The organism is Nonomuraea sp. NPDC050680, assembly GCF_040654555.1.
Classification (GTDB): Bacteria; Actinomycetota; Actinomycetes; order Streptosporangiales; family Streptosporangiaceae; genus Nonomuraea.
The window spans coordinates 1-228,431 of the sequence record NZ_JBFAIF010000005.1 but is presented as its reverse complement, the minus strand read 5'-3'; the positions used below and the strand labels follow the sequence as shown (position 1 = coordinate 228,431).

The 228,431-nt window shown below is 69.6% G+C and carries 209 protein-coding genes, 1 tRNA gene, 2 pseudogenes and 1 riboswitch (1 of these 213 running past the window's edge); of the genes and pseudogenes, 122 read left to right on the top strand and 90 right to left on the bottom strand.

Annotated features, from left to right (window positions below; genetic code table 11):
- The 3 genes from AB0H88_RS21000 to AB0H88_RS20990 all read right to left on the bottom strand — a co-directional run.
- Positions 1–663, bottom strand: partial view of an FAD-dependent monooxygenase gene (locus tag AB0H88_RS21000; protein ID WP_357646780.1) — the 5' portion only. 933 nt of this gene lie to the left of the window's left edge; only the first 663 of its 1,596 coding nucleotides appear in the window; it begins with the start codon at positions 661–663; the stop codon falls past the left edge of the window.
- A gap of 178 nt (positions 664–841) precedes the next feature.
- Positions 842–1,666 carry an oxidoreductase gene (locus AB0H88_RS20995; protein ID WP_357646778.1) on the bottom strand — a complete coding sequence of 275 codons (825 nt, stop codon included), beginning with the start codon at positions 1,664–1,666 and terminating at the stop codon, positions 842–844.
- A gap of 3 nt (positions 1,667–1,669) precedes the next feature.
- Complete coding sequence (locus AB0H88_RS20990) at positions 1,670–2,851, bottom strand: cytochrome P450 (protein WP_357646777.1); 1,182 nt, start codon at positions 2,849–2,851, stop codon at positions 1,670–1,672.
- A gap of 178 nt (positions 2,852–3,029) precedes the next feature.
- Between AB0H88_RS20990 and AB0H88_RS20985 the strand changes: the two genes are divergently transcribed.
- Positions 3,030–3,740 carry a helix-turn-helix domain-containing protein gene (locus AB0H88_RS20985; protein ID WP_357646775.1) on the top strand — a complete coding sequence of 237 codons (711 nt, stop codon included), beginning with the start codon at positions 3,030–3,032 and terminating at the stop codon, positions 3,738–3,740.
- A 47-nt stretch (positions 3,741–3,787) separates the two neighbouring features.
- Here the strand turns inward: AB0H88_RS20985 and AB0H88_RS20980 are convergent, their stop codons facing one another.
- The 8 genes from AB0H88_RS20980 to AB0H88_RS20945 form a co-directional block, all read right to left on the bottom strand.
- Positions 3,788–4,078 (bottom strand): MTH1187 family thiamine-binding protein, encoded by a 291-nt coding sequence (locus AB0H88_RS20980; protein ID WP_357646773.1) that lies wholly within the window; start codon positions 4,076–4,078, stop codon positions 3,788–3,790.
- Positions 4,079–4,221: 143 nt separating this feature from the next.
- Positions 4,222–4,545: a hypothetical protein gene (locus tag AB0H88_RS20975; protein WP_357646772.1), complete on the bottom strand. Its 324-nt coding sequence runs from the start codon at positions 4,543–4,545 to the stop codon at positions 4,222–4,224.
- A 10-nt stretch (positions 4,546–4,555) separates the two neighbouring features.
- On the bottom strand, positions 4,556–5,233 hold the full coding sequence (locus tag AB0H88_RS20970) for a uracil-DNA glycosylase (RefSeq protein WP_225290308.1): 678 nt from the start codon (positions 5,231–5,233) through the stop codon (positions 4,556–4,558).
- Between the two features lie 69 nt (positions 5,234–5,302).
- A complete protein-coding gene (locus AB0H88_RS20965; RefSeq protein ID WP_357646770.1) occupies positions 5,303–6,670 on the bottom strand; it encodes a M1 family metallopeptidase in 1,368 nt (455 codons plus the stop codon).
- A 122-nt stretch (positions 6,671–6,792) separates the two neighbouring features.
- A complete protein-coding gene (locus AB0H88_RS20960; RefSeq protein WP_357646768.1) occupies positions 6,793–7,692 on the bottom strand; it encodes a carbohydrate ABC transporter permease in 900 nt (299 codons plus the stop codon).
- The gene (locus AB0H88_RS20955; protein ID WP_357646766.1) at positions 7,689–9,068 is read right to left on the bottom strand and encodes an ABC transporter permease subunit; all 1,380 of its coding nucleotides are present in this window, start codon (positions 9,066–9,068) and stop codon (positions 7,689–7,691) included. Before AB0H88_RS20955 ends, AB0H88_RS20960 begins: the two co-directional genes overlap by 4 nt.
- 11 nt (positions 9,069–9,079) lie before the next feature.
- On the bottom strand, positions 9,080–10,405 hold the full coding sequence (locus tag AB0H88_RS20950) for an extracellular solute-binding protein (RefSeq protein WP_357646764.1): 1,326 nt from the start codon (positions 10,403–10,405) through the stop codon (positions 9,080–9,082).
- Positions 10,406–10,412: 7 nt separating this feature from the next.
- The gene (locus AB0H88_RS20945; protein WP_357646763.1) at positions 10,413–11,660 is read right to left on the bottom strand and encodes an ABC transporter substrate-binding protein; all 1,248 of its coding nucleotides are present in this window, start codon (positions 11,658–11,660) and stop codon (positions 10,413–10,415) included.
- Positions 11,661–11,788: 128 nt separating this feature from the next.
- Here AB0H88_RS20945 and AB0H88_RS20940 point away from each other — a divergent pair, with 128 nt between their 5' ends.
- The 3 genes from AB0H88_RS20940 to AB0H88_RS20930 are packed head-to-tail and all read left to right on the top strand — an operon-like array spanning position 11,789 to position 15,281.
- Positions 11,789–12,295: a PadR family transcriptional regulator gene (locus AB0H88_RS20940; RefSeq protein ID WP_357646761.1), complete on the top strand. Its 507-nt coding sequence runs from the start codon at positions 11,789–11,791 to the stop codon at positions 12,293–12,295.
- Positions 12,292–13,017 carry an ABC transporter ATP-binding protein gene (locus tag AB0H88_RS20935; RefSeq protein WP_357646759.1) on the top strand — a complete coding sequence of 242 codons (726 nt, stop codon included), beginning with the start codon at positions 12,292–12,294 and terminating at the stop codon, positions 13,015–13,017. Before AB0H88_RS20940 ends, AB0H88_RS20935 begins: the two co-directional genes overlap by 4 nt.
- Positions 13,014–15,281 carry an FtsX-like permease family protein gene (locus AB0H88_RS20930; protein ID WP_357646758.1) on the top strand — a complete coding sequence of 756 codons (2,268 nt, stop codon included), beginning with the start codon at positions 13,014–13,016 and terminating at the stop codon, positions 15,279–15,281. The genes AB0H88_RS20935 and AB0H88_RS20930 overlap by 4 nt, the downstream gene beginning before the upstream one ends.
- Here the strand turns inward: AB0H88_RS20930 and treS are convergent.
- Positions 15,273–16,988: a maltose alpha-D-glucosyltransferase gene (gene treS / locus AB0H88_RS20925; RefSeq protein ID WP_357646756.1), complete on the bottom strand. Its 1,716-nt coding sequence runs from the start codon at positions 16,986–16,988 to the stop codon at positions 15,273–15,275. The two genes, AB0H88_RS20930 and treS, sit on opposite strands and share 9 nt — an antisense overlap.
- 261 nt (positions 16,989–17,249) lie before the next feature.
- Entirely contained in the window at positions 17,250–18,884 is a 1,635-nt protein-coding gene (locus AB0H88_RS20920) for an asparagine synthetase B family protein (RefSeq protein ID WP_357646754.1), read from the bottom strand.
- A 70-nt stretch (positions 18,885–18,954) separates the two neighbouring features.
- On the opposite strand from AB0H88_RS20920, the gene AB0H88_RS20915 reads away from it, so the two are divergent.
- From AB0H88_RS20915 to AB0H88_RS20895, 5 genes are all read left to right on the top strand, one after another.
- On the top strand, positions 18,955–20,802 hold the full coding sequence (locus tag AB0H88_RS20915) for a hypothetical protein (protein ID WP_357646752.1): 1,848 nt from the start codon (positions 18,955–18,957) through the stop codon (positions 20,800–20,802).
- A gap of 16 nt (positions 20,803–20,818) precedes the next feature.
- Positions 20,819–21,421 carry an anticodon-binding protein gene (locus tag AB0H88_RS20910; RefSeq protein WP_357646751.1) on the top strand — a complete coding sequence of 201 codons (603 nt, stop codon included), beginning with the start codon at positions 20,819–20,821 and terminating at the stop codon, positions 21,419–21,421.
- A 121-nt stretch (positions 21,422–21,542) separates the two neighbouring features.
- Complete coding sequence (gene lysA, locus AB0H88_RS20905; RefSeq protein ID WP_357646749.1) at positions 21,543–22,925, top strand: diaminopimelate decarboxylase; 1,383 nt, start codon at positions 21,543–21,545, stop codon at positions 22,923–22,925.
- The gene (locus tag AB0H88_RS20900) at positions 22,922–24,211 is read left to right on the top strand and encodes a homoserine dehydrogenase (RefSeq protein ID WP_357646747.1); all 1,290 of its coding nucleotides are present in this window, start codon (positions 22,922–22,924) and stop codon (positions 24,209–24,211) included. Before lysA ends, AB0H88_RS20900 begins: the two co-directional genes overlap by 4 nt.
- A gap of 145 nt (positions 24,212–24,356) precedes the next feature.
- Entirely contained in the window at positions 24,357–24,818 is a 462-nt protein-coding gene (locus AB0H88_RS20895) for a hypothetical protein (RefSeq protein WP_357646745.1), read from the top strand.
- 655 nt (positions 24,819–25,473) lie between these two features.
- On the opposite strand, the gene AB0H88_RS20890 is transcribed toward AB0H88_RS20895, so the two are convergent.
- A complete protein-coding gene (locus AB0H88_RS20890; RefSeq protein WP_357646743.1) occupies positions 25,474–26,409 on the bottom strand; it encodes an SDR family oxidoreductase in 936 nt (311 codons plus the stop codon).
- Between the two features lie 125 nt (positions 26,410–26,534).
- Between AB0H88_RS20890 and AB0H88_RS20885 the strand changes: the two genes are divergently transcribed.
- The gene (locus tag AB0H88_RS20885) at positions 26,535–27,119 is read left to right on the top strand and encodes a TetR family transcriptional regulator (RefSeq protein WP_357646741.1); all 585 of its coding nucleotides are present in this window, start codon (positions 26,535–26,537) and stop codon (positions 27,117–27,119) included.
- Between the two features lie 26 nt (positions 27,120–27,145).
- Here the strand turns inward: AB0H88_RS20885 and AB0H88_RS20880 are convergent, their stop codons facing one another.
- Positions 27,146–27,616 carry a GNAT family N-acetyltransferase gene (locus tag AB0H88_RS20880; protein ID WP_357647317.1) on the bottom strand — a complete coding sequence of 157 codons (471 nt, stop codon included), beginning with the start codon at positions 27,614–27,616 and terminating at the stop codon, positions 27,146–27,148.
- Between the two features lie 44 nt (positions 27,617–27,660).
- Complete coding sequence (locus tag AB0H88_RS20875; protein ID WP_357646739.1) at positions 27,661–28,245, bottom strand: TetR family transcriptional regulator; 585 nt, start codon at positions 28,243–28,245, stop codon at positions 27,661–27,663.
- A gap of 124 nt (positions 28,246–28,369) precedes the next feature.
- Between AB0H88_RS20875 and AB0H88_RS20870 the strand changes: the two genes are divergently transcribed.
- Together AB0H88_RS20870 and AB0H88_RS20865 are read left to right on the top strand one after the other, a co-directional pair.
- On the top strand, positions 28,370–28,555 hold the full coding sequence (locus AB0H88_RS20870; protein ID WP_357646738.1) for a hypothetical protein: 186 nt from the start codon (positions 28,370–28,372) through the stop codon (positions 28,553–28,555).
- Complete coding sequence (locus AB0H88_RS20865; RefSeq protein ID WP_357646736.1) at positions 28,552–29,556, top strand: LLM class flavin-dependent oxidoreductase; 1,005 nt, start codon at positions 28,552–28,554, stop codon at positions 29,554–29,556. The genes AB0H88_RS20870 and AB0H88_RS20865 overlap by 4 nt, the downstream gene beginning before the upstream one ends.
- Positions 29,557–29,598: 42 nt before the next feature.
- Here the strand turns inward: AB0H88_RS20865 and AB0H88_RS20860 are convergent, their stop codons facing one another.
- The gene (locus AB0H88_RS20860) at positions 29,599–30,222 is read right to left on the bottom strand and encodes a TetR family transcriptional regulator (protein ID WP_357646734.1); all 624 of its coding nucleotides are present in this window, start codon (positions 30,220–30,222) and stop codon (positions 29,599–29,601) included.
- Between the two features lie 48 nt (positions 30,223–30,270).
- Here AB0H88_RS20860 and AB0H88_RS20855 point away from each other — a divergent pair, with 48 nt between their 5' ends.
- Both AB0H88_RS20855 and AB0H88_RS20850 read left to right on the top strand, forming a co-directional pair.
- Positions 30,271–31,221: an NADP-dependent oxidoreductase gene (locus AB0H88_RS20855; RefSeq protein ID WP_357646732.1), complete on the top strand. Its 951-nt coding sequence runs from the start codon at positions 30,271–30,273 to the stop codon at positions 31,219–31,221.
- Between the two features lie 145 nt (positions 31,222–31,366).
- Entirely contained in the window at positions 31,367–31,888 is a 522-nt protein-coding gene (locus AB0H88_RS20850) for a hypothetical protein (protein WP_357646730.1), read from the top strand.
- A gap of 239 nt (positions 31,889–32,127) precedes the next feature.
- Here the strand turns inward: AB0H88_RS20850 and AB0H88_RS20845 are convergent, their stop codons facing one another.
- Positions 32,128–35,268 (bottom strand): WD40 repeat domain-containing serine/threonine protein kinase, encoded by a 3,141-nt coding sequence (locus AB0H88_RS20845; RefSeq protein WP_357646728.1) that lies wholly within the window; start codon positions 35,266–35,268, stop codon positions 32,128–32,130.
- 81 nt (positions 35,269–35,349) lie between these two features.
- Between AB0H88_RS20845 and AB0H88_RS20840 the strand changes: the two genes are divergently transcribed.
- Entirely contained in the window at positions 35,350–35,784 is a 435-nt protein-coding gene (locus AB0H88_RS20840; protein ID WP_357646726.1) for a nitroreductase family deazaflavin-dependent oxidoreductase, read from the top strand.
- A 61-nt stretch (positions 35,785–35,845) separates the two neighbouring features.
- On the opposite strand, the gene AB0H88_RS20835 is transcribed toward AB0H88_RS20840, so the two are convergent.
- From AB0H88_RS20835 to AB0H88_RS20825, 3 genes are all read right to left on the bottom strand, one after another.
- On the bottom strand, positions 35,846–36,460 hold the full coding sequence (locus AB0H88_RS20835) for a hypothetical protein (protein WP_357646725.1): 615 nt from the start codon (positions 36,458–36,460) through the stop codon (positions 35,846–35,848).
- A gap of 131 nt (positions 36,461–36,591) precedes the next feature.
- A complete protein-coding gene (locus tag AB0H88_RS20830; protein WP_357646723.1) occupies positions 36,592–37,902 on the bottom strand; it encodes a hypothetical protein in 1,311 nt (436 codons plus the stop codon).
- A complete protein-coding gene (locus AB0H88_RS20825; protein ID WP_357646721.1) occupies positions 37,899–38,399 on the bottom strand; it encodes a SigE family RNA polymerase sigma factor in 501 nt (166 codons plus the stop codon). The genes AB0H88_RS20830 and AB0H88_RS20825 overlap by 4 nt, the downstream gene beginning before the upstream one ends.
- 280 nt (positions 38,400–38,679) lie before the next feature.
- Here AB0H88_RS20825 and AB0H88_RS20820 point away from each other — a divergent pair, with 280 nt between their 5' ends.
- Positions 38,680–38,994, top strand: coding sequence for a hypothetical protein (locus AB0H88_RS20820; RefSeq protein WP_357646719.1), 315 nt, complete (start codon positions 38,680–38,682; stop codon positions 38,992–38,994).
- On the top strand, positions 38,991–39,425 hold the full coding sequence (locus AB0H88_RS20815; RefSeq protein WP_357646717.1) for a hypothetical protein: 435 nt from the start codon (positions 38,991–38,993) through the stop codon (positions 39,423–39,425). The genes AB0H88_RS20820 and AB0H88_RS20815 overlap by 4 nt, the downstream gene beginning before the upstream one ends.
- A gap of 408 nt (positions 39,426–39,833) precedes the next feature.
- Here AB0H88_RS20815 and AB0H88_RS20810 read toward each other — a convergent pair whose 3' ends face one another.
- The 4 genes from AB0H88_RS20810 to AB0H88_RS20795 form a co-directional block, all read right to left on the bottom strand.
- Positions 39,834–41,507 carry a glycosyltransferase gene (locus AB0H88_RS20810; RefSeq protein WP_357646715.1) on the bottom strand — a complete coding sequence of 558 codons (1,674 nt, stop codon included), beginning with the start codon at positions 41,505–41,507 and terminating at the stop codon, positions 39,834–39,836.
- Between the two features lie 86 nt (positions 41,508–41,593).
- Positions 41,594–43,531, bottom strand: a complete 1,938-nt coding sequence (locus AB0H88_RS20805; protein WP_357646713.1) for a glycosyltransferase — start codon at positions 43,529–43,531, stop codon at positions 41,594–41,596.
- The gene (locus tag AB0H88_RS20800) at positions 43,528–45,024 is read right to left on the bottom strand and encodes a glycosyltransferase family 2 protein (protein WP_357646711.1); all 1,497 of its coding nucleotides are present in this window, start codon (positions 45,022–45,024) and stop codon (positions 43,528–43,530) included. Before AB0H88_RS20800 ends, AB0H88_RS20805 begins: the two co-directional genes overlap by 4 nt.
- Entirely contained in the window at positions 45,021–45,458 is a 438-nt protein-coding gene (locus tag AB0H88_RS20795; RefSeq protein WP_357646709.1) for a hypothetical protein, read from the bottom strand. The genes AB0H88_RS20800 and AB0H88_RS20795 overlap by 4 nt, the downstream gene beginning before the upstream one ends.
- A 237-nt stretch (positions 45,459–45,695) precedes the next feature.
- Here AB0H88_RS20795 and AB0H88_RS20790 point away from each other — a divergent pair, with 237 nt between their 5' ends.
- On the top strand, positions 45,696–46,805 hold the full coding sequence (locus AB0H88_RS20790; protein WP_357646707.1) for a glycosyltransferase: 1,110 nt from the start codon (positions 45,696–45,698) through the stop codon (positions 46,803–46,805).
- Positions 46,806–46,846: 41 nt separating this feature from the next.
- A complete protein-coding gene (locus AB0H88_RS20785) occupies positions 46,847–48,466 on the top strand; it encodes a glycosyltransferase (protein ID WP_357646705.1) in 1,620 nt (539 codons plus the stop codon).
- Between the two features lie 89 nt (positions 48,467–48,555).
- On the opposite strand, the gene AB0H88_RS20780 is transcribed toward AB0H88_RS20785, so the two are convergent.
- Positions 48,556–50,118 (bottom strand): glycosyltransferase, encoded by a 1,563-nt coding sequence (locus AB0H88_RS20780; RefSeq protein WP_357646704.1) that lies wholly within the window; start codon positions 50,116–50,118, stop codon positions 48,556–48,558.
- 158 nt (positions 50,119–50,276) lie between these two features.
- Between AB0H88_RS20780 and thrC the strand changes: the two genes are divergently transcribed.
- The 5 genes from thrC (at position 50,277) to AB0H88_RS20755 (ending at position 57,194) form a co-directional block, all read left to right on the top strand.
- Positions 50,277–51,335 (top strand): threonine synthase, encoded by a 1,059-nt coding sequence (gene thrC, locus AB0H88_RS20775; RefSeq protein ID WP_357646702.1) that lies wholly within the window; start codon positions 50,277–50,279, stop codon positions 51,333–51,335.
- A gap of 156 nt (positions 51,336–51,491) precedes the next feature.
- Positions 51,492–52,460: a homoserine kinase gene (locus AB0H88_RS20770; protein ID WP_357646700.1), complete on the top strand. Its 969-nt coding sequence runs from the start codon at positions 51,492–51,494 to the stop codon at positions 52,458–52,460.
- Positions 52,461–52,916: 456 nt separating this feature from the next.
- Positions 52,917–55,052, top strand: a complete 2,136-nt coding sequence (gene rho / locus AB0H88_RS20765; RefSeq protein WP_357646698.1) for a transcription termination factor Rho — start codon at positions 52,917–52,919, stop codon at positions 55,050–55,052.
- 285 nt (positions 55,053–55,337) lie between these two features.
- Positions 55,338–56,549: a sensor domain-containing protein gene (locus AB0H88_RS20760; protein WP_357646696.1), complete on the top strand. Its 1,212-nt coding sequence runs from the start codon at positions 55,338–55,340 to the stop codon at positions 56,547–56,549.
- 9 nt (positions 56,550–56,558) lie between these two features.
- Entirely contained in the window at positions 56,559–57,194 is a 636-nt protein-coding gene (locus tag AB0H88_RS20755; protein WP_357646695.1) for a response regulator transcription factor, read from the top strand.
- A 33-nt stretch (positions 57,195–57,227) separates the two neighbouring features.
- Here AB0H88_RS20755 and AB0H88_RS20750 read toward each other — a convergent pair whose 3' ends face one another.
- Positions 57,228–58,202 carry a hypothetical protein gene (locus AB0H88_RS20750; protein WP_357646693.1) on the bottom strand — a complete coding sequence of 325 codons (975 nt, stop codon included), beginning with the start codon at positions 58,200–58,202 and terminating at the stop codon, positions 57,228–57,230.
- A 277-nt stretch (positions 58,203–58,479) separates the two neighbouring features.
- Between AB0H88_RS20750 and rpmE the strand changes: the two genes are divergently transcribed.
- From rpmE to AB0H88_RS20650, 20 genes and pseudogenes are all read left to right on the top strand, one after another.
- Positions 58,480–58,698: a 50S ribosomal protein L31 gene (gene rpmE / locus AB0H88_RS20745; RefSeq protein ID WP_357646690.1), complete on the top strand. Its 219-nt coding sequence runs from the start codon at positions 58,480–58,482 to the stop codon at positions 58,696–58,698.
- Positions 58,699–58,787: 89 nt separating this feature from the next.
- Complete coding sequence (gene prfA, locus AB0H88_RS20740; protein WP_357646689.1) at positions 58,788–59,840, top strand: peptide chain release factor 1; 1,053 nt, start codon at positions 58,788–58,790, stop codon at positions 59,838–59,840.
- A complete protein-coding gene (prmC, locus tag AB0H88_RS20735) occupies positions 59,837–60,691 on the top strand; it encodes a peptide chain release factor N(5)-glutamine methyltransferase (RefSeq protein WP_225290358.1) in 855 nt (284 codons plus the stop codon). The genes prfA and prmC overlap by 4 nt, the downstream gene beginning before the upstream one ends.
- A gap of 117 nt (positions 60,692–60,808) precedes the next feature.
- Entirely contained in the window at positions 60,809–61,456 is a 648-nt protein-coding gene (locus AB0H88_RS20730; RefSeq protein ID WP_225290359.1) for an L-threonylcarbamoyladenylate synthase, read from the top strand.
- A 406-nt stretch (positions 61,457–61,862) separates the two neighbouring features.
- Positions 61,863–63,968: a hypothetical protein gene (locus AB0H88_RS20725; RefSeq protein ID WP_357646686.1), complete on the top strand. Its 2,106-nt coding sequence runs from the start codon at positions 61,863–61,865 to the stop codon at positions 63,966–63,968.
- Entirely contained in the window at positions 63,968–64,345 is a 378-nt protein-coding gene (locus tag AB0H88_RS20720; protein WP_357646684.1) for a hypothetical protein, read from the top strand. The genes AB0H88_RS20725 and AB0H88_RS20720 overlap by 1 nt, the downstream gene beginning before the upstream one ends.
- A gap of 12 nt (positions 64,346–64,357) precedes the next feature.
- Positions 64,358–64,729, top strand: a pseudogene (locus AB0H88_RS20715) (hypothetical protein); the annotation flags it as partial.
- Positions 64,730–64,731: 2 nt separating this feature from the next.
- Positions 64,732–65,997, top strand: coding sequence for a serine hydroxymethyltransferase (gene glyA, locus AB0H88_RS20710; protein ID WP_357646683.1), 1,266 nt, complete (start codon positions 64,732–64,734; stop codon positions 65,995–65,997).
- A 70-nt stretch (positions 65,998–66,067) separates the two neighbouring features.
- A complete protein-coding gene (locus AB0H88_RS20705) occupies positions 66,068–67,360 on the top strand; it encodes an MraY family glycosyltransferase (RefSeq protein WP_357646681.1) in 1,293 nt (430 codons plus the stop codon).
- Positions 67,361–67,491: 131 nt separating this feature from the next.
- The gene (locus tag AB0H88_RS20700; RefSeq protein WP_357646679.1) at positions 67,492–67,914 is read left to right on the top strand and encodes a hypothetical protein; all 423 of its coding nucleotides are present in this window, start codon (positions 67,492–67,494) and stop codon (positions 67,912–67,914) included.
- Between the two features lie 65 nt (positions 67,915–67,979).
- A complete protein-coding gene (locus AB0H88_RS20695) occupies positions 67,980–68,195 on the top strand; it encodes an AtpZ/AtpI family protein (RefSeq protein WP_214641702.1) in 216 nt (71 codons plus the stop codon).
- Positions 68,196–68,262: 67 nt separating this feature from the next.
- Positions 68,263–69,054, top strand: a complete 792-nt coding sequence (gene atpB / locus AB0H88_RS20690) for a F0F1 ATP synthase subunit A (protein WP_357646677.1) — start codon at positions 68,263–68,265, stop codon at positions 69,052–69,054.
- Between the two features lie 73 nt (positions 69,055–69,127).
- Positions 69,128–69,358, top strand: a complete 231-nt coding sequence (gene atpE / locus AB0H88_RS20685; protein ID WP_185071369.1) for an ATP synthase F0 subunit C — start codon at positions 69,128–69,130, stop codon at positions 69,356–69,358.
- Between the two features lie 37 nt (positions 69,359–69,395).
- Positions 69,396–69,941, top strand: a complete 546-nt coding sequence (locus AB0H88_RS20680; protein WP_357647315.1) for a F0F1 ATP synthase subunit B — start codon at positions 69,396–69,398, stop codon at positions 69,939–69,941.
- Positions 69,942–69,949: 8 nt separating this feature from the next.
- Positions 69,950–70,759 (top strand): F0F1 ATP synthase subunit delta, encoded by an 810-nt coding sequence (locus AB0H88_RS20675; protein ID WP_357646675.1) that lies wholly within the window; start codon positions 69,950–69,952, stop codon positions 70,757–70,759.
- A 24-nt stretch (positions 70,760–70,783) separates the two neighbouring features.
- On the top strand, positions 70,784–72,433 hold the full coding sequence (atpA, locus tag AB0H88_RS20670; RefSeq protein ID WP_357646673.1) for a F0F1 ATP synthase subunit alpha: 1,650 nt from the start codon (positions 70,784–70,786) through the stop codon (positions 72,431–72,433).
- 3 nt (positions 72,434–72,436) lie between these two features.
- Entirely contained in the window at positions 72,437–73,339 is a 903-nt protein-coding gene (locus AB0H88_RS20665) for a F0F1 ATP synthase subunit gamma (RefSeq protein WP_357646671.1), read from the top strand.
- A 1-nt stretch (position 73,340) separates the two neighbouring features.
- Positions 73,341–74,786: a F0F1 ATP synthase subunit beta gene (gene atpD, locus AB0H88_RS20660; RefSeq protein ID WP_357646669.1), complete on the top strand. Its 1,446-nt coding sequence runs from the start codon at positions 73,341–73,343 to the stop codon at positions 74,784–74,786.
- 61 nt (positions 74,787–74,847) lie between these two features.
- Complete coding sequence (locus AB0H88_RS20655; RefSeq protein ID WP_225290371.1) at positions 74,848–75,249, top strand: F0F1 ATP synthase subunit epsilon; 402 nt, start codon at positions 74,848–74,850, stop codon at positions 75,247–75,249.
- Positions 75,250–75,311: 62 nt separating this feature from the next.
- On the top strand, positions 75,312–75,692 hold the full coding sequence (locus AB0H88_RS20650; RefSeq protein WP_357646667.1) for a DUF2550 domain-containing protein: 381 nt from the start codon (positions 75,312–75,314) through the stop codon (positions 75,690–75,692).
- Between the two features lie 18 nt (positions 75,693–75,710).
- Here the strand turns inward: AB0H88_RS20650 and AB0H88_RS20645 are convergent, their stop codons facing one another.
- The gene (locus tag AB0H88_RS20645) at positions 75,711–76,301 is read right to left on the bottom strand and encodes a cob(I)yrinic acid a,c-diamide adenosyltransferase (RefSeq protein WP_357646665.1); all 591 of its coding nucleotides are present in this window, start codon (positions 76,299–76,301) and stop codon (positions 75,711–75,713) included.
- A 127-nt stretch (positions 76,302–76,428) separates the two neighbouring features.
- Here AB0H88_RS20645 and AB0H88_RS20640 point away from each other — a divergent pair, with 127 nt between their 5' ends.
- The 4 genes from AB0H88_RS20640 (at position 76,429) to AB0H88_RS20625 (ending at position 80,043) form a co-directional block, all read left to right on the top strand.
- Entirely contained in the window at positions 76,429–77,325 is an 897-nt protein-coding gene (locus AB0H88_RS20640) for an ATP-binding cassette domain-containing protein (protein ID WP_357646663.1), read from the top strand.
- Complete coding sequence (locus AB0H88_RS20635; RefSeq protein ID WP_357646661.1) at positions 77,322–78,431, top strand: ABC transporter permease; 1,110 nt, start codon at positions 77,322–77,324, stop codon at positions 78,429–78,431. Before AB0H88_RS20640 ends, AB0H88_RS20635 begins: the two co-directional genes overlap by 4 nt.
- 35 nt (positions 78,432–78,466) lie before the next feature.
- Complete coding sequence (locus AB0H88_RS20630; RefSeq protein ID WP_357646659.1) at positions 78,467–79,636, top strand: histidine kinase; 1,170 nt, start codon at positions 78,467–78,469, stop codon at positions 79,634–79,636.
- A gap of 89 nt (positions 79,637–79,725) precedes the next feature.
- Entirely contained in the window at positions 79,726–80,043 is a 318-nt protein-coding gene (locus AB0H88_RS20625; RefSeq protein WP_357646657.1) for an STAS domain-containing protein, read from the top strand.
- Positions 80,044–80,244: 201 nt separating this feature from the next.
- On the opposite strand, the gene AB0H88_RS20620 is transcribed toward AB0H88_RS20625, so the two are convergent.
- From AB0H88_RS20620 to nucS, 5 genes and pseudogenes are all read right to left on the bottom strand, one after another.
- Positions 80,245–80,637 carry a hypothetical protein gene (locus AB0H88_RS20620; RefSeq protein WP_357647323.1) on the bottom strand — a complete coding sequence of 131 codons (393 nt, stop codon included), beginning with the start codon at positions 80,635–80,637 and terminating at the stop codon, positions 80,245–80,247.
- Between the two features lie 24 nt (positions 80,638–80,661).
- Positions 80,662–80,787 (bottom strand): annotated as a pseudogene (locus AB0H88_RS20615) (TetR family transcriptional regulator); the annotation flags it as partial.
- A 311-nt stretch (positions 80,788–81,098) separates the two neighbouring features.
- On the bottom strand, positions 81,099–81,659 hold the full coding sequence (locus tag AB0H88_RS20610) for a GNAT family N-acetyltransferase (protein WP_357646655.1): 561 nt from the start codon (positions 81,657–81,659) through the stop codon (positions 81,099–81,101).
- Between the two features lie 3 nt (positions 81,660–81,662).
- A complete protein-coding gene (locus AB0H88_RS20605) occupies positions 81,663–82,973 on the bottom strand; it encodes a carotenoid oxygenase family protein (protein WP_357646654.1) in 1,311 nt (436 codons plus the stop codon).
- A 74-nt stretch (positions 82,974–83,047) separates the two neighbouring features.
- Positions 83,048–83,710, bottom strand: coding sequence for an endonuclease NucS (gene nucS, locus AB0H88_RS20600; RefSeq protein ID WP_357646652.1), 663 nt, complete (start codon positions 83,708–83,710; stop codon positions 83,048–83,050).
- Positions 83,711–83,844: 134 nt separating this feature from the next.
- On the opposite strand from nucS, the gene AB0H88_RS20595 reads away from it, so the two are divergent.
- From AB0H88_RS20595 to AB0H88_RS20570, 6 genes are all read left to right on the top strand, one after another.
- Positions 83,845–84,135 (top strand): ATP/GTP-binding protein, encoded by a 291-nt coding sequence (locus AB0H88_RS20595; RefSeq protein WP_225290383.1) that lies wholly within the window; start codon positions 83,845–83,847, stop codon positions 84,133–84,135.
- Between the two features lie 90 nt (positions 84,136–84,225).
- On the top strand, positions 84,226–84,930 hold the full coding sequence (locus AB0H88_RS20590) for an alpha/beta fold hydrolase (RefSeq protein WP_357646650.1): 705 nt from the start codon (positions 84,226–84,228) through the stop codon (positions 84,928–84,930).
- A gap of 369 nt (positions 84,931–85,299) precedes the next feature.
- A complete protein-coding gene (locus AB0H88_RS20585; protein WP_357646648.1) occupies positions 85,300–88,407 on the top strand; it encodes a LamG-like jellyroll fold domain-containing protein in 3,108 nt (1,035 codons plus the stop codon).
- A 137-nt stretch (positions 88,408–88,544) separates the two neighbouring features.
- Positions 88,545–94,688 carry an RHS repeat-associated core domain-containing protein gene (locus AB0H88_RS20580; RefSeq protein ID WP_357646646.1) on the top strand — a complete coding sequence of 2,048 codons (6,144 nt, stop codon included), beginning with the start codon at positions 88,545–88,547 and terminating at the stop codon, positions 94,686–94,688.
- A 113-nt stretch (positions 94,689–94,801) separates the two neighbouring features.
- Positions 94,802–95,563 (top strand): SDR family NAD(P)-dependent oxidoreductase, encoded by a 762-nt coding sequence (locus AB0H88_RS20575; protein ID WP_357646644.1) that lies wholly within the window; start codon positions 94,802–94,804, stop codon positions 95,561–95,563.
- Between the two features lie 175 nt (positions 95,564–95,738).
- A complete protein-coding gene (locus AB0H88_RS20570; protein ID WP_357646642.1) occupies positions 95,739–96,566 on the top strand; it encodes an alpha/beta fold hydrolase in 828 nt (275 codons plus the stop codon).
- A 117-nt stretch (positions 96,567–96,683) separates the two neighbouring features.
- Here AB0H88_RS20570 and AB0H88_RS20565 read toward each other — a convergent pair whose 3' ends face one another.
- The 3 genes from AB0H88_RS20565 to mce all read right to left on the bottom strand — a co-directional run bounded on the left by AB0H88_RS20565 (position 96,684) and on the right by mce (position 99,817).
- Positions 96,684–97,769, bottom strand: a complete 1,086-nt coding sequence (locus AB0H88_RS20565; protein ID WP_357646640.1) for an AI-2E family transporter — start codon at positions 97,767–97,769, stop codon at positions 96,684–96,686.
- A 142-nt stretch (positions 97,770–97,911) separates the two neighbouring features.
- Positions 97,912–99,201 carry a DivIVA domain-containing protein gene (locus AB0H88_RS20560; protein ID WP_357646638.1) on the bottom strand — a complete coding sequence of 430 codons (1,290 nt, stop codon included), beginning with the start codon at positions 99,199–99,201 and terminating at the stop codon, positions 97,912–97,914.
- Between the two features lie 166 nt (positions 99,202–99,367).
- The gene (gene mce, locus AB0H88_RS20555) at positions 99,368–99,817 is read right to left on the bottom strand and encodes a methylmalonyl-CoA epimerase (protein WP_357646636.1); all 450 of its coding nucleotides are present in this window, start codon (positions 99,815–99,817) and stop codon (positions 99,368–99,370) included.
- A gap of 84 nt (positions 99,818–99,901) precedes the next feature.
- Here mce and AB0H88_RS20550 point away from each other — a divergent pair, with 84 nt between their 5' ends.
- Positions 99,902–101,086, top strand: coding sequence for an acetyl-CoA C-acetyltransferase (locus tag AB0H88_RS20550; protein WP_357646634.1), 1,185 nt, complete (start codon positions 99,902–99,904; stop codon positions 101,084–101,086).
- Positions 101,087–101,249: 163 nt separating this feature from the next.
- Here AB0H88_RS20550 and AB0H88_RS20545 read toward each other — a convergent pair whose 3' ends face one another.
- From AB0H88_RS20545 to AB0H88_RS20535, 3 genes are all read right to left on the bottom strand, one after another.
- Positions 101,250–101,402, bottom strand: coding sequence for a hypothetical protein (locus AB0H88_RS20545; RefSeq protein ID WP_357646632.1), 153 nt, complete (start codon positions 101,400–101,402; stop codon positions 101,250–101,252).
- Positions 101,403–101,553: 151 nt separating this feature from the next.
- Positions 101,554–102,225: a DUF4230 domain-containing protein gene (locus AB0H88_RS20540; RefSeq protein ID WP_357646631.1), complete on the bottom strand. Its 672-nt coding sequence runs from the start codon at positions 102,223–102,225 to the stop codon at positions 101,554–101,556.
- Positions 102,226–102,252: 27 nt separating this feature from the next.
- Positions 102,253–103,614 carry a hypothetical protein gene (locus AB0H88_RS20535; protein WP_357646629.1) on the bottom strand — a complete coding sequence of 454 codons (1,362 nt, stop codon included), beginning with the start codon at positions 103,612–103,614 and terminating at the stop codon, positions 102,253–102,255.
- Positions 103,615–103,847: 233 nt separating this feature from the next.
- Here AB0H88_RS20535 and AB0H88_RS20530 point away from each other — a divergent pair, with 233 nt between their 5' ends.
- From AB0H88_RS20530 to AB0H88_RS20515, 4 genes are read left to right on the top strand one after another with little or no spacing between them, the layout of a single operon-like run.
- Complete coding sequence (locus AB0H88_RS20530; RefSeq protein ID WP_357646627.1) at positions 103,848–104,399, top strand: MarR family transcriptional regulator; 552 nt, start codon at positions 103,848–103,850, stop codon at positions 104,397–104,399.
- Complete coding sequence (locus AB0H88_RS20525; protein WP_357646625.1) at positions 104,383–105,321, top strand: tetratricopeptide repeat protein; 939 nt, start codon at positions 104,383–104,385, stop codon at positions 105,319–105,321. The genes AB0H88_RS20530 and AB0H88_RS20525 overlap by 17 nt, the downstream gene beginning before the upstream one ends.
- A gap of 9 nt (positions 105,322–105,330) precedes the next feature.
- Positions 105,331–105,960, top strand: coding sequence for a cytidylate kinase-like family protein (locus tag AB0H88_RS20520; RefSeq protein ID WP_357646623.1), 630 nt, complete (start codon positions 105,331–105,333; stop codon positions 105,958–105,960).
- A gap of 56 nt (positions 105,961–106,016) precedes the next feature.
- Positions 106,017–107,426 (top strand): NAD-dependent malic enzyme, encoded by a 1,410-nt coding sequence (locus AB0H88_RS20515; protein WP_357646621.1) that lies wholly within the window; start codon positions 106,017–106,019, stop codon positions 107,424–107,426.
- Positions 107,427–107,593: 167 nt separating this feature from the next.
- On the opposite strand, the gene AB0H88_RS20510 is transcribed toward AB0H88_RS20515, so the two are convergent.
- Positions 107,594–108,967, bottom strand: coding sequence for an MFS transporter (locus tag AB0H88_RS20510; protein WP_357646619.1), 1,374 nt, complete (start codon positions 108,965–108,967; stop codon positions 107,594–107,596).
- Positions 108,968–109,039: 72 nt separating this feature from the next.
- Here AB0H88_RS20510 and AB0H88_RS20505 point away from each other — a divergent pair, with 72 nt between their 5' ends.
- Positions 109,040–109,651 carry a TetR/AcrR family transcriptional regulator gene (locus AB0H88_RS20505; RefSeq protein ID WP_357646617.1) on the top strand — a complete coding sequence of 204 codons (612 nt, stop codon included), beginning with the start codon at positions 109,040–109,042 and terminating at the stop codon, positions 109,649–109,651.
- A gap of 128 nt (positions 109,652–109,779) precedes the next feature.
- Here the strand turns inward: AB0H88_RS20505 and AB0H88_RS20500 are convergent, their stop codons facing one another.
- Complete coding sequence (locus tag AB0H88_RS20500; RefSeq protein ID WP_357646615.1) at positions 109,780–110,307, bottom strand: hypothetical protein; 528 nt, start codon at positions 110,305–110,307, stop codon at positions 109,780–109,782.
- A 121-nt stretch (positions 110,308–110,428) separates the two neighbouring features.
- On the opposite strand from AB0H88_RS20500, the gene AB0H88_RS20495 reads away from it, so the two are divergent.
- Positions 110,429–111,007, top strand: coding sequence for a YqgE/AlgH family protein (locus tag AB0H88_RS20495; protein ID WP_225290402.1), 579 nt, complete (start codon positions 110,429–110,431; stop codon positions 111,005–111,007).
- A gap of 12 nt (positions 111,008–111,019) precedes the next feature.
- Here AB0H88_RS20495 and AB0H88_RS20490 read toward each other — a convergent pair whose 3' ends face one another.
- On the bottom strand, positions 111,020–111,631 hold the full coding sequence (locus tag AB0H88_RS20490; protein WP_357646613.1) for a TetR family transcriptional regulator: 612 nt from the start codon (positions 111,629–111,631) through the stop codon (positions 111,020–111,022).
- 153 nt (positions 111,632–111,784) lie between these two features.
- On the opposite strand from AB0H88_RS20490, the gene AB0H88_RS20485 reads away from it, so the two are divergent.
- The 6 genes from AB0H88_RS20485 (at position 111,785) to AB0H88_RS20460 (ending at position 119,760) form a co-directional block, all read left to right on the top strand.
- Entirely contained in the window at positions 111,785–113,395 is a 1,611-nt protein-coding gene (locus tag AB0H88_RS20485) for an MFS transporter (RefSeq protein WP_357646612.1), read from the top strand.
- A 119-nt stretch (positions 113,396–113,514) separates the two neighbouring features.
- Positions 113,515–113,766, top strand: coding sequence for a DUF3039 domain-containing protein (locus AB0H88_RS20480; protein WP_357646610.1), 252 nt, complete (start codon positions 113,515–113,517; stop codon positions 113,764–113,766).
- A gap of 77 nt (positions 113,767–113,843) precedes the next feature.
- Positions 113,844–114,860 (top strand): zinc metalloprotease, encoded by a 1,017-nt coding sequence (locus tag AB0H88_RS20475; protein ID WP_357646608.1) that lies wholly within the window; start codon positions 113,844–113,846, stop codon positions 114,858–114,860.
- A 59-nt stretch (positions 114,861–114,919) separates the two neighbouring features.
- Positions 114,920–116,401, top strand: a complete 1,482-nt coding sequence (locus AB0H88_RS20470; RefSeq protein WP_357646606.1) for an MFS transporter — start codon at positions 114,920–114,922, stop codon at positions 116,399–116,401.
- Positions 116,402–117,110: 709 nt separating this feature from the next.
- Positions 117,111–117,878: a hypothetical protein gene (locus AB0H88_RS20465; protein WP_357646604.1), complete on the top strand. Its 768-nt coding sequence runs from the start codon at positions 117,111–117,113 to the stop codon at positions 117,876–117,878.
- Positions 117,879–118,011: 133 nt separating this feature from the next.
- Positions 118,012–119,760, top strand: a complete 1,749-nt coding sequence (locus AB0H88_RS20460; RefSeq protein ID WP_357646602.1) for a DEAD/DEAH box helicase — start codon at positions 118,012–118,014, stop codon at positions 119,758–119,760.
- Positions 119,761–119,890: 130 nt separating this feature from the next.
- Here the strand turns inward: AB0H88_RS20460 and AB0H88_RS20455 are convergent, their stop codons facing one another.
- The 3 genes from AB0H88_RS20455 to AB0H88_RS20445 form a co-directional block, all read right to left on the bottom strand.
- On the bottom strand, positions 119,891–120,544 hold the full coding sequence (locus AB0H88_RS20455; RefSeq protein WP_357646600.1) for a hypothetical protein: 654 nt from the start codon (positions 120,542–120,544) through the stop codon (positions 119,891–119,893).
- Between the two features lie 160 nt (positions 120,545–120,704).
- Positions 120,705–121,274: a nicotinamidase gene (locus AB0H88_RS20450; protein WP_357646599.1), complete on the bottom strand. Its 570-nt coding sequence runs from the start codon at positions 121,272–121,274 to the stop codon at positions 120,705–120,707.
- 15 nt (positions 121,275–121,289) lie between these two features.
- Positions 121,290–122,573, bottom strand: a complete 1,284-nt coding sequence (locus AB0H88_RS20445; RefSeq protein WP_357646597.1) for a nicotinate phosphoribosyltransferase — start codon at positions 122,571–122,573, stop codon at positions 121,290–121,292.
- Positions 122,574–122,610: 37 nt separating this feature from the next.
- Here AB0H88_RS20445 and clpS point away from each other — a divergent pair, with 37 nt between their 5' ends.
- The 5 genes from clpS to AB0H88_RS20420 all read left to right on the top strand — a co-directional run bounded on the left by clpS (position 122,611) and on the right by AB0H88_RS20420 (position 125,227).
- Positions 122,611–122,913: an ATP-dependent Clp protease adapter ClpS gene (clpS, locus tag AB0H88_RS20440; protein WP_219526749.1), complete on the top strand. Its 303-nt coding sequence runs from the start codon at positions 122,611–122,613 to the stop codon at positions 122,911–122,913.
- Between the two features lie 10 nt (positions 122,914–122,923).
- Positions 122,924–123,454: a DUF2017 domain-containing protein gene (locus tag AB0H88_RS20435; protein WP_357646595.1), complete on the top strand. Its 531-nt coding sequence runs from the start codon at positions 122,924–122,926 to the stop codon at positions 123,452–123,454.
- A gap of 9 nt (positions 123,455–123,463) precedes the next feature.
- A complete protein-coding gene (locus tag AB0H88_RS20430; protein WP_357646593.1) occupies positions 123,464–123,865 on the top strand; it encodes a M67 family metallopeptidase in 402 nt (133 codons plus the stop codon).
- Between the two features lie 140 nt (positions 123,866–124,005).
- A complete protein-coding gene (locus tag AB0H88_RS20425; protein ID WP_225290416.1) occupies positions 124,006–124,278 on the top strand; it encodes a MoaD/ThiS family protein in 273 nt (90 codons plus the stop codon).
- Position 124,279: 1 nt separating this feature from the next.
- Entirely contained in the window at positions 124,280–125,227 is a 948-nt protein-coding gene (locus AB0H88_RS20420) for a cysteine synthase (protein WP_225290417.1), read from the top strand.
- A 112-nt stretch (positions 125,228–125,339) separates the two neighbouring features.
- On the opposite strand, the gene AB0H88_RS20415 is transcribed toward AB0H88_RS20420, so the two are convergent.
- Positions 125,340–127,142 carry a DUF3352 domain-containing protein gene (locus AB0H88_RS20415; RefSeq protein ID WP_357646591.1) on the bottom strand — a complete coding sequence of 601 codons (1,803 nt, stop codon included), beginning with the start codon at positions 127,140–127,142 and terminating at the stop codon, positions 125,340–125,342.
- Positions 127,143–127,309: 167 nt separating this feature from the next.
- A complete protein-coding gene (locus tag AB0H88_RS20410) occupies positions 127,310–127,633 on the bottom strand; it encodes a hypothetical protein (RefSeq protein WP_357646589.1) in 324 nt (107 codons plus the stop codon).
- Positions 127,634–127,758: 125 nt separating this feature from the next.
- Here AB0H88_RS20410 and AB0H88_RS20405 point away from each other — a divergent pair, with 125 nt between their 5' ends.
- The 3 genes from AB0H88_RS20405 (at position 127,759) to AB0H88_RS20395 (ending at position 130,250) form a co-directional block, all read left to right on the top strand.
- Positions 127,759–128,550 carry a thioesterase family protein gene (locus AB0H88_RS20405; RefSeq protein WP_357646587.1) on the top strand — a complete coding sequence of 264 codons (792 nt, stop codon included), beginning with the start codon at positions 127,759–127,761 and terminating at the stop codon, positions 128,548–128,550.
- 126 nt (positions 128,551–128,676) lie between these two features.
- Positions 128,677–129,501, top strand: coding sequence for a glutamate racemase (murI, locus tag AB0H88_RS20400; RefSeq protein ID WP_357646585.1), 825 nt, complete (start codon positions 128,677–128,679; stop codon positions 129,499–129,501).
- Positions 129,498–130,250 carry an MBL fold metallo-hydrolase gene (locus AB0H88_RS20395; RefSeq protein ID WP_357646583.1) on the top strand — a complete coding sequence of 251 codons (753 nt, stop codon included), beginning with the start codon at positions 129,498–129,500 and terminating at the stop codon, positions 130,248–130,250. The genes murI and AB0H88_RS20395 overlap by 4 nt, the downstream gene beginning before the upstream one ends.
- Before the next feature lie 39 nt (positions 130,251–130,289).
- Here the strand turns inward: AB0H88_RS20395 and AB0H88_RS20390 are convergent, their stop codons facing one another.
- Positions 130,290–131,528: an MFS transporter gene (locus AB0H88_RS20390; protein ID WP_357646581.1), complete on the bottom strand. Its 1,239-nt coding sequence runs from the start codon at positions 131,526–131,528 to the stop codon at positions 130,290–130,292.
- Positions 131,529–131,596: 68 nt separating this feature from the next.
- Between AB0H88_RS20390 and rph the strand changes: the two genes are divergently transcribed.
- The 5 genes from rph (at position 131,597) to AB0H88_RS20365 (ending at position 137,213) form a co-directional block, all read left to right on the top strand.
- Positions 131,597–132,316, top strand: a complete 720-nt coding sequence (gene rph, locus AB0H88_RS20385) for a ribonuclease PH (protein ID WP_357646579.1) — start codon at positions 131,597–131,599, stop codon at positions 132,314–132,316.
- A complete protein-coding gene (rdgB, locus tag AB0H88_RS20380; RefSeq protein ID WP_357646577.1) occupies positions 132,313–132,903 on the top strand; it encodes an RdgB/HAM1 family non-canonical purine NTP pyrophosphatase in 591 nt (196 codons plus the stop codon). The genes rph and rdgB overlap by 4 nt, the downstream gene beginning before the upstream one ends.
- A gap of 70 nt (positions 132,904–132,973) precedes the next feature.
- Positions 132,974–134,629, top strand: a complete 1,656-nt coding sequence (locus AB0H88_RS20375; RefSeq protein ID WP_357646575.1) for a molybdopterin-dependent oxidoreductase — start codon at positions 132,974–132,976, stop codon at positions 134,627–134,629.
- 1,790 nt (positions 134,630–136,419) lie between these two features.
- The gene (locus AB0H88_RS20370; protein WP_357646573.1) at positions 136,420–136,947 is read left to right on the top strand and encodes a toxin glutamine deamidase domain-containing protein; all 528 of its coding nucleotides are present in this window, start codon (positions 136,420–136,422) and stop codon (positions 136,945–136,947) included.
- Complete coding sequence (locus AB0H88_RS20365) at positions 136,944–137,213, top strand: hypothetical protein (RefSeq protein ID WP_357646571.1); 270 nt, start codon at positions 136,944–136,946, stop codon at positions 137,211–137,213. The genes AB0H88_RS20370 and AB0H88_RS20365 overlap by 4 nt, the downstream gene beginning before the upstream one ends.
- Before the next feature lie 142 nt (positions 137,214–137,355).
- Here the strand turns inward: AB0H88_RS20365 and AB0H88_RS20360 are convergent, their stop codons facing one another.
- The 4 genes from AB0H88_RS20360 to AB0H88_RS20345 form a co-directional block, all read right to left on the bottom strand.
- Entirely contained in the window at positions 137,356–139,848 is a 2,493-nt protein-coding gene (locus tag AB0H88_RS20360) for an FtsX-like permease family protein (RefSeq protein WP_357646569.1), read from the bottom strand.
- Position 139,849: 1 nt separating this feature from the next.
- A complete protein-coding gene (locus AB0H88_RS20355) occupies positions 139,850–140,602 on the bottom strand; it encodes an ABC transporter ATP-binding protein (protein ID WP_357646567.1) in 753 nt (250 codons plus the stop codon).
- 105 nt (positions 140,603–140,707) lie between these two features.
- A complete protein-coding gene (locus AB0H88_RS20350) occupies positions 140,708–141,358 on the bottom strand; it encodes a response regulator transcription factor (RefSeq protein WP_357646565.1) in 651 nt (216 codons plus the stop codon).
- Positions 141,358–142,539: a sensor histidine kinase gene (locus tag AB0H88_RS20345; protein ID WP_357646563.1), complete on the bottom strand. Its 1,182-nt coding sequence runs from the start codon at positions 142,537–142,539 to the stop codon at positions 141,358–141,360. Before AB0H88_RS20345 ends, AB0H88_RS20350 begins: the two co-directional genes overlap by 1 nt.
- Positions 142,540–142,685: 146 nt before the next feature.
- Here AB0H88_RS20345 and AB0H88_RS20340 point away from each other — a divergent pair, with 146 nt between their 5' ends.
- The gene (locus tag AB0H88_RS20340) at positions 142,686–143,228 is read left to right on the top strand and encodes a hypothetical protein (protein WP_357646561.1); all 543 of its coding nucleotides are present in this window, start codon (positions 142,686–142,688) and stop codon (positions 143,226–143,228) included.
- On the opposite strand, the gene AB0H88_RS20335 is transcribed toward AB0H88_RS20340, so the two are convergent.
- Positions 143,225–144,247 (bottom strand): helix-turn-helix domain-containing protein, encoded by a 1,023-nt coding sequence (locus AB0H88_RS20335; RefSeq protein WP_357646559.1) that lies wholly within the window; start codon positions 144,245–144,247, stop codon positions 143,225–143,227. The two genes, AB0H88_RS20340 and AB0H88_RS20335, sit on opposite strands and share 4 nt — an antisense overlap.
- Positions 144,248–144,401: 154 nt before the next feature.
- Here AB0H88_RS20335 and AB0H88_RS20330 point away from each other — a divergent pair, with 154 nt between their 5' ends.
- Entirely contained in the window at positions 144,402–148,175 is a 3,774-nt protein-coding gene (locus AB0H88_RS20330) for a S8 family serine peptidase (RefSeq protein ID WP_357646557.1), read from the top strand.
- Positions 148,176–148,208: 33 nt separating this feature from the next.
- On the opposite strand, the gene AB0H88_RS20325 is transcribed toward AB0H88_RS20330, so the two are convergent.
- Both AB0H88_RS20325 and bcp read right to left on the bottom strand, forming a co-directional pair.
- A tRNA-Leu gene (locus AB0H88_RS20325) sits at positions 148,209–148,291 on the bottom strand.
- A gap of 112 nt (positions 148,292–148,403) precedes the next feature.
- Positions 148,404–148,877 carry a thioredoxin-dependent thiol peroxidase gene (gene bcp, locus AB0H88_RS20320; protein ID WP_357646556.1) on the bottom strand — a complete coding sequence of 158 codons (474 nt, stop codon included), beginning with the start codon at positions 148,875–148,877 and terminating at the stop codon, positions 148,404–148,406.
- Positions 148,878–149,020: 143 nt separating this feature from the next.
- Here bcp and AB0H88_RS20315 point away from each other — a divergent pair, with 143 nt between their 5' ends.
- The gene (locus tag AB0H88_RS20315; protein ID WP_357646554.1) at positions 149,021–149,353 is read left to right on the top strand and encodes a DUF3618 domain-containing protein; all 333 of its coding nucleotides are present in this window, start codon (positions 149,021–149,023) and stop codon (positions 149,351–149,353) included.
- Positions 149,354–149,370: 17 nt separating this feature from the next.
- Here AB0H88_RS20315 and AB0H88_RS20310 read toward each other — a convergent pair whose 3' ends face one another.
- Positions 149,371–150,564 carry an amino acid deaminase/aldolase gene (locus tag AB0H88_RS20310; RefSeq protein WP_357646552.1) on the bottom strand — a complete coding sequence of 398 codons (1,194 nt, stop codon included), beginning with the start codon at positions 150,562–150,564 and terminating at the stop codon, positions 149,371–149,373.
- Between the two features lie 68 nt (positions 150,565–150,632).
- On the opposite strand from AB0H88_RS20310, the gene AB0H88_RS20305 reads away from it, so the two are divergent.
- A complete protein-coding gene (locus tag AB0H88_RS20305; protein WP_357646550.1) occupies positions 150,633–151,298 on the top strand; it encodes a DUF6286 domain-containing protein in 666 nt (221 codons plus the stop codon).
- Positions 151,299–151,332: 34 nt separating this feature from the next.
- Positions 151,333–151,833 carry a hypothetical protein gene (locus AB0H88_RS20300; RefSeq protein ID WP_357646549.1) on the top strand — a complete coding sequence of 167 codons (501 nt, stop codon included), beginning with the start codon at positions 151,333–151,335 and terminating at the stop codon, positions 151,831–151,833.
- A gap of 69 nt (positions 151,834–151,902) precedes the next feature.
- On the opposite strand, the gene AB0H88_RS20295 is transcribed toward AB0H88_RS20300, so the two are convergent.
- The 11 genes from AB0H88_RS20295 to AB0H88_RS20245 form a co-directional block, all read right to left on the bottom strand.
- Complete coding sequence (locus AB0H88_RS20295; RefSeq protein ID WP_357646547.1) at positions 151,903–152,439, bottom strand: MerR family transcriptional regulator; 537 nt, start codon at positions 152,437–152,439, stop codon at positions 151,903–151,905.
- Between the two features lie 10 nt (positions 152,440–152,449).
- Positions 152,450–153,310 (bottom strand): SDR family NAD(P)-dependent oxidoreductase, encoded by an 861-nt coding sequence (locus AB0H88_RS20290; RefSeq protein ID WP_357646545.1) that lies wholly within the window; start codon positions 153,308–153,310, stop codon positions 152,450–152,452.
- A 99-nt stretch (positions 153,311–153,409) separates the two neighbouring features.
- A complete protein-coding gene (locus AB0H88_RS20285) occupies positions 153,410–153,667 on the bottom strand; it encodes a Txe/YoeB family addiction module toxin (protein WP_357646543.1) in 258 nt (85 codons plus the stop codon).
- Complete coding sequence (locus AB0H88_RS20280; RefSeq protein WP_357646541.1) at positions 153,664–153,924, bottom strand: type II toxin-antitoxin system prevent-host-death family antitoxin; 261 nt, start codon at positions 153,922–153,924, stop codon at positions 153,664–153,666. Before AB0H88_RS20280 ends, AB0H88_RS20285 begins: the two co-directional genes overlap by 4 nt.
- Before the next feature lie 49 nt (positions 153,925–153,973).
- A complete protein-coding gene (locus tag AB0H88_RS20275; RefSeq protein WP_357646539.1) occupies positions 153,974–155,350 on the bottom strand; it encodes an L-serine ammonia-lyase in 1,377 nt (458 codons plus the stop codon).
- Positions 155,351–155,402: 52 nt separating this feature from the next.
- Positions 155,403–155,792 (bottom strand): glycine cleavage system protein GcvH, encoded by a 390-nt coding sequence (gene gcvH, locus AB0H88_RS20270; protein WP_357646537.1) that lies wholly within the window; start codon positions 155,790–155,792, stop codon positions 155,403–155,405.
- Positions 155,789–156,874: a glycine cleavage system aminomethyltransferase GcvT gene (gene gcvT, locus AB0H88_RS20265; RefSeq protein ID WP_357646535.1), complete on the bottom strand. Its 1,086-nt coding sequence runs from the start codon at positions 156,872–156,874 to the stop codon at positions 155,789–155,791. The genes gcvH and gcvT overlap by 4 nt, the downstream gene beginning before the upstream one ends.
- 130 nt (positions 156,875–157,004) lie before the next feature.
- A riboswitch (glycine riboswitch) is annotated at positions 157,005–157,102 on the bottom strand.
- 93 nt (positions 157,103–157,195) lie between these two features.
- Positions 157,196–157,885, bottom strand: coding sequence for a gamma-glutamyl-gamma-aminobutyrate hydrolase family protein (locus AB0H88_RS20260; RefSeq protein WP_357646533.1), 690 nt, complete (start codon positions 157,883–157,885; stop codon positions 157,196–157,198).
- Between the two features lie 11 nt (positions 157,886–157,896).
- The gene (locus tag AB0H88_RS20255; protein WP_357646531.1) at positions 157,897–158,661 is read right to left on the bottom strand and encodes a 3-oxoacyl-ACP reductase; all 765 of its coding nucleotides are present in this window, start codon (positions 158,659–158,661) and stop codon (positions 157,897–157,899) included.
- Positions 158,662–158,666: 5 nt separating this feature from the next.
- Positions 158,667–160,010 carry an aldehyde dehydrogenase family protein gene (locus AB0H88_RS20250; protein ID WP_357646529.1) on the bottom strand — a complete coding sequence of 448 codons (1,344 nt, stop codon included), beginning with the start codon at positions 160,008–160,010 and terminating at the stop codon, positions 158,667–158,669.
- A 5-nt stretch (positions 160,011–160,015) separates the two neighbouring features.
- Positions 160,016–161,392 (bottom strand): glutamine synthetase family protein, encoded by a 1,377-nt coding sequence (locus AB0H88_RS20245; RefSeq protein WP_357646527.1) that lies wholly within the window; start codon positions 161,390–161,392, stop codon positions 160,016–160,018.
- A 108-nt stretch (positions 161,393–161,500) separates the two neighbouring features.
- Here AB0H88_RS20245 and AB0H88_RS20240 point away from each other — a divergent pair, with 108 nt between their 5' ends.
- Entirely contained in the window at positions 161,501–162,205 is a 705-nt protein-coding gene (locus AB0H88_RS20240; protein ID WP_357647313.1) for an FCD domain-containing protein, read from the top strand.
- 64 nt (positions 162,206–162,269) lie between these two features.
- The gene (locus AB0H88_RS20235) at positions 162,270–163,025 is read left to right on the top strand and encodes a hypothetical protein (protein ID WP_357646525.1); all 756 of its coding nucleotides are present in this window, start codon (positions 162,270–162,272) and stop codon (positions 163,023–163,025) included.
- Positions 163,026–163,089: 64 nt separating this feature from the next.
- Here AB0H88_RS20235 and AB0H88_RS20230 read toward each other — a convergent pair whose 3' ends face one another.
- Positions 163,090–163,506, bottom strand: a complete 417-nt coding sequence (locus AB0H88_RS20230; RefSeq protein ID WP_357646523.1) for a MarR family winged helix-turn-helix transcriptional regulator — start codon at positions 163,504–163,506, stop codon at positions 163,090–163,092.
- Between the two features lie 110 nt (positions 163,507–163,616).
- Between AB0H88_RS20230 and AB0H88_RS20225 the strand changes: the two genes are divergently transcribed.
- Positions 163,617–164,531, top strand: a complete 915-nt coding sequence (locus AB0H88_RS20225; RefSeq protein WP_357646521.1) for an alpha/beta hydrolase — start codon at positions 163,617–163,619, stop codon at positions 164,529–164,531.
- A gap of 49 nt (positions 164,532–164,580) precedes the next feature.
- Here AB0H88_RS20225 and AB0H88_RS20220 read toward each other — a convergent pair whose 3' ends face one another.
- From AB0H88_RS20220 to AB0H88_RS20210, 3 genes are all read right to left on the bottom strand, one after another.
- On the bottom strand, positions 164,581–166,101 hold the full coding sequence (locus AB0H88_RS20220; protein WP_357646519.1) for a High-affinity nickel-transporter: 1,521 nt from the start codon (positions 166,099–166,101) through the stop codon (positions 164,581–164,583).
- Complete coding sequence (locus tag AB0H88_RS20215) at positions 166,098–167,303, bottom strand: tetratricopeptide repeat protein (RefSeq protein WP_357646517.1); 1,206 nt, start codon at positions 167,301–167,303, stop codon at positions 166,098–166,100. The genes AB0H88_RS20220 and AB0H88_RS20215 overlap by 4 nt, the downstream gene beginning before the upstream one ends.
- Before the next feature lie 163 nt (positions 167,304–167,466).
- Entirely contained in the window at positions 167,467–168,843 is a 1,377-nt protein-coding gene (locus AB0H88_RS20210) for a DUF4331 domain-containing protein (RefSeq protein ID WP_357646515.1), read from the bottom strand.
- A gap of 220 nt (positions 168,844–169,063) precedes the next feature.
- Here AB0H88_RS20210 and AB0H88_RS20205 point away from each other — a divergent pair, with 220 nt between their 5' ends.
- The 3 genes from AB0H88_RS20205 to AB0H88_RS20195 all read left to right on the top strand — a co-directional run bounded on the left by AB0H88_RS20205 (position 169,064) and on the right by AB0H88_RS20195 (position 173,397).
- Positions 169,064–170,779, top strand: a complete 1,716-nt coding sequence (locus AB0H88_RS20205) for an ABC transporter ATP-binding protein (RefSeq protein ID WP_357646514.1) — start codon at positions 169,064–169,066, stop codon at positions 170,777–170,779.
- Between the two features lie 45 nt (positions 170,780–170,824).
- Positions 170,825–172,474 carry a urocanate hydratase gene (hutU, locus tag AB0H88_RS20200; RefSeq protein WP_357646512.1) on the top strand — a complete coding sequence of 550 codons (1,650 nt, stop codon included), beginning with the start codon at positions 170,825–170,827 and terminating at the stop codon, positions 172,472–172,474.
- A gap of 98 nt (positions 172,475–172,572) precedes the next feature.
- A complete protein-coding gene (locus AB0H88_RS20195) occupies positions 172,573–173,397 on the top strand; it encodes a MurR/RpiR family transcriptional regulator (RefSeq protein ID WP_357646510.1) in 825 nt (274 codons plus the stop codon).
- Between the two features lie 47 nt (positions 173,398–173,444).
- Here the strand turns inward: AB0H88_RS20195 and AB0H88_RS20190 are convergent, their stop codons facing one another.
- The 3 genes from AB0H88_RS20190 to AB0H88_RS20180 are packed head-to-tail and all read right to left on the bottom strand — an operon-like array spanning position 173,445 to position 175,682.
- The gene (locus tag AB0H88_RS20190; protein WP_357646508.1) at positions 173,445–174,191 is read right to left on the bottom strand and encodes an ABC transporter permease; all 747 of its coding nucleotides are present in this window, start codon (positions 174,189–174,191) and stop codon (positions 173,445–173,447) included.
- The gene (locus AB0H88_RS20185; RefSeq protein WP_357646506.1) at positions 174,188–175,141 is read right to left on the bottom strand and encodes an ATP-binding cassette domain-containing protein; all 954 of its coding nucleotides are present in this window, start codon (positions 175,139–175,141) and stop codon (positions 174,188–174,190) included. Before AB0H88_RS20185 ends, AB0H88_RS20190 begins: the two co-directional genes overlap by 4 nt.
- Positions 175,142–175,151: 10 nt before the next feature.
- The gene (locus AB0H88_RS20180; protein WP_357646505.1) at positions 175,152–175,682 is read right to left on the bottom strand and encodes a PadR family transcriptional regulator; all 531 of its coding nucleotides are present in this window, start codon (positions 175,680–175,682) and stop codon (positions 175,152–175,154) included.
- A 53-nt stretch (positions 175,683–175,735) separates the two neighbouring features.
- On the opposite strand from AB0H88_RS20180, the gene AB0H88_RS20175 reads away from it, so the two are divergent.
- The 5 genes from AB0H88_RS20175 (at position 175,736) to AB0H88_RS20155 (ending at position 181,201) form a co-directional block, all read left to right on the top strand.
- Positions 175,736–176,422: an SDR family oxidoreductase gene (locus AB0H88_RS20175; protein WP_357646503.1), complete on the top strand. Its 687-nt coding sequence runs from the start codon at positions 175,736–175,738 to the stop codon at positions 176,420–176,422.
- A 26-nt stretch (positions 176,423–176,448) separates the two neighbouring features.
- Positions 176,449–177,621 (top strand): allantoate amidohydrolase, encoded by a 1,173-nt coding sequence (locus AB0H88_RS20170; RefSeq protein ID WP_357646502.1) that lies wholly within the window; start codon positions 176,449–176,451, stop codon positions 177,619–177,621.
- Entirely contained in the window at positions 177,612–178,994 is a 1,383-nt protein-coding gene (locus AB0H88_RS20165; RefSeq protein WP_357646500.1) for a formimidoylglutamate deiminase, read from the top strand. The genes AB0H88_RS20170 and AB0H88_RS20165 overlap by 10 nt, the downstream gene beginning before the upstream one ends.
- The gene (gene hutI / locus AB0H88_RS20160) at positions 178,991–180,154 is read left to right on the top strand and encodes an imidazolonepropionase (protein WP_357646498.1); all 1,164 of its coding nucleotides are present in this window, start codon (positions 178,991–178,993) and stop codon (positions 180,152–180,154) included. Before AB0H88_RS20165 ends, hutI begins: the two co-directional genes overlap by 4 nt.
- Positions 180,155–180,259: 105 nt before the next feature.
- Positions 180,260–181,201 carry a sigma-70 family RNA polymerase sigma factor gene (locus tag AB0H88_RS20155; RefSeq protein WP_357646496.1) on the top strand — a complete coding sequence of 314 codons (942 nt, stop codon included), beginning with the start codon at positions 180,260–180,262 and terminating at the stop codon, positions 181,199–181,201.
- 148 nt (positions 181,202–181,349) lie between these two features.
- On the opposite strand, the gene AB0H88_RS20150 is transcribed toward AB0H88_RS20155, so the two are convergent.
- The gene (locus AB0H88_RS20150; protein ID WP_357646494.1) at positions 181,350–181,919 is read right to left on the bottom strand and encodes a TetR/AcrR family transcriptional regulator; all 570 of its coding nucleotides are present in this window, start codon (positions 181,917–181,919) and stop codon (positions 181,350–181,352) included.
- Between the two features lie 113 nt (positions 181,920–182,032).
- Here AB0H88_RS20150 and AB0H88_RS20145 point away from each other — a divergent pair, with 113 nt between their 5' ends.
- Complete coding sequence (locus AB0H88_RS20145) at positions 182,033–182,830, top strand: alpha/beta hydrolase (protein WP_357646493.1); 798 nt, start codon at positions 182,033–182,035, stop codon at positions 182,828–182,830.
- A 51-nt stretch (positions 182,831–182,881) separates the two neighbouring features.
- Here the strand turns inward: AB0H88_RS20145 and AB0H88_RS20140 are convergent, their stop codons facing one another.
- Entirely contained in the window at positions 182,882–183,796 is a 915-nt protein-coding gene (locus tag AB0H88_RS20140; RefSeq protein WP_357646491.1) for an iron-siderophore ABC transporter substrate-binding protein, read from the bottom strand.
- Between the two features lie 189 nt (positions 183,797–183,985).
- Here AB0H88_RS20140 and AB0H88_RS20135 point away from each other — a divergent pair, with 189 nt between their 5' ends.
- From AB0H88_RS20135 to AB0H88_RS20100, 8 genes are all read left to right on the top strand, one after another.
- Positions 183,986–185,296 (top strand): ammonium transporter, encoded by a 1,311-nt coding sequence (locus tag AB0H88_RS20135; RefSeq protein ID WP_357646489.1) that lies wholly within the window; start codon positions 183,986–183,988, stop codon positions 185,294–185,296.
- Positions 185,293–185,631 (top strand): P-II family nitrogen regulator, encoded by a 339-nt coding sequence (locus tag AB0H88_RS20130; protein WP_184756141.1) that lies wholly within the window; start codon positions 185,293–185,295, stop codon positions 185,629–185,631. Before AB0H88_RS20135 ends, AB0H88_RS20130 begins: the two co-directional genes overlap by 4 nt.
- On the top strand, positions 185,628–187,853 hold the full coding sequence (locus AB0H88_RS20125) for a [protein-PII] uridylyltransferase (protein WP_357646487.1): 2,226 nt from the start codon (positions 185,628–185,630) through the stop codon (positions 187,851–187,853). Before AB0H88_RS20130 ends, AB0H88_RS20125 begins: the two co-directional genes overlap by 4 nt.
- A 130-nt stretch (positions 187,854–187,983) precedes the next feature.
- Positions 187,984–190,896: a nitrate- and nitrite sensing domain-containing protein gene (locus AB0H88_RS20120; RefSeq protein WP_357646485.1), complete on the top strand. Its 2,913-nt coding sequence runs from the start codon at positions 187,984–187,986 to the stop codon at positions 190,894–190,896.
- 25 nt (positions 190,897–190,921) lie between these two features.
- Positions 190,922–191,344: a roadblock/LC7 domain-containing protein gene (locus tag AB0H88_RS20115; protein WP_214641598.1), complete on the top strand. Its 423-nt coding sequence runs from the start codon at positions 190,922–190,924 to the stop codon at positions 191,342–191,344.
- A gap of 26 nt (positions 191,345–191,370) precedes the next feature.
- Positions 191,371–191,733: a DUF742 domain-containing protein gene (locus AB0H88_RS20110; protein WP_357646482.1), complete on the top strand. Its 363-nt coding sequence runs from the start codon at positions 191,371–191,373 to the stop codon at positions 191,731–191,733.
- Positions 191,714–192,292, top strand: a complete 579-nt coding sequence (locus tag AB0H88_RS20105) for an ATP/GTP-binding protein (protein WP_357646481.1) — start codon at positions 191,714–191,716, stop codon at positions 192,290–192,292. The genes AB0H88_RS20110 and AB0H88_RS20105 overlap by 20 nt, the downstream gene beginning before the upstream one ends.
- Positions 192,293–192,300: 8 nt before the next feature.
- Complete coding sequence (locus AB0H88_RS20100) at positions 192,301–193,119, top strand: hypothetical protein (protein ID WP_357646479.1); 819 nt, start codon at positions 192,301–192,303, stop codon at positions 193,117–193,119.
- A gap of 69 nt (positions 193,120–193,188) precedes the next feature.
- On the opposite strand, the gene AB0H88_RS20095 is transcribed toward AB0H88_RS20100, so the two are convergent.
- Positions 193,189–193,974, bottom strand: a complete 786-nt coding sequence (locus tag AB0H88_RS20095) for a TetR/AcrR family transcriptional regulator (protein ID WP_357646477.1) — start codon at positions 193,972–193,974, stop codon at positions 193,189–193,191.
- 79 nt (positions 193,975–194,053) lie between these two features.
- Here AB0H88_RS20095 and AB0H88_RS20090 point away from each other — a divergent pair, with 79 nt between their 5' ends.
- Positions 194,054–194,977, top strand: coding sequence for an ATP-binding cassette domain-containing protein (locus AB0H88_RS20090; protein WP_357646475.1), 924 nt, complete (start codon positions 194,054–194,056; stop codon positions 194,975–194,977).
- Positions 194,978–195,024: 47 nt separating this feature from the next.
- Positions 195,025–195,840, top strand: a complete 816-nt coding sequence (locus AB0H88_RS20085; RefSeq protein WP_357646473.1) for an ABC transporter permease — start codon at positions 195,025–195,027, stop codon at positions 195,838–195,840.
- 9 nt (positions 195,841–195,849) lie between these two features.
- Here the strand turns inward: AB0H88_RS20085 and betA are convergent, their stop codons facing one another.
- From betA to AB0H88_RS20060, 5 genes are all read right to left on the bottom strand, one after another.
- Entirely contained in the window at positions 195,850–197,478 is a 1,629-nt protein-coding gene (gene betA / locus AB0H88_RS20080; protein ID WP_357646472.1) for a choline dehydrogenase, read from the bottom strand.
- Entirely contained in the window at positions 197,475–198,410 is a 936-nt protein-coding gene (locus AB0H88_RS20075) for an ABC transporter substrate-binding protein (protein WP_357646470.1), read from the bottom strand. The genes betA and AB0H88_RS20075 overlap by 4 nt, the downstream gene beginning before the upstream one ends.
- Positions 198,411–198,491: 81 nt before the next feature.
- Entirely contained in the window at positions 198,492–199,460 is a 969-nt protein-coding gene (locus tag AB0H88_RS20070; RefSeq protein ID WP_357646468.1) for an ABC transporter substrate-binding protein, read from the bottom strand.
- Positions 199,457–201,460 carry an ABC transporter permease subunit gene (locus tag AB0H88_RS20065; RefSeq protein WP_357646466.1) on the bottom strand — a complete coding sequence of 668 codons (2,004 nt, stop codon included), beginning with the start codon at positions 201,458–201,460 and terminating at the stop codon, positions 199,457–199,459. Before AB0H88_RS20065 ends, AB0H88_RS20070 begins: the two co-directional genes overlap by 4 nt.
- Positions 201,457–202,518 carry a glycine betaine/L-proline ABC transporter ATP-binding protein gene (locus AB0H88_RS20060; protein ID WP_357646465.1) on the bottom strand — a complete coding sequence of 354 codons (1,062 nt, stop codon included), beginning with the start codon at positions 202,516–202,518 and terminating at the stop codon, positions 201,457–201,459. The genes AB0H88_RS20065 and AB0H88_RS20060 overlap by 4 nt, the downstream gene beginning before the upstream one ends.
- A gap of 347 nt (positions 202,519–202,865) precedes the next feature.
- On the opposite strand from AB0H88_RS20060, the gene AB0H88_RS20055 reads away from it, so the two are divergent.
- From AB0H88_RS20055 to AB0H88_RS20040, 4 genes are all read left to right on the top strand, one after another.
- Positions 202,866–205,358 (top strand): nitrate- and nitrite sensing domain-containing protein, encoded by a 2,493-nt coding sequence (locus tag AB0H88_RS20055; RefSeq protein WP_357646463.1) that lies wholly within the window; start codon positions 202,866–202,868, stop codon positions 205,356–205,358.
- Complete coding sequence (locus AB0H88_RS20050) at positions 205,358–205,780, top strand: roadblock/LC7 domain-containing protein (protein WP_225290600.1); 423 nt, start codon at positions 205,358–205,360, stop codon at positions 205,778–205,780. The genes AB0H88_RS20055 and AB0H88_RS20050 overlap by 1 nt, the downstream gene beginning before the upstream one ends.
- A gap of 67 nt (positions 205,781–205,847) precedes the next feature.
- The gene (locus AB0H88_RS20045) at positions 205,848–206,162 is read left to right on the top strand and encodes a DUF742 domain-containing protein (RefSeq protein WP_357647311.1); all 315 of its coding nucleotides are present in this window, start codon (positions 205,848–205,850) and stop codon (positions 206,160–206,162) included.
- A complete protein-coding gene (locus AB0H88_RS20040) occupies positions 206,143–206,721 on the top strand; it encodes an ATP/GTP-binding protein (protein ID WP_357646461.1) in 579 nt (192 codons plus the stop codon). Before AB0H88_RS20045 ends, AB0H88_RS20040 begins: the two co-directional genes overlap by 20 nt.
- A 6-nt stretch (positions 206,722–206,727) precedes the next feature.
- On the opposite strand, the gene AB0H88_RS20035 is transcribed toward AB0H88_RS20040, so the two are convergent.
- Together AB0H88_RS20035 and AB0H88_RS20030 are read right to left on the bottom strand one after the other, a co-directional pair.
- Positions 206,728–207,720: an SIS domain-containing protein gene (locus AB0H88_RS20035; RefSeq protein ID WP_357646459.1), complete on the bottom strand. Its 993-nt coding sequence runs from the start codon at positions 207,718–207,720 to the stop codon at positions 206,728–206,730.
- Positions 207,721–207,760: 40 nt separating this feature from the next.
- The gene (locus AB0H88_RS20030; protein ID WP_357646457.1) at positions 207,761–208,906 is read right to left on the bottom strand and encodes a hypothetical protein; all 1,146 of its coding nucleotides are present in this window, start codon (positions 208,904–208,906) and stop codon (positions 207,761–207,763) included.
- A gap of 169 nt (positions 208,907–209,075) precedes the next feature.
- Between AB0H88_RS20030 and AB0H88_RS20025 the strand changes: the two genes are divergently transcribed.
- Genes AB0H88_RS20025 through AB0H88_RS20010 form a run of 4 tightly spaced genes read left to right on the top strand, consistent with a single transcriptional unit; the run spans position 209,076 to position 212,923 of the window.
- A complete protein-coding gene (locus tag AB0H88_RS20025) occupies positions 209,076–210,194 on the top strand; it encodes a spermidine/putrescine ABC transporter substrate-binding protein (RefSeq protein WP_357646456.1) in 1,119 nt (372 codons plus the stop codon).
- Positions 210,195–210,236: 42 nt separating this feature from the next.
- Positions 210,237–211,103, top strand: coding sequence for an ABC transporter permease (locus AB0H88_RS20020; RefSeq protein ID WP_357646454.1), 867 nt, complete (start codon positions 210,237–210,239; stop codon positions 211,101–211,103).
- On the top strand, positions 211,096–211,875 hold the full coding sequence (locus AB0H88_RS20015) for an ABC transporter permease (RefSeq protein ID WP_357646452.1): 780 nt from the start codon (positions 211,096–211,098) through the stop codon (positions 211,873–211,875). Before AB0H88_RS20020 ends, AB0H88_RS20015 begins: the two co-directional genes overlap by 8 nt.
- Positions 211,862–212,923: an ABC transporter ATP-binding protein gene (locus AB0H88_RS20010; protein WP_357646450.1), complete on the top strand. Its 1,062-nt coding sequence runs from the start codon at positions 211,862–211,864 to the stop codon at positions 212,921–212,923. Before AB0H88_RS20015 ends, AB0H88_RS20010 begins: the two co-directional genes overlap by 14 nt.
- Here the strand turns inward: AB0H88_RS20010 and AB0H88_RS20005 are convergent.
- The gene (locus AB0H88_RS20005; RefSeq protein WP_357646448.1) at positions 212,917–213,522 is read right to left on the bottom strand and encodes a helix-turn-helix domain-containing protein; all 606 of its coding nucleotides are present in this window, start codon (positions 213,520–213,522) and stop codon (positions 212,917–212,919) included. The two genes, AB0H88_RS20010 and AB0H88_RS20005, sit on opposite strands and share 7 nt — an antisense overlap.
- Before the next feature lie 119 nt (positions 213,523–213,641).
- Between AB0H88_RS20005 and AB0H88_RS20000 the strand changes: the two genes are divergently transcribed.
- The 6 genes from AB0H88_RS20000 to AB0H88_RS19975 all read left to right on the top strand — a co-directional run bounded on the left by AB0H88_RS20000 (position 213,642) and on the right by AB0H88_RS19975 (position 221,247).
- Complete coding sequence (locus AB0H88_RS20000) at positions 213,642–214,925, top strand: glycosyltransferase (protein ID WP_357646446.1); 1,284 nt, start codon at positions 213,642–213,644, stop codon at positions 214,923–214,925.
- 45 nt (positions 214,926–214,970) lie between these two features.
- The gene (locus AB0H88_RS19995; RefSeq protein ID WP_357646444.1) at positions 214,971–216,368 is read left to right on the top strand and encodes an aminobutyraldehyde dehydrogenase; all 1,398 of its coding nucleotides are present in this window, start codon (positions 214,971–214,973) and stop codon (positions 216,366–216,368) included.
- A gap of 173 nt (positions 216,369–216,541) precedes the next feature.
- Entirely contained in the window at positions 216,542–219,841 is a 3,300-nt protein-coding gene (locus AB0H88_RS19990; protein ID WP_357646442.1) for a nitrate- and nitrite sensing domain-containing protein, read from the top strand.
- A gap of 5 nt (positions 219,842–219,846) precedes the next feature.
- Positions 219,847–220,260 carry a roadblock/LC7 domain-containing protein gene (locus AB0H88_RS19985; protein ID WP_214641718.1) on the top strand — a complete coding sequence of 138 codons (414 nt, stop codon included), beginning with the start codon at positions 219,847–219,849 and terminating at the stop codon, positions 220,258–220,260.
- A 26-nt stretch (positions 220,261–220,286) separates the two neighbouring features.
- A complete protein-coding gene (locus AB0H88_RS19980; protein ID WP_225290601.1) occupies positions 220,287–220,688 on the top strand; it encodes a DUF742 domain-containing protein in 402 nt (133 codons plus the stop codon).
- Complete coding sequence (locus tag AB0H88_RS19975; protein ID WP_357646440.1) at positions 220,669–221,247, top strand: ATP/GTP-binding protein; 579 nt, start codon at positions 220,669–220,671, stop codon at positions 221,245–221,247. The genes AB0H88_RS19980 and AB0H88_RS19975 overlap by 20 nt, the downstream gene beginning before the upstream one ends.
- Before the next feature lie 125 nt (positions 221,248–221,372).
- Here AB0H88_RS19975 and AB0H88_RS19970 read toward each other — a convergent pair whose 3' ends face one another.
- Genes AB0H88_RS19970 through AB0H88_RS19950 form a run of 5 tightly spaced genes read right to left on the bottom strand, consistent with a single transcriptional unit; the run spans position 221,373 to position 226,145 of the window.
- Positions 221,373–222,140 (bottom strand): ABC transporter ATP-binding protein, encoded by a 768-nt coding sequence (locus AB0H88_RS19970; RefSeq protein ID WP_357646438.1) that lies wholly within the window; start codon positions 222,138–222,140, stop codon positions 221,373–221,375.
- An 11-nt stretch (positions 222,141–222,151) separates the two neighbouring features.
- On the bottom strand, positions 222,152–223,609 hold the full coding sequence (locus AB0H88_RS19965; protein ID WP_357646436.1) for a dihydroorotase family protein: 1,458 nt from the start codon (positions 223,607–223,609) through the stop codon (positions 222,152–222,154).
- A 9-nt stretch (positions 223,610–223,618) separates the two neighbouring features.
- Positions 223,619–224,395, bottom strand: a complete 777-nt coding sequence (locus AB0H88_RS19960; protein ID WP_357646434.1) for an ABC transporter permease subunit — start codon at positions 224,393–224,395, stop codon at positions 223,619–223,621.
- Entirely contained in the window at positions 224,392–225,201 is an 810-nt protein-coding gene (locus tag AB0H88_RS19955; RefSeq protein WP_357646433.1) for an ABC transporter permease subunit, read from the bottom strand. The genes AB0H88_RS19960 and AB0H88_RS19955 overlap by 4 nt, the downstream gene beginning before the upstream one ends.
- Positions 225,198–226,145, bottom strand: coding sequence for an ABC transporter substrate-binding protein (locus AB0H88_RS19950; protein WP_357646431.1), 948 nt, complete (start codon positions 226,143–226,145; stop codon positions 225,198–225,200). Before AB0H88_RS19950 ends, AB0H88_RS19955 begins: the two co-directional genes overlap by 4 nt.
- Before the next feature lie 562 nt (positions 226,146–226,707).
- Here AB0H88_RS19950 and AB0H88_RS19945 point away from each other — a divergent pair.
- A partial coding sequence (locus tag AB0H88_RS19945) for a nitrate- and nitrite sensing domain-containing protein (RefSeq protein WP_357646429.1) occupies positions 226,708–228,431 on the top strand: 1,724 nt, incomplete at its 3' end.

The following is a 228,431-nucleotide window of genomic DNA, read 5'->3' as shown; positions in this document are numbered from 1 at the left end:
GTTCTGCAGGTACCAGAGGGTGACCTCGCGCTCGCGTACCAGCCCGGTCAGGTCGGCATCGAACATGATCGAGCACATCAGGCCCAGCTCGCCCTTCCCCGAAGCAGGGATGCCGAGCTGGGTACGGAGCGGGCTGCGGAAGCCGTCGGCGGCCACCACGTAGTCGGCCCGTACGACACTGTCGACCCCGTCGGCGCGGATGACCGCCGTGACGCCCTCGGCGTCCTGCTCCAGCGAGACCAGTTCGGTGGAGAACCGCAGGTCGGCCCCCAGCTCCTCGGCCTTGGCCCGCAGCACTCGCTCGACCTCCGCCTGCGGGGCGCCCACCTGGGCCGCGGGCGTGATGTCGGCGAGAAAGGCGAAGTCCTCTGTGTCGCCGGTCACGATCATGTGCGGGTTCGGGTCGGCCAGGTTCGCCGCGATCGCGATGCGCATGCCGTCACCGATGCCCTGCCAGATGTCGCGCAGCGACTGCTCGACCCCGGGCACCGGCCGTAGTAACTCGACGGCTCTGGGTCCCACCCCGAACGCCTTGGGCTGGACCGACGTACTGGGGTGCCGCTCGACCAGCATGACAGGCACTCCGCGCCATGCCAGCAGCGCCGCCGCGCTCAGCCCGGCGTAACCGCCGCCGACGACAAGAACGGGTACTCGCTCGTGCACTCAACCCACCTCCTGGAACGCGTAGTATCGCGTTGTTGTCGAGCAACACGATATGTCGCGTCTTCAGGACGGGTCAAGACATATCTCGAAATGTACTAGAGGGCGGAAGGGCGAAACCCCGTGAGCGGTGGACCGGAGGCAGATGGCTGGGGGCCGCAACGGTTGACCATGGTGGTCTTCATGCTGTGCCTCCGGTGATCGAGCGGCTCGCCAGTGCGTCGAACTCGCGGTCGGGCAGGGTCCGGTTGAGCTCCAGGAGTTTGTCGGCGAGCCAGCCGACGGCGTAGCGGGTCTGCGGGGCGTCGGACTCGACTGCCGCGCGGATGGCCTCGGCGACGACCCGGGGATCGGAGCCCTCGGCGAGCCCGTTCTCGCTGCGTTCGGCCATCGCCTCGGCCATCGAACGGTAGGCGCCGAGCCCGGAGTGGTCGCGCAGTTGCGCGGCGGTCTGGTCCTCGAACTCGGTCTTGATGATGCCGGGCTGAACGATCACGACGTTGATCCCGAACGGCGCGACCTCCATGCGCAGCGTGTCGGAGAGGGCCTCCAGGGCGTGTTTGGCGGCGTAGTACCAGGCGCCCAGCGGCAGGCTGATCTCGCCGCCGATCGAGGATACGTTGACGATCACCCCGGATCCCTGTTCGCGCATGTGTGGCAGGACGAGCTGGATCAATCGGGCGGGAGCCAGGACGTTGACCTCGAACTGGTCGCGCGCCCGGTCCAGGGGTACGTCCTCGACCGCGCCGTGCAGGACCGTTCCGGCGTTGTTGACCAGAACGTCGATCCGGCCCTGCTCCTCCAGGATTGTGGCGATCGCCCGGTCGAGGTCGGCGTCGTGGCGCACGTCCATCTCCAGAACGTGCCCTCCGGCCTCGCGCAGGACGTCCATCTTCCGTACGCGCCGGGCAGCCCCGTACACGACGTGGCCGGCGCGCAGGAGTTCCAGGGCGGTCGTCAGACCGATACCGGCCGATGCCCCGGTGATCAAGCAGACCTTCGGCATGGGTCACACCCCCCAGACGACGGGCAGCGCGTGCACGCCGTAGATGACCATGTCGGTGCGCAGGGCCACGTCCTGAACCGGGACGGCCAGGCGCAGGTCCGGGAACCTGGTGACCAGCGCGGGCAGCGCGACCTGCAGTTCCACTCGCGCGAGCTGCTGACCGAGGCACTGGTGCACGCCGTGGCCGAAGGCCACGTGCCCGCTGGTCGAGCGGACCAGGTCGAGGGTGTCGGGGTCGGCGAAATGCGCGGGATCGCGGTTGGCCGCCGGCACCGAGATGGTGACCGTCTCCCCGGCTTTGATCACCTCACCGTTCAGTTCCACGTCGGTCAGGGCCGTGCGGATGGTGAACGGGATGATGCTCGCGTACCGCAGCAGTTCCTCGACCGCGCGGTCGGCGATGTCGGGGTTCGCGCGCAGGGCGGCGAGCTGGCCGGGGTGGACGAGCAGCGCGAACACGCCGAGCGCGAGCATGTTGGCCGTGGTGTCCATACCGGCGCCCAACAGCACGAAGCCGATGTTGACCAGTTCCTCGTCGGTGAGATCGGTTTCGGTCAGGTCGCTGAGCAGGTCGTCGGTGGGGGCCACGCGCTTGGCCGCGACCAGCTCCTGGACGAACGCGTGCACCGCTCCGTAGGCCGCCGCCAGTTCCTCCGGCGAGGCGTTCAGGCGGAACAGGTCCAGCGTGTGCTGCTGGAATCGCGCCTGGTCCTGGTACGGCACGCCGAGCAGTTCGCAGATCATCTGCGCGGGGACCGGCTGCGCCAGGGCCGTCACCAGGTCCACCGGGCCGACCTGCCGCTCCATCGCGGCCAGGTGCTCTTCGGTGATCTGCGTGACCCGCTCGCTCAGCCGGCGCATGCGGCGAACGGTGAACTTCCCGGTGAGCAGGTGGCGGTAGCGCGTATGTTCCGGCGCGTCCATGCCGCCGAACATCCCTGGAGGTGGAGGCTGGTCGCTGTCCGGGACCCCGGGGATCGGCATGTGCCGTAGCTCGGCCCGGACGCTGAACCGCGAGTCGGCCAGCACCTCGCGCACCAGGGCGTGGCTGGTGACCAGCCAGCCTTTGTGACCGTCGGGGTAGGCCAGCCGGCTCAGCGGGCGATGCTCGCGGAGCTCGGCCAATCCCGTGGGCGGGTCGAACGGGTGGTCCGCGCGCCGCTCGGTCGGCAATGTTGCGCTCACCGCAGTCTCCTTGTCGTGTGCTGTGTTTGCGATGAGCGAAACGCTAGGAATGTGGTTCCATCAGAAACAACAAGTCGCAGCGATAAGCCGAGCTAGAAGCGGCGCGGTCGATGCGTTGACTCTGAAGCTGAATGCACCGGCAGGCATGATCGGCCCGCCGCGGAGGAGAGGAGTGACGATGGCAGGAGGCCGTCTGGCCTACGAGGAGCGCCAGCGCGTCGCCGCCGGGTTGACCGCGGGCCTTCCGTACGCCGAGATCGCCCGCCGGCTCGGACGGTCCAAGTCCACGATCATTCGCGAGGTCGCCCGAAACGGCGGACACCACCGCTACCGGGCCAACCAGGCCCAGCAGGCCACTCAGTGGCGGGCCCGTCGCCACCGGCCGGTCGCGCAGGTCGCGCCCGTCGCGCCCGTCGCCCACGCGGACGCGCCGGGGTGGGACCCGGAATCGGGGCGGGATTTCGAGGAGCGCTTCGCGACGATGATGACCCAGACCGGGATCCCGGCCATGATGGCCAGGGTCCTCGTCTGCCTGTTCGTCAGCGATACCGGCGGCGCCACCGCCGCCGAACTCGTCGCCCGGCTACAGGTGAGCCCCGCCTCGGTCTCCAAGGCGGTCGCCTGGCTCGGCCAGCGCGGGCTGGTCGCCCGCGAACGCCAGGGACGGCGCGAAAGGTACCTGATCGACGACCACGTCTGCTATCAGGCCTGGCTGGCCAGCCTCCAGGGCATGGCCCTGTGGGCGGACTTCACCCAGCAGGGCGCCCAGCTTTACGGCGTGACCAACCCGGCGGGCTCCCGCATGCACACCGCCAGCCAATTCTTCCAGCACCTTCACCAGGACATGGCCCAAGCCGCCGAGCACTGGCGGCACGCCCTCGCCAACTAGGCCAGGGTCGACTGGCTGTCTGACCGACCCCAGCCCAAGGGCACCGGTCAGGACAGGTGGCGTTCGAGGGACTCGATCTTGGTGGTCATGCCGTCGGTGACCCCGGCCCTGAGGTCGGCCTTCAGCACCAGGCTGACCCGCGGCGCCACCTCGGCCACCGCGTCCACCGCCTGCTTGACCACCGACATGACCTCGTCCCATTCACCCTCGATGGTGGTGAACATGGAGTCCGTCCGGTTGGGCAGCCCGCTCTCCCGCACCACCTTGACGGCGCGCGCGACCGGCTCGGCGACTCCCTCGCCGACGCCCAGCGGCGTGATCGAGAACGCGACGATCAATTCAGTGTCCCCTCACAGCTCGCAGATCACAGTCACGGCGCACCAGCGCGCGACTCACAACATGCTGGCGCACAACTCACAGCGCGGGCCACGATGCCGATCGATACTGCCGACCGAACAGACACTCGTGGCCCGCCCTGGACTCAGGCGTGCTCGTGGTCGTCCTCTTCCTCTTCCTCGCTAGGACCGTCGGAGGGCTCGACGCCCAGGACGGCCTCGCGCGGCTCGATCTCGTCGATGTGGTCGACGAGCTGCAGGACGTGGTCCGGCTCGATCAGCCACTGCAGGGCCGACGCGCCGGTGTCGTCGGAGTTGACGAGCTCCACCTGCTCGGCCCGCTCTTCCTCGGTGAGGTCGGCGTCGGGGTGCCGGATCTCGGCCAGCGCCGCGGCCTGCAGCGCGTCCACGTCGAGCACCTCGACGGTCAGCTCGACCGTCAGGCGCAGGAACTTCTCGTTATCACTCATGGCGAAGATGCTAGGGCAGCTTCCACTCGACAGGACCGGCGCCTTGCTGAACTAGGAGCTCATTGGCGCGGCTGAAGGGCCGGGAGCCGAAGAATCCGTTGCGCGCCGACAGCGGAGACGGGTGCGCGGACTCGATGCGCGGCACGCTGCCGAGCATCGGCGCCAGGTTGCGCGCGTCGCGGCCCCACAAGATCGCGACCATCGGCTTGTCGCGCGCCACCAGCGCGCGGATGGCCTGCTCGGTGACCTCTTCCCAGCCCTTGCCCCGGTGGGAGGCGGGCTTGCCGGGCATCACGGTGAGCACTCTGTTGAGCAGGAGTACGCCCTGGTCGGCCCACGGGGTCAGGTCGCCGTTGGACGGCCGCGGCAGCCCGAGGTCGGTCTCCATCTCCTTGTAGATGTTGAGCAGGCTGCCGGGCAGCGGCCGCACGTCGGCGGCGACGGAGAACGACAGCCCGATGGGGTGACCGGGCGTGGGGTAGGGGTCCTGGCCCACGATCAGCACCTTGACCTCGTCGAAGGGCTGGTTGAAGGCGCGCAGTACGTTGGCGCCCGCGGGGAGGTATTGCCGGCCTTCGGCGATCTCATTGCGGAGGAACTCGCCCATGTGGGAGATGCGCTCGGAGACGGGCTCCAGCGCACTGGCCCATCCGGCTTCGACGACTTCGTTCAAGGGACGACTGGCCATGGCTGTTGAGCTTAGCCAGGTCTGGTACGGCTCGCGCTCCGAATCCGGTGGGCGGCCGTACCAGAATGATCACAGCGTGGGCTTGCCCCGCTGGAACAGCCACTGGTCGAAGAGCGTGCCGAGATCCCGGCCCGAGACCCGCTGGGCCAGGGCGATGAAGGCGGCGGTGTCCGCGTTGCCGTACTTGTGATCGTTGACCCAGGTCCTGAGGATGGTGAAGAACGCGCGGTCGCCGACCGCGCCGCGCAGGACGTGCAGCGTCATCGCGCCGCGGGAGTAGACGGCGTCCTTGAAGAGCCCGGCAGCGCCGCCCGGGTCGGCGGCGGGCGTCTGCCAGAACTCGTCCTCCGGGGTACGGCTGTACGCCTCGTCGAAGGAGTCTTGGAGCTTCTTGGTGCCCAGCTTGTCCTGCCAGAGCCATTCGGCGTAGGTGGCGAAGCCCTCGTTGAGCCAGATGTCCTTCCAGCGGGTCGGCGTCACGGCGTCGCCGAACCACTGATGGGCGAGTTCGTGGGAGAGCAGCGGCTCGCCCGGCACTTGGGGGTAGATCGGGCGGGTCTGCGTCTCCAGCGAGTAGCCGACGTCCGACGCGCGGTCGATGATGCCGCCGGTCGAGGAGAACGGGTAGGGGCCGAAGAGCGAGCCGAAGTAGTCAAGGATGGGTTTGTGGCGCTTGGCGAAGTCTCCGGCTTTCGCAGCGTTCCGCGGGTCCACAGCGGTGATTACGCGGAAATTTCCGATCTTGGTGTCGGAAAGTTGGAATTTGCCGATTGTGACGGTCGAGAGGTAGCTGGCCATCGGCTCCCTCTCGTCCCACACGTACGTCGTGCGACCGCCTTGGGACGTCCGCGACACCAGGTCGCCGTTCGCCACCGCGACCCGCGTGCTCGGCACGGTCACCGTGAAGCGGTACGTGGCTTTGTCCGTCATGTGGTGATTGCCGGGATACCAGGTCATGGCCCCCTGCGGCTCGTTGGCGTTGAACACCCCGTCATCCGTACGGATCCAGCCGTCGTGTGAGCCGTCCGGGTCGACGACGTACGTCGGCTTGCCGTCGTACCGGACCACGACGGAGAAGGGGCGCCCGGAGGCCAGCCTGCCGGGCGGGGTGACCACGAGCTCAGGACCGCTGCGCCGGAACGCGGCCGCCGCGCCGTTCACCACCACGGACCGCACGGTCAGGGTGTCGACGAGATCCAGGTCGAAGCGGCTCAGCTCCTGCGTGGCCCGGGCGGTGATCGTCGCCACGCCGCTCAGCTGGTCGGACCCCGGATCGTAGCCCAGCGCGAGGTCGTAGTGCGTGGCGTCGTAGCCCCCGTTGCCCTGCTTGGGGAAGTACGGATCACCTGCGCCCTCAGCGCCGGGGGCGGTGCCCACACCGATGGAGCCGGCGCTGAGAGCGAGGGAGGTGGCGACCGCCGCCGCGAGGAGCTTCATGGCTGAATTTTAAGACGCGCCGCCGCCAATCCTCTGCGCGTCAGCGGGAGCGTTACGGGCGCCCGCCTACCCCCTCGGCAGGCGGGTGCCCATGCCCCCGCATCTGGCTGGCACATGCGGAGCTACTTCACCGAACCGGCCATCATGCCCTGCACGAAGTAACGCTGGAAGGCGAAGAAGAGGACCAGCGGGATGATCAACGACAGGAAGGCGCCCGACGAGAGGATGTCGACGTTCGACCCGAACTGCCGCATCTGAGACTGGAGTGCCTTGGTCATCGGCTGGTTGCTCGTGTCGGCGAAGACCAGCGCGATGAGCATGTCGTTCCACACCCACAAGAACTGGAAGATGCCCAGCGAAGCGATCGCCGGCTTGCCGAGCGGGAACACCACCCGCACGAAGATCTTCACCTCCGACGCCCCGTCCATCCGCGCCGCCTCCAGCAGGGAGGCCGGGATGCCGACGAAGAAGTTCCGGAGCAGGAAGATCGCGAACGGCAGCCCGAACGCCACGTGGAACAGCACCACGCCGGGGATCGTGCCGAAGATGCCGACGCCGCCGTAGAAGATGGCGACCGGGATCAGCGCGATCTGGATCGGCACGATGAGCAGCCCGACCACGATCAGGAACGACAGGTCACGGCCCGGGAAGTCCATCCACGCGAACGCGTAGGCGGCCATCGCGGCGATCCCGATCACCAGGACCGTGGTCGGCACCGTGATGAACACGGTGTTCCAGAAAGAGCTGGTGAAGCCGCTGGCCAGGAGGTTCTTGTAGTTCTCGATGGTCAGCTCGGCGGGCTTGGTGAAGACGGTCCACCAGCCCTCGGCGCCGTTGACCGCCGGGGTGCGCAGCGAGACGACCATCAGACCGAGCGTCGGGACCAGCCAGAACAGGCCCAGCAGCACCATCACGACCTGGACGGCGCCCCCGCCGAGACGGTCGGCGATGCGTGTGATCACACTCCGGCGGGGAGCGCCCGCATGGACCCCGGCAGGAGCCGGGGCGGTTGCCGTCGTCATGTGTCTTCCCTTCTGAACCGGCGGATATTCATGATCATGAAGGGAAGGACCAGGATGAGCAGGAAGATGGCGAGCGCGCTGCCCAGCCCCTGGTTGTTCCCGCCGCCGAACGAGACCCGCCACATCTCCAGCGCGACCACGTTCGACTGCGGCTGGACCGATGGCGGCGCGATGATGAAGACCAGGTCGAACACCTTCAGCGTATTGATGATCATCGTCACGAAGACGACGAGCAGCACCGGTGACAGCAGCGGCACGGTGATCCGGCGGAACACCTGCCACTCCGTGGCGCCGTCGATGCGGGCCGCCTCCAGCGAGTCGCGCGGGATGGCGGCCAGCCCGGCCGCGATCAGCACCATGGCGAACCCGGCCCACACCCAGACGAACGCGCCGATGATCGCGGGGGTGATGAGCGTCGGGCCGAGCCAGGTCAGGCCGTGGTAGGACGCCTCGAAGTTCGACTGCGGCAGCCGTACGACATAGGAACCCGCGGCCAGCCCGGTGAAGCGGAAGGAGCCGTCGTCGGCCGTCGTGGCGGTGCCGGCCACCTGGCCGTCCTTGACCGCCTCCACGGTCATGCCGGGCAGGCCCTTCTCGGTGGCGTCGGGCGTGCCGTTCTTGCCGCCACCGCCCGGGGTGAAGTCGAACCACACCGTTCCGGACAGAGCGTTGCCCGGCGGCGCGGCCTTGGCGGGCTGGGCGGCGCTCGGCATGATGTTCGGCTTGATGCCGACGATCGGGATCAGCACCGGCTGGCCCGGCTGGACGGGCTGCTTGGTGACGATCGCGCCCTTGTCCGCCACGACGCCCGACTGGTCGCCCTCACGGGGCCGCGCGTCCGGGTAGCCCTGGGAGGAGGAGAACGTGTCGTGCACCGTGGTCAGGACGGCGTTGGCGACGCCCTTGCCCGGGTCCTCGTCGTACACGAGCCGGAAGATCACGCCCGCGGCCATCAGCGAGACCGCCATCGGCATGAAGACGATCAGCTTGAACGCGGTCGCCCACTTGATGCGCTCGGTGAGCACCGCGAAGATCAGGCCCAGCGTCGTCACCACGATCGGGGCGACGACCACCCAGATCAGGTTGTTCCTGATCGTGGTGAGCATGCCCGCGTCGGTGAAGATCGTGGCGTAGTTGCCCAGGCCCACGAATCCGCTGCCGCTCGCGTCGAACAGGCTGCGGAAGATCGAATAGACGATGGGGTAGACCACCCAGATTCCCAGCAGCAGGGCCGCGGGGAGGAGGAAGGCGATGGCGACCGTCGGCGAAGGGCCGAGGCGTCGTTGCGTGCGGGGGGTTTCAGCCGGTCCGGAGGCGGGCCCGCGCGAGGTGTCGTCCTCGCGCGGGGCCTTCGGGCCGTCCACCTTTTCGGTCACGGCCTTACCTCTTACTTCCAGGCCTTCTTGGCCTCATCTTCGAGCTTGGTCTGCGCGCCCTTGATGTCGCTCGGGTTGCGCAGGAAGTCCTGCAGCACCTTCCACTCGCCCTTGCCGTCGGTGCCGCCGAAGGCGCTGGGCGCCAGGTCGGACATGTCATAACGGACGGCGTCACCGGCGGAGATGATCGTCTGCCCGAGCTGCTTGGTCAGCGGGTCCGGGTAGTTGTCGGGGGAGACGTTCTTGTTGGGCGACAGGTAGCCGGGCAGCTTGGCCCAGATCTCGCCGCCCTCCTTGGAGGCGAGGAACTGCAGCAGCGCCATGGCGCCGGGGGAGTCCTTCATCGCGACCGCCACGTCGCCGCCCAGCACGACCGGAGCGGTGTCACCGGACTTGGGGAACGGGATGATCTTGGCATCCTCGCCGACCTTGGCGCCGTCCTGCGTCGCCTGGGTGGCGACGAAGTCGGCCTCGATGACCATGGCCGCCTTCTTCTGGCCGAACACCTTGGTCACGCAGGTCGGGAAGTCGGTCTGCAGCGCGCCGGAGCTGCCGTCGAGGACGAACTCCTTCTTGCCCACGATCTGCTGGATCTTCTGCAGAGCCGTGGCCACGCTGGCGTCCGTCCACGGGATCTCGTGCTTGGCGAGCTTGTCGTAGTTCTCCGGGCCCGCGCTCGACAGGTAGACGTTCTCGAACAGGTCGGTCAGCGTCCAGCCGGAGGCGCCGCAGAGGGAGAACGGCGCCGTGCCGGAGTCGGCGATCGTCTGGGCCGCCTTGACCAGCTCGTCCCAGTTCGTCGGTGGCTGCACGCCCGCGTCCTCGAACGCCGGCGCGCGGTACCAGACCAGCGACTTGTGCGCGGCCTTGATCAGCACACCGTAGGGCTTGCCGTCGGCGGAGCCCAGCTCCTTCCAGTACGGCGTGTAGTTGGTGTCGATCTCCTTGGTGACCTCGGAGGTCAGCGGCTTCAGCGCGTTCTGCTTGGCGTACTGCTGCACCAGGCCCGGCTGCGGCAGGACCGCCACGTCGGGCGGGCTGCCGCCCTGGATGCGCGGGCCGAGGTAGGCGCCGGTGTCCTCACCGGTGGAGGCATAGGTGACCGTGGCGCCGGTCTTGTCGGAGAAAGCCTTGAGCACCTTTTCGAAGTTCTTCTGCTCCTCGCCGGTCCACTTGGCGGCGATCTCGAGCTTGACGCCCTGGAGCGTCTTGCCCCCGCCGTCGCTCGCCGGCGCCGAGCCCGACGCTGTGGGCTGGGTGGTCGTCGGCGCGTTTCCGCAGGCGGCGACCGCTACCGCGAGCCCGGCCAGGATCGCTGCTGCTCTGGCTTTTCGCATGGCTGCCTCACTGTGTGCTGATGATCTCTTGCAGTTCGGACTTCATGGAGACCGCGACGTCGTCGGCGGACTCGGTGTAGGGAGGGCTCAGCGCCTTGGCGACCGAGCTGGCGATCACCAGGCTGAGCTGGTTGTAGTTCGCGCTGACCGGCCGCGCCTTGGCGGCGAGGATGCTCTCCTTGAGTACGGGCAGGTAGGGGAAGCGCTTGATCAGGCCCGGGTCGTCGTAGAGCTCGGTCCACACCGGCGGGAACGAGCCGTCGGTGAGCACCCGCCGCTCGTTCTCCAGGCCAGTGAAGTAGCGGATGAACTCCTGGGCGGTGTGCTGGTGCTTGGAGTAGGCGCTGACGGCCAGGTTGACTCCGCCGAGCGTGCTCGACCCCGGGCCGTTGAGCCCGGGAAGCCTGGTCACCGCGAACTTGCCGCCGAGCTTGGCCGTCGCCGGCCCGTACGCGTGGGGCCAGTTGCGGGCGAAGGCCAGCCGCCCTTCCTGGAAGGCCAGGCGGGACTCCTCCTCCTTGTACGACAGCGACTCCTTGGGGATCCAGCCCTCGCGCAGGCCCTGGATGAGGAAGTCCAGCGCGATCCTGGCCTTGGCCGGGTCAAGGGTCACCTCCGTGCCGTCGGGGCTGAGTATCTGCCCGCCCGCCGACTGCACGGCCTCGGAGAAGTTCACGGTCAGCCCCTCGTACGCAAGGAACTGCCCGGCATAACCCTCGATGTCATGCTTTTTCGTCACCTCTAGGGCCTTTTCGCGAAGCTCCGCCCAGGTGCGCGGCGGTTTCTTGATCAGGTCCTTTCGGTAGTAGAGGAGGCCGGCATTGCTCGTGTACGGCACCGCCCAGAGCTTGTTCTTGTAGACCGCCGTGTCCACGACGGGCGGCAGGAGCCTGTCGAGCGGGAAGAGCCCGCGCTCCAGGGGGATGATCCAGCCGTTCTCCGCGAACTCGGCAGTCCACACCACGTCCAGCCCGAGCACGTCGTAGCGGTTGCTCCGGGCCTGGAGATTGGCCACCATCTGCGCGCGCTGCTCGTCGGCGGCCTCGGGCAGTTCGAGGAGCGTCACCTTCTCGGCCGGGTGGGCCTGGTTCCAGCGATCCAGCAGGGGTTGCAGGTACGCCGTCGTGTCGCGCCCGGTGGCGAAGGTGATCGGGCCGGTGCCGCCCGTGCCGGTATCGCCGCCGGCCTCGTCACCCGTCGCCGCGCACCCGGCCGCCAGGGAGACGGCCAGCATGATCGGCAACGAGCGATGCACCCGATGACCTCCCAGTTCAGAAGGATTACATTCGTGTTAGGTAGATGCATTCATGTTATGCACACATGTAATCTGGCGGTCAACGGAGAACCGCGTAACGCATCCGTAACACAAGGGGGAGGTGGGGCTTGCGGTTGCACCTGCTGGCGCTCCTGGCCAAGGAACCTGCCCACGGGTACGAGCTCAAACAGGCCCTTGAGCAGACCTTCGGCAGCGCCTATCCCTCTCCCAACATCGGCCAGATCTATGTGACCCTCGGCAGGCTGGAGAAGGACGGCCTGGTCAGGGCCGTTGACGTCGAACAGTCCAACCGGCCGAACAAGAAGGTCTACTACCTGACGGCCAAGGGCCGCGACGTGCTCACCACCTGGGTGGACGAGCCGACCGAGGGCCCGCGGGTGCGCGACGAGTTCTTCATGAAGCTCGTGCTGGCCCCGCTCACCGGCATCGCCGACCGGATGGCCCTCATCAACCGGCAGCGCCGGCACTATCTTTCGCTCATGAGCGACCTCAACGACCTCCTCGCCCGCACGGCGCCCGCCGACAGCGTGGCGATCCTGCTCATCGAGGGGGCCATGCTGCACCTCCAGGCCGACCTGGACTGGCTGGCACGGTGCCAGGAGGATCTGGCATGAGCGTGATCAAGACCGTCAACCTGGTGAAGATCTACTCCGACGGCGCGGTGCCCGTACCGGCTGTGCGAGGGGTGGATCTGCAGGTGGAGCCGGGCGAGTTCGTCGCGATCATGGGGCCGTCGGGGTCGGGCAAGTCGACACTGGTACATATGCTCGGCGGGTTGGACACCCGCACCAGCGGTGAGATCTGGCTCGACGACAAGCGCGTCGACACGCTGTCGGAGAGCGCCTGGGCGCTGCTGCGGCGCAAGAAGGTGGGCTTCGTCTTCCAGTTCTTCAACCTGGTCGCCAACATGACCGTGGCCGACAACGTGGAGCTGCCCGCGCTGCTGGCCGGGACCTCACCCCGGGACGCCCGCGAACGCCGCCAGAACCTCCTGGGCGCCCTCAACCTCACCGAACGCGCCGACGCCGCGCCCGGCCAGCTCTCCGGCGGCGAGCAGCAGCGGGTCGCGCTGGCCCGCGCGCTGGCCAACCAGCCGAGCGTGCTGCTGGCCGACGAGCCGACCGGCAACCTCGACAGCCGCAACACCCGCGACGTGCTCCGGCTGCTCAGCGACGTGCACAAGGACGGCCAGAGCATCGTCATGGTCACCCACGACGCCCGCGTGGCCGCCCTCGCGGACCGCCTGGTGTCGCTGTTCGACGGCACGATCGTCGACGACGGCCGGATCGCCCGCAGGCGTACGGGGACGGCCGGCGAGGTGATCGACCTCCGATGAGTACGGCCAGGGCGGGCAGCCGGTGGATCAGGGCCGACCTGCGGGCCAGGCGGGGCCAGGCGCTGCTCACCGTGCTCGCCGTGGCCGGGATCGTGGCCGCGCTGATCACCGCCGTCACCCTGCTGGAAGACGGCACCAACCCGTGGCGCAGCCTGTTCGCCCAGACCGACGGCGCCCACGTGTGGTTTTACACCAAGGACAGCCCCCAGGTCGGGCTGGGCGGCATCGACGGGGTCACCCAGACCGCCGGACCCTACAGATCCGCGCCCGTCACCGTGGTCCAGGACGGCAAGAAGGAGCCCGCGGCGCTGCGCGCGATGCCCGCCACGCCGCCCCGGGTGGCGCACCCGGTCGTGGCCGAGGGCCGCTGGCTCGACCCCGCCCAGTCCGACGGCGTGGTGGTCGAGCGCTCTTTCGCCAGGGCGCTACGGCTCAAGCTCGGCGACGCCTTCTCCATCATCGCGCTGAGCGGCGAGCGCCACACCCTGTACGTACGCGGCATCGCCGACTCCGCCGAGCAGGGCTTCTACCCCGAATGGACGCCCGGCCTGGCCTGGGTGCTGCCGGCGACGCTCGACCGGATCGAGCCCATGCTCGGCCGCAGCGAGTGGGTGACCGGCCTGCGCCTGGCCGACCCCGACGCCACCCAGGTCGTCTCCCAGCGCGTCGTGGTCATGCTGGAGGACCAGTTGCAGCGCGTCTACACCTGGCGCGAGGTACGGGCCGCGATGGAGCTCGACAACCGGCTGCTCGGCACGCTGCTGGCGCTGTTCGGCGTGGTCGGGCTGGTCGCCGCCGCCCTGGCGCTGGCCAACGCGGCCGGCGGGCGGGTGCTCGGCCAGCTGCGCGACCTGGCCACGCTCAAGTCGATGGGCTTCACCAGGGGCCAGGTCGCCCTGCTGCTCCTGGTCGAGCACGGCGCTCTCGGCCTGCTCGGCGTGGGCGTCGGCACGCTCGCCGGATGGGCGGTGACGGTGGCGGTGCTCGGCACGACCTCCGTCGCGCCCGTGCCCGTGCTGGCCATCGTCGGCGGAACCGCGCTGACCGTGCTCGCCGCGGTCGGGGTGCCCGCCTGGCGCGGCGGGCGCACGCCGCCCATCCCGGGCGCCCCCGCGGCGCCGCCGCGCGGCCACCTGTCCCGCCTGGCCAGGCTGGGCCTGCTCGTACGGCTGCCACCCGCGCTCATCCTCGGCACCCGCGACGCCTTCACCAGGCGGCTGCCCGCGTTCCTGACCGCGTTCGGCCTGGCCGTGCCGATGATGATGATCACGATCGGCCTCGGCGTCTGGGCCACGCTCGACAACTTCCTCAGCCACCCCGAGCAGGTCGGCCAGCACGCCAGCCTGTACGTCCGGCCGGGCAAGCTGGAGGCGGCCGACGCCCAGCGCATCGCCGAGTCCGACAGGGCCGTCCAGAGCGTCTACGCGGGCACCGACGTCAACGCCCTGGCCCCCGGCGCGGCCCGATCGGTCAGGGTCCGGGCCATCGGCAGCTCGGCCGACCCGTACCCGTTCCCGGTCGTCGAAGGCCGCATGTACGGCCAACCCGGCGAGGCCGTCGCGGGGCAGGGGCTGCTCAACCTGCTCGGCGCCAGGATCGGTGACCGGATCCGGCTGACCGTCGGCGGCTCGCCGCTGATCGTGCGGATCGTCGGCCGCACGGTGGAGCCCGACCTCGACGGCGAGGTGCTCTCCGTGGGGCTGGACAGCCTGGCGGCCAAGGACTCCGTGCCCCCCGAGTTCTACGCCCTCGCGCTGCGCAAGGGCGTCGATCCCGGCGAGGTGCGCGACAGGCTGCTGGCGGCCTCGGGGGAGAGCCTCGACGTGCAGCGGGTGGTCAACCCGGCCGACCGGCTGTCTGTCATCCGAGTGGTGATCGTGGCGCTGATCGCGGTGCTGGCGCTGATCGGCCTGGCGAACCTGCTCACGGCCAGCGCCCTGGGGCTGCGCGACCACGCGTTCGATCTGGCCGTGCTCAAGGCGATGGGGCTGACCCCGCGGCAGGTGATGGCCACCCTGGTGACGGGCACCGGGCTGCTGGTCGTGCTGGGCATCGTGGCCGGCACGGCGGCCGGGGCCTCGGTCGTGACCGGGCTGATCGACCTCCAGGGCTATACCAGCGGAGTCGGGGCGGGCATCGGCCGCCCGCCCTCGGTCCTCACGCTGATCGTCGCCGTGCTGGTCGCCGTGGGCGCGGCGCTCGCGGTCGCGCTCATCCCGGCCCGCCGCGCGGCCCGCGCCCAGGTGCCCGTCACCTCACGCTGAGGCACTCTCAAGTTTCTTGAGGTTCTTGAGCGCGAACCAGTAGAACCCGTGGCTCGGCAGCGTGAGCAGGTAGGGCAGCTCGCCGATCACCGGGAAGTGCACCCCGCCCCGCGCCTCCACCGGCGTCATGCCCGTGAAGCGGCGCAGGTCGAGCTCCACCGGCTGGGGATACTTCGACAGGTTGTTCACGCACAGCATGACGTCGTCGCCGTACTCGCGGACGTAGGTGAGCACGCTGTTGTTGGAGGACCACATTTCGGTGTAGGCGCCGAGGCCGAACACCGGGTGGCTGCGGCGGATCTCCAGCATCCGGCGGGTGAAGTGGAGCAGCGAGCCCTCGCTGCGCTGCTGCGCCTCGACATTGACCGCCTGGAAGCCGTAGATCGGGTCCATGACCGCGGGCAGGTAGAGACGCCCCGGGTCGGCGGAGGAGAAGCCGGCGTTGCGGTCGGGGCTCCACTGCATCGGCGTGCGCACCGCGTCGCGGTCCTCCAGCCAGATGTTGTCGCCCATGCCGATCTCGTCGCCGTAGTACATGATCGGCGAGCCCGGCAGGCTCAGCAGCAGGGCCGTGAACAGCTCGATCCGGTCCCTGTCGTTGTCCAGCAGCGGCGCGAGCCGGCGGCGGATGCCCAGGTAGGCCCGCATGCGCGGGTCCTTGGCGTACTCGCTGTGCATGTAGTCGCGCTCTTCCTCGGTCACCGTCTCGAGCGTGAGCTCGTCGTGGTTGCGCAGGAAGATGCCCCACTGGGCCGTGTCGGGCAGCTTGGGGGTGCGCGACATGATCTCCGAGATCGGCTCGCGCGTCTCCTTCTTGACCGCCATGTAGATGCGCGGCATGAGCGGGAAGTGGAAGGCCATGTGGCACTCGTCGCCGCCCACGGTGGGGTCGCCGAAGTACTCGACGACGTCCTCGGGCCAGCCGTTGGCCTCGGCCAGCAGCACCCGGTCCGGGTAGAGGCGGTCGACCTCGGCGCGGACCTTCTTCAGGTACGCGTGCGTCTCGGGCAGCCCCGCGCACGCCGTGCCCTCCCGCTCGAACAGGTAGGGCACCGCGTCCAGCCGGAAGCCGTCGATGCCGAGGTCCAGCCAGAAGCGCAGCACCTCCAGCATGGCCTCCTGCACAGCCGGGTTGTCATAGTTCAGGTCCGGCTGGTGGTGGAAGAAGCGGTGCCAGTAGTACTGCTTGCGCACGGGGTCATAGGTCCAGTTGGACTCTTCCGCGCCGATGAAGATGATCGGGGCGTCGGGAAAGCCGCTCGGCTCGTCGGACCACACGTAGAAGTCGCCGTACGGCCCTTCCGGGTCGTGCCGCGACGCCTGGAACCAGGGATGACGGTCACTCGTGTGGTTCATCACCAGGTCGGTGATGATCCGCAGCCCGCGCTCGTGCGCCGACTCGATCAGATGGACGAAATCCCCGAGGTCCCCGAAGTCCGGAAGGATCTTCATGTAGTCGGAAATGTCATACCCGCCATCGCGCAGCGGCGACTCGTACAAGGGCAGTAGCCAAAGGCAGTCGACGCCCAGCCATTCCAGATAGCCGAGCTTCTCCGTGAGACCACGCAGGTCTCCGGTGCCGTCGCCGTTGGAGTCCTTGAACCCTCGGACAAGAACCTCGTAGAACACCGCCCGCTTGTACCAGGAGGGATCTTCCGAGACGAACGCCTCGGAAATCGGCTCCGGTGTTGGGGATGCGTTGATCATATGTCGCTCACAGAAGGAGATGTGGGCAGGACGGAGTCACCGGTTTCCCCGGCGCTAACTAGCTGGTGACCGCGCCGCCTGAGGTCGTCATCCCTGCGAACCTCATGCCCTGAACGGACCGGATTTGTGACCCGGTGCCCGCTTGTGCGGCGCTTACGGGCCGAACACTACCAGCCCGTTGGCTTTCCGGAACCCGCTTGTGCTGTGCTCGAGTTAATACCCACGAGATCACTGTGTAACCGTGATGTTACCGAGAGTTCATCAGAAAGGGGACGATACATCACCGAGATCATTTTCGAAATCGCTCAGCCAGAGCCCGAAAAGCACCAGCCCCCGCACCCAGAACCGGTCGTTCCACCCGCTGAACCGGGTCAGCGCGTCGGGGCCGCCCGCGATGACCATGTGCAGCTCATCCGACAGCATTTCGGGCACCCTCGCGGCGACCGTCTCCAGCATGCGGTGCGCGTACGCCCGCGCGGGAGCGGCCGTGGAGCGCAGCGGGACCCGTAGCAGCGGCTGCTTGACCACGTTCGTGGACGGCAGGGCCGCCACCCGCGGGTTGGCGGCGTGCAGCACCTCGCGATAGAAGCGGCCCTTGTCTTTCCGGGCCACCCCTACCGACAACGCGGCGTCGAAGAAGTCGGGGTGGATGAACGGCGCCGCGAACGACGCCTCGGGCCCGACCAGGTTGACCGCCGAGCGGGCGATGCCCCGCACGGTGCGGGTGTGCAGCACCGACAGCGGCAGCTCGGCCCGGTGCCCGTGCAGCATGGAGGTCGCCGCGCCGAACTGCTCGCGCACCGCCTCCTCCATCCAGGCCTCGGCCGCCGCCGACAGGAACGGCTGTGACGGGGCACCGAGGGTGAGCGACTTCAGCACCGCGGCCGACCGCTCGGCCTGCGAGGTGGCCTCCAGCGCGGCGACGCTCACCATGAAGTTCTTCAGCAGCGGGCCGCCGGCCAGGCCGTCGACCAGCACCCGGCCCGCCCGCTGCACCTCCTTGGCGAACGGGGCGTACCAGGCGTGGTGCGGCGTCAGGTATTCGAGCCGGCGCGCCACCTCGCACGCGTCACCGGGGTAGTCGTCGGCGGACTGGGTGATCACCCGGTGCGAGATGCCCAGCTCGCGGGTGATGGAGCGGGCGAAGGCGATGTCGGTGTCGGTGCCCTCGTCGGGGCTGGTCGTCCAGGACTCCACGTCGAAGCCGCGCGCCCGTGCCACGCTGGCCAGCAGCCGCGAGTCGTAGCCGCCGCTGACCGGCACCAGCAGCTTGCGGCCGTCGTAGTCCTTGTAGACCTCGTGCAGCAGTTCGACGATCTCGTGGGCGCTGGTCCACCTCTCGTACGGCTCGCGGCGCAGCCAGCGCGGCAGCCCGCGCTCCGTGGCCAGCCGCTCGCCGTCGAACACCAGCGCGCTCGAGCCCGGCAGCCGCTTGATCCGCTGGTAGGGCGTCGCCTCGCCGAGCGGGAAGGTCACCTGGATGATCGAGGCCCAGGCCGACCAGTCGATCTCGATCGGGACCAGCGACAGCAACGGCTGGATCAGGGACGAGAAGTAGATCGCGTCGCCATGGCGTACGTAATAGACGTCGACCAGCCCGAGCGCGCCCGCGTGCAGCGTGATCCGCGGGCCGTCGCCGATCAGCCCCGGCACCTCGTAGGTCTCGGCGATGGACATCCAGCCGTCGAGAGCCGAGGGCCTGCGCTCACCCCAGGAGAACGCGAAGGAGCTCCCGGCGCGGTGATAGGGCGGCAGCGGCGTCGAGCTGTACAGCGCCGCCTCGGCCGTCTGGAGCGCCGGCCTGACCCGAGGCCCCGCGGCGGCGAGCTTGCCGAGTATGACGGTGTCGATCCGGCCGAGACCGCCGCAGACATAGGGCCGCACGTTGAACTGCACCGGATCTCATCCCTTCGAGCTGCTTCCCGCAAAAGAGTATCCTTTGCCGGGCTAGGAATCGGAGGTCTCGGTGAGCACTGAGCTGGAGAGCACTAGGCGAGCGCTGCGTGAGGCGATCGCCCAGGCCGAGCACGCGGCCGAGCTGGCCAGGCTGCTGGACGCGGCCCAGGCGCGGCTCGTGGAGGCCGAGCACCACGCCGCTGAGGCCAAGGCGCTCGCCGAGCGGCTCACCGACGCGGAGGAACGGCTGGAGAGCGAGCGCGCCGCCGCGGAGAAGCTCCGCAAGGAGCTGGCCGAGCAGCGCTTCCAAGCCGAGGTGGCCAACTGGAAGCTCACCTCGATCAAGGTGGCCCGCTGGAACCGGCTGGGCGATGCGATCAGGACCGGCAAGAGCAACCCGGTCCGTCTGGCCAGAGGTCTCAAGGGCGCCGCCAAACCGGTCAAACGACCCACCGCGCCCAAGCGCAAGCCGGTCGCCGCCGCGGCTCAGGGCAAGGACGAGCGGCCGGGCGCCGCCTACCAGGCCACCACCTCCACGCGTACGCTCAACGGCGCCTCGTTCAAGCTCAAGCCGTTCCGCGTGCCCACCGGGCCCAACACCCGCCCGCACATCACCGCCGCGGTGATCGCCGACCCGCACACCGAGGCGTTGCTGCGCTACGAGTGGCGGCAGACCACCGGCTTCACGCCGCGCGACTTCGCCAGGGTGCTGCCGCTGGAGGTGCCGCACCTGCTCGTGGTCGAGTCGGTCACCCAGGGTCCGTGGGCCGAGGAGATCACCGGCGAGCCCGGCGAGGGGCTCAAGGCGCTGCTGGCCTGGTGCGCCGAGCGGGGCATCCGCACGGTGTTCTGGCACACGCAGGGTGACGTGACCCCCTATATGGCCGCCGCCGAGCTGTTCGAGCATCGCTTCACCAACGACCTCACCGTGGGCTGGCCGCGCCTGCACTTCGGGGTGCAGCCACGGGTGCACAACCCGATCCCGCTTTCGGGCGGCCGCATCGACCGGGTGCTCACACTCGACCAGCTGCTACCCGCGCACCTGACCTACCCCGACGTGCTGACCTCCTACCGCTGGCCCGCCGCCGTCGACTGCCCGCCCGGCACCCCGCAGTGGGTGCTGGCCGAGCTCGCGGCCTGCAACACCTCGATCGGCACCGAGCCCGACGCGCGCCGCGCGCACGCGGCCCTGCGCCGCGCCCACGCCACCGGCACGATGTCCGAGCGGACCGACGAGCTGCTGGAGGCCATCGGCCTGCCCGCCGTACGCGCCACGCTCAACGTCTCAGTGCTGCTGCCGGTGCCCGACTCGGCGCTGCTGGAACACGCGCTGGCCCAGGTGGCCAGGCAGTCGGGGGTCACCCAGGCGGTGGTGTTCGCCTGGCGCGGGGCCGAGCAGCGCGTCCGCGAGGCCCTGCCGGGCGTCGACGTGGTCTTCCGCGACCTCGACCCGGCCGCCAGCACGGGCGCCATGCTCAACCACGGCCTCGACCTGTGCGAGGCCGACCTGGTCGCGGTGATGGACCCGCGCGACGTCTACGGCGCCCACTATCTGACCGACCTGCGCAGGGCGTTCCTGTTCAGCACGGCCGACATCGTCGGCAAGGCCGCCTTCTACGCCCACCTCCGCAAGCCGCAGGCGACGCTGCTCAAGCAGCCGGACGCCGAATACTCCTACCTGCCGGAGGTCGCCGGCGCCACGCTGCTGGCCCGTCGCAACACGCTGCGCGAACTCGGCTTCGCCGACCTCACGGACGGGTGGGACGAGGTACTGATGCGGCAGTGCCGGACGGACGGGATCAAGGTGTTCTCGGCCGACCGGTTCGGCTATGTGCGAGTACGCGAGGAGGACCGGTGGCTGCTGGGGGCCGCCCAACTGGTCGAGTACGGCTCCGCCGAGCCGCACGCGCTCATCTAGCGTCCAGAGCCGTCCTGTGACGCCGGAGCAGCTCGCCGAGGTGCTGGGGGAGCCGCCGGTGCCGGAGGGGACGTGGGAGCGGGAGGCGGTCTACGTCTCGGCCGCCGCGCTCCGTCGCGGCCTGCCCCCTGCCTCACTGGCGGCGCGCGTCTCCGGCGAGGTGCTGGACAACGGGTTTCTGCGGATCGTCGTCGACGTACCAGGGACACTGGTGGACTCTGTGGAGCCGCTCGACCTACCGGAGGACCCCTGGCCGGACTTCCCCCGCACGTGGGCGAACCCGGGCTTCGTCGTGCGCTACGGCCACGCGCGGGCGGCGGCCGTCCAGCGGTGGGCGCGCGACCTGGGCGTCCCGGCCGGGCCGTTCCGGCCGGAGCTGCTCGCCGATCCGCGTGACCGCGCCGTGCTGCGGGTGCTGGCCGAGCTGCCGGGGCGGCGGCTGAGCAGGTCTCCGGGGTGGGAGCCCTATCTGGTACGGCTGGCGACGGCGTACCACGACGCCCATGAGCTGGCCCCTGCCGTACCCGTGGGAGACGATGCGCCCGCACCGGTGCACACGGCGCGCGTCCGGCTGGCGGCGGCGGTGCTCAAGGTGTTGCCGGGACCGGAGCGTCTGTGATTGGCAAAATATCCGGCCAAAGGGCGAAAAATCGTAAAAATATCCCTCTTGGAGCTTGATCGCGTCTCGATACGTGGGCAGCGGGTCCGGGCGGTTCGACGGTTCCGATAGCCTCGTTCGGGTGAGTCGATTCGTCCATCCCGCCGGGGACCGGCACGCAGAGATGCTGCCCCACGAGCGCCCGCCGCTGGCGCCCGCCGACCTCAACCGGATCAATCCCTCGATCTGGCCGCGAACGTCGAGCCGGACCGATGGCGCGCTCACGATCGGCGGCGTGGACGTCCGCGATCTGGCCCGCGACCACGGCACGCCCCTCTTCGTGTTCGACGAGGACGACGTGCGCTCGCGCATGCGCGACTACGCCACGGCCTTCGCGGGCTCCGAGGTCCACTACGCCGGCAAGGCGTTCCTGTGCAAGGAGATCGTCCGCTGGCTCCATGACGAGGGCCTCGGCCTCGACGTGGCCAGCGGTGGCGAGCTGGCGGTGGCGCTCAGCGTCGGCTTCCCGGCCGCGCGCATCACGCTGCACGGCAACAACAAGTCGGCCGCCGAGCTGTCCAGGGCGCTGGAGGCGGGCGTCGGGCACATCGTCGTCGACTCCTACGAGGAGATCGCCCGGCTCGGGTTCCTCTCCGAGAAGCACGGCACGCGGCCCAAGGTCATGATCCGGGTGACGACCGGGGTCGAGGCGCACACGCACGAGTTCATCGCCACCGCGCACGACGACCAGAAGTTCGGCCTGTCGCTCAACACCGGAGCCGCCGCCGAGGCCGTACGCCGCATCCTCGCGCTGCCCGCGCTGGAGCTCGTCGGGCTCCACTCGCACATCGGCTCGCAGATCGTCGACACGGCCGGGTTCGAGGTGGCGGCGCGCCGCCTGGCCACGCTGCTCGTGCAGATCAAGGACGAGCACGACGTGGTGCTGCCCGAGCTCGACCTGGGCGGCGGCTACGGCATCGCCTACGTCGAGGGTGACGAGGCCCCCGACATCAAGGAGATCGCCGACGGCCTGCGCGAGATCGTCAGCAAGGTCTGCACCGACGCCGGGCTGCCGGTGCCGAGGCTGACCGTGGAGCCCGGCCGCACCATCGTCGGGCCCGGCGGGATCACGCTCTACGAGGTCGGGACCGTCAAGGACGTCGAGGGGCTGCGCACGTACGTCAGCGTCGACGGCGGCATGAGCGACAACGTGCGCACCGCGCTGTACGGAGCCGAATACACCGCCGTGCTGGCCAGTCGCGAGAGCTCCGCCGAGCCCATGCTCAGCCGCCTGGTCGGCAAGCACTGCGAGAGCGGCGACATCATCGTGCGTGACTGCTTCCTGCCCGCCGACCTCGCGCCGGGTGACCTGATCGCCGTGGCGGCCACCGGGGCCTACTGCCGGTCGCTGGCCAGCAACTACAACTACCTGCCCAAGCCCGCCGTGGTGTCCGTCACCGGCGGCGAGGCGCGCGTCATCGTGCGGGGCGAGACCGAGGACGACCTGTTGAGGGGGCAGTTGTGAAACCGCTGAAAGTGGCCCTGCTGGGCTGCGGGGTGGTGGGCTCGCAGGTCATCCGGCTGATCCACGAGCAGGGTGACGACCTGGCCGCCCGCATCGGGGCGCCGCTGGAGCTGGCCGGTGTGGCCGTACGCCGGCTGGGCCGCAAGCGCGACGTCGAGGTGGCCCCCGAGCTCCTGACCACCGACGCCGACTCGCTGGTCACCCGCGACGACGTCGACATCGTGATCGAGGTCATCGGCGGCATCGAGCCCGCCCGCTCGCTGATCGTGTCCGCCCTGTCCAGCGGCAAGTCGGTCGTCACCGCCAACAAGGCCCTGCTCGCCGAGGACGGCGCCACCCTGCACGAGGCCGCCCGCGCGGGCGGCGGCGACCTCTACTTCGAGGCCAGCGTGGCCGGAGCCATCCCGCTGCTGCGCCCGCTGCGCGAATCACTGGCCGGCGACCACGTCGAACAGGTCCTCGGCATCGTCAACGGCACCACCAACTACATCCTCGACAAGATGGACTCCACGGGCGCCTCGTTCACCGACGCCCTGGAGGAGGCCCAGACGCTCGGCTACGCCGAAGCCGACCCCACGGCCGACATCGAGGGCTTCGACGCCGCCGCCAAGGCCGCGATCCTGGCCGGCCTGGCCTTCCACAGCCGGGTGACGGCGGAAGAGGTGCACCGCGAGGGCATCACCGAGATCACCGCCACCGACGTGGCCTCGGCCAAGGCCATGGGCTACGTCATCAAACTGCTGGCCATCTGCGCCCGCTCCGACGACGGCCGCTCGATCGGCGTCCGCGTACACCCGGCGATGATCCCCCGGACACACCCGCTGGCCGGGGTGGGAGAGGCGTACAACGCGGTCTTCGTGGAGGCGGCGTCGGCGGGACAGCTCATGTTCTACGGCAAGGGCGCGGGCGGCGCACCGACGGCCTCGGCCGTGCTCGGCGACCTGGTGGCGGTGGCCCGCAACCGCCTGGCGGGCACGCGCGGCCCCTCGGAGTCGACCTACGCCGACCTGCCCGTGCACCCCATGGGGGAGACCGTCACGCGCTGCCACGTGGCACTGGACGTGGCGGACAAGCCAGGCGTGCTGGCCCGGGTGGCGGACCTGTTCGCCAAACACGACGTATCCATCCAGACGGTACGCCAGGAGGGCCACGGCGACGACGCCCAACTCGTCATCGTGACCCACCGGGCAACGGACGCGGCGCTGACGGCCACCATGGAGGGCCTACGGGACCTCGACATCGTCCGGGCCGTGGCCAGCGTGATGCGGGTCGAGGGCGACCTCTGACAGGCATGGTCCTCCCCTTTGGGCGCTTCGCGCTCTGAGGGGCGGACCTTTGGCCTGAGCGCGTCCGACAGCAGTCGGCTGGGATCACCTCGGCAGGTAACCGGCTCCGTTGACTTCGGAATTTGTTCCGAAGTAGATTTGCGGTATGGCCACTCCGACCGTGCCTTTCTCCGACCTCTCGAAGCACTCCAAACGAGTCGCCGACGCGCTCGACCGAGTGCACCGGTTGCATGTCAAGCGCCGCGACGGCGAAGACCTGTACATCACCACCGCGCGGCACGATCGGGAGCGCGAGGAGACGGCCGATGTCGTGTCACGTCTGCTTGCCGCACTGGTCGCCAGCGATGAGGGGGCTCGGGCGGTCGAACGTTCGCTACCGGTGGTCTTCCCGTGGGTCCGCCATCTTTCGCATGACGAGCGTCAGGAATTCGTCCGTGACATCGTCGACGCCACTCGCGATGTCGTCGATCTCGACGTGCATGCCACATTGCATCGAATGACGGCTGAATGGCGGGCGACCGCCCGAATCCTTGCCGATCCCGCCCTGGCGGCGCAGGCGGCCCGGCCGCTGCCCGATGAGGACCACGGCGAGGTATTCGCACCGTGAGCCCAAAGCGCGGAGATGACGTGGCACCACCCCCGGTGGGTGCCGAATGGCGGGTGCGGTTCGCCACAAACGATGCCGCCAAGGGGTGGGGAGACTTGTGCTCGCAGGCCCCCGGCAACACGCGTCGCTGTTTCGACGCGCTACGGAACGATCCGTTGTCACAGAAGGATCCTGACCGGCAGCATCGGCTTCGTGGGCGGCTGTCAACTGGCACGTTCGGCGACCGGGATCATCCACAGTGGGAGGATGAGGTCACCTCAGGCGGGCGAGTGCGCTACTTGGTTGACGAAGAACGGCGTTCTGTCTACCTCGTCTACGCCTCCACTCGGCATCCTAAGGACACCGACGCGTAGGTGGGATCGGTGAGAGCTGTTGCGTCGAGTGGGCCGTCACGCAACCTACAGCTCTGATCGTCATGCGATAGTTGCGGGTCGCAGTGCCTGCCGTTCGGCGTGATCGTGGTTGAGCCCAGTGCGTGCGTGGAGAGCAGACGGCCGTCGGCGCTGAACCGCACATGGTCCTCGCTGCGCTCGGGCGTCCTGTGTTCGGGAGGGCTCCGTCCTCCTGAACACAGGCGGACCTTTGGCCTGAGCGCGTCCGATGGCAGGCTGGGCGCGACGACGTAGGACTTACTCGTCCAGAGTGCCGCAGCTGATCAAGCGGATGAATGGTGGAAGTAGTGCCCCTTGTCGAGGTCGTCGATGAGTCCGGGGTGGGTCGGCTGCCATCCCAGTAGCTCGCGGGTCAGCGTGCTCGAGGCCGGACTGTCGGCCGCGAGGAAACCGGCCAGCCAGGTGAAGTGCTCGCCCGCGCTCTCCGGCGAGATGGCGGCCACCGGGATGCCGAGATGCCGGCCGATCACTTCGGCGATCGCGCGGATCGGCACGCCCTCGTCGGCGACAGGGTGCAGCGCCGAACCCGCCGGGGCCTGCTCCAGCGCCAGGCGGAACAGGTGGGCGGCGTCGACCCGGTGCACGGCGGGCCAGCGGTTGGCCCCATCGCCGATGTAGCCGGAGACGCCCTTGTCGCGGGCGATGCCGACTATGGCTGCCATGAAGCCGTAGTCTCCTTCGCCGTGCACTGTCGGGGGGAGCCGCAGCACCGACGAGCGAACGCCGCGGGAGGCGAGGGCGAGCGTCAGCTGCGCGGTGGCCAGACGAGCCCGCGGACCGCTGCCCAGATGCGCCATCTCCGATGCGGGACCATGCCCGTCCCGTTCGGTCGCCACCCGCCCAGGTGTCAGCCCGATCATTCCGGAGGCGAGGACGAACGGTCGATCGGAACCCGCGAGCGCCTCGCCCATCGTCTCGACGGCGCGACGGTCCGCGTCGACGGCGCCCTGGAAGTTTCCAGAGAAGGCGAGGTCGTGCTTGAACGCGAGGTGGATCACGCCGTCCGACGCGGCGGCCGCGCTCCGCAGGCCGTCGAGATCATCGAGTGTGCCGCGATGCACCTGCGCCCCGGCCGCGGTGAGGGCGGCGGCCGAAGCGTCCGAGCGCGCCAGCCCGGTGACCTGATGGCCCGCGCCGATGAGCTCGGGAACGACGGCGGAGCCGATCCAGCCGGACGCGCCGGTGACGAAAACACGCATGAGAAAACCTCCGGGTAAGTCGGCCTTCTTGGGCACAGGGTGTGCTTGAGCGGCCGACTGATGTCAGTTGCTGTCATCACAGTAGCAAGCATGTCAGTCGCTGTCATCACGGTACGATCGAGGGCATGGGGCGATGGGAGCCGAACGCGCGCGGCCGGCTGGAGCAAGCGGCAATGGAGCTGTACGGCGAACGCGGCTACGAGCAGACCACGGTGGCGGAGATCGCCAACCGCGCCGGGCTCACGGAGCGAACGTTCTTCCGGCACTTCGCCGACAAGCGCGAGGTCCTGTTCTGGGGCGGGGGCGCGCTGCAAGAGCTCCTCGTGAGCTCCGTCGCCGATGCCCCTGAGTCCACAGCGCCGATCGACGCGGTTGCCGCAGCCTTCGAGGGCGCCGGCGCCCGGCTTCAGGAGCGCCGCGAACACTCCCGGCAGCGCCAGGCCATCATCACCGCGAACGCGGAGCTGCGAGAGCGTGAGCTGATCAAGCTCGCGTCATTCGCCTCGGCGCTCGCCGACGCGTTGCGCCGGCGTGGCGTCGCGGACACGGCCGCGAGCCTGGCCGCCGAGGTGGGGATCGCGGTCTTCAGGGTCGCGTTCGAGCGCTGGATCGACACCGGCCAGCCAGACTTCCCGCAACTCATCCGAGAATCATTCGACGAACTGAAGGTCGTGACCGGTCACGGCAGGCGCCGCGATCTCGACCGCTGAATGGCGGGCGGCATCGGCCTACGATGTCATTGTCGCGAGTCGAGTTGGAGCTGGAAGACGATCCGGTCGACTTCTGGGCCGTCATAGTCGGGCACGGGACCCATGACCGTGAAGCCCATCGCGGTGTGGAAAGCGATCGAAGCGTGGTTCTGCGGAGACGTGATCGCCCGGATACTCGTACGCTGCCCGTCCCTGGCGAGTTCGAAGAACCGCTGGTAGAGACGGCGGCCAAGTCCACTACCGCGAAGGCGCGGGTCAATGCCGACAAAGTGGATGTAGGCGGCGTCGGGCATCGAAGGGGACAGGAATCCGATGAGGAACCCCACCAGTTCACCGCCCTCCTCAGCCACCGTGCTGGTGCGATGGAAGTGGTCGAGGAACAGCCGCGGCAGAATCGACCGAATCGGCCGGCCCCACCAGTCATCCACCACGGCAACGATTCGATCGTAATCGCCGGGGTCGGCTGTCCGCAGACGCGGGCCATTGCTCGTGATCATCAGAATGCTCTCCGTGTCGTTTGTCGGCTGTCCAAGGCCCAGACTCAGTCCAGGCGGCACACGGTGGCGATCTCCGGCATCAGCCCCGCGAACGGCAGCGGACGTACGGCCTGCTGCATGAGGGTGCCGAGCAGGTAAGAGAACAGCGCGTGAGCCCGCCCAGGCGGGTCGTCGACCGGAATATCGGCCAGCAGGTCCCGGAGGACGTCGATCATTGCCTGGTGCATCCGATCGATCGGCTCAAGGCGCCCCTTCTGCCCCACGTCCACCCAGTAGCTGAACCACAGCAGTGCCGCGTTCGGCCGCTCGGCGAAGATCTCCAGGTACGTTCGTACGGCGGCCCAGAAGCGATCCAGAGGGTGCACATGCTGCTTCGCCGCCTCACCGATGCGATCGAGGCATCCGCTCATGTGACTGGCCATCGCGCCGTCGATGATCTCGTCCATGTCGTCGAAGTAGTAGTGGATCGCGCTCTTGGTCAGGGGGCTGGCGTCCGCCACCGCACGCGCCGTACACGCGGCCAGGCCGTCACGGGCGATGACCTGCTTGGCCGCCTCGATGATCTGTTCCTGTTTGGCGCGCTGGTTCGGCGACCATTGCCTCGCCCGGCTCTCCGACGATGACCCCATGACTGAGGAGCATACCCGTCCGGTTGCGCTGTCAGGACACGCGTCCTAATGTTTGGGACATGCGTCCTAAGTTGGGCGCGTGCGCGACGCCACTTCGGCGAACGAAGAGGAAGCGAAAGCGATCATGACTCAGCCCTTTGTCTTCATGGACCTCCGAACCGCTGACCCCGGGGGCTCGCGGCGCTTCTACACCGAGCTGTTCGGCTGGAGGGTCGCCGACGTGCCCGCTGGACCCGCGACCGTCATCCAGGACCCGAACGGCGCCACAATCGCCCTGTGGGAGTCCGCCGCCCCCGGTACCACCTCATGACGAATCGGCCCAGCTACTCATGCGCGCTCGCGCCGACCGCCGACGTCGTCGATAAGGCCGGGCTCGCCGAGCGGCTCGGGTATCAGCGTGTCTGGCTGTTCGACTCGCCGGCGCTGCACGGAGATCTGTGGATCGCACTGGCCCGCATCGCGTCCGGGACCAACCGGATCGGTCTGGCCACCGGGGTGGCCGTCCCGAGTCTGCGCCATCCGATGGCGACCGCGTCGGCCATCGGCTCGATCCACGAGCTGGCGCCCGATCGGCTCATCGTCGCCTTCGGGACCGGCTACACGGCGCGCCACGCTCTCGGGAAGAAGCCCGTCACCATGGCGGCCACCGTCCGATATATCCGACAGGTACGGGCGTTGCTCGACGGCGAGGTCGTCGAAATCGACGGTCAGCCGTGCCAGATGATGCAGTTGCCCGGCTTCGGCCCCCCACGCCCCATGAACGTGCCCCTGTGGATGGCAGCCTCGGGACCAAAAGCGTTCGCGGCGGCGCGCGACCTCGACGCGCCCGGCGTGGTCATGACCAGCATCCCTGCGGAAGGCGATCCAGGATGGGCGCAGCGCGCATTGCTCAGGTTCGGCACCGTGCTGCGAGCGGGTGAGGATCACACCAGCCGACGTGTCATCGAGGCCGCCGGTCCCGGTTATGCCAGCATCGTTCACGCCGTGTGGCAGAACGCGGACGACAACGCGGTCGATGCCCTGCCCGGCGGCAAGGAGTGGCGTGCCGCGATCGAAGCCGAACGCCCTGAGGGCCAACGGCACCTCATTGTCCACCAGGGCCATCTCTCCCAGTTGACCGAACGTGACCTTGGCGTGGTGACCGCCGCCGGACCAGCGATGCTGGAACCCGGCTGGACGGGTGACGCCGCTTCCATCGCCGTCCGGTTCGACCAGGCCGGTGCCGCCGGAGTGACCGAGGTCGTGTACGTCCCGGCGGGCCCAGACATCCCCGGCGAACTCGAGGCGTTCGCCAGGGCGGCCGCGTCGTAAACCCGGCCACGTGCGTGGATGTGCCTCTGGAGAGCCGTACCTCTAGCGTCTGGAGAGAGGCAGCCGGACGGGCGGCGGGAGCGGCGTCGGGACCGGGTTCGCCTGGAACGACTGGAGCATCAGGGCCGCGAAGCGGCGCGACGCCGCCACTCGCATCTCGGGTGACTCGGCGCGGATGCCTTCGTTCGCCATCAGCGCCAGGCTGATGTCCTCCAGCACGAAATCCTTTCGCAAGGGGCCTGCTTCCTTCGCGCGCCGCACCAGTTCGAGCAGTTGGCGCAGCGTGCGAGCGTGGTCCGCGGCGAAGTCGGTCGCTTGGGGAAGCCGCGAGGTGAATGCGCGGGCGAAGCCTCGGTCGAGGGCGTGCACCTCCATGAGCCTCTCGATCACCAGGCTGAACCCGCGCCACGGGTCGCCCACGGACAGACCCTCCTCCACGATCGCCGAGCAAGAAGCCATCTGCTCGGCGAAGGCCTCGGCCTGCAGCGCTTCCTTGGTCTGGAAGTGCCGGTAGACGGTCGCGACGCCGACCTCGGCGCGCCGGGCGATCTCCCGGATCGGCACGTCGAGGCCCTCGGCGGCGAAGGCCGCGCGAGCGACCGCGAGGATGCGCTCGCGGTTGTCGCGGGCGTCCGAGCGGAGCTTCGTTACCACTTGGGCCGTCATCGCTCTCACTTTAGCTAAACGGAGGGGGTGCTCCGTTACGTTCGGCGCATGAGAGCGATTCAATTCACTGAGTACGGCCCGCCCGGCGTTGTGCACGTCGCCGAGGTGGAGGCGCCGCACGCCGGACCGAGCGAGATCCGCATCGCCGTACGGGCCTCCGGAGTCTCGCCCGGGGAGACGTACATCCGCTCCGGGGCGCTGCGTGACATGGTGCCCACGACGTTCCCCTATCGGACCGGCTTCGACGCCGCGGGCGTGGTGGACGAGGTCGGCGACGGCGTCACGGGCGTGAGCATCGGCGACGAGGTGTTCGGCATGACCAGCACGATCGGGCGCGGCGCCAATGCCGACTTCGCGGTCCTGGCCGCCTGGGCGCCCAAACCGGCCGCGTGGAGCTGGGAGGAAGCGGGCGGCGCCGCAGGCGGCGTCGAGACGGCCACCCGGGTCCTCGACCGGCTCGCGGTCGGTGCTGGGCACACCGTGCTCGTGCAGGGCGCGGCCGGTGCGGTGGGCACCGTCGCCGTCCAGTTGGCAGTCGCCCGCGGCGCCACCGTCATCGGCACGGCGAGCGAGCACAACCACGACTTCCTGCGTTCCCTCGGCGCGGAGCCGACGACGTACGGGGTGGGGCTCGTCGAACGGATCCGCGCGCTGGCACCGGCCGGGGTGGACGCGGTGTTCGACTGCGCCGGAGGGGCGTTGCCAGACCTCATCGCCATCGCCGGTGACACGACGCGGGTGGTGACGATCGCGGACTTCACCGCGGCGGCCCACGGCGTACACATGTCGCACGGAGCGCCGGCCGAGGAGACGGGTGCGGCCGTGGGAGCCGCCGCCGACCCGCAAGCGGTGCATGGCCTCGCGATCGCGGTCACGCTCGCCGGCGAGGGCCGGTTGCGGGTGCCGGTCGCGGCGGCTTTCCCGCTCGCCGAGGCCGCGGCCGCGCACGAACTGAGCGAAGGCCGCCATGCCCGAGGAAAGATCGTGCTGGTGAACTGATCGGCCGCCCGTGGCCGTTCACGACAACCGGTCACGGGCCCGCTGCTGCTCAACGGGCCGGGGCCGCCACCCGCAATCGCAAATAGTCCACAACCGATCCGAACTATCACTAAGGTGATCAAGTCAAAGATCGAGGAGGAACCTGGTGAAGCGGACAATCGCGCGGCGGATCGGCCGTTCTGTGTTGGTGGCGGCCCTGGCGGGAAGCGTCGTGCCGGTTGCCGTCGCGTCCCCGGCGCTCGCCGCTCGGAAGGCGACACTGGGGCCGTACGGGTACGGCGATCTGAAGCTCGGCATGACCGCCTCCAAGGCCAGGGCGACCGGGCGGATCGTCCACAAAGCGGTCGGGGACTCCGCCAGATGCACGGGCTGGGACCTCAAGGAGAACCCGTATGGGGAGTACCGGGTGGGGATGTACATCTCCAAGAAGCGCGGCGTGGCCATGATCGTCGCGCCGCCTGGCCTGAAGACACCTCAGGGCATCAGACTCGGCTCCAGCAAGGCGCAGCTGAAGGCCGCCTACCCCGGTCTGCGGCGTGGTCCGGGTGGGTATCCGAGCGCCACCGTGCCGGGCAACAAGAAGGCGTTCTACATGTTCTATGTGTCGGACGACAAGGTCTCCGGCCTGAGCCTGGTTCTGGCCACGCAGGACTGCGTCAGGTACTAGCCCCGTCCTTCGCCGAGCAGGTAGAGGTGATCGTCCGGTGCTCCAGCAACAGGGCAAAGGCGGCATTGTGCGCGAAGTGCGCCAGCACCGCCGGCCACACGCTGCATCGAGGTCGCCCCACTGAGCGGCGGGCGGGTCGCGATGCGGAACACCGAGCGTCCCGACCTGGAGCCGTGGGTGGTCAGTGGTTGAGTCTGGGCCGCCTTCGGCAAGGGCTGGCGAAACGGCGAATTCGCCTTTTAGCAGACTCTTCTAAACGGCTGGTCGGGCAGGTAGTGGGTCCATTCGGCCTCGGTCAGTGCTCGTCCGGCCCGCGCGCACACTGCCTTCATCAGGGGTTCCATCGCCATGGGCAGCCGGGTCAGACGGCCCGCCCGGCCCATGGCCAGCAGTTCGGTGGAGTCCGCCGCGACCAGCTTCAGATCGGCGCTGAACCAGATCTTCTCCGCCGTGCCGGAGAACAGGAGCCTCGGTCCGAACGGTCGGCCGGACTCGAGGTCGACCAGGCGCAGCAGGCTCGCGTCCAGGCCGATGAGACGTCCGTCGGCGGCGACCGTCCAGCCGAGCAGGCGTGGCCTGGCCACCTGCTTGAGGCGCCGGCCGCCGGGGACCTGCCAGAGCGTGAAGGTCTTCTCCTCGGCCGTCCAGAGCCCGGCCGGGGCCGGCAGCGCACCGTCCGAACCGGCGGAGGTCGGGACCTTCGCCAGCTCGCGCCGGGTGGCGGTGTCCCAGACCGTGACGTCGTCGCTGCGTTTGATCGCCAGCCGCCCGCCGTCCCGGCTGAAGGAGAGGCCGGCGTCGTAGTTCTGGAACGCCCCTGCCTCGAAGTCCCTGCCGTTCAGCGTGATCTTGGTGGAGTCCAGCGCGTGGGTGGCGAGGAGCTTGCCGTCGGCGCTGAACTGGATCTCGTCGAGGGTGTCTTCCCCGGCGAAGTACGGCCGGAGCGAGACGACCGTGTCCTCACTCAGGTAGCGCAGCCCGGTCGAGCCGAAGGCGACCGCGGACACCGGGTCCACTATGGCGCGTTTGAGCATCAGCGGCTCGTCGGCGTTCAGCTTGTAGAGCCTGATCGTCGAGCCGATCGCCGCGAGTACCTTGCCGTCCGGGCTGAACACCGGCACCGCCGTGCTCTCCCAGTCCGAGATCGAGGTGATCTCCTTGCGAGAATCGGTGTCGAAGACGGTGAGGCCGTTGTTGCCGCCGACGGCGAGTAGCCGTCCGTCGCGGCTGAACGCCGAGAAGGGGAGACAGTCGGAGCAGATACCGGGAAATCCGGGCTGTTCCTTGCCTGAGGGGAGCGCCCAGCGCCGGCTTCCGGCCACGGCGTAGTCGCCGCCCGGGTGGATCGCGGCCCTGGCGAGCGCGGGCAGCATGGTCGTCTTTCCGGTACGCGGGTTGTAGACGGTCTTCCCCTGCCCCCAGTCGATGATGAGGAGGCCGCCGCTGAAGCCGAGCTCCAGGTCGCCCATCTCGGAGGCGGGCATGTGCAGGCCCATCTGCTTGCCGGTGGCCAGGTCCCAGAGCCTGACGCTCTTGCTGTCGCCGACGGCCAGCAGCCGCCCGTCCTCGCTGACCGCGGCCCGGCGCAGGGGCGCGTCGGCCAGACCGAGTCCGGTGAAGCCGCCTGTCCGCCTGCCGGACGACACGTCCCACACCCTGACCTCGTCGGAGCTGACGCTGATCAGTGACCGGCCGTCGGCGGTGAGGGCGCGTACCACGTCGGGGCCGGTGTCCGGGTCGCGAAAGGCGGCGCCGCCCTGGTCGGCGACCGAGGCGAACAGGCTCGACCGGGCCTCGGCCGTGGGGGACAGGCGCCCGGCCGTGGCGCTGAGCAGCATGCCCAGCACAGGGTTCGTACCTCTCACCGTGTCGGCCACTCCGGCCAGCCGTGCGGACTCGGCCGTGTCGCGCTGCTCGGCGAGCATGACGCTCTGCTGTACGGCCATACCTCCCGCCACCAGGGCCAGTGCCAGGAGCACGGCCAGGCATATGGACAGGAATCTGGTCCTGCGGGATCGGCGCCTGGTGAGCGCGGCGGCCGCCGAGAGGAAGTCCCGTTCGCTGGGAGTGAGAGTGATGTTCCGGCGCTCGGCCGCGGCCCAGCGCAGCGCGTCGTCGAGCGAGCTGCCGTGGAACAGGTCGGCGTCCCGGCGCCCGTGCTCCTGCCAGCGTTCGGCGGCCGTCCAGATCTGGCGATGCATGACCAGGCCGTCCCGGTTCGTGGCGATCCAGGCACGCAGCCGGGGCCAGGCCAGGGGGAGGGCGGGACGCAGCAGCCGTACCGGATCCCCCTTCGAGACCAGGTACGTGAACGCGTCCAGCACCCGCTCGATGTCGTCGGGGAGCTCGGACCTGCGTAGTTCGCGCAGCTCCAGCTCGTCCTTGGCCGTCACCGTGACCAGCCGCAGGAACAGCTCGGGGACCAGCTCCTTGTCGGCCGGGGAGAGCGCGGCGTAGGCGTCCTCGGCGATGACGCCGAGCGCGGGGTCGTCGGCGGCCGTCCCACCCCGCCGGCCGTCACCGGTGATCCCGATCCGCTCGCCGTCGCCGGCGCCCAGGGCCAGCAGCCGCGGGGTGTCGAGGATGCCGTCGCCGTTGACCAGGCCGAGCAGCAGTTCGCGCGCGGTGGGGCGGCCGGCCGGTTCCTTGGCCAGCGCGGCGCGCACCAGGTGGCGCAGCGAGTCGGGCAGCACGGTCAGGTCGGGTTCGTGGGAGAGCACCCGGTGCATGACCGCGCCCAGGGCCTCGGCGGTGAACGGATCCTCACCCGTGGCGGCGAAGAGGATGACCGCGCCCCACGCGAACACGTCCGCGGCCGGCCCCGCCCGCTGTCCCGAGAACACCTCCGGCGCCATGTAATTGGGCGTGCCCGCCACCACTCCCGAGGCGGTGAGCGACATCTCCAGCGTGCGGGCCACCCCGAAGTCGATCACCCGGGGCCCGTCGGGGCCGAGCAGCACGTTGTCGGGCTTGAGGTCACGGTGTACGACGCCCGCGTCATGGATGGCGGTCAGCGCGGTGGCGATCGCCGTGGCCAGCCGGTGCAGGTCGTCGCCCCGGAACACGCGCCCGGCCTTGCGCAGGCTCGGGCCTTCGACGTACTCGCTGACGATGTACGGCCTGGACCCGTCGAGATGGACGCCGAGCACCCTGGCCGTACAGAACGAGGCCACCCGCTGCGTCGCGACCGCCTCCTTGGCCATGCGACCGCGCAGCTCGTCCTGGTTGGCCGGGTCACCGTGCAGCACCTTGACCGCGACCCTGGCGCCCGCCGGATCGTAGGCCTCGTAGACGACGCCCTGCCCGCCCGCCCCGATCCGGGCGGCCAGCCAGTATTCGCCGAGCCGCTGCGGGTCCCCGTCGATCAACGTGCTTCCCATGCCCGGTTGGACTACCGGTCCGACCAGATGGTTGCGCAGCCACTTGACTTAAACCCCAGTTCAGGGAGGAGCCTGTTCGCTATGACGGAACACAGCGAAGAAGTGCTCGACAGTCCGACCGACTGGGTGGCCGATCACATCCGCCGATACGTGGAGACGGACGGCCGGGACGGCCACATGTACCAGCAATGGCCGACCCTGCTGCTCAGCACGCGCGGCCGGAAGTCCGGCAAGCTGCGCCGCACGGCCTTGATCTACGGCCAGGACGGCGACCGTTACCTGCTGGTGGCCTCCAACGGCGGGTCCGGCAGCCATCCGGCGTGGTATCTCAACCTGGTCGCCGATCCCGAGGTGACGGTGCAGGTGCTCGCGGACGTGTTCGGTGCGCGAGCCCGTATCGCCACCGGTGCCGAGAGGGCGTCGTTGTGGCGGATCATGGCGTCGCTCTTCCCGCTCTATGACGATTACCAGAGCAAGGCCGAGCGAGAGATCCCCTTGGTCATCCTGGAGCGCTGATCACGGCACGTACTGCCGCCGATACCGGTGAAACTCAACGACGCATCCTTAGCCGTCAACCTCAGCGCTCCGAGGCGAACGAGTCCAGTTCGTCTGCCCGACGGAGGTCCTTGGGCCGGCCTAGGGCGCGACGCATCTGGATCAGGTCTTCTCGGGAGACATAGTGAACTTCCAGGCCGCCGGGGTCGACTGTGGTGCCTGCGCGGTCGAGGCACTCCCGGACCTGAAGGTTTCCCCAGGGAAGCGCCGGGGTGCAGCAGTCACCGCTGGCTCCGGGCGATGTGAACTGTACCTTGGGGGAGAGAAAGGAACTGGGGTGATTTGCTAAGGGTCTGCTCGTTTCGCCGGTAAGTTGGGCGTTGACGGAGGTGAAGGCGGCAGCCAGGGCCGGGGCATGGGCCGGGGCACCGTCCCAAAGCAGGTCCAGATCGCCGGTCAGTTCGGTGGATCCATGCATGATGCCAGCGACTTGCCCGATCACTACGACCCGGACGCCGCTACGGTGGAGGGCTTCGAGCAGAGGGAACGGATCGAACCCGAGGGCATTGTCGGTGCCGAACGTGCCGACGCTGTCGTCGGCCTCCTCGTGGCCCAGGCCAGTTTCCGCCCGGTTCAGGGTCAGTTCACGGGTGCGTCGGACGGCGACGCGGAGTCGTTCCAGCGGTTCGTCGGTCATCTGATTCATGAAACACCGGACTGCACTCCTGGCGCACTAGAAATTCTTCAAGCCTCTGGCGGCCCGTGACTGACCCAGTAATCGGGTGCTCAGCCCAGAGTTCGGGCCTCGCGAACCTTGTCCGGCTCAACCTACTTGATCGCGGCCAGGTCCAGGACGTACATCTCGTTCTTGATCGGGTAGGTCATCAACCGGTCGAGGCCGCCGTCGGGGATCGCCATGGTTCCTCTCGCATCCGGCCGTATGCCGAGATCGGCGGACCTGCCGGTGTCGGCGTCATACAGCGTCAGGACGCCCTGGTCTCCCGATCTCGGCAAGTCGACCTTGAAGAAGCGCTCCAGGCCGGCATCGTCGCCTGACTGGAAGTTGCTCGGCAGTTCGTGCTCCTGGGAGCCGTCGCGGTCGCGGACGAAACTACGCAGGATGGTCCGGGTCTGCACCGTGTCCGGGCACCGGCGAGTGCCGCACTTGATCTCCTTGCCGGAGCGGTCGCGAGGGCGTTCGACCTTGACGGTCTTGTATCGCACTGCCACGCCCGCGCACCGGTCGACGCCGCACCTGACCTCCTCGTCGGCCTTGACCACGGCGTCGCGCCGCTCACCGGTCTCGACGTTGAGCAACTCGCGGAAGATCGCTTTTCCGCGGTGGATGCCCACCCACGGCCATTGCAGGATGTGGTGTCGCTCGGCGCCCTTCACCGGCTGCGGCGAGCCCCCGCTCAGTGGCACCCGGTAAACCCCGCCCTTCTCGTAGGCGAAGACCACGTCCGAGCCCGTCACTGCCAGCCCGTTGATGTGCCCCTGCTTCATGACGTTTCCGAGGGGGACGTCGGTCACCGGCCGAGGTCGGCCGCCGGCGGCCGGCACCGTCCAGATCCGGGCGACCCGCGGGCTGCCTGCCTCCTTGTAGGACGCCCACCAGACGATGTTGCCGCCACCGGCGGCGACGCCGTCGGCGAAGATCGCCGATCCCTTGGTCGGGGGGATCTCAGCGATCTGCCTGGGCCGGCCGGTGCCCAGGTCGTAGCTCCACAGGAACTGACGCTTTCCGTCACCGACGCCCGTCATGACCAGCAGCGTGTGCTCGTCGAGGAGTAGCTGCGGGTAATACGCGCGGCCGTCGGGCAGCTTGGCCGGGATCTTGTGTACGGCCTGCGGCCACACCTTCTCGATGGGCGGCGGAATCTTGTCCGCCGACGGCTTGGCCTCGCCGGTCGCGCTGACCGCGGGGTGCGGCTCAGCTGACGCGCCCAGGGCGCTCACCGCCGTGCCCACCCCACCTGCCACCAGGACCACGGCCGCGGCCGCGCGTACGGCGGCGGTCCGGGCCCGCCGCCGGCGATGGCGCGTCTTGACCGTCGCGACCAGCCCGGCCGGCGCCTGCGGCGCACGATGAGCCGCCCCAGAGAGGACGCGGCTCAGCTTGTCTTCCAGATCGGTCATCGCATGCTCCTGTGGGTCGCCGGTGAGGAGGAGAGGGAGAAACGCAGCTTGTCCAGGCCCCGGAAGGCCTGGCTGCGCACGGTTCCGGGAGAGATGCCGAGCACCTTGGCGATCTCGGCGTCGCTGAGCTGTTCGTAGTAGCGCAGCACCAGCACGGCACGCTGCCTGCGGGGCAGCGCGGCCAGCTCTTCCCAGAGACCCTGTTCCTCGTCGGGCGGGAAGCCTTCGTGGTGAACCCGCTCCGGCGGCTCTCCGGTGAGGTGTTCACGCCTGTGCCGCCGCCAGACGCTGATGTGTAACCGTGCCATCGTGGTTCGGACGTAGCTGTGCGGGCTGTCCTTGCGTCTCACTCTCGGCCAGGCGCCACACAGCCGTACCAGAGCTTCTTGGACCAGGTCGGCGGCGTCATGAGGGTTTCCGGTCAGGACGTATCCGTAGCGGAGCAGCGCGTCCGTCTGCTCTGCCACGAAGTCGTCGAAGCCGGGGTCGTCATCCACTTGTAGTCCCTTCGGTAGTCAGGTTCCAGACGGCCGAAGGGACGAAGATGTTGCATCGCTGGCGAATGTTTTTGGGATTCTACTTGGGGTCACACAAAAGGCCCGGTCCAAACGGTCGACGCGCCTGTTGCGGCGATTGCTGCCTTCGTCGCTCGGGCTTCGCTGCCGCCTATCGTCCTCCATCACTTTGAGACTGTTCGCAAGACCATTCGGCAGGGCTGTCGCTAGCATGGTTCGTATGACGGCGATGGGGTAGTGTGTATGACATGAAAGGTCGTTGATGAGCAAGCCGCTCCCGATCATCGAGCTGCCACTGGACTGGGATGAGGGGAACCTGAGCCATGCACAAGGGCATGGCGTCTCACGCGACGAGATCGAACAGGTTGTTCGCAACATGCCCGAGGTGCGGCAGTCACGCAGGAAGGGGGTGCCCATTGTTGATCACTACCTGTTGGTGGGCGTCACCGATGCTGGGCGACGTGTCACCGTCGTTGTTGTCTATCCCGTCACTAGGAGGCGTGACTGGGGTAAATACGAACTGGAGATCGGACGACCAATTACCGCATACGACACGCCGAAGAGGGGCTCATCATGAGCAAGAACGATCCAACTGCGCGGAACATCGCTGAGATGGATGAGGCCGCGCGTGCTCAATGGTTCTATGACAACCGCGAGCAGGTTGCTGAAGAATCCACACCTGCCGTCCTCGACCGTGTCATATCAGTGCGGGTCAGCCCTGGTGATCTTGGTTTGCTGACTGAAGCCGCATCGGCAGCAGGAATGAAACTGAGCGCATGGTTGCGCAAGGTTGGATTGGAGGCGGCGGCATTGGCGCCTGCTGCCCCACCTGCGGCAGTGCTCTCAGGAGAGCAGACGCGGCAGCTCCAAGACTCGGTTATAAACATCGTGGAGCTGCTAGAACGTAGCGGTGTCAGACTTGACGCAGCACGAGGTCGCCGTGAGCAATCGCTGGTCCTCAAGGGGCTTCGTCACAAGCGAAAGAAGAAGATCGAGGCTGGGAAGTAGCGGCCCGCTCGATTATCGGCGTCAGATTTCGCTGACGTCCACTTAGGTGTAGATCGCCGTCAATGTGAAGTCCGGTTCTCCGTAGAAAGCGTCACGCGACCGCGATCAGCATCCGATGACACGGCAGCAATGCAAAGCGCCCGTATAGGGATCCGAGCTCGCGCAGGAATCGGACTTCGGTTACTTCGCTGTCCATCCACTCCGGCCCACGATGCGGGGAGCTCGAGGGGCGGCAGCCCCTCGACGGGGTTTGGGGCGCAGCCCCAATAGACACAGTCTGAGCTCCAAAGGCGCGAAGCGCCCCCTCGGCGAAGGCGATGCAGTTAGGCGGGTGAGGGGGCCGCACCCCACTGGACACAGTCTGAGCTCCCGAGGTGCCCCGATTGGCGAAGGCCATGCAGTTGGGGGTCAGTTGTCGGGGAAGGCCAGGTTGCGGACTCGCTGGACGGCGCGTTTGAGTACCGTGCGGTCCTGGGCACGGGACAGGCGGACCGCCTCGCGGCGCCACGACTCGGCCTTCTCGCGCCACCGTTCCGCGTCCCTGCGGCCCTTGCCCGCCTCTCGGCGGAGCTGGGCGAGTTCGGCCTGCATGAGGGAGGTGCGCTTGCGCAGGCGGGTGAGCTCCTTCTCGTACTGGGCAGTGACGCGGTCCAGTTCGGGGACGGGGCGGCGGCGGGGCGGGTAGATCGGGGGGCGGCGGGTGAAGCCCCAGGTGTCGCCGTCCACCCATTCCAGGCCGAAGACCTCGTCCAGGACGGTGTCCAGGTGCTCGCCGGGGCGGGCCACCAGAGCGGCGCGGGAGAGGGCGGCGGTGCGTTCGAGTCTGGCCACGGTGACGCCCTGGTCGGTTTCGTCGAGGGCGACGCAGAGGGCGCCGCCGTCGTGCTCTTCCAGGTGGTCGACCAGGCGTTGGAGGGTGTCGCGAGCCGGGACCCAGCCGGGCGGCATGAGGAGGCGGAACGGTGACACGACATCGGAAAGGTCCGAGGCCAGCCGTACCCGGGGGTCGTGTTCGAAGGTGGCGTGGATGAGGCGGAGGTCCAGGTCGGGGTCGCGGAGCGGGGAGCGGCGGCCGTCGCCCAGCTCGGACCAGGGGCCGGTGATGGTGATCGCGACGTCCGGCACCGAGCCGGCCAGCAGGGCGTCGACCGTCGCGCGGACGTCCTCGTAGCCCGCCGCGGGGACGATGGCGTCCACGTACGGGACGAGCCACTGCCGGCCCGGGTCCGTGCGCAGATAGCGCCGGTACGGTACGCGGTCCGCCACGTAAGGGTCGTTGTACCGCTTCAACGACAGGAAATCACGCATGGCCGTCGGCAGCCCGATGTGCCACACCCGCGAGTCCGGGTCCGGTACGTACACGGCGCCCGCCTGCGTGAGCCGGTAGCCGAGTTCCGTGTCCTCCGCCAGCACCAGGGAGGTGTCCAGCCCGCCGATGGAGCGCAGCAGCGTGGCGGGGTAGGAGGCGGTGGCGCCGACGTGGATGCGGGTGGCCAGGGAGTTCGGGGCGGTGCGCAGGCCGTCGTGGTCGAGGATGATCTTCTCGGCCCAGTCGTGGCGGTGTGGGGAGAGGGGGAACAGCTTGTCCTCGTGCCCGTCCTCCAGCGCCTGGCGTACCTCGCCGGGGGAGGGCAGCACGTCGCCGGCGGTGAAGTCGATCCAGCCCAGCACGACCAGGTACGGGGCCAGGTGGTGCCAGCGGAGCTGGGCCTCGACGTGGTGGCGATGGGGCACCATGTCGGCGTCCAGCACGAAGACGATCTCGCCGGTGGCGGCGTCGACGCCGGTCTGGACGGCCCAGGCCCGGCCCCAGCCGCCGGGCGGGCTGGTGATGAGGCGGGTACGCGCCGGGACGAGGTCGGGCAGGCGCACCGGCACCGCGCTGCCGTCGTCCACGACGATGACGTCCATGAGCTCGGCCGGATAGCTCTGCGCCGACAGCGCGGCCAGGGTGAGGTCGAGGGTCTCCTGGCGGTCGTGGGCCGGGATGACGACGGTGACGGTCAGCTCGGGTGTCCACTGGCCGAGGAGGGGCGGGGTGAGCACTCCGTAGTCGTTGCGGCGGATGCGAGGGGCCGACATGTCCCTTCCGGCACCGGTAGGAGCTGGCATGTCCCCTCCGAGGCCGGTACGAGGCGGCATGTGCCCGCCGGCATCGATAGGAGGAGTCACGGTAGTTCCATGAGAAGGCTGGGGTGGAAGCCGCGCCACTGGTTCCGGTTGCGCTGCAGGAACGTGCCGATCGGCTCCTGCCAGGTGTGGTTGGCGGCGGGGCCGCGGCGCAGGATGTAGCCGAGCCCGTGCGTACGGTAGATCTGCCCGCCCGCCGCCTGCAGCGCCTCCTGGAACTGGGTGTCGACCGAGCGGCGCAGCGGCCGGAAACCGCCCACCGCCTGGAACGCCGAGCGCTCCACCAGGATCGTGCCGCCCGCGACGAAGCTGGTGATCTGCTCGGTGATCTGCCTGCGGTGCACGGTGACGTCGATCGACGACAGGTAGACGAACTCCGGCACGGTGCCCACCACCTGGGCCCCTGAGTAGGAGTGCGCGAGCAGCAGGTCGGCCAGGAAGTCGGGGCCGTACCAGTCGTCGTCGTCCATCTTCAGCAGGAACGAGCCCGAGGCCCGCGCCGCCGCGTCGTTGAGCACCTGGCCGAACACCGCCTGGTGGTCGGCCTCCAGGACGGTCAGCGGGCCGTCGAAGGCGGCGATGGCAGCGGCCACGTCCGGATGGCCCTGGGGCACGCCGTGCAGGGCGAGGATCACTTCGAGCTGGGCGTCGCGCTGCCGGGCGACCTGGTCGAGCGCGAACCCGACCATGTCGGTGCGCCGGGTGGCCAGCAGTACCGAGGTCAGCGGGGGAGCGGGGGCGGGGGCGCCGAGCTGCTCCCAGCGCGCCGCGACGCCGTGGGTACGCAGCGCCTCGCGGCGCAACCGGATGCTGTGCTCCTCGCGGCGGAGCTCGTCGGACAGGTCGGGATCGGACATCAGGAGCCGGGCGAGCTCGTCGCCGAGTGCGCCCGCCCAGCGTGGCACCGTGTCCGCGACCAGCGGCACGCCGGCCGCGGCCAGGCCCGTCAGCACGCGGACGGCGGCGAGGGGGCCGCTGTGGGCGTGGTGCCAGTCGATCCGCACGCCGCGGAGCTGCCTGAGCCTGCCCACGTCGGCGTCCGTGACGCCGCCCGACTCGGCGAACGCCGTCACCATCTTCCCGTCGAGCACGACCGACCAGCGACCGTCGCGCTCCACCAGGGACGCCAGGCCGCGTGACGGGGTGGTGACGAAGCCCTGCGGGTTCACCAGCCGCTCGTCAACCGGCGGGATCATGGACGGCTGACCGAGCACGTCGGGGTCGGTCAAGGACAGCCCGGCGCCGCCGGGACGGCCGAGCTGCTCCCAGCTCGCGGACCGTGCGGTCGGCCGCTCGATCGGCGTCTGCGACCCGGACCAGCCGGCCACGGACGTGTCGTCCGCGCCCTCCTCGGATACGGAAGGCGCTCCGAAAGCTGTTCCGGCAGTGGCGAGTGTGCCGGAGGTGTCGAGGGTGCGGAGCACGACGTCGCTACCTGGGGCGCCGACCCGTTCCGGCACCGGCCCGGTCACCTCGGCGGGCGTCGCGTTCGGATCCCCGGGACGCCAGGCCGCCGCGCCGACGCCCGCGATCGCCGCCGCGGGCGCCGTGATGACGTCGAGCCGGTGCCCGGCGAACGCCCGAGCCGTCGCGGTCACCGTACGGCCGGCGGGCGTGGGCGCCGAGAACCGCGCGTCCACCACCCACACCCGGTCCTTCGGCTGGTAGACCCGCAGGTCCGTGAGCGAGCGCCAGCGGTGCGCGGGCGTCGGGGTGGGCACGGGGGCCGGATGGGAGGCGGGCGTGTCGAGCACGGCCACGACCACCCGCCGGGCCTCCGGCAGCAGCTTGTGCAGCGTGGCGGCCCGGCGCAGGTCGGCGGGGGTACGGGCGAGCACGAGCACCTCGTGCACCCGTTCCGTGTCCGCCGACGGCTCCAGCAGGTCCCGGTCCAGGTCCACGGCGGTGATGTCGTGCTCGACCCCGGCCAGGAAGACCCGTGCCTTGGGCATCTCGGCCAGCAGCTCGCGGATCATCCGGCGCTCCGCAGGTGTCTGATGAGCGAGGTCAGCGGTCCGGTGGCGGCGGGGTCGGGGGCGGGAGCGGCCGAGAGCCGCTCCACCTCGGCCGACAGCCGGTCGATCTCGGCCCGCAGCTCCTTCACCTCGTTCTGCCGCTTGCCGGCCAGCGCCCGCCACTTGGCGGGGTCTCCGGCCAGCGGCTCGGCCTGGTCCTCCGTGGCGAAGCCGTACTCGGCCCCGCTCACCCAGACCGACCCGAACATCTCGTCCACCAGGTCGTCGGTCCCCCCGTGGAACAGGGCCGCGCGGGAGAAGGCCGCGGTGCGCTCCAGCCTGGCGGTCACGACCCCGGTCTCGGCCTCGGCGAGTGCGGCGCAGAGGAGTCCCAGCGTGTCCTGCTCGGCCAGCCGTACGAGCCGGGACAGCGTGTCGGCGCCCAGCACCCAGCCGGACGGGAGCGTGAGCAGGAAGGGGGCGGGGGCGGCCGAGTCGGGGGCGGCCGTCACGAACGTGACGCGCGGCTCGTTCCGGTAGAGGTTGTGGATGAGGCGCAGGTCGAGCAGCGGGTCGTCGAGGCTGTCGCGGCGCTCGTCCGTCAGTTTGTCCCAGGGGCCGACGATCGCCACGGCCGTGTCGGTGATCGTGCCCGCCAGCGCGGAGTCGACTCCGGCGCGCGTCTCCTCGTAGCCGGCCGCCGCCACGACGACCTGGACGTACGGCACGAGCCAGCGGCGTCGCGGATGGCCGCGCAGCCAGCGCAGATCGGGGATCAGGTCGCCGAGGAAGGACCAGTTGTGCCGGTGTACGTCCTTTTCGCGGCGCATCACGGTGGACTGCCCGACGTGCCAGGCGCGCGCCTGCTCGTCGGGGATGAACACCGCCCCGGCCTGGGCCAGCCGGTAGCCCAGCTCGGTGTCCTCGGCCATGTTCAGGGTCCGGTCGACGCCGCCCGCGTCGCGCAGCAGGTCGGCGCGGACCGAGGAGGAGGCGCCGGTGTGCAGCAGGTACGCGCTCGAACCCGCGTCCTTGAGCATCCTGGTGGACTCCAGGGTCACGCGGGTGTACTCGGTCCGGGTGCCCTCCTCGCCCAACGCGGCCACGAACCGGGTGTCGCCGATCACGACGGCGTGGTCGATGAGGTGGTGCCAGCGCATGTGCGCTTCCAGGTGGTCCGGGGCCAGGACCATGTCCGCGTCGAGCCAGTGGATCACGTCGCCGGTGGCGGCGAGCCGGCCGGTCTCCCTGGCCGCGCCGCGTCCCCAGCCTTCGCCTACCCGGACGACCCGGACGCCGGGCAGGTCGATGGGCGGCTCGCTGCCGTCGTCGGCGACGACGACCTCGATCAGCCCGGCGGGATAGGTCTGCTCCGCCAGTGCGGCCACGGTCCGGGCGAGTGCCGGCGCGCAGTTGTAGGCGGGGATCACCACGGAAACGGTCAGCGCGGGCTGCCAGGCGCCGATGGCCGGCGGCTCCAGCGTTCCCCAGTCGTTGTGCCTGATCCGCGTCATACCCGGTCCTTGGCCAGCGCGCGGACCTCCTCGCGCAGCTCCTCCACCTCTCGCGCCCGCGTCATGGCGTTGACCCGGTCCTCGCCCAGCGAGGCCAGGATCGCGCCGAGGTCCTCCTCGCGCCGCGTCGCCGACTGCTCGATGGCCTCGGTCAGGCGGTCCAGCCGCCCCTCGACGCGCTTGAGCGCGGTGGCGGTCTTGGCCAGCTCGGCCTCGTGCTTCTTGGCTCGCAGGTCGATGCGCTGGGCCTTGCCGTCGAGGCGTCGTACGGTCAGCACGAGCACGGCGAGCCCGGCCAGCGTGACGGCGAACGCCCCCGAGGCGGCGGCGGCGCCGAGCGTGAGCAGATCGGTGAGGACGAGCAGCACGAGCACGGCGACGGCCAGAACTCCGAGGATTGCGGCGGTCGCTGCCAGTCGGCGGGGCGAGAACATCCGCGCATACCTTTCGTAGTCATGACGTATCTGGTGGCAATGGGATATTGACACCTTAATAAACATTTGCCACTACCGTGCCATAGCTTCCTGGATGAAAACTGGGAAGATCCTGCTAGTTCAGCTCCATCGCCGACCGCACCGGTCGTCCACACCTAAGGTGAACTCAACATCTCAGATGCTGTCAGACCGGCGTAAGGTAGGCGCCGACTGAGTCCCCGTCGGTCGAGGAGCACCATGTCCGTCACCCCCTGCGGCTTCGCGCGTACGCCGGAGAAGGGGCTCGCCCGCCTGCATTGGAGTGAGGGCCGCCCCGCCGAGCTGCCCAGGGCCTTCACCGGGTGGGCCGTCGATGGCCATGAGCCCGACGTGCCGTCGCTGCGCCCCCTGCGCGGCCTGGAGATCGAGTGGCCCGATCGTGAGGTGCCACTCGCCGGGCTGGTCCGGCTGGCGGCGGCGGGCGTGCCGCTGACCGCCGACGACGCCCCCGCATGGGTCCCCCCCGAGCTGGCGGCGCTGCTCACGGACCGCGACTGGCTCGCGCACACCGGGACCGGCCCCAGGTCACTGGCCGATCTGCGTCGCGAGGAGCACAGCGTCCGGCTGCGTCGCCTGACCCACCGCCTGCCGCCCTCGCGTACGCCGCGGATCAGCGTGGTCATGTCCACCAGGCGTCCCGCGCTGGTCGCCGGGGCGCTCGCGCAGATGGCCCGGCAGCGCGACACCGACATCGAGGTGCTGCTGGGCCTGCACGGTGTCCCCTTCGAGCAGGTACGGCAGGCGGTCGAGAGCTGCCCCCTGCCCGTGACCTGGGTCGAGGCCCCGGCCACGACGTCCTTCGGCGAGGTGCTGAACGAGGCCGCGGCCCTGGCGGCCGGCGACTACGTGGCCAAGTGGGACGACGACGACTGGTACGGCCCCGACCACCTCGCCGATCTGATCATGGCGGCGTCCTATTCGGGGGCCGACATCGTGGGCACGACGGCCGAATTCTTTTACCTGGAGCCCTTACACGCCACCATCAGGCGCACCACGTTCGCGAGCGGCGCCGCTTATCCGAGCGAGGTCTCCAGCGATCATGTCGCGGGCGGCACGATTCTCGCCTCAAGAACGATATTTCAGGACTTAGGTGGATTTCCGGCCCAGCCGCGGGCGGTGGACCGGGACTTCCTCAAGGCAGCCCAGGCGGCCGGGGCGAGCATCTACCGCACCCACGGCCTCGGCTACGTGCTCCGGCGGACGCTGAGCGACCAGCACACCTGGCAACTCCCGCTCGCCCACTTCCTGAAGGTCGCCACGAACCAGTGGCGCGGCTTCCGCCCGAGCCTGCTTCTGGAAGCGGCATGAGGGCCGAGCCTGCTCCTGGAAGCGGCATGACGGTTCCCGGGATGAGGGTTCGCGGCAACGACTACCGGATGCTCGAACCGCCGGAGACCTACACGCCCACGCTGCGGGTCAGCGTGATCGTGCCCGCGTACGGCAGTCAGGACAAGCTCGACCTGGCGCTGGCCGGGCTCGCGCGCCAGACCTACCCCGCCGGGCTGATCGAGGTCATCGTCGTCGACAACGGCAGCTCCCCGCCCCTGCGGCTGCCGGCCGAACGCCCCGAAGGCACCCGGCTGATCGTCTGCCACGACCCGGGCCGGGCCGGCGCGCGCAACGCCGGGCTCGCCGAGGCCACCGGCGACGTGATCCACTGGCTCGACTCCGATGTCGTGCTCACTCCCGGCTCGATCGAGGCGCACATGCGCTGGCACCACGCCGCGCCCTATCTGGCCGTGACCAGCTACATCAGGTTCACCGACGCGCCGCTTCCGTCCGAGCTGCCCGACGACCTGGAGAAGGCGTTCGAGCCCGCCGAGCCGCATGCCTGGATCGTCGACCTCATCGAGCGGACGAACGGCCTCACCGACAACACCCAGCGCCCCTTCAGCCTGCATGTCGGCGGCGCGACCTCGGTCAACGCCCGGCTGGTCGCCGTCGCAGGGACGATGGACGACGAGCTGATCCTCGGCCAGGACACGGAGATGGGCTACCGGCTCTACCAGGCCGGGGCGGTGTTCGTACCGGAGCCCAAGGCCCGCGCCTACCATCTCGGGCCGACCATGCGCATGCGCGACCAGCGGCCCATCGACCGCGTGAGCTACGCGTTCGTCGCCGACCGCATCCCCGCCTACCGGTGGCTCCGCTCGCACCCCTCCCGCCAGTGGAAGGTCCCGTACGTCGCGGTCGTCGTCGACGGCACCGCCGGCTATGAGCAGGTCCGCGCCACGGTCGACGCCCTGCTGGCGGGCACCATGCTGGACCTGTCCATCGTCGTGGTCGGTCCCTGGGACTCCCTCGGGCGCGAGCGCCGGGCCCCGCTGAAGGACCCCGACCTCGACCTGGTGCTGGTCCACGGCCACTACCTGCACGAGGGCCGGGTACGGCTCGCGGTCTCCGGCGAGGTCGACCCGGGCGTGCCGTACGTGCTGCGGCTGCCCGCCGGCTGGGTGCCAGGGGAGGACAGCCTGGCCAGGCTGCTCGACCTGGCCCGCAGCGAAGGGCTGGGGCTGGTGAACGTGCTGCTCCACGAGTCCAAGGACGGCGTCGTGGCCGCCCGGCTGGAGCGTGCCTCCTCCTTCGCTCGGGCGCGGATCGTCGTACGCCCCGACGAGGAGCTCGACGACGCCGTGGACGATGTGGCGGGCGTCGCGTGGGTGGAGGGCGAGACGTACGGGTTCGCCGAAGAGGCGGCGGAGCTGCTCGGCCGCCGCAGCGCCTACCGGGCCAGGCTCAAGGCGGAGGCCGACGCGGCGCGGCTGGCCAAGGAGGCCGAACGGCTGCGCGCGCAGGTGACCAAGTGGCGCGACGAGGCGGGGCGCTGGCGCAAGAGCGCGGTGGAGCTGCGGCGCGACGTCAGCACGCTGCGCCGCCAACTGGCCGCCGCCAACCGGGCCCAGCAGAGCATGAAAGTCCTGCTGGCCACCACGGTCAAGCGCGCCCTGGGCAAGAGACTGCGCGGCTAGCCGGGTCGGCGGGCCGCGCCGTGCTCAGTTGGGCCGGAGCGCGAGCCGCTCCGTGCTCAGTTGGGCCGGAGGCGCGAGCCGCCCCGTGCTCAGCTGGGCCGGAGCGCCGACTTGAGGCGGCCCAGGAGGGTCCGTTCCTCGGTGGCGGGAACCGTGACGATCGGCGGTAGCGGCGTGGCGGCGGGCTTCTGGGGTGCCGCCTTCTGAGCCGTGCTCTTCTCGCCAGTGCTCTTCTCCCCGGTGCTCTTCTCGCCGGTGCTCTTCTCGTTTGTGGGTTTCGGCTGCGGGGCCGGGGGCCAGTAGCGGTCCGGGTCCTCGTGCCGTACGCCGTGCGTGGTCTGGATGATCTCGTCGAGATCGTCGCCCGGTGTGGCGAGCAGCAGGGCGCGGCCCAGGGCGGAGGTGCGTTCGAGGCGGGCCGTGCGGCCGTCGGGCAGGTCCACGACGAGCACGCCCGTCAGGTCCTTCTGCACCGTCTCGATCATCCGCTCCAGCGTCGCCTGGTGCAGCGGCACGTCGACCGGCCCTCGGTAGCGGAACGGAGCGGGCGCCGGCGTCGGGGCCGCCTCGTCGATCAGCCGGATCCGGTCGTCGTGGGCGAACAGGTCGCGCATCAGCCGCATCTCGAAGAGCGGGTCACTGAGCACGGCCCGCCGCCCGTCGTGCAGTCGCGCCCACGGTCCCACGAGCGTCACCACGACGTCCTGAAGCCTGCCGTCGAGCGCCGCCGCCACCGCCTGCCGGACCACCGCTTCCGAGGTGTCCGTCACGTCCAGGACGATCTCGACGTACGGCACGAGCCACCGGCGGCCCCGGTCCTTGCGCAGGTCGCGGCGGAGCGGAACCCGGTGCGCCAGGTACGGCTCGACCGCTCGCACGGCGCGATCCCTGTCGCGGTGCTGAGCGGGCAGTCCGATATGCGCGGCCTGTGCTTCCATATCCGGAATGAACACGACGCCGTACATGGCCAGCCGGTAGGCGAACTCGGTGTCCTCTCCGCGCACGACGTTCGGGTCGAGACCGCCCACATCGTGGAAGACCTCCCGGGGAAGGGCGAAGGTCGGTCCTGTGCACACGTGGTAGGGATTGCGGCTCTTGCGAAGCCCGTCGGTCTTGGCGATCGTCGCCTCGGTGGAGCTCGACACGCCCGACGCCAGGTCGAACACGTCTCCCAGGTGTCCCGCCCGGAAGACCTGCTCGGCGGTGATGTCCGGCACCTCGATGAAGCGCTTCATCCCGATCGTGACCAGATAGTCGGTCACGTGGTGCCAGCGGGCCAGGGCCTCGATGTGCTCGCGGCAGGCCACCATGTCGGCGTCGAGGCGCTGGATGATCTCGCCGTCGGCGGCCTTGGCACCGGTGTTGACGGCGTTCGAGATGCCCCAGCCGGTCGTCACCGGGACGATCCGGGTGTTGACCGGGCGGAGCTCCGGCAGCCGGATCGGCGGCTCGCTGCCGTCGTCCACGACCAGGACCTCCATGAGGTGGTCCGGGTACGTCTGAGCGGCCAGCGCGGCCAGTGTCAGCTCCAGATGGGGCCCGCCGTGCGCGGGTATCACCACGCTCACGGACAGGGCCGGTGACCAGGTGCCGAGCTCTGGCGGCGACAGCGGAGAATAGTCGTTCTGCGTCATGGCAGGACGCGCGTTCATGGTGGTGACCCCCCTGCCGGGGACCTTACCGGGAGATGCTGAGAATTTCCTGAAATATGGGTTGTTGCAGCCACCGCTCGGCGGCCCGGGACTCGACTCCGTGAACACCGCCGGGACCCCGTACACTCGGTGCCCAAGACCGCAGGTAGGGAGTCAATATGACCAGGTCGTGGCGTGGCCTCATCGAGGAGTACCGAGAGCGTCTTCCGGTCACCACGAAGACGCCCGTCATCACGCTGCTGGAGGGCGGCACGCCGCTGGTGCCGGCGCATCGCGTCTCCGCGCTGACCGGGTGTGACGTCTACCTCAAGGTGGAAGGCGCCAACCCGACGGGCAGTTTCAAAGACCGTGGCATGACCATGGCCATCAGCAAGGCCGTCGAAGAGGGAGCCAAGGCGGTCATCTGCGCCTCCACCGGCAACACCTCGGCCTCGGCCGCCGCCTACGCCGTACGCGCCGGGCTCACCTGCGCCGTGCTGGTGCCGCGCGGCAAGATCGCGATGGGCAAGCTGGCCCAGGCGCTCGTCCACGGGGCCACGCTGCTCCAGGTCGAGGGCTCGTTCGACGACTGCCTGGAGATGACCCGCAAGCTGTCGTCCAGCTACCCGATCGCGCTGGTCAACTCGGTCAACCCGTTCCGGCTGCAGGGCCAGAAGACGGCCGCGTTCGAGATCGTCGACACGCTCGGCGACGCGCCCGACATCCACTGCATCCCGGTGGGCAACGCGGGCAACATCTCGGCCTACTGGATGGGCTACCGCGAATACGCCGCCGACGGGATCGCCACCAAGGCGCCGCGCATGTTCGGCTTCCAGGCCAGCGGCGCGGCACCCATCGTCAACGGCGCGCCCGTCGCCCATCCGCACACGATCGCCACCGCCATCCGCATCGGCAACCCCGCCTCCTGGCAGCTCGCCACGGCGGCGCGCGACGAGTCCGGTGGCGCCATCGAGTCGGTCACGGACCGGCAGATCGCGGCCGCGTACAAACTGCTGGCCCAGGAGGAGGGCGTCTTCGTCGAGCTCGCCTCGGCGGCCAGCGTCGCCGGTCTCCTGCAGGCGCACGCGCGGGGGCTCATCGCGCCCGGGCAGCGCATCGTCTGCACGGTCACGGGCAACGGCCTCAAGGACCCGGACTGGGCGATCGCCGGCGCCCCGGCCCCGGTCACCATCCCCATCGACGTCCACGCCGCCGCGGCCGCTCTCAACCTGGGCTAGGAACGCCGGACTCTCTCGTACGGAGCATGCGGGCGCATGCCGGACTACGCGGTGTGCGCCCCTGCTTTGCCGTACGGATGCTTTGCCGTACGGATGCTTTGCCGTACGGAAAACAGGCCCGTCGCCGCTGAGGGCGGCGGGGGAAAGATCAGGCGAATGAGCACCGTTGACATCCGTGTGCCTGCCACGTCGGCGAACCTGGGCCCCGGCTTCGACACCCTGGGCCTGGCCCTGGGCCTGTACGACGAGGTCCGGGCCACGCTGAGCGGCGAGCGGGGCGTCCACGTCACCGTCGAAGGACAGGGCGAAGGCGAGCTCGACCTCGGCGAAGGACACCTGGTCATCAAGGCCATGCGCAGGACGTTCGACCGCATGGGGGCCGCCCAGCCCGAAGGTATCCGGCTGCACTGCCTCAACCGCATCCCACACGCCCGCGGCCTGGGCTCGTCCTCGGCCGCGATCTGCGCGGGCATTCTCGCCGCCCGCGCGCTGGCGCGGCCCGCCGAATCGCGTACGGAAGCCGGTGACGAAGGGCCGCGCGCGGCCGGATTCTCCGATGGACACGGCCTTTCCGACGACGAGGTGTTCGCGCTGGCCACCGAGATGGAAGGGCATCCGGACAATGTCGCGCCATGCCTGGCCGGAGGCTTGACGATTGCGTGGACCGACCACTCCGGATCACCGCGTATGGTGAAACTGCTCCCGGATGTGCGCATCCAGCCTGTCGTGTTCGTTCCGGCGACGCGTCTGGCCACGGAGACCGCACGGGGGTTGTTGCCGAAGGACGTGCCCCACAAGGACGCCTCTTTCAACGCCGGCAGGGCTGCGCTGCTGATCGCGGCGCTGAGTCAGCGGCCGGAGCGCGGGCTGCTGCTCGCCGCCACCGAAGACCGACTTCACCAGAAATACCGTGCGCCTGCGATGCGGGCCAGTGCGGATCTGGTAGAACGTCTCCGTGCAGTGGGCGTGCCTGCGGTCGTTTCGGGAGCAGGTCCCACAGTTCTTGCGTTTTCGACACCGGATTCGCAGGATTTGATCGCGCCAGAAGTGGGTAATGACTGGCACATCCAGCTTATGGACGTCGACCCAGTTGGTGCGAACGTTCAGTTCCCCGAGACACGCTGATGCCTCTTTAGACCTTCAGGGAATAGCCGTGTGCGCTGGTGATGTTAGGCTGGTAGCCGCACCAGATGCCCCCTTGGTGGGTGCGTGCTTGTCAGCCACACATCGCTGCATAATGCTGCACGTCGCGAGGCGTGTGCAGCGCGGCTGTCTCCCCGGAATCCGTTGCCTCCGGTTGGCCCACACCCGGTTGGCCCAACGTGAGGCGGCGACGACGGGGGTCTGCGCGTTCGAATCACCTCGACATCTGGCTGGCGACAGCAACCTGAGGGGTGTCATCCACGCGTCACTGTCCTGTGGCCGCTTGGACGTGCCTCTCCCCAAGAGTGGCGGTCGTCCCCAGCGGCGGCCGAAGATCGCAACGTGCACCCCGACCCGGTCTGTCCCGCCGGATCGCAAGCACCTCCGGGACGCCCGGCAGAACAAAACCGGCGCCCGACCCCTGGGAAGGACCTTTAGTTGAGCGACACCACCGAACTCCTCTCCGACGCACCAGGCTCACCTGCGCAGCCCGCGTCCGGCGACACCCCCACCCGCGCCGCGGCCAAGCCGCGCGCGCGTCGCTCCGGCACCGGCCTGTCCGCCAAGGTGCTGCCCGAGCTGCAGAAAATGGCCGCTGAGCTGGGCATCAGCGGCACCGGGCGCATGCGGAAGAGCCAGCTCATCGCGGCCATCCAGGAGAAGCAGGGTGGCGGCCCCGGAGAAGGCGCGCCCGCTGCCGTAGCCGAGGCCCCGGCCGTCGCCGACGCGGCGCCCGCCGCGGAGCGGCCCACGAGGGCACGCCGGGAACGTTCCCGCCCCAAGACCGTTGAAGAGCCCGTCGCGCAGGCTCCCGAGCCGGTGGCCGCGGCCCCCGAGCCCGTGGCCGCCGCCGCCCCGGCCGAGCCGGTCGTGGAGCAGGCCCAGCCCGCCGACGCCCAGCTCGACCCGCGTGGCGACCGTGGTGAGAGCCGCCGTGAGCGGCGCACCAGAGGCGAGCGCCGTGACCGTGGTGATCGTGGCGGCAGCGACCGTTCCGGCAACGACCGTTCCGGCAACGACCGCGGTGAGGGCGGCCGCGATGTCCGTGACAGCCGTGACAGCCGCGATGTCCGTGACGGTCGCGATGTTCGTGACGGCCGTGACAGCCGTGGCGAGAGCAGCCGTGACGTTCGGGACGGCCGGGATGGCCGTGACAACCGTGATGGTGGCCGTGATGGTGGCCGTGACGGTGGTCGCATGGACCAGCGTGAGCGTGTGGCCGACAGCGGCCGCGGCGGTGACCCGCGCGGCGGCAACGACCAGCGCGGTGACCAGCGCAGCGACCCCCGCAACGATCAGCGGGGCGACTCGCGCAACGATCCGCGCGGTGGCGACGACGACGGCAGCGGTCGTGGCAGGCGGGGCCGGTTCAGGGAGCGCAACCGCGGCCGTGGCCGTGAGCGCTTCGAGAGCAACGAGCCCGTGATCGGCGACGACGACGTACTCATCCCGATCGCCGGCATCCTCGACATCCTCGACAACTACGCGTTCGTCAGGACGAGCGGCTACCTGCCCGGCAGCAACGACGTCTACGTCTCGCTCGCCCAGATCCGCCGCAACGGCCTGCGCAAGGGCGACGTCATCACCGGCGCCGTCCGGCAGCCGCGCGACGGCGAGCGCCGCGAGAAGTTCAACGCCCTGGTCCGCCTCGACACCGTCAACGGCATGGACCCGGAGCAGGCCCGCAACCGGCCCGACTTCAACAAGCTCACGCCGCTCTACCCGCAGGACCGCCTGCGCCTCGAGACCGAGCCGAACATCCTCACCACGCGGATCATCGACCTCGTCTCGCCGATCGGCAAGGGCCAGCGCGGCCTCATCGTCTCGCCGCCCAAGGCCGGTAAGACGATGGTCCTCCAGGCGATCGCCAACGCGATCACCCGCAACAACACCGAGTGCCACCTGATGGTCGTGCTGGTGGACGAGCGGCCTGAAGAGGTCACCGACATGCAGCGGTCGGTCAAGGGCGAGGTCATCCACTCGACCTTCGACCGTCCCGCCGAGGACCACACCACGGTCGCCGAACTCGCCATCGAGCGGGCCAAGCGTCTGGTGGAGCTGGGCCACGACGTGGTCGTGCTGCTCGACTCGATCACCCGCCTCGGGCGCGCCTACAACCTCGCGGCTCCCGCGAGCGGGCGCATCCTGTCGGGTGGTGTCGACTCGACTGCGCTCTACCCGCCCAAGCGCTTCTTCGGCGCCGCCCGCAACATCGAGAACGGCGGCTCGCTGACGATCCTCGCCACGGCCCTGGTCGAGACCGGGTCCAAGATGGACGAGGTCATCTTCGAGGAGTTCAAGGGCACCGGCAACATGGAGCTCAAGCTCAGCCGCTCCCTGGCCGACAAGCGCATCTTCCCCGCGGTGGACGTCGACGCGTCCAGCACCCGTAAGGAAGAGATCCTCATGGCCAAGGACGAGCTCCAGATCGTCTGGAAGCTGCGCCGGGTGCTGCACGCGCTCGACACGCAGCAGTCGCTGGAGCTGCTCCTGGAGAAGATGAAGGAGACCAAGTCCAACGCTGAGTTCCTCCTGCAGGTCCAGAAGACCACGGTGAGCAACGACCGCGACTGACGCTGGTTCAAGGGGGCGGCAGAGTTCTTCTCTGCCGCCCCCTTTTTTCTCTTGTACGGCAGGCGTCACGGGCCCCACATGGGGTCGAGGACCTCCAGGGACACGGCCGCCGACCCCATAGGCGGCCCGCTGTGGCGAGGCGATGACACTGGGGTTAACCCCACCTGAGGACGGAAGTCCGCCACATTCTCTGCGGCCGGTTGGACGGGCACCCTTGATGGCATGGTTGCTGTGCCGTTGAGGGAGCGCGTGCCGTTGGGGCCCCGGGGGCCCATTGGCGTTGTGGTGGATCCGGCCACGTGGCGGGCCGTGCCCTACATGCTGGTCAGTCTGGCCTTCGGGGTCGGCTGGTTCGCCGTGCTGGCCGTGGCGGTGCCGTTCTCCGTCGCGCTGGTGATCCTGTGGGTGGGCATCCCGCTGGTGCTGCTGACCATGTTCGCGTGGCGCGGAGCGGCGATGCTGGAGCGCCGGGTGCTGTGGGCCGCGCTGGGCGTACGGATCGCCGACCCCTACCGCACCCGGCCCGAGCGGGGGATCGGCGCCCATGTGGGGTGGTTGTTCAAGGATCCGGCCACCTGGAAGGACCTCGGCTATCTGCTGCTGCTGTTCCCGCTGAGCCTGGTGGAGTTCGTGGTGTCCGCTCTGTCATGGGTGGGGACCATCACGCTGATCACCGCGCCCTTCTGGCACGCGCAGGGTGAGGCGCTGCTGTTCGGCGACGTCCTGGCCGTCGACAGCTGGCCGGGGGCGGTGCTCAGCACGATCCTGGGCTTCTGCATGCTGGCCGTGACCGCCTATGCCGTACGCGGGATGGCCTGGCTGCACGGCACGCTGGCCGTGGTGCTGCTCAGCGGGAGCGAGGAGGAGCGGCTGCGGGCCAGCAGGGCCAGGGGCATCGACGCGGCCGAGGCCGAGCGCCGCAGGATCGAACGCGACCTGCACGACGGCGCCCAGCAGCGGCTGCTGTCCGTCGCGGTGGACCTCGGGCGGGCGCAGGCCAAGCTCGACCACGCCCCCGAAGAGGCCAGGCTCCTGATCGCCCAGGCGCACAGCGGCACGAAGGCCGCGATCGCCGAGCTACGCGACCTGGCCAGGGGCATCCATCCGGCCATCCTGAGCGACCGGGGACTCGACGCGGCGCTGTCCGGGCTCGCCGCGCGGGCGCCGGTGCACGTGGACGTGGCGGTCGAGCTCGGCACGATCGACGAGCGGCCACCCCCGGCCGTGGAGAGCATCGCCTACTTCATCGTGGCCGAGGCCCTGGCCAACATGGCCAAACACGCGGCCGCAACCGAGGCGTCCGTGCGAGTGACCAGGGAAAACCGGCAGGTGCTCGTCGACGTGTGGGACAACGGCATCGGCGGCGCCCTGGTCAGCGCGGGCGGCGGCCTGTCGGGGTTAGCCGACCGGGCGGCCACCATAGACGGGATGCTCATCCTGCACAGCCCCGTCGGCGGTCCCACCCTCGTGCGCGCGGAGTTGCCCTGCGAGTGGTAGGCATTGCACATGCGCGTGGTCATCGCCGAGGATTCCGTACTGCTCCGCGAGGGGCTGGCCCGGCTGCTAGCCGACGGAGGCATCGAGACCGTCGCGGCGGTCTCCGATGGGCCGTCCCTGATCACCGCGGTCAAGGAGCACGTTCCCGACCTGGCGATCGTCGACGTCCGGATGCCGCCGAGCCACACCGACGAGGGCCTGCGCGCCGCGTTGAAGGTACGGGCGGCCAGGCCGGACTTCCCGATCCTGGTGCTGTCGCAATACGTCGAGGAACACTACGCGGGTGAGCTCATCGGCCCGGCTGTCGGCTATCTGCTGAAGGAGCGGGTGGCCGACGTGGCCGAGTTCCTGGAGGCCGTGCGGCAGGTGGCGGCGGGCGGCACGGTCATCGACCCGGAGGTGGTGATGCAGCTCCTCAGCAGGCAGCGGCGTGGCGCCCCGCTCGACACGCTGTCCCGGCGCGAGCGCGAGGTGCTGGCGCTGATGGCCGAGGGCCGCTCCAACACGGCCATCGCCGCCCAGCTGGTCGTCACCGAAGGGGCCGTGGAGAAGCACATCTCCGGGATCTTCGCCAAGCTGGCCCTCGGGCCGGCGCCCGAGGACCATCGGCGAGTGCTCGCCGTACTCACCTACCTGGGTCGTTGACCACCTGACGCCCAAGAAGATCTGGGGCGTCGACTACCTGACGTCCACGAACTCCTGGGGCGACAGCGCGCTGCGGGTCTTGCTCGTGCCGGGCGCCTTGACGCGGAAGTAGCCGTCCTTCTTCATGGTGAAGGACCTGGCGTACTTGCCGGTCGAGTTCGTCTTCACGAAGCGCAGGAGCTTGTACGTCTTGGTGCCCTTGGTCTTGAAGTAGACCTCCAGCTTCTTCTTCGGATACGCCTTGGAGCCGCGATAGACCTTGCCGGAGACCGTGACGGAGGCGCCCTTCCGTACCTTGGCCGGGGCCTTGATCGTGATCCTGACCTTGGCCTTCTTCGAGGCGCCGCCCACCGGGGCGACGACGGTGAAGGAGCTGACGCCCTTGAGCGACTGGCCGCCGCGGTTGGCGTACACCTCCAGCGTCCACTCGCCAGGAGGCGTGTCGTCGCTGAAGAAGGTGCTGCCGCGGTAATAGCCGTCGGAGCCACGTTCCAGGTCGCCCAGGTCGTAGGACTCGTTGGACTCCTCGCTGATGAGCTTGGCGGAGACCGACTCCGCATCGGTCACCGAAGCCTTCACCGAGACCTTGACGTCCTTGCCCTTGACCAGGCGCACCGGGTTGGGCGTGACGCCGCCGCTGGTGATGCCCTGCTTGCCGGAGACATTGAGGACGAAGGCATTGCTACCGGTGCCCGAGGCGCGCGGGACGCTGACGTTCAGCTTCCAGTCGCCGGCGGGGTCGTCCTTGCCGATGCCGAACGTGCCGGTGATCGTCGTCTCCGTGGCCTTGCTCGCCGGAGACGGCCGGAAGTCGAAGGACACCTCCCGTGCCGATTTGCCGGGCGGAGTGATGCTGCCGGTGACGGCCGCCGTGACGGTCGCCGGGTCCTTCAGCCTGAGAGTGACGCTGACTTCGATGTCCCGGTCGACCGGGATGAACGCGTCCGACGTGGCAGCCCCGTTGAAGTCGCTTCCAGCACTGGCCGCTCGCGCGGCCGAGAGGTTCACGCATCCGAGGAGAAGCGCGGCCCCCGTAGCGGTCGCGAGTAGCGACCGCAGCCCCTTCTTCATCTGATCGCAGTCCTTATGGGATAAAAGTAATGGTTTGTGCGCGGGAGCCTAATGTGATGACAGTGAGTCCGCTATAAGGTTCCGGGAATGCCCGGTGGCCTGGGACGGTTACAGCATCTGGCACACTGGTAGCTGACCCGCAGCGGTTCCGGCTCCCGCCCGCGTTTGATCGCGACTTCTGGCGACCCGGCGGCCGCACCTCGAAAGGACAGCAATGAAGCCCGACATCCACCCCGCCTACAACGTGACCCAGGTGTCCTGCACCTGCGGCAACACGTTCACCACCCGTAGCACCGCCAAGAACGGCGCCATCCACGCCGACGTGTGCTCGGCCTGCCACCCGTTCTACACGGGCAAGCAGAAGATCCTCGACACCGGCGGCCGGGTCGCGCGCTTCGAGAAGCGCTTCGGCAAGAAGTCCTCGGGCAACTAGCTTCACCGACGCCGATCCGGACGCACTCACGTGCGCCGGGTCGGCGTTCTTGGTGAAGAGACCGTTACACCCCAGAAGAAGGACGCACGGTGAATCTCGACGAGTTGCTCAAGGAGTATTCCGAGCTGGAGCTGCAGCTCGCCGATCCCGCCGTGCACGCCGACCAGAACAAGGCCCGCACTCTCGGCAGGCGTTACCGGCAGCTGACCCCGATCGTGGGCACCTACCGGGAGCTGACGTCGGCCCGCGACGACCTGGTCGCGGCCAAGGAGCTGGCGGGCGAGGACGAGGGCTTCGCCGCGGAGGCGGCCGAGATCGAGGAGCGCATCCCGCGCCTCGAAGAGCGGCTCAAACACCTGCTCATCCCGCGTGATCCCAACGATGACAAAGACATCATCATGGAGATCAAGGCGGGCGAGGGCGGCGAGGAGTCCGCGCTGTTCGCCGGCGACCTGCTCCGGATGTATCTGCGTTACGCGGAGCGGCTCGGCTGGAAGACCGAGATCATCGACACCCAGCACTCCGACCTGGGCGGCTACAAGGACGTCACGGTCGCGATCAAGGCCAAGGGCGACGAGGGCGTGTGGTCCAGGCTCAAGTTCGAGGGCGGCGTACACCGTGTGCAGCGGGTGCCCGTCACCGAGTCGCAGGGCCGCATCCACACCAGCGCCGCGGGCGTGCTCATCTACCCCGAGGCCGAGGACGTCGAGGTCCAGATCGACCCCAACGAGCTGCGCATCGACGTCTACCGCTCCAGCGGCCCCGGCGGACAGAGCGTCAACACCACCGACTCCGCGGTCCGGATCACCCACCTGCCCACGGGCACCGTGGTCTCCTGCCAGAACGAGAAGAGCCAGCTCCAGAACAAGGAGTCGGCGCTGCGCATCCTGCGCGCCCGGCTGCTGGCCATCGCCCAGGAGCAGGCCGAGGCCGCCGCGCAGGCCGAACGCAAGTCGCAGGTGCGGACGGTCGACCGTTCCGAGCGGGTTCGCACGTACAACTTCCCGGAAAACCGCATCTCCGACCACCGAGTCGGCTTCAAGGCGTATAACCTCGACCAAGTTCTCGACGGCGAACTCACCGCCGTCACCCAGGCCCTCATCGACGCCGAAATGGCGGAGAAGCTCGCACAACACTCATGACATTTCTGCTGGACGAAATCGCCCTCGCCACCGCACGGCTGGCCGAGGCAGGTGTGCCCTCACCGCGTACGGATGCGGAGGAGATCGCGGCATTCGTCCACTCCGTGCGCAGGAGCGAGCTGCACACGGTCAAGGACGCCGACTTCGACGCGCTTTTCTGGGAGGGCGTCGCCAGGCGCGAGGCCCGCGAGCCGCTGCAGCACATCACCGGCCACGCCTATTTCCGCTACCTGGAGCTCGCGGTCGGGCCCGGCGTGTTCGTACCACGGCCCGAGACCGAGGTGATGGCGGGCTGGGCCATCGAGACGCTGCGCGCGATGGACGTCGCCGCGCCCCTGGTCGTCGACCTCGGCACCGGCTCGGGTGCGATCGCGCTGTCGATCGCCCAGGAGGTCGCGCTCTCCGAGGTGCACGCCGTCGAGGTCGACCCCGGCGCCTACGGGTGGGCCAAGCGCAACATCTCCGAACACGGTCAGGGCCGTACCCACCTGCACCCGGACGACCTGGCCGAAGCCCTGCCCGAGCTCAACGGCAAGGTGGACCTGGTCATCTCCAACCCGCCCTACATCCCTCCCGGCGCGATCCCGCGTGACCCCGAGGTGCGCGACTACGACCCCTCGCGGGCCCTCTACGGCACCGGGGACGACGGTCTGGGCGAGGTACGCGCCGTCGAACGGACCGCGCGCCGCCTTCTGCGCCCCGGTGGCTGGGTCTCCGTCGAACACGCCGACGAGCAGGGCAGGGCCGTCTACCTGACGTTCCCCGAGGACAACGGCTGGCGGGACGTACGACTGCGGCAGGATCTGACCCGCAGGGACCGCTTCGTCACGGCCAGACTCGGCCAGGACTAGGATGCACGCGAGCGGCGCGGCCTTCTCCTGACGGCGAGAGGCCGCGAAGCGACCGAATGAGGAGGGGGGAGCCTCGAGAGCACCGCTCCCCGCCGAGCGGAGCGAGGCGATAAGACCGTGGGAAGACGCTTTGACTGCACGGACATGGAGCAGCGGGCCGAGGGCCTGACGGAGGCCGCCTCCGCCGTACGCCGCGGCGAGCTGGTGGTGCTGCCGACCGACACGGTCTACGGGATAGGCGCCGACGCCTTCACACCCGCGGCGATCACCGCCCTGCTCGAGGCGAAGGGGCGCGGCCGCGACATGCCGCCACCGGTCCTCGTCGGCACCGTCAGGGCGGCCAACGCTCTGGTCGACGACCTGGGACCGTACGGTCAGGACCTCATCGACGCCTTCTGGCCCGGTCCGCTCACGCTCGTCTGCAAGGCCAACCGGGCGCTGTCCTGGGACCTGGGCGAGACCAAGGGCACGGTCGCGCTGCGCATGCCGCTCCACCCGGTCGCGCTCGACCTGCTGAAGGAGACCGGCCCGATGGCCGTCTCCAGCGCCAACCGCTCGGGCGCCCCGGCGGCCGTCACGGCGGCGGAGGCCGAGGAGCAGCTGGGCGAGTCGGTCGCTGTCTACCTGGACGGCGGCAAGACCACGGACAACACGCCGTCCACGATCCTCGACCTGACCACGGCGGTGCCGCGGATGCTCAGGCGGGGGGCGATCCCGGTGGAGAAACTACGCGGCATCATCGGCTACGTCGCCACCGACGACTGACCGTCATCGGCTTGGCCGCCACCGACGACTGACCGTCATCGGCTAGGCCGCCACCGACGACTGACCACCGGGCCTGTCGGCTTGGTGTGTCCGCTTGGCCCGTCCGTCTGTCCGTCCGCCTGATTTGTCCGGCGGGCCTGTCGGTCTGCCCGCTTGCCTGGTCCGTCCGTCCGTCCGCCCAGCCCGCCTGGATGCCTCCTCGGCGTCGCCCTGTCCGTCCTGTCGGGCTATCCGGTCTGTCTGGCCTGCTCACCTCGCCGATTGGCGCGTTCGTTCGTACGGTCGGCGATCGGCGTGTACGGCTCGGAGGGACGCCTGACGTATACCGTCTGATTATCCCGGCTGCGGTGATGCCAGCAGGCCCTTACGGTGAAGTCCGGAGCGGCGAGACGTCCGGGAGTGACCCATGGGCAAGTTCGACGGCATGGATCCCAAGCTGGTCCGTGATCTGCTGGCCGAGGTCAAGAACGCGGTCACGCAGATGCGGTCGGTCGAGGGCCGTGTCGGGCAGGTCATGAGCGGGGCGGGTCTGGCTACCCAGACCACCCATCGCCCGGTCCAGGTGGCCGACGCCGCCGAGGTGATGGTCCGCGACGTGACGGCCCGGCTTGGGCTGCTGGAGAAGAAGGCCGATCATCCGCGGGTGGGGGATCAGCCCAAGGAGGCCGCGCCGACGGTGGGCAGCGACGCCAAGGACGGCGACGAGCCCAAGAAGGACAGAGGCGACGAGCGGTCCAAGTACGAGAACCCGCGAGCCGACGACGGCACCCCTGCCGACAAGCCGGACGCCAAAACAGGCGAGGACAAGCCCGACGCGAAGACGGGCGATAAGCCTGATGCGAAGGCGGACGATAAGCCGGACGCGAAGACGGGCGAGGACAAGCCCGACGCGAAGACGGATGACAAGCCTGATGCGAAGGCGGATGACAAGCCGGACGCGAAGACGGGCGAGGACAAGCCCGACGCGAAGGCGGATGACAAGCCTGATGCGAAGGCGGATGACAAGCCGGACGCGAAGACCGACGATAAGCCGGATGCCAAGACGGGCGAGGACAAGCCTGATGCCAAGGCTTGCGATGATGACAAACCGGATGCCAAGACCGGTGAGGACAAGCCCGACGCCAAGACGGGTGACGACAAACCGGATGCCGACGTCACCACGCCCGACACCGGTGACGAGCCCAAGGACGACGACATCGCCAGCCGGCGCGATCGCGGCGCCGACTCCGACAGCGGGATCATCGACACCCCGGCCAAGGACCATCCCGACGACTCCGACCCGCACAAACCGCGGGTCATCGTGGTCGACGGTGTCAAGGTGCTCCAGGTGCCCATCGATCCGCCTACGGCCGAGGAGTTGCGGGCGCTGCTCGACGACATCGACAAGGTGCAGCCCGCCGAGATGCCCTCGGTCTCCGGCGACGCGTCCACGCACGGTACGGACGTCAACGCCTGGCCCAAGGACGGCAGCGACGTGGTGTCCATCGACGCCAAGCCGCTGGACCCCGGCGCGCTGTCGACGGCGGGGGACCATGCGCGCGACATCCAGCCGGCCGAGATGCCGAGAGTGGAGGTCCCGGCGGGCGAGTACGGCACGGGCGAGTGGGCACCCAGGCACATCAGCCCCGACGGTCAGCCGGGGACGATCGACACCGGCAACATAGCCGCGTCCACGGGACACAACCCATCAACGGGGGACATAGCCTCCACAACCGGCACGCCGTCCATGAACGACATATCGGGCTCGACGGCGGACACGGCCGCCACGGCCCAGACGGCCGACTCCGCCCCAACAGCCCCGACCACCGACTCCACCCCGACGGCGGACGCACCCACGGCTACGACCGATACCGGCGAGTGCCAGGCGACGGACACGGGGACGCGCTCGACCGGCGACGGGCCGGTGGTCACACCGACGGATCCGCCGGGTCAGCAGGTTCCGGATCACAGGGCCGGTGACGTGACGCCGACCAACCCGCCGGGTCAGCAGGTTCCGGATCACAGGGCCGGTGACGTGACGCCGACCAACCCGCCGGGTCAGCAGGTGCCAGACCACAGAGCAGGTGACACGGCGCCGACCAATCCCTCGGGGCAGCGGGCCACGGATGTCTCGATGCCCACCGTCGGTGAACCGGTCGTGGTGCCGCCCACCGAGCCGTCGGCGGATCAGGGCGCCTCCACCGCGCCGCCCACCACCGACGGCGCGACGCCCCCGCCCGCCGACACCTCCACCCGCGAGACCGCCGCTACGACCGTCTACGCGGCGCAAGGGGCCGATGCCGGGAAGTGGGCCGGCGACGGCAGCGACGTCGTATCCATCGACGTGAAGCCGCTGGACCCCGATGCGCTCAGGACCCTGGTCGAACACGCTCGTGACGTTCAGCCCATGGACATGCCGGGCGTGCAGGTCCCGGAGGGCGAGTACGGCAAGGGCGGGTGGGCGCTCAGAGACATTCAGCCAGATGGGCCGCCCGGCACGATCGAGCCGGGGACCCACGGGAGGAGCGTGTGATGTACCTGGACCCGCCCGCCCCCCAACCCCGCCAGCCGGGCGAGAACCCGCCCGTCAACGGCAACGGCAACCCCCTGGAAGCCCACCCAAGGGCCTGGGAGTTCAATCCCGAGTATCAGCGCCTGGTCACCGCCTGGCAGACCGTCCTACCCCTGCTGGAGAGCCTCACAACGGCCCTTGACAAGGCGTACCAGCTCGCCAGGAGCCCGCAGACGTGGGATGCCCCCGTTGGTACCCGCTACGTCGAGGACATCGGGGCGTGGCGCTCCAGGCTCGCCCTTTACCGCCAGGCTGTTCTGACGTCGATCAGCGAGGAGGCCGCCGACACGCCCCGCTGGGTGCCCAGCGCGATCGGCGCGCCCCACGCGTTCTCCTGACCGTCCGACCGACCGACCGACCGACCGACCGACCGACCGACCGACCGCCCGACCGACCGACCGACCGCCCGCCCGCCCCACCGACCGCCCCACCGACCGCTCTGCGGCCGCTCGGCTGGGCCGCTGGGCCCATCCACCCCACTGGCCACCCCGCCGGCCGCTCGGTTCACCGCCTCATCTGGTGCGGTGGCCTCAACGGGTCTGTGGGTGTCTCGTCACACGACCGTCTCAATCCCTGTGACGGTCCGTGGTGGGCGGGGATCCCCTCGGGGAAGGGAGAACGGATGCCCGGCGAACGTTCGTGGGCACCGCACTGGTCGCCCGCCTGACCGCCGGACCGACCGCAGGGCATGGGAAAAACGGACAAATGGCCGTACAGTGTGAGGATGGGTGTACCGCCCTATTACGGTCCCGATTTCGGACGGCTTCAGCGGCAGGACCCCGAGCTGGCTCAGGTGCTGCTCGACGAGCTGGAACGGGTCCGCGGCGGTCTCCAGCTGATCGCGAGCGAGAACCTCACCTCCCCAGCGGTCTTGGCCGCTCTGGGATCCACCCTCACCAACAAGTACGCCGAAGGCTACCCGGGCCATCGCTACTACGGCGGCTGCGAGGTCGTCGACCGGGCGGAGCGGCTGGCGATCGAGCGGGCGTTGAGGCTGTTCGGCGCCGAGCACGCCAACGTGCAGCCCCACTCGGGGGCCTCCGCGAACCTCGCGGCGTACGCGGCCCTGCTGCAGCCCGGCGACACCATGCTGGCCATGGACCTGCTGCATGGCGGCCATCTCACCCATGGCTCGAAGGTGAACTTCTCGGGAAGATGGTTCGACGTCGTGTCATACGGGGTGCGGCGTGACACCGAACTCATCGACTACGACGAAGTGCGGGACCTGGCGCTGCGGCATCAGCCGAAGGTGATCGTCTGTGGCGCCACCGCATACGCCCAGCTGATCGACTTCGCCGTCTTCCGCGGCATCGCGGACGAGGTGGGCGCCTGGCTGCTCGCCGACGCGGCGCATCCGATCGGGCTGATGGCGGGTGGCGCCATCCCGTCCGCCGTGCCGTACGCGGACGTGGTCACGTACACCACGCACAAGGCGCTGCGCGGACCGCGCGGGGGCGGCATCCTCTGTACGGCGGAGCTCGCCGCGCGAATCGACCGGGCGGTGTACCCGTTCATCCAGAGCGGCCCCCTCATGCACGCCGTGGCGGCCAAGGCGGTGGCGTTCGGCGAGGCGCTGCGGCCCGAGTTCGGCGAGTACGCCAAGCAGGTGGTCGCCAATGCCCAGGCCCTGTGCGACTCGCTGGCGGCCGAGGGGATGCGGCCGGTGTCGGGTGGCACGCAGACGCATCTGATGCTCATCGACCTGCGGGAACTGGGCGTGTCGGGCGCCGAGGCCGAGCGGCGGTGCGCCGCGGCGGGAATCACGCTGAACCGGAATGTGATCCCGTATGATCCGGAGCCTCCGGCCGTGACGTCCGGGATACGTGTCGGCACGCCGTGCCTCACCACGCAGGGGATGGGGCCCCAGGAGTTGAAGGAAGTGGGGGCCCTGCTCGTGCGGGCAGTGCGCCATCCGGGCACTGCTGCCGAGGTCAGGGGCCAGGTTGCGACCCTGTTGACGGCCTTCCAGCCATATGACAGCCAATATTAAGAGCCAAAATTAAGCTGGTGTGTGTCGATTTCCGGTCACAGCCGGTCGGAGCATCCAGGAAACTAGGTCCGTGCGCGAATACCTGTTCATGGCGCTCATTGCGGCAGCGGTGACGTATCTGCTCGTCCCGCTGGTGCGCCGCTTCGCCATCCGCATCGGCGCCATGCCCGAGGTCCGCGAACGCGACGTGCACACCACGCCGACGCCGAGGTTGGGCGGTCTGGCCATGTACGGCGGGCTGGTCGTCGGGCTGCTGGTGGCCAGCGAGCTGACCAACACCGGCAAGGTGCTGAGCGAGGCCGAAGGCAAGCCGGTGATGGCGTTGATCATCTCGGGCGGCCTCATCACGTTGACGGGGTTCCTCGACGACTGGTGGGGCATGGACGCCTTCATCAAGCTGGCCGGCCAGATCGCGGCCGCCGGCGTGCTCGTCTGGTTCGGCCTGCGGCTCACCTACATCCCGCTGCCGAAGGACTGGGGCGGCTCCACCAGCCTCGACTACACGCTGAGCACCGTCATCACGATCATGGTCGTGGTGGTGGCGATCAACGCGGTCAACTTCGTCGACGGCCTCGACGGCCTGGCGGCGGGGATCGTCTGCATCGCGGGCATGGCCACGTGGGCCTACTCGATCTTCCTCAAACAGAGCATCAGCGGCGACCGCATCGCCACCACGGCGGCCATCGCCGCCATCCTCATCGGCTGCTGCCTGGGATTCCTGCCGCACAACTTCCATCCCGCGAAGATCTTCATGGGCGACACCGGGGCGATGCTCATCGGGCTCGTGCTCGCCTCCTCGATCGTCACCGTGACGCCGGTCGACCCGTCGGTCATCGAGGGCATGAACCGGGTGCCGGTGCTGCTGCCCCTGCTCGTGCCCGCCGCGGTGCTGGTGCTCCCGCTCATCGACCTGGTCACCGCGGTCGTGCGGCGCACCTCGCACGGCATGTCGCCGTTCGCGCCCGACCGCGGTCACCTGCACCATCGCCTGCTCGACATCGGCCACTCCCACCGCCGCACCGTGCTGATCATGTACGCGTGGACGTTCCTGTTCGCGTTCGGCATCGTCGCGCTGTCCACGATCGGCGTGCCCGTCCTGCTGTTCCCGGTGGTCATCCTGCTCGCGCTCGGCGTGCTGGTCCTGATGGCCGCGCCACGCTGGCGGGGCAGGGGCGGCCTCCACTCCCGCGGCAGGTCCGACGACGACGGCCCGCCCACCGGCCCCATGCCGCCGATCGTGCCGGAAGCCGAGGTCAGGCGGCAGGCCCCGCCCCCCATCGGCCCGCCGCCCATCGGTCCGTCGCAGGAGCGCGCGAGCGCCGCGGCGAAACCGGTCATTCCTGCCGTTCCAGGTCGTTCATGATCGCGAACTAGAAACGGCAGGTAAAAGCGGTCTTCCGTGAGCTTGTGATATCTTTCACGAGCAGGGGCCCCCAATGCACCGGCTTTGGGGGTAGCAAACGCTCGCTTGATAACATGCTTACTGGAGCACCGATGCAGGCCAACGACGTGCGCGTACTCAAGAGTGCCGCGATCCCCACCCTCGCGGTTGGGGTGGTCGCCGTGGTCGTGGCCCTGCTCCTGTCGGGAGCGAAGGGAGCGCTGGGCGCGGCCATCGGCACTGCGCTCGTCGGTGTCTTCTTCAGCATCAGCGTGGTGGCCGTCTCCTACGCGGCCCGAGTTTCCCCGCAAATCATGGCCATCGTCGCGATGGTGAGCTACCTCATCAAAGTCATCGCCATCATGGCGATGCTGGCGGCCTTCGGTGACACCACGGCGTGGAACAACAAGGCTTTTGCCTGGTCCGTCGTGGTATGCACGCTCGTCTGGACGGCCTTCGAGGTCCGGGCGTTCATGAAGACAAAAATGCTTTATGTCGACCCCGAAGCCAAGGTCCCGGGGAACGGTGGCCCATGAGGCTGGTAAAGGGATGGGGTCCGATATGACTAGTCCTCTACTTGCCTGCTATCGTCGGCCCCGCGATGAGCGAACAGGAACGCCGACCGGAAGACGACGGTCAGGACTTCGCCAACGCCGCATGGTCGATCCCCAGCTATCTGCTCGCCGGGATGGCGATCTATGGCGGCGGCGGCTGGTTGCTGGACCGTTGGCTCGACACGTCCGCGTTCTTCCCTATAGGCGTCGTCCTGGGGATCGTGCTGTCCGTGTACCTGGTCTACCGCAAGTACGGTCGCTAGCCGCACGGCGCGACCACTTCGCTGAGGAAACCCTTGTGATCCGCTACGACGTTGAAGGGAACGCCGCGTGAGTGCGCTGACGGTCCTCGCCGACGATCAGTTCAAGGCGCCGTCGCCTGATGAACTGTTCAATTTCGCCCCCATCATTCCCGGGGTGGACTGGTTCACCAAGCCGGTTCTTCTCGCGCTCCTCAGCTCGATCATCGTGATCGGCTTCTGCTGGGCGGCCTTCGCCAGCCCGAAGATCGTGCCACGGGGAGTCCAGAATGTCGCCGAATACGGCTACATGTTCGTCCGCGACCAGGTCGCCCGGCCCTTCCTGGGCAAGGACGCCGACCGGTGGATGGGCCTGCTGCTGACGCTGTTCTTCCTGGTCTTCCTGTGGAACATCATGGGCGTCATCCCGATACTCCAGTTCCCGGTGGCCTCGCACATCGCCTTCCCGGCCGTGCTCGCGATCTCGATCTACGTGCTGAAGGTCTACCTGGGCGTCAAGCACCAGGGGCCGATCGGCTACTTCAAGAACATGATGTTCCCGCCGGGACTGCCCAAGCCGATCTACCTGCTGCTGTCGCCCATCGAGTTCCTGTCGAACATGATCATCGCGCCGTTCACGCACGCGGTCCGACTGTTCGCGAACATGTTCGCCGGCCACATGCTCCTCGCGTTCTTCAGCATGGTGGGCTTCTGGTTCCTGTTCGAGAAGCTGACCCCGCTGGGCGCGACTGTCGGCGTCATCGGCGTCGTGATGACCATCATCTTCACCGCGTTCGAGATCTTCATCCAGTTCCTGCAGGCGTTCCTGTTCGCCATGCTGGCCTCGATGTACATCGGCGGCGCACTTCACGCAGAGCACTGAGAACCATCCATACCGGAATATCCATGACCGGTGGAGACACGCTTCACCGGCCGTCCAGTAAAGGAATACAGCAATGAGCGTTCTCGCTGAGGTCTCCGGCAACGTCACCGCCATCGGTTACGGTCTCGCCGCCATCGGCCCCGGCATCGGCGTCGGCATCATCTTCGGTCAGGGCGTGCAGGCCATCGCGCGTCAGCCCGAGGCCTACGGCCTGATCCGCCAGAACATGCTCCTCGGCTTCGTCCTCACCGAGGCCCTCGCCCTGCTCGGTCTGGTCGCGCCGTTCATCTTCCAGGCGCTCTGACCAGAAGAATCCCTGACGAAAGGCTGCATCCATGACTATGGCAGCTACGATCCTCGCCGCGGAGGGTGGGTCCAACCCCCTCATCCCGCACACGTTCGAGCTCGTCGTCGGTATCTTCTCGTTCTTGGTCGTCCTCTTTGTAGTCGGTAAGCTGCTCGTCCCCCGCATCCAGAAGACGCTGGCCGAGCGGACCGAAGCTATCGAAGGCGGCATAAAGAGAGCGGAAGAGGCTCAGGCCGAGGCCCTCAACCTGCAGAAGCAGTACCGCGAACAACTGGCCGAGGCCAGGCAGGAAGCGGCTCGTCTCCGTGAGGAGGCTCGCGAGCAGGCCGCGGAGATCCGGGCAGAGCTCCGCGAGGAGGCGCAGGCCGAGGCCCGCCGTCTCGTCGAGGCGGCGCACGCCCAGATCGAGGCGGACCGGCAGGCGGCGTTCGCCCAGCTCCGTACCGAGATCGGCCGTCTGTCGACCGACCTGGCCGGCCGCATCGTCGGTGAGTCCCTTGAGGACGAGGCCCGGCAGAGCCGCGTCATCGACCGGTTCCTCGACGAGCTGGAGCGTTCGGACGCGCAGGCGGTGCGGTGAGCGACCAGATGAGAGGCCTCAGCAAGGACTCGCTCGCCGTGGTCGAGGAGCGGTTCAACGCTGTGGCGGGCTCGGCGGACCTGGGCCTGCTGGCCGAGGACCTCAACGCGATCGCGGACCTGCTGGACCGTGAGCACGGACTGCGCCGGGCCCTGTCGGACCCGGCCCGGCCCGCCGCTCAGAAGGCGCAGGTCATTCGGAATCTGCTCGATGGCAAGGTCAGTGCGGCCGCGCTCGCCACGGCCGAGGCCGCGGTCGAGGTCAAGTGGTCGCGCGCCGGCGACCTGGCCGACGTGCTCGAACGGCTCGGCGTCGTCGCCGCGGCCGCGGAGGCCGAGGCGCAGGGCAAGCTGGACGACGTGGAGGACGAGCTCTTCCGCTTCGGCCGGATCGTCGCCGCCAACCCCGCGCTCCGCCTGGCCCTCACCGACGCGGCCGCTCCCGAGGAGGGCAAGCGGCAGCTGCTGCAGGACCTGCTCGGCGGCCGTGTCGCCCCCACCAGCCTGCGTCTGATCACGCAAGTGGTCGTGCATCCTCGAGGGCGTAGCCTGGAGGCAGGCCTGGAGGAGTTCAGCCGGCTGGTGGCGCAGCAGCGCCAGCGCCTCGTCGCGACGGTGCGCACCGCGGTCGAGCTGACCGGGGAGCAGAAGCAGCGCCTCACGACGTGGTTGCGCACCTCTTACGGTCGCGACGTGCACGTCAACGTCGAAGTGGATCCCCGAGTGCTCGGTGGTTTCTCGGTCCGCATCGGCGACGAGATCATCGACACCACCATTGTGGGACGAATCGAAGAAGTCCGCCGCCGGTTGGCCGGCTAGGGCGATAGAGGAGACAGAGAAGAGATGGCGGAGCTTACGATCCGGCCGGACGAGATCCGGGACGCGCTTGAGCGCTTCGTCCAGGCGTACGAACCGGAAGGCGCCGCGCGCGAGGAGATCGGGACCGTCGTCGACTGTGGCGACGGCATCGCCCATGTCTCCGGCCTTCCCTCGGCGATGGCGAACGAGCTGCTCGAGTTCGAGGACGGCACGCGCGGCCTGGCACTCAACCTCGACACCCGCGAGATCGGTGTCGTGGTCCTGGGCGACTTCAGCAGCATCGAGGAGGGCCAGACGGTCCGCCGGACGGGCGAGGTCCTGTCGGTGCCCGTCGGCGATGGCTTCCTCGGCCGTGTGGTCGACCCCCTCGGCAACCCGCTCGACGGCAAGGGTGCCATCGAGTCCGAGGGCCTGCGCGCCCTCGAACTCCAGGCCCCGTCGGTCGTCCAGCGGCAGCCGGTGAAGCAGCCGCTGCAGACCGGCATCAAGGCGATCGACGCCATGACGCCGATCGGCCGTGGCCAGCGCCAGCTGATCATCGGTGACCGTGGCACCGGCAAGACCGCGATCGCCGTGGACACCATCATCAACCAGCGCGACAACTGGGCCTCCGGTGACCCGGACAAGCAGGTGCGCTGCGTCTACGTCGCGGTCGGCCAGAAGGGCTCGACGATCGCCCAGGTGCGGGCTCGCCTTGAGGAGGCGGGCGCGCTCGAGTACACCACGATCGTCGCCGCCCCGGCATCCGACCCCGCGGGCTACAAGTACATTTCGCCCTACACCGGTTCCGCCATCGGGCAGCACTGGATGTACCAGGGCAAGCACGTTCTCATCGTCTTCGACGACCTGACCAAGCAGGCCGACGCCTACCGCGCGGTCTCGCTGCTGCTGCGCCGTCCGCCGGGCCGTGAGGCCTTCCCGGGCGACGTCTTCTACCTCCACTCCCGCCTGCTGGAGCGCTGCGCCAAGCTCTCCAACGACATGGGCGCGGGGTCGATGACCGGTCTGCCGATCATCGAGACGAAGGGTAACGACGTCTCGGCGTTCATCCCGACCAACGTCATCTCCATCACCGACGGGCAGTGCTTCCTGGAGACCGACTACTTCAACGCCGGTATCCGCCCCGCCATCAACGTCGGTATCTCGGTCTCGCGAGTCGGTGGCTCGGCGCAGATCAAGGCGATGCGGAAGGTCGCGGGCACGCTGCGTCTGTCGCTGTCGCAGTATCGCGACCTGGAGGCCTTCGCGGCCTTCGCGTCCGACCTCGACGCGGCGTCCAAGGCTCAGCTGGAGCGCGGTCAGCGCCTGACCGAGCTGCTCAAGCAGGCCCAGTACTCGCCGTTCTCGGTCGAGCGCGAGGTCGTGTCGGTCTGGGCCGGCACCACCGGTGAGCTCGACGAGGTGCCGGTCGAGGACATCCGCCGCTTCGAGTCGGAGTTCCTGGACTACCTGCAGAGCAAGCACAAGGGCGTCTTCGACAGCATCCGTGAGACCAACGATCTGCTGGACGACACGGTGACCGTCCTCAAGGACGCCGTCACGGAGTTCAAGAAGTCCTTCACCACCTTCTCCGGCGAGCTCCTGGTCAAGGACGAGCCGGTCGCACCGCTCGAAGAGGGCGAGGTCGGCCAGGAGAAGATTCGCAAGGTCGTCCGCTCGGCGGAGAAGAAGTAGCCCATGGGTGCCCAGCTAAGGCTGCTGCGGCGGCGGATCAAGTCGGTCAAGTCGACCGCCAAGATCACCCGCGCTCAGGAGCTCATCGCCTCTTCGCGGATCGTGAAGGCGCAGATGCGGATGCAGGCGGCGCTGCCGTACGAGCGTGAGATCACTCGCGCCGTCACCGGCGTCGTGAGCAACGCGGCGAGCGTCGACCATCCGCTGACCGTGGCGAAGGACAATCCCACCAAGGCGGGCGTGCTCGTCGTCACCAGCGACAGCGGGTTCTGCGGCGGCTTCAACGCCAACGTCCTGCGCGAGGCCGAGGCCCTGCGCGGACTGCTGAAGAGCCGCGGCCTGGAGGTCATCCCGTTCGTCACCGGCCGTAAGGGTGTCACCTGGCACTCCTTCCGTAACCGGATGATGGGCGGGCAGTGGGTCGGCTTCTCCAGGAAGCCCGCCTACAGCGACGCCAAGGAGATCGCCGAGCTGCTGATCGAGTCGTTCAAGGACGAGAACGGGATCGACGAGATCCACATCGTCTCGACCGAGTTCGTCTCGATGCTCACGCAGAACGTCGTGGTCAAGCGCATCCTGCCGCTGGAGGTCGAGGAGACCGAGGCGAGCGAGAGCGACGCGATCCCGCCCTACTTCGAGTTCGAGCCCACCGCGGCCGACGTACTCGAGTCGCTGCTGCCGCGTTACGTGGAGTCCCGCATCTTCACGGCGCTGCTGGAGTCGGCGGCTTCAGAGGAGGCCGCGCGTCGCCGCGCGATGAAGTCCGCCACGGACAACGCCAACGAGCTGATCCGCGTGTTCACCATGCAGATGAACCAGGCTCGTCAGGCGGAGATCACCCAGGAAATCAGCGAGATCGTCGGTGGCGCCAACGCGCTCGCTGACGCCGCAGCGGGGAAAGAGTGAAATGACTGCAGAGGCTGTTGAGACCGTTGAGACCCCCGCGGCCGGTGTCGGCCGCGTGGCTCGGGTCACAGGGCCCGTCGTCGACGTGGAGTTCCCCGTCGAGGCGATGCCCGACATCTACAATGCACTGACCATCGACGTCACCCTCGGTGACGACACCAAGCTGCTGACCCTCGAGGTCGCCCAGCACCTCGGTGACAACATCATCCGGGCCATCTCCATGCAGCCCACCGATGGCGTGGTCCGGGGCGCGGCCGTCACCGACACCGGCTTGCCGATCTCGGTGCCCGTCGGCGACGTCGTCAAGGGTCACGTGTGGAACACGCTCGGCGAGTCGCTGGACGTGCCGACCGCTTCTCTCAAGATCAACGAGAAGTGGGGCATCCACCGGCCGTCGCCGCCGTTCGACCAGCTCGAGTCCCGCACTGAGATGCTCGTCACGGGCATCAAGGTCATCGACCTGCTCACGCCGTACGTGCAGGGTGGGAAGATCGGCCTGTTCGGCGGCGCGGGTGTGGGCAAGACCGTCCTCATCCAGGAGATGATCCGCCGGGTCGCCCGCAACTTCGGTGGCACCTCGGTGTTCGCCGGCGTCGGCGAGCGTACCCGTGAGGGCAACGACCTCTGGCTGGAGATGGAGGAGGCGGACGTCCTCAAGGACACCGCGCTCGTCTTCGGTCAGATGGACGAGCCGCCGGGCACCCGTCTGCGGGTCGCCCTGTCGGCGCTGACGATGGCGGAGTACTTCCGCGACGTGCAGAAGCAGGACGTGCTGCTCTTCATCGACAACATCTTCCGCTTCACGCAGGCCGGCTCCGAGGTGTCCACGCTCCTCGGTCGCATGCCGTCGGCGGTGGGCTACCAGCCCACGCTGGCCGACGAGATGGGTGTGCTCCAGGAGCGCATCACCTCGACGCGCGGTCACTCGATCACCTCCATGCAGGCGATCTACGTGCCCGCCGACGACATCACCGACCCGGCCCCGCACAACGCGTTCGCGCACCTCGACGCGCAGACCGTGCTCTCCCGGCCGATCTCGGAGAAGGGCATCTACCCCGCGGTGGACCCGCTCGACTCCAACTCCCGCATCCTCGACCCGCAGATCGTGGGCGAGGAGCACTACGCGGTGGCCCAGGAGACCAAGCGGATCCTGCAGAAGTACCGCGAGCTCCAGGACATCATCGCCATCCTCGGTATCGACGAGCTGTCGGAAGAGGACAAGGTCACCGTCCAGCGGGCCCGCCGTATCGAGCGGTTCCTGTCGCACCCGATGTACGCCGCCGAGGCGTTCACCGGCCAGCCCGGCGAGAACGTGCCGCTGGAGGAGACCATCCGCTCCTTCAAGGGCCTGTGCGCCGGCGAGTACGACCACCTGCCCGAGCAGGCGTTCTTCATGGTGGGCGGCATCGACCAGGCCATCGCCAAGGCCAAGGAACTCGAGCGCTGATCGCCCGCGGTGGGGGTATGGCGCGAGCCGTACCCCCACTCCTGTCCGGAAAGGAGCCTACGTGGCGAAGCTACGAGTAGGCGTTGTCTCGCCCGAGCGTGAGATCTGGTCGGGCGAGGCCGACATGGTGATTGCCAAGACCGTGGACGGCGAGATCGGTATTATGCCGCAACACGCACCTGTGCTCGGCGTCCTCGTCGAGGGCGGCGTGCTGCGCGTGAAGCGGGAGGGCAAGGGCGACCTGGTCGCGGCGGTCCACGGCGGATTCATCTCCGTGGCCGACGACGAGGTGTCCGTGCTCGCCGAGGTCGCCGAGCTCGGCTCGGAGGTCGACATCGCGGCGGCCCGTGACGCTCTCGAACGCGCGCAGGCCTCGATCGAGGCCGACCAGGCGGACGCCGACGCGGCCGTCGAGGCCAAGCGTGCCAAGGCCCGGCTGCGCGCGGCCGGCGAGGAGGTCTAGATCCTTGAGGTCTGGATCCTTGAGGTCTACTTTTTGAAGCGGGTTTGATGCAAGGGGGCGGCTTGGTAGCGACGGTTCTCATCTGTGTGCTGCTGGTCGCCGTCCTGGTGGTGTTGCGCGGGCTCCTGGTGGTGCGCTCCCGGGGGAGTGTGCCCTGCCGCCTGCGCGTGGGCGACCACGGCTGGCAGCGCGGGGTAGCCCGCTACGCCGACGGGGAGCTCCATTGGATCCCGCTCATAGGTCTGCGACTCAGGCCCCGCCACGCGATCGCGAGGCGGGGCCTCGTCGTTTCCTCCCGGCGGGAGCTGGACAGCGGGTTCTACGCGGTGGACTGTTCGGGCACCACCCGGGACCTCTCGCTGGCGATGAGCGCGGACGCGCTGACCGGGTTTCTCGCCTGGCTCGAATCCGCGCCGCCGGGCGCGTATCTGGACGTCGCTTAGACCCCCGTGGGCACCGCGCTAGCGGGTGCCGCCTGGCTTCCAGAGGATCTCGTTGCCCGCGTGCGCGACCCTGCACAGGACGAACAGCAGGTCTGACAGGCGGTTGAGGTATCTGGCCGTCAGTGGGTTCATGTCCTCGTGTGCTCCCAGCGCCGCCCACGTCGTACGTTCGGCGCGCCGGACGGTGACCCTGGCCACGTGCAGCCCGGCTGTCGCCGGGTCGCCGCCGGGGAGGATGAAGCTGCGCAGCGGCTTGAGCTGCTCGTTGAACTCATCGCACCGCGCCTCCAGCCAGTCGATGTAGGACTGCTCGACCCTCAGCGGCGGGAACTCCGGGTGGTCCGTGACCGGGGTCGCCAGGTCGGCGCCCACGTCGAAGAGCTCGTTCTGGACGCGGATCAGCACTGCCGTCAGCTCCATCGGCAGCGTGCCGTGGGATATGGCCAGGCCCAGATGGGCGTTCGCCTCCTCCACGTCCGCGTAGGCCGCCAGGCGGAGGTCGGTCTTGGCGGCGCGGCTCATGTCGCTCAGAGCGGTCGTGCCGTCGTCTCCGGTGCGGGTGTAGATCCGGGAGAGGACGACCGGCTTGTCCTTGTCGGCACGCGTCATGAGGTCAGCGTAATGACAAAAGTCACCCGGAACGGACGCGGGGCGCATACGGCGCCGGTGATTTCCGCGACTACCAGCGCGCATCGCCACCCGCGACGATGGCTTGCATGATGAAGGAGAGGATCTGATGCTCGAGATCAGCGAGCTGCGTAAGCGCTTCGCCGGTGGGCCGGACGCGCCGGAGGGCAAGGTGGCCCTCGACGGGATCAGCTTCGCCGTACGGCCGGGCGAGATGTTCGGGTTCGTCGGCGCGAACGGCGCCGGCAAGACGACCACCATGCGGATCGTCATGGGTGTGCTGCAGCCCGACGAAGGCTCGGTCGGCTGGCAGGGCCGGCCGTTGGAGTACACCGACCGGCGGCGGTTCGGCTACATGCCCGAGGAGCGGGGCCTGTACCAGAAGATGCGGGTCGCCGAGCAGGTCGAGTACTTCGGCCGGCTGCACGGCATGGACGCCGCGGCGGCCAGGACGGCGGCCGGCGACCTGCTGGAGCGGCTGGGCCTGACCGAGCGCCGGGGTGACGCGGTGGAGGCGCTGTCGCTGGGCAACCAGCAGCGCGTGCAGCTCGCGGTGGCGCTGGTGCACGATCCCGAGGTGCTGGTGCTCGACGAGCCGTTCTCCGGGCTCGACCCCATCGCGGTGGACGCGCTGGCCACGGTGTTGCAGGAGCGGTGCCGCGGGGGCGTGCCGGTCATCTTCTCCAGCCATCAGCTGGAGCTGGTGGAGCGGCTGTGCGACTCGGTCGGCATCGTGTCGGCCGGCCGGATGGTGGCCAGCGGCACGGTCGCTGACCTGCGGGCGGCGGAGAGCCGTACGCTCCGCGTCGTGGTGCGCGACCCGGCGCCCGGGTGGGCCGACGGCCTGCCCGGCACCGTCACCGTCACCGGCGAGCGGCACGTGCTGCTCACCACCGACGGCGACGACCAGGAGATCCTGCGCCGCGCCATGAAGGCCGGGCAGGTCGAGCACTTCGGCGCCGAGCAGCCGACCCTGACCGAGATCTTCAAGGAGGCCGTGGCGTGAACAGCGTGATCCTGGTGGCGCGGCGCGAGATCGCCACCCATATCCGGACGAAGGCATTCGTCATCGGACTGCTCATCACCGCCGTGCTCGTGGGCGCGGTGGCGTTCGCGCCGAAGATCCTGGGCGGCCCCGACTCGTACAAGATCGGCGCCGTGAACTCCCGGCAACTGCCGCTCAAGGCGGCGGCGCCGGACGCGGAGATCGAGTGGCGCACGTTCCCCGACGAGGCGGCGGCCAAGAAGGCGGTGCTCGACGGCGACGTGGACGCGGCGCTGGTGAACAACACCAAGGTGCTCACCGACGGCGAGATCGACTCCCAGCTCGGCGTGCTGCTGCAGAGCACCAACCGGGAGCTCAAGCTGGGCGCCGCGGGCGTGTCGATCCCACCGCTCCAGATGGTGTCCGTGGGCGCCGACACCCGCTACCAGGCCGCCAGGACCGGGATCGCCGTGGTGCTCGTCCTCGTGCTCTTCATGCTGATCATCGGACAGGTCATGATGGTCGCCATGGGAGTGGTGGAGGAGAAGGGCAGCCGGATCGTGGAGATCCTGCTCACCTCGGTCCGGCCGTGGCAGCTGCTCGCCGGCAAGATCATCGGCCTGGGCGCGCTCGGCCTGATCAACCTCGTCACGATCCTGGTGGTCGGGGTGTCGGCCTCGGTGGTCTCGGGCGTCGCGGTGGACTTCCCGCCCGGTCTGCCGGGGATCGTGGCGGGGGTGCTGCTCTGGTTCGTGCTCGGCTACGCCTTCTTCGCCACGCTCGCGGCCGCGTTCAGCTCGCTGGTCTCCCGGCAGGAGGAGGTGAGCAACGTGATGTCGCCCCTGACCATGCTGATCATGGTGACCTACTTCGGGGCCTTCTACGCCACCACCGACCCCACCGGGACGCTGGCCAAGGTCGCCTCGCTCGTCCCGCCGTTCTCCTCGATGGTCATGCCGGTGCGGATGGCCGCCGCCGACGTGCCGCTCTGGGAGATAGGGCTGTCCACGGTGCTGATGCTGCTCGCCGTGGCGGGCGTGCTGTCCTTCGGCGCGAAGGTGTACGAGCGGGCGGTGCTGCGGACCGGGGCCAGGATCAAGCTCGGCGACGTACTGCGCGCGAAATAGAGCGGAAGAGCGCGGAACAGATGGGCGCGAAATAGATGGATGCGATCAGGCGGGCGCGGCGCATCTCCCTGTGCGTGCTGAACGTCGTGATCGTGATGATGTGGATCGGCATCGCCCTGGCGACTGTCGCGAGCCTCGCCAGTGGCACGGTCTCCTGGCTGCGCATCGTGCCCGCGATGATCGCTTTGATCGTCTTCACCTGGCTCTTCCTGCGCATCACCCGCGCCGTCCTGGAGCGCCGCTACCTCACGAGAGAGGTGGTGGCGGCCGGCGCTCTCGCCGTCCTCGCCGCGGCATTGGGGGGCGCCGACCCGTTCGGATGGGGCTTCGCACTGCTGGCCTGGGTTTCCGTGGCGTCGATCGGCATTCGCGTGTGGGCGGCCGTGGGCCTGGCGGTGGGTACGGCCGTGGTCGGCACCGGTCTGGGCGTCGTCACCCTCTTCATGGGACAGCCTCTCCTGTCGATCCTCGTTCCGTACGACGACGGGGCGGTCTTCGCCCTGGGACTCATCTACGCGATCATGTGCGCCCTGCTGCCGCCGTCCAACCGGTTCTGGGCGTGGATCTACACGCTCGCCGTACAGGCTCACGAGGGCCGGGAGGCGCACACCCGGCTGGCGGTCGCGGAGGAGCGGCTGCGTTTCGCCAGGGACCTGCACGATCTCGTGGGGCACCAGCTGTCGGCCATCGCGGTGAAGACCGAGCTGGCCGTACGGCTGTCGGCCGCCGACACCGTCGCCGCGAAGGCGGAGATGGTGGCGGTGAACACCCTGACCAGGACGGCGCTGCGGGAACTGCGCCAGGCGGTGCGCGGCTACCGCGAGCTTGACCTGAGCGCTGAGCTGAACAGCGTGAAAGGCGTACTCGAAGCGGCCGGTGTCCGCTGCGAGCTCCGGTTGCCCTACCGTGAGCCGCCCGGCGGCGTGGCGCCCGTGTTCGCCTACGCGGTCCGCGAGGCGGTGACGAACGTGCTCAAGCACAGCACGGCCTCGTTCTGCGAGATCACGCTCCGCTTCACCGAGGAGGAGGCGGAGCTGAGCGTACGCAACGACGGGGTGGTCCGCCATCAGGTGTCCGACCTGGGCAGCGGCCTGACAGGCATGGGGGAGCGGTTGGCGGACATCGGCGGCAAGGTGACGGCGCGTCCCACCGGCGACGGAGAGTTCCTTCTACGGGCGGTTGTGTCACTTCCGCTGCGTGGGTAGGGGGACGGTGCCGGGTTCATCTCGGCGGACGCCCTGCGGAAGGGCATGAATACGCCGCGTGAGGTGTGCGGCGTGACTGAGGAGGTGGCATGCGCGTCCCGGGCAATCCCAAGGCCCAGGTGGTGCGGATCGGAGCGCGGCTCGACGCGGGCACGTCGGCGGGGGTGCGGGAACGTCTGCACGATGCGGTCGACTCCGGCGAGGGCGACCTGATCCTCGACCTCTCCGAGCTGGAGATGATCGACGCCACCGGCCTCGGAGTGCTCGTGGGCACGCATCGGCGCGCGCTCAGCGTGCAACGCCACCTCGTTCTTCGGGGGGTGCCGCCGCGGATCATGCGGGTCCTGGCGGTGACCCGGCTGAATCGGGTCCTGCGGGTAGAGGTTCAGGCAGCCGCGGTGGCCTGAAGCGGCGCCCGGCGGTGCTCGGGAGTGCGCCGGGATGTCGCGATATATAGGGGCGGGCAGCGATCAGCCGCTGCTCGCCCTCTTTCCTCCGGCCCTAACTCCCACACGCTGTAGTAGTTTCCCGAACGCAGATATCACCCTTTAGCGCGGTGATTATCGCCTTACCAGATCGCCATATAAACACGAACCGTAATCAGCGTCTCACGGCGAACCGAGGGATCTGCCGAAGATGTGTACGGCCACACCGACCAGTTCGTCGATGGACGGCGGCTCCTCCGACAGCAGCCATTCGATGAGCAGCTCTTGTAGCGCTCCAATAACCCCGAGCGCCACCAGGCGCCGATACGGCTGGGCGGGGAGGGGAAATTCCGCCGACGCCTCCTCGACAAGACGGGCGAAGGACTCGACGGCCCGCTGCCGAGAAGCGGTGAGAATGTCACCCGACCTGCGCACCTCAAGGTGCATGATGCGGGCGCGACGCCGGTCGGCCGTGGCGAACTCGATATACGCGCGAATCCCGGCCTGCACCCTGTCGTCCAGAGTCCCAGACGCCTCTTGTAACGCCTTGGCCACAACGGCGAGGCTTTCCTCCACGCACCGCTCGTGCAGCGCCTGAAGAAGTTCCTCTCGGCCGCCGAAACATTCGTAGAAGGCGCGGTTCGAGATCCGGGCCTCCGAGCACAGCCTTTCGATGGTCGTCGCCGCGAAACCTGGCTTCGCGTATAGCGTGTAGGCGGCTGTCATCAGCCGCTCGCGTCTGTCTGCCAGCCTTTGCTCAGCCGACATTCCCCGGTAAGACCGGTTCACATTCCACCCGTCCAACATGATCGTGGCCCCCAGAGCACACAATTATGGACGGATGATCCGTTTTGGGAAAGAGCATATACTTTATCTCTTACGTCGGCCGTGCAAGAACGTGACAAGCCTGATCAGCCGCTCAAGCTCAGCGGGGGCTCTGCTGAACGAAGTCAGGTTCACGCCGGGCATCGCGAAGCGTTGGCGGCTGATCGCTTTGGGCCTGGCGAACGGGCCCGGCATCTCCATCACTTACCAGCTCACGACGCCGCCCGCCACATGCCCCACACGGGCGGCCCGCCGGGGAGCCGGAACTCTTCGGTGACGTGGAATCCGTGCTTCTCGTAGAGGGGCACGTTGGACTCCTTGCTGCTCTCCAGGTAGACGGGCAGCCCGGCGCACCGGGCCAGGCCAGTCAGCAGCAGCGCCCCGCCCACGCCGCTGCCCCGCACTTCGGGCAGCGTCCCGATCTGCGCCAGGTACCAGTGCTCCTCGGCGGGCCGGTGCGCGGCGAGCGTCTCCTCCAGCACCATGCCGTAGGACACCCGCTCGCCCATGGCCTCGACGAAGCCGGAGAGGCCGGCCTCGTCCGCCTGGTGACCCGGCGGATCCCAGAGTGCGGCCCCCACCATCGCGCCCCCGGCGTCGTAGGCGGCCTCGGCGATCGCGTGGCTGTAGCGGGCGAGCGTGGTGAACATCAGCGCCGTGCCCGGATCGTCCGGCAGCAGCCACCTGACCACCGGGTCATCGTGGAACGCCCTGGCCAGCACCTCGCCGGCCAGCTCGAAGCCGTCCGGGTCCGCGAGGAGTGCGAGGTCCATGGCTCAGCCCTCCCTCAGCCACGTCCCGTGGAAGCCGGCCGGAACGCGCTGGGGCAGCCGGATCGACGCCACGTCCGACAGGTCGCTCGCGTCGAGCACCAGCAGCTCGGAGCTGCCGCCCGTGGTGACCACCGACAGCAGCCAGCCCTCGTCCTCGGCCCGTGCCCCCTCGGCCGCCACGAACACCGCCTCGCCCGTGTCGTCGCCGGTCACCCTGACCTGAGCGGTTCCGGTCTGGTGGTCGTACTTGACGATGGAGTTCGAGTGCTCGCCCACCGCGTAGAGGTAGCGGCTGGGGCGGCCCAGCAGCGCGTCGGCGAACGTGGGGAACTCGATGCCCCGGTCGTCCCGCGCCTCCTCCTTGACCAGGCCGGACGCCGGGTCGAGCGTCCACTGGTGCAGTGTCGCTACGCCGATCGTGGCCGCGTGCCTGGCCGGGTCCCCGGTGTTGCCGATGCGCGCCCAGATCCTGGTGAAGGACTCCCGTGAGTAGCGAGCGCCGTTGAGCACGATCCGGCCGTCGGCGTCCTCCCACGCGTTGCCGACGTGGAAGACGTAGCACGGGTCGACCTCGAACCACTGGGTCGGGCCGCCCTGCCTGGGCGTCACACCGATCCGCGCGCCGTATCCGTCCTCCCAGGCGTACGGCATGCCGCCCGCGCGGCCGGCCTCGAACACGAAGGGCAGGTCGAGCCAGACCAGGTAGTGCTCGGTGACGGCGAAGTCGTGCATCATCGTCGACTTCGGCACCTCGATCTCCCGGCTCTCCACCAGCTCGCCAGCCGCCGACAGGCGGTGGTAGGTGAGGTACGGCGGGGCGTAGCCGTAGCCGAAGAAGTGCAGCTCCCCGGTGACCGGATCCTCCTTGGGATGCGCGGTCATGGCCGTGGTCAGCCGCCCGCCGAAGTCGCACGGGCCGATCGTGGCCAGCTCCGGCGTCATCTCGTACGGCAGGCCGTTCTCGACGAGCGCGAAGATCCGGTCGGCGTGCCTGATCACGGAGGTGTTGGCCGTGACGGCGGCCAGATCGGCGCCATGCTCGCCGATGAAGGGCGCGTCGTCGGTGAACTTCTTGGTGCGGACCCACCGGTTTCGGTACCACGCTGCCCGGCCCCGGTCGATCCGTACGCCGTGCAGCATCCCGGCTCCGCCGAACCAGTGGCCGGGATCGTCGCCCGGCTTCGGATTGGGTCCGTTGCGGAAGTAGCGCCCGGTGAGCTCGGCGGGCAGGGCGCCGGACACCGGGAGGTCGTGGGCCTCGGTCTCGTCGGAGACGGGGGCGAGGTTGCCGCTCAGGTAGAAGGGCGTTGTCATATCACGCTCCAATCTTGATAGGTCAAAACTAGAATGTCTAGTCATGACATGTCAACACAGGAACGTCACTTGGATCAGAAGAGCGTGGGGTTCTCCGGTTCGATTCCGCGCAGCGTGTCGTAGTCGAGCGTGACGCAGTGAATGCCCCGGTCGGCGGCCAGCACGCGGGCCTGGGGCTTGATCTCCTGGGCGGCGAAGACGCCGCGGACCGGGGTCAGCAGCGGGTCGCGGTTGAGCAGCTCCAGATAGCGGGTCAGCTGCTCGACGCCGTCGATCTCGCCGCGGCGCTTGATCTCGACCGCCACCGTCGCGCCGAGCGCGTCGCGGCACAGGATGTCGACCGGGCCGATCGCCGTCATGTACTCGCGGCGGACCAGCGTGTAGCCGGGGCCCAGCGTCGTGATGTGCTCGGCGAGCAACTCCTGCAGGTGCGCCTCGACGCCGTCCTTGATCAGACCGGGATCGACGCCGAGCTCGTGGCTGGAGTCGTGGAGGACCTCGGCCATCGTCAGGACCAGCTTCTCGCCGGACTTGCCGTGGGTGACGGTCCAGGTCTCGCCGTCCTCCTTGAGCTTGCACGGCGGATTCATCCAGTTGAGTGGCTTGAAAGCCCGGTCGTCAGCGTGGATGGACACGCTGCCGTCCGCCTTGATGAGAATGAGCCTCGGCGCCATCGGCAGGTGAGCCGTGAGCCGTCCGATGTAATCCACGCTGCATCGCGCGATGACCAGCCGCATGACGGCCAACCCTACCGGCTCTGGAAAACTGGACGCATGGCGTTCGCGATGGTGGGAGTGGTCGCCCCCGGCCCAAGGGGCGCGGGGGCCGGCGAGATGTTCGCACGGGCGGAGCCATTCGTACGGGCGGAGCCATGAGCCCGCGCCGCGCCCGCCGCAGGGAGTCCTCTCGCCCGCTCGGCCTGCCCGGAGGCATGGAGCGGGTCGAGGAATGGCCAGACGGCGACTGGAAGGTACGCATGCTCACCGGCTCCTCCTCGACCAAGGACTATCGTTGCCCCGGCTGCGACCAGGAGATCCGCGGCGGCCAGCCGCACCTGGTGGCCTGGCCGAGCTGGAGCGGCGGCGACGACGAACGCCGCCACTGGCACCCGGCGTGCTGGCGAAAGAGACTTGACCGCGGCCCCGGCCGCAGCCGCTACTGAGCGGCTCCGCCCCCGCCCCCGCCGCGCCCGCTACTGAGCGGCCGCGACAAGCCCCGCCCCAGGGGCAAGATCACACTGAAGGGACCGACCTTGGAGATTCGCGCGGCGACGGTGCTGCCCGCCCGGCGAGAGCCGATCGAGTTGCACACGGCCGACGGCCAGACCCTGGTCGGGGAGCTGGCCCTGCCCCTCGACCGGCCCCCCCTGGCGACGCTGGTCACCTTCCATCCGCTGCCCACGCATGGTGGGTTCATGGACAGCCATGTCTTCAAGAAGGCGGCCAACCGCCTGCCCGCCCTGGCCGACCTGGCCGTGCTCCGCTTCAACACGCGCGGCACCTCCTCCGAGCGCGGCACCTCCTCCGGCACCTTCGACGGAGGGGAGGGGGAGCGGTTCGACGTGGCGGCGGCGCTGGAGTACGCCGAATACCACGACCTGCCGCACGTGTGGGCGGTCGGCTGGTCGTTCGGCACCGAGCTGACGCTGAAGTGGGCCCGCGACCCGCTCGTGGAGGGCGCCATCCTCCTCTCGCCGCCGCTGCACCGGGCCACGGACGAGGATCTGGACGCGTGGACCGAATTCGGCCGGCCGCTGGTGGCGCTGGTGCCGGAGTTCGACGACTACCTGCGGCCCGATGAGGCCAGGCGGCGGTTCGCGCGGGTGCCGCAGGCCGAGGTCATCGGGGTCGACGGGGCCAAGCATCTGTGGGTGGGTGAGCCGTACGTACGCATCGTGCTGGATCAGATCGTCCGCCGGGTGAACCCGGCCGCGGCTCCGCTGCCCGTCGAAGCCTGAGTTGGCGATTTTTTTCGGACACCGTGCAGTTCTTGATGAAATCCGCCGAAGGATCTAGACGAATCGTCTATCCCGGGTGACAATCCGATCGTCAATTGAAGATCGCAGAGACGCCGGGCGGGCCTGACCTGCGTGGCGTCGCTGGCTCGGCAGCGGCGAGGGTGGATGCGCGTAGTTCGTGGGCTGGTCGTGGTGATGTTGGCAGGGGCGGTAGTGGCAGGGCCCCTTGATCGTCTGGACGCCGTCGCCAGCGCGCGGCACAAGAGTACGGACACCACCCTTCGAGAACAGGACACGAACGGGACCCCCGGAGAGAGGTCCGCTCTCGCACTGGCCCGCCGGGATGGCCGGCCGGTCGAGGTGGAGGCGATGCGCACCGAGACGCGCCAGGTCTTCGCCCAGCCGGGCGGCACTCTCCTCCTGGAGCAGTACGCGCGACCGGTGCGGGTCCGCCAGGCGGGCGGCTGGGTGGCCGCGGACGCGGCACTCCGGTTTCAGCCGGACGGGACCATCGCCCCGGTCGCCACATCGGTGGATCTGCGGTTCTCCGGCGGGGGCAGCGCGCCGCTGGCCCGGATGGCCCGCGGCGGCAAGGCACTGGAACTCAACTGGCCGGGGCAGTTGCCCAAGCCGACGCTGAGCGGTGACACCGCGACCTACGCCGAAGTGCTGCCGGGCGTGGACCTTCAGGTGAAGGCGGACGTCGACGGCTTCTCGCATCTCCTGGTGGTCAAGTCGCGGGCGGCGGCCGAGAACAAGGCCCTGACTGAGCTGAGCTTCCCGATCTCGACCACCGGCCTGTCGATGAAGTCCACCCAGGGCGGCAACCTCGAAGCCAACGACGCGAACGGCGGCACGATCTTCACCGCCTCGCCGCCGATGATGTGGGACTCCTCCGGCTCCTCGGCCGCGCGCACGCCGGCCGCCGGGGAAGGCTCACCCGCGGATGCCCGGTACGAGGTGATGGGCCTGCGGCTGGTGGGCAAGAAGCTGCTGCTCAAGCCGCACCGGGGCATGATCGAGGACCCGGCGACCCGCTATCCCGTCTACCTGGACCCGTTCTTCTCGGCGGCCCGGGGCGCGTGGACCTCCGTCTGGAGCAACAACCCCACCTCCAACTTCCTGAACGCCAACGACGTCGCCAGGGCGGGACACGTCCCCGGGCAGACCAACCGGTCGTTCTTCCAGATGAACACCGGCTCGACCATCCACGGCAAGCAGATCATCAAGGGGACGCTGCGGACGTACGAGACGTGGTCCTACTCGTGCACCAAGCGGCCGGTCGAAGCCTGGTCCACCAACCCCATCAGCAAGGCCACCACCTGGAGCAAGCAGCCGACGTGGGTCAAGCTGCTCGACACCCAGAACGTGGCGAAGGGCTGGGGATCGTCCTGTCTGCCCGGCGGCGTGGAGTTCAACGTCACCAGCCAGATCGTCGATGCCGCCGCCAAGAGCTGGCCCAATGTCACCATCGGGCTCAGGGCGACGGACGAGGGGGACAACTACGGCTGGAAGAAGTTCAAGAACAACCCCAGCCTGGTGATCGAGTACAACTCGCTGCCGTCCGTGCCCGTCGCGGCCGACATGTGGTCGGACCCGGGAGGCGCCTGCGTCTCCGGCGACGCCCGGCCGGTCATCGGCGGCACGACGCCGAAGCTGTGGGCCAAGCTGCGTGACGTCGACAACTCGGTCAAGGGCCGGTTCGAGTGGTGGACCGCGGCCGGTGTGAAGGTCAGCGAGTACGTCACCGGGCTGCAGAGTACGGGCAGCGCCTTCTACGCGCAGGTTCCCGCGGGCGCCTATGCCGACGGCTCGGTGATCCGCTGGCGGGTCCGCGCCGAGGACGGCAAGGCCACCAGCGCCTGGGGCCCCTGGTGCGAGGCCACGGTCGACGCCTCCGCCCCCGGCAAGGAGCCGGGCGTGACGTCGCCGCAGTACCCCGAGGGCGGCTGGAACGACGGCGTCGGCCGGGCCGGCTCCTTCACCTTCGCCCCCAACGGCGTCTCCGACGTCGCCACCTACGTCTACGGGCTCGACACCACGCCGAAGGCGGAGGTCGCGGCCGGCCAGGCGGACGGCACGGCGACGATCCAGCTGACCCCGCGGCACGACGGTCCCAACGTGCTGGCGGTACGCAGCAAGGACCGCGCGGGGCAGCAGGGCCCGATCCGCACCTACCTGTTCAACGTCAACGCGGGCACGGGCCCCGACGGCCACTGGACCCTCGACGAAGGCCAGGGCACCGTGGCCGCCGACCGTACGAGCGCCCACCACGCCACCCTGTCCGGCCAGGCCACCTGGACGACCGGCAAGACCGGTCTGGGCCTGCGGCTCGACGGAGCCAGTGGCCAGGCGCAGACCAACGGCCCCGCCCTGTCCACCCAGCGCAACTTCACCGTCACCACCTGGGCGCGGCTGACCAGCACGAACGCCACCGCGACAGCGGTCAGCCAGGGCGGTACGCGGGCCGGTGGCTTCGCGCTGCAGTACTCCAAGGCCGACGACCGCTGGGCGCTGAGCCGTAGCGTCGCGGACGCCGACGGGGCGCAGAGCGTGCGCGCGCTGTCGGCGGCGGCGCCGAGGCTCGGCGAGTGGACCCATCTCACCGGCGTCTACGACGCGGCGGCCAGGGAGCTGTCCCTGTACGTCAACGGACGGCTGGAGTCGACGGTCCCGTTCACCCAGCCGTGGGACGCGACCGGGTCGTTGGCCATCGGCCGCGGGACGGTCAACGGGGCGGCGGCCGAATTCTGGCCCGGCGACCTGGACGAGGTCCGCGTCTATGGGCGGGCCATGTTCGCCGACGAGGTCGCCGACCTGGTGAACAGCGCCGCGACGCTGGTCGGGCACTGGCAGCTGGACGAGGAGTCCGGCACCACCGCCGCCGACTCCTCCGGCAAGGGCTCGGCCGCGACACTGGCCGGCGCCGCGACCTGGGGTGAAGGCTGGCTGGACGGCGGGCTGGCGCTCGACGGGGTCGACGGGCATGCGCAGGCCGGCGCGCCCGCCGTCAACACCAAGGCCGGGTTCACCGTCGCGCTCTGGACGCAGCTCGACTACCTGCCGACCCGCGACGCCGCCGCCGTCTCCCAGTCCGGCACCCGGGCCAGCGGCTTCCAGCTGGGCTTCGACAAGGAGCAGGGGCGGTGGGTGCTCGGCATGGCCGCCGCCGACACCGACACCGCCGCGCTGGTGCGCACGCGGTCCGACGCCGTACCCGCGCCGATGGAGTGGACCCATGTGGCCGGGGTCTATGACCCGCTCCAGGGCGAGCTGCGCGTCTACGTCAACGGCCGCCTGTCGACCAGCACCATCACCGACCACGTAAGCGCGTGGAACGCCACCGGCCCGCTGCAACTCGGCCGGGCCAAGACCGCGGGCGTCTTCGCCGGCTACTGGCCGGGAACCGTGGACGACGTCCGCACCTATGACGGTGTGCTCAACGCCGAACAAATCTCCCAACTAGCCGCCCAGTAACCCCCCATAGACCGGGAGAGGTCGAAATGGAGCAGTCAAGCGAGTTAGACCTGCCGGAATCCTACTGGAATCGTTTACAGACACCCGCGAAACGGTCGTCGTGGCCCCGCCGACTGGCGGCCACACTGACCGTGGTCATGGTCTCGACGCTGGTGTCGGGGATGCCCGCCCAGGCCGCGACCCGTTCCGCGCCGAACGTGCAGAAAGAGACGCCGGTAAGCGGGAAGAAGGTCCCGGTGCTGCCGGCACAGGCCGATCCGGCGCAGAAACAGGCGTGGAAGGCGCCACCAGGCACCACCTGGCCGAAGGCCCAGACGGTCGAGCTGACCACGACCGGCGACGCGCAGGCCAGAACGCTCGGCGCCGACACCTTCCCGATCCGCCTGGCCGCCCCCAAGACCGGCACGAAAACGGCCAAGGCGGCGGCTACCCCCACTCCCGCTCGCGTCGAGCTGCTGGACCCCGCCCAGACCCAGCGGGCCGGGCTGCTCGGCCTGGCCCTGCGGGTGTCACCGGGGCAGGGACTGACGGCCAAGAGCGGGAAGACCCGCCTGGCGATCGACTATTCGGGCTTCCGCTACGCCTCCGGCGGCGACTACGGCGCCCGGCTGCGGCTCGTCCGGCTGGACGAGTGCGTACTGACCGCCACCGCCACCGCGACCGGCTGCCCGCAGCCGCAGCCGGTGCCGGGCGACAACGACACCAAGGCGGGCACGTTGACCGCCGACGTGGACATGCCGGCGATGTACGCGCTGACGGCGGCCCCTTCAGGGTCGGCGGGCGACCACGCGTCCACCTCGCTCGCCCCTTCGGCACAGTGGAGCGTCGGCGCCCAGTCCGGCGACTTCAGCTGGGGTTACGAGCTGCGCGCGCCGCCCGCGCTGGGTGGTGACGAGCCGGACCTGTCGATCGACTACTCCTCCCAGAGCGTGGACGGCCGTACCGCCTCCACCAACAACCAGCCCTCCTGGGCCGGTGAGGGCTTCGAGCTGAACCCCAGCGGCTACGTCGAACGCCGCTACAAGTCCTGCATGATCGACGGCAAGAAGACCGGCGACCTGTGCTGGGACCAGGACAACGCGACGCTGTCCCTCGGTAACTCGGCCGTCGAGCTGGTCAAGGACGCCACCACCAAGCAGTGGCGCCCCAAGCGCGACGACGGCACCCGGATCGAGTACCTCACCGGAGCGGTGAACGGCGACAACAACGGTGAGTACTGGCGGGTCACGACCGAAGACGGCACCCAGTTCACCTTCGGCCTGAACCGCCTGCCCGGCTGGGCCACCGGCAAGCCGGAGACGAAGTCGGTCCAGACCGTGCCGGTGTTCGGCAACAACAGCGGAGAGCCCTGCTACTCCAGCACCCCGGCCAACGCCTGGTGCCAGCAGGCCTACCGGTGGAACCTGGACTACGCGGTGGACACCCACGGCAACGCCACCACCTACTGGTACGCCCTGGAGAACAACTACTACGGCCGCAACATGAAGCCCGAGCTGGGCACGCTGTACGCGCGCGGCGGCTACCTCACCCGCATCGACTACGGCTACCTGCAGAACGAGCTGTTCACCAAGGCGCCCGCGGCCCGCGTGGTCTTCGACGTGGCCGAGCGCTGCCTGCCCAGCGGGACGATCACCTGCGCCGCCGGCGAGCTCAAGAAGGAGACCGCGAGCAGCTGGCCGGACGTCCCGTTCGACCAGATCTGCGACTCCGGCGTGAAGTGCGTCGACCGCCTGTCGCCGACGTTCTTCACCCGCAAGCGGCTGTCCAAGGTCACCACCCAGGTGGTCAACACCGACACCGCCAAATGCGGGGGCGCGCAGTACTGCCCGGTGGACTCCTGGACGCTGACGCACCAGTTCCCCGCCACGGGTGACGGCCTCAGCCCGTCGCTGTGGCTGGCGTCGATCCAGCAGAGCGGCCATGTGGGCGGCACGATCACCCTGCCCAAGATCACCTTCACCGGTGTCCAGCTGCCCAACAGGGTGGACGCCAACGAGGGCCGCGCCCCGCTGGTCAAGTGGCGCGTACAGGCCGTGAACAATGAGAGCGGCGGCGAGCTGCGCGTCAACTACGCCCCGGCCGACTGCAAGCCGGGCGACCTGCCGGCCGCCGACAAGAACACCAGGCGCTGCTTCCCGCAGCGCTGGGCCCCGCAGAACGAGGCCGAGGTCACCGACTGGTTCCACAAGTACGTGGTGACGCAGACGGTGGAGGCCGACCGGGTCGCCGGCTCGCCGAACGTGGTCACCGACTATGAGTACCTGGACGGCGGCGCCTGGCGCTACGCCGAGAACATCCTGGTCAAGCCCGAGCACCGCACGTGGTCGGACTGGCGCGGATTCGGCCGGGTACGGGTGCGCGAGGGCGACGGCCAGGACACCAAGCGCACGCTCACGGAGTTCAGGTACTTCCGCGGCATGGACGGCGACCGTCAGGCCGACGGCTCCAAGCGCGACGTGCAGGTCGTGGACACCGAGGGCGGCAAGCTGGACGACCTCGACCAGCTGTCCGGGTTCGAGCGGGAGGAGATCCTCTACGACGGTGACGGCGGGGCCATCCTGACCGCGACCGCCGAGGAGCCGTGGTCCCTCAAGACCGCCGAGTCCACGCAGGGCGGCGTCACCAAGACCGCGTACGCGGTCGAGCCCAAGTCGATGGTCACCCGCACCGCGTTGAGCGGCGGCAAGTGGCGGCGCACCGGCGAGGAGCGCGCCTACGACGCCAAGGGCCTGCTGACCCAGGTGGAGGAGAAGGGGGACCTGGCCAGCGCCGACGACGACCAGTGCACCCGCTACACCTACGCCCGCAACGACACGGCCTGGATGATCGACTACACCAGCAGGATCCAGAAGGTCGCCGCCGGCTGCGGCACCGGAGTGTCCGCGCTGGCCGCCGGTGACGTGATCTCCGACCAGCGGGTCCAGTACGACGGCAAGGCGTACGGCCAGGCGCCGAGCAAGGGCGACGTGACCGCCGTCCAGCTCGCCACCGGGGACGGCACGACGACCACCGACAGCACGCACACCTACGACACCTACGGTCGCGAGACCAGCGAGACCGACGCGGTCGGCACCAAGTCCGTGACCACCTACACCCCGGCCGCGGGCGCGCCCGCGACGGAGATCAAGGAGACCAACCAGCTCGGCCACGTCGACCGCACCCTGCTCGAACCGGCCTGGGGCGAGCCCGTCGCCGAGATCGACGCGAACAACCGCCGCGTCGACATGGAGCACGACGCGCTCGGCCGGCTGATCAAGGTCTGGCAGCCCGACCGGAGCAAGGCGTCCGGGCAGACACCGAACACCGAGTACTCCTACCTGATGCGCAACGACGGCCCCAGCGTCGTCACCACGAAGACGCTGCGCGCGGACGGCGGCTACACCACCAGCCACGAGCTGTACGACGGCCTGCTGCGCGAGCGCCAGACGCAGGAGCCCGCGCCGCGCGACGACCAGACGCAGGACCCCGCGCTGCGTGACGGGCGCACGATCACCGACACCGTCTACAACTCGCTCGGCGAGACGGCCAAGTCCAACACCGGCTACTTCGCCACCGGAACGCCGTCCACCGAGCTGCTCGCGGTGGCCGACGCCGACGTGCCCACGCAGGTCGTGTCGTCCTTCGACGGCGCCGGCGACGTCAACGCCCAAGTCGTCAAGGCGAAGGGCGTGGAGAAGTACCGGGTCAGCGCCACGCAGGAGGGCGACCGGATCCACGTGACGCCGCCGCCGGGCGGCACCGCGACGACCCGCATCGGCGACGCCGACGACCGCCTCATCGAGCTGCGCCAGTACAAGGGCGCGACCCCGACCGGCGAGTACGAGTCCACCAAGTACACCTACGACCCCGCGGGACAGCTGTCCACCGTGACCGACCCCGCGGGCAACGTGTGGCGCCACCACTACGACCTGCGCGGACGGGAGATCAAGACCGAGGACCCCGACAAGGGTGTCACCTCGATGACCTACAACGACGCCGACGAGCTGGTCACCACCACGGACGCCCGCGGCAAGACCCTGTGGTACGGCTACGACGAGCTGGGCCGCAAGAAGGAGCTGCGTGACGGCTCCGCGACCGGTCCGTTGCTGGCCGAGTGGAAGTACGACGAGCTGGCCAAGGGTCACCTGAACGCCAGCATCCGCTACGCGGGCGGGCAGGCGTACAAGGCGGAGATCAACGCCATCGACACGAGCTACCGCTCGCTGCGCCAGACCGTCACCGTCCCCGAGCGGGAGGGCAAGCTGGCCGGTTCGTACGTGCTCAACACCCGCTACACCCTCGACGACCAGGTCCAGTCCGTCAGCTTCCCCGCAGCGGGCGGCCTGGCGGAGGAGTCGGTCGTCTACTCCTACGACGAGCTCAGCCAGCCGACCAAGGTCACCGGCCTGTCGTCGTACGTGACCGCGACCCGCTACTCCAAGCTGGGCGAGACCCTGCAGTACGAGCTGGGCACCGGAGGGAAGAAGACCTGGCTCACCTACACCCACGACGAGGCCACCCGCAGGCTGACCAGGATGCGGCTGGACAGGGAGAGCGCGGCGGCCACCGACCTCGACCTCAACTACACCTACGACGCCGTGGGCAACGTCACCAAGATCGCCGAGCGGGCGAGCGGTCAGGACACGCAGTGCTTCAAGTATGACCACCTGCGCCGCATGACCTCGGCGTGGACGGCCACCGACGACTGCGCCAGCGGCACCCCGCAGTCGGACAAGATCGGCGGTGTGGCCCCCTACGCGGCCAGCTACACCTACGACGCCACCGGCAACCGGATCAAGGAGACCAAGCACGCCTGGGGCGGCGCGGCCGAATCCGTCCGCACCTCCACCTACCCGGCGGCGGGCGGCAAGCAGCCGCACGCGCTCCAGAGCGTCGGGTCGGACGAGTTCGCCTACGACGAGGCGGGCAACACCACCAGGCGCAAGGTCGGCACCTCGGACCAGAGCCTGGTCTGGGACGCCGAGGGCAACCTGGAGTCGGTGACGGAGGCGGGCAAGACGACCTCGTTCGTGTACGACGCGGACGGCGAGCGGCTGCTCCGCAAGACCACGACCGACGCCACCCTGTACGTCGACGACATGGAATTGCGCTTCGACTTCGCCAAGGACGCGGTCGAGCAGACCCGCTACTACACCATCAACGACCAGCCCATCGCGGTCCGCACGCCGGACAACCAGGTCTACTTCCTGGCCAACGACCACCAGGGCACCGGACAGGCCGCGGTCAACGCCGGGACCGGCGAGCTGGCCATCAGGAGGATGACGCCGTTCGGCGAGGACCGGGGATCGGCACCACCGTGGTGGCCCGGTCAGCGCGGCTTCGTCGGCGGCGGCAACGACCCGACGACCGGGCTGGTCCACCTCGGCGCCCGCGAGTACGACCCCAAGAACGGCCGTTTCATGTCGGTCGACCCCATCATCGACGAGGAGGACCCGCAGCAGCTCAACGCCTACGCCTACGCCAACAACAGCCCCGTCACCATGAGCGACCCCGACGGGCAGCTGTTCTGGATCGCCGTCGGCATCGCGGCCCGGATCGCGGCCCGGATCATCGCCAGGAAGCTGGCCCAGGCCGCGGCCAGGCGGGCGGCACTGGCGGCGGCACGGGCGGCGGCCAGACGCGCGGCCATCGCGGCGGCCAAGCGCCGGGCGGCGGCTCTGGCCAGGAAGAAGGCCCTGGAGCTGGCCAAGAAGAAGGCAGCAGCGGCGGCCAAGAAGAAGGCGCTGGCGGCGGCCAGGAAGAAGGCGGCCGAGAAGGTCAAGAAGGCCGCGGCGGCAGCGGCGAGACGACGGGCCGCGGCGGCGGCGAAACGGCAGGCCAGAAGGGAGGCCGCCGAGGCGGCGGCGAAGAGGCGGGCCGCGGCGGCGGCCAGGGCGCGCAACCGCCGGGCCGGCCACCTCCCACGCGGAATCCAGCAGGCGCGGCAGCGTCCGGCGCACCGGCCGACCAGCCAACGGGCGGTACAGCGGCAGTCGCCGCCCAGGGCGAACCGGCAGCCGGCACAGTCAAGACCGAGCCAGGTCTATCGCAACGACGGCACCACGCAGCCGACCCAGTCCTACAGCGTCTACGGCAACGGCAGGATGTACCCCGAAGGGCGGCCGCCGACGAACCTCCCGCAGCGTGGCGGCTCCGGGCAGGCGGAGAAACAGCTCTGGAGGAATGAGGAGATCGAGCTGACCAAGAGGTCCGGCGCGATCGCCGAGCTGGGCGCCCGAGGTCAGAAGATCGCGGACAACATCGTCGACACGATCGACACCATCCTGGGTGGCTTGGGTTAGCACTCCCTTCAGCCGATGATGGACCGGCGCGGGGCTCTCGTAGTCCCGCGCCGGTGGTGTTCCCGGACCCCGGTCCATAGAATCTTGTTCGGTTCCGAGGCGAGGAGGCCCCCATGGGCGCGTTCGATCTCAGCGGTAAGCAGGCTCTGGTCACCGGGGCGTCGAAGGGGATCGGACGGGCCATCGCGCTGGCCTACGCCGAGGCGGGGGCCGACGTGGCGCTCGTGTCCCGCTCGGCCGAGTCTCTGGCCGAGGTCGCCAAGGAGGTCGAGGCGCTGGGCCGGCGCGCCGTCGTCCTGCCCGCCGACCTCACCGACCGCGACGCGGCCGTGGGCGCCGTGGCGGGGGCGATCGACGGGCTCGGCCACCTCGACATCGTCGTCAACAACGCCGGTGGGTCGAACTTCCTCGTCGAGTTCAAAGATCTGCGTCTGTCCGGCTGGGACAAGATCATCCGGCTCAACCTCGACTCGACCATGGCGGTCTGTCACGCGGCGGCACCCCACCTGCTGGACCGGGGTACCGGCTCGGTCATCAACGTGGCGTCGGTGGCGGCGCTGGGCGCGCCCTTCCTCGCCTCCTACGCGGCGGCGAAGGCGGCGGTGGTGGCGCTGACCAAGACGCTGGCCGTGGAGTGGGCGCAGGCCGGGGTACGGGTCAACGCCCTGTGCCCGGGGTGGACGGCCACCGACCTGAACCGGAATCTCTGGGAAGACGCCGCGATGAACGAGGCGACGGTGTCCAGTGTCCCGATGCGTCGTTGGGGAACGGCGCAGGAAATGGCCCATCCAGCGGTTTTCCTGGCGAGTCGGGCTTCTGCCTATATGACGGGTCAGGTGCTGTTCATCGATGGGGGCGCCACGGCCATCGGATAGGGCGGCGACGGTCAAGAACGCGCACGTCACGGCGCTCAGCCGGGGAAGCGGAGGAGCGTTTCCCTGGAGGGGCCTGGGCGCGTATGGCGGGTGGGGCCGGCCACTGCCGGCCGTAAAAAGACTGGTGTGACAGAAAGCGGTCAGCACAGAGGCGAATATCGGTATAAGCCATGCAGTGATTGTCGGGGCGAAGAGGTCTACCGTATCGTCCGTGCAGCTTTACACGAGATCAGCCGGTACGGGACTCCCGGTCGTACTGCTTCACGCGTTTCCGCTCTCGTCGGCCATGTGGCTGGCGCAGCGGGAGGGGTTGGCCAGGTCATGCCGTGTGATCACGCCTGACCTGCGCGGCTTCGGGGGGTCGCGCCTGGGGGAGGAAGAGCCGTCGGTCGAGGTCATGGCCGACGACGTCGCCAGGTTGCTCGACGGAGAGGGAATCGACCGGGCGGTCGTCGGCGGCCTGTCCATGGGCGGGTACGTGACGATGGCGTTCTGCCGTCGCCATCCCGACCGGGTGCTGGGCGTGATACTCGCCGACACCAAGGCGAGCCCGGATCCCGAGCCCGCCCGCGCGAACAGGGAGCGCATCGCCCAGGCGGTCCTGTCCGACGGCAGCGCGGTGCTCGTGTCCGAGGTGCTGCCCGCACTGATCGGGCCCACCACCAAGGAGCGCAGGGCCATGGTGTTCGGGCGGGTCAAGGGGCTCGTGCAGGCTGCTCCGCCCGGCGCGGTGGCGTGGGCGCAGCGGGCCATGGCCGGGCGGCCCGACTCCTTCGACACGCTGGCCGCGCTCAAGGTGCCGCTGCTGGTCGTGGTGGGGGAGGAGGACGAGCTGGCGACCGTGGCCGACGCGGAGGCGATGGCGCGGGCCGTGCCCGACGGCCGGCTGGAGATCATCCCCAAGGCCGGGCATCTGACGGCGGTCGAGCAGCCGGAGGCGTTCAACGCGGCCGTGGCGAAGTTCCTCGACACCGAACTCGGCGGCGCCGCCCGACCTCGCTGACGGCCCACACCGCGTCCGACGCGCCCCGCGTCCGACGGCTCGCGGTCTGCGCCGGGCCGACGGGCGGGGTGTCGCCGACGGATGGCAGCGCGGCAACGGATGGCAGCGCGGCGACGGTCAGGCGCGGGCTTGGCGGGGGAGGACGAACTCGCGGATGATCAGCGCGATGGCGGCCGCGACCGGGATGGCCACCAGCGCGCCCACGATGCCGAGCAGCGCGCCGCCGAACAGGGCGGCGATCACCGTGACCGCGGGCGCCACGTCCACGGAGCGCTTCATGACGCGCGGGTAGATCAGGTAGTTCTCGACCTGCTGGTAGACCACGAAGAACACCGCGCAGGCGATCCCGGCGGGCAGCGACTGGAGCAGCCCGACCCCCGTCACCAGCACCGCTCCGATGGTGGCGCCGACGAGCGGGATCAGGTCCGTGAGCGCGACCACCAGCGCCAGCGCCAGCGCGTACTTCACGCCCACGATCGACAGGAAGATCCAGGTCAGCACGCCCGCGATGACCGAGATGAGGACGTTGCCCGCGACATAGCCGCCGATGCCGTCGAGTATCTGCTCGGTGATCTCACCGGTCCGCTGCCGCCGGGAGGCCGGGACCAGCTTGAGCATGTACGACTTGATGGTGTGCAGGGAGCCGAGGAAGTAGAGCATGAGCACCAGCAGCGTCACCGTGGTGAACATGCCGTCGAGCACCACCAGCCCCGCCCCCACGACCCCGCTGGCCAGCCAGGGTCCCAGCTCGCTGGTGATGAACGTGGCCAGCTTCGGCAGGATCTGGTAGTCGGCGTCGAGCTGCCGCAGCGTCGGATTTTTGCCGAGCTCGGTCACGTAGTCGGGCACGGCCGCGATGAACTCGGCCAGCTGCTTGCTCACCGGCGGCACCACGGCCAGCCCGAACAGCACGAACGCCACGATCACCCCGGCGAACACGATCGAGATCGCCCCGCGCCGGGCCAGCCCGCGCCGTTGCAACGCCTCCACAGCCGGGTTCAGCCCGACCGCCAGGAACATCGCCACCACGATCAGGACGATCACGCTCAACGATTTGACGACCATCTGCGCGATCGCGATCGCGGTCAGCACGCCCATCCCGCCGATCAGCCCGAACGTGAACGGCCCCCGGGACAGCGGCAGCGCGTACGGCGGGGGCTTGGCGACATCCGCCACGGCAGGGGATTCGGCTTCTGCTGACACGGGGGGACTCCTGGGGATTACGACAAACCACGGCAGTATTGGACACATGCCGTTCGGAACAACAAAGAGAGCCTAGCGACCGCAAGGTCACCAGGCTCTCTTCGGCCGTCAGCCCACCCCCGTGTAGTCGGTTATGTGACGGCTACTCCTGCCACCACTCCGCGTCGTCCTCGCCCTTGGCCTCCGCCTTGGCGGGGGCCGGTGCGGGCTGGGCGGGCTTCTCGCCGGCCGGTGCCGCGATCGCCGGCTTCGGCGGGGCCGCCGTGACGGCGGGCTCGGGCTCCATGCCCGGCAGAGCGGCGCCACCGAGCAGCTGACGCAGCTGCGCCAGGTGGCTGGTGATGCTGTCGCGCTGGCGGGTGAGCTCGTCGACCTGGCGCTGCATCGCGCTGCGCGTGCGCTCGGCGTCGTTCTTCGCCTCGGTCACTATGGTGTCGGCGCTGGACTTGGCCTCGGAGACGATCGTCTCGGAGCTCTTGCGGGCGTTGGCGACCAGCTGCTTGGCGTGCAGGTCGGCCTCGCGCCTGGTCTGGTCGGCCTGCTGGGTGGCCTTCGTGGCCCGCGACTCGGCCGTGGCCGCGCGCTGCTCGGCCTCGGCGACCAGCTTCTGCGTGTTGGCCTGCGCGGTGGCGTGGCGCTCGGCCTCCTGGCGCTCGGCCTCCTCACGCCGCGACGCGAGCTGGATCTCGAACTCCGCCTCGTCCTGCGCCCGCTTGGCCTCGGACTCCTCCAGCACCCGCTGAGCCTGCGCCCGCATCTCGTCGGCCTGCCGCTTCGCGGTGGTCAGCACCTCGTCGCGCTCGCGCTTGGTCGAGGCCCGCAGCTGCGCCACTTCGCGCTCGGTCGTCGTGCGCAGCTTGGCGATCTCGCGCTCGGCGTCGGCGCGCTTCTCCGCCACCTCGTGGTCGGCGGTGGCCCGCAGCTTGGCGACCTCGCGCTCGGTGGTGTTGGTCAGCTCGTCGGCCAGACGGCGAGCGGTCGAGCGGGTCTCCTCCGCGTCGCGCTCGGCGCTGGTGCGCATCTCGTCGCTCTCACGCGTCGCCTGCGCCCGCTTGTCGGCGGCCTCAGCCTCGGCGGCGGCCCGTACGTCGGCGGCCTCGACCTTGGCGGCGGCCTTGATCTCGTTGGCCTCGGACCGCGCGGCCTGGACGAGCTCCGTGGCCTGCTCTTCGGCCAGGCGCAGCAGCTGCTCGATGCGGGCGCCGAGACCGGAGTAGGTCGGGCGCTCCTGCTCCTGCAACTGGCGCTGGGAGTCGGACAGGTCGCGCTGCAGGGACGTCACCTGCTCGCGGGACTGGCGGAGCTCACCGTCGAGCTGCTTCAGATGATCGTGGACCTGATGGCGGTCATAACCACGAAGCACGACGTCGAACTCGCGTGCTGGGGCATCCTCGAAGAAATTGTTGAGCTGGGCGTCGATGTCGGACTGCATGGAGGCTCGATCCTGGGTTGTCGAGACGGCTACACGGGCCGGACGGGGGGTTCGGGACAGCCGAGCCAGGAGCCTGTGCCTCGCGGCAGGCGCCTTGTCCGGTGGAAAGCCAGCGTACTCCGCCAGTGCCGCCTGAGAAGCCCCGTCCGACTATCTGCGTGACTAGTTACATACGAGCAGTTTTGGGGTTTGCTGGGGACTCGGTGGCCTGTACGAGCTCAGTGAGCATTCCTCCCACGTCCTTGGGGTGCACAAATGCGATCTCCGACCCCATCGAGCCGTGTCGCGGGCGCTCATCGAGCAGCCGCACGCCCTTGCCCGCCAACCGATCCATCGCCTCAGCCACGTCCGGCACGCCGAACGCCACGTGATGCACCCCCTCGCCCCTCCTCGCCAGGAACTTTCCCACCGGCGTGTCGGGGGACAACGGCTCCAGCAACTGAATGTAGGAGCTCCCGCCGGCGCCATCGGCGATGTGGAGCATGGCCTCCCGGACCCCCTGCTCCTCGTTCACCTCGCGCGCCACGACGGTCAGCTCGAACGTGTCCGAGAATAGCGCGATCTTGGCGTCGAGGTCATGACAGGCGATACCGATGTGGTCGATCCGCATGAACATGTGTGGCCTGCCTCCATAGCGAGCGTGCACCTACTCGTGGGTATGGTGTCAAAGAACCCCTCACGTGCACAGGAGGCCGTCGCCATGTCTGGGTCCGTCATCGTAGCCGGAGCTCGTACGCCGATCGGCAGACTGCTCGGCGCCCTGTCCGGGCTGCCCGCCGTGGAGCTCGGGGGCATCGCCATCAAGGCCGCCTTGGAGCGCTCCGGCGTGTCGCCGGAGGACGTCGAATACGTGATCATGGGCCAGGTGCTCCAGGCGGGCGCCGGCCAGATCCCCTCCCGCCAGGCCGCGGTCAAGGCGGGCATCCCCATGACCGTCCCTTCGCTCACCATCAACAAGGTCTGCCTGTCGGGGCTCGACGCCATCGCCCTGGCCGACCAGCTCATCCGCGCGGGCGAGTTCGACATCGTGGTGGCGGGCGGCATGGAGTCGATGACGAACGCGCCGCACCTGCTGCCGGGCATGCGCAAGGGCGTCAAGTACGGTGGCGCCGAGGTGGTCGACTCGATGGCGCACGACGGGCTGTTCTGCTCGTTCGACCAGTGCGCGATGGGCGAGTCCACCGAGCGCTACAACGCCCGGCTGGGCATCGGCCGCGAGGAGCAGGACGAGGTGTCCGCCCGCTCGCACCAACTGGCCGCCGCGGCCACCAAGAACGGCGTGTTCGACGACGAGATCGTGCCGGTGGAGATCCCGCAGCGGCGCGGCGAGCCGGTGGTGGTCAAGGAGGACGAGGGCGTTCGCGGCGACACCACCGTGGAGACGCTGGCCCGGCTGCGACCGGCGTTCGCCGCAGACGGCACGATCACGGCCGGTTCGGCCTCGCAGATCTCCGACGGCGCCTGCGCCGTGGTCGTGATGTCCAAGGCCAAGGCCGAGGAGCTGGGGCTGCCCTGGCTGGCGGAGATCGGCAGGCACGGCAACGTGGCGGGGCCCGACACCTCGCTGCAGTCGCAGCCGGCCAACGCCATCAAGCAGGCCCTGGCCAAGCAGGGCCTGGGCGTCGGCGACCTCGACCTGGTGGAGATCAACGAGGCGTTCGCCAGCGTGGTGCTCCAGTCGGCCAAGGAGCTGGGCGTGCCCCTCGACCGGGTCAACGTCAACGGCGGCGGTATCGCGCTCGGCCACCCGATCGGCGCCTCGGGCGCCCGCATCGTGCTCACCCTGGCCCACGAGCTCAAGCGCCGGGGCGGCGGCCTGGGCGCGGCCGGGCTGTGCGGCGGCGGCGGCCAGGGCGACGCGCTCATCATCCGCGTACCCGAATAGGGCTGGTCTGCGCATAGGGCTGGTCTCCGCGTAGAGCTGGTCTCCGCATAGACAGGTCTCCGCATAGACGGAAGGGGTGAGAGCTCGGCTCTCACCCCTTCGGCCTACGGAGGTAGATAGGCCCGGCCGCGAGGGAGGTTGCGGCCGGGCTTCTTGGCGGTGGTCATGAGGAGAGGAATTTGGCGAACACCGAGCGGTGACGACGCTCGGCCTTCTGTCCCTTCAGCGCCTCGCGTACCCGGCGGTGCTCGGCCGCGGCCTCGCGCAGCTCGTCGGCGTGGTTCTTCATGACGACGTATTCGAGTTCGGCGTTCATCCGAGTGCTCCCGTGTTCTTTCGGTCCTCTTCCCTGACACTTTCCAGATTGCTCCTAAGGCCCCTGCCGTCACATCGGGCGGATGCCCTATCTGTGGTCGTAGGCCGACATGAGGAGATACCTAGGGCGCCGGTCGGAGGACCTAAGGCACTTAGGGCTGGTCGGCGAACTTCACCGTCACCTTGGTGAACCCGAGCGACTTGAGCATCCCTTCGAGCATGGCCTTGGTGTTGGTGTCGGCGCGGGCCCGCAGGTCGCTGGAGGCCGCGGCTTCGGCGATCTTGGTCTCGGCCAGGACGTACAGCTCCCGCTGGTCGTCCGGAGACGACGACAGGAAGCCCTGTACGCGGTCCAGCAGCCCGCGCTGCTGCGCGAAGACGTAGGAACGCCGGTTGTCGAGGTTCGGCTTCTCCAGCTGCGCGCGGGGCAGGCGGATCGTGGCCTCCTTACGGTCCTTGGAGACCGTCACGCCGTTGGCCGCCATGGCGGAGAAGTCGACGTAGGCGTCCACGTTGCCCGCGCCCACGAACAGCGTGCGGCTGCCCTTGATGGCGTCGGGCAGGAAGCGGGCGTCCTTCTCCAGGTCGACCACGACCTGGAAGTTGCCGGTCGCCGCCTCGAACCGGCTCAGGTCCTTGATGGACTGCAGGAGCACCGGCTGGCTGCGGTCGATGGTCTGCTCGCCGAACGGGTTGAGCCAGGACCAGGCCAGTCGGCCGCCGACCACGAGCAGAACCACCACGACCAGGAACCCGGCCAGATATCGCCACCGGCGGCGCCGCTGCGGAGTGACCGCGGGGGGCGCCGTTTGGGAAGTCGTCATGCCGGTTGACTACCCGACGATCGATCATCATTGCCAGCTTTTAGGTGACATCTCCGGTCCCCAGTCGGAAGAACGCTCTTCGTCGCTGGGATTCGGATAGACCGGATAGACCTGTGGCGAGCCCGTCGAGGCCGCCACGGGAGCCGCCGCGGCCCCCGCGGGCCCGCCGCCGAAGTGCGTACTCGACAGCTTGCACGCCTGGAAGTCGCTGAAGAACATGCGCAGCCACTCACGCCGCTGATGCTCGCTCAGCCCGGAGAACCAGGCCGCCGCGTACTGGTGCTCCGGCAGCGGCCCGCCCGGCAGCGGCTCGCCGCGGAGCCAGGCCACCACGATCTCGCGGTATCCGCCGGCGGGCGTGTCGGGGCACTTGGCGGCCAGTGACTCGACGTACTCGTACACGGCCTCGTCGGCGAAGCCCGCCGACAGGTCGGGCACGTGGATCTGCGCGAGCCCCGCGGACGGCTGCAGCGGCTCTTCCAGCGGCCGTTGTTCGACCCGGGTGAACCCGGCGGGCGTGCCCGCCAGCCGCGACGCGATCTTGGTGAAGGCCGCGCCCAGTTCGGTCAGGCCCGCTCGCATGCCCGGATGCAGGCAGACCGTGATCGGCCAGTCCTGGCAGCTGTAGGCGATCCCCTGGGCGGCGGCGGGCTTGGTCGCGCCCAGCAGCCGGGCCACCCCCGTGCCCGCGGCGAGCACGGCCAGCAGGGCGCACGCCAGCACCAGGGCCTGCCTGGTCACCACCGCCGCCCAGCCGAGCAGCAGCGCCGCCGTGATGCCCAGCAACCAGACCGTCTGGTCGAGGAACGCCGTGCCGCCGAGCCCCTGGAACAGGTCGTACGGCTCGCCCGTGCCGGGCGCCAGCTTGTCGGCCCAGCCCCGGCCACCGGCCAGCCAGGTGAACAGCCCGTAGCAGGACAGCCCGGCCAGCGGCGGCGTGTAGGCCCTGGGCAGCAGCCAGCCTGCGATCCACCCGATCACCGAGTAGAGGGCCAGCCCGGCCATGCCCACGCCGAGCCCGGCCAGGCTCAGCCGCCCCGACTGCTCGGTGAGCACCGTCTTGATGGCCAGCACCAGCACGGTCGCGCCGAACGAGCCCAGCACCACCACGACGATCGCCAGCGGGGCCTTCAGCGCCCGCCAGGTCGTCAGCGAGCGGCCGCGCAGCGCCCTGCGCTTGCGCATCGCCACCCACGCTGCGAAGGCGGCGGCCACGGGCCCGGTCAGCCGAAGCGAACCGATGACCGCGGCCACGATATTCTCCCACGCGTCTACGCCAGGAATCAGGACGCTCCACGCCGCGATCAAGCCGAGCGCAAGGAGCACGGCAACCGTGACGGCCGCGCTCTGCTTCAACTCCTCACGTGAAACGCCCGCGTGCTCACGCACCCGTTTTTCCATTGAAAATCACCAAGCACCCCCCGTGCCCCGTGTCGGCGCGGCGGAAGCGATTCAGTTCGGGCCGGTCCCCACGGCGAGTGAACTTGGCTTCCGCGTCACCATTCGATGCGAGAACCATAACGGAGCGTGATGATTGACGTCCGGATTCTTGGTCAAGCCGTGAGTCCGATCGCTCTCCGTAACCATACTAATCAGGACGAGCGGCGCGCTACCGTAGCGCTGTGTCGCAGCCCAAGCCGCTCAATCTGCCGTTCGATCCCATCGACCGCGCCGCGGAGACCTGGCGCGCTCACTTCGGGGCCTCCTCCGCCATGGCCGCCGTCACCTCGATCATGAGAGCCCACCAGATCCTGCTGTCGCAACTCGACTCGCTCCTCAAGCCGTACGAGCTGACCTTCGCCAGGTACGAGGCCCTGGTGCTGCTGACCTTCAGCAGGGCCGGCGCCCTTCCGCTGTGGAAGATCGGCGAGCGGCTCATGGTGCATCCGACGAGTGTGACCAACACCATCGACCGGCTGGAGAAGTCGGGATTCGTCTGCCGGATGCCGAATCCGCAGGACGGCCGCGGGGTGCTCGCCGAGATCACCGACGCGGGACGTGATGTCGTACAACGGGCGACGGCCGATCTGATGGCGGCGGACTTCGGTCTGACCATGTACGGCGAGGACGAGCTGCGGCAGCTCTTTGACCGGTTGCGCACGCTGAGGGTGGCGGCGGGTGACTTCTCCACGGCGTCCATGCGGCAAGATGATGAGCATGGCGGACTTCTCTAGGCCTGGGTCGCTCTACGGAGCCGTTGATCTGGGCGCGCGTAAGCAGGCACTCGAGGCACAGACCCGGCGGGAGGCCGGGGGTCCCCAGGCGGCCGCGTCGGGCTCGATCATCGACGTGACCGAGGAGACGTTCACTACCGAGGTCATCGACCGCTCGATGAGCGTGCCGGTCGTCCTCGACCTCTGGTCTCCACGTGCTCCCGGCAGTGCCCAGCTCAGCCCGGTGCTGGAGAAAGTGGTCGGCGACATGGGCGGCCGGGCGATCCTGGCCAAGGTCAACGTCGACGGCAGCCCGCAGATCGCGCAGGCGCTGCGGGTGCAGGCGGTGCCGACCGTGCTGGCCATCTTCCAGGGGCAGGCCGTCACCGGCTTCCAGCAGGTGCTGCCCGAGCAGGAGGTGCGCCGCTGGCTCGACGAGCTGATGGGCGCCGTCGAGCAGTTCTACCAGGCCAACCCCGACGCCCGGCCGGCGGAGGTGGTGGAGCAGCAGGACGAGCCCGCGGGCCCGCCCGCCGACCCTGACGTGCTGGCCGCCGAGGAGGCCGTCGACAAGGGCGACCTCGACGCCGCCGAGGCGGCCTACGGGCGGCTGCTGGCCCGCTCGCCGGCCAACGAGGACGCGAAGATGGGGCTGGCGGGTGTCGGCCTGATCAAGCGGACGGCCGACGTCGACCCGGCCGACGTGCAGCGCCGTCTGCAGGACCCGGCCGACATCGACGCCCAGCTGCTCGCCGCCGACCTGGAGATGCTGTCGGGCGCGATCGACGAGGCGTTCGACCGGATCATCGGCGTGGTCAAGCGCACCTCGGGTGACGACCGGGACAAGGCCCGGCGCCACCTGCTCGGCCTGTTCGACGCGCTACCCGCCGAAGACCCTTCTTTGGCCAAGGCACGTAGAGCTTTGTCCAGCGCGTTGTTCTAACCTGGACATATGCGGGTCGTCACGATTTCGGCGACATATGGCACGGCCGGTAACCACATAGGCCCGGCCGTGGCCGAACGCCTGGGCGTGCCCTTCGTCGACCGGGCCATCCCCAGCGCCGTGGCCGAGGAGCTCGGCTGCACGCTGGAGGAGGCGCTGGCTCACGATGACCGGGCCGAACGCGGCCTCGGCAGGCTGCTGTCCGGCGCGATGCGGCTGCCGACGGTCACCTTCGGCGGCGTCGACATGTACGTCCCCGGCGCGATGCCGATCGCGCAGGAGGAGTTCGTCCGGCATACCGAACGCCTGCTCGTGGACACGGCGCGGGCCCAGGGCGGGGTCTTTCTGGGTCGGGCGGGGGCGCTCGTGCTCGCCGACCATCCTGGCGCGCTGCACGTCAGGCTCGACGCTCCGCTGAAGCGCCGGGTGCGGCAGAGCGCCACGCTGGGCGAGCTCAGCGAGCGCGAGGCGCGCAAGATCGTCGAGGACAACGACCGCGCGCGCACGGCGTACGTACGCCACTTCTACCGGGCGGATCCGGCGGATTCGTCCCTATATCACCTGGTTATTGATAGTACGAGTATTCCTGTAGCGACGTGCGTAGATTTGATCGTGACGGCTGCCGAGGCACTGGGCTGACCGAACCCGCCCTACCATGGGATAACTTCTTGGTCAGTCCCGAAGGAGCAATTGACGTGGCGACCGTCCCTAGTGTCTCGTACTCCATCACCGTGCGACTTGAGGTGCCCGCAGGCGGCAAGGCCGTCAGCCAGCTCACCCACGCCGTAGAGTCGGCGGGTGGTGTGGTCACCGCGCTCGACGTCACCAACGCGGGCCACGAGAAGCTGCGCATCGACGTCACCTGCGCGGCCAGGGACACCGACCACGCGCAGGCGATCGTCGACCAGCTCGAATCCGTCGACGGCGTGGTCATCCACAAGGTCTCCGACCGCACCTTCCTCATGCACCTCGGCGGCAAGATCGAGATGGTGTCGAAGGTGCCGCTGCGCAACCGCGACGAGCTGTCCATGGCCTACACCCCCGGTGTGGCGCGCGTGTCGATGGCCATCGCGCGCAACAAGGAGGACGCGCGGCGGCTGACCATCAAGCGCAACACGGTCGCCGTCGTCACCGACGGCTCCGCCGTGCTCGGCCTGGGCAACATCGGCCCGGAGGCGGCGCTGCCGGTCATGGAGGGCAAGGCGGCCCTGTTCAAACGCTTCGCGGGCATCGACGCCTGGCCGATCTGCCTCGACACGCAGGACGTCGACGAGATCGTCCGCACGGTCCAGGTCATCGCGCCGGGCTTCGGCGGCATCAACCTCGAGGACATCAGCGCGCCGCGCTGCTTCGAGGTCGAGCGGCGGCTGCGTGAGCTGCTCGACATCCCGGTCTTCCACGACGACCAGCACGGCACCGCCATCTGCGTGCTGGCCGCGCTCACCAACGCGCTGCGCGTGGTGGGCAAGCCCATCGAGGGCGTCAAGATCGCCATGGCGGGCGCGGGCGCGGCGGGCAACGCCGTGCTGCGCCTGCTGCTCGCGGCGGGCGCGCGCAACGTCGTCGTCTGTGACTACCTCGGCGCCGTGCACAAGGGCCGCGACGACCTCGACGAGTCGCTCCACTGGATCGCCGACCACACCAACGCCGAGGGCTACTCGGGCGACCTGCGCGGGGCGGTCAAGGGCGCCGACGTGTTCATCGGGGTGTCCGCGCCGGGCATCCTGACCGGCGACGACATCGCCACGATGGCCGACGACGCGGTGGTGTTCGCCCTGGCCAACCCGGAGCCCGAGGTGTCGCCCGACGACGCCCGCGAGCACGCGGCCGTGGTGGCGACCGGACGCTCCGACTATCCCAACCAGATCAACAACGTGCTGGCGTTCCCGGGCGTGTTCCGCGGCCTGCTCGACGCCCAGGCGACCGAGGTGAGCCAGGAGATGCTGCTGGCGGCGGCGCACGCGCTCGCGGCCGTGGTGTCTCCGGAGGAGCTCGGGCCCAACTACATCGTGCCCAGCGTGTTCCACCCGGACGTGGCGACGGCCGTGGCCGCCGCCGTCCGCGACTCGGCGGGTGGGCGTGCCCGGGGCTTCACAGAAGCCTGATCAAGATTCTTTCCTTTACGGCAAGCCGTACCCACCGCCACCCGCCGGCCGGGGTTGAGGGCCTCCAGGAAGACGGCCGCTGACCGGTGCGTGGCCGGGCGCCGTTACGGCGTCTTCTGGGCCGGTGGCGACCCTTTCGTGTCGCGTTCTTGTGCGGCATGGGGCGGTCATGAAGGGTCTTCCCTTCTGATCGCGGTGTGGGCGGCGATGGCCAGGACCAGGGCCGCGTTGATCAGGACCGCGGTCGTCACCCCTTGCAGGATCGTGCCCATGGCGGCCGTGGCTATCGCGCTCATGATCGGGATGCCCATCGTGATGCCGACCTGCTGCGTCATGGTGGCCAGGCCCGTAGCCAGGCCCTGTTCGGAGCCGGGCAGGCCCGAGGTGGCGGTCATCATGAAGGCGACGATCGCCAGCATGTTGCCGATGCCGCCGACGAAGGTGGCCACCAGGAGGAGCCAGATCCAGCCTGCCTCCGGGCCGAGCAGGGCCAACGCCGCCGTCGCCGCGGCCTGCACCGCGAAGCCGGTCGCCAGTGTCCTGCGGTTACCGAGGCGGGAGAGCACGCGCGGGGCCGCGAGCCCGCCGAGAACCGTGCCGAGCCCGAGCACTCCGAACGCCAGCCCCGTGGCCAGGGGCGAGTAGCCGAGGACCTTCTGTAGGTAGAGCGTCATGAGGAAGACCAGCGAGGTCTCCGTGGCGAACGCGACCAACCCCGCCAGGTTGCCCCACTTCACGGTGGCCCTGGCCAGGATCGTCACCGGCACCAGTGGTGCCTGCGCCCGCCGTTCGACGAACCAGAACGCGACCAGCAGTCCCGCCCCCGCCAGCAGCCCGCCGATCCCGGCCGGGTCGGCGAAGCCGTGTTCGCCCGCGCGGGTGAGCCCGTACACCAGGGCCAGCAGGCCCGTGGTCACCGTCACCGCGCCGGGCAGATCCATCTTGGGCCGGTCCGCGGGGCGGCTCTCGGCGGGCAGGGCCGGGGCGGCGGCCAGGACGGCGAGCGCGACCGGAACGTTCACGAAGAACGCCCACCGCCAGCTCAGCAGGTCGGTCAGCAGCCCGCCGAGGATCGCACCGGAGGTGAAGCCGGCCGACATCAGCGCCCCGTTCAGCCCCAGCGCCCGCGCCCGCAGCGGCCCCTCGGGGAACGAGGTGGTCAGCAGCGCCAGAGCGGCCGGGGTGACGGCGGCGGTGGCCAGCCCCTGGGCCACTCTGGCGACCAGGAGCATGCCGTGCGAGCTGGCCAGCCCGCCGGCCAGCGAGGAGAGCCCGAGCAGCGCCATCCCGCCCAGGAACAACCGGCGCCGCCCGAACAGATCCGCGATCCGGCCGAACAGCAACGTGAATCCGGCCGCCGCGAGCGCGAACGCCGTCGCCACCCACTGCAGGTCGGCCAGCTCGAATCCGAGTCCGGCGCCGATCACCGGCAGGGCGACGTTCAGGATGGAGAAGTCGACGGCGAGCATGAACTGGGAGCCGAGCAACAACACCAGGACCAGCCGCTGCCGCCCCGTCATCCGGACAGGTTGCAAGGTCATGGCCATGTCATCCCCCTAATGGGTCTTTAGTTCCGTTAAGATGAGATGACGCTAGCACGCTAAGGAGTCTTAATGGAACAGGATTCCCGTTTGGCTGGGACGGTACGCCCCGGCGGCCGCACGGCCCGGGTCCGGGCGGCGGTTCTGGAAGCGACCCAGGACGAGCTGGTGCTCCACGGCTTCCACGGCCTCAGCATGGACGCGGTGGCCGCCCGGGCGGGCGTCGGGAAGACCACGGTCTACCGCCGCTGGACCGGTGCGGCGGGCCTGGTGGCCGACCTCATGACGGAGCTGGCCGACCAGTCCGCCGCGCACGCGAACACCGGCACCGTCGAGGAGGACCTGCGCGCCAACGCCCTGAGCGTCCTGGCCGCCATCACGGACGAACGCCTGGGCGCCACGCTGCAGGCCGTCATCGCGGCGGCCACCTGCGACAAGGAGGCGGCGGCCGCCCTGAGCACCTTCTACGAGCGCCGGATCGCGGAGTGGGGCAAATCAATCGACCTGGCGATCCGGCGCGGCGAGCTCCCGGAGGGCACCGACGGCCACGAGGTCATCCGGGCGATCTCGGCCCCCCTCTACTATCGCCTGCTGGTCACCAAGGAGCCCGTGGACAAGGCGACGGCCGAACGGTCGGCTACCCGCGCTCTGGTGGCGGCCCGCAACGGGGCTTTCGTCGGTTGACGACCATGCCGGTCGCGTCGCCGTACGAGATCAGGTGCGGGGCAGGTGCGGGCTCGGGCCCTGCGGGATCGGCCCGTGCCGGATCAGGCGGTACGGGATCAGGCGGTACGGGATCAGGGCGTACGGGATCAGAAGGACCCGCGTGGCCAGACGGAGCCGTACCACCAGAAGGCCGCACCGGTGAGGAGCAATCCACCCGCCGTGGCGAGTTTGGCGAGCAGGTCGGTCGGCGGGCCTGTGCGGGGGAGGTGGCGGGCCGTGCGGGGGAGGTGGCGGCTCTGGTGTCTGGAGCAGGTGTTCCGTACTCGCGTCGAGTCGATCAGTGTGCCGGGGTGGCCGGCGGTGACCGAGAACGCCTCGATCTCCATGGTGTGGCCCCGGCGGACGTGGATGTTCCGGGTCACCGACTCGCGGGCGGGGATGGACCCGGTGGCGAGGCCGGCCGAGTCGGCCTTGAGGTCGAAGCGGGCCGGCCGGCGGGTCTGGTTGCGCAACGTGACCAGCGTCCGCCCGTTCTCGCAGCCGGGACGCGTGGCGGACATCGTGAACGGGTCGCCGGGACCGGACGATCCCGCCCAGGCTCCCACTGTCGCGGGGAGGAGCAGCCACGCGCTGAGGGGCAGGAGGGCGAGCGTGCGACGGTTCGCGATGCGCACTGGCTCCTCCCGGGTCCGCAGGATAGCGATCTTTGGTACCTATAGTGCCCGTATGACTACAGAAAGTAACATCCAGGTGGTGGGGGAGCGAGATGTGGGGTTGACCCTTCATGATGGAGGTATGGCGGAAGCGATCTACGTCGGCGGTTTACTGGTGGCGACGCCGCTTCTCGACGACCCCAACTTCCGTCGTAGCGTCGTGCTGATCCTCGAACACGACCTCGACGGCGGCACTCTCGGCGTAGTGCTGAACAGGCCCAGCGACATCTCGGTGACGCAGGTGCTGCCGGTGTGGGACCCGCTGGTGACCGGGCCGCCCGTGCTGTTCGAGGGTGGTCCGGTGCAGACCGACAGCGCGCTGGCGTTGGCCGCGGTGCCGAGCGGCGAGGAGCCGCTGGGCTGGCGCAGGCTGCACGCGGGCACGCCCGCCGTCTCCCGCCTGGGCACCGTCGACCTGGACGCGCCGCCCGAGATCCTCCAGGGCGAGATCGCGCAGATGCGGATCTTCGCCGGTTACGCCGGCTGGACCTCCGGGCAACTGGCGAGCGAGATCGCCGAAGGAGCCTGGTATGTCGTCGATTCGGAGGTGGGCGACACCTTCCACACCGACCCCGGCTCCCTGTGGCGCAACGTCCTGCGGCGCCAGCCGGGCGAGCTGGCCTTCGTAGCGACCTGCCCGGACGACCCGACGCTGAACTAGACGGCCTTGGCGCTAGACGTCCCAGCCGGGGCGGAAGGCGTTCTGGGCGAGTTCGAGGGTCTTCTCCATGCGGGCCACGAGTATCCTCATGTCCGGTACGTCCGGCTGCGGGCAGTCGAACCCGACCCGGAGCGTCGACATCGCGAACGCGACGATAAGGTGCGTACGTTGATCGGTGGTCACGTCTACGCCGCTACGGGCGGCGATCTCGACGGCCAGGCGCTGCTCTGTCGCCGCGCCTCTGGCGACGGACAGGCCCACCAGGCGCGGATTCTCATCCAGAAGCCGCCGCAACTTCAGGAATCTCGCCGCGTCCTCGGGAGTTGAGTCGTCCATGTCGTGCGCGACCGCGCGCACCGCGTGGATCATCGAGGTGAACGGGGGCTCATCGGCGGGGCGGCTCCGCAGGGTCTCCTGCATGATCTCCTCGCCCTGGTCGTGGTACCACAGCACGAGATCGTCCTTGCTGGTGAAGTAGCGGAAGAACGTCCGCGGGGAGATCTCGACCGACCCCGCGATCTGGTCCACGGTGGTCGAGTCGTACCCTTGTTCGAGGAACAGGTCGAGCGCGGCGTCGAGGATCGCCAGACGCGTCTTCTCCTTCTTGCGTTCCCTTAGACCCACTTGCGTCACCCCCTAGAAACCTTCCTGTCATAGTGTGCCATAAGTCATAGTCCGACAAATAAAACTCGTTTGTCATCTGTCATGGACTGCCATAGATTACCTGAGGCTTAAGTGACTTATGCCCCGGTATGGGGCGGCATTGAGGGGGACTTCATGGCTCACGCGAGGACGGTCGACGCGCCGTCGTCGCCCGGCCCCAGGGAGACGGGGACCGGGGGCGGCAACCCATGGCTGGTGCTTCTGGCGGTCTGCCTGGGCGTCATCATGGTGATGCTCGACGGCACCGTGGTCGGCATCGCCAACCCGTCCATCCAGCACGATCTGGGCGCATCGCTGTCCGATCTACAGTGGGTGACCAGCGGTTACCTGCTGGCGCTGGCGGTGTTCCTGATCACGGCGGGCAAGCTGGGGGACCTGTTCGGGCACAAGCGGGTCTTCTTGATCGGTGTCGCCGGGTTCGCGCTGTCCTCGATCGGCATCGGCCTCAGCCAGGAGCTGGCGGATATCGTCCCGGGCGTGTCGCCGATCGGCGCGCTGATCGGCCTGCGGGTGCTGCAGGGCCTGTTCGGCGCCCTGCTTCAGCCCGCCGCCCTGGCTCTGCTGCGCGGTGCCTTCCCCGGTGAGAAGCTGAACGCGGCCATGGGCGCCTGGGGCGCCATCATCGGCCTGTCCAGCGCGGCCGGCCCGATCGTGGGCGGCGTCCTGGTCGAGAACGTCAGCTGGCAGTCCGTCTTCTTCATCAACGCGCCGGTCGGGATCATCGCCCTGGTCCTGGGCATCTTCCTCATCAAGGAGAACCGCGTCCCGTCGCTGGCCAGGATCGACTGGCTCGGCGTGGTGCTGCTGTCGGGCGCGATGTTCGCGCTCGTCTGGACGATCATCAAGGCCCCCGAATGGGGCTGGGGCGACAGCACGACGCTCGCCTTCATCGCCGGGTTCGTGGTGCTCATCGCCGCCTTCATCTTCTGGCAGAGCAGGGCGAAGGAGCCGCTGGTCCCGTTGTCGCTGTTCAAGAACCCGTCCATCTCCATCGGCACCGTGCTGATGATGATGGTGGCGTTCGCCATGTTCGGCGCGATGTTCTTCCTCGGCTTCTTCTTCCAGGGCGTTCACGGTCTGAGCCCGCTGGAGGCGGGCCTGCGCATGCTGCCGATGAGCGCCGGCATGATCGTGGCCTCGCCGCTCGCCGGCATGATGATCGGCAGGGTCGGCCCGAAGATCACGATGGCCACCGGCCTGCTGATCACCGCGGCCGCGATGTTCCTCATGTCGCAGCTGAGCATCGACGCCTCGTTCATCGAGAGCGGCATCCCGTTCGTGCTGCTGGCGTTCGGCCTCTCGCCGGTCTTCGTCGGCGCCACCGAGATCATCGTGGGTAACGCCCCGATCCAGCTCAGTGGTGTCGCGGGCGGTCTGCAGCAGTCGGCCATGCAGGTCGGCGGCGCGCTCGGCACCGCGATCCTGGGCGCCGTCATGGCCGCCGAGATCTCCAGCAAGCTGCCCGGCTACCTCGGCCCGGCGGCCAAGGGGATCCCGGCGGACCAGTTGTCGCTGCTGGAGAAGGCCGCCGCGTTCGGCGGGCTTCCGACCGGCACTCCGCAGCAGCTCCAGCAGATGGTGGGCGGGGCCGTGCACAACGCGTTCATGGACGGCATGCACCTGGCCTTCCTGGTCAGCACCTGCGTCGCGATCCTCACCGCGATTCTGGCGCTGTTCGTCAAGAGCGGCCGCAAGACCGAGGGCGCGCCGGTGCACATGGGCTGAGCCTTTTTGTCATCCGTACGGCCCTCGCCTGGTGACGGGGGCCGTACGTGTGTCCAAGGGCTGGGCTGAACGATCTCGGCCGGGAAGACGCGCTCGGAGGCGGGCATAGACTCGGTGGCGTGAGCACGAAGATCCTCCCTGAGCAGGAGACCACCCCGCGGACGTCGCATGGCGACGGCGATCATGAGCGGTTCGCGCACTACGCGGACAAGCACAAGATCACCGAGAGCATGGTAACCGGCACGCCGATCCGGGCCCTGTGCGGCAAGGTCTGGGTGCCCAGCCGCGATCCCAAGAAATACCCGGTGTGCCCCGAGTGCAAGGAGATCTACGAGGGGCTGCCGTCGGGCGGCGACGACGACAACGAGTGAGTGTTGATCACGTGTGATCACCCACGGTAGAGCTACGGTCTGCATACGGACCTACTCATACCGTAACGGGGGATTGCATGGCCCGGCGCGCGACCGCCGTCTCGTTGGCATGCCTGCTCGCGGCCGGGCTCACACCGCCGCTCCGTCCCGCCGCCGAGGCCTGGGCCGCATCTGACTGCTCCGCCCCGGACTCGCCGCGCGAGGTGGGTCTGAGCGCGGCCCACGATGGTGCCGCGGCTCGCGATGGTGGGTCCGGTACGGCCCGCGACGGTGGGTCCAGTGGGGCGCGCAGGCCGGTTCGGGGGCTGGGGGACGATCCACGGTCCTTGGGGCCGCGGCAGCCCAGGCCGCGCGACGTGGAGCAGGTGCTGGCCGAGCTCGCCCAGCGGCTCGCCGGGGTGACGGTCCCGGACGAGGTCATCGTTCCTACCTGGGTGCACGTACTCACCGACGGCGTCAGGCGGGCCTCCAACGCGGACGTCAGGGCGCAGATCGACGCGCTCAATTCCGCCTACAGCGGCGCGCTGGGCGGCGCCGCCACCGGGGTGCGCTTCCGCCTCGACGGCATCTCGGTCAAGGAGGACGCCTCCTGGTTCATCGACCCGATCGGCAACGAGCGCGCCATGAAGTCCGCCCTGCGCCGGGGCGGCCCCGAGACCCTGAACCTCTACATCGGTCAGTTGGGCGACCTCGTCCTCGGCTTCTCCACCTACCCCTACTGGTACGGGGACAGCCCCACCCTCGACGGCGTCGTCATCGACTGGCGCAGCCTGCCCGGCGGCACGCTGGTCAACTACAACCGCGGCTACACCGGCGTACATGAGATCGGCCACTGGCTCGGCCTCTTCCACACCTTCGAGAACGGCTGCGCGTATCCGGGCGACGGCATCACCGACACCCCGCCCGAGGCCAGGCCCACGGAGGGCTGCCCCGACTCCAAGGAGACCTGCGCGGAGAGGGGCCTGGATCCGATCCACAACTACATGGACTACGCGCATGACCGGTGCATGTGGGAGTTCACGGCTGAACAGGCGAAACGCATGCACCAGATGTGGGCCGTCTATCGGGGCCGCGGCGCGCTGTCCGCCGTCTGACAGGGCGTCGCGTTGACCTGTGCGCCGTCCTGAAATAGCGGCACAACTAGGATGTTTGGGTGACAGCACCGAAGGCACTCGACACTCCCTACGATCAACCTCGCATCTTCGGTTCGGCCTATCGCACGGCCACGATCGGCATCCTGCTGGTGATCACACTGATCGCCTTCGAGGGCATGTCGGTGGGCGTGGTCATGCCGGTCATCTCCCAGCAGCTCGACGCGCTCGACCTGTACGGCCTGAGCTTCTCGGCCTTCCTCATCGCCAGCCTGTTCGCGAACGTGGTGTCCGGGCTCTGGTCGGACCGGCGGGGCTACACGATGCCGTTCCTGCTCGGGGTGGTGCTGTTCGTGGTCGGGATGGGGCTGGCGGGGGCGGCGTCGACCAAGGTGTTGTTCCTGGCCGCGCGGGGTGTGCAGGGGCTCGGCGCGGGGTGCACGATCGTCGCCGTGTACGTGATGATCGCCCGGGTCTATCCGGCCGACGTGCGGCCCAAGGTGTTCGCGGGGCTGTCGGCGGCGTGGGTGGTGCCCGCCATGGTCGGGCCGGCCGTGGCCGGGTTCGTGGCGGACACGTGGGGGTGGCGGTGGGTGTTCTTCGGGATCATCCCGCTCGTGGTGCCCGCCCTGGTCATGCTGGTCCCCGCTCTGAACAAGCCCGCCCACGAGCCGGACGCGTCCCACGCCTCCGGGGACGCGGGGCCGGCCGACTTGCCAGACTTGCCCGGCTCATCGGGTTCATCAGGCTCGTCTGGCGCGGGTGGTGGGTCGGTGGAGGGGGCGCGTTCCAGGCCGTTCGCGATGACCGTGGCCGCCACCGCCGCAGCCGGTGGGGCGGGCGTGCTGCTGTACGGCGTGGACAAGCTTCATATCTCGCCGGTGCCGAGCGCCGTCGCGGTCCTGGTCGGGCTGGTCTGCCTCGGGTACGGCCTGGCCAAGCTGCTGCCGCCGGGCGCGCTGCGCTTCAGCCGGGGGCTGCCGACCACGATCATGATGCGCGGCCTGTTCTCGGCGGCCTTCTTCGGCGTGAACTCCTTCATTCCCCTCGCCCTCCAGCAGGTCAAGTCGTTCGGCCCCACGGCGGCGGGCATCGCGCTCACGACCGGGGCCCTCGGCTGGTCGACCGGGTCCTACCTGCAGAGCAGGCGCTCGGTCGAGCCACACAGGCGGATCCGGACGGGAGCCGCCTGTGTCATGGCGGGGGTGCTGCTCGGGCTGCTGTCAGTCCTGCCCGGGGTCACCGGCTGGGTCGCGGTGCCCGCGTGGATCGTGGCGGGGTTCGGCATGGGCATCGGAATGACCACGGTCAGCGTCACGGCGCTCAAGCAGTCGCCGGTCAACGAGCAGGGGGCCAACTCCGCCGCTCTATCCGTGACGGACATGCTGGGGTCCGCGCTGGCGGTGGGCCTCGGGGGAGCGTTGATCAACGTCATCGGGCACAGCCCGGGGATGATCGCGCGGGGCTTCGTGGTCATCTGCTGTCTGATGTCGGCCGTATCCCTCGGCGCGACCCTTCTCGCCTCTCGCACTCGTTCCGACTGACCCGGTTCAAAGGTGATTCTTTTCCCTCCTGTCACAGCGATCACGGAACGCCGGACCCGCGCGGGCAGGAGTGATAGGACAGCGGGCAGGAGGTGTCATGGAGGACGATCGCCGCGTTTGGCCGCCGAGCCCGGGAGCCAGGCACCGCCGCACACCTCCCGCTCCTCCCCCCGACGACCCCCAGCCCCAGGGGTCGTCTGACCCCCAGCCCCAGGGGTCGTCTGACCCCCAGCCCCAGGGGTCATCTGGCACGGAGGCCCAGTGGGCGTTCGACGCGGCGCCACAGCGGTCGCCCGATACGGCGCCCCAGCGGTCGTTCCGCACGGAGTCTCAGCGGTCGTCCGACGCGGCGCCCCAGCGGTCGTTCCGCACGGAGTCTCAGCGGTCGTCCGACACGGCGCCACAGCGGCGCGAGGAGGCACCGAGCCCGGCGCGCAGGGGCGGGGATCCGTACCCGCGGGTCGGGCGGCGGCAGTCCGTACGCGATGTCGGGTCCTCGCGGCAGGACCCCCTGGGCGAGGACGGGGCGGGGCGGGACCCTCTACGCGAGGACGGGGCCGCGCGGCGGGACTCCCCGCGCGATGACGGGGCCGTGCGGCGCAATCCCCTGCGCGGGGACGGATCCTCACGGCGGGACCCCGTACGTGAGGACCGGGCCGCGCGGCGAGGTCCCGGGGTCGGGGGGTTCGGGTGGGTGCGGCGGGGGTCTGTGACCGACGATGACGAGGTCGGCGGGGGGTATTCGTGGCACGGGAGGGGCGATCCCGAGGACGAGGAGGGGGACGAGCCGGAGGATCTCTGGAATCCGCAGTTGCGGCGCACCGCCGGGCGAGGGCTCGAGCGGGACGACGGCGATCCACAGGTGCCTTGGGAGTCCCTGCCCCCGTCCGCCCGCCACTACGGGGTGCCCGCCGATCCTGGCCTGTCGGGGCGGGTACGGGGGCGCCGGTGGCGGCGGCCGGCCGGGGCGGTGCTCGCGCTGCTCCTGGCCACCGGTCTGATCGCGGCGCTCGTCATGGTCGTGCTGCGGCTGGCCGTCCCAGCGCCCGCTACGGCGCGGCTGAGCGATTCTCGGGCGGGAGTGACGATCACGCTGCCGGCGGGGTGGCAGGAGGCCGGCATGCCGCCTGTGACCGGATTCACGTCGGCCGCCAGGAGTGACGGCGCGCTCGTCATGGTCAGGCCGGTCCCCGATCCCGTGGCCGACCTGCAGAAGGTCGCCAAGGACGCGGCGGAGCTTTACTCCAGGCTGCTGCTCAAAGGCGACAAGGTCGACATCGTGGAGGACAAAGTCCTGCCACAAGGGCACACGCGTGCGCTACGAGCGCAATACCAGGATGTGGCGAACACATCCGCCTACCTACGTGTCACACTCCTCACCCGGGACGGCAAGGCGGTGCTGCTCGTCGGCCTGCTCCAACCCGAAGAAACCACCCGAAGGCAGGCGCTCGACGCGGTGATGTCGAGCGTGCGATAAGCCCCGTACGCCCCTTAGCACGCAAGGATGAGCTTGGCCAGGATCCCCGGTGCACGGCACGTCTTGTCGGTGGGCCCGATTACTCTTGGGTCACTGTGAGACAGCGAAGCACACGAACCCCAGAGGTGATGCGGTGAGCACCTTCGCCGCATCCCACCTTTCGCCCTCCTACCCCGACCGCGCCGCATGGGGCACCGCCCCCAAGTTGCGTGCCTGGCAGCAGGAGGCGTTCGACCTGTATTTCAGGCGCGAGCCGCGTGACTTCCTCACTGTGGCGACGCCGGGCGCGGGCAAGACGACCTACGCCCTGCGCATCGCCAGCGAGCTGCTCGCCAACGGGGTGATCCGAGCGATCACCATCGTCACCCCCACCGAGCACCTCAAGCGCCAGTGGGCCGACGCCGCCGCCAAGGTCGGCATCGGCATCGACCCGGAGTTCAAGAACAGCCAGGGCGCCACCTCCCGCGACTACACCGGCGTGGCCGTGACCTACGCGCAGGTCGCCATGCACCCCGCCCTCCACAGGGCGCGCACGGAGGCCCGCAAGACGCTCGTCATCTTCGACGAGATCCACCACGCGGGCGACGCCAAGTCGTGGGGCGACGGCATCCGTGAGGCGTTCGAGCCGGCCACCCGCAGGCTCCAGCTGACCGGCACGCCGTTCAGGTCCGACGACAACCCGATCCCGTTCGTCGGCTACGAGGAGGACACCGAGGGGCTCAAGCGCAGCGTCTCCGACTTCTCCTACGGCTACGGCCCGGCCCTCGACGACGGGGTCGTCCGGCCGGTCATCTTCCTGGCCTACTCCGGGGAGATGAAGTGGCGCACCCGCGCGGGTGACGAGCTCGCCGCCACGCTGGGCACGCCGCTCACCAAGGACCAGCTCTCCCAGGCCTGGCGCGCCGCGCTCGACCCCAAGGGCGACTGGATCCGCCAGGTCATGGAGGCCGCCGACCGGCGGCTGACGGAGGTGCGGCGCGGCGTCCCCGACGCCGGTGGCCTGGTCATCGCGACCGACCACGAGGCGGCCCGCGCCTACGCCCGCCACCTGCGCAACATCTCCGGCGAGGGCGCCACCGTCGTGCTCTCCGACGATCCGGGGGCGTCGAACAAGATCAAGCAGTTCGCCGCGTCCGGTGATCGCTGGCTGGTGGCGGTCCGGATGGTGTCCGAAGGCGTCGACATCCCGCGGCTGTGCGTGGGGGTCTACGCCACCTCGACCTCCACGCCGCTGTTCTTCGCCCAGGCGGTCGGCCGCTTCGTGCGGGCCCGCAAGCGCGGCGAGATGGCCTCGGTGTTCCTGCCCTCGGTGCCGACCCTCATGGGCCTGGCCAACGAGATGGAGGTGGAGCGCGACCACGTGCTCAACCGCCGTCCGCCGGAGGACGGGCTGGACGACAGCCTGCTCGAAGATGCCAACAGGAAAAAGGACAATCCAGACGTCCTCGGTGACGAGCTGCCGTTCGAGATGATGGAGACCTCGGCGACGTTCGACCGGGTGCTGTTCGACGGCGGCGAGTTCGGCACCGGGGCGGAGGTCGGCTCGGCGGAGGAGGAGGACTTCCTCGGGCTGCCCGGTCTGCTGGAGCCCGACCAGGTGGCCACGCTGCTGCGCAAGCGGCAGTCGGACCAGCAGGCGGCCAAGGCCAAGAAGGCCGAGAGCGCACCGCCCGCGCTGGCGCCGCACGAGCAGATCGCCGAGCTTCGGCGGGAGCTCAACGGCCTCGTGGGCGCCTGGAACCACCGCACCGGCCAACCCCACGGCGTCATCCACTCGGACCTGCGCCGGGCGTGCGGCGGGCCGCCGATCGCCCAGGCCACCGCCGCCGAGATCCAGGAGCGGATCGCCAAGATCCGCCAGTGGGCCACCCAACGACGCTAGGGCCACCGCCCGGCGCGGAGGTTCCCTCCTCGCCGGGCGACCGACCTGGACGAGGCGCCGCGGCAGGGCTCCGTCATCTCCTAGACGTCATCTCCTAGAAGCCATCTCTTAGGACGTCATCTCCTAGAAGTCATCTCGTAGGACGTCGGCCTTTAGTCACGACTGGGGTGCCAGAACGGCCGTCAGTCGCGGCTGGGGTGCCAGGACGTTCATGGGTAGCGGCTGGGGTGTCAGGACGTTCATGGGTAGCGGTTGAGGTGCCAGGGCGGTCGTCGGTCGCGGCTGGGATGCGGTGGCCGGTGTGGCCGTCGACCGGGCTGAGCCGGGCGGGGGCGGGCGGGTCGAGCGGCACACGTAGCGAGGCGGCGCCCCCGACGACGTGTACGGGCACCGTACGCGCCCCCTTGTCCTCGCCGACCGATGGCCCTTCGCGGACCCAGACGCGCAGCCCGCGCCCCTTGGGGCTGAGCGTGACCTGCGCCGTCGCGCACTCGTCGGGCGAGGCGGGCCAGGACAGCGTGAGATCGTCGCGCGCGCCGCTCAGCCGGGCCGTCTGAGGCATCGGCGTACGCGCCGCGCAGGCCATCGAGAACACGCTCGGCGGCGCGTCATGGGCGACGACCGCGGCCTCCCGCTCCTCGGTGGTCATGGCGACCGTGGCCGCCTCCAGCAGTGCCAGGGTCACAACGGCCCCTACTCTGGCTCCGTTGCGCCCGCGGACGAGCACCCAGAGGCTGAGCGGGGCGAGCAGCAGCCAGGCGAGGCCGAGGGAGAAGGTGAGCATGGGGAACCTCACACCAGGAAGAAGTCATGTCGCTCTCCGTGGCTGGGTGGGCGCGGAGAGCGTTCGCCTTCTGGATATCACATGACCGCAGCGTCGCGCATCGCGCACACTTCGTGGCCGATGGCCGATACGCCGACGGCGGGCTGAAAGCGTGCGAAGGTCAGCGGACGGACGGGGTGCCCTGCAGGACGGCGCCCGCGGCCCTCAGCTCCGCCAGCGCGCGGTCCGTGGTCTCCCGTGCCACCCCGGCCGTGAGGTCGAGCAGCACGCGTACGGCCAGGCCGTGGTCGACCGCGTGCAGCGCCGTGGCGCGGACGCAGTGGTCCGTGGCGATCCCCACCACGTCCACCTCGCTCACTCCGTGCTCGTCCAGCCAGGCGGCCAGCGACACGTCGTCGCCGGAGGCGCCCTCGAATCCGCTGTAGGCGGCGGCGTGGGCGCCCTTGGAGAAGACCTCCTCCACCGCCGAGACGTCGAACGCCGGATGGAAGTCCGCCCCCGGCGTGCCCGCGACGCAGTGCGCGGGCCAGGTCGTCACGTAGTCAGGGGCGTCGGAGAAGTGGCCGCCCGGGTCGACGTGGTAGTCGCGGGTGGCCACCACGTGGTCATAGCCGTGGTCGTCCACGTAGCGGGTGATCGCGGCGGCCACCTCGGAACCGCCCGCCACGGGCAGGCTGCCGCCTTCGCAGAAGTCGTTCTGCACGTCCACGATGATCAGCGCGGTCCCCATACGAAGCACCTTACGTCAGGAGAACTCCGTGGCGATCGCCGCATACCCCCTGCCAAGGTGCAGCGCCTCCTGGGGCAGGCGTGCGATGGTCTCGGCGTGTCGCTCGCGGGCCGCGGTCAGTGGCTCCCTGCCGATGACCTCGCCGTCTCGTACGAGCTGGTGCAGCAGCCGAACACCACCCTCCGGCGCCGGCCCCGAGGTGGTGATCAGCTCGGTGTCGGCGTGCCCGGTCTCGTCGAACAGGCGGTAGGACTCCTTGCGCCCCCCGCGCGACGGCTTGCCGACCGACCGCTTGGCGACCGGCTCCATGACGCCCGCCGCGGTCTCGCGCGCCACCAGTTTGTAGACCAGCGCGGCGGTGGGCACGCCCGAGCCCGTCACCAGCGAGGTGCCCACGCCGTAGCCGTCGACGGGGGCGGCGGCCAGGGCGGCGATGGCGTACTCGTCCAGGTCGGAGGTGACCACGATGCGCGTGTTGAAGGCGCCGAGCGCGTCGAGTTGCTCGCGTACCTCCTGCGCGGCCGCCGCCAGGTCGCCCGAGTCGATCCGCACCGCGCCCAGCTTGGCGCCGGCCAGCTCGATCGCCGTGCGGACCGCCTCGGCCACCTCATAGGTGTCGACCAGCAGTGTGGTCTCCGGGCCGAGGGAGTCGATCTGGGCCGCGAACGCCGCCCGCTCGGAGTCGTGCAGCAGCGTGAACGCGTGCGCCGCCGTACCGGCCGTCGGGACGCCGTAGACCCGCCCGGCCATCAGGTTGGAGGTGGAGGCGAAGCCGGCGATGTAGGCGGCGCGGGCGGCGGCCACGGCGGCCCACTCGTGCGTACGGCGCGAGCCCATCTCGATGATCGGGCGGTTGCCCGCCGCGTTGGTCATCCGGGAGGCCGCGGAGGCGATGGCGCAGTCATGATTGAGGATGGAGAGGGTCAAAGTCTCCAGGAGTACGGCCTCGGCGAACGTTCCTTCCACCACCATGATCGGAGAGGCGGGGAAGTAGACGTCGCCCTCGCGGTAGCCGTAGACGTCTCCGGAGAACCGGTAGCCGGCGAGGAAATCGAGGGTCGCCTCGTCGACCACCTCGTTCTCCCGCAGATAGGTCAGCTCTTCGTCACCGAAACGGAAGTTCTCCAGCTCGTCCAGGACACGTCCCGTCCCGGCGACAACCCCGTAGCGCCGTCCGCCCGGGAGATGCCGGGCGAACACCTCGAAAACCGCCCGCCGGTGGGCGGCGCCGCTCCGCAGTGCCGCCTGAAGCATTGTCAGTTCATAGTGATCTGTGAGCAACGCAGTGCTCATGGTCATTGCCACGACTCGAAGACTACGGCCGGGGTAGGGCAGGATGGGGGATGTGGGTAGCACTGCTCCAATGGCCGTCGAGCGTCCGTCAACGGACGTCCGGCCCGACCTGCCATGGGTGACGATCGTCTGGAACGACCCGGTCAACCTCATGTCCTACGTGACGTACGTCTTCCAGACGGTGTTCGGCTACTCCAAGGAGAAGGCCGAAAAACTCATGATGGACGTGCACAAGAAAGGCAAAGCCGTCGTGTCCAGCGGCACCCGGGAGGAGATGGAGCGCGACGTGCAGATCCTTCACTCCTACGGGCTGTGGGCGACGGTTCAGCCGGATTCGGTCAAGTGAGGCGGCACACGTGAACTCGGGGTTCTCGACGCGCGACGGCGGCGGCGTCATCACGGAGTTCGAGGCGGCGGAGGTGTCGATCCTGCGCTCGCTGGTCACTCAGGTGCTCGGCCTGGTGGCGCCGGGCGAGACGGGCGACGACCCGCTGGAGCGGGCGCTCGGGATCGGCACCGGGGCCGGGGCGGCGCCGTCCGATCCGGTGCTCGCCCGCCTGTTCCCCTCGGCCTACCAGGACGAGGGTGAGGCGGCGGAATTCCGCCGCTACACCGAGGCGACGCTGCGCGACGGCAAGCGCGCCGACGCGCAGACCATGCTCGACAGCGCCCGGCCGGGCCGCAGTGAGCTGACGCCCGAGCAGGCCCAGGCGTGGCTGCGCTCGCTCAACGACGTACGGCTGGCCCTCGGCACCAAGCTCGAGGTGACCGAGGAGATCCACGACGAGATCGCCACCATGTCCGAGGACGACCCCCGCTACCCGGCCTATGTCACCTACGACTGGCTGACCTACCTGCAGGACACCCTGGTCCGGGCCCTCTGGTAATTTCCCGACATGCTGACGATCTCGCAGGAACTCGTGGACAAGATCATTGCCCACGCGCGGGCCGACCACCCGGACGAGGCGTGCGGCGTGATCGCGGGACGGGGCGGAGTGCCCGAGCGGTTCGTCCCGATGGAGAACGCCGAGCGCTCGCCCACCTTCTACCGCTTCGACTCGCTGGAGCAGTTGCGCGTCTGGCGCGAGATGGACGACCGCGACGAGGAGCCCGTCGTGATCTACCACTCCCACACGGCGACCGAGGCCTACCCCTCGCGCACCGACGTGACCTACGCCTCCGAGCCGGACGCCCACTATGTTCTGGTCTCGACGAGGGACGAGGACGAGACGGAGTTCCGCTCGTACCGGATCCTCGATGGGGCGATAACAGAGGAAGAGGTAAGGTTCGTACCATGATGGTCCGGCCGGTGCAGAGCTACCTCTTCGCGCATACCCCGGCTGTCGTCGTCTACGACTGTCGCTGATCAGGAATCCGTGTTCAGCCGTCGGCGTTGCTGCCGATGGGACGACGACCTGACCCGAGGAGACTGACCGCGATGGCCATCGAGGTTCGCATTCCGACCATCCTTCGTACGTACACCGCCGGCGCCAAAGCCGTCGACGCCGAGGGCGCCACCCTCGACGAGCTGATCAGCAACCTTGAGTCCCTGCACCCCGGGATCAAGGACCGCCTGGTCGACCAGGGCAACCTGCGCCGCTTCGTCAACGTCTACCTCAACGACGAGGACGTGCGCTTCCTCGGCGGCCTCGGCACGCCGGTGTCCGACGGCGACACGGTGACCGTGCTGCCCGCCGTCGCCGGCGGGTGACATGCGCTTCGAATCGTTGATCGACTCGGTCGGTCGCACGCCGCTCGTCGGCCTTCCCCGGCTCTCGCCGTCGGCCGAGGTACGCCTCTGGGCCAAGCTCGAAGACCGTAACCCGACCGGCTCGATCAAGGATCGGCCCGCGCTCTGGATGGTCGAGCAGGCCGAGAAGGACGGGCTGCTCACACCCGGCTGCACGATCCTGGAGCCCACCAGCGGCAACACCGGCATCTCCCTGGCGATGTCGGCCAAGCTCAAGGGCTACAAACTGATCTGCGTCATGCCGGAGAACACCTCCGAGGAGCGCCGCCAGCTGCTGCGCATGTGGGGGGCGGAGATCATCTCGTCCGCCGCGGCGGGGGGCTCCAACGAGGCCGTGCGGGTGGCCAAGGAGCTCGCGGCCGAACACCCGGACTGGGTGATGCTCTACCAGTACGGCAATCCGGCCAACTGGCGTTCCCACTACGAGTCGACCGGACCCGAGATCCTTGAGGACCTGCCCACCGTGACCCACTTCGTCGCCGGGCTCGGCACGACGGGGACGCTCATGGGTGTGGGGCGCTTCCTGCGCGAGCGCGTGCCCGGCGTGCGGATCGTGGCCGCCGAGCCGCGTTACGGCGAGCTGGTGTACGGGCTGCGGAACGTGGACGAGGGGTTCATCCCGGAGCTCTACGACGAGTCCGTGCTCACCACGCGGTTCTCGGTGGGCTCGGCCGACGCGCTGCGCCGTACCCGGGAACTGCTCGCCGCCGAGGGGATCTTCGCCGGGGTGTCCACGGGGGCCGCGCTGCACGCCGCTCTGGGAGTGGCCGCCAAGGCGGTGAAGGCGGGGGAGAGCGCCGACGTCGTCTTCGTGGTCGCTGACGGAGGCTGGAAGTACCTGTCCACGGGCGCCTACGAAGGCACCCTGGACGAGGCCGAGCACCGCCTCGAAGGCCAGCTCTGGGCTTGACGGTGACGACCGCATGACGGTGGCCGCATGACGGTGGCCGCATGACGGTGGCCGCATGATGGTGACCGCATGATGGTGGCCGCCCCTCAGGGGGCGGCCACTCATGTTCGTGCTAGTTGAACAGGACCCGTAGCGAGAAGGTGGCCTCGGTGGCGGTCTGCTTGCCGCTCATGCCGACCGCCTTCAGGACCTGGGCGTTGGCCTTGTCGTCGCCCTCCATGCTCGACAGGTAGTACTTCTCCACCTTGTCGAGATCCACGAACAGGGCGAAGGTGGCCTCGTCGCCGTCCGGGACCGCCGTCTGGAAGGTCGGGCTCTCGCCCAGCGTGCCGTCCCCGGCCAGGGCCTTGGCGTACTCGTCGGTGGTCGCCACGGTGAACGTGCCGTCACCCGAGACCTTGGCGAGCTGGGGAGCGGGCTGGCCGCTGGAGGTCATGGCCTTCTGGATCTTGTCGTACACGGCCTGCGCCTTGGCCGGGTCCGTCGTGATGCGGACGCCGCCCTTGATCTTGTCGCTGTCCAGGCCCTCGGAGTCGACCGCGAGGGTCAGGTTCTTGCCGAGGATCGTGGCCAGGTCGTCGGGCAGTTGCAGGCCGTAGGTCTGCTTGGCCTGGTCGATGAACTGCTTGAACTGGGCCCCCGCGGGCGACGCCGCGACGGACTGCTCGATCTCGGCCCACTTCTTGGTGATGATCTGGTCGAGGCCCGAGTAGGACAGCGCGCCCGCGGTGGTGGCGGGCAGCGCCGACAGCTTGGTGGGCTCCAGGTCGCCGTCGACCATGCCCTCGGCGCCCCTAACCACGCCGGCCAGCTCGGCGTAGGAGCTGTCGAAGCGGAGCGCTCCGGCGAACCTGGCGTTCTTGACCTGCTCGAGCGCCTTGGCCTGCTCGCTCGACTTGTCGGTCAGGGCCAACTCGCCGACCTTGCCGAGGTGCGCCCAGTACGACAGCACGCCCTGCTCGCCGAGCGCGTTGAAGTCGTCGTTGAAGTCGGCGTTGTCGGCGAGGCTGGTGGTCTCGGCGGCGTACTTGTCGGCCAGCGACTGGCTGGAGGTCACCAGCGCGTAGTCCTCGCGGAAGGCCAGGCCGAACTTCTCCTTGCCCATCAGCTTGGTGATGCCAGCCTTGGCCTGCGCCTCGTCCTTGACCTGGACGGCCACGGCGAAGTCGGGCTCCTTGCCGCCCGACGGGACGACGGCCAGGCCGATCCTGCTGCCCAGCCAGGGGTCGACGTCCTTGGCGAAGTCGACCTTGGAGAGACCGCCGTCCTGCGCGAGGTCGAAGAGCGCCTGGCGCGGGTCGTCACCCTTGAAGGTGTCCTTGGTGACGGTGAACTTCCTGGCGATCTGGAACAGGGCCACCTTCTGGTTGGCCGCCGGGTCCAGGTCGAGCCGTACATAGGCGATCGAGCCGGCCGGCAGCACCTCATGCGGCTGCGTGCCGCCGCCGCCGATCGCGCCGACCGCCCAGACCGCGCCGCCGCCGAGAAGGACCACGGCCAGCGCCGAGGCGATGGCGATGATCCAGCCCTTGCGGCTCTTCTTGGCGGGCTCGGCGGGGCCGAAGCCCTCGGGGCCCTGCTGCTGCCAACCTGCCTGGGCGTACTGGTCCTGCTGCCCGTACGACGCCTGCTGTCCGTAGGAGGCCTGCTGCCCGTACGCCTGCTGTCCGGGCTGCTGGCCGTACTGGGGGGCCTGCTGGCCGTAAGAAGGCGGCTGCTGCCCATATTGGGGCTGTTGCTGACCATAGGGCGGCTGGCCGTATGGGGGCTGTTGCCCATACTGGGGGGCCTGCTGACCATAGGACGCCTGCTGCCCGTAGGAAGGCTGCTGCCCTGTTGGGGCTTGCTGGCCGTACTGGGGCTGCTGGTTGGACTGCTGCGGAGGATACGGCTGGCCCTGTGATGACAATGGCATTGTCGGTGGGTTCTCGGGCTGCTGCTCCTGGTTCCAGCGGTACGCCGTCGTCCGATTCGGATCCTGGCCACTCGGGGGATTATTAGCAGACATCACTCAACTCACAATGTGGACTTATGACCACAGAGACGGTAGCTGATGTTGCTAGACGGACGCTTGCAATGTACTTAGACCCGTGAGAGTTCCTTTCTAGACGTGCTGATGTGCACCTCTCCGTCGCCGTGATCGGTGACACTCGACCATGGGACGAAAGCGGATCCCACATAAAGCACCCGCGCCAGCGCCCGGGAGAACCAGCCCCAGCGGCCGTGCAAGTCGCGCGTGAGGCAGAGCAGGGGTCTGCGGTGGGCCGAGACCACCAGGCCGTAGACGGTGGCGCTCTGCTGCAGCTCGCCCCTGTGCTTGATCACGCGGATGTCGACGACGTGGCCGACCCACACCCCGTTGGGATCCCAGACCGACTGTCCGATGAGTTCGGTAACGCTTGCCATGATCGAACTGTCTCAGCGAGAGGGTGTTTTCGCAGGTAGGCACGCTGATGGCCCGATGCTCTGGGTCTGCAATAGACTGTGTGGCTACTAGAATATAGTTCCGGATTGATTCGAGGGCGGGACCGATGACCAAGTTCGACGAGGCCACGCAGGCGATTCGGGTCGACGAGAGCACCTACGACGTCTGCCTCGACCCCGGCTATGTGATCGGCGGCCCGCTCAACGGCGGCTACCTCCTGGCGGTGATCCTGCGCGCGGTCGTGGACGCGTCGCCGTTCGAGCACCCGGTGAGCACGTCCGCCCAGTTCCTCAAGGCGCCCGTGCCCGGCCCGGCCCGGGTACGGATCGAGCAGCTCAAGGCGGGTAGGACGGCGGCCTTCACCCGGGCGACGCTCGTCCAGGACGGTGTGGCGCAGATCGAGAGCCTGATCACCACGGCCACGCTGCACGACGTCGAGCCCACGTACGCCGATAAATCCATCTATGTCATGCCGCGGCCGGAGGAATGCGCCAAGCTGCCTGAGCCCAAGCCCGAGTCCAACATGACGCTCAGCGCCCGGATGGAGCTGCTCTTCGACCCGCCCACGATCGGCTGGCTGACCGGCGAGCCCAGCGGCCGGCCCGAGTCCAGGGCGTACTTCAGGATGGCCGAGCCCCAGGACCCCGACCCCTACGTGCTCGCGCTGGCCGTGGACGCGCTGCCGCCCGTGGTGTTCTCGGCCGGCGCGCGGGGCTGGGCGCCCACCGTGGACCTCACCTGGCACCTGCGGGCCCTGCCCGCCCCCGGCTGGCTCACGCTGATCGGCAGCGGCCGTCTCATTTCGGATGGCTGGTTCGACGAAGAGGTCGAGGCGTGGGACTCCGAGGGCAGGCTGGTCGCCCAGTGCCGCCAGCTCGCGCGGGTGGGCCGCGGGTGACGCGCGGACTGTGAGCGTTCAGCGAGTGTGAGCGTTCGGCGAGTGTGAGCGTTCAGCGGACTGTGGGCGGTCAACTGTGAGCATTCTTACGCAGTGAGAATGTCGCAGGTCGCCTACCCTCTAAAGGTGCCGGACGCGAGCATTGGGATCTTCGACAGCGGGGTGGGCGGGCTGACGGTCGCCAGGGCGATCATCGACCAGCTGCCCCATGAATCCATCACCTATGTGGCCGACACGGCCCGCCAGCCGTACGGGCCGAAACGCCTGGCCGAGGTCCGGGCCTACGCGCTGGAGGTGATGGACCACCTCGTCGAGAACGGCGTCAAGATGCTCGTGATCGCGTGCAACAGCGCCAGTGCCGCCGTGCTGCGCGACGCGCGCGAGCGTTACGACGTGCCGGTCGTCGAGGTGATCCAGCCCGCCACCCGGCGCGCGGTGCGCGCCACCCGCACCGGCAGGGTCGGTGTGATCGCCACCAGGGCGACCATCGAGTCCATGGCCTATCACGACGCCTTCACCGCGGCTCCCGACGTACAGCTCACCGGCGTGGCCGCCCCACGCCTGGTGGAGTACGTCGAACGCGGAGAGACGGCGAGCGAGGAGCTCATCGAGGTCGTGCGCGACTACCTGGCCCCCATCAGGGCGGCCGGGTGCGACACGCTGATCCTCGGCTGCACCCACTACCCGCTGCTCACCGGCGCGATCTCCTATGTCGCCGGTGACGGGGTGACGCTCGTCTCCAGCGCCGACGAGACGGCCAAGGACGTCTACCGCATCCTGCACGACCGTGACATGGCGGCAGGGAGCGAGGCCACCCCCCGGCATCGCTTCCGCGCCACAGGCGACTCCTTGCTCTTCGCCCGGCTCGGGCGACGTTTCCTCGGCCCGGAGATCGACGCGGTCGAAGTCACACCAGTGGGGGGTACTACCTCTAACGGGAGGCCCACATGAAGGTGACCATCATCGGCTGTTCGGGGAGCTTTCCCGGCCCCGACAGCCCATCGTCCTGCTATCTCGTCGAGGCCGAGGGGTTCAGGCTGCTCCTCGACTTCGGCAACGGGTCCCTGGGAGTGCTTCAGCGCCATATCGGGCTCTACGACGTGGACGCCATCTGCCTGAGCCACCTGCACGCCGACCACTGCCTCGACCTGTGCGCCTACCACGTGGCCCGGACCTACGGGCCGGCCGCGCCGTACCCCAAGGTGCCGGTCCACGCGCCCGCCGACGCGCCGCGCCGCCTGGCCGCCGCCTACGGCATGCCGGAGGAGCCGGGACTGGAGACGGCCTTCGACTTCGTACCGCTCGCACCGGGTCCGTTCGAGGTCGGGCCGTTCACGGTGGTCGCCGGTCAGGTCAACCACCCGGTCGAGGCGTACGGCTTCCGCGTGACGCACGGCGGCCGGAGCCTGGCCTACTCGGGCGACACCGGTGAGTCGGCCGAAGTGGTGCGGCTGTCCGCGGGCGCCGACCTGATGCTGTGCGAGTCGTCGTTCCTCGACCAGCCGGAGCTGCCCACCGACCTGCACCTGTCGGGCCGCCAGGCCGCCGAGCACGCCGCCAAGGCCGGGGTGGGCCGGCTGGTGCTCACCCACCTCGTACCCTGGAACGACCAGCAGCGGATCCTGGACGACGCCTGCCGGGGCGGCTACGGCGGCCCGATCGACCTGGCCCGCAGCGGGGCCGTCTACGACCTGGCCTGAGCCTGCTCGTCTACGACCTGGCCCGGGCCTGCCTCTCGTTTACGACTTGGCTTGAATCTGTGAGAAGTCCCGTAGCCGCGGCAGCGGCGAGAACATCAGCGGCAGGAACGACAGCAGCCGCGCGCCCATGAACACCCAGAGGGCCTCTCGCACCCCGATGTGCTGAGCCACGATGCCGCCGAGCAACGCGCCCAGCGGCATCGTGCCCCAGACGATGAACCTGACCGTCGCGTTGACCCGCCCGAGCATGCCCTGCGGCGTGACGGTCTGCCGGTAGGTGAGCTGGCCGACGTTGTAGATGATCGCGCCCCAGGAGAGCGCGATCGAGGCGATCGCGAACAAGGAGACCCGCCAGTCGGCCTGCGTCATGGGCAGCAGCAGGCCGAAGGGCGAGGTGACGGTTATGGCCAGCCAGGTCATCCTCGCCGTGCCGTACCTGGTGAACAACCGGCTCCCGGTGAGGCCGCCGAGCAGTCCGCCGACCGCGCCCGACATGAGCATTACACCGATCAGGCCGGGTGGCAGCCGGACCACGTCGGCCAGGAACAGCACCGACAGGCTGACCACGGCGCTCAGGCTCAGGTTCGTCGCCGCGGTCGTGATGACGATCACCCGCAACAGCCGGTCGCGCCGGACGAACCCGAGCCCCTCGGCGATGCCCTGTCGCATCCGCGGGCGTTCCTCGGCGACCGGCGCCTGGTCAGGCGTCTTGATGGCGCTCAGGAGGACCAGTGAGCCCAGCGCGGCCAGCGCCGTGGCCAGCATCGTGCGCGAGGCGCCGATCAGCTGTACGAGCGCGCCACCCAGACTGGGACCGGCGAGCGAGCCGCCCGACCTGACGAACTCGAGCTTGGAGTTGCCGTCGCTCAGACGGTCTCTGCTCACCAGCTCCGGCAGGTAGGTCTGGTCGGCCACGTCGTTGAAGACCTGGGCGGTGCCGGCCAGCAGCGCGACCACGTACAGCATGCCGACCGACAGCAGCCCCAGCGCGTCGCTGACCGGGATGCTCGCCAGCAGCAGGCATCTGACCAGGTCGGAGGTCACCATCACGCGGCGCCTGCGCAATCGGTCGACCCAGACCCCCGCGGGCAGGCCGATCGCGAGGAACGCCGCCGTCTGCAGCGCGGAGAGCACGCCGACCTCCAGCGGTCCGGCGTGCAGTGCCAGCACGGCGACCAAAGGGAGCGCCACGCGGGAAATGTTGGCTCCGAGTTCGTTGGCCACGTGCGAACTGAGGAACCGGATAAAGTCAGGGTTTCGCAACACCCCCGTTGTCATTGCGTAAGGATCCATGTGTCGGACACATTCGGTCAAGAGCGTTGCGGCGCGGAGATAGGGTGATCTGCATGTCGCGACAGGATGGCCGAAACCCCGACCAGCTCCGCCCCATCACCATTACCAGGCAATGGATTACCCATGCCGAAGGCTCGGTGCTGGTGGAGTTCGGCGGCACCCGGGTCCTGTGCGCCGCATCGGTCCAGGACAGCGTGCCGCGCTGGCGCCGGGGGAGCGGCCAGGGCTGGGTCACGGCCGAGTACGCGATGCTGCCGCGCGCGACCAACACCCGCAACGACCGCGAGTCGGTCCGCGGGAAGATCGGCGGGCGCACGCACGAGATCTCGCGGCTGATCGGCCGCTCGCTGCGGGCCTGCGTCGACTACAAGGCGCTGGGCGAAAACTCCGTCCTGCTCGACTGCGACGTCCTGCAGGCCGACGGCGGCACCAGGACCGCCGCGATCACCGGCGCCTACGTGGCACTGGCCGACGCCGTCGCGTGGATGCGCGAGCGCCGGATGTGCCCCGGCGACCCGCTGGTCGACTCGGTGGCCGCCGTCTCGGTCGGCGTGGTCGGCTCGGTCCCGATGCTCGACCTCTGCTACACCGAGGACGTGGCGGCCGAGACCGACATGAACGTGGTGATGACCGGAGCCGGCAGCTTCGTCGAGGTGCAGGGCACCGCCGAGGGCGCGCCGTTCGACCGCGCCGCGCTCAACCAGCTCCTCGACCTGGCCGTCACCGGCTGCGAGGAGCTCACCCTGATCCAGCAGGAGGCGCTGGGGGCATGAAAATCGTCCTGGCCACCCGCAACGCGGGCAAGATCGCTGAGCTGCGCCGGATCCTGTCGGGGTTCGACATCGTGGGGCTCGAGGAGTTCCCCTCGATCGGTGAGGTGGCCGAGACCGGCGTCACGTTCGAGGACAACGCCCTGCTCAAGGCGCACGCGGTGGCGCAGGGCTCGGGGCTGCCCGCGGTGGCCGACGACTCGGGCCTCTGCGTCGACGTGCTCAACGGCATGCCCGGGGTGTTCTCGGCCCGCTGGTCGGGGCGCCACGGCGACGACAAGGCCAACCTCGACCTGCTGCTGGCGCAGATCTCCGATGTGCCCGCCGACAAGCTGACCGCCCACTTCGCGTGCGCGGCCGCGCTGGCGCTGCCGTCGGGGGAGTGGCGCGTGGTCGAGGGCACGCTGGCGGGCCACCTGGTCACGACCCCCCGCGGCACCAACGGGTTCGGCTACGACCCGATCCTGGTGCCCGAGGGCGAGACCCGCACCGCGGCCGAGCTCTCCGCCGACGAGAAGGACGCCATCAGCCACCGGGGCCGCGCCTTCCGCGCCCTCGCCCCGATCGTCCGTGACCTCATCGCGAGCTGACGCGACCATCGAGAGTTGACGTAACCATCGCGTAAGAACCACCGGCCGCCAGAGGCGTAGCGTCAGAACCGTGCAGAACAACGATGTGATGCCGGCCTGGGCCGGGGCGCTGGCGGGAGTGGTGGCCGGGGCCGTGGCGCTCGGCGTCGCGCAACTCGTCGCCGGGGTGCTGAAGCCCGCCGCCTTTCCCGTGGTGGCCGTGGGCAACGTGGTCGTGGACAACACGCCCGCGTGGCTCAAAGAGTTCGCCATCAGCAACTTCGGCTCGAACGACAAGACCGTGCTCATCGCGGGTGTGCTGGTGGTGCTCGCGGTGGTGGCGGCGCTCATCGGGGTGCTGGCGCGGCGGCGGGTCGCGTACGGGCTGGTGGGGCTCGGGGCGTTCGGCGTCGTGGGCATCGCGGCGGTGGTGACCAGGCCGGGCGCGGGAGTGCTCGACGTGGTGCCGACCGTGGTGGGGGTCGGCGTCGGGGCGTGGGCCCTCACGTGGCTGCTGGCGCGGGGCATGCGGGTGTCGTACGGGGGCGCGGGGGTGGCGGCTTCGTCGGCTTCGGGTGCCGAGCCTGGTGGTGGCGGCGGATCCTCGGCTGATTCTCCTGGGGTTCCCGCGGATGAGGCTGAGCGGCCTGCCGTGATGCGGGCCGGCTCGGAGCCGTACTCGTTCGACCGGCGGCGGCTGCTCGGCGGCGTCGCGGGTGGTGTGGTGGTCGCGGGGGCCGCCACGCTGGCTGGGCGGGTGCTCGGGGGGAGACAGACGGCGGAGACCGCCCGGGTGGCGGTCGCTCTGCCCAGACCCAGGGTGGCGGCCAGACCGCTGCCACCGGGAACGGATTTCGGTATCCGCGGCCTCTCCCCATTCGTCACGAAAAATCAGGACTTCTATAGGGTCGATACCGCGCTGATCGTGCCGCATGTCGATCCCCGGCAGTGGAAACTGCGCATCCACGGGATGGTGGACCGGCCGATCGAGATCACGTACGCCGACCTGCTGAAGCGCCCCCTCACCGAGTCGTACGTCACGCTGACCTGCGTGTCCAACGAGGTCGGCGGCGAGTACATCGGCAATGCCCGCTGGCTCGGCGCCCGGATGGCCGACCTGCTACGCGAGGCGGGCCTCCAGTCCGGCGCCGACATGCTGCTGTCCACCTCCGACGACGGCTTCACCGCCGGAACCCCGGTCGACGTGGTGATGGATGGTCGCGACGCGCTGTTCGCCATCGCGATGAACGGCGAGGCCCTGCCCGTCGAGCACGGCTTCCCGGTGCGCCAGGTGGTGCCCGGCCTCTACGGGTACGTCTCGGCGACCAAGTGGGTGGTGGACGTCAAGGTGACCCGGTTCGACAGGGACGAGGCGTACTGGACGCCGCGCGGCTGGTCCGCCAGGGGGCCCATCAAGACGGAGTCCCGCATCGACCTGCCCAAGCCGGGCGCGTCGGTGACGGCGGGGCGTACCACGATCGCGGGCGTGGCCTGGGCGCAGCACACCGGGATCGACGCGGTGGAGGTGCGCGTCGACCGGGGTGAGTGGCGGCAGGCGAAGCTGGCCCAGGTGCCGGGCCCCGACACGTGGCGTCAGTGGTCGCTCGACTGGGACCTCACTGCCGGCAAGCACACGATCGAGGTCCGGGCCACGGACGCGGCCGGCCGTACTCAGACCGAACAGCAGGCGCCGCCGGCGCCTGACGGTGCGAGCGGCTGGCACTCCATCCAGGTCAACGTCGCCTGAGCGCGGCCCTTCTCCCTGTTTGCGCAGGTAAGGCGGGTAGTTGGGACCGCCAAAACTTGTTGACTTCCCCTCCTTGAGATGGCCCATCGCCCTACGATCGGTCGTCGAGCCATGACAGGAGGCAGGACGTGTTCCGCGACCGCAAGTTCAGCATGCGGTGGGTCCTTCCCGAGGGGCATTACGACCCTGTGGTGGGTGACGGGGTCAGGTGGCGCGACTATGAGCGCGCCGCCGACTCGGACCTGCTCGCCTCCCCCCTCCCGACCCCGGCCCCGCCCTCTTCCGCCCACGCATCGCCTAGCTCGCCTTCTTCCGCCTCCCCGTCGCCCTCCTCGGGTCGGGTATCGGCGAGTTCGCCGTCTTCCGGCGGCCTATCGTCTGGTTCCCCTTCTTCCGGCCGCCCGTCGCCGTCTTCAGGTCGCCTGTCGCCTGGTTCGCCGCCTTCCGGCGGTCTATCGCCCGCCTCGGCTTCTGCCGCCCACTCATCGCCCGACTCGCCACCCGAATGGCCGGGGACTCCGTGGGGCGCCTCACTGACCGCGCTATCGGGTCCGTCGGCCGGACGGTCGGCGGCACGATGGCCGGCGCCGCCGGAACGGACGGCGGTGCGATGGCCGGCGCCGCCGGAACGGTCAGCCGTGGTTGGAGGGTCGACCGTAGCCGGGAAGACGGCCGTGGCCGGCGGGTCGGCCATAGCTGGGAGGTCGGTTGACCGGGGGGCCGATCCGTCGTCTGGGGAGTCGATCGGGCCGTTGGTCGACCCGCCTGGTGCTCCGCCTGACGCGTCGTCGGGTCCCCACCCACCCACGCCGTCTGCCGGTTCCGCGTCCGTACGGCCAGGCGCCTCGCCGGGCGCCTCATCGGTCGGGCGCCACAGCGCGCCTGTCGCCTCGCGGCATTCGGCGTCGAGCGGTGTGCCGGGCGGCATGGCGCAAATGGGGGAATCAGCGGTGGGCAACGCACCCGCGCCCGCGAGCGGCATGGGGTCCGGGAGCGGCTCGTTGTCCGGGGGCGGCTCGTTGTCCGGGGGTGGCGGGGTAGCCGGGGGCGGCTCGGTGTCCGGGGGTGGCGCGGTGTCCCGGACCGGATCGGTGTCCGAGGGTGGCTCGATCTCCCGGCATGGCTCAGTGTCCGTGAACGGCGCGATCTCCGTGAACGGCGCGATCTCCGTGAACGGCGCGATCTCCGGGAGCGGCGCGATGGCCGGGAGAGGCCAGGTGTCCGAGGCGGGGTCTCGGAGTGGATCGGTGCCTGGGAGCGGCTTCGGCTCCGGGAGTGGGTCGGACTCAGCAGGTGGCTCGGCATTCGCGGAGGGCGCAGGGTTTAGCGGGGGCGGGATCAGCGACGGTGCGGGGGGGCCGGGCGCTGGGGCGACGGGTGGGGCGGGGATGTTCGGTGGGTCGGCGGCGGCCATTTTGGGTCTCTCGCCGGAGAGTGCTTCGCCAAGCTCGGGTATTGCGGGGGTTGAGCGGCAGGTAGGTGGGGCCGGGGCGGTTGCGCCGCAGGGAGCCGGGGTGGGGACGGCTGGGCGGCACGCGACCGGGACCGGGACCGGGACCGGGACCGGGACCGGGACCAGAGGTCCTAGTCGGCAGGTGATCGGGGTCGGAGGTTCTGGTCGGCAGGAGGTTGGGGTCGGAGGCTCCGGTTGGCAGGGGGTTGGGGCGGGGGCGGCTGGGCGGCAGGCGGTCGCTGAGCGGGACTGGTTCGATCGGTCGCATCGGCCGCCGAGGTTGGCCGGTTATCGGCCCTACGGGGTGCCTGGGGGGCTGGCGAAGCCCGATGCGCAGGTGGAGCACGATCTGGCGCTGGCGATTCCGCTCGGTACGCGGTTTCCCGATCCGCGCGGCACGTGGGTCAGGCTGATCAACGGCGGCGGTCCGGCCGACGACCCGTTTCGGGCGTCCAACGCCGCCGACTGCGCGCTGGCCGTGCTGTCCACCTGGCACGGCGAGCCTGCGGCGGCGGCGCCGAGGGTGCCGGAGTACGACCGGATCGGCCGGCCGCAGGTCACCGGTGAGGCCGGGGGCACGGGGCGGATCGAGCGGTGGGTGGGGCAGCGGTTCCAGTACCTGGGGCAGGGGCGGCACGCCTATCCGATGGTGGCGCGGCGGCTGCTGGAGGCGGGTCACGGGGCGGCGGCGGTGATCGTGGTGCGCTGGCCCGGTGGCGGGTCTCATGCGTGGAACGCGGTCAACTCGGGTGGCGAGGTGATCTGGATCGATGCCCAACGGGGCCATATGGCCGTTGAGCCGCCCTATACGACGGTGACCGGGGTGTTCTGCGTGATCGTTGACAGGCAGGGGCAACCGCAATGAATCTCGACCAGGCCAGGGCGTTGGCGGAGGAGTACTTCAACGGGGTGCGGCGGGCGGACGACTCCGTCTCGGTGGGGATTCATGGGTTCAATGAGGGCTATGTCGCTTGGATACGAGAGCCTGAGCTCGACGACCCGGCGACCCTGCCCAGTACGGTCGGCGGGGGTTGCATCGTGATCGACAAGGTGTCCGGCGAGGTGGTCACCCGGCCGCTTCTCGATCCGGAAACGGTCGCCGAGCTCTGGCCCGGCCGTACCCCGCGCTGATCGGCCGTGCCCCTCGCTGACCAGGCGAGCGGCGAGCGGCGAGCGGCGGGGGCCGGGTGTGCGGGACGACGAGGGATGCGGCTCGCCGCCCCGCATAGCTTTCTATCCGGAAATTGTCGTCTTTATCGTGATTTGTCGGGGATTATCCGGTTGCTAGCGAGCCCACGATCGACGCCCGAGCCGCCCGGCGCGCAGGCAGTACCGCGGCCAGCACCCCGGCCAGCCCCGAAAGCACCACGAACAGCGCGATCTGCCCCACGGGAATCACGAACCCGGCGCCGTCGATCATCGCCCGCATCGCCGCCCACCCGAACACGCCGCCGAGCACCACCCCGACCAGCGCCCCGATGAGCCCGAGCACCAGCGCCTCCACCGAGAGCATCCGCCGCAGCTGCGGCCTGGTCAGCCCGAGGGCCCGCAGCAGCGCCGACTCCCTGGTCCGCTCATGTACCGACAGCGACAGCGTGTTGGCGATGCCGAGCAGTGAGATCAGGATCGCCAGGCCCAGCAGCCCGGTGATGATCATCAGCAACATGTCCAGCGTGTCGTCGAACTGCCCGCGTACCTCCGTCGCGCTCGTCACCTGGACCATCGGGTAGGCCGCCGTCGCCGCGTCCACCACCTTGCGGGCCTGTGCGGTGGGCACGCCGTCCTTGATGTTCACCATCACCCGCGTGTCGGGTATCTGGCCGAAGTACTCCTCGAAGGGCCCCTCGGCCACGGTGAACGTCGGCAGGGACGAATCGCCCGCGAGAATGGCGACCACCCGCAACGTGACGGTCCCGGCCTTGGCGGTCCGCACCGCGACCGTGCCGCCGACCCGCAGCCCGAACTGCTTGGCGGCGGAAGCGGCCACCGCGACCTGCCCCGGCTCCAGCCGGTCCATCGAACCGGACCGTACCTCCGGCTTGATCGGTCCGTTGAAGGTGCCGACCTGCACCGAATCGCCGGAGGCGGGGAGTTTGGCCTTGGCCGCGCGGATCTGTACGACCGAGGACAGCTCCGGGCTGCGCCTCAGCGCGTTGGCCACCGACCGGGGGACGGCGGCGTCGCGCTCCTGGGTGGCCACCAGGTAGTCGATGGGGAACTGGTTGTCGAGCTTGGCCGTCATCGTCACCCGCGTCGAGGCCGTGACCACCGAGATCAGCGTCATGAGCGTCACGCCGATGGTCAGTGCCACGGTCGTGGTGGCGGCCCGGCGGGGGTTACGTGCGGAGTTGTCCACGGCCAGCCGCCCCGGCACGCCGAACAGCCTGGCCGGGATCCAGCCGATCAGCGCGCTCAGCGGCTTGACCAGCACCGGTCCAAGGATGAGTACCGCCAGGAAGGTCAGCGCGCCACCGCCCATGACGACGAAGAGCGGCACCATCTGGCCCGGCTCCATCACCAGTGCCCCGTAGCCGGCCGCGCCGAGCCCGGCGACGAGGAAGAGCGCGGCGAGGAGCACGCGTACGACGCCGGTGCGGAACGTCTGCTCCTCCACCTGCGTGCGCAGCGCCGCGATCGGCGCGACCCGGGTGGCGGCCCGCGCCGGCAGCAGCGCCGCCCCGACGGTGACCAGCAGGCCGAGGCCCAGGCCGCTGAGCATCGTGACCGGCGTCAGCGAGATGGCCGCGTTCGTGGGCAGCGGGGCGTCGAGCGCGCCCAGCACGGCCAGCGTCGCCGCGCCCAGGCCGTAGCCCGCGAGCAGGCCGAGCGCGGACGACAGGAGGCCGACGGCGGTGGACTCCAGCACGATCGAGCCGAACACCTGCCCGCGCGTGGCGCCGATGCAGCGCAGCAGCGCCATCTCCCTGGCCCGCTGCGCGACGAGGATATTGAAGGTGTTGTAGATGACCAGCGCGGCCACCAGCATGGCCACCAGGCCGAACAGCAGCAGACCGGTGGTCAGTGACTCCATCTCGATGCCGGACTCGGCCGCCAGGCCCTTGGCGAGCTCCGCGCCGGTCTTGACCACCGCTCCCGATCCGGCGGCGGCGGCGACCGCCTGCTTGAGCCCCGCGCCGTCGCCCGCGATGTCGATCTCGGCGAAGCCCTTCGCGCCGGTCATCCGCTGAGCGGTGGCCGGGGTGAAGCCGACCGCGCCGGTGTACGCCAGCATCTGGTCCAGGCCGGTGTCCATGATGCCGACCAGCCTGAACCGCTGCTCGCGGTGCCGGGAGTCGAGCACGGTGATCGTGTCGCCGAGCTTGAGGCCCTGGGCCTTGGCGGTGTTCTTGTCGAGCACCGCCGCCTGGTCGTCGGATCCCGGGCCGGTGCCGCTGAGTATGGTGGTGCGGCCGAGCCGGCCGGTCACGATCGAGACGGCCGTGGTCGGCATGTTCCCGACCACCTTGCCGTCCTTGCCCAGCAACGGCGCGCCGCCGCGGATCAGCCCCTGCGCCTCCAGCACGCCGGACAGGCCGCGCACCTGGTCGAGCAGGCGTTCCGGTAGCGCTCCCTCGCGGTCCTCGGGCAGTACGGCCAGGCCGACCTTGTCCGCCTCGGCCGTGGCCTGCTGCGACAAGCCGGCTTTGATGGTGTCGGTCAGCACGAACGTACCCGCGATGAAGCCGACACCCAGCGTGATCGCCAGCGAGGTGAGCAGCAGCCGCACTTTGTGCGCGCGCAGCCCGGCCAGAGTCGTCCGCAGCAACTCAGGCCTCCAGCTTCATCAGCGTGTCGAGCACCGACTGCGGTGAGGGCGCGCTGATCTCGCTGACCAGCTCGCCGTCGCGCAGGAACACCACGCGGTCGGCGTACGCCGCGGCCACCGGGTCGTGCGTGACCATGACGATGGTCTGGCCGAGTTCGCGTACGGACGTGCGCAGGAACGACAGCACCTCGGCGCCGCTACGCGAGTCGAGGTTGCCCGTCGGCTCGTCGGCGAAGATCACCTGAGGCTTGCTGATCAGCGCCCTGGCCACGGCGACGCGCTGCTGCTGGCCGCCGGACAGTTCGGTCGGTTTGTGGGCGAGCCGGTCGCGCAGCCCGACCGTCTCGATGACGCGGTCGAACAGCAGCCGGTCCGGCTGGCGGGCGGAGATCTCCAGGGGCAGACGGATGTTCTGCTCGGCGGTCAGCGTCGGCAATAGGTTGAACGCCTGGAAGATGAAGCCGATCCGCTCGCGGCGCAGCAGCGTGAGCTGTTTGTCGTTGAGCCCGGTCAGCTCCACGTCGCCGATGTGCACGGTGCCGGAGGTCGCGGTGTCGAGCCCGGCCAGGCAGTGCATCAGCGTGGACTTGCCGGAACCGGACGGGCCCATGATCGCGGTGAACGCGCCCGTCGCGAAGGCGACGTCCACGCCGCGGAGGGCGTGGACCCGCGCGTCGCCCTGGCCGTACACCTTGGTCAGCGCTCTGGCCACCACCGCCTCGGGAGCCTGTCGGCGGGTATCGGTGAGGGTCACGTTCACTCCTTCTCGTCTGCGGGAACGTGACCAACCTAGGAGCGGAAAGTGCAGGAAATATGGGCCCTGAGGAGGGGTTTCGTATAGGTCCTGAGATGACCCGGGTCAGCCTTTCGGCTGACGTGACGGGACCACCAGGCCCGCCTCGTAGGCGTAGACCACCACCTGGGCCCGGTCCCGCAGTCCCAGCTTGGCCAGCACCCGGCCCAGGTGCGTCTTCACCGTGGCCTCCGCCACCTCCAGTCCGGCGGCGATCTCCTGGTTGGACAGGCCGCGGGCCACCATGAGCAGCACCTCGCGCTCGCGTGGCGTCAGCTCCGACGCGGCCGTGAGCTCCTCCGTCGGCAGCTGCGCGGCGAACTTGGTGAGCATCCGCCTGAGCGTGCTCGGCGCCACGACGGCGTCGCCGGCGTGCACCGCCCTGATCGCGGTCAGCAGGTCGGCCGGCGGCACGTCCTTGAGCAGGAAGCCCGAGGCGCCCGCCTTGACCGCCGCGAAGGCGTACTCGTCGAGGTCGAAGGTGGTCAGGATGAGCACCTTGGGGCCGTCGATCCGCCGGGTCGCCTCCACGCCGTCCATCCTGGGCATGCGTACGTCCATGAGCACCACGTCCACCTCGACCTCGCGCAGCACCTCCAGCGCCCGCACCCCGTCACCGGCCTCGGCGACCACTTCGATGTCGGGCTGGGCGCCCAGCACCATCCTGAACCCGGCGCGCAGCAACTCCTGGTCGTCGACCAGCATCACCCGGATCACTAGGCCGCCCTGGTGCCCGGCACCGGCAGCGTGGCCAGCACCTCGTATCCGCCGCCCGATCTCGGCCCGGCCGCCACCTCTCCGCCGTACATGCCGACCCGCTCGCGCATCCCCACCAGCCCGTGCCCGTCGGGGCTGCGTGGCGCCGCCGCGCCCCTGCCGTCGTCGGTCACCCGCACGACCAGCTCGCGCCCGGCGTACCGCAGCTCGACCAGCGCGCGGACGCCGGGGCCGCCGTGCTTGAGCGCGTTCGTCAGCGCCTCCTGCACGATGCGGTAGACCGCGAGCTGCTGCCCCTCGGGCAGCTCGCCCGGCCGGCCGCCGACCCGCAGCCGCGCGGGCACACCCGCGCCGCGTACCAGCTCCTCCAGCTGCGCGAGGCCCGGCTGCGGCGTGTAGTCCGTCTCGTCGGACCCGTCCTCCCGCAGCACGCCGACCAGCCTGCGCATCTCGGCGAGCGCCTCGCGCCCGGTCTTGGAGATGGTGCGTACGGCCTGCCGCGCCTGGTCGGGGTCGCTGTCGATGGCGTATCCGGCGCCGTCGGCCTGGACCACCATCACGCTGACGTTGTGCGCCACCACGTCGTGCAACTCCCTGGCGATCCTGGTGCGCTCGGCCGCGGCCGCCATCCGGGCCTGCTGGTCGCGCTCGCGCTCGGCCCGTTCCGCCCGCTCCTCCAGGCTCTCCAGATAGCGGCTGCGGGTCCTGGCGTACAGGCCGGTCAGCCAGACCGTCACGACGAGGATCGAGCCGCTGAAGAAGATGCTGAACGTCGGCGTCTGCCAGCGCACGATGACCAGCAGCACGCCGATCTCGGCCACCACGCCCGCGGCGATCGCCCACGGGAACCTGCACCGGAAGGCCACCGAGTAGAGCGCCACCAGCACCGCGATGTTGGCCGGCATCGGATCGGCCTTGGCCAGCCACTGCCCGAAACTGGCCAGCGAGAGGATCGCGAAGACGGTCAGCGGCCGGTCCCGCCGCCACAGCAGCGGGACGATCAGTATCGCGCAGAGCCCGACATAGCCGGCCACCCCGATGTACAGGTTGCCGTTGTCGAACGGGCCGTTCTTCCCGTACGGCACGGCCATGAACAGGCAGAACACCGCCAGTGGCGCCACCCGGAGGGCGTCCATGAGCCTGCCATGGCGTCCTGACCATCCCATTACCCTGCCGAACACATCATTACGATACGGAGGCTTCGGCGTGGGTTTGTCAGCCTCTAGGGGGAGGTTTGGGTACGACTCAGGTCTTACACCAGCCTTACGCGGCATAGGGCACTCTTGTCGTTGGGAGCGCCTTAACGGGCGAGTAAAGGGAGATCGTGATGGCGGATCATGATCGTGATGCCGGGTCGCGTGGCGAAGAGGAAGCGCCACGCGACCCGACCCCTGGAGACCGGCCCGCCGCTCCCCGCGACGCGGAAGCGGCGACCACCCGGGTCTCGGGGCCGCCGCCCGGAGCCGGCTGGGCGACAGCGGCTCCTCCACCACCCCACAGACCGCCACCTCCGCGCTCTGACAGCTTTCGTGACTTCTTCCGGCTGAAGCCCACGCAGATCATCGGCGCGGGCCTGATCGGGCTGATCATCGGCGGCATTCTCGGGGGCGGCGCCGTGGCGGTGATCAGCGGCATGGTCCACCGAGGCGATTCCGCCCATGTCTACTGGGGTCGCTATCCCAGTTATCCCGGCTACCAGGACTGTCGTCCGGGCCCTGGCGGGGGCTACTGCCGGCGGCTGCCGCCGTACCCCGGTCCGTATCAGATGCCGGCGACTCCGTATCCGTTGCCCACGGTGGTCCCCAGCGGCGTACCTACGATGATGCCCCCCAGCGTCATGCCCACGCCGATGCCCACAAAGACCGGTTAGGGCGCTCGCAGACCAGGCCCGCGGTCCAGGACCAGCAGGTCGTGCTGCGCGGCCAGGAACCCGGCGTGGAAGCGCGTACGGGCCCCCAGCCGCTCGCACAGCTCCTGCACCCGCCGCTGCACCGTACGCGGGCTGAGACCGAGCTGCCGCGCGATCGCGTCGTCCTTCATCCCCACCGCCAGCAGGGCGAGCACCTCGGTGTCGCCCGGCTGCGGCCACACGTCCCGCTCGATGTGCGCGGCCGGGTCCGCTGACAGCCGCAGCGGCACCGCCGCCTGCCACAGCACCTCGAACAGCCCGACCAGAGCGTCGAGCAGCGCCGACGGGTGGACGACCAGCGCGCTCTCCACCGCCCGGTCCTCGTCGGACACCAGCGGCAGCATGGCCGTACGGCCGTCGGCGATGGCCAGCTTGACGGGCACCTGCCCCAGCCGGGCCTGCTCGCCGTCGGCGATCGCCTGCCGCGTGTGTGCCAGCATGCCGGGCTCCTCGAACGCCAGCGGCCCGTAGATGCCCCGGATGGACGGACCCTGGTGGGCGGCACGCTGCTCGTTCTCCTGATCGTCCAAGATGTCGACCGCGTACGGCGGGCGCACCAGCACGAGCATCTCGGCCGTGACGCTGCGTTCGAGCTGGAGGTAGCGGCGGGCGACGGCGTAACGGCCGGTCACCACCTCCAGCACCTCCTCGGGATGCGGTCCGGTGCGGTCGGCCACCTCGGTGGCGAGCAGCGCCGCGGCGGCCCGGCTGTGCGTGATCTCCTCCTGGCGGCGGGCCACCAGCACGTCGATCGCGATGTTCGGCGGCGTGGCGATCAGTCGCAGAGGTCTGCCGGCCACCCGGGAGATCAGCCCGAGGTCCTCCAGCCTGGGCAGCATCCGGCGGATGGCGGCGGCGGACGCGCCGGTCTCGGTGGCCAGCTGGCTCAGCGTCGCGGGCCCGTGGCGGAGCAGCGCCCGGTAGGCCGTCTCCTCGGCGACGCTGACGCCGAGGCCCTCCAGCAGCCGCCGTTGCGCCATGCCCGCCCCCTGTCGTCCGGTCGTCCCGAACGGGAGCGTAGCCCAGGCGGGTTTACGACAAGTCGGGATCTCGCCAGACGAGACCTATGGACCGGAACGCCCCCACGTCACTAGAAATTGGGCCGGTACATTTCTCGCTTTCTGGAGGTGGCCGATGAGGCCCAGGCGTTGGACAGCGGTGGCCGCCTCCCTGGCGGTGGCCGCGGTCACCACGATCACCGGTACGGGCGCACGGGCCGAGGACGCCCCGGCGCTGGCGCCGGACCCCGCCAAGCACGGCTATGACATCACACTGATCACCGGTGACCAGGTGCATGTCGCCGTCGCCGCCGACGGCCGTCAGAAGGCGAGCGTCACGGCCGCCCCGCGCGGGGACGGGCCGCCCGCCGGTTTCCGGATCACCGAGGACGGCGGGCAGCTCACCGTGCTGCCCAGCGACGTGGAAGGGCTGGTCCCCGGCCGCCTCGACCCCGAGCTCTTCAACGTGACCGCCCTCGCCGCGCAGGGCTACACCGACGCGCGGTCGGACGCCATCTCCCTCATCGTCACGTACGGGAAACAGAGCGCGATGCCGGCCGTCCCCGCGCTGAAGGCGGTCCGCACGCTGGAGAGCATCGGCGGTTCGGGGGTCCGGCTGGCCAAGAGCGCGGCGCGGGGCTTCGGCGGTGACCTGTCCGCGCTGGCCGCGGGCCGTACGAAGAGCCCGCTCGACGGCGTCACCAAGATCTGGCTCGACCGCAAGGTGGAGCCGGCGCTGGACCGCAGCGTGCCGCAGATCGGCGCGCCGGCCGCGTGGTCGGCGGGCTACGACGGCGCGGGCACGACGGTGGCGGTCCTGGACACCGGCGTCGACACCGGGCATCCGGACCTGGCGGGGAAGGTCGCCGACGAGCGTGACTTCACCGACAGCGGCAGCGCCACCGACGAGTTCGGGCATGGCACGCACGTCGCCGACATCATCGCGGGCAGCGGCGCGGCCTCCGGCGGCTCGCGTAAGGGCGTCGCGCCCGGCGTCAAGCTGCTCAACGGCCGGGTCCTGGACGCCAACGGTGAGGGGTTCAGCTCCTGGATCATCGACGGGATGGAATGGGCGGCGGCGGAGAAGCACGCCGACATCGTGAACATGAGCCTGGGCGACCCCAGCCCCGGCGGGCCGCTCACCGACGCCCTGGGCGCGCTGTACGTGGGTTACGGAACGCTGTTCGTGGTGGCGGCGGGCAACAGGGGCTGCGAAGCCTGCGTCGGGAGCCCGGGTGACGCCCCCGCCGCGCTGACCGTGGGCGCGGTCGACGGCCAGGACCGGCTGGCCGACTTCTCCAGCTTCGGACCCATCGGGCTGGAGCGCGCGGTCAAGCCCGACATCACCGCGCCGGGCGTCGGCATCGTCGCCGCGCGGGCGAAGGGCACCTCGCTCGGCGAGCCGGTGGACGAGCACTACACCCGCCTGTCCGGCACCTCCATGGCCACCCCGCACGTCGCCGGGGCCGCCGCGCTCCTGCGGCAGTCACGCCCCGGCATCTCGGCCGGGGAACTGAAGTCCCTGCTCATGGGTACGGCCAAGCCCATGCCCGACACCTCCGTGGACAAGCGGGGCACCGGCCGGGTGGACGTGGCCGCGGCGCTCGGGGAGCCGGTGCTGACCGCCCAGGGCCCGATCGACTTCGGGCTGTCCGAGGTGTCCTCCGGCCGGCCGGTGACCCGCGAGATCACCTACCGCAATCCCGGCAAGTCCCCGGTCACCCTCGGCCTGGCCACCGGCGGCTCGTTCAGCGTCTCGCCCGCCGAGCTGTCCCTGCCCGGCGGTGCGCAGGCCACGGCCCGGCTCACCCTCGATCCGGCCAAGGCGCAGGTGGGGTGGCAGCGCGCGGAGCTCGTCGCGACGCCGCGCCAAGGGCCGCCGATCCGTACCTCGCTGACCGGCAACGTCGAGGTCGAGCGGGTCCGGCTGCGGGTGAGCGGGATCGCCAGGGACGGCCGCCCCGCGCCGGCGTACGCCGCCGCGCTGAACGTGGACGACGGGACCCGCGACGGCCGCGAACTGCCCGGGGACCCGGTGCGGCGGTGCGAGAGTGACCCGGGTGGCTCGTGCGTGCTGGTGCCGCCCGGCACCTACTCCGTACTCGGCGTCATCAACACCCTGCGCCCGTCGGTCGACAGCATGTCCTACGCCGACCGTGGCACCGTGCTCAATCTGAGCTTCACCGGGGAGCCCGAGCTGAAGGTCGCCGGTGACACCGAGGTCGTGCTCGACGCCCGCAAGGCGGTCGAGATGCGGGTCGACACGCCCGACCACGTGACCAAGCGGAACAGGGGCACCGCGACCAAGCTCATCTGGACCCGCGCGCCCGCCAAGGGCGCGCCGCTCACCGAGACGATCCTGCAGGACGAGAGCGCCGACGAGACGTACTACCTGCAGCCCACGAAGCGCGTCACCAAGGGCCGGTTCGCCGTCGCCACCCGCTGGCACCTGGAGGCCCCCGCCATCACCCTGCGGACCGCCGGGCTGGAGCTGAACCCCGACTACGTCGACCCCGTCTGGTTCAGCGACGTGTCGGCCGACTTCCCCCGCCTCGACGGCTCCGCGCTGCTGCCGGCCGTGGACGCCGGAACCGGCACGCCCGCGGACCTCAAGGGCCGCGACCTGCGCGGCAGGCTCGCGCTGATCCGCCGCACGGCCGACCTGACGGTCGCCGCCCAGTCCAACGCCGCCGCGGTGGCCGGGGCCCGGATGGTCGCGGTCTACGGAGACCTGCCCGTGTCGGAGAGCGGGGTGAAGCTGAAGGTCCCGACCGTCGCGCTCACCGGACACGAGGGCGCCCGGCTGGCCGACCGGCTGCGCAGGCTGCCGGTGCCCGTCCTGGCCAAGGGCATCGTGGCCAGCCCGTACGTGTACGACCTGTACCTCAGCGAGGAGGGCGGGATCAGGGACCGGCCCGACCACACCTTGCGGGCGAGATCCCTGGCCCGGGTGGACTCGGACTTCTTCAGCCAGCTGGCCGACGACGTGACGCTCTCCGAGAACCGCTTCGGCTGGCAGCCGTGGGAGACGACCTCCTGGGACACCGGCCGGCCCGTCCGCCGTACGCCGCGCGACCGGGTCGACTACCTCACCGCCGGTTCCGGGGTGCGCTGGAGCAGCAGCATGGAGGCGCCGGAGCGGCCGTACAACTACATGTGGGAGCACGACCAGGCCCGCATCGGCGTCTCGGGCCCCGACGACGCGCCCTTCCGGGCGGGGGAGCGGATCGGCCGCACCTGGTTCAAGCAGCCGCTGCTGCCCGGCCCCGGTACGGTCCGGCCGCTGCGCAGGCAGGGCGACCTGCTCCAGGTCGACCTGTGGGGCCTCATCGACGCGGGGCGGAACACCGGCGTCGCCCAGACCGACACCTTCGAGACCGGCATGAAGACCGGCTGGCGGTTCTACCAAGGGGACACGCTGCTGGCGCAGACCGAGCGGCGCCCGCAGGGGACACTGCTCCTGCCGGCCGCCGCCGCCACGTATCGGATGGAGTACGACGTCGAGAACCGCGCCGCCTGGGCCCGGCTGTCGACCAGGACGAAGACGGCGTGGACGTTCCCGTCGCAGCACGACGCCGGGCCGGGCACGACGATCCCGCTGCTGCTCGCCGACTATGACGTGGCGACGGACCTGAAGAACCAGGCCGCCTCACCGCGGCTCGGCCTGACCCTGCGCCACCAGGACGGCTCGGCGGCCGCCCCGATCAAGGACGTGTCGCTGGAGGTGTCGTACGACGACGGCGCCTCGTGGCGCGCGGTCCGGCGGCTCACCGCTAAGGGGAACGGCGCCTACGAGGCCACGCTGGACCGGCCGCGGTCGGCCGGAGTCGTCTCGTTGCGTCTCAAGGCCGCCGACACGCGCGGGGCGAGCCTGTCACAGGAGGTGATCAGGGCGTACGCGCTGAGGTAGCCGAGATGGGGGACTTCGCTGAAGTAGCCGAGGTGCGGGCGGGGGGACTCGAACCCCCACAGTGTCGCCACCAACAGGACCTAAACCTGCCGCGTATGCCATTTCGCCACGCCCGCGCAGCCCCCGCCAGAGCGGGCCTGAGCCGAGTTTAGCGTCCCGGCAGTGCGCCGGGGGCCCGTCGCGCGAGGGACGGGCCCCCGGCGCATGACCGGACGGGCCCCTCGCCTTTCAAGCCAGCCCGAGCTTCTTCTTCAAGCTCGCCACGTGGCCGGTCGCCTTCACGTTGTAGAGGGCCTGCTCGATCTTTCCGTCGGCGTCGATGACGAAGGTCGAGCGGATCACGCCGACGACCTCCTTGCCGTACAGCTTCTTGGTGCCGTAAGCCCCGTACGCCTTGTGCACGTCGAGTTCGGGGTCCGACAGGAGCGGGAAGGTGAGCGAGTCGTGCTCGGCGAACTTGACCAGCTTGGCCGTCTTGTCCTTCGACACGCCGAGCACCACGAAACCTTCGGCGGTCAGCTGGCCGAGGTTGTCGCGGAAGTCGCACGCCTGCTTGGTGCAGCCCGGCGTCATCGCGGCGGGGTAGAAATAGAGGATCACCCGCCGGCCGCGGTAGGTCTCGAGGGAGACGGTCTCGCCGTCGGCGGCGGGAAGCGTGAACTCGGGCGCGGCGTCGCCGGGCGCGAGTTTGGTTTCGGTCATGGGGCCCTCCAGAGTTCGTCGTGCAAAACCTACCGGCCTGCCCGGAGTGCCGTGCGGGTCGCCGACCTGACAGACTGATCAGCGAAGAGCGCTTCATTGATCACCGGGCGGAGCTCGCACGGAGCGCGGTCGAAAGGAGAGCCATGGCTGACACCGATCCCGACGAGCTGGAGCGGCGGATCGCGCGGACGCGCGCGGAGTTGGCGGACACGGTCGACGCCATCGCCGACCGGGTGAGTCCCAAGCGGGTCGCCGAGCGCACGGTGGCCGACGTGAAGACACGGGCGAGCCATCTGGTGACCTCGGTCGGCGACGCGCTCGGGGTGACGCAGCGCCCCGTCGAGTACGCCGACGACCCGGACCGGCTGTGGGCCGAGGAGCAGCCCAGCCTGGCGCCGGTGCTGATCGGCGTGGGCGTCGTGCTGGTGGTCGGCGCGGCCATCACCCTCTGGCGCCGCCGTCGCCGCCGCTTCTAGCCGTTCCAGAGGCGGCGTCAGAGGAACGTCCGGCCCTCGCCCCGGTACGTCGGAGCGGTCTCCACGATGGTGTCGCCGTCGACGAGGTGAAGCTCGCTGAAGCGTTCGCACATCTCGCCCGCCTTGGCGTGCCTGAACCAGACCCGGTCGCCCACCCGCAGGTCCTGGGCCGCCTGGCCGAGCAGCGGCGTCTGCACCTCACCCGCGCCCTCGTCGCGCGTGTAGCGGAGCCCCGCGGGCAGGTACGGCTGCGGTAGCAGGCTCGTCCCCGGCCGCCCGGAGGCCAGGTAGCCGCCCCCGAGCACCGTCACCGCGTCCGGTCCCGGCCGGCGCACGACCGGGAGCGCGAACAGCGCGGCCGGCCGGCCGGTGAAGGCGCGGTAGAAGTCGAAGAGCCGGGGATGGAAGAACCCGGAGCCCGCCGCCACTTCGGTGATCGCCTTCTCCCGCACGGTCCGCTCGACGGAGCCGGTGCCGCCGCCGTTGACGAACTCCAGGTCGCAGAGCTGCCGGACGGCGTTCACGAGGCGGCCGCGGCGCAGGACCAGCTCGCGGGCCGACAGGCTCTGCATGATCCGGATCGCCCGGACCAGCGCGGCGTTGCCCGGCTGGTCATCGCCGACCCCCGCGATCTGTCCCTCGTACGCCATCAGACCCGCCAGGCGGAAGCCGGGTCGCTTGGCGATGTCGGCGGCCAGGTCGGCGGCCTGCTCGGGCTCGCGGATCGTGGAGCGCAGGGTCCCCGCCCGGAATCTGCCGCCCAGAGCGACATATCCCGCGTCGAGGTCCATCGACAGCCGGATCTCCGCCCGCGAACGGACCTCTGCCACCGCGTCGTCGACGTAGTCGAGATGGTCGGCGGCGTCGATGGTCAGTGTGATCTCACTGGCCGCCCGCGCGTCTCCGGCCAGCGTCGCGAGCGCGTGCCTGTCGGCCGTCGGGTAGGCCACGAGGACGTCGGTGAACCCCCGCTCGACCAGCCAGAGCGCCTCGGGCAGCGTGAAGGCCATGATGCCGTGGAAGCCGTCCATGGCCAGGATGCGTTCCATGACCGAGCGGCAGCGGATCGACTTGCTCGCCACCCGGATCGGCTTGCCGGCCGCCCGCCGTACGAGATCGGCCGCGTTGGCGCGCATGGCCGCGAGATCGAGGATCGCCAATGGCGGCTCGAGCGCTCTGGTAGCACTGTCATAGCGGCGGAGATCGTTCATAAAGGCAGCTTAACGACATATCGGGCAAATGAATATGAGGGCGGTTCATCTTGTTGACGGCCCCCGTAATGATCCTGCAAACCGGCGGCGAGGGCATGGTCCGGGCCATGCCCTCGCCGTGTACCTGTGTCGTTGTGACCACCCTCCAGCAGATACTGTCCGGCGCCGGGATCGTCGCGCAGGAGAGCCCGCTGCGCAGGTCGGGCCGGGTGCTCAGACCGGCGCGCACACCCGCAGGGACCGTCGTGGCACTCACGCTGACCGCCGGGCTGTGGCTGGCCGCCGCCGAGGTGGTGTCGGCCCTGCTCGGCAGGCCGCTCGGCTGGCTGCCGGTGTCCGACCTCCTCGACCTCGCGGCCCATCGCGCCTGGGGGCAGCTGTCGCTGCCCGCCGTGGTGACCATGGCCGTGGGGGTCGTGATGTTGCTGCTGGCCGCCGTACCGGGCCGGTGCAGGCTCGTGCCGGTCGAGACGTCCGACCCGATGATCGTCATCGGCATCACCCGGGCCGGCCTGCGCCGAACGCTGCGGGCCGTCGCCCAGGAGGTCGACGGCGTGCGACGAGCGCGGGTACGGCTGCGCAGGCGGACGATCGAGGTCGTGGTCATCACCGGCCCTGAGAGCTCCGGTTCGATGCTCAAGCAGGTCGGCACCGCGGTCGGTGACAGGTTGGCGGGCGTGGGCGCCCTGACCGCGGGCGAGGTCGTCGTGCGGCTGCGCCGGAGAGGGCTGTGATGCGGCAGTACGCGGGCGACGGGAGGGGGTTGTGATGCGGCAGTACGCGGGCAACCGGATCGGCCTGGCCGTGGTCGGGGCGCTGCTGCTGCTTCTGGGCGGCTACGCCTGGCTGCGCGGTAAGGACAAGCTGCCGGGTCTGTCGCCACGCGCCAAGGTGCTGCCGGACCACACTGCCCAGGTCATCGCCGACCAGCCCTGGGCCTTGTGGCTGGTGGCGCTCGTCATGCTGGCGCTGGCGTTGGTGACGTTCCGCTGGCTGCTGCTCTGCCTGGGGTGGGGCCGCCGCGGTTGCCGTAGTGGCACGGGTACGGCCATGCTCTGCATCGGCCTGAAGGACGTGGAGGGCCTCACCCAGGTCAGCGCCCGCGTGGTCGGGGATGCCGCCCGCCTGCGCATCTCCCTCTGCTGCCCCTCCTCCGCCGATGTCGGCGCGGTGGTCCACAAACTGGACAAGGAGATCGTCGGCCGGATCCGCCGGGAGGTCCGTGACGACGAGGTCGGCACGGTGGTCCGGGTCCACGTCCGCCGCTGACAGTGCTGCGATGCGAAGCCGCGGGCGGGATCCTGTCACGGTGAAGCCGCAGGCGAGCGCCGGTGTCTCTCAGTCCGCCGGTAGTGTCCGTCGCGGCGGCTCGTACGGCAGCGCGGTGCGGTCGGCGTCGAGGGTCTGAACGTCCGGCCCGGTCGAGCCTCCATATGTGGTGATCTTGTACTCGACCGCCGTGAGGGAGAGGGTCAGCTCACGGATCCGGCGGCGGATGGTGTCGCGATGCTCGATCAGCAGGTCGAGCCGCTCGGGTGTGGTGTGCTGCCCGGCGTCGACGAGCGAGATGTAGTGCTGCAGGTCGCGCATCGGCATGCCGGACAGCCGCATCCGGGTGAGGAACACCAGCCGCCGCACCGCCTGGGCGTCGTAGACGCGATGACCGTTGCCGTCGCGGGCCACCTCGACCAGCCCGGCCCGCTCGTAGTAGCGCAGCGTGTGGGGCGAGATGTCGAGCAGGTCGGCGAGTTCGGCGATCGTCATCGACTCGGGCACGTCGGCCAGGTCGGTGAGACGGTGGATCGCCTCGACCGACAGCGGGCCGTCGTCCCCGAGCGTTTCGAGCGCCCTGGTCATGAGTTCGTCGGTGGCCATGACAGCCAGCTTAGATGGGCCGTACCGAGGCCGGGACGCCCTCGAAGTCGGCGCTGCGGGAGGTCTCGGCCCACCGCTCGACCTCGTCCAGGCCACGCCGGTACGCGCCCGAGATGCGCTCGACCGCCTCGCGCCCGAGCGGCAGCCGCAGCGGCACCTCGTCACTGTGCGCGAGGGACACGATGATCTCGGCCGCCCGCGCCGGGTCGCCTTCCTGGAGGCCGTCGGCTCCGGCCATGTCCGCGCGGACGTTGGCGAGCAGGTCACGGTAGGTCTCGGACTCCTCGACGAACTCGAGCACGTCGTTGGCGTGGAAGTCGGTCCTGAACCGGCTGGGCTCCACGATCATCACCCGGATCCCGAGCGGCGCGACCTCCCCGGCCAGGGCTTCGGACCAGCCTTCGAGGGCGAACTTCGACGCGGAGTACGCCGACACGCCGGGGAAGGACATCCGCCCACCTTGGCTGCTCATCTGCACGATCGTGCCGGTGCCCCGCGCGTGCATCGCGGGCAGCGCCGCGCGGACGAGCGCGGCGGGGCCGAACAGGTGCAGGTCCATCAGCTCACGCAGTTGCGCGTCGCCGATCTCCTCGACCGCTCCGACCATGCCCCGGCCCGCGTTGTTGACGAGCACGTCGAGCTGCCCGAAGTGGTCGAGGGTGTCCCGTACGAGGTCCGCGGCGGCGGTGGTGTCCCGGACGTCGAACGTCGCGATCAGGCAGGCGTCCGGGTAGGCGGCCTTCAGGTCGGCCACGCTCTCGGGCCGGCGTACCGCCGCCACCACGTGGTCGCCCGCCGCGAGCGCCGCCTCCGCGAGTGCGCGCCCGAGGCCGCGGGACGCGCCGGTGATGATCCAGGTCTGTGTCGTCATGACGGCGACGCTATGGCTTTGAGCGCGCTCGAACGCAAACCCGCTTCGAGCGCAAACCCGCTTCGAACGCGAGCGCGCTCGAACGCGGCTGCTGGCTTGCTACTCGTAGTGGTAGCGGGCCTGCAGGACGACGATCTCGTCGTCCATGGGCAGGTACACCAGGCGATGCTCCTCGGTAATGCGTCGTGACCATGCGCCCGCGAGCGCGTACTTCAGCGACTCGGGCTTCCCAATCCCCTGGAAGGGGTCGCGCAAAGCGTCCTCGATGAGCCGGTTGATCCGCTTGAGGAGCTGCCGGTCGGCAGTCTGCCAATGGACGTAGTCCGCCCAGCCCTGGCTGGTGAAGGCGACCTTCACCGGGGAGCCTCGTCGTCCAGTAGCTCGTAGCGCTCGTGGCGTCCAGCGACCGCCTCCTGGTACGACTCGATCAGCCGACGGGCGTTGGCGGGGGCACGTAGCAGGTAGGCCGTTTCTCGGAGGGCTTCGTACTCTTCCGCGGCCACCAAATAGGCGTTTCCGCTCTTCGAGACGATCTCCACGGCGGTGTGGTCGTTGTTGACCTCTTCGATGAGCGGGAACAGGCGGCGGCGCGCCTCGCTGGCAGTGATGGACATAGCCCTCCCGTCAAATGGTACAACTTTATGGTACCACTCGGCAGGGTGCTCAGCACTCGATGACGTTGACCGCGAGGCCGCCGCGCGAGGTCTCCTTGTACTTGTCGAGCATGTCCTTGCCGGTGTCGCGCATCGTCTTGATGGCCTTGTCCAGGGCGACGAAGTGCTGACCGTCGCCGCGCAGGGCGATGCGGGCCGCGGCGATGGCCTTGATGGAGGCCACCGCGTTGCGCTCGATGCACGGGATCTGGACCAGGCCGCCGACCGGGTCGCAGGTCAGGCCCAGGTTGTGCTCGATGCCGATCTCCGCCGCGTTCTCCACCTGCTCGGGCGTGCCGCCCATGACCTCCGTGAGGCCCGCGGCGGCCATGGAGCAGGCCGAGCCGACCTCGCCCTGGCAGCCGACCTCGGCGCCCGAGATCGAGGCGTTCTCCTTGAACAGGACGCCGATCGCCGCCGCGGTGAGGAAGAAGCGGACGATGCCGTCGTCGTCGGCGTGCGGGATGAAGCGGGAGTAGTAGGTCAGGACGGCGGGGATGATGCCCGCGGCGCCGTTCGTGGGGGCGGTGACGATACGGCCGCCCGCGGCGTTCTCCTCGTTGACCGCCAGCGCGAACAGCGACACCCAGTCCATGGCGTGCAGCGGGTCGGTCTTCGGCGACTCGGTCTGCAGGCGGCGGTGGAGACGGTTCGCGCGGCGCTTGACCTTGAGGCCGCCCGGCAGCACGCCCTCCTTGGCGATGCCGCGCTCGACGCACTCGCACATGACCTGCCACAGATGCAGGATCTGCGCGCGGATCTCGGCGGCGGAGCGGCCGAACGCCCGCTCGTTCTCCAGCATCAGCGCGGAGATGGACAACCCCGTGTTGGAGCAGTGCTTGAGCAGCTCGTCGCCGGTCGTGAAGGGGTAGGGCAGAACGGTGTCGTCGGGCTTGATGCGGTCGGCGCCCGTGGCCTGCTCGTCCACCACGAAGCCGCCGCCGACCGAGAAGTAGACCTTCTCACGCAGCTTCTCGCCCGATGCGGAGAAGGCGGTGAAGCGCATGCCGTTCGGGTGCTCGGGCAGGGAGATCTTGCGCTCGAACACGAGGTCCTCGCCCACGACGAAGGGGATCTCCTGCGTGCCGTAGAGCCGGACCGTGCCGGACTCGCGCATCGCGGCCAGGCGCCCGTCGATGGAGTCCACGTCGACCAGTTCGGGCTTCTCGCCCGACAGCCCCAGCAGGACGGCCTTGTCGCTGCCGTGGCCTTTGCCGGTCAGGCCGAGCGAGCCGTACAGGATCGCCTCGACGCGGGCCGTACGCGCGAGCAGGTCGTCGTCGTGCAGGCCACGGGCGAACTTGTGTGCGGCGGCCATGGGACCGCCGGTGTGTGAACTCGACGGACCGATGCCGATCTTGAACAGGTCGAAGACGCTGATCGCCATTGATGGGCGCCCTTCAGAAGGGCCGGGGCCCGGCAGGACCCCGGCGGGTGGGTCAGGACTCGCCTGAGGTGAGCGCCGCATACTCCTCGGCGGTGAGCAGGTCCTCGGGGTCGCCTTCCACGCGCACGCGGAACATCCAGCCATCGCCGTAGGAGTCGCTGTTGGCCAGCGACGGATCGTCCACGACGGCCTGGTTGACCTCGACGATCTCGCCGCCGACGGGGGTGTAGATCTCGCTCACCGACTTGGTCGACTCGACCTCACCTATGGAGTCACCCGCCTCGACGGTCGAGCCGACCTCCGGAAGCTGCACGAAGACGACATCACCCAGCGCCTCGGCCGCGTAGGCCGTGATGCCGATGGTCACGGTGATGCCGTCGTCGAGGCCGGCCACCCACTCGTGCTCCTTGGTGTAGCTCAGGTCGTCTGGGATGTTGCTCACTTGTTCCTCCTGTAAAAGGGCAGCTCAATGAGGTCCATAGGTTCATGGCTGCCCCGGATGTCCACGGCCAGACCTGCGTCGGCCCCATTGTCGACGTAGGCCATGGCGATGGGCTTGCCCAGGGTCTGGGAGGGTGCCCCGCTGGTGACCTCGCCGACGACGGCGCCGTCCTTGGTCACCGGGTATCCGTGGCGCGGCACCCGGCGACCCCGCGCGACCAGTCCGACGAGCCGGCGCCGCGGCGGCGTGTCCATGACCGCCTCCAGCGCCGACCTGCCGACGAAGTCGCCCGGCTTGTCGAATTTCACCACTCTGCCCAGCCCCGCGTCGAACGGGGTCAGCTCGACGCCGAGCTCGTTGCCGTACAGCGGCATGCCCGCTTCGAGCCTGAGCGTGTCACGGCTGGACAGACCCGCAGCTCGCAGCTCGTACGGACGGCCGGCCTCGGTCAGCGCGTGCCAGAGCGGCACGGCGTCCTGGTTGGCCACGAACAGCTCGAACCCGTCCTCACCCGTGTAGCCGGTGCGCGCGATGAGCGCCTGCCGTCCGTCGACCAGACCGGGCAGCCCCGCGTAGTACTTGAGCCCGGCGAGGTCGGCGTCGGTGAGCGTGGCGAGGATCTCCTGGGCGCGCGGCCCCTGCACGGCGATCAGCGCGTACTGCTCCGAGCGATCCTCGACCACCGCGTTGTACGACTTGGCGCGATTTTTCAGTTCTTCCCCGACTTTTTCATAGTTGGAGGCGTTGGCCACCACCATGAACTCCTCGTCCCCGAGCCGGTAGACGATCAGGTCGTCCAGCACCCCACCACGCTCGTTCACGATCATGGTGTAGCGGGCGCGGCCGGGCGCGAGTGCCGACAGGTGCCCCACCAGCGCGTAGTCGAGCGCCTGACCCGCCTGAGGTCCGGTCACGAAGATCTCGCCCATGTGGGAGAGGTCGAACAGCCCGGCCGCCTGGCGGACGGCGTTGTGCTCGGCGGACTCGCTGCCGTAGCGGAGCGGCATCAGCCACCCGGCGAAATCAGTCAATGTCGCGCCGAGGCTCTCGTGGACGTCTCGGAGCGGTGTAGGACGTGACATATGCGCACCTCAGGGCAGGATCGGATGCCAGACATCCTCCCCCTCTGTCATGGGTGCCTGAGAGCTTCGCCCGTAATTTGCCGGACTTTCACCTTCGGCGAGGCCGCCAGGCCTGCTTTCCAGAGGACACCTCGTCCGTGCGGTCCTTTGCCTTGAGAGGTTCGCGGGGAGGGCTTGCTCCTTCAGGGGACCTGGCCGGATGCCAGGACACTCTCCCGCACGGTTTCGTCGGTGATGTCCGCAAGCCTAGTGCCGTTATGGGGGAGTTGTCGCGTTCGGCTCCGGCCGCCTGGGGGCAAAAGCGCCGCGCCGGGGTGAGGCTCAGCAGGCGGCCACGAGCGCCTCGAACAGCGCGCAGTCCTTCGCCGCCTCCGGATGCCACTGCACGGCCATGGCGAACGCCCGGGAGTCCAGCTCCACCGCCTCGACCGTGCCGTCGTCGGCCACGGCGGACACGGTGAGGCCCGGCGCGAGCCGGTCGATGGCCTGGTGGTGGTAGTGCGGCACGGCCACCGGCTCGGCTCCGAGCGCCTTGCCGACGCGGGTCCCCGGGACGGGCCGGATGGGCAGGTGGCCGAACTCGCCGGGCGCGGGGGAGTGCCCGGTGTGTCCCACCACATCGGGCAGATGCTGGTGCAGGGTCCCGCCGAGTGCGACGTTGAGCACCTGCATGCCCCGACATATCCCGAGATAGGGCAGGTCAGCGTCAAGAGCCGCCTCGATCACCGCGAACTCCGCCGTGTCCCGAAATTTCCTGATGTAGCCGGTCTGGTCGTGTGGCTCCTGGCCGTACCGCTCGGGTGAGACGTCACCGCCGCCGGCCAGGATCAACCCGTCCAACCGTGCCACCAGCCGGGCGGGCGACCCGGCGGGCGGCAGGATCACCGGCTGCCCGCCGGCCCGGACCACCTGCTCCACGTACATGTACGGCAACAGGGCGACCGGCATCTCCCACACGGTGTAGCGGGCAGGCTCGACATAGGACGTGATCCCGATGACGGGTCGCTCCACAACTTCCCTTCCTAAAGAGGAGTGACGTAGGCGCCCGAGATGCCCCCGTCGACGAGGAACTCCGAGCCCGTGATGAAGGAGGCGTCGTCGCTGGCCAGGAACGCCACCGCCGCCGCGATCTCCGACGCCTCGGCGAAGCGGCCCACCGGCACGTGCACCAGGCGGCGCGCGGCCCGCTCAGGGTCCTTGGCGAACAGCTCTTGGAGCAGCGGCGTGTTGACCGGCCCCGGGCACAGCGCGTTCACCCGGATCCCCTCGCGCGCGAACTGGACTCCGAGCTCGCGCGACATCGCGAGCACCCCGCCCTTCGAGGCCGTGTAGGAGATCTGCGACGTCGCCGACCCCATCACCGCCACGAACGACGCGGTGTTGATGATCGAGCCCTTGCCCTGCCGCCGCATGTACGGAATCGCGTGCTTGCAGCACAGGTAGACGCTCGTCAGGTTCACCTCCTGTACCCGCCGCCACGCCTCGATGCCGGTCTCCAGGATCGAGTCGTCCTCGGGCGGCGAGATGCCCGCGTTGTTGAAGGCGATGTCGACGGAGCCATAGGTGTCGAACGCCGTCTGGAACATCCGGACGACGTCGTCCTCGCTGGTCACGTCGACCTTGACGAAGAGCCCGCCCACCTCGGAGGCGGCCTTGGTGCCCGCCTCCTCGTCGACGTCGGCGCAGACCACCTTGGCGCCCTCTTCGGCGAACCGCCGCGCGGTGGCCAGGCCGATGCCGCCGCCCGCACCGGTGATCACGGCGACGCGGTTGTGCAAACGCTGCATGTGTGTCACTCCGTTGAGATGAAGACGTTCTTGGTCTCGGTGAACGCCATGAGGGCGTCCGGGCCCAGCTCCCGGCCGAGGCCGGACTCCTTGAAGCCGCCGAACGGCGTCCAGTGGCGGACCGAGGAGTGCGAGTTCACCGACAGCGCGCCCGCCTCCACGGCCCGCGCGACGCGCAGCGCCCGGCCGACGTCGCGGGTCCAGATGGAGCCGCTCAGGCCGTACGGCGTGTCGTTGGCGATCCGCACCGCCTCCGCCTCGTCCGCGAACGGCACCACCGACACCACCGGCCCGAAGATCTCCTCGGTGAAGGCCCGATCGGTGAGCGCCGGCGTCAGGACCGTCGGCGGGAACCAGAACCCCTTGCCCTGCGGGCAGTCGCCCTGCAGGTACGGCGGGCCGTCGATGAAGCCGCGCACCCGCTCCAGATGTTCGGCGCTGATCAGGGGGCCCATCTCGGTGCTCTCGTCGAGCGGGTCGCCGACTCTGACGTTCTGTACGGCCGGCAGCAGCAGCTCCAGGAACGCGTCGTAGACCTCCGCCTGCACCAGAATCCTGGATCGGGCGCAGCAGTCCTGGCCGGAGTTATCGAAGACGGCATACGGCGCCGTTTTCGCCGCTTTTTCCAGATCCGAGTCCGCAAACACGATATTTGCGGATTTGCCGCCTAGTTCGAGGGTTATCCGCTTTACCTGGGTTGCCGCCTTGGCGGCGATCTCCTTGCCCACCTCGGTCGAGCCGGTGAACACGATCTTGGCCACCTGCGGATGCTCGACCAGGCGGGCCCCCGCGACCTCCCCTGCCCCGGGCAGCACCTGGAGCACCCCCTCGGGGAGGCCCGCGGCGAGGGCCAGCTCGGCCAGCCTCAGCGCGGTCAGCGGGGTCCATTCGGCGGGCTTGACGATCACCGTGTTGCCCGCGGCCAGCGCCGGGGCGACGCCCCAGCTCATGATGAGCATAGGGAAGTTCCAGGGCACGATCACGCCCACCACGCCCAGCGGCTCCTGGAAGGTGATGTCCACGCCGCCGGGCACCGGGATCTGCTTGCCGTGGTTGCGCTCGGGGGCGGCGGCGTAGAAGTGCAGCACGTCGCGTACCGCGCCCGCCTCCCAGCGGGCGTTGCCGATCGGGTGGCCGGAGTTCGTGAGCTCCAGCAGCGCCAGCTCCTCCCGGTGCGCGTCCACCAGGTCGGCGAAGCGGCGCAGGAGCCGCGCCCGGTCGCCGGGCGCCACGTCGCGCCAGCTCTGGTAGGCCCGCCTGGCACGCTCCACGGCCCGGTCGACCTCGGCCGCGTCGGCCATCTCCACCTCGGCGAGGACTTCCTCCGTCGCCGGATTGACGATCCGCATCCTGCTCACATCCGCTCGAAACCCCGGAACAGCTCCCAGTCCGTGACAGCCGCGTCGAAGGCGGCCAGCTCGATCCGGGCGTTGTTCGCATAGTGCGCCACCACGTCGTCGCCGAACGTCTCACGCGCCAGCTTCGACCCCTCGAACAGCGCCAGCGCATCCCGCAACGTGTGCGGCACGGTCTCGGCGCCGGAGTCGTAGGCATTGCCCCCGAACGCGTCCTCCAGCGGCAGCTCCTCGTCGATGCCGCGCAGCCCGGCCGCGATCAGCGCCGACACCGCGAGGTAGGGGTTCACGTCGCCGCCCGGCACCCGGTTCTCGATGCGCAGCGACTCCCCGTGGCCCACGAGCCTGAGCGAGCAGGTGCGGTTGTCCACGCCCCACTTGACGGCCGTGGGGGCGAAGCTGCCGGGGACGTAGCGCTTGTAGGAGTTGATGTTCGGGGCGTAGAAGAGGGTGAGCTCGCGCATGTGGGCCAGCTGTCCGGCGATGAAGCGGGCGCCGAGCTCGGACAGCCCGTGGGGGCCGTCACCCGCCATCACCGGGTCGCCGTCCAGGCTCCGCAACGAGATGTGGATGTGGCAGGAGTTGCCCTCGCGCTGGTTCGGCTTGGCCATGAAGGTGATCGACTTGCCCTCCTGAGCCGCGATCTCCTTGGCGCCGTTCTTGTAGATGGAATGGTTGTCGCAGGTCTTCAGCGCCTCGTCGTAGCGGAAGGCGATCTCGTGCTGGCCCAGATTGCACTCGCCCTTGGCGGACTCGACGTACAGCCCAGCCCCCTCCATGTCCCGCCTTATCCGGCGAAGGAGGGGTTCGATGCGGGCTGTTCCGAGAAGGGAGTAGTCGACGTTGTAGAGGTTCGCGGGGGACATGTCGCGGTACGCGCGCTTCCACGCGTCCTCGTAGCTGTCCTCGTACACCACGAACTCCAGCTCGGTGCCCACGAAGGCGGCCAGGCCGCGGTCGGCGAGCCGGGCGAGCTGCGCGCGCAGGATCTGCCGCGGCGAGGCGGTCACGTCGTCGCCGCTCTCCCAGGTCAGGTCCGCCATGAGCATGACGGTGCCCTCCTGCCACGGAACCCACCGCAACGTGGAAATATCGGGCTTCATCACGAAATCGCCGTAGCCGCGCTCCCACGACGACATCGCGTAACCGTCGACCGTGTTCATGTCCACGTCCACGGCGAGCAGGTAGTTGCAGCCCTCGGAGCCGTGCCCCAGCACCTCGTTCAGGAAGTAACGCGCCGACAGGCGCTTGCCCTGCAGCCTGCCCTGCATGTCGGCGAGCGCGAGCAGCACGGTGTCGACCCGCCCGGCGGCCACCTCGTCACGCAACTCATCGACGGACAGTGGTCCGGGTTGTGGAAGACCTCGCTCGCTCACGGAAGTTCGCTCGCTTTCCCGCTAATTGGGCTACTGTTAGACCATTGATGTGCATATGGGGATCGCTTGTCAAGACCTGAGGACACGTTGGACGACTCGGCGCGGTTGATGACGGTGTTACGGCCGGTCAGGGCAGGAAACGCCTTTGAGGAGACGGTAGAACGGCTGCTCCAGGCGATCAAGCTCGGGGTGGTCGCGCCGGGCCGGAAACTGCCCCCGGAGCGCGAGCTGGCCGTCCAGCTCGGCATCAGCCGGGTGACGCTGCGGGAGGCGATCCGGGCGCTCCAGGACGCGGGGTACCTCGACGTACGGCGCGGCCGCTACGGCGGCGCGTTCGTCACCTACGCCCCGCCCCCGCCGGAGAGCGGCGATCTGCGCAGGGTCGTGGCCGACATGGGCACGGCCGACCTCACCGACGCGCTGACCTTCCGCATGGCGGTCGAATGCGGTGCGGCGGCGGTGCTGGCGGCGGCCACGCTGACCGACGACCAGCGCTCCCTCCTGCGCGACCGGCTCGCGGCACTCAACAAGGCGGGCATCGGGGACTACCGGCGGCTGGACACGGCCTTCCACCTCTCGATCGCCGAGCTGACCGGCTCCGCCCTGCTCGCCACCGCCTGCGCCGACGCGCGCCTGCGGGTCAGCGACCTGCTCAACGCCATCCCGATGCTCCAGGTGAACCTCGACCACTCCGCCCGCCAGCACGAGGCGATCGTGGCGGCCATCCTGGCGGGCGACCCGGAAGGGGCCCGCCGAGCAGTGGCGGAACACCTGGAGGGCACGGCGGCGCTGCTGCGCGCGTTCCTGTCCTGAGTTCGTTTCCCGCCCCAAATGGTCAAGGGATGACGATTGGCCTCGTAGCATCGGTTTCAAGGTCATGGGGAACTGGTTCGAGCTGAGCATTGTCGACACAGGACGGCTGCCGCTGTTCTGTTTCTTCGTCGCGCTCATCGGGGCCTTCGTGGCCACCCGCGTCAACGTGCGGCTGATCAGGGCGAAGGTCGGGTGGTTCCGCAACGTCAACGTGGGCGAGATGCACATCCACCACGTGGTGTTCGGAGTCGTGCTCATGCTGATCGGCGGGGTCAGCGGGCTGATCGTGTCCTCGGCGTCGCAGGTGGCCTACGCCGCGGCGGCCGCCGTCTTCGGGATCGGGTCGGCGCTGGTGCTGGACGAGTTCGCGCTGATCCTGCACCTGCACGACGTGTACTGGGAGGAAGAGGGCCGCACCTCGGTCGACGCGGTGTTCATCGCGGTCGCGATGACGGGGCTGCTGCTCACCGGGCTCCGGCCGCTGTCGTTCGACTACGGGACCCCGGTCAATCCGGGCGCGCTGCTCGTCGCGAACATGCTGCTCGCCGTGATCACCCTGTTGAAGGGGAAGATCTGGACCGGGATAGTCGGCCTGTTCGTGCCCGTGCTGCTGCTGGTGAGCGCGGTGCGGCTGGCCAGGCCCGGGTCCCCGTGGGCCCACCTGTTCTACCAGAAGCGGCGGCCGCGGAAGCTGGCCACGGCCGCGCATCGGGAGGAACGGTGGCGCCGGCCGGTGATCAGGGCCAAGATCGCCGTCCAGGAGTTCGTCTCGGGGCGGCACGACCTGCCCTCCACCCGGCGCGGACGCCGGCAGATCTAGCCCGCGCTGCGATCAGCACGCGAAGCAGGGCCGAGTCCGCGGCGGGTGGCTTCTCATGAGGGTCCTACTGTGCGGGCTCGAGCAAGGCCAGGAGAATCCGGTGCAGCTCGGCGCGATCGCGAGGCACGATCGTCGTCAACCTGCGGTCGAACTCCGCCGCGAGCGCCGCGAGCGCGCGGTCCCGCGCCGCCTCGCCCTCGTCTGTGAGTACGAGCCGGTGTCGCCGCAGGTCCGCGTCGTCGATCTCACGTCGCATGAACCCCTTGGCGACGAGGTTGCGCACGTAGACCGTCACACTCGCCTTGGGGATCACCAGCCTCGCCGCCAGCTCGGCCGGGTACGGCGACGCGGCAACCTCGGCGAGCACGAAGAACTCCTTCGCCTCCAGTCCCAGCTCGGCCAGCTCGGCGCTGCAGGCGTCCAGCACGACGGTCAGCAGGCGATGGTTCAGCGTCCACAGCTGTGCGGCGTCGACCGACATGCGAGCCCTCTCTACAGATGGTACAGTTCTGAACTAGTTCGATATTGTACTAAAGCCTACTTTGAACTGGTCCAGCAATCGAACAAACCCTACGCGAAAGGTGCAATCAGGTGCTTCAGCACATCACGCTCCCGCGCGGGCCGATCGAGCTCGCGGCCGACCTCCACCTGCCCGACGACGTCGAGGAAGCCGCGCCGCTGCGCGCCGTGGTGCTCTCGACGCCTGGCAGCAGCGTGAAGGAACAGATTGGCGCGAATTACGCATCCCGCCTCGCTGCCCGGGGTATCGCGGCGCTCGTGTTCGACCCGGCCCACCAGGGGCAGAGCGGCGGCGAGCCTCGCGACCTCGAAGACCCCTACCGCCGCGGTGAGGACATCTCCTACGCGATTGACACGCTCAGCACGATCCCCGGCATCGACCCGCACCGCATCGGCGTCCTCGGCATCTGCGCCGGTGGCGGCTACGCGGTGCACACCGCCCGTACGGACCACCGCATCAAGGCAGTCGGCACGGTCGTTCCGGGCAACATGGGCACGTCCTTCCGCGGCTTCCAGCCGGACGGCCCGGTGGTCGCGCTCGATACCATGGCCGATGCGCGCATCGAGGAAACCCGCACCGGTGAGCTGACCCGCGTGAACTGGCTGCCCGACACCTTGGAGGATGCCGCCACGGCCGGCCTGTCCGATATCGACACGACCCAGGCGATCACCTTCTACCGCACCGAGCGGGGCGGGAACGAGCACTCGACGAACCGCCGCCTTGCGCGTGGCGACTCGCTGCTCCTGGGCTACGACGCATATCACCTGGTCGATCCGCTCATGACCCAGCCGCTGCAGGTCATCCTCGCTGGACGCATCGGCAACACCGGCTCCTACGAGTCCGGCATGCAGCTGTGGAAGCTGGCGCCCAACCCAGTCGATCTTATGGTGATCGAAGGTGCCGGCCACTACGAGATGTACGACGAGCCCGAGTACGTCGATGCCGCCGTCGATCGGCTCGTCGACTTCTACTCGGAGCACCTGTAAGCCGGCGCCGGCCCTGGGTGGGCTGGAGCGCGGTGGTCCTGGGGCTCGGCTAGAGCGCGATGGCTGAGCGGAGGGCCAGGCCCGCGCCCAGCAGCATCACCATGCCGGCCGTGCCCAGCGGTGCCAGAGTGGACAGCCGGGAGCCCCGGCCCAGTGAGGCGCGTCGTTCGAGGCGGTCGACGAGCTTGACCAGTAGCAGGCCCGTAACGGTGAGCGTCGCCGCCATGCCGAGGCCGTACGCGGTGACCAGCGCCACCCCGAACCAGGTACGACCCAGCGCGATCGCCCCCAGCAGCACGATGAGCGCCGACGGGCTCGGTACCAGCCCGCCCGCCACGCCCATCCCCAGCAGCCCGGCCCGCGTCGAGCGCTCGTGCCTGTGACCGTGCTCATGCCCGTGGCCGTGCCCGTGCCCGTGCCCGTGGCCGTGCCCGTGCCCGTGGCCGTGCCCGTGCCCGTGCCCGTGCCCGTGCCCGTGCCCGTGCCCGTGCCCGTGCCCGTGCCCGTGCCCGTGACCAGTGGCGCGGCGGGTGGACAGGAGCAGGCGCAGGCCGATGAAGGCGATCAGCAGGCCGCTGGCCACCCCCAGCCACCCCAGCACCGACTCCCCGGCCAGCGCCGTGAACGCGCTCAGCAGCAGCCCCACCACCAGCACCCCGACCGTGTGCGTGGCCGTCACCGTGGCCCCCACGACCAGGGCGTCACGCGGCCGGCCGCGCCGCCCGGCCAGGTACGCGGCCATGATCGTCTTGCCGTGCCCGGGGATCAGCGCGTGCCCGGCCCCGAGGAGCATCGCCAACGCCACGGCCAGCAGCCCGAGCGGCACCGTGAGCGAGTCGGCGCCGACCAGGCCGGTGAACGTCCGGTCCAGCGCCGCCAGCGCGTCCCCGATCGGTCCACCGACGCTGATCGTGCCGAGCCCGGAAGGCGTGCCCCCGGAGCCGGGGGAGCCGCCCCCGGACAGGGCGGAGGCGGCGCCGCCGACGGTGATGGCGGCCGTGCGCTGGTCGAGCGGGTCGGTCAGCAGGTCCTGCGGGTACCTGCGCAGTTCGTCGCTCACACTGGCCGACGGCACGGACGACCGGGTCAGCCGTACCCCGTCGCCGACGGCGGTGATCTCGCGCCAGCCGATCCGTTCCTGCTCGAACGCGTCGGTGAACGACACCGCGCCCGACACCCGGGCCTCGGCGACCAGCCCGCAGGTGAGGCGGCTGGTCTGCAGGCCGCCCTGCCCGGGCGCGTACGCGAACTCCGAACCCGACACCCGCCACGGCACCGCCATACCGGAGATGGTTAGCCGCTGGGCGGCGGCCAGCGTGGCGCAGGTCCTGGCCGCGTACGAGCCGTCCACGCCCGGTTTCGCCTGGAGCGTCGGCAGCTCCGCCGCGTCCACGACCGCCTCGTTCTCCACCCGGTCGGGCCGCAGGCGCAGCCCGTTGTAGTGGTTGACGGTGAAGTTGCCGAGCGGATGCCTGGCCACCGTCTCCGCCTGCGCCGCGGTCGTGAACAGGATTGACACGCCCATCGACAACAGCAGGCCCACGAGCAGGCCGAGCCGGAGCACCCTCATGAGAACCTCGCCAGTGCGGGCAGGGACGGATCGAAGCCCGGGGCCAGGGGCGCGGGCTTGCCGAGCGCGCGCTCGATCCGGGCGCGGTGGTAGCCGAGCAGCGGGTTGTGCCAGCCGGTCGAGGTGGCCTTCTTCGCGTACGGCAGGGCCTCGCGCGGCTTGCCCGCCTTGAACAGGGCCCAGCCGAGCGCGTCGGCGGCGACGAGGTTGGGATTGCGCGCGTACTCGGTCCTGGCATGTTGTACGGCCAGCGCCGGGTCACCGTGATCGGCTTCGAACTCGGCCCAGGTGAGGTCGTCCCGCACCCCGGCGGCCCGCAGCAGCTTCCGCTGGGCCTCCAGCAGGGTCCAGTCCGGTTTCAGCCCCGCCTTGATCCGGGTCTCGCCCTGCTCGATCAGGTACTGGGACAGCGGCAGCCGCTCGACCACCCGCTGGTAGAGATCGAGGGCCTCGGCCGTCCGTCCGCCCAGCGCCGCGACCCTGGCCTGTCCGGCGAGCGCGGGGGTGTAGGCGGGGTAGGCCTGGAGCGCCTTGGCGTACCAGGCGCCGGCCGCGGCGAGGTCGCCCGAGTGCAGGGCCAGCTCGCCCAGGTAGTAACGGGTGTAGGCGACGTCCGCCGGGGCGTAGGCGTCGTTCTGGGCGTACTCCAGGAATTTCCGGGCCCCCGTCCGGTCGCCCCGCAGCTCGGCCGCGTAGGAGGCGCGGGCGAACGACGCCACGCCGGGACGCAGCCCCATCATCGCGTCCACGGCCTTGGAGGCGCCGCTCAGGTCGCCGAGCTGCGTCTTCGCGTCGGCCAGCACCCCGTGCGCCACCGCGCTGTAGGGGTTGGCGCCGATGGCCCGCCGCGCCAGCCGTACCGCGTCGGAGAACTCGTGTCGGCCGGCGGCGAGCGCCGCCTGGCCGGTCAGGACCACGTCGTCGGCGGGGTTGAGCCGGGCGGCGGTGGCCAGGGCGCCTTGGGCCTTGGTGTAGTACGACGGGTCGCCGGTGACCCTGGCCTGGTCGACGTACTCCAGGCCGAGCTGGGCCCAGGCGCGGTAGTCGCCGGGCAGGCGCTTCAGGCGGGACTGCAGCGTCTCCGTGAAGGTCGCGGCCTGCGTGGTTCCAGGAGAAGTCTCTGGCGGGGCGTAGACGGCGTAGGCCGTGACGGCCAGCGCGCCGGCCACGACGAGGCCACCGGCAAGGGCGAGGGATCGCATCCAAGGCTCCGGAGATCGGAAGGGGTCGGCGCGGACGGGTCGAGGGCCGGCCGGCCCTGACGGGGGACACGGCCGGCCGGCCGGGTTGGCGGCGGGAGTTTGGGAGACGGGCCCGCCGCGGAGGGGACCGGCCGGCCCGGAGAGGAGGCCGGCCGGTCGGGGCTCATCGCTGGTTCACGGCCATGTTGCTGGGCAGCGGGATGTACGGGAACGACTGCAGAATGGGCTTGTCGTTCTTGTCGACCTTGTCCGTCAGGCCCGGAACGAGCTTGCCGGACACCGCGGCACCGGCCACGGCCTGCAGCGCGATGTCCACGACGTCGTCGGACAGGCGGCGGCCGTTCGGGAAGCCCGCCAGGTCACCGGCCAGTACGCCGAGCCGGTTGGGGTCCTTGGACGGCGGGACCGCCATGTTGAGCCGCAGCATCTCGGCGGGCCGCAGTTTGCCGGCGTCCCTGTTGAGGGTCTGCGAGTTCAGGTCGGCCTTGATCGGCCCGTTGCCCTTGGCGATGCCGGTCAGGAAGATCTCGACCAGGTCGCCGCGCGGGGTCGCCGGCGCCTTGATGCCGTAGATGCCTTCCAGCAGCCTGGCCACCTCGGGGTCGGTGACGCGCTTGACCACGGCCGGGATGTCGGCGTCCTTGGCCGGGGGCAGCGAGTTGAACGCGTCCTTCAGACCGGCCGGCATCACGACCTCGTTGACCAGCGGGTTGCCCAGGCGCGAGACCTGGACGTAGCCGTTCGGGCGCCACTTGTCCGTGGTGGACCAGATGCCGACCACCGGGTTGCGCCGGGCGTCGCCCCGGAGCGCCAGGTCGTGGGCGGGTACCTGGACGGCCAGCGTGCTCACGTTGTAGCCCTTGGTGGTGTCCTGGCCGACCTCGGACAGGTTGCCGCCGTAGAGCAGGTCGAAGACGCGCAGGTCCAGGAAGAACGCCTCGTCGGACTGGCCGGCGTAGGCCCTGCCGCCGTTCGGGAGGCTCTTGAGGGACTGGGCGCGCAGCGTGCCGTAGTCGGGCATCGAGGCGGGGCCGACGTTGCTCGGGGCGACGATGCCGTCCGAGATGAGCGTTCTGCTGCCGCCTTCGGTGATCCGCTTGAGCGTGTAGTGCTGGCGGAAGAGCAGGTTCTCGTCGTGGAGCGAGGTGACGGGCCCGTTGTTGTACAGGAACGTGGCGTTGCCGCGCCGGTCCTCATCGCGGAAGGTCCACTGGTAGGTGATGTCGGGCCTGGCGTCGCCGTCGTTGTCGATCTTGATGTTGTAGCGGGACTTGGTGTCGAACGTGTAGAAGTTCGGGCCGCCCTGCGGTTCCTGGAACGGGATCCAGTTGGCCAGCAGTGTCACCGTGTCGGCCTTGTCGGGGCTGACGAAGGCGTACACGTCGGTGTTGTCGTTACGCGGGTCCCCCGCGATCATCGGCGCCTCGCGGTGCGAGGAAGCGTCGCCGGAGTCGGTACGGAGCAGAGCGAACGAGGAGGCGGTCAACGCCGCCGCGACACCCAGTCCGACTAGAGCGCGCCGGTTGATCCGGAGCTCCATGTTCGGTCCTTTCGAGAGTGCTGATCGTGTTCGAGAGGTTCCGGCCGGGTTCCTCGACGGCGTATTCGTGGCAACTCCGCGAACGGATGTGTCTTCTCCTCCTCGAGAATGAGAGGTCAACGAAAGTTGACATACTTAGGTCGTCAATTTAGGTTGACGGGTGCGGATTGCGATCCGTCGTTCGTTGGGGGTTTCGGGATATATCGCGAGAGGAGACACGGTGATCAGAGAGCTGCTCGCCTACATGCGCCCGCACAGGAAGATCTTGGTCCTCGGGGGGTTACTCGGCCTGGTCGGCTCGGCGGCGGGCCTGGCGATGCCGTTGCTGGCCAAGTACGTGGTGGACGCCTTCGGCCAGAGCCGGTCGATGGCCGGGCCGTTGCTCGGGTTGACCGTGGCGGTGCTGGTTGGGGCGGTGGTGTCGGCTCTGGGCACGTACCTGATGGAGCGCACCGGCGAGGGCATCGTGCTGGGCGCGCGGCGCCGGCTCATCGACCGGATGTTCCGGTTGAAGGTCGCCGACGTGGACCGGCTCAAGCCCGGCGACCTGCTGTCGCGGGTGACCGGTGACACGACGCTGCTGCGGGCCGTACTGACCAATGGGGTCGTGAACTCGATCGGCGCGGTGTTCATGCTGGCCGGCGCGATCGTCATGATGGCGACCATGGACGGCGTGCTGCTGCTGGTCACGCTGCTCGTGGTGGTGGTGATCGGCGGGCTGACCGGGCTGGTGATGCCCAGGATCCAGCGGGCGCAGAAGCAGGCCCAGGAGGCCGTCGGCGAGATGGGCGCCGTGCTCGACCGGGCGCTGCAGGCGTACCGGACGGTCAAGGCCAGCGGCGCGGAGGAGCGCGAGATCGCGGTCGTCGGCGGCGCCGCCGTGCGCGCTCGCGACCGGGGGCTGCAGGTGGCCGGGTGGACCTCGCTGGCCGGAGTGGCGACCTGGATGACGGTGCAGATCGCCTTCCTGTGCGTGCTGGCCGTCGGCGGGTCGCGGGTCGCCTCGGGCGCGCTGGAGGTCTCGTCGCTGATCGCGTTCCTGCTCTACCTGTTCTACCTGGTCGCGCCCATCGGGCAGATCGTCGAGGGCATGGTGCAGCTGCAGCAGGGCCTGGCGGCGATGAAGCGGATCAAGGAGATCGAGGACCTGCCGGCCGAGCCCGTCGGCACCACGGTTCCGGCGGCCCTTCTCGCGCCGCGGCCGGCGGGGGTGCGGTTCGACGACGTGGTGTTCCGCTACGGGGACGACCGGCCGATCGTGCACAACGGGGTCAGCTTCGAGGTGCCGCCCGGCGGGCTGACCGCGCTCGTCGGGCCGTCGGGCGCGGGCAAGTCGACGGTGTTCGCCCTGCTGGAGCGCTTCTACGAGCACCAGGACGGTTTGATCACGGTCGACGGCCGGGACATCCGCGACTGGCCGCTCGCCGAACTGCGGGCCACGCTCGGCTATGTCGAGCAGGACGCGCCCATACTGGCGGGCACGCTCAAGGAGAACCTGCTCTTCGCCGCCCAGGACGCCACCGAGGAGGAGCTGCGGCGCGCGATCGTCCGCACCCGCCTCGACGACCTGGTGTCCAGGCTGCCCGAGGGGCTCGACACAGCCGTCGGGCACCGGGGCGTGCTGCTGTCGGGCGGCGAGCGGCAGCGGGTGGCGATCGCCAGGGCGCTGCTGCGCAAGCCCAGGCTGCTCCTGCTCGACGAGGCCACCTCGCAGCTCGACGCGGTCAACGAGCTCCGGCTGCGCGAGGTCATCGCCGAGGTGGCCGCCGAGACGACCGTTCTCGTCATCGCGCACCGCCTCTCCACGGTGACCAACGCGGACCGCATCGTGGTCATGGAGGCGGGCGGGGTACGCGCGGTCGGCACCCATGACGAGCTGGTGGGCCAGGACGACCTCTACCGCGAACTGGCCGCGACCCAGTTCCTGGTGAGCTAGTACTCTGCGAGTGACATAGGTGAATGTGTTCATTCAGGAGGTCGCATGAGCCGCACCGTGCGCGCGCCACGAGGTACGACGATCACCGCGAAGGGCTGGCCGCAGGAGGCCGCGCTGCGCATGCTCCAGAACAACCTCGACCCGGAGGTGGCGGAGCACCCGGAGCAGCTGGTCGTCTACGGTGGCTCCGGCCGGGCGGCTCGCGACTGGCCCTCGTTCGACGCGCTGGTCAGGACGCTCACGACCCTGGAGGGCGACGAGACGCTCCTGGTCCAGTCGGGCCGCCCGGTGGGCGTCTTCCGTACGCACGAGTGGGCGCCCCGGGTGCTGATCGCCAACTCCAACCTGGTGCCCGACTGGGCGAACTGGGAGGAGTTCCGGCGGCTGGAGGCGGCCGGGCTGACCATGTACGGGCAGATGACCGCGGGCTCCTGGATCTACATCGGCACCCAGGGCATCCTCCAGGGCACCTACGAGACGTTCGCCGCGGTGGCAGCCAAGAAGTTCGGCGGCTCGCTGGCCGGCACGATCACGCTGACCGCCGGCCTCGGCGGGATGGGCGGCGCCCAGCCGCTGGCCGTCACCATGAACGGTGGCGTGACCATCTGCGTGGACTGCGACCCACGTTCGGTCAAGCGGCGGATAGAGCACCGCTACCTCGACGTCGAGGCCGCGTCGCTGGACGAGGCGCTGCGGCTGGCCTATGAGGCCCGTGATGCCCGCCGCCCGCTGTCCATCGGGGTGGTGGCCAACGCCGCCGAGGCCGTGCCCGACCTGCTCGCCAGGGGCGCCGAGATCGACATCGTGACCGACCAGACCTCGGCGCACGACCCGCTGATGTACCTGCCGCTCGGGGTGGCCTTCGAGGACATGGCCACCGAGCGCGACAAGGACCCCGCCGGGTTCACCGAGCGCGCCCGGCACTCCATGGCCCGCCATGTGGAGGCGATGGTCGGCTTCAAGGACGCCGGGGCCGAGGTGTTCGACTACGGCAACTCGATCAGGGGTGAGGCGCAACTGGCGGGCTACGGGCGGGCCTTCGACTTCCCCGGCTTCGTGCCGGCCTACATCAGGCCGCTGTTCTGTGAGGGCAAGGGCCCGTTCCGGTGGGCCGCCCTCTCGGGCGCGCCGGAGGACATCGCCGCCACCGACCGGGCCATCCTGGAGCTGTTCCCCGACAACGAGCCGCTGGCCAGGTGGATCCGCCTGGCCGGGGAGAAGGTCCACTTCCAGGGGTTGCCGGCGCGAATCTGCTGGCTCGGCTACGGCGAGCGGAACGTCGCGGGCGAGCGCTTCAACGACATGGTGGCCTCCGGCGAGCTCCAGGCCCCGATGGTGATCGGCCGCGACCACCTCGACACCGGCTCCGTGGCCTCGCCCTACCGCGAGACGGAGGGCATGGCCGACGGCTCCGACGCGATCGCGGACTGGCCGCTGCTCAACGCCATGCTCAACACGGCCTCCGGCGCGGCCTGGGTGTCGATCCACCACGGCGGCGGAGTCGGCATCGGCCGCTCCATCCACGCCGGGCAGGTCACCGTCGCCGACGGCACCGCCCTGGCCAGGGAGAAGCTGAGCAGGGTGCTCACCAACGATCCGGGCACTGGCGTGATGCGTCATGTCGATGCGGGTTACGACGAGGCCGCGGCGGTGGCCGCCGAGCGGGGTGTCCGCATTCCGATGCGCGAGGGATGAGCCGAGCGCGGCGTCCGCATCCCGATACGAGCCGAGCGCGGCGTCCGCATCCCGATACGCGAGGGATGAGAAGCCGGACAGATGGTGTTGGAGCTGCTGTGACAGGTGGATACCACAGTGGTCTAGGCGGGCTCCTCGACGGGCGGCGGCTCTCTCCGGTGCAGCGACGGATCGCCCACTATCTGTCCGAGCATCTCGACGAGGCGATCTTCCTGTCCAGCGTCGAGCTGGCCGAGCGGTCAGGGGTGAGCCAGCCGTCCGTGACGAGGTTCGCCATGGTGCTCGGCTTCGCCGGCTATCCGGAGCTGCGGCAGGCGCTGCGCCCGCTGGTGCTGGGCGGGCCGCCGGAGGAGAGCCTGCTCCAGGGTGCCATCGACAGCGAGATCCGCAACCTGGCCGCCGTCAGGGAGCGGCTGGCGGGCCTGCCGCTGAAGGAGCTCGGGGAGTCGCTGGCCGCCACCGAGCCGCTCCCGGTGCTGGGGCTCCGGGTCTCCTCCGGGCTGGCCACCACCTTCGCCTACTACGCGCGGCGGATCCATCCGGAAGTGCGGCTGCTGACGCACGGCGGTTCCGAGCTGATCGACGGGCTGCACGCCGCGCGGCGGGCGGGTGCCGAATGGCTGCTCGCCGTGGTGCTGCCGCGCTATCCGGCCGAGGTGATGCACGCCCTGGAGTACGCCGAGAAGCTGGGGCTGCGAATCGCCGTCATCTGCGACAAAGCCGACTTTCCAGCCGAGGTGGTGCTCGACGCGCCGGTGGGGGATCGGCTGGTGTTCGACTCCCACGCGGCGCCGCTCACGCTGGCCATGGCCCTGGTCGAGGCCATGGCCGACGCCGCGCCGCTGCGTACGCAGGCCCGGCTGGAGGAGTACGAGCGGATGACCGACGAGACCGGCACGTTCGTCACCGGCGATCTCCCCTGACCGGTTCCGGGTTGCCCGGTTCCAGGCCCGGCAGGCCCGGCTCAGGGCTAACCGGCGATCCGGCGTAGCGAGCGCACCGACCAGCTCACGGTCAGCGCGGCCAGCGCGAGCATGACCGCGAACGCGATCGGGATCGACGCGTCGGTCAGATCCCCCGCGAACAGCGCCCGGCCCGCCACCACCGGGTGGTACATCGGATTGAACACGGCCACCCTCTGCATCCACTCCGGCGCCAGCGTCATCGGCAGCAGCGCCCCCGACAACAGCATCACGGGCAGGGCGAAGAACTGCATGATCTGCGCCATGCCGTTCTCGTCGCGCAGAGACAGCGCCAGGCCGTAAGCGATGCCGGAGGAGAACAGGCCGGTCACCGCGATGAGCAGCACCATGACGGCGAGCCCGGGCAGGCTGGCGCGCATGCCCATGACCAGCGCGATCACGATCACCACGACCGACTGGAGCATCAGCACGACCCCGTCGCGGAGCGTGCGGCCGAGCACGATCGACGGGCGCCAGGCGGGGCTGACCGCGATGCGCTCCAGGACGCCGCTGCGCAGCTCGTAGATCATGCCGTAGCCGACGCCGATCGCCCCGAACAGCGCGGTGATCACCAGCATGCCCGGCGCGAAGCTCGTGAGCTGCGCGGAGGTGGGCTGCCCGGCGGCACCCGCCACCAGCGGCCCGAACAGCAGCAGGTACACCACCGGCTGGACGATGCCGAACAGCGGCCAGATCGGGTTCCTGAACGTGTTGCGCAGCTCGTACACCAGGAAAAGCAGCGTGTGGCGGATCATGCGGCGGCTCCGGTGTCGCGCAGGGATCGGCCGGTCTTGGCCAGGAAGACGTCGTCGAGGGTGGCGCGGTCGAGCGCGATCGAGGACAGGGCGAGGCGCTGTTCCTGCAGCGCCCGCAGCAGCGTGGGCAGCGTGTGCTCGCCGTCGTCGACGTACACGCGCAGCACGTCGTCGTCGACGCGCGTCTCGCGGGCGTACGGCTTGAGCGTCTCGGCGGCCCGGTCCGGCTCGTCCAGCCTGAGCGTGACGACGTCGTCGGCGACCTCGCGCTTGAGCGCGCCCGGTGTGCCCTCGGCCACCACCAGGCCGTGGTCGACGATCACCAGCCGGTCGCACAGGGCGTCGGCCTCGTCGAGGTAGTGGGTGCTGAGCAGCACGCTGGTGCCGAGCTCGCGCAGCTGCCTGATGCGGTCCCAGAGGTTGGCCCGGTTTTGGGGGTCGAGCCCGGTGGTGGGCTCGTCGAGGAAGAGCAGCGGCGGGCTGTGCACCAGCCCGAGCGCGATGGCCACCCGCCGCTTCTGGCCGCCGGAGAGCGTACGGCCGGGCCGGTCGGCGATCTCCGCCAGGTCGAATCTGGCGAGTACGTCGGCCGTGGCCCCGGCCGGGTCGGGCACACCGTGGATCTTCGCGGCCATCATGATCTGCGCCCGTGGCGTGGTGTTCTCCTCCACCCCGCCGGCCTGGCTGACGTAGCCGAGGTCGCGCCGGACGGCGCCGGGCGCCTTGAGCAGGTCGTGTCCGGCGATGGTGGCCGTGCCGGAGTCGGGCGTGATCAGCGTGGCGAGCATTCTGATCGTGGTCGTCTTGCCGGCGCCGTTCGGGCCGAGGACGCCGAAGATCTCGCCCTTGCCTACTTCGAGGTCGACACCACGGACCGCTTCCACGGTCTGGGTGCCCTTCCTGCTCCTGGTGGTGAATGTCTTGCGTAAGCCGTGCGCGTCAATGATCATTTGTGGCTCCTTACGGTAGGTCGTCGTTCTCGACTCTGGTGACCGCCTTCTCCGCCCAGTCGAGGTGCGCGGTGAGCATGGCGACGGTCAGGCGGAGGTTCTCGTCGACATGCCGGGGCGCGCCGTAGGCCTGCTTGGCGCCGTAGAGGCTCTCCATCGTCTCGATGGACATCCTGAGCTGCCGGATCCTGCCGCCGAGCGCGTCGAGGATCTCCTGCTTGGTCAGGCGGTCCATGAACGTGAGCGCCACCTGGAAGGGATCGATGATCGGCCTGACGTCGTACCAGGTCTCGAGCAGTTGGCGGTGGAACTCTCTGCGGCCCTCCTCGGTGATCTCGTAGACCGTCTTGCCGCCCTTGCCGCTCTCGACCACCTCAAGCAGGCCCTCTTCGGCCATCTTGCCCAGCCCGTGATAGATCGAGCCGAACGCCACGTTGGCCCAGTGCTCCGCGCCCATCACCTCCAGCTGCCGACGGACCTGATATCCGTTGAGCGGCTTGTCGAGCAGGCAACCGAGGATGAGCACGCGGGTCGAAGACATATTCAAGTTTGTATTCAAATTTGAACCCCTGTCAAGGTCATAAACTGAGCCGCATGACTGAACGACCGATCGCGCTGGTCACCGGCGCCTCCCGTGGTGTCGGCGAAGCGATTGCCAGGGCGCTGGGGCCCACGCACCACGTCATACTCGGCGGCCGCGACCGCGACGCGCTGGCCGCCCTGGCGGCCGAACTGCCCGACGCCAGAGCGTGGCCGGTCGAGCTGACCGAGATCACCGAGGCCGACGTGGCGGGCGTCGAGCGGCTCGACCTGCTCGTGCACAGCGCCGGGATCGGCCTGCTCGGCAGGGTCGAGGAGGCCGCCGCCGACGTGTGGCGCAGGACGATGGAGCTCAACGTGATCGCCGTCGCCGAGCTGACCCGGCTGCTGCTGCCCGCCCTCAGAGGGGCCGGCGGTCACGTGGTCTGCGTCAACTCCGGCGCCGGGCTCCGGGCGAACCCCGGCTGGGGCGCCTACGCGGCGAGCAAGTTCGCGCTGCGGGCCTTCGCCGACGCGCTGCGCCAGGAGGAGGCCGAGCTCAGAGTGACCACCATTTACCCCGGCCGGGTGGACACCGACATGCAGCGCGGCGTCCGTGAGCACGAGGGCGGCGACTACGAGCCCGACAAATACCTCAAGCCCGAGTCCGTGGCCCGCGCGGTGCTGGCCGCCGTCAACGCCGGGCCCGACGCGCACCTGACCGATCTCACGCTGCGGCCCAGCGCGGGCCCGGTCAACTGAATGGATTCATTCACTACAGTGTCCTCATGCTTGAGGAACTCGCGCACATCGGACGTGACCCCGCGACCAACGGCTACGTCAGGGACGCCTGGTCGGATTGCGACCTGCTGCTCCGCGAGTGGTTCGCGGGCGAGGCGGCCAGACGGGGGCTCGACACGCGCGAGGACCGCAACGGCAACCTCTGGGCCTGGTGGGGCGATCCGTCCGCGACGCCGGGCGTGGTCACGGGCAGCCATCTCGACTCGGTACGCCAGGGCGGCGCGTTCGACGGCCCGCTGGGGGTGGTGTCGGCCTTCGCCGCGCTGGACATCCTGCGAAATCGGGACTTCGTGCCTGGGCGCCCACTGGGCATCGCCTGCTTCACCGACGAGGAGGGCGCCAGGTTCGGCGTGCCGTGCATGGGGTCGCGGCTGCTGACCGGCGTCCTGGCGCCGTCGCGCGCCCTCGGCCTGGTCGACGACGAGGGCGACACGCTGGCCGACGTCCTGGTCCGGACGGGCCGCGAGCCGGGGCGGATCGGGCGGGACGACGAGACGCTCGGCCACCTCGGCACGTTCGTGGAGCTCCACGTGGAGCAGGGCCGCGGCCTCGCCGACCTGGATCGGCCGGTGGGCGTGGCCGGCGCGATCTGGCCGCACGGGCGGTGGCGCTTCGACTTCCACGGCCAGGCCAATCACGCCGGCACCACCCGGCTGGCCGACCGGGACGACCCGATGCTGCCGTTCGCGCGCATGGTGCTGGCCGCCCGCGAGGCCGCGGCCGGGCACGACGCCGTGGCGACGGTCGGGAAGGTGCGGGTCTCACCGGGCAACGCCAACGCCGTGCCCGGACTGGTGTCGGCCTGGCTGGACGCGCGTGGTCCCGACGAGCGGGACGTGCGCGCCCTGGTGGCGGAGCTGACCGAGGGCGCCGGGCGGGCCCAGGTGAGCGAGGAGTCGTGGACGCCGGTGGTCGACTTCGACGTCGCGCTCAGGGACCGGCTGGCCGCCGTCGCGGGCGGGGACAGCGCCGCGCCGGTGCTGCCGACCGGGGCGGGGCACGACGCGGGGATCCTGGCCTCGGCGGGCGTACCGAGCGCGATGCTCTTCGTACGCAATCCCACCGGCGTGTCCCACTCCCCGGCCGAGCATGCCGAGCAGGCAGACTGCGAGGCGGGGGTCGTCGCCCTCGCGAACGTTCTGGAGGACCTGTGTCGGTGACCTACTGGTGCGAGCACGCCTGGCTGCCCGACGGCGTCCACGAAAGCGTGCTCATCAGGGTCGACGGGACGCGCGTCACCGAGGTGACCCAAGGCGAGCCGGGCGGCGCGGAACGCCTGGCGGGCCTGACGGTGCCCGGCCTGGCCAACGCCCACTCCCACGCCTTCCACCGGGCGCTGCGCGGCATCACGCAGGCGGGCGCGGGCGACTTCTGGACCTGGCGCGAGCGGATGTACGAGGTGGCCGCCGCGCTCGACCCCGATCGTTACCTCGCGCTGGCCAGGGCCGCCTACGCGGAGATGGCGCTGGCGGGGGTCACCTGCGTGGGGGAGTTCCACTATCTGCACCACGCGCCGGGCGGCCGGCCGTACGACGACGCGAACGCGATGGGCCACGCGCTCATCCAGGCCGCCCGAGACGCGGGCCTGCGCATCGCGCTGCTCGACACCTGCTACCTGACGGGCGGCATCGGCACGGGCGCGGCGGCCGGTGGCGGCACGATGGCAGGTGGCGGAACAGCGGCAGGTGGCGGAACAGGGCTGGTGGGGGCGCAGGTGCGCTTCGGGGACGGGGACGCCGACCGGTGGGCGAGCCGGGCCGACGAGCTGGCCGCCGCCTACAAGGGGCAGCCCGACGTGGAGATCGGCGCGGCCGTCCACTCGGTTCGGGCCGTGCCGCCGGAGCAGATGCCGGTGGTCGCCGAGTTCTCCCGCCACCACGCGGCGCCGCTGCACGCGCACGTCTCCGAGCAGCGGGCCGAGAACGCCGCGTGCGTGGAGATGTACGCGGCCACCCCGGTGCAGGTGCTGCACGAGCGGGGCGTGCTCGGGCCGCGCTCCACCGCCGTCCACGCCACCCACCTGAGCGACGTCGACATCGAGCTGCTCGCCCAGTCGGGCACGCACATCTGCATGTGCCCCACCACCGAACGCGACCTGGCCGACGGCATCGGGCCCGCCAGGACGCTGTTCGACCGGGGCGCGCCCATCACGCTCGGCTCCGACAGCCATGCCGTCATCGACCTGTTCGAGGAGGCCAGGGCGGTCGAGCTGGACGAACGGCTGGCCAGCGGCGAGCGCGGCCATTGGCGCGCCGACGAGCTCCTGACCGCCGCCACGGCCGCGGGCCACACCTCGCTGGGCTTCCCCGACGCCGGGCTGCTGGTGCCGGGCGCCTGGGCGGACCTGGTCTCCGTACGCCTCGACTCGGTCCGTACGGCGGGCGCCGGCGGGGTGGAGGCGGTGGTGTTCGCGGCGACGGCGGCCGACGTGCACTCGGTGATCTCCGGGGGCCGGCGCGTCGTGTCGGACGGGCGGCACACGCTGGGCGATGTGGGCGCGATGCTGACCGAGGCGATTGGACGGGTTCGATGACCTCTGTGCTGTTCGACGGGATCAAGCTGCTCTACACCGGCGATCCGGAGCGCGAGGAGATCGAGGACGCGGCGCTGGTCGCCGAGGACGGCCTGGTCACCTGGGTGGGCCCGGCGGAGCGGGCGCCGGACGCCGATGAGCGGGTGGATGTCGGGGGGCGGGCCGTCATCCCGGGGTTCGTGGACAGCCACGCGCACCTGGTGTTCGCCGGTGACCGGACGCACGAGTTCCAGGCGCGCATGTCCGGCGTGCCCTACACCGGTGGCGGCATCAGGACCACGGTCGCCGCCACACGCGCGGCCTCCGACGCGGAGCTGGCGACGCGAGCCGCCGCCCTGGTCGGCGAGATGCGGGCGCAGGGCACCACGACCGTGGAGATCAAGAGCGGTTACGGGCTGACCGTCGAGGACGAACGGCGCTCGCTGGAGATCGCCACCGGGCTGACCGACGAGACCACCTACCTCGGGGCGCACGTGGTGCCCTCGGGCATCGCGGCCGACGACTACGTGCGGCTCGTCACCGGCGAGATGCTGCGGGCGTGCGCGCCGTACGCCAAGTGGGTGGACGCCTTCTGCGAGCGCGGCGCCTTCGACGGCGACCAGACCAGAGCGGTGCTGGAGGCCGGGATCAAGGCGGGGCTGCAGGCCAGGGTGCACGCCAACCAGCTCGGCGAGGGGCCTGGCGTGCGGATCGCCTGCGAGCTGGGCGCCGCCTCGGCCGACCACTGCACCCACCTGACCGCCGCCGACGTCGACGCGCTGGCCGCCTGCGCCCCGAAGGGCACCCCCGGAACCGTGGCGACGCTGCTGCCCGGCGCCGAGTTCTCCACCCGCTCGCCGTACCCCGACGCCCGGAGGCTGCTCGACGCGGGGGCGGTCGTCGCGCTGGCCACCGACTGCAATCCCGGCTCCTCCTACACCTCGTCGATGGCGTTCTGCGTGGCGCTGGCCGTGCGGGAGATGGGCATGACGCCGCTGGAGGCGATCAGGGCCGCGACCCGTGGCGGGGCCCGCGCGCTACGGCGTACGGACGTAGGCTGGTTGTTGCCGGGAGCCCGCGCGGACCTCGTCGTGCTGGACGCGCCTTCCTACGTCCATCTGGCCTATCGGCCGGGTGTTCCCCTCGTTCACCAGGTGTTTCTCGGCGGTCTCCTCCTTTAGGAGGACATCCAGAACCGTTCCCTGGTCGTAGCTCTTTTGGGAATCTTTGCATCTGGCCGGACGTTGGCCGGATAAGAACGTAGCTGCGGAACGAGGTGCCTGGGGATGGCAAGGCCTACGGGGAGTCGCACGCAGGAGCAGCACGTCGCTGATCGCGATCTGCTGGGGACCTACCTGGCGGAGATCGGGCGGGTTCCGCTGCTCACGGCGGAGGAAGAGGTGGAGCTCGCCAAGCGCATCGAGGCGGGCCTGTTCGCCGAGCAGCTGCTCGACAGCGGGGGTGCGGAGCCGCGCATCGGTGACGCGGCCGATGAGGAGCTGGAGCGCGTCGCGATCTCCGGCCAGCGGGCGAAAGACGAGTTCATCGAGGCGAACCTTCGCCTGGTGGTGGCGGTGGCCCGCAAATACTCGGGGCGCGGGATGCCGCTGATCGACCTGGTCCAGGAGGGGAACCTGGGGCTGGTCCGCGCGGTGGAGAAGTTCGACTACAAGCGGGGATACAAGTTCTCGACGTATGCCACGTGGTGGATCAGGCAGTCCGTGGGCCGGGCCATCCACGAGCAGGCGCGGCCGGTGCGGCTGCCCACCCACGCGGGTGAGCAGATGACCAGGCTGATGCGGGTGCGCCGGGACATGCTGGCCGAGTTCGACGTGGAGCCGACCGACGAGGACCTCGCCGGGATCCTCGAGCTGCCGATCGAGCGGGTCCGGGAGCTGCGCCGCTGGGCGTCCGACCCGGTGTCGCTGCAGCTCGGCGTGGGCGACGAGGACGAGACCGAGCTGGGCGACATGATCGCCGATGAGACCTGGGCCGACCCGGAGCAGCAGGCGATCGACATCCTGGAGCGCGAGCGGCTTGACCAGTGGCTCACCGACCTCGAAGGTGACACCCGCGACATGCTGCGCTGGCGCTACGGGCTGGTGGACGGTCGCGAGCACACCCTGACCGAGGTGGGCGAACGCTACGGCATCGGCCGCGACCGCGCCCGCCGCATCGAGCGCGACGCGCTGGCCCGCCTCCGCAAGATGGCCACTGCGGCCGCGTAACAGACCATTTTTCTTTTACGGCAGAGCACGGTGGGCCCCACCCACCGTGCTCCGCTGGCGTCTGTCCAGGGGCACGCTCCTCCGGTGGAGCGGGCTGGGCGCCGTGACGTGCGCATTCTTGGCCCCGGTCCGTGGATCCCAGCCCTCCTCAGTGGCTGCGCAGGACGCGCCGGAGGAACTCCTCTACCGCCGCCTCCGCCGTTTCGCGGTCGCCGCCTCTGGCGACCAGCAGGGCGCTCTCGTTGATCGCGGCCAGCAGCATGTGGGCGTGCAGGTCCAGGAAGCCAGCGGGAATGGCGTCCGTGGCGCGTAGCGCGGCCTTCAGCATGCCGAAGGAGTAGCGCTCCTCCATCGCCCGCCACTTCTCCCACCCCAGTACCGACGGCGCGTCGATCAGCACGATGCGTTGGATCACCGGATCGCCCGCGAGCCTGATCCAGGCCAGGACGCCGGACCGGAGCGACTCGGCGGGGTCGGTGATGCCCGCGACCGCCTCGACGATCTTGACGCCGATCCCCGCCTCCGTCGCCTCCAGCACCGCCTCGAACAGTGCGTCCTTGCCCGCGTAGTGGTGGTAGAGGGCGCCTCTGCTCAGACCCGACTCCTGGAGCACCGCCTCGATCGAGGTGCCCTCGTAGCCGTGCTCGGCGAACAGCCGCGTGGCGATCGCGAGGAGCTGGTCGCGGGTGGCCGCGCCGCGTTCCGCCTTGAGGTTCATGGAACCACTGTAGGAGCGGACCTCCACCGGCCGGCCATAGACAAACCGACAGTCGGTCTGTAATTTCGTATACCGACAGTCGGTTTGTAATCGAGGCGTAGGAGAACAAGACCATGGACGACATCAGCTACGTGGACGTCGGCGACGGGCCGGTCGCCCTGTTCGTGCACGGCGTCGCCACCAGCTCGTACCTCTGGCGCAACGTCATCGCCGAGCTGCGTGACGAGCGCCGGTGCGTGGCGATCGACCTGCCCCTGCACGGCGGCAGCGCGTCGCGCGACGACCTCTCGATCCCCGCGCTGGCCGAGGCGGTGGAGGAGCTCTGCGCCGAGCTCGGGCTGGACCAGGTCGACCTGGTCGGCAACGACACGGGTGGCGCGGTGGCGCAGGTCTTCGCCGTACGGCACCCGGAGCGGTTGCGCTCACTCACGCTCACCAACTGCGACGTCCACACCAACACGCCGCCGGAGTCGTTCCAGCCCACGGTCGACCTGGCCGCCCGGGGCGAGCTCGCGCCCTTGACCGTTGCCCTGCTGGACCAGCCGGAGCTGCTGGCCCAGACGGCGTTCGGCGACGGCTACGAGCGCGTCGACGATCCGGCGGACCTGGTCGACCACTACCTGCGGCCGATCTTGGACAAGCCCGATGGCCCGCGCGCCTTCGAGCGGCTGCTGACCTCGATCGACGCCAAGGACATGGTCGCGATCGAGCCGCTGCTGACCGTGCTGGCCGTGCCGACGCTGGTGGTGTGGGGGACCGGTGACGTCTTCTTCGACGTGAGCTGGGCCCGCTGGCTGCGCGACACGATCCCGGGCGTCAAGGAGATCGTCGAGATCGAGGGCGGGCGGCTGTTCTTCCCCGATGAGCGGGCCGGCGAGCTGGTGCCGCACCTGCGCCGGTTCTGGGGCTGATCAGGCGAGCGGGCTGATCAGGCGAGGGGGCTGATCAGGCGAGCGGGTTGATCAGGCGAGCGGAGCCAGGTACTTGTCCAGGTCGTCGAGGATCCCGCCCGCGGCCGTGACGCCGATGCCGAGCATCCAGACCTCGTCGTCCACGTTGTGGGCGTTGCCCGACTTGACCGCCCCGAGGTTCTTCCAGAGCGGGCCGCCGGTCACCGTCGCCTGACTCTTGGCCGCCGCCTGGCCGTAGGCGGTGTAGAAGACGGCGTCGGCGTCGGCCTGGGCGATGTTCTCCTGGCTCAGCTTGCCGAAGCGCTTGTCCTGCTGCGTGGCCAGCTGCTGCGTCTGCGGCCGGGGGATGCCGGCGTCGCCGACGACGATGCCGCTGAACGACTCGGGGCCGTACATCCGGATCTCCGTCGGCATGAAGCGGACGATGCTCACCTTCAGCTTCGCGTACTTGGCGCCGACCTGCTTGGCCCGCGTCTCGTAGGCCGACAGCAGTCCGGTCGCCTGCTCCTTCTTGCCCAGGGCCTCGGCGTCGAGCAGGAAGTTCTGCTTCCAGGTGACGCCGACCTTCTCCGTGAACACGGTCGGGGCGATCTTGCTGAGCTTGTCGTAGAAGGCCGCCTGCCGGAACTTGGTGCCGAGGATGAGGTCCGGCTTGAGCGCCATGATGGCCTCGATGTTCGGCTGCTGGAGGGTGCCGACCGCCTTGGTCGCGGCCAGCGCCGAGCCGAGGTACTTCGGCCACGCCTGGCTCTCGGTGGCCTGGGCCGCACCCACGGGGGCCAGGCCCAGCGAGACCATCGTGTCGAGTTTGTCGGTGTCCAGGACCACGACCCGCTTCGGCGCCATTGGCACCTTCGTCTGGCCCATGGCGTGGGTGACCGTCCTGGTCGGCCCCGCCTGCTGGGCAGTGGTGGAGGTGCCGCAGGCGGCGAGCGCGAGAAGGGGCAGCAGGAACGCCAGACGCATGGAGGGATCCCTTGATCGATTAGGTTAGGCAAGCCTAAGTCTATGCCCGAATATTCGGAACGCGCCGTCCGAAACATGGACGAAACACCAGTGGGACGAGATTCACGAATGTGAAACACACCCGGTCGAGCCACGAAACGCCGGGCGAACACGCTGTGGCCACACGTCACATGTAAGGAGGGTCGCGTCGTGAAGATCGACAGCGGCACGACGGCCTGGATGCTAGCGGCCACCGCGCTGGTGCTGCTCATGACACCAGGGCTCGCGTTTTTCTACGGGGGCATGACCAGGGCCAAGAGTGTCCTGAACATGATGATGATGTCGTTCGTCAGCATCATCACCGTCACCATCGCCTGGGTGCTCTACGGGCACTCGCTGGCGTTCACCGACAACAGCATGTCGTGGCTGAACAACTTCGTCGGTGGTCTCGACGCCCTCGGGCTGCAGAGCCTGGTCGAGACGGCTACCAAGACCGACGGCACCGGCATGCCCAGCCTGGTCTTCTCGGCCTTCCAGCTGACGTTCGCCATCATCACCGTCGCCCTGATCAGCGGTGCCATCGCCGACCGGGCCAAGTTCGGCGCCTGGGTGCTGTTCAGCTTCATCTGGGCGAGCATCGTCTACTTCCCCGTGGCCCACTGGGTGTGGGGCACCGGCTGGCTGAACGCCCTGGGCATCGAGGACTTCGCCGGCGGCACGGTCGTCCACATCAACGCCGGTGCCGCGGCGCTGGCGCTGGCCCTGGTGCTGGGCAAGCGGAAGGGGTGGCGCAAGGAGCCGATGCGGCCGCACAACCTGACACTGGTGCTGCTCGGTGTGGGCCTCCTGTGGTTCGGCTGGTTCGGTTTCAACGCGGGCTCCGAGCTGGCGGTCGACGGCACGGCCGGTCTGGCGTTCATGAACACCCAGATCGCCACCGCCGTCGCGGCCGGCGCCTGGATCGTGGTGGAGAAGCTGCGCGACGGCCACGCCACCAGCCTCGGCGTCGCCTCCGGCGCGGTCGCCGGTCTGGTCGCCATCACCCCCGCCTGTGGGTTCATCGACCCCTGGGCCGCGATGCTGCTCGGCCTCATCGCCGGCGCGGTGTGCGCCTACGCGGTCGGCCTGAAGTACCGCTTCAACTTCGACGACTCGCTCGACGTGGTCGGCGTGCACCTGGTGGGCGGCGTGATCGGCGCCGTCTCGCTCGGCTTCCTGGCCGTGTACCCCTTCCTGGACCAGCAGAACAAGGGCCTCTTCTACGGCGGCGGCTTCACCCAGCTCGGTCTTCAGGTGCTCGGCCCGATCGCGGTCGGCGGTTACTCCTTCATCGTGACCTGGGTCATCGGTAAGATCATCGACAAGACGATGGGCTTCCGCATCCCGGTCGAGGACGAGGTGACCGGCATCGACGTCACCACTCACGCCGAGACGGGATACGACCTCGGCACGGTCCACGCCTCGGGCGTGAGCTCTCCGAACGGCCCCCTGGCCCCGGCACCCAAGAAGGTGGAAGCATGAGGCTCATCACCGCCGTCATCAAGCCGTTCAAGCTGGACGACGTGAAGGCCGCCCTCGAACAGTTCGGTGTCAAGGGCATGACGGTCAGCGAGGCGAGCGGCTACGGCCGCCAGCGCGGCCACACCGAGGTCTACCGCGGCGCCGAATACCAGGTGGACCTGGTCCCCAAGGTGCGCCTGGAGGTGCTGACCGAGGAGGAGGACGCCGAGGACGTGATCGACGTCATCGTCAAGGCGGCCCAGACAGGCAAGATCGGTGACGGCAAGGTCTGGTCCGTCCCGGTCGACACGGTGATCCGGGTCCGCACCGGAGAACGGGGTCCAGAGGCCCTGTGAGGGGTGAGGCTCGTACCTACGCCGCGGCCCGCAAGGAGCGGGCCGCGGACACTGACCGCTGGCTCAAAGACCTCTTCCGCACGGCGAGTGACGGCGAGCACGTCGCACTGGTCGCCGTAGGGAGCCTGGGGCGCGGCGAACTGGCGCCCGGCAGCGATCTCGACCTCGTCCTCCTGCACAACGGCAGGGACGACGTGGCGCGGATCGCCGAGCGCGTCTGGTATCCGATCTGGGACTCCGCCGTCGGCCTCGACCACTCGGTGCGAACCGTGGACGAGGCCGTGGCGGTCGCCCGCGACGATCTCAAAGCCGTGCTGGGCCTTATTCAGGCCAGGCACATAGCGGGCGATCCCGAGCTGACGAAGAAGGCCAGGGAGTCCGTGCTCGCCGAGTGGCGCGCCGACTCCCGCCGCCGGCTCGGTGAGCTGCGCGAGGCGGCGGACCGGCGCGCCCAGGTCAGCGGCGAACTGGCCTTCCTTCTCGAACCCGACCTCAAGGACGGCCGCGGCGGCCTTCGCGACGTCCAAGCCATGCAGGCCGTGGCAGCGGCCTGGGTCGCCTCCGCGCCCGGTCCCCGGGCGCGTGAGGCCTATGAGTTCATCCTCGACGTACGCCACGCCCTGCACATCGTCACCGCGCGGAGCGCCGACAGGCTCGTGCTCCAGGAGCAGGAAGCCGTCGCCGGGCTGCTCGGACTGCTCGACGCCGAGGCGCTGATGCGCCGGCTCGCCGAGGCGGGCCGGACCATCTCCCACGCCTTCGACGCCACCTGGCGCACGGTTGACAGGCTGGTGTCGGGACCGGCTCCACGCGGACGCCGACCGCTGGCCGACGGCGTGGTCGAGCACGGTGGTGAAGTGGTGCTCGCCCGTGGCGTCGACCCGCGCAAGGACCCGGTCCTGGTGCTGCGTGCCGCCGCCGCGGCGGCCGACTCGGGGCTGCCGCTCGCCCCCGCCACCATGTCCGTTCTGGCCGCTCAGTCGCCCCCGATGCCCGTGCCGTGGCCCGAAGAGGCCCGTGACGCGCTGGTGTCCATCCTGGGCGCGGGCCGTGCCGCCGTTCCGGTCTGGGAGGAACTTGACCAAGCGGGCATTTTGGTCAGGCTGATTCCTGACTGGGAGCGCGTACGACACCGTCCGCAGCGTCACCCGATCCACCGTTTCACCGTCGACCGGCACCTGATCGAGGCCGCCGCCAACGCCGCCAGCCACACCCGCGAGGTCTCCCGCCCCGACCTGCTGCTGATCTCGGCGCTGCTGCACGACATCGGCAAGGGCTGGCCCGGTGACCACTCGGTGACCGGCGAGGTCGTGGTCCGCGACATCGGAACCCGCATCGGCCTGTCCGCCGCGGACGTCGAGACGCTCGCCACCGTCGTACGCCACCATCTGCTGCTGCCTGAGACCGCCACCCGCAGGGACCTCGACGACCCCGTCACGATCGAGAAGGTCGCGGGCACGGTCGGCTCGCGCGAGGTGCTCGACCTGCTCGCCGCGCTGGCCGTCTCCGACGGGCACGCCACCGGCCCGGCCGCCTGGAACGCGTGGAAGGCCGGGCTCGTCGCCGATCTCGTACGCCGCGTCCGCTCCGTGCTGTCCGGCTCGACGCCGCCCAAGGCGCCCAGCCTGTCGGCCGAGCAGGCCGCGCTGGCCCGGCACGGCGGCGCCGCCATCCGCGTCCATGGGGGAGCCGTCACGGTCGTCGCCCCCGACCGGGCCGGGCTCCTGTGGAGCGCCGCCGGCGTGCTGGCCGCGCATCGCTTGATCGTCCGCTCCGCCTCGTCCGCTGCCGCCGGCTCCACCGCGGTGATCGAGTTCTCCGTCGTCCCGGAATACGGCTCGCCGCCGGACCCCGCCACGCTGGAGGCCGATCTTCGTCTCGTCCTTGCTGGGCGTCTTGACATCGAGCAGCGTCTTGCCCGCCGTACGAGGGCTATGAGACCCCCTCGCGTTCCTGTCGCTCCACCCCGTGTCACCTTGGTGGACGATGCCTCCGCGACCGCTACCGTGGTCGAAGTCAGGGCCCATGACAGACCGGGACTCCTGTGGCGCATTGGACGGGCTTTCGGTGAATGTGGTCTTGACGTGAGGGCCGCTCGCGTGGAGACTCTCGGCGCGGAGGCGGTGGACGTCTTCTACGTGGTCGATCGTGCCGGACGGCCCCTCAGCGACGGCGCCCAGCGGACCCAAGTCCGCGACCAGGTGCTTGCGGCACTTCGTTAACCAACAGCACACATGAGTTACGGGTATCTTTTGCAGCGATGTGCCCGTTTTGCGTGGAAAGTCGGGTGCTTTACGTAGCGGACGGCCTGACCCGCCGACGGAACGGGATGATTGAGGGGTAGCGGAAGCAGTGACTACGGGGAACTCCGAAGGCGGCCAAACCGCCAGGCAGGCCCGCGGAAAGCGGTTGCTGCCCCGGCTGGGGCTGCGTAACTGGCGCGTGAGATGGCGTCTCACCGCGCTGGTCCTCGTTCCCACCATGGCGGGAGTCGTGCTCGGGGGAGCGCGCGTGGTGGGCTCGGTTCAGAGCATCGGCGACTACGACCGCACGGCGCTGGCCGCGGAGCAGGCCGGTCACATTCGCGACCTGGTACAGGCGCTCGGGCTGGAGCGTGACACCGGCGGCTGGCTGGCCGCCTCCAGCAAGGTGCGCAAGAAGCTCACCGAGCCGTACAAAGAGCGTAAGGCGAAGGTCGACGCGCTGGTCAAGACCGTACAGGCCGACATGGCGGTCATGGACGAGTCCTACGGCGACCGCGTGCTCAACGCGGTCAAGCGGGCCCGCTACGACTTCAACGTCCTGAACAGGACCCGCAGCGAGGGTCAGAAGGACACCACCCGCTACGACTCGCTGCTCGACACGCTGCTCAAGCTGCACGACGAGCTGAGCCTGCTCAGCGACGACTCGCAGATCATCGGCCAGTTCCGCGCGCTGAGCGCGCTGGCGCGCGCGAAGGAAGAGGTGTCCAAGCAGCGCGTCCAGCTGCTCAAGGCCTACTACAACTCCGCCAGTGTGGACGCCCAGGAGGTCGAGCGGTTCATCGCCGCCAACGCCAGGCAGCGCGCGGAGATCGCCTCCGTCGGCCAGGAGGCCGGACCGGTCGTCGGCCTCGCCCTGTCGAAGGCGCTGACCGCGCCCGAGTACTACAACAGCGAGCTGACCAAGGCCCGCGCCATCACGCTCGCCGCCGGCAAGGCACCGGGCGTCAGGATCAGGGACGATCTGCTCGCCCAGACCGACCGCAAGAAGCCGGCGCCGGACCAGTGGTTCGACGACAACGCCACCGCCATCGACATCCTGCACTCGATCGAGGGTGACCTGAGCCAGAAGGTGGCGCTGCGCAGCCAGGAGCTACGCGACTCCGAGACCCGCAACGCGATCATCGCCGCTGTGCTCATCGTGGCGTTGCTGCTGCTCGTCCTGCTGTTCACCATCGCGATCGCCCGCTCGATGGTCACGCCGCTGCGCCGCCTGCGTACCGAGGCTCTGGAGATCGCCGGGTTCCGGCTGCCGGACGTGGTGCGCAAGCTCCGCGTCACCGGTGACGCCCCCGCCGACGTCCGCCCGATCGAGATCGAGGGCGACGACGAGATCGGCGACGTGGCCAGGGCCTTCGACCAGGTGCACCGCCAGGCCGTACGGCTGGCGGGCGAGGAGGCCGACCTCCGCAGCAACATCAGCTCGATGTTCGTCAACCTCTCGCGCCGCACCCAGACGCTGGTCGAGCGGCAGATCTCGCTGATCGACGGCCTGGAGAAGGGCGAGCAGGACGGCGCCCGCCTGGCCGACCTGTTCAAGCTCGACCACCTGGCCACCCGCATGCGGCGCAACTCGGAGAACCTCCTGGTCCTGGCCGGGCACGAGGCCACCCGCCGGCGCAGCCAGCCGGCCAAGCTGGTCGACGTGGTCCGCGCGGCGCTGTCGGAGGTCGAGGGCTACGAGCGCGTTCAGGTCAAGGTGCACCGAGCCACCTCGGTGCTCGGCAGCGCGGCCAACGACCTCGTCCACCTGGTGGCCGAGCTGGTCGAGAACGCCATCCAGTTCTCCCCGAACAACTCCAACGTCGTGGTGTCGAGCAGCCTCATCGAAGGCGGCGGCGCGCTGCTGTCGGTGAACGACGTCGGCATCAGCATGACCGACGACGAGCTGGCCGAGGCCAACCGCCGCCTGGCCGAGCCGCCGGTCGTGGACGTGTCGGTGTCGCGGCGGATGGGCCTGTTCGTGGTCGGCCGGCTGGCGCTGCGCCACGGCATCCGGGTCCAACTGCGCAAGGGCGAAGGCACCGGGCTGATCGCCATGGTGCTGCTGCCGCCGTCGCTGATCCCCGACGGCTCCCGGCCCTCGCTGCCCCAGCGGCCCGCGTTCGGCGCCGCCACGCCCGCGAACGGCATGCCCACCAACGGCGCGCCGCCGGCCACGCCGCCCAACGGGGTGCCCGCGCCCAACGGCACGTTCCGCTCGTTCGCCAGCTTCGACTCCTTCGACACCGGCTCCGCGCCGTCGCGACCCTTCACCGCCGACACGGACGGCGGGGCGCACCGGCCGTCCTTCGACTCGGGCAGCTATCCGTCGTACCCGAGCCAGTCGCCGTCGTTCCCCGACCCGGGCCAGCCGCCGTCGTATCCCACCAACCCGGCCCAGGGGACGAGGTCGCCCGGCCGGGCGTATCCGGTGCAGCCGCCGGCGTCCGGGCCGCAGTACCCGGCCCAGCCCCCGTCGTACCCCAGCCAGGAACGCACCGGTTCCTTCCCCTCCTATCCCGGCCCCGGCTCCGACGGCGCGTTCCAGACGCCCTACAGCACCGGTGAGCCGCGCAGGCAGGACGCCCCGCCGTCGGTGGACGTCTCGCCCATGGAGCCCGGTCAGGAGGAGTTCCTGCCTATCTTCGCCGCCGTGGAATCCGCCTGGTTCCGCCGGCCGCCGGAAGAGCGGGCACCGGATTCGCCGAGCCGGGATGAGTCGACCCCCACACAAGCCATACTCTCTGTGGAGGATTCGTGGCGAAACCCCGCTGACGCCGGTTGGCAGGCGGCGGCCGCCGCGAGCGATCCCAGCCTTGGGGGCACCACGTCCTCAGGGCTACCCAAGCGCACTCCCAAGGCGAACCTGGTTCCTGGTACGGCAGGCCAACCGCAGCAGTCGCAGCGGCAGGTCCCGATGCCACCGGTCTCCGCCGAGCGATCGCGCAGCAGGTTGGCGAACTTCCAGCAGGGAGTACGCCGGGGTCGTGCGGAAGTACGTGGACAGGAGGAACAACAGTGATTGAGCGTCCTGCCGGGGAGGGCGAGTGACCACCCTTAGCCATGAGGCCCATAGGTTCGACTGGCTGATCACCGACTTCGTGCGGAACACGCCCGGAGTCGCGCATGCCGTCGTCGTCTCGGCCGACGGCCTCTGCCTGGCCAGCTCCGAGGGCTTCCCGCCGGACCGCGCCGACCAGCTCGCCGCGGTGTCCGCGGGCCTGCTGAGCCTGACCGTGGGCGCGTCCCGGGTGTTCGAGGGCGGCTCCGTGTCGCAGACCGTCGTCGAGATGCAGCGCGGGCTGCTCGTCGTGATGGCGATCAGCGACGGCTCCGTCCTCACCGTGTTGGCGGGGATCGACTGCGACATGGGACTGGTGGCGTACCAGATGACGCTGCTCGTTGACAGGGCGGGCCAGGCGCTGACGCCGGCCCTGCGCGCGGAGCTTCAGGCGGCCAGGACGCGGTGATGCAATGGAACTGATGGGGGAGGGCCGTGTACGGCATTGACGGAACCGGGGACGATGAGCCCCTGTTCCGTCCGTACGCGGTGACCGGCGGCCGCTCAGAGCCGCGTTACCACCTGGCGATGGAGACGCTGATCTCGTCGATGTCCATACCGGATGACGAGATGTCCATGCTCACTCCCGAGCAGGAGGCCATCATGCAGCTCTGTCGTACATTCCGGTCGGTCGCCGAGATCTCGGCCCTGCTCCGCGTCCCGCTGGGCGTGGCTCGGGTGCTCGTGGCGGACATGTCCGACGAAGGACTTGTCCGCCTGCACCAGCCACGTCTCAGTGATGGACAGCCAGACCTCAATATGCTCGAAAGGGTGCTCAGTGGACTTCGCAGGCTCTAGCCCCGGCCTCACGTCGACGAAGATCGTCGTCGCGGGCGGGTTCGGCGTCGGCAAGACGACGTTCGTGGGGGCGGTGTCCGAGATCCTGCCGCTCACCACGGAAGCGGTCATGACCGACGCGTCCGCGGGCATCGACGACCTCGGTATGACGCCGAACAAGCAGACGACGACCGTGGCCATGGACTTCGGTCGTGTGTCGCTCGACCGTGACCTGATCCTCTACCTGTTCGGCACGCCCGGACAGCACCGGTTCTGGTTCATGTGGGACGACCTCGTGCGCGGCGCGATCGGCGCCGTGGTGCTGCTCGACACGCGGCGCCTGGCCGACAGCTTCCCGGCGATCGACTACTTCGAAGAGGCCAAGCTGCCGTTCGTGGTGGGCGTCAACGGCTGGGACGGTCAGTTCCAGCACTCGGAGGACGAGGTGCGCGAGGCGCTGGCGCTGTCGTCGCACGTGCCGATCGTGCGTACGGACGCGCGGAACCGCGAGTCGGTGAAGGGGACGCTGATCTCGCTCGTGGAGCACGTCGTTCGCCTGCGTGCGGCGCCCGTCTCCTAGCGGCCATCATGTGGATCGCGCTCGCCGCCGCCGTTGCCGTGGTGCTCGGCGTGGCCGTCTGGTGGTCCCGCCGTGCCTACATATCGGGCCAATCCGGCTCGTTGGGTACATCGGGCTTGTTCGGCTCATCCGGCGAGCCTGGGGCGGGGTGGGAGGCGCGGTTGGACGAAGAGGCCGCGACCGCGCTGCTGGAAGGTCTGAGGGCCTACGCCGACGCCGGGAACTCGATGGACATCGGCGGGGAATGCGGCGTCCTGACGGTGTTCGAGCCGCCGCGGCTCATCTCGCTCGACCTGCTCGCCGGCCGGTTCGCCGCCCGGGGGCAGGAGGCCATGCACGATCCGCAGACCACGGTCAGCGCGTTGCTGGCCGGCTTCCTGGCCACCGAGGAGCCAGGGGTGCTGCACCTACGGCCAGGTTGGACCGATGGCGAGGGCTTCGCCGCCAGGGTGCGCGCGATCGTCCGCGCTGAGGTCGCCGTACCGGGCGGGGGCGCCCTGGGTGTGCTGGGAGTCGCCGTGCCGGGCGGGGATGGCCTGGACGCGCAGGGAGTCGCCGTGCCAGGTGGCAACGGGCGGCCTGGCACCACGCTGCTGCTCGACCTGGCCCGAATCCGTGACCAGTACGACGAGTCGCGGGCCCGGCAGCCGGGAGCGCCCGACGAGGTGGTGCTCCGCAGCGTGCTGACGAGCGCGATCGCCAACGGCGGACCCGGCCTGACCTGGACCGTGCCACCTACGGAGCGGCAACTCGCCAACGCGCTCGCCACCGCGGGCCTACCTGAGCACCGCGCCGCACCCGCTGTCAAGGAAGCGGCCGACCACTAGCGGAACCGGCCGAGCGGGGATCGTCAGACCGATCCGACCCGCCGGGCGACCATTCCGGAGCGGGGCCGGCTAAGCCGATCCGGCTCGTCGGGTGATCAGGGCGTCGATGCCGTCCAGGACGCGTTCGAGGCCGAACTCGAAGGCGTGCTCCGCGCTGTAGGCGCCGCCCAGGGCCTCCGCCGCGGCCTGGCCGACGCGGGAGGCCGTGGGCCAGCGCGAGGCGTCCGAGATCCGGCTGAGGAACGGGGCGTGCGCCGCCCACCACTGCTCGTCCGTCAGCCCGGTCTGGCTCTCCGCCTGCGCGGCCTCCACCGCCCCCCGGGCCGTGCCGTGCACGAACCCGGTCACCAAGGTGATCACCGAGTCCATCTCCACGTCCGTCAGCCCGATGCCGTCGACGGCGCGCAGCTCGTAGTCGTACTTGGCCGTGGTGTTCGGTCCCAGAACCGGGCGGTTGGTGGCCACCTGGAGGAGCCAGGGGTGACGCTGGTAGAGCGCCCAGTTCTCCTTGGCGATGAGCGTCAGCCTGGCCCGCCAGTCGCCGGGCGACTCCTCCGGCCTGGCCGGCTCGCCGTAACCCGTCTCGCCGTACACGGTGTCGAGCATGACGTCGAGCAGTTCCGGCTTGCCCGGTACGTACGTGTAGAGCGACATCGTGCCGACGCCCAGCCGCTCGGCGACGCGGCGCATCGACAGCGCCTGAAGGCCCTCGGCGTCGGCCACCTCGATGGCGGCGCGGACGACCCGGTCGACGCTCAGGTCGGGCTTGCCCTTACGGCTGGTCCGCTCGCTGGTGCGCCAGAGCAGGGCCAGGCTGCGTGCCGGGTCGCCCTTGCCGGAGTACTCGATGGTCACGTTCGTACGGTACACCGTACGGTTGCCTGGCTTGAATCGTATGCTGTACGGTACGACGTACGGAGTTAAAGGAGGCGTTATGGCAGCGGTACTGGCACAGGGCCTGCGCAAGGCGTACGGCCAGAAGACGGCCCTTGACGGCTTCGACCTGGACGTGGCTGAGGGCACGGTCTGCGGGCTGCTCGGCCCGAACGGCGCGGGCAAGACCACGGCCGTCAGGATCCTCACCACGCTCCTGCGCCCGGACGGCGGCCGCGCGGAGGTGGCCGGGTTCGACGTGGCGGCCCGCCCCCGGCTCGTACGGCGGAGCATCGGCCTCGTCGGCCAGCACGCGGCGGTGGACGAGGTGCTGACCGGCAGGCAGAACCTGGAGCTGTTCGGCCGCCTCTACCACCTGGACACCCGCGCGGCCAGGAGGCGGGCCGCCGAGCTGCTGGACGCGTTCGGCCTGGAGCATCCGGGTCCCGTCAAGGAGTATTCGGGCGGCATGCGGCGCCGGCTCGACCTGGCGGCCGGGATGATCCTCTCCCCGCCCGTGCTCTTCCTCGACGAGCCCACCACGGGGCTCGACCCGCGCAGCCGCGGCGAGGTGTGGAAGGCGGTGCGCGCCCTCGTCGCCACCGGCACCACGGTGCTGCTCACCACCCAATACCTGGAGGAGGCCGACCAGCTCGCGGACCGCGTCTCGGTCATCGACGCCGGCCGGGTCGTCGCCGAGGGCACGCCGGGCGAGCTCAAGTCCACGCTCGGCGGCGACCGGCTCGACGTGGTCGTCAGGGACGCGGCGCGGCTGGCCGAGGCCGCCGGCATCGTCGGCCGGGTGGCCGCCGGGCCCGCCGAGATCGACGAGGAAACCCGTCACGTGAGCGCCCCGGTGAGCGAACGGGTTCAGACGCTCACGGCGGTCCTGACGGCGTTCTCGGCCGTGGGCATCGAGGCCGAGGACGTCGCGCTGCGCAGGCCGACACTCGACGAGGTCTTCCTGAGCCTCACGGCCGCCTGAAACCGCCTCACCGCCGCCTGAAACCCTTCGATGGCAGGAGTTCCCACATGACTGAACTGGCCATGGACCCGCCGCTCACCCGGCTGCGCTGGGCGCTGGCCGACGGGTGGTCGGTCGCGCGGCGTGACCTGATCCACTGGATCGCCCAGCCCATGACGATCGTGTTCGGGACCGCGTTCCCCGTGGTGATCACCCTCGCGTTCGGCTACCTGTTCGGCGGTGCGGTGGACGTGCCGGAGGGAGCCGACTACTTCGCCTTCCTCATGCCCGGCATGTACGGAATGACGATGCTGTTCGGACTCGGCGCCACCATGGTCGCGATCACCACGGACCTCTCCCGTGGCGTGACCGACCGGTTCCGGTCCATGCCGATGGCCCCCTCGGCCGTCCTCATCGGCCGGGCCGTCGCCGACCTGCTCAACTCGGTGCTGGTCCTGGCGGGCTTGCTGGCCTGCGGCTTCGCGGTGGGCTGGCGCCCGGCGAGCCTCGGCGGGGCACTCGGGGCCGTGGGACTGCTCCTGCTGCTGCGCTTCGCCCTGCTGTGGGTGGGGATGTACCTCGGTCTGGTGGCCAAGGACCCGGGGGCGGTGACGGTCATCCAGACGCTGGAGTTTCCGATCGGGTTTCTCTCGAACGCCTTCGTCGCCCCGGCCACCATGCCGGGCTGGCTGGGCGCCGTCTCCGAGTGGAACCCTCTGTCGTCGACCGTCGCGGCGGCCAGGGAGCTGTTCGGCAATCCCGGCTGGGGCGGCGAGTCGTGGGTCGCCCAGCACGCGGTGACGATGGCGATCGTCTGGCCGCTGGCGATCACCGCCGTCTTCTTCGTCCTGTCGGTCCGCCTCTACCAGCGCCTGGACCGGTAGGCCAAGGAATCATGGAGTGTGGCGGTAGAACTCGACGGGTTCGGGTGGCAGGGGCGTGTTGCCGAGCACGAGGTCAGCCGCCTTCTCGGCCAGCATCATCACCGGCGCGTAGATGTTGCCGTTCGTGACGTAGGGCATGGCCGAGGCGTCCACCACCCGCAGCCCGTCCAGGCCGTGCACGCGCATGGTCTCGGGGTCCACGACGGCCAGTTCGCCGGTGCCCATCTTGCAGGTGCAGGACGGGTGCAGCGCGGTCTCGCCGTCCCTGGCCACCCAGTCCAGGATCTCCTCGTCGGTCTGTACGGCGGGTCCCGGCGAGAGCTCACCGGCGTCCAGACCGGCCCAGGCGGGCTGGGACAGGATGGCGCGGGCATGCCTGACGGCCTCCACCCACTCGCGCCGGTCCTGGTCCGTGGACAGGTAGTTGAAGCGCAGTGCGGGCTTCCGCCGGGGATCGGCCGATTTGACGCGCACCGAGCCGCGGGCGTCGGAGTACATCGGGCCGATGTGCACCTGGTAGCCGTGGCCTCCCGCGGGGGCCGAGCCGTCGTAGCGGATCGCGATCGGCAGGAAGTGGAACATCAGGTTCGGGTAGCGGACCTGGTCGTTGGAGCGGATGAAGCCGCCGGCCTCGAAATGGTTGGTGGCCCCGGGGCCGCCGCGCAGGAAGAGCCAGTTCGCGCCGATGAGGGGCCGGCGCCACAGGGCCAGCGACGGTTGCTGCGACACCGGCTCGGCGCAGGCGTGCTGGACGTACACCTCCAGGTGGTCCTGGAGGTTCTCGCCCACGCCAGGCAGGTCGTGGACCACCTCGATGCCCAGCGGTTCGAGCAGCGCTCTGGGGCCGACGCCCGACAGCTGCAGCAGCTGCGGGGAGTTGATGGCGCCGCCGCACAGGATGACCTCGCCTGCGGGGATGCGCCGGCCGTCGCAGATCACGCCGACCGCACGGGTGCCCTCGAAGACCACCTTCTCCACGAAGGCCCGGGTCCTGACCGTAAGGTTGCGGCGATGCCGTACCGGATGCAGGTAGGCGCGGGCGGCGCTCAGCCGACGGCCGCGGAAGACGTTGCGGTCGAAGGCGGCGAAGCCCTCCTGCCGGAAGCCGTTCACGTCGTCGGTGAGCGGGTGCCCGGCCTGCTGGACGGCCTCGAAGAACGCCTCGAAGAGCGGCCCCTTCGCGGGACCGCGCTCCAGCATCAGCGGCCCGTCGCCGCCGCGGAAGTCCGAGCCGGGGTCGGCGAGGCAGTGCTCCATCCGCTTGAAGTACGGCAGGCAGTGCGCGTAGTCCCAGCTCTCCATGCCCGGATCGGCGGCCCAGCGCTCGTAGTCCAGCGGGTTGCCGCGCTGGAAGATCATGCCGTTGATGCTGCTGGAGCCGCCGAGCACCTTGCCGCGGGCGTGGTAGACGCGCCGGTCGTTCATGTGCGGCTCGGGCTCCGACTCGTACTTCCAGTCGTAGAACCGGCTGCCGATGGGGAACATCAGCGCCGCCGGCATGTGGATGAACACATCCCAGGAGTAGTCGGGCCGGCCCGCCTCAAGCACCAGCACCGACACCGAGGGATCGGCGCTGAGCCGGCTGGCCAGGGCGCACCCGGCCGACCCGCCGCCCACGATGACGTAGTCGAACCTCAACGGGGGATCCAGTCCTTCCACACGATCTTGTTCTCGTCGACCCACTTCTTGGCGGCCTCGTCGGCGGTCATCTTGCCGTTGATCATGTCACTGGCGACCGCGTTCTGGTTGTCGTTGCTCCAGGTGAAGTTGCGGACCAGCTCGTACGCCGCGCCGCCGGTCTCGGCGAACTTCTTACTCACGATCTTGTCGAGCAGGTACGGCGGATAGTCGCAGGCGACCTTGGCGGCGACGGCGTCGCAACCTATGGAGTAGGCGGGCAGGTTGATCTTGACGAGTTTGACCTTGGTGAACAGCCACTGGGGTTCGTAGAAATACATCAGCACCGGCGTACGGTTCTTCGTCGCCACCTGTGCCGCCTTGATCAGAGCGTCCTCGCTGCCGGAGTAGACGACCCGGTAATCGAGGCCGAGGTTCTTCACGAGCGTCTCGTCGTTGGTGACGAACGACGGGTCCCCGTCGAGTACCTGACCGGAATTTCCAGATTTAGCGGTCCGAAATAGGCTCGAATACTTGTTCAAGCTTCGCCAGCTGGTGATGTCCGGATATTTCTTGACCATCCACTCGGGGACGTACCATCCGATCACGCCCTTGTTTCCGGTGAGACCAGCGGAGAGCGCGACCTTCTTGTCCTCGATGTACTCCTTCTTAAGAGCGTTGTGCCCCCAATTCTCGACGATCACGTCGACCTGGCCGGTCTCGAAGCCCTTCCAGGAGTCCTCCTCTTTCATCTTGCGCCTCTGGACCTTGTACCCCAGCTCGTGCTGGAGCAGGTAGGCCAGTACGGCGGCCTGGGCCTCGTAGCCCACCCAGCCGTGCACGTCGATGTGCACCGTGCCCTTCGCCGCGGCGGCGGGCGACGGCGCCCCGCTGGAACAGGCCGTCAGCAGCAGGGCCGCCACCAGCGGCCCGGCGATCGTCTTGGTTCGCATGTGAGGCATGTGAGGCATGAGAGGCTCCACGACCGCGGCCCGCAGGGGGCCGCGGTCAAGAGGGGTTACGACTGGGAACGGTTACTTGGGGATCCACGCCTGCCACTTGGCGGTGTTGGCCTCGACCCACTTCTTGGCGGCCTGCTCGCCGGTCATACCCGCGTTGGTCATGTCGTTGGCGACGGCGTTCTGGTCCTCGTTGGTCCAGCTGAAGTTCTTGACCAGGTCGTAGGCCTTGCCGCCGGTGTCGGCGAACTTCTTGCTCACGATCTTGTCGAGGTCCAGCTCCGCGTAGTCGCAGGCGACCTTCTTGGGGTCGCTGTCGCAGCCCTGGGTGTAGGCGGGCAGGTTGACGCGGACGAGATCGACCTTGTCGAAGAGCCAGTGCGGCGTCCAGAAGTAGAACAGCAGCGCCTTCTTCTGCTCCTGCGCCTGGGTCGCCGACTTGAGCAGGGCCGCCTCGCTGCCGCCCGTGACCACCTTGAAGTCCAGTTTGAGGTTCTTGACCAGGGCCTCGTCGTTGGTGACGTAGCTGGGGTCGCCGTCGAGGAGCTGGCCCTTGCCGCCGGACTCCGACGTCTTGAACAGGCCGGCGTACTTGTTCAGGTTCTTGTAGTCGGTGATGTCCGGGTACTTGTCGGCCATCCACTTGGGCACGTACCAGCCGATGACGCCCTTGTTGCCGGTCGAGCCAGCCGACACGGCGACCTTCTTCTCCTCGATGAACTTCTTCGCCAGATCCGGGTGACCCCAGTTCTCGATGATGACGTCCACGTCGCCGGTCTCGAAGCCCTCCCAGGCGAGCTGCTCCTTGATCTCCGGGAGCTGGACGTCGTAGTGGAGCTCGTTCTTCAGCAGGTACGCCACCACGTTGGCGCTGGCCTCGTAGCCCACCCACGGATTGATCGCTATCTTGACGGTTCCGGCGCTCGAGGCGCTGCCCTTGGCCTGGGGCGCGGCGGAGCTGGAAGGCTCTTCGACCTTGGCGCCGCCGCATCCCGCTGCCGCGAGCCCGAGCGCGAGAAGGCCTGCGAGCAGGCGAATATTCATGTGGTTTTCCTTCTTTGGGGGGAAGGGCGCCTGTCGGCACCCTGCGTGATGCGGTCGAGCATGACCCCGAGCAGGACCGTCGCGACGCCGGCGACGAACCCCATCCCGAAGTCGGTCCGCTGGGAGAAGCCCACGACCACGTCGTAGCCGAGGGCGCCGGCCCCGACCAGGCCGCCCACGACGACCATGGCCAGCGTCATCACGATGCCCTGGTTGGCGGCCAGCAGGATCGCCCGGCGGGCCATCGGCAGTTGCACCTTCCACAGGAGCTGGCCCGGGGTGGACCCGGCGGCCGTGGCCGCCTCCACCACGGTCGCGGGCACCGCCCTGATGCCGTCCTCGACCAGGCGGACGACCGGGGGCACCGCGTAGATGACCGAGGCGAAGATCGCGGTGAACCTGGTCGTCTCGAACAGGGCGAGCGCGGGCAGCAGGTAGACGAAGGCCGGCATGGTCTGCGCGGCGTCGAGTATCGGGCGCTGTACGGCCGAGTACCGGGACGACCGCGCGGCCGCCACGCCCAGCAGCAGGCCGATGACCAGGGTGACGAGCACCGCGACCGCGACGGTGGTGAGCGTCTGCATGGCGTGCTCCCAGACGCCGAGCAGTGCGATCGCCAGCAGGCAGCCGAGTGCCGTGAGCGCCGGTCGTACCCCGCTCACCCACCAGGCCAGGAGCAACGCGGCGGCGGCGATCAGCCACCACGGCGCCGAGGTGAGCAGGTCTTCCAGCGGGTTGATCAGGAGACCGGTCGTGACGTCCTTGACGAACGTCGTGACGCCGTACCAGTTCGTCTCGGCCCAGTGCACCGCGTCGTTGACCTGGACGACGAAGTTCACCGTCCAGCCCTCGGGCCACTCGGTGGGCAGTAGCGGCGTCAGCGCCAGCCCGGCGGCGGCCAGCGCGGCGGCGGGGATAAGGCGAGCCCGCGTGCTTATGGCCTCACTTCGTGAGGCGGCTCGGTCGCCCAATGCCGCCGTCTTCCCCCGTCGCTCTGGTCGCTGCGCTCCCGGCGCTCCTCCTCCAGACGGCGGCGCTCCCTCGCGGGCGAGCGCGACCAGCATGCGGTCCAGCACCACCGCCATGATGACGATCGCGATCCCGGCCGGGAGCATGATGCCGACCTGGGCGCGTGACAGGCCCCGGATGATGTCGCCGCCCAGGCCCGGCGCCGAGATGAGGTTCGCGATGACGACCATCGACAGCGCCATCATGATGGTCTGGTTGACCGCCAGCGCCATCGTCGACCTGGCCAGCGGCAGGTAGACCTTGAACAGGGTCTGGCGTCCCGTGGCGCCCAGCGACGACGACGCCTCGACGGCCGTGGGGGAGACCTGCTCGATGGCCAGCGCGGTGATGCGGATGGCCGGCGGGATCGAGTAGATCATCGTCGCGATGGCGCCGGCGGGCGCGCCGATGTGGAAGAACAGCACCAGCGGCGCCAGGTAGGCGAACGTCGGCATGATCTGCATGACGTCGAGGACCGGCGTGATCGTCCTGCGCGCCCGTGGCGAGAGCCCCGCCCAGACGCCCAGCGGGATCCCGATCGCCAGCGACAGCAGCACCGAGGCGGCGACCAGGGCCAGCGTGTCGACGCTCGACTGCCAGAGCCCGAGCACACCGAACGAGCCGACACCGGCCAGCGCCGGCAGCGCGATCCGCCACCCGCCCGCCAGCCAGGCCAGCGCGCCCATCACGCCGATGAGCCCGGGCCAGCCGAGCGCGTACAGCCCGGCCTGGAAGGCCGTGTAGACCGAGCCGACGAAGATCCGGATGTAGTTCAGGAAGTACAGGAACAGCGGGTTGGAGTTGCGGTGGTCGTCGATCCACTCGCGCAGGTCGGTGAGCGCCAGGAACTGCGGCGCCGACTTGTCGTGCGGGAGCGTTCCCGTGCCGCGGAAGAGGAGGTAGGCGACGGCGAACAGCACCGCGATCCCCGCCGGCACCGCCCACCTGGGCACACGCAGCCTGGAGGGAGTCGTGACGGCCGTGGTGCTCATGCGCTCGCCTGTACGGCGCTCGCCGCGTCCTGCCCCGCGAGGAAGGTGAGCATGTCCACCCGGTCCACGACTCCGGCCAGCTCGTCGCCGTCGACGACCCGGATGGGCCGGGAGGAGGACGACATGGCGCCGATCGCGTCCTTGATGACCGTGTGCGCGGGAAGGACCGGCCCGTCGAGGGGCTCGCCGGGCTCGGGCGGGCGGCAGATCCAGCGCAGCGTGAGCACGTGGCTCCTGGGAATGTCGCGCACGAAGTCGGCCACGTAGTCGTCGGCCGGCGCACCCACCAGCTCCTCCGGCGTGCCGAGCTGCACGATCGCCCCGGCCCGCATGATCGCGATGCGTTCGCCCAGCTTGAGCGCCTCGGACAGGTCGTGGGTGATGAACACCATCGTCTTGCCGACCTCGCGGTGCAGGCGGATCACCTCGGCCTGCATGTCGCGGCGGATCAGCGGGTCGAGCGCGCTGAACGGCTCGTCGAAGAGCATCACCCGAGGGTCGACGGCGAGCGCGCGGGCCAGGCCGACCCGTTGCTGCATGCCGCCGGAGAGCTGGTCGGGGTAGGCGTCGGCGTGCCCGTCGAGGCCGACGAGGGAGAGGATCTCCCCGGCCCGCGCGTGCCGGGCGGCCTTGGCGATGCCCTGGATCTCCAGGCCGTAGGCGACGTTGTCGATCACCCGCCGGTGGGGGAGCAGGCCGAAGTGCTGGAACACCATGCTGACCTGGTGGCGGCGGATCTCGCGTAAGCGGGCGGGGGTGGCGCGGCCGATGTCCTCGCCGTCGATCCTGACCTCGCCCGCGCTCGGCTCGATGAGCCTGGTGAGGCAGCGGACCAAGGTGGATTTACCGCTTCCCGAAAGGCCCATGACGACGAACACCTCGCCGGGCCGTACCTCGAAACTGACGTCTCTGACTGCGGCGGTGCAACCTGTCTTCTCTCTCAGCGCGGTGGGTTCGAGATACCTGTCATCGCACTCCAGGACCCTTTCCGCCGTTGGGCCGAAGATCTTCCACAGCCCGTCGACTTCGATGGCCGCACTGTCGGGAGAAACCGCCACACTCGCCTCCTCGCTTTGACGGGGCTCAACCTATGTCTTGACTAACGCAAATCTCAACGCTGTGACCTTTAGGAGACATCCGCGCCTCTCCGGTGTTATAGCCCTGGAACGGTGCAAACGCCCACAAGCGGACACTTGTTCAGTTATTGGAATATTTCTCGGCCAATGGTCGGTATAAATGGGGCTCCAGGTTCTCGCCTCATGTGCCACACAACTCAACTTTTGTGGCCTTATGTTCGCTTGGCCGAGCTGATAGGTATGTGTTCCAATTACCGGCACTTGCTGATTTTCCCCAGGGGCCTCAGGCGCCCTTCATATACGCCGATTCGGGCGAGAGGTTGCGTTCGGTGAGTACTCAGTTGGGTGAACGGCAGGCGGACGAGGCGAACTGGCGCCTGCGCAACTGGCGCGTCCGGGCGCGGCTGGTCGCCCTCATCGTCATCCCGACCGCCGCCGCCGTCCTGCTCGGCGGCATCCAGGTGTTCGCCTCGATAGGCGCCGCCGGTGACTACACCCGTACCAACCGGCTGGCGCAGCTGTCCCAGCAGGTCGGCGCGCTCACCCACCTGGTCGCCGGCGAGCGCGCCAGGACCTCGTGGTTCATCGCCAGGGGCCGGCCCGTGACGGGGCTGGCCGCCGTGCGCAACCAGATGGATCAGGTGGACGAGTCCACCAAGGAGGTACGGGCCGGCGCCGAGCAGTTGGTGGGCGACGTCACCGGCCGTACCGCCGACCAGATCGAGAACATGCTGAGCCGCCTGAACGACCTGGCCGGCCTGCGCGAGCAGGCGCTCGAAGCCGAGCTGCTGCCCGGTGCCTGCGTCGAGCTCTACACCACGGTGATCAATGAGCTGCTGTCGGTGCACAACGAGCTGATCAAGGGCAGCCAGGACGACGAGCTGTTCCGGCAGACCCGCATGCTCGACTCGCTGGCCCAGGCCAAGGAGAGCGTCTCGCTCCAGCAGGCGCTGGTCACCACCGGCCTGGTCGAGGGGAGCCTCGACCAGGAACAGCTCAAGCGCTTCCTCGGCGAGCTGTCGCGCGAGCGCAACGAGCGCAAGAGCTTCGGCGACGAGGCCACCGCCGAGGAGCGCCGCTTCTTCGACGAGACCGTCAACGGCAGGCCCGCCGACCGCATGCTGTTCCTGCGCGAGCTGGTGCTCATCCGGGCCACGGCCGGGCTGCCGCTGCGCGGGCTCGACCGGGCCAGCCGCGGCGACGACGCCAAGGAGTGGTACGACGCGGGCAACGTCGTCGTCGACTCCTTCCGCAAGGTCGAGCAGCGCCAGGCCGCCGGCATCCTGATCCGCAGCGAGGCGCTGAGCGCCGACGAGCGGCAGCGCGCCCTCGTCATCGCGTGCGCCGTGCTCGCGCTGCTCATCGCCGTCCTGCTGATCACCACGGGGGTGGCCAGATCGCTGGTCCGCCCGCTGCGCCGGCTGCGCGGCGAGGCGCTGGAGATCGCCGGCCGGCGGCTGCCGGAGTTCGTGCAGCACCTGCGCGAGTCGCGCGACGGCGCGCTCAACGCCGAGGTGCCGCCGATCGGCATCTTCTCCAAGGACGAGGTGGGCGAGGTCGCGCGGGCCTTCGACGAGGTGCACCGCGAGGCCGTACGGCTGGCCGGCGACGAGGCGCGGCTGCGCTCGAACGTCAACGCGATGTTCGTCAACCTGTCGCGGCGCAGCCAGACCCTGGTCGAGCGGCAGCTCACGCTGATCGAGCGGCTGGAGCGCGGCGAGCGCGACGACACCCGGCTCGGCGACCTGTTCCTGCTCGACCACCTGGCCACCCGCATGCGCCGCAACAGCGAGAACCTGCTGGTCCTGGCCGGCCAGGAGGCGGCCCGCAAGTGGAGCGAGGCCGTCGAGCTGATGGACGTCGTACGCGCCTCGCTCGGCGAGGTGGAGAGCTACGACCGGGTCAGCGTCCAGGTGCAGTCGGCGGCCGCCATCGCCGGCCAGGCGGTCAGCGACGTCGTGCATCTGCTCGCCGAGCTGGTCGAGAACGCGGTCTCGTTCTCCCCGCGCGACACCAAGGTCATCATCTCCAGCAGTCACATCGACGGCGGCGGGCTGATGGTCTCGGTCACCGACCACGGCATCGGCATGGGGCCGGAGGAGCTGGCCCAGGCCAACTGGCGGCTGGCCAACCCGCCGGTGGTCGACGTCTCGGTCTCCCGGCGGATGGGCCTGTTCGTGGTCGGCCGGCTCGCGCTGCGGCACAGCATCAGGGTGCACCTGCGCCCGCAGGACACCGGCGGCCTGACCGCCATGGTGCTGATCCCCGAGATGCTGCTCACCTCGGTCCCCGGGCCGGTGGAGCCGGCGGAGCCGCCGTTCATCCAGGTGCCGATGCAGGCCACACCGGCGATGCCCGGCCTCGGCCACCCATCGTACGATCCCGCGTTCGACCAGCCGCTCGATTCGGCGTCGTGGTTCAGCTCACAGCACACGCACTCGGTGGAGGTGCCGATGCCCGATTCGGCCTCCCGCCCGCCGCAGGCTGACCCGCAGGCCGACAGCGAGTTCTACGCCACCCTCGAGTCGAGCTGGTTCACCAAGGCGACGCCGACGCCGGACCAGCGCGACCCCGCCTGGACCTCGCCGGCCGACACCGGATGGCAGGCGGCGGGAGCGATCGACGAACCCACCCAGAGCGGGACGACCACCTCCGGACTGCCCAAGCGGACGCCGAAGGCCAACCTCGTGCCCGGCTCCGCCGCGCCCCCGCCGACGCCCGTGCAAGCGCCTCCGGTCTCGCCCGACCGGTTACGCAGCAGGCTCGCCGGCTACCAGCAGGGCGTGCGCAAGGGCCGCGAAGAATTAGAGGAGGAATCATGATAAAGAACCTGAGTCAGGCGGCCAGAGACCTGAACTGGCTGGTCAGCGGCTTCGTGGAGCAAGTGCCCGGCGTCGCCCACACCGTGGTGGTCTCCGCCGACGGGCTGCCGGTGGCCATCTCGCGGGGATTCCCCCAGGACCGCGCCGACCAGCTCGCGGCCATCGCGGCGGGGCTGATCAGCCTCACCCAGGGCGCCGCGCGCGTCTTCGAAGGCGGCGGAGTCACCCAGACCCTCATCGAAATGGACCGCGGGCTGCTCCTGGCCATGGCCATCAGTGACGGTTCGTGCCTGGCGGTGCTGGCCGCACCCGATTGCGACATGGGTCTGGTGGCCTACCAGATGACGATTCTGGTCGAGCGCGCGGGGCAAGTGCTCACGCCCGCCGTCCGCGCGGAACTCTCGGCCGCGCGTACCTGGTGATGGGAGTGAACTGTTGGCAGCGTGGCATGACCGCGAACCGGAACCCGAGCGCAGCTCGTTAGTCCGGATGTACGCCGTCACGGGCGGGCGGACCGCCCCACGCGGTGGCCTGGCCATGGAGGCGCTCATCTCCTCGTCGACGTCGATGCGGCTCGGTATGGCCTACACCCGGGAGTACCGGGCGATCAGCGAGCTGTGCCGGCAGGTCCGCTCGGTGGCCGAGGTGTCGGCCATGCTGCGGATCCCCCTCGGGGTGGCGCGGGTGCTGATCGCCGACATGGAGTCGGAAGGGCTGGTGCGCGTCTACCAGCCGCAGCTCGAGGCGGGCATCCCTGACAAGGGCCTGCTCGAAAGGGTGCTCAGTGGACTTCGCAGGCTCTAGCGGGCTCACCTCGACGAAGATCGTCGTCGCGGGTGGGTTCGGCGTGGGCAAGACCACCTTCGTCGGCGCGGTGTCGGAGATCATGCCGCTGACGACAGAGGCGATGATGACGGACGCCTCGGCGGGCATCGACGACCTCGCGCACACGCCGGGCAAGACGACCACCACCGTGGCCATGGACTTCGGTCGTGTGTCGCTCGACCGTGATCTGATCCTCTACCTGTTCGGTACGCCCGGACAGCACCGGTTCTGGTTCATGTGGGACGACCTCGTGCGAGGGGCGATCGGGGCCGTGGTCCTGGTGGACTCCAGGCGGCTGGCCGACAGCTTCCCCGCGATCGACTACTTCGAGGAGGCCGGGTTGCCGTTCGTCGTCGGGCTCAACGGATGGGACGGGCAGTTCGCGCACGTGGAGAGCGAGGTCAGGGAGGCGCTGACGCTCTCGCCGCACATCCCGATCGTGCGTACGGACGCGCGGCACCGCGAGGCGGTCAAGGACTCGCTCATCACGCTGGTCGAGCACGCGCTGAACGCCCGCGCCGCCTACGGTTCCCGCTGACGTTCTTCAGGATGTCGCCGACCACCAATGGGCGGCGACCAGCTCCGCCACCAGTGTCTCCGTGAGCAGCGCCACGTCGGCGTCGCCGTCGTGCGCGTAGCGGATGGCGGCCGTGGCGTCCTTGAGATCCCCGCCGAGAAGATCGCCGCCGACCAGATCCCCGCCGACCGTGACGACCGTGGAGCCGCGCTGCCGCACCCAGTCCATGGCCTGGTCCTCGTAGCCGGAGCCGCGGAAGAGCAGCGCGCGGTAGTCGAGGGTCTTGGTGAGGTAGACGTCCACGTGGGCCCAGTCGCCCGTCTCGCAGGCGTCGGCCGGCCGGCGCGGACCCTCGCGGAACATCAGCGCCGACTGCTCCGCCGACGACAGGCGCTCCACGGGCGCAATGGTGTAGACGCCGTCCGGGCCGTCCAGCAGCTCCAGCGTCAGGGGCAGCCACTCCTGCCTGCGGTCGAGGAGGTCGGCCGACGCCTCGGCGCTGCGCCGTACGAGGCCGGCCAGGTCGCGCCCGTCGCCCGTCAGGTGGGCTTCCAGCGCGAGCAGCAGGGCGAGCGTGTGCTGGAACGTACGGCAGGACACCCCGCCCCGCTCCTCGCCCGCGTGCATGGGGACGACCAGGTCGGCCGCCTGCGCGAGAGCTGAGCCGGGATGGTTGGTGAGCGCTGCCACGAACGACGGGCCGCCCGCGTACCGGGCCACCGCGTCGAGCGTCTCGCGGCTGGTACCCGTCGCCGAGATGGGCACCACGAGCGTCTCCGGGCCTGCGGGGTACGACGCGGCGGCCGAGGCGTAGTCGGCGTAGGCGTCGACGCCCGCCGCGCGCAGGCGGAGCGCGGCCACCCCGGCGGCGTAGCGGGAGCTGCCCATGCCGAGGAACAGCACCCGCCGGACACCGGCCGGCAGCCCCTCGAACAGGCCGCCCGCCGCCAGCGCGTCCGCGAGGGTGGCGAGGGCCGCGGGCTTGGCCTCCAGGTCGGCCAGGTAGAGCTCGGAATTCACGGGGTCTCCTCAGAAGTGTCTGCCTGGCATGGCTCGGAATTCACGGGGTCTTCTCGGGGTAGCGGGCGCGCAGGACGCCCATCGGGGCGTAGCGCCAGCGGGGCAGGTGGCGGGCGGCGTAGACCAGTTCCCGGCACTCCTGCTCGATCTCGAACGGGCGCAGCAGCGACTCGTCCAGGAGGTCCGGCCGGCCGCACTCGGCCAGGCGGCTCCGGTAGGCGGCCAGCAGGAGCTCGCGGGCCTCGCCGGCCCAGTCGAGCGCCTGGCGCGGCGGAGTGCCGCGGCGCTTGATCGCCACCTGGGCGACATGCTCCAGGCTGGTGGCGAGCTGGGCGAGGTCCCTGGCCACCGGCTGGTACGGCGCGGCCTCCGCGACGGTGGGGTTGCCGTCGAAGTCGATCACGGCGTAACCGTCGCGCCACCGCAGGATCTGGCCGACGTGCAGATCGCCGTGGATGCGGATCAGCGGCGTGCTGATCGGCCTGGTCAGCGGGGCCAGCTCGGCTCTGAGGGCGTCGGCCCGGCCGGCCAGCCACGCGCCGTCCTCGCCGTCCGTCAGGGCGAGAGCCTCGGCCAGAGCCTGCTCGGCTCTTTCCGCTGGACGGGAAACCGACAGACCGAAAATAGGTGTAACGGCTGGGGCGGCGGCGGCGATGGAGAGGGGTGGGAAAGTGGAGAGCGCCAGGTGGAGGTCCGCGGCCAGGCGACCCAGGGCTCCCGCGAAGGCGGTGCGGCCCGAGGCGGCCTCGTCGGCGCACCACTCCCAACCATCCCTGGCCTCCGGCAGGTAGCCCGTGACGAGCGCGAGCAGCGTCTCGGCCGCCCCGTCCACCCGGGTCAGAGCGGCGTACGGCGGAGCCGTGTCCCGGAATCCGGCCCCGGCCAGGTGGGCGAGCAGGTCGGGAGCGGGATGCGGCAGCGCGGCCGGTGGCGTCAGCCACTTGACGACCACCCGATCGGCCACGACCACCGAGTAGTTCGTCTGGTCGACATGTGCGCCGAAATCCCGTTCGACCGGCACCCCAGTGTCGAGATCCCCAGCCTCGTACGAGAGGCTGGGCAGCGCGGAGAAGCGGCGGACCGCGAACGGCGGCGGCACGTCGCCCCCGCCCCCGAGCGCCGTCACGAGCGCGGCGGAGACGCCGCGATCCCCTGAGGTGAGGGGCTTCTCACCGAGAGAGAGCAACCGCCTCCAAATTGAATTCATGTTCAACAGGAATACCAAACATCCAGGTAACAGTGTCCGCAAAAGTCTTGCTCATGTTGATTTCTGCTGCAACACTCCTCGTCTGGTCTGCCGTGCCCGGTTGGTCGCGCGACCCCTCATTCACCGGAATTCTGAAGGAGTAGCGGCCGTGTACCGTACCCGGTTCACCCGTCGTCTGCCGGTCCTCGTCACGGTGGCCGGCCTCGCGCTTGCCGCCGCGGCGTGCGGCGGTGAGTCAACCAACGCAGGCGCGGCACCGGCGGCGACCGCCGACCAGCTCAACCCGAACGCCGACCTGTCGAAGCAGTCGGTCAACGTGACGGTGTGGGACGGGTACACGCCCAAGGAGCTGCCGCAGAAGGTCAAGGACAAGCTCAAGTTCCCGTTGAAGATCGCGATCCACGACACCAACGAGACCGCCATGACCAAGCTGACCGCCGGTGGTGACAGCGGCATCGACGTGGCGTTCGTGTCGGGACAGTACGCCCAGGCGCTCAACGAGCAGGGTCTGCTGGAGCCGATCCACCCCGAGCTGATCCCGAACCTGTCGAACCTCTACCCCGAGGCCACCCAGCTGTCCTACGACAAGGGCAACAAGTACTCGGTGCCCTACACCTGGGGAACGACCGGCATCTGCTACCGCAGCGATCTGGTGAAGACGCCGCCGACGAGCTGGAAGGACCTCCTGCAGCCGCCGGCGTGGGCCGACAAGAAGGTCACCATGATGACCACCGAGCGCTGGCTGGCCCTGCCCGCCCTCAAGGCGCTCGGCTACTCGGTCAACACCGACAAGGACGCCGAGATCGCCAAGGCCAAGGATCTCCTCGTCGCGGCCAAGCCGCACCTGCTCGGCTACGACGACACGACCTTCGGCGACAAGCTCACCTCCGGCGAGGCGATGATGGTCGAGGCGTGGGACGGCTGGTGCCCGACCACGAGCGAGAAGCAGAACATCAAGTTCGTGGTGCCGAAGGAGGGCAGCGACCTCTGGGTGGACACCATGGTGATCATGAAGTCCTCCAAGAACAAGGAGGCGGCGCACGCCCTGATCAATTACATCCTCGACCCCGAGATCCACAGCTGGGCCGCCGTCAACATCAACTACAAGGTGCCCAACAAGGCCGCCATGGACAAGGTGGAGATCGCCAAGGGCTCGCTGCTGGACATCAAGCCGGCCGAACTGCTCAACGGTGAGTCGCTCATCGACCTGGGCCAGGCGGGGGTCAAGTACACGCGCCTGGCGACCGAGATCAAGGCGTCGTCGTAGTCGCGGGATGAAGTAAGAACACGGGATGAAGCCAGAAACCGAATGAAGTCCGAAGCTGAAGCCCGGCCGGTGTCCCCTTCGCGAGGACGCCGGCTGGGCGCGTTCGTTTTCCTGTCACCCGGCCTGACGTACCTGGTCGTGCTCCTGCTGGTGCCGCTGGTGCTGGTGCTGAGCTACACGCTCTTCCAGCGCGGCCGGTTCGGCGGTGTCGTCTACGAGGTCACCGGCGAGAACTTCAGCCGCCTGATCGACCCGCTCTACCTCAGCGTGGTGGGCACCTCCCTGAAGATCGCGGGGCTCACGACGCTGCTCGCGCTGCTGCTCGGCTACCCGACGGCGTACCTGATCGCGCAGCTGCCGCGCAAGTGGAAGACGGTCGCGCTGGTCGCCGTCGTGCTGCCGTTCTGGACGAACTTCATCATCCGCGTCTACGCCTGGATCATCCTGCTCAACGGTCCCGGCCTGCTGAACTCGGGGCTGAAGGCGCTCGGCCTGGGGCCGTACGAGCTGCTCTACAACCAGGGCGCCATCATCCTCGGGCTGCTCTACTCCTACCTGCCGCTGATGGTGCTGCCGCTCTACGCGGCGATCGAGCGGCTCGACCCGCAGCTGCGCGAGGCGTCGGCGAACCTGGGCGCGTCGGCGTTCAGCACGTTCCGCAAGGTGACGCTGCCGCTCACGGTGCCGGGCGTGCTGACCGGGTGCCTGTTCGTGTTCGTGCCCAGCTTCGGCAACTTCGTCATCCCCGAGATGCTCGGCGGCGGCAAGTCGGTCATGGTGGGCAACCTGATCCGCACCGAGTTCCTGCAGGCGCGTGACTGGCCCTTCGGCTCCGCGCTGACGCTGGCCCTCGTGGCGGTCCTGGTGGTGCTGCTGATCGCGCAGTCGTGGGTGGCCCGTCGTGCGTAGGTCGAAGTGGCTGCACGTCCCGTTCTGGGCGACGTACGTCTTCCTGTACGTGCCGATCGTCGTGCTCGTCGTGATGTCGTTCAACTCCGGCAGGTCGGCCTACACCTATGAGGGCTTCAGCCTCAAGTGGTACGGCGAGCTGGCCCAGGACGAGCGCATCAGGGACGGCGTGGTCAACACGCTCATCGTGGCCGCGGGTTCGACCGTCGTCGCGACCGTGCTCGGCACGCTGCTGGCCGTCGGCCTGGCCAGGTACACCCGGTCGAAGACGCTCGACGCGCTCGCCCTGATGCCCGCCGTGCTTCCGGACCTGGTGCTGGCCATCGGGCTGCTGGTCTTCTACGGAATGATCCAGCTCACGCTGGGGCTCTACTCGGTGATCCTCGCGCACGGCGTCTTCTCGATGGCGTTCGTCGCCGCGGTGGTGCGCACCAGGCTGTCGAACACCGACACCTCGCTGGAGGAGGCCTCGCGCGACCTCGGGGCGGGCCCGGTCGTCACGTTCATGAAGGTGACGCTGCCGCAGCTCACGCCCGGCATCATCGCGGGCGCGCTGCTGGCCTTCACGCTGTCGCTGGACGAGTTCGTGATCGCCTTCTTCACGATCGGCAACAACGAGCAGACGCTGCCGATCGTCATCTATTCGATGATCCGTTTCGGGGTGACCCCGAAGATCAACGCGCTGGCCGCCATCCTGCTGCTCGTGAGCTTCACGGCGGTGATCGTGGGACAGCGGATGACCAAGATCGGGGAATCACGTGCTGAAGATTGACGGGATCACCCGGCGGTTCGGAGACGTCACCGCGCTCGACGGGGTCTCCTTGGAGATCCGCCAGGGTGAGTTCTTCGCCCTGCTGGGCCCCTCCGGCTGCGGTAAGACCACGCTGCTGCGCATCCTGGCCGGGTTCGAGACGCCCGACGGCGGCACGGTGACGCTGGACGGCGAGGACCTGCTCGGCAAGCAGCCGAACCGGCGGCCGATCAGCCTGATGTTCCAGTCGTACGCGCTGTTCCCGCACATGACCGTGGCCAAGAACGTGGCCTACGGCCTGGAGCGCGAGAAGCTGCCGCGCCAGGAGATCAAGCAGCGCGTCGGCGAGGTGCTGGAGACCGTCGGCCTGTCGGAGCTCGGCGGCCGCAAACCCGCCCAGCTGTCCGGCGGCCAGCGCCAGCGTGTCGCGCTCGCCCGCTCCATCGTCAAGCGCCCGCGCCTGCTCCTGCTCGACGAGCCGCTCTCCGCGCTGGACAAGAAGGTCCGCGCCGACATGCAGCTGGAGCTCAAGCGGCTGCAGCACGAGGTCGGCATCACCTTCGTGGTCGTCACCCACGACCAGGAGGAGGCCATGTCGCTGGCCGACCGCATCGCGGTCTTCGAGCGCGGCGGCGTGCGCCAGGTGGACCAGCCCGTCGAGCTCTACGAGCGGCCCCGCACCCCCTTCGTCGCCGACTTCGTCGGCGCCAACAACCTGTTCGAGGGTACGGCCGGCGGCGCCGAGGCTCTCAGGACCGACGACTTCGGCCTGCTGCCCGGCACCCCGCTGGAGGAGTTGGAGAGCGGCGCCAAGGCGCTCCTGGGCGTTCGCCCCGAGAAGATCGAGCTGCGCGACGAGACGGCCGCGCACGGCCTCATGGGCACCGTGCTCGATGTCAGCTTCTACGGCGGCGTCTCCCACATCTCGGTCGACCTGCCCGGCCGCGTCAAGCCGGTCCTGGTGGCCGTGCAGGGGGCCGGCGCCGTGCGGCAGGGCGCCAAGGTCAAGCTGCACTGGCGGCACGACGACGCCGTCATCATCCCGGCGGGCCAGGAAACGGCTCAATGAGCCAGGCCGTGGCCCGTCGCCGTGCGCGCGTAGGAGAGGATCAGCTCGGCCGCCTCCTGTGGACCTATCACCGGGTGCCGGGCGGTGATCCGGTAGCCGTAGGCGTCCTCCAGGGCCACCAGGTTGCGCGAGATCGTCAGCGAGTCGGAGCTCAGCGTGAAGACTCCCAGCGCGGCCCCCGTGTCCAGGATCGACTGGTACATCGACACCTGCCGGTCGTAGAGCGAGGTGAGCAGCACACCGTAGACCCGGCTGCGCCCCGCCGCCCCGCCCAGCTCGTTGAGCAGCCGGACGTCGGGGTCGAGCGGACCGGTCGGCAGCCCCGACCTGACCGTCATGACCAGCTTCTCCGCCGGGTCGGTGAGCGCCGAGAGCTGACGCATCCGCTGCTCGTAGAACCGCTCCATCCCGGCGTGCTGCGCCTCGACCAGCAGCTCGCTGAGGTCGGGATAGTGATACAGCACGGCGCCCGAGGTGAGCCCCGCCTCCTCGGCCACGTGGGAGAGCTGGACGCGGTCGACGCCGTGACGGATGATGGCCCGCCGGGCCGCCTCGATCAGGTCGATGCGCCGGTCGCTACGGCTCTTTCGCTGGGTCACACTCACCGCCTTGTTCGTCTGCCGTTCAGGAGGCCGTGACCATAGTGCCTTGAAGTTGACCGGCCCGCTAGATGAGTATTTGAATTCCCCTTCAAATTGATGCCACCTCGGAGCGCGTGATGTCCCTCACCATCCTGTTCATGCCGGAAAGCGCCTACGGGCCCACGAACAACAGCATCGGCATCGGCGACATTCTCCGTCGCCGCGGTCACCGCGTCGTCTTCGCCGCCGAGGCCTCATGGAAGGGCAAACTCGAAGCGCTCGGCTTCGAGGAGGACCTCGTCGACCTGGCGCCTCCCGCCGAGGGTGACGAGGAGCAGGACGCGGGGCAGTTCTGGAAGGACTTCATCCGAGAGAACGCCCCGGAATACCGCAAGAGCACGCTGGAGCAGCTCGAAACGGTGACCAAGCCCATCTGGGACTCGCTCATCGACGGCGCCAAGTACTGCGAGCCGCAGCTCAAGGCGATCATCGAGCGGGTCCAGCCGGACGTCATCGTCGAGGACAACGTCATCACCTTCCCGGCGCTGCTCACGGCCGGCAAGAAGTTCGTCCGCATCGTCTCCTGCAACCCGCTGGAGGTGCGCGGCGAGGACGTCGCCCCGGTGTTCTCGGGTCTGCCCGCCGACCACCGCGGGGAGTGGGACGCCTTCCGCGCCGAGTACGACCGTACGCACCGGGAGATCTGGAGCGCCTTCAACGAGTGGTGCGTCGAGCAGGGCACCGAGCCGCTGCCCGACCTCGACTTCATCCACGAGGGCGACCTGAACCTCTACGTGTTCCCGGAGATCCTCGACTACACCGACGCCCGCCCGCTCGGTCCTGCCTGGCACCGCCTCGACTCCTCGGTGCGCGAGACCGACGAGGACTTCCAGCTGCCCTTCCAGCGCACCAGCGGTGCGCTGGTGTACTTCTCGCTCGGCTCGCTCGGCTCCTCCGACGTGGAGCTGATGCAGCGGGTGATCGATGTGCTGGCCACCACCCCGCACCAGTTCATCGTCTCCAAGGGCCCGCTGCACGAGGAGATCAAGCTGGCCGACAACATGTGGGGCGCCGAGTTCCTGCCGCAGACGAAGATCATCCCGCTCTGCGACCTGGTCATCACGCACGGCGGCAACAACACCACCACCGAGGCGCTGCACTTCGGCAAGCCGATGATCCTGCTGCCGCTGTTCTGGGACCAGTACGACAACGCCCAGCGCGTGGACGAGCTCGGCTACGGCGTGCGGCTGTCGACCTACGCCTTCACCGACGAGGAGCTGACGGGCGCCCTCGACCGCCTGCTCGGCGACGAGCAGCTGCGCGCTCGGCTGGCCGCCGAGGGTGAGCGGATCCGCGCTCTCGACGGGCTGCGCAAGGCCGCGGACCTCATCGAGGAGCTGGGGCAGCGGTCCGATGCGTGAGCTCGGGGGCAGTGGGCCGATGCGTGAGCTGGGGGCGGCGGTCCGATGCGTGAACTGATCAACCCCGCGACGGGGCTCGTCTTCGACAAGATCCCCGACACCCCCGTCGAAGACGTGACGCGGGCCGTGGGGACGGCGCGCGCCGCCTTCGAGGAGTGGTCGCAGGCCACCCCGGCCGAGCGGGCCCGGGTGCTGCTGCGCCTGGCCGACCTGGTCGAGGCCGACGCCGAGGAGCTGACCCGGCTGGAGGTCGAGGAGACGGGCAAGCCCGCGGCGGTCTTCAGGGACGGCGAGCTGCCGTTCGCGGCCGACAACCTGCGCTTCTTCGCCGGGGCCGCGCGCTCGCTCGACGGGTCGGGCGCCGGGGTGTTCAGCCGCGGCTACACCTCGGTCATGCTGCGCCGCCCGGTCGGCGTGGTGGGCTCGATCGCGCCGTGGAACTTCCCGTTCGTGATGGCCGTGTGGAAGCTCGGCCCGGCCGTCGCCGCGGGCAACGCGGTGGTCATCAAGCCCGCACCGCAGACGCCCCGTACCACGCTGCGCCTGGCCGAGCTGTTCGCCCAGGCGGGCGCGCCGGCCGGCCTGGTGCGGGTGGTCACCGGCGATGCCGAGGTGGGGGAGGCGCTGGTCACCGATCCGGGCGTGGACATGGTCAGCGTCACCGGCTCGACGGAGACCGGCCGAGCCGTCATGACCGGCGCCGCCAAGACACTCAAGCGGGTGCACCTGGAGCTCGGCGGCAAGGCCCCCGCGCTGGTCTTCGAGGACGCCGACCTCGAGGAGACGGCCCGCGGCGTGGCCATGGGCGCCACCTACAACACCGGTCAGGACTGCACCGCCGCCACCCGCGTCTATGTGGCCAGGCCGGTGTACGACGACGCGGTGGAGGCCATCAGGCAGACACTCGCCGGCATCACCGTGGGCGACCCGTGGGACCCCGCCACCGATGTCGGCCCGCTGATCTCGGCGGCGCACCGCGACCGGGTGCACGGCTTCGTCTCCGGTTCCGGCGGGCGCGTCGTGCACGGTGGCGCCCCGGTCGACGGCCCCGGCTTCTACTACCTTCCGACACTTGTTAACGAAGTGTCACAGAACAGCGATATCGTCCAGGGGGAGCTATTCGGTCCCGTCCTCGTGGTCCTGCCGTTCGACACCGAGGACGAGGCGGTCATGCTGGCCAACGACACGCGCTACGGTCTGGCCTCGTCCGTGTGGTCACGGGATGTCGCCAGGGCGATGCGGGTCTCACACCGTCTCGATGTGGGTGTGACCTGGATCAACGACCATCTTCCGATAGCCAGCGAGGCCCCGCACGGCGGGGTCAAGGGCAGTGGTTTCGGCAAGGACATGAGCCAGGAGGCGGTGCAGGAGTATTCGGTGACCCGTCACCTGATGGTCAAGCACGCGGCGCCGGTGGAGCGAGACTCCTTTCGGCCCGCCTGAAAACGCGCACGGCGAGATGCGACCTTGTGGGCACGTTTGGTCGTATTTGATGGGATATGTACGGTTGGCCGTCTGGTACGGGTTGTGTTCCAATTACCCAGCCCGGAGAAATCCCATGCGCCCCAAGCGTGTCAGATTTTCGAGCACGTAACGGCGAGAGGTAGCGAGAGTCAGTGAGGACGGATAACCCCAGGCACACCAGGTCCGGGGAGTACACAGGCGGACGGTTCCGGCTGGCGAACTGGCGCGTGCGCTCCAGGCTGGTGGCGCTGATCCTCATCCCCACGATCGTGGGTGTGCTCCTCGCCGGCGTCCAGCTCGCGAACGCCATCGGTACCAGCGCCGAGTACCGCCGGCTGACCCAGGTCGCCGAGCTGGTCCAGCGCGCCTCCGCGCTGTCGCACGAGCTCGCCAAGGAACGCACGCTCACCGCGTGGTACATGGCCGACCGCCGGCGTCCCATTCGCCTGAGCCAGCTCAAGACCCAGCGCGAGGCGTCCGACGCGGCCAAGCAGCGCGTGCTCGCCGCCACCACCTCCATCGACGCCACCCACACCACCCGCGTCCGTGGAGAGGTCGACGAGATCCGCCGATGGCTGACCGGCCTCGACGGCCTGCGCAGGTCGATCGCGGGTGAGGCGAGCGTGCCGCCCCGGGCCGCCATCCGCACCTATTCCTCCCTGATCGAGGTCCTCGAGCGCCTTCAGAACGACCTGGGCGACGGCATCAGCGACGACGCCCTCCAGGGCGACGTGGCCGCGCTGTCAGCCCTCGACCAGACCAGGGAACAGGTCCTCCGCCAGCAGGGCATCCTCGTCGTGGCGCTGATCGAGCGTCGGCTGGACTATGACGACCTGTCCGACTTCCTCGGCTCCTGGAACAGTCAGCAGGTGCAGCTGACCGCCTTCGAGCAGGAAGCCACTCCTCAGGACCTCCAGGCGTACAAGAAGGGCCTGCGCGGCCCGCAGATCGACCGCGCGGACGCGATGCGCCAGCGGGCCCTGGCCCAGCTGCGCGAGTTCAAGACCATCAGGGACCTGGACATCACGACTCGCCGTGACCTCCAGCTCTGGTACGAGAGCACCTCGCTGTCCGCCAACGCCATGCGCAAAGTCGAGGACGGCCTGACCACCAGGATCGTGGCCACCACGCGGGACCTGAGCGACACCGAGCAGCGCAACGCCATCATCTCCGGTGCGACCATCCTGGTCCTGCTGCTCCTCGTCCTGGTGATCACCACCCGGGTGGCCGGTTCGCTGGTCCGCCCGCTGCGCCGGCTGCGTGCCGAGGCGCTCCAGGTGGCCACCACGCGGCTGCCCGAGACCGTCCGCCTGCTGCGCGAGTCCGGGGACAGCGCCGAGGTGCCCGATGTGCCCTCCGTCGGCGTCAACACCCGCGACGAGATCGGGGAAGTGGCCCGGGCCTTCGACGAGGTCCACCGCGAGGCGATCAGGCTGGCCGGCGACGAGGCCAAGCTGCGCGCCAACGTCAACTCGATGTTCGTCAACCTCTCCCGGCGCAGCCAGACGCTCGTCGAGCGGCAGTTGCAGCTCATCGAGGGCCTGGAGCAGGGCGAGGAGGACGAGAACCGGCTGGCGAACCTGTTCCGGCTGGACCACCTCGCCACCCGCATGCGCCGCAACAGCGAGAACCTCCTGGTCCTTGCCGGCCAGGAGGCCGCCCGCAAGTGGAGCGAGCCGGTGCCGCTGGTCGACGTCGCCCGCGCCTCGCTGTCCGAGGTCGAGAACTACGAACGGGTCCAGATCCAGATCCCGTCCGGCATCGAGATCGCCGGCCCGGCCGTCACCGACGCCGTGCACCTGCTGGCCGAGCTGATCGAGAACGCCATCTCCTTCTCCCCGCGCGAGAGCAAGGTCCAGGTCACCAGCTCGCCCATCGAGGGCGGCGTCCAGGTGACGATCACCGACCTGGGCATCGGCATGTCGGCCGACGAGCTGGCCGAGGCCAACTGGCGGCTGGCCAACCCGCCGGTGGTGGACGTGGCCGTCTCGCGCCGCATGGGCCTGTTCGTGGTCGGCCGCCTGGCGCTGCGCCACGGCATCAGGGTCCAGCTCGGGATGCGGGAGGCGGGCGGCCTGGCCGCGCTCGTCATGCTGCCCGACATGCTCCTCGGCGGCCCCGCCGGCTCGGTGCCCCAGCAGCGCGGCCAGTACGAAGCCTTCACCACCTTCGACCCGAGCCAGCTGGAGCCGTCCTCGACGAACGGCTCGGGCGTCTACGCCGCGCCGCAGGCCACGGTCGACACTCCCGACATCCGAGACGACGCGCCGGTCGACACGCAGTGGCCGGGCACGCTGCCCGTGCCGGGCGGTGGCGGCAACTGGCCGCCGTTCGGCGAGGAGCAGCCGCCGCGGCAGCAGCAGCCCGACGAGCAGCGCTGGCCGTCGTTCGTGGAGGAGTCGCCCGCGGCCGCCGCCCCGGGCGAGCAGCGCTGGCCGTCCTTCGCCGAGGAGGCGCCGCGGCAGGACGAGCAGCGCTGGCCCTCCTTCGCCACCGAGCCGCCGCCCCCCGCGCAGGACGAGCAGCGCTGGCCGTCGTTCGCCACGGAGCCGCCCCCGCCATCGCCCTCGCCCGCGGATGAGACGCGCTGGCCGTCCTTCGGCTCGGGCGAGGAGCTGCCGCCCAGGTCGCCGTTCGTCGAGCTGCCCAAGCCGTCCTTCGACGCCGAGCCGCGGCCGGCGTACGGGTTCGATGAGCAGCGCTGGCCGTCGTTCGCCGACTCGCCCATCCCGCCCGTCGAGCCGTTCACGCACAACGGCCGCGGCGCGTTCAACCCGTTCGGTCCCGGCGAGTACTCCTCCAAGGACCTGACCGGCCCGCTCCCGGCGGTGCGCAACAGCTCGCCGCTGGAGCAGAGCGACGACTTCCTGCCGATCTTCTCCTCGGTCGGCTCTGACTGGTTCCGCAGGCCGGAGTCGGAGCCCGAACCGTTCAAGCCGGAGCAGGAGTACCACTCCGAGATCTCCGCGCAGGAGGAGACGCAGATCGGGGGGATACCGGCAGTGCCGCCGGCCGGTCCGCTCCCGCAGCAGCCCTACGCCCAGCCGTACGCTCAGCTCCCCGTGCCTCCCGCGGCCACGCCCGCCGCGCCCCCGCCGGTCGCCGCGCCCGCGGCGTCCGCCGGGACGTCGGACAGGCCCTCGCTGCCGCAACGCGTGCCGGGCCAGTCCGGCGCGGGCTCGACGTGGTCCTCGCCCGCCGACACCGGCTGGCAGGCCGCGCAGGCCGCCGCCGAGCCGGCCATGGGCGGCACGACGGCCTCCGGCCTGCCGCGGCGCGTGCCGAAGGCCAACCTGGTTCCCGGTACGGCCAGCCTGGCGGAGCCGCAGGCGACGTCACCGGCACCGCAGATCTCTCCCGATCGCTTGCGGAGCCGGTTGTCCAGCTTCCAGCAGGGGGTACGGCAAGGCCGCGCGTTCACCCGCGGAGAAGACAATGAGGAGGAGCAATGAGAGAACTGAGCCAGGGAGCGCGTGGCATCAGCTGGCTGATCACCGATTTCGTCAATAATGTGCCCGGAGTCGCGCACACCGTGGTGGTGTCGTCCGACGGCTTGCCGCTGGCTTTCTCCGAGGGTTTTCCCAAGGATCGGGCCGACCAGCTGGCCGCGGTCGCCTCGGGTGTGATCAGCCTGACGCAGGGCGCGGCTCGTGTGTTCGAAGGCGGTATGGTCACCCAGACCGTCATCGAGATGCAGCGCGGACTTCTGATGATCATGTCCATCAGCGATGGCTCCTGCCTCGCTGTGCTCGCCGCGCCCGATTGTGACATGGGCCTGGTCGCGTACCAGATGACGCTGCTCGTGGAGCGGGCGGGCCAGGTGCTCACCCCGGCCGTGCGCGCCGAGCTGCAGGCGTCCCGCCCGCGTTAGTCGGACGGTGACAGGAGAAGATCATGATGTCAGGTCAGGGTTGGGCTGGTGATAGCACTCCGCCGCATCCGTCGGCTCCGCGTCCGCAGAAGCCGAGCTCCCTTGTCCGGCCATATGCCGTGACAGGGGGCCGCACGGCCCCACGGATGAAGTTCGCCATGGAGGCCTTGGTGTCCTCCGTGACCTCGGAATATAAAGACATTTCACTATTAAGTCCGGAGTATCAGGCGATCATTCAGCTAACCCGGAACGTCAGGTCGGTTGCCGAGATCTCCGCCCTTTTACGGCAGCCTCTTGGGGTAGTCCGGGTGCTGATCGCCGACATGGCGTCGGAGGGCCTGATCCGCGTGCACCAGCCTGCGCTGGACGCGGGAAAGCCGGACCTCAACTTGCTCGAAAGGGTGCTCAGTGGACTTCGCAGGCTCTAGCCCCGGCCTCACCTCGACGAAGATCGTCGTGGCCGGTGGCTTCGGCGTGGGCAAGACGACGTTCGTGGGTGCGGTCTCGGAGATTCTGCCGCTCACCACGGAGGCGGTGATGACGGACGCGTCGGCGGGTGTCGACGACGTCTCTCTCACGCCCAACAAGACGACCACGACCGTGGCGATGGACTTCGGCCGGGTCTCTCTCGACCGTGACCTGATCCTCTACCTGTTCGGTACGCCCGGACAGCACCGGTTCTGGTTCATGTGGGACGACCTGGTGCGCGGTGCGATCGGCGCGGTGGTGCTGGTGGACACGCGGCGGCTGGCCGACAGCTTCCCGGCCATCGACTACTTCGAAGAGGCCAAACTCCCCTTCGTCATCGGCATCAACGGCTGGGACGGGAACTTCCAGCACCAGCAGGAGGAGATCCGGGAGGCGCTGTCGCTCAACCCGCACACCCCGATCGTCCGCCTGGACGCCCGAGTCAGAGACTCGGTGAAGGGCACGCTGATCACGCTGGTCGAACACGCCCTGACCCGCCACTCCCACACTCCGGCCTGACTTCCTCTCCACCAGTGCCGCCGGGCTGGACGCCCGGCGGCACTAGTGGTTCGGCCCGTGTTCCAGTTATGGGGACGTGCTCAGACGGAGGCGACGCCCTCAGACGGACGGGTACGGAGAGGCGCTCAGACGGAGGCCACGCCACGCACCAGACGCCCCACCTCGGCGCGCAGATGGACGAAGTCCGGGTGCTCGCGGGAGCTGATCTGGTCGCGGGGACTGGGCAGCTCCACCTTCAGGTCGCCCACGACGTGCGCGGGCGCCTTGGACAGCACGACGACCCGGTCACCCACGTACACGCTCTCGTCGATGTCGTGCGTGATGAGCACGATCGTCATCTGGTGGTGCCCGCGTACCTTCAGCACGAGGTCCTCGAGGTCCTCACGCGTCTGCGCGTCGACCGAGCCGAACGGCTCGTCCATGAGCATCAGCGCCGGCCGGTAGGCCAGCGCGCGGGCGATCGACACCCGCTGCTGCATGCCGCCCGACAGCTGGAACGGGTACTTGCGACCGGCCTCCGCCAGCCCCACCGACTCCAGTGCCTCGTGCGCCGCCTCACGGCGCTGCTGCTTGGTCATGTCCTTGCGACGCAGCGGCAGCGCGACGTTGTCCGCCACGGACATCCACGGGAACAGTGACCGGCTGTAGTCCTGGAAGACGACGGCCAGGTTGGCGGGCGTCTGGCGGACCAGCTCGCCCTGGACCTTGATGGCCCCGCCCGTGGGCTTGATCAGGCCCGCGATGGAGCGCAGGAGCGTCGACTTACCGCACCCGGAGGGCCCGACGATGCACAGCAGCTCGCCCTCGGCGACACTCAGGTTCAGGCCTTCGATGGCGTGGTGGCGCGTCGGGCCTTCGCCGTAGACGTGCGTGAGGTTGTCTATCTCAAGCAAGGGGTTTCCTTTCAGCCCAGCGGCCGGGAGATGTACTGGCCTACCGGACGACCCACGATCTTGCCCGCGTCGAGGACGTGGTTGCCCCTGACGAACGTGTCGGTGACCTTGGCGCTCAGCTCGAAGCCCTCGAACGGGGTGTACTCCTGCGTCGACTCCGACTCGGCGGCCCGAACGGTCCACGTGCTGCCGGTGTCGACCAGGCAGAAGTCGGCGTCGAAGCCGGGCTCGATGGTGCCCTTGCTGCGCAGGCCGTACCTGCGCGCGGGGTTCCAGGAGGTGAGGGCGGCGATGCGCCCGTAGGACAGGCCGCGGCGGCGGCCCTCGGTGATCAGGCCGGGCAGCAGGTACTCGGCGCCGCCGAACCCGGCCTTGGCCAGGAACACGTCGTCGGCCGGAGCGCCGAACTTGAGCTCCTCCCGGCAGCAGGCGTGGTCGCTGACCACCCAGTCGACGGTGCCGTCGAGCACGTACTCCCACAGCGCCTCGACGTCCTCGCGCGGCCTGATGGGCGGGTTCACCTTCGCGCCGATCCCGTTGGCGGTCTCGATGTCGGCGAGAAGATGTCCGATCGTGACCTCACGGCGGAAGTCGATGTGCGGGAACGTCTTGGCCATCCGCACGGCCGCGTCGAGCGCCTTGCGCGAGGACAGGTGGAGGAGGTTGATGTTGGCCAGGCCGGTCTCATGGGCGAGGTAGGAGGCGATGAAGACCGCCAGCCCCTCGGAGTGCGGCGGCCGGGAGGCGCTGTAGGCGGCCAGGCCGCTGAGGTCGCCGGCCTCTTCCACCAGCTTGGTGTAGGCGGTCATGATCTCGGCGGTCTCACAATGTAGCGACAGTGAGATCTCGTCGGCCAGGTGCGGGAAGCGTTCGCGGGCCTCCTGCACGCCACGCATCACGAACTCGAAGTGCCCGTAGTCGTAGCGCTCGCCCTCGGGCAGCATCAGGAACTTGCTCTGGTCGGCCGAGCGCCCGTGCAGCCCGTGCCCGCCGTAGAACATGAAGATCTTGAACGACGAGACCCCGTACTTCTCCACCAGGTCGGGCAGTTCGCCGATGTGCGTGCTCGACATGGGCGCGAGGTGGAAGCCGTAGTCGATGTAGGCCTGTCCCTCCGCCTGCCTGCGTACCTCGGGGAAGAACTTCGCGTAGGAACCGCCCCTGTTGAGGTAGTACTGGCCGGTCCGCATGTAGCTGAGCGCCGTGGTGACGCCGCCCTGGGCGCTGGCCATGCTCTCCGAGGCGGTGTCCTCGGGCAGCGGGTTGTAGATGCCCCAATGCTGGTGGGCGTCCACGACGCCCGGGAAGGCCAGCTTCCCGTCGCCGTCGAGCACCTCCTCGACGCCCTCGGCGGACAGGCCGGCCCCCACCTGCTCGATGCGCCCGCCGGTCACGGCGATGTCCGCGACGACCGGTTCGTCCCGGTCGTGCGTAACAATACGCACGTTCTTCAGCAACAGGTCAGTCACATCCGCCTCCTACGCGGTACGGCGAGCGCCACGGTGCCACGTGAGCATCCGGCGCTCGACCATGAGGAACAGGGTGTTGAGTACGTAACCGAGCACTCCGAGCACGACCACTCCTCCCCAGAGGGCCGGCATGTCGGAGCGGTCGCTCGCGCTGGCCAGCAGGTAACCGATGCCGTCGGTGGCACCTTTGAGCTCGGAGACGATCATGAGGATCAGCGCCAGCGAGACGCTCAGCCGCAGACCAGCGAAGATCTTCGGTGAGGCGGCGGGCAGGATGATCCGGACCAGGCGCAGGCTCGCCGGGACGCCGAAGACGGTTGCGGTCTCAATCTGGAGACGATCCACGTTACGCGCGCCATCGATTGAATTCAGCAGGATCGGCCAGATGATGCCGAAGACGATGGTCGCTACCTGTACCTGCGTGCCCATGGTGAAGAGCACCAGAAACACGGGGAACATCACAGGTGGGGGCACGGCCCGGGCGAACTCCACCAGCGGGTCGATGTAGTCGGACAGCCAGGCCGTCCTGCCGATCGCGACACCGAGTGCTACCCCGAGGGCCACGGCCACGCTCCACGAGCCGACCAGCCTGATGATGCTGGGGACGAAGTTGTCCACCGCCTCATCGGTGAGGATGAGGGGCCCGGAGAACCACATCTCGTACATGCGCGACACGATGACCGTGGGGCGGGGCATGAAGGGGTCGTCCACCGCCCTGGTGATCAGCTCCCACGCGACGAGGACCACCGGCACCAGCCAGAGCCGTTTGACCAGGGTTTTGATCATGCGTTCCGCCACTTGAACAGCCGCCGCTCGGCACGCAGCAGCAGAGTGTTGACGATCAGCCCGATGATGCCCGACCACACCAGCACGGCGATCACGTCGATCATCGCCTGATCGTCCAGGGCGGTGCTCGCCTGGATGAGGAAGGCGCCGATCCCGCCGGCGCCGCCGACGACGTACTCCACGCTGATGGCCAGGATGAGCGTGATCGAGGCGGCCAGCCGGACACCGGTGAAGATGAACGGTGCGGCGCTCGGCAGCGACACCCGCCAGACGATGGCCGCGGAGCCGAAGCTGAACGAGCGCAGCGTCTCCGCGGCCAGCGGGTCGACGTCACGCACGCCGTAGAGCGTGTTGATCAGGATCGGCCAGGACGCGGCGTAGACGATGAGCGCGACCTTGGCGTTGATGTCGGGCTGGAACAGGAACAGCGCCAGCGGGATCAGCGCCACCGAGGGGATGGGACGCAGGAACTCGACTATCGCGCGGGTCATCTCCTCCACGACGGGAACGGTCCCGAGCAGCAGCCCTACGGGGACGGCCACCAGGATGGCCAGCGGCAGGCCGATGACGGCGGCGAGCAACGTGGAGCTCAGGTCGGTGAGATATTCGGGATCGAACGCCAGGCTGATCACTCTGGCCAGGCAGGTCGAGGCGGGGGGCAGCCACTCGACCAGGCCGGTCCTGCTGACGAGCTCCCAGACAAGCAGAAAAACCGCCACACCGATGGCGTGGCGGATGAGCTTTCCGACCCTGGCGCGGGCGAGCGTGGAACGCCCGCCCCGCGTCAGTGTTGTGGCAGCGGTCATCCCTGCGAAGTAACGATCATCGAGGAGACGTCGATCTTGTTCTTGATGAAGCCGTACTCGGCCATCAGGTCAGCCACCCGCTGAATGCGCTGGGCGTTCAGTGAGGTCGGGTAGTTGCCGAGGTTGATCGTGGCAGCGGTCGCGGCCGGGATCTGGGTGAAGGTCGGCAGGATCTTGGTCACGGCGCTGCGGTCGGTGGCGGCGACGTTCTGCGCCTTCGCCATCGCCCGCTGGAACGCGGCCAGCGTCTTGGGGTTCTTGCCGATCCACTTCTCCGTGGCCGCCCAGCCGGTGATCGGCAGGCTGTCCGTGGGGCCGGACATCGTGTCGAGCAGCATCGTCGCGCCGTCTTGGTTCTTGGCCTGGCTGACGTACGGGTCGGTCATCCAGACGGCGTCCACGGCGCCGCTCTTCAGCGACTTGAGCCAGTCAGTGCTCGGCACAACGACGTACTTGACGTCCTTGGTGGGGTCGAGTCCGGCGATCTTCAGGTGGGGGTTCATGGTGAGAACACCCAGGCCGACGAGCGCGTTGACGCCGATCTTCTTGCCCTTGAGGTCGCCGACGCTCTTGATGGGCGAGTTCTTCGACACCATCACGCCGAAGGCGCCGGCGGCCCCCTGGTAGGAGTCCGCGATGTACTTGAACTTCTCCAGCCCCTGGGACTGGATGGACAGGATGGTGGCGTAGCTGCCCAGCACCACGTCCATGCTGCCGTTGGCGAGCTTGGGCAGTACGGCCTGCGGAGCCTGGATGGCCTCCGTCTTGACATTGAGGCCCTGCTCCTTGAAGAAGCCGCGCTCGATCGCGATGAACAGCGGGGCGGCGTCCGCCCCGGGGTACTCGCCGATCAGGAGGTCTGTCTTCTCAAGACCGTTGGCATTCGAGGCGCCTCCGGTCTTGCTATCTGAGCTGGAACACCCCGTAATGACAAGGGTGGCCACAAGTCCAATCAGGGCGGTGCGCCCTAGTGCACCGAACCTCATGTCGCGTCTCCTTCGAACGGGGGGTGATCGACGACGGTCGCACCCTAGCGCAGCTAACTCTTGCGCATGGCCCCCCGAATCTGGAAATTACCAATATATATACGGAAATGATGATCACAATGTACGTTTGGGATGAATGTCCGAATCATGGAGGTGACAGCCCGGCATCCACCAGGAGGATGTGGCATTTGTCCGGGTTTGGCATGTTCTGCGAAGAGATGGGTTGACTGCGACCTTTGCGGTATTGGCCGATCTCCTGTTGTTGTGCTCAAATAAGCTCTCGCCCCATGGGTGCGTCGGCGTCACACGGCAAACACAATGCATGACGTGATCCTCTTGCACCAGACCATCAGAGGAGAGGTTGCGGAGGCCAGTGAGGAACGCATTCCCCCCAGCAGGTGGGGATCCCGGCTTAACTGCTGAAGCGCCCGCTCCTGCGGCGCTTCACGCCAAGTCAAAGCCCAAAGCACGGGCCGGGCGTGCGAAGAAGACGGGCGGCCTCGCGCTGCGCAACTGGCGCGTGCGCTCGAAGCTGCTCGTTCTGGTCGTCATTCCCACCTTGGCGGCCCTGGTCCTCGGCGGCTTCCGCGTAGCCACCTCGATCAGCAGCGCCACCGAGTACGAGAAGGTCAACGAGGTCGCCGTCCTGGCGAGCCAGTTGACCGCGCTCGCCCACGAGGTCGAGCTCGAACGCGACCTCACCGCCAGCTTTGTCGCCCTCGGGCGCAGGAGCAGCGGCAAGGCCGACGTCGACGCCCAATACAGCACGGTCAACAAGCTTCGCGACAGCGTACGCAGCGGGGTCGACGCGCTCGCCGCTTCTGACAGCCCCCAGCGCGCGCAGGCCGTCCGCATCAAGAACCGGCTGAACGAGCTCGACCAGTCACGCAAGACCGCGGTGGACTCGCAGCTGAACGTCGGTTCCGTCATCGATCTGTATGACCGGAGCATCTCCGACCTCATCGGGCTCAACGACAACATCGACCTGGGTGCCGCTGACAAGGAGCTCGCCGACGACGTCTCCGGCTTCGCCGCTCTGTCCAGGGCCAAGCAGTTCCTCTCCACCCAGCGCGCGCTCCTGGTGGCCGCGCTGGCCGCCAGGCGATTCAGCAAGGACGAGCTCGACTCCTTCATCGCCGCTCGGGCCCAGCGCAACAGTGAGCTGGCGACGTTCAGGGCCCAGGTGCCGCTGAACATCCGCCAGGCGTACGACGACGTCGTCAGCGGCTCGGCCGTCGACAAGTCCGAGCTGATCCAGGCTCGTGCCTTGTTCCTCCAGGACTCAGGGGCGCAGCTGGTCGACCCGGAGGTCGGCCTCGCGCGCGACGGCGAGGAATGGCTCAAGGCCGTGGGCAAGGCCATCGACGGCATGCGCAAGATCGAACAGCAGGTCTCCGACTCGATCCTGCTGCGCAGCCGCACCCTGCAGGGCCAGGAGCAGCAGGGCGCGATGATCATCGCGATCGCGATCGCCATCCTGTTGATCCTGGTGCTGTTGATCACCTCGTTCATGGCGCGCTCGCTCAGCGGCCCGCTGCGCCGGCTGCGCAGGGAGGCGCTGTTCATCGCCAGCCGCCGCCTGCCGGAGACGGTCCAGCAGCTGCGCGAGTCCGAGGCGAGCGGCCCGATGGAGGTCGAGCCGATCGGTGTCATGTCCGAGGACGAGATCGGTGAAGTCGCGCGGGCGTTCGACGAGGTGCATCGTGAAGCCGTCCGGCTGGCGGGCGAGGAGTCTCGGCTCCGTAGCAACGTCAACGCGATGTTCGTCAACCTCTCGCGCAGAAGCCAGACGCTGGTCGAGCGGCAGATCACTCTCATCGACGGGCTGGAGCAGGGCGAGCAGGACGAGAGCCGGCTGGCGAACCTGTTCAAGCTCGACCACCTGGCCACCCGTATGCGCCGTAACAGCGAGAACCTGCTGGTCCTGGCCGGTCAGGATCCGCCGCGCCGGTGGAGCCAGCCGGTCAAGCTGGTCGACGTGGCCCGCGCCTCGCTGTCGGAGGTCGAGAACTACGAGCGGGTCGTCCTGCAGGTGCCCGACGGCGTGTCCGTCGCGGGTCAGGCCGTCAACGACGTCATTCACCTGCTGGCCGAGCTGGTGGAGAACGCGCTGTCGTTCTCGCCCCGCGAGACCCGGGTGACGGTCTCCGGCAGCCGGATCGACGGCGGCGGCGTGATGTTGTCGATCACCGACTCCGGTATCGGCATGACCCAGGACGAACTGGCCGCGGCCAACGACCGCCT

Coding starts and splice junctions, on each gene's coding strand:
- AB0H88_RS20995 (WP_357646778.1), bottom strand. CDS start 1,666: ATGCCGAAGGTCTGCTTGATCACCGGGGCATCGGCCGGTATCGGTCTG.
- AB0H88_RS20985 (WP_357646775.1), top strand. CDS start 3,030: ATGGCAGGAGGCCGTCTGGCCTACGAGGAGCGCCAGCGCGTCGCCGCC.
- AB0H88_RS20975 (WP_357646772.1), bottom strand. CDS start 4,545: ATGAGTGATAACGAGAAGTTCCTGCGCCTGACGGTCGAGCTGACCGTC.
- AB0H88_RS20970 (WP_225290308.1), bottom strand. CDS start 5,233: ATGGCCAGTCGTCCCTTGAACGAAGTCGTCGAAGCCGGATGGGCCAGT.
- AB0H88_RS20965 (WP_357646770.1), bottom strand. CDS start 6,670: ATGAAGCTCCTCGCGGCGGCGGTCGCCACCTCCCTCGCTCTCAGCGCC.
- AB0H88_RS20960 (WP_357646768.1), bottom strand. CDS start 7,692: ATGACGACGGCAACCGCCCCGGCTCCTGCCGGGGTCCATGCGGGCGCT.
- AB0H88_RS20950 (WP_357646764.1), bottom strand. CDS start 10,405: ATGCGAAAAGCCAGAGCAGCAGCGATCCTGGCCGGGCTCGCGGTAGCG.
- AB0H88_RS20935 (WP_357646759.1), top strand. CDS start 12,292: ATGAGCGTGATCAAGACCGTCAACCTGGTGAAGATCTACTCCGACGGC.
- AB0H88_RS20930 (WP_357646758.1), top strand. CDS start 13,014: ATGAGTACGGCCAGGGCGGGCAGCCGGTGGATCAGGGCCGACCTGCGG.
- treS (WP_357646756.1), bottom strand. CDS start 16,988: ATGATCAACGCATCCCCAACACCGGAGCCGATTTCCGAGGCGTTCGTC.
- AB0H88_RS20895 (WP_357646745.1), top strand. CDS start 24,357: ATGGCCACTCCGACCGTGCCTTTCTCCGACCTCTCGAAGCACTCCAAA.
- AB0H88_RS20890 (WP_357646743.1), bottom strand. CDS start 26,409: ATGCGTGTTTTCGTCACCGGCGCGTCCGGCTGGATCGGCTCCGCCGTC.
- AB0H88_RS20885 (WP_357646741.1), top strand. CDS start 26,535: ATGGGGCGATGGGAGCCGAACGCGCGCGGCCGGCTGGAGCAAGCGGCA.
- AB0H88_RS20880 (WP_357647317.1), bottom strand. CDS start 27,616: ATGATCACGAGCAATGGCCCGCGTCTGCGGACAGCCGACCCCGGCGAT.
- AB0H88_RS20875 (WP_357646739.1), bottom strand. CDS start 28,245: ATGGGGTCATCGTCGGAGAGCCGGGCGAGGCAATGGTCGCCGAACCAG.
- AB0H88_RS20870 (WP_357646738.1), top strand. CDS start 28,370: ATGACTCAGCCCTTTGTCTTCATGGACCTCCGAACCGCTGACCCCGGG.
- AB0H88_RS20865 (WP_357646736.1), top strand. CDS start 28,552: ATGACGAATCGGCCCAGCTACTCATGCGCGCTCGCGCCGACCGCCGAC.
- AB0H88_RS20860 (WP_357646734.1), bottom strand. CDS start 30,222: ATGACGGCCCAAGTGGTAACGAAGCTCCGCTCGGACGCCCGCGACAAC.
- AB0H88_RS20855 (WP_357646732.1), top strand. CDS start 30,271: ATGAGAGCGATTCAATTCACTGAGTACGGCCCGCCCGGCGTTGTGCAC.
- AB0H88_RS20845 (WP_357646728.1), bottom strand. CDS start 35,268: ATGGGAAGCACGTTGATCGACGGGGACCCGCAGCGGCTCGGCGAATAC.
- AB0H88_RS20840 (WP_357646726.1), top strand. CDS start 35,350: ATGACGGAACACAGCGAAGAAGTGCTCGACAGTCCGACCGACTGGGTG.
- AB0H88_RS20835 (WP_357646725.1), bottom strand. CDS start 36,460: ATGACCGACGAACCGCTGGAACGACTCCGCGTCGCCGTCCGACGCACC.
- AB0H88_RS20830 (WP_357646723.1), bottom strand. CDS start 37,902: ATGACCGATCTGGAAGACAAGCTGAGCCGCGTCCTCTCTGGGGCGGCT.
- AB0H88_RS20820 (WP_357646719.1), top strand. CDS start 38,680: ATGAGCAAGCCGCTCCCGATCATCGAGCTGCCACTGGACTGGGATGAG.
- AB0H88_RS20815 (WP_357646717.1), top strand. CDS start 38,991: ATGAGCAAGAACGATCCAACTGCGCGGAACATCGCTGAGATGGATGAG.
- AB0H88_RS20810 (WP_357646715.1), bottom strand. CDS start 41,507: ATGTCGGCCCCTCGCATCCGCCGCAACGACTACGGAGTGCTCACCCCG.
- AB0H88_RS20805 (WP_357646713.1), bottom strand. CDS start 43,531: ATGATCCGCGAGCTGCTGGCCGAGATGCCCAAGGCACGGGTCTTCCTG.
- AB0H88_RS20800 (WP_357646711.1), bottom strand. CDS start 45,024: ATGACGCGGATCAGGCACAACGACTGGGGAACGCTGGAGCCGCCGGCC.
- AB0H88_RS20795 (WP_357646709.1), bottom strand. CDS start 45,458: ATGTTCTCGCCCCGCCGACTGGCAGCGACCGCCGCAATCCTCGGAGTT.
- AB0H88_RS20790 (WP_357646707.1), top strand. CDS start 45,696: ATGTCCGTCACCCCCTGCGGCTTCGCGCGTACGCCGGAGAAGGGGCTC.
- AB0H88_RS20785 (WP_357646705.1), top strand. CDS start 46,847: ATGAGGGTTCGCGGCAACGACTACCGGATGCTCGAACCGCCGGAGACC.
- AB0H88_RS20780 (WP_357646704.1), bottom strand. CDS start 50,118: ATGAACGCGCGTCCTGCCATGACGCAGAACGACTATTCTCCGCTGTCG.
- thrC (WP_357646702.1), top strand. CDS start 50,277: ATGACCAGGTCGTGGCGTGGCCTCATCGAGGAGTACCGAGAGCGTCTT.
- AB0H88_RS20770 (WP_357646700.1), top strand. CDS start 51,492: ATGAGCACCGTTGACATCCGTGTGCCTGCCACGTCGGCGAACCTGGGC.
- AB0H88_RS20755 (WP_357646695.1), top strand. CDS start 56,559: ATGCGCGTGGTCATCGCCGAGGATTCCGTACTGCTCCGCGAGGGGCTG.
- rpmE (WP_357646690.1), top strand. CDS start 58,480: ATGAAGCCCGACATCCACCCCGCCTACAACGTGACCCAGGTGTCCTGC.
- prmC (WP_225290358.1), top strand. CDS start 59,837: ATGACATTTCTGCTGGACGAAATCGCCCTCGCCACCGCACGGCTGGCC.
- AB0H88_RS20725 (WP_357646686.1), top strand. CDS start 61,863: ATGGGCAAGTTCGACGGCATGGATCCCAAGCTGGTCCGTGATCTGCTG.
- AB0H88_RS20720 (WP_357646684.1), top strand. CDS start 63,968: ATGTACCTGGACCCGCCCGCCCCCCAACCCCGCCAGCCGGGCGAGAAC.
- glyA (WP_357646683.1), top strand. CDS start 64,732: ATGGGTGTACCGCCCTATTACGGTCCCGATTTCGGACGGCTTCAGCGG.
- AB0H88_RS20700 (WP_357646679.1), top strand. CDS start 67,492: ATGCAGGCCAACGACGTGCGCGTACTCAAGAGTGCCGCGATCCCCACC.
- AB0H88_RS20695 (WP_214641702.1), top strand. CDS start 67,980: ATGAGCGAACAGGAACGCCGACCGGAAGACGACGGTCAGGACTTCGCC.
- atpE (WP_185071369.1), top strand. CDS start 69,128: ATGAGCGTTCTCGCTGAGGTCTCCGGCAACGTCACCGCCATCGGTTAC.
- AB0H88_RS20680 (WP_357647315.1), top strand. CDS start 69,396: ATGGCAGCTACGATCCTCGCCGCGGAGGGTGGGTCCAACCCCCTCATC.
- AB0H88_RS20675 (WP_357646675.1), top strand. CDS start 69,950: ATGAGAGGCCTCAGCAAGGACTCGCTCGCCGTGGTCGAGGAGCGGTTC.
- atpA (WP_357646673.1), top strand. CDS start 70,784: ATGGCGGAGCTTACGATCCGGCCGGACGAGATCCGGGACGCGCTTGAG.
- AB0H88_RS20665 (WP_357646671.1), top strand. CDS start 72,437: ATGGGTGCCCAGCTAAGGCTGCTGCGGCGGCGGATCAAGTCGGTCAAG.
- atpD (WP_357646669.1), top strand. CDS start 73,341: ATGACTGCAGAGGCTGTTGAGACCGTTGAGACCCCCGCGGCCGGTGTC.
- AB0H88_RS20645 (WP_357646665.1), bottom strand. CDS start 76,301: ATGACGCGTGCCGACAAGGACAAGCCGGTCGTCCTCTCCCGGATCTAC.
- AB0H88_RS20640 (WP_357646663.1), top strand. CDS start 76,429: ATGCTCGAGATCAGCGAGCTGCGTAAGCGCTTCGCCGGTGGGCCGGAC.
- AB0H88_RS20630 (WP_357646659.1), top strand. CDS start 78,467: ATGGATGCGATCAGGCGGGCGCGGCGCATCTCCCTGTGCGTGCTGAAC.
- AB0H88_RS20625 (WP_357646657.1), top strand. CDS start 79,726: ATGCGCGTCCCGGGCAATCCCAAGGCCCAGGTGGTGCGGATCGGAGCG.
- AB0H88_RS20610 (WP_357646655.1), bottom strand. CDS start 81,659: ATGGACCTCGCACTCCTCGCGGACCCGGACGGCTTCGAGCTGGCCGGC.
- AB0H88_RS20605 (WP_357646654.1), bottom strand. CDS start 82,973: ATGACAACGCCCTTCTACCTGAGCGGCAACCTCGCCCCCGTCTCCGAC.
- nucS (WP_357646652.1), bottom strand. CDS start 83,710: ATGCGGCTGGTCATCGCGCGATGCAGCGTGGATTACATCGGACGGCTC.
- AB0H88_RS20595 (WP_225290383.1), top strand. CDS start 83,845: ATGAGCCCGCGCCGCGCCCGCCGCAGGGAGTCCTCTCGCCCGCTCGGC.
- AB0H88_RS20585 (WP_357646648.1), top strand. CDS start 85,300: ATGCGCACCGAGACGCGCCAGGTCTTCGCCCAGCCGGGCGGCACTCTC.
- AB0H88_RS20580 (WP_357646646.1), top strand. CDS start 88,545: ATGGTCTCGACGCTGGTGTCGGGGATGCCCGCCCAGGCCGCGACCCGT.
- AB0H88_RS20575 (WP_357646644.1), top strand. CDS start 94,802: ATGGGCGCGTTCGATCTCAGCGGTAAGCAGGCTCTGGTCACCGGGGCG.
- AB0H88_RS20560 (WP_357646638.1), bottom strand. CDS start 99,201: ATGCAGTCCGACATCGACGCCCAGCTCAACAATTTCTTCGAGGATGCC.
- mce (WP_357646636.1), bottom strand. CDS start 99,817: ATGTTCATGCGGATCGACCACATCGGTATCGCCTGTCATGACCTCGAC.
- AB0H88_RS20550 (WP_357646634.1), top strand. CDS start 99,902: ATGTCTGGGTCCGTCATCGTAGCCGGAGCTCGTACGCCGATCGGCAGA.
- AB0H88_RS20545 (WP_357646632.1), bottom strand. CDS start 101,402: ATGAACGCCGAACTCGAATACGTCGTCATGAAGAACCACGCCGACGAG.
- AB0H88_RS20540 (WP_357646631.1), bottom strand. CDS start 102,225: ATGACGACTTCCCAAACGGCGCCCCCCGCGGTCACTCCGCAGCGGCGC.
- AB0H88_RS20525 (WP_357646625.1), top strand. CDS start 104,383: ATGGCGGACTTCTCTAGGCCTGGGTCGCTCTACGGAGCCGTTGATCTG.
- AB0H88_RS20520 (WP_357646623.1), top strand. CDS start 105,331: ATGCGGGTCGTCACGATTTCGGCGACATATGGCACGGCCGGTAACCAC.
- AB0H88_RS20510 (WP_357646619.1), bottom strand. CDS start 108,967: ATGACCTTGCAACCTGTCCGGATGACGGGGCGGCAGCGGCTGGTCCTG.
- AB0H88_RS20505 (WP_357646617.1), top strand. CDS start 109,040: ATGGAACAGGATTCCCGTTTGGCTGGGACGGTACGCCCCGGCGGCCGC.
- AB0H88_RS20495 (WP_225290402.1), top strand. CDS start 110,429: ATGGCGGAAGCGATCTACGTCGGCGGTTTACTGGTGGCGACGCCGCTT.
- AB0H88_RS20485 (WP_357646612.1), top strand. CDS start 111,785: ATGGCTCACGCGAGGACGGTCGACGCGCCGTCGTCGCCCGGCCCCAGG.
- AB0H88_RS20475 (WP_357646608.1), top strand. CDS start 113,844: ATGGCCCGGCGCGCGACCGCCGTCTCGTTGGCATGCCTGCTCGCGGCC.
- AB0H88_RS20455 (WP_357646600.1), bottom strand. CDS start 120,544: ATGCTCACCTTCTCCCTCGGCCTCGCCTGGCTGCTGCTCGCCCCGCTC.
- AB0H88_RS20450 (WP_357646599.1), bottom strand. CDS start 121,274: ATGGGGACCGCGCTGATCATCGTGGACGTGCAGAACGACTTCTGCGAA.
- AB0H88_RS20445 (WP_357646597.1), bottom strand. CDS start 122,573: ATGACCATGAGCACTGCGTTGCTCACAGATCACTATGAACTGACAATG.
- clpS (WP_219526749.1), top strand. CDS start 122,611: ATGGGGGATGTGGGTAGCACTGCTCCAATGGCCGTCGAGCGTCCGTCA.
- AB0H88_RS20430 (WP_357646593.1), top strand. CDS start 123,464: ATGCTGACGATCTCGCAGGAACTCGTGGACAAGATCATTGCCCACGCG.
- AB0H88_RS20425 (WP_225290416.1), top strand. CDS start 124,006: ATGGCCATCGAGGTTCGCATTCCGACCATCCTTCGTACGTACACCGCC.
- AB0H88_RS20420 (WP_225290417.1), top strand. CDS start 124,280: ATGCGCTTCGAATCGTTGATCGACTCGGTCGGTCGCACGCCGCTCGTC.
- AB0H88_RS20415 (WP_357646591.1), bottom strand. CDS start 127,142: ATGCCATTGTCATCACAGGGCCAGCCGTATCCTCCGCAGCAGTCCAAC.
- AB0H88_RS20410 (WP_357646589.1), bottom strand. CDS start 127,633: ATGGCAAGCGTTACCGAACTCATCGGACAGTCGGTCTGGGATCCCAAC.
- AB0H88_RS20405 (WP_357646587.1), top strand. CDS start 127,759: ATGACCAAGTTCGACGAGGCCACGCAGGCGATTCGGGTCGACGAGAGC.
- AB0H88_RS20395 (WP_357646583.1), top strand. CDS start 129,498: ATGAAGGTGACCATCATCGGCTGTTCGGGGAGCTTTCCCGGCCCCGAC.
- AB0H88_RS20390 (WP_357646581.1), bottom strand. CDS start 131,528: ATGACAACGGGGGTGTTGCGAAACCCTGACTTTATCCGGTTCCTCAGT.
- rph (WP_357646579.1), top strand. CDS start 131,597: ATGTCGCGACAGGATGGCCGAAACCCCGACCAGCTCCGCCCCATCACC.
- rdgB (WP_357646577.1), top strand. CDS start 132,313: ATGAAAATCGTCCTGGCCACCCGCAACGCGGGCAAGATCGCTGAGCTG.
- AB0H88_RS20365 (WP_357646571.1), top strand. CDS start 136,944: ATGAATCTCGACCAGGCCAGGGCGTTGGCGGAGGAGTACTTCAACGGG.
- AB0H88_RS20340 (WP_357646561.1), top strand. CDS start 142,686: ATGGCGGATCATGATCGTGATGCCGGGTCGCGTGGCGAAGAGGAAGCG.
- AB0H88_RS20335 (WP_357646559.1), bottom strand. CDS start 144,247: ATGGCGCAACGGCGGCTGCTGGAGGGCCTCGGCGTCAGCGTCGCCGAG.
- AB0H88_RS20330 (WP_357646557.1), top strand. CDS start 144,402: ATGAGGCCCAGGCGTTGGACAGCGGTGGCCGCCTCCCTGGCGGTGGCC.
- bcp (WP_357646556.1), bottom strand. CDS start 148,877: ATGACCGAAACCAAACTCGCGCCCGGCGACGCCGCGCCCGAGTTCACG.
- AB0H88_RS20315 (WP_357646554.1), top strand. CDS start 149,021: ATGGCTGACACCGATCCCGACGAGCTGGAGCGGCGGATCGCGCGGACG.
- AB0H88_RS20310 (WP_357646552.1), bottom strand. CDS start 150,564: ATGAACGATCTCCGCCGCTATGACAGTGCTACCAGAGCGCTCGAGCCG.
- AB0H88_RS20305 (WP_357646550.1), top strand. CDS start 150,633: ATGATCCTGCAAACCGGCGGCGAGGGCATGGTCCGGGCCATGCCCTCG.
- AB0H88_RS20300 (WP_357646549.1), top strand. CDS start 151,333: ATGCGGCAGTACGCGGGCAACCGGATCGGCCTGGCCGTGGTCGGGGCG.
- AB0H88_RS20295 (WP_357646547.1), bottom strand. CDS start 152,439: ATGGCCACCGACGAACTCATGACCAGGGCGCTCGAAACGCTCGGGGAC.
- AB0H88_RS20290 (WP_357646545.1), bottom strand. CDS start 153,310: ATGACGACACAGACCTGGATCATCACCGGCGCGTCCCGCGGCCTCGGG.
- AB0H88_RS20280 (WP_357646541.1), bottom strand. CDS start 153,924: ATGTCCATCACTGCCAGCGAGGCGCGCCGCCGCCTGTTCCCGCTCATC.
- AB0H88_RS20275 (WP_357646539.1), bottom strand. CDS start 155,350: ATGGCGATCAGCGTCTTCGACCTGTTCAAGATCGGCATCGGTCCGTCG.
- gcvT (WP_357646535.1), bottom strand. CDS start 156,874: ATGTCACGTCCTACACCGCTCCGAGACGTCCACGAGAGCCTCGGCGCG.
- AB0H88_RS20255 (WP_357646531.1), bottom strand. CDS start 158,661: ATGCAGCGTTTGCACAACCGCGTCGCCGTGATCACCGGTGCGGGCGGC.
- AB0H88_RS20250 (WP_357646529.1), bottom strand. CDS start 160,010: ATGCGGATCGTCAATCCGGCGACGGAGGAAGTCCTCGCCGAGGTGGAG.
- AB0H88_RS20240 (WP_357647313.1), top strand. CDS start 161,501: ATGACGGTGTTACGGCCGGTCAGGGCAGGAAACGCCTTTGAGGAGACG.
- AB0H88_RS20235 (WP_357646525.1), top strand. CDS start 162,270: ATGGGGAACTGGTTCGAGCTGAGCATTGTCGACACAGGACGGCTGCCG.
- AB0H88_RS20230 (WP_357646523.1), bottom strand. CDS start 163,506: ATGTCGGTCGACGCCGCACAGCTGTGGACGCTGAACCATCGCCTGCTG.
- AB0H88_RS20220 (WP_357646519.1), bottom strand. CDS start 166,101: ATGAGGGTGCTCCGGCTCGGCCTGCTCGTGGGCCTGCTGTTGTCGATG.
- AB0H88_RS20215 (WP_357646517.1), bottom strand. CDS start 167,303: ATGCGATCCCTCGCCCTTGCCGGTGGCCTCGTCGTGGCCGGCGCGCTG.
- AB0H88_RS20210 (WP_357646515.1), bottom strand. CDS start 168,843: ATGGAGCTCCGGATCAACCGGCGCGCTCTAGTCGGACTGGGTGTCGCG.
- hutU (WP_357646512.1), top strand. CDS start 170,825: ATGAGCCGCACCGTGCGCGCGCCACGAGGTACGACGATCACCGCGAAG.
- AB0H88_RS20190 (WP_357646508.1), bottom strand. CDS start 174,191: ATGATCCGCCACACGCTGCTTTTCCTGGTGTACGAGCTGCGCAACACG.
- AB0H88_RS20185 (WP_357646506.1), bottom strand. CDS start 175,141: ATGATCATTGACGCGCACGGCTTACGCAAGACATTCACCACCAGGAGC.
- AB0H88_RS20180 (WP_357646505.1), bottom strand. CDS start 175,682: ATGTCTTCGACCCGCGTGCTCATCCTCGGTTGCCTGCTCGACAAGCCG.
- AB0H88_RS20175 (WP_357646503.1), top strand. CDS start 175,736: ATGACTGAACGACCGATCGCGCTGGTCACCGGCGCCTCCCGTGGTGTC.
- AB0H88_RS20170 (WP_357646502.1), top strand. CDS start 176,449: ATGCTTGAGGAACTCGCGCACATCGGACGTGACCCCGCGACCAACGGC.
- hutI (WP_357646498.1), top strand. CDS start 178,991: ATGACCTCTGTGCTGTTCGACGGGATCAAGCTGCTCTACACCGGCGAT.
- AB0H88_RS20155 (WP_357646496.1), top strand. CDS start 180,260: ATGGCAAGGCCTACGGGGAGTCGCACGCAGGAGCAGCACGTCGCTGAT.
- AB0H88_RS20150 (WP_357646494.1), bottom strand. CDS start 181,919: ATGAACCTCAAGGCGGAACGCGGCGCGGCCACCCGCGACCAGCTCCTC.
- AB0H88_RS20145 (WP_357646493.1), top strand. CDS start 182,033: ATGGACGACATCAGCTACGTGGACGTCGGCGACGGGCCGGTCGCCCTG.
- AB0H88_RS20140 (WP_357646491.1), bottom strand. CDS start 183,796: ATGCGTCTGGCGTTCCTGCTGCCCCTTCTCGCGCTCGCCGCCTGCGGC.
- AB0H88_RS20130 (WP_184756141.1), top strand. CDS start 185,293: ATGAGGCTCATCACCGCCGTCATCAAGCCGTTCAAGCTGGACGACGTG.
- AB0H88_RS20100 (WP_357646479.1), top strand. CDS start 192,301: ATGTGGATCGCGCTCGCCGCCGCCGTTGCCGTGGTGCTCGGCGTGGCC.
- AB0H88_RS20090 (WP_357646475.1), top strand. CDS start 194,054: ATGGCAGCGGTACTGGCACAGGGCCTGCGCAAGGCGTACGGCCAGAAG.
- AB0H88_RS20085 (WP_357646473.1), top strand. CDS start 195,025: ATGACTGAACTGGCCATGGACCCGCCGCTCACCCGGCTGCGCTGGGCG.
- AB0H88_RS20075 (WP_357646470.1), bottom strand. CDS start 198,410: ATGCGAACCAAGACGATCGCCGGGCCGCTGGTGGCGGCCCTGCTGCTG.
- AB0H88_RS20070 (WP_357646468.1), bottom strand. CDS start 199,460: ATGAATATTCGCCTGCTCGCAGGCCTTCTCGCGCTCGGGCTCGCGGCA.
- AB0H88_RS20065 (WP_357646466.1), bottom strand. CDS start 201,460: ATGAGCACCACGGCCGTCACGACTCCCTCCAGGCTGCGTGTGCCCAGG.
- AB0H88_RS20045 (WP_357647311.1), top strand. CDS start 205,848: ATGTACGCCGTCACGGGCGGGCGGACCGCCCCACGCGGTGGCCTGGCC.
- AB0H88_RS20020 (WP_357646454.1), top strand. CDS start 210,237: ATGAAGTCCGAAGCTGAAGCCCGGCCGGTGTCCCCTTCGCGAGGACGC.
- AB0H88_RS20000 (WP_357646446.1), top strand. CDS start 213,642: ATGTCCCTCACCATCCTGTTCATGCCGGAAAGCGCCTACGGGCCCACG.
- AB0H88_RS19995 (WP_357646444.1), top strand. CDS start 214,971: ATGCGTGAACTGATCAACCCCGCGACGGGGCTCGTCTTCGACAAGATC.
- AB0H88_RS19980 (WP_225290601.1), top strand. CDS start 220,287: ATGTCAGGTCAGGGTTGGGCTGGTGATAGCACTCCGCCGCATCCGTCG.
- AB0H88_RS19960 (WP_357646434.1), bottom strand. CDS start 224,395: ATGATCAAAACCCTGGTCAAACGGCTCTGGCTGGTGCCGGTGGTCCTC.
- AB0H88_RS19955 (WP_357646433.1), bottom strand. CDS start 225,201: ATGACCGCTGCCACAACACTGACGCGGGGCGGGCGTTCCACGCTCGCC.